Genomic DNA, 171,309 nt, shown 5'->3' with positions numbered 1-171,309 from the left:
GACATGTCATGACCGTTAATGTGAAAGTCGCGCAAGCGACTCACGAACCTCCCTTCTCCCTTGCGGGAGAAGGGGCAGGGGAAGAGNGAAACGGTCATGACTTTCATGATTCGGGGTATCTCGACATGTCATGACCGTTAGCAGCTTTTTGCGCGTGGGAGAGGCTTTGGCGACGCGTCACCTCGCCTGAGCAAGCGGGTTTTTTCAGGCCGGCACGGCGTGCCGGCCTCTTTATTTGCATCGAACTAGGAGTTCGGATGAGCAACGAGGCGACTGAACTGCTGGTCTCCGCGTGCATCCAGTCACTGCAGGCCTACCCGCCTTTTGATCGGATGGAAGCCGAGTGGCTGCGTTTTCTCGCGCAGCGGGTGAAACTCGCCCACTATCCGAAAGGCGCGCGGATTCTGGCCAGAGAAAGCGGCGTGGCGCGGACGCTGCACATCCTGCAGCGTGGTCGGGTGGACGTTCTGCGCAGCGGTGGGGACCGCAAGCTGGAGTCATCGTCGCTCACCCTGGGTCCCGGTCAGAGCTTCTCGATTGGCGCCTTGATGGCGCAGCGTGAAACGGTGGGCGCCTACGTTGCTCGCGACGATGTCTTCTGTTACGAACTGGCCGCCGAAGACTTCTTCGCCCTGACCCAGAAGAGCACAGTCTTCAATCTTTTCTGTACCCAGTACATCGCCGGCCTGCTCAGGCAATCGCAGCAGCAGCTGCAGCTGCAGCTTGCCCAGCGCGCGGCGGAACAGAAGACGATGAACTCGCCACTATCGATAATCGTCACGCGTGAACCGGTCGCCGTGGCGGCCGATACGCCGGTGCGCCGGGTCGTCGAGCTGATGGCCAGCCAGCACCTCGGCTCGATGGTGGTGGTGGATGGCGAGCAGCAGCCTATCGGCATCTTTACCCTTTCGGACATCCTGAAACGCATCGTCCTCCCCGGGGCGTCCCTCGAGCAGGCGATTGCCGCGGTCATGTCGCCAGCACCGCAGACCTTGCCGCTGGCGGCAAATGCTCATGACGCGGCGCTGCTGATGGCCATGCACCGGGTGCGCCACGTTCTCGCAGTGGACGAGGGCGGGCGCTTGCGCGGCGTGGTTTCCGAGCGTGACCTGTTCAAGCTGCAAGGGGCAGGCCTGCGGCAGATTCGGCACGCGATCGACGCAGCGACCACTATCGCCGTGCTGCAGCACGCGCGCGACGACGTTCGCCAGTTGGCACTGAGGATGCTTTCGGAGGGAGTTGGCGCGCAGGAGATCACGCAGTTCATCTCGACCCTGAACGACGCGGTGACGCGCCGGGTGATCGAACTCAACCTCGAGCGCCACGACTTCTACGGCATCGACTGGGCGTGGCTGGCGTTCGGTTCGGAGGGGCGCGACGAGCAGACCTTCACCACCGATCAGGATAACGGAATCGTCTTCATTTGCACCGACATCATGGACCGCGAGCAGACGCAGCTGCGTTTTCTCGATTTTGCCCGGGAGGTCAATGATGACCTCGACAAGTGCGGTTTTCCCCTCTGCAAGGGCAACATCATGGCCAGCAACCCCGAGCTTTGCCTGACGCTCGAGGAGTGGGAAGAGAAGTTTTCGCAGTGGGTGCGCACACCCGAGCCGCTGGCCTTGCTGAACGCGACGATCTTTTTCGATTTCCGACCGCTGCACGGCCGCTTTAATCTGGCGCACCGGATGCGTCTGTCACTTCTTCGCCAGACGCAGGGCAATCCGCTGTTCCTGCGCATGCTGGCCCAGAATGCGCTCAGCGTGGCGCCGCCGCTAGGTCGCATCCGCGACTTCGTCACCGACGGCGACCCCGAGCATCCCGGAACCATCGATCTCAAGAAGTACGGCGTGCGCCTGTTTACCGACGCGGCACGCCTTTTTGCGCTGGCCAATCAGGTCGAGGCGACGAACACCGTCGCTCGTCTCAAGCGGGCCAGCAGCTTGATGAAGATTTCCGCAGACGAGACGGCGGCCGTCGTCGACGGCTTCAATTTCATTCAGATGCTGCGTTTGCGGCACCAGCATTTCGAGCAGGAACACGGGCGCAGCGGTGACAATCTGATCCGGCCGGACGAGCTGAACGAGGTTGAAAGACGTATGCTCAAAGAGTCTTTCCGGCAGGCGCGCAGGCTGCAGGTACGCCTGAAGCTCGACTATCAGATCTGACCATGGTCTGGTTCTCGAAACTGTTTGCTGGCCAGAACGCTCAAGCCTTGCACTTGACGAGCAGGCAGTTGCAGCGACTTTCCGCCTGGCAGATGCTGCCGGCGCCTGATCTGAGCCGCTCGCACTATCGCAGTCGCTACGTGCTGATCGACATTGCCATCGCCGGCGGGGACTGGAAGGACGGTCCTCTGGGTTCGATCGGCGCGCTGGCGCTGGCCGATGGCCTGATTGATTTAAGCGCTGCCTTGCAGCTGCCGATGGTGGAGGCAGCCGCGGCGACGGACGCCGCCGGGCGTCCGCTTGCCGAGGCCGAGCAATTGCCGCTGACGCCGATCAGCGGCGAGGAGCGCGGCGAAGCCTTGCTCGCTTTGCTTGATTTTGCCGGCAAGGCGCCGCTGGTCGCTTACCACGCGTCGTTCGTCGCTCGGCGAATCGAAGGTGTGCTAGCCGAGGCGCTGGGCGTCGAGCTGGATTTGCCATGGATCGATCTGGCCTGGGTCATGGCTGGCCTGTTTCGCGAGTTGGGCGACAAACAGGCGCGCCTGGACACCTGGCTTGAGCACTTCGGCGTCCCCAGCATCGAGCGCCACAACCCGGTTTCGGACGCCTACGCGACGGCGCAGCTGCTGCAGCTCACACTGGCGCGTGCCGCGCAAAAAGGTTTCGAGACGCCGGCCAGCCTTATCAAGCTCGAGAAAGCACGGCGTCACCTGTACCCGAGTGCTTAGGCGAGCGCAGCGATGGTCGACTACACCACCGTCCCGCTGCGTCGCTACTATGCTTTCTACACCGCGGGCTTCTTCATTTTTATCCTCATTCTGGCGTTCCTTGAGCGGCTGGAGACTGCCACCGCGCTGGATCGGCTATTCCTTTCTGTTTCTGACCATTTTCCTCTACGCGACGATTGGCGTGCTGGCGCGCACGGCTAGCGTTTCCGAGTACTACGTCGCCGGCAGGCGGGTGCCTGCGATTTTCAACGGCATGGCGACCGGCGCCGACTGGATGAGCGCGGCCTCGTTCATGGGCTTGGCCGGGACGCTCTACCTGTCGGGCTATCAGGGGCTGGCGTACGTGATGGGCTGGACCGGCGGCTACGTCCTGGTCGCTCTGTTGCTAGCACCCTATTTGCGGCGCTTCGGGCAATTTACCATCCCGGACTTTCTCGCGGCGCGCTATGGCGGCAACCCGGCGCGGCTGGTCGGCGTCTTGGCGACGGTACTGGCGTCTTTCGTTTATGTCGTCGCCCAGATCTACGGGGTTGGGCTGATTACCAGCCGCTTTGTCGGGTTGCAGTTCGAGATCGGGGTCTATGTCGGTTTGGCCGGTATCCTGGTTTGCTCCTTTCTCGGCGGCATGCGCGCGGTGACCTGGACGCAGGTGGCTCAATACGCCATTCTGATCGTCGCCTATCTGGTTCCGGTGAGCATTCTCTCGTACCAGGTTACCGGCATTCCTCCGGTCCCCCAACTGACCTATGGCCTCGTCCTGCAGAAGGTGCAGCTCCTCGAAGAGCAAATCTTCGCCGATCCCGCCGAGATTGAAGCTCGCCGCATTTTTTCGTGAACGCGCCGATGGCTACTACGAACGCATCCTGACCTTGCCCGAAGCGCTCGACGAAGAGCGGCTCCGTCTAGCCGAACAGATCGAGGAACTGAAAAGCAGCAACGCGCAGATGCGTGAGGTCGTGGCCATCGAGCGCGAGCGCCGCGAGTTGCCGACAAGCAGTGAGGCGGCCAAGGTCTACTGGGAGAAGTTGATGCGTGACGCGGCGCTGCGTGGCGCCGATCCCGAGCATCACCTGACTCCCTATCCCTCGGGTGGTGAGGAGGTGAGCAATACGGCCCGTCTCAACTTTCTCAGTCTGGTCTTCTGCCTGATGGTCGGTACCGCGGCCTTGCCGCATGTACTGATGCGTTACTACACCACTCCCAGCGTCCGCGAGGCGCGCACTTCGGTTTTCTGGTCCTTGCTGTTCATTCTGGCTCTCTACCTGACGGCGCCAGCGTACGCGGCCTTTGCCAAGTACGAGATCTACTCGACGCTGATCGGTTCGTCGATCGCCCAACTGCCTGTCTGGGTCAGTGCCTGGGGCAAGATCGGTCTGGTCTCGATCGAAGATGTGAACGGTGACGGAATTCTGCAACTCGTCGAACTGGCGCTCAATCCGGATGTGATTTTGCTCGCCACGCCAGAAATTGCCGGCTTGCCGTATGTCATTTCTGGCCTGGTCGCTGCCGGTGCGCTGGCGGCGGCCCTGTCTACCGCCGACGGCTTACTACTGACCATTGCCAGCGCTTTGTCGCATGACGTCTATTACAAGGTCTATCGTCCCGAGGCGACCACCCAATGGCGGCTGGTGGTTTCGAAAACGCTACTGCTGGTGGTCGCCGTGCTCGCGGCCACGGTCGCTTCGCAGAAGCCGGCGGCGATTCTGTCGATGGTGGCGTGGGCCTTCTCGCTGGCCGGCGCGGCTTTTTTTTCCGGCATTGATTCTTGGCGTTTTTCTGGAAAAGGGCCAATGCGGCGGGCGCGGTGAGTGGCATGGTGATCGGTTTGCTGGTAACCCTCTATTACATGGTTCGTGTGCAGGTGGATGCCATCCCCTGGCTGGGTATCCAGGGAATCGGCATGGAGCCGTGGTGGGGTATACAGTCGACCTCGGCGGGGGTGTGGGGCGTTGCCGCCGGGTTCTCGACGATTGTCGTCGTCAGTCTGTGTTCCCGGCCGCCAAGTAAGGCGACGCAGGATTTCGTCGAAAGCGTTCGCTACCCAGAACTGGAAGGTTCGTGAGCCGACGTCGGCTGGCGAGCTCCGCCTGCCCCGCGCACGCTTTCGTTCTAGGCGCAGCAGCGGGGGTGCGCTGAATGCGGCGCGAACACCAGCATCGCAACTACTGGCGGCGCAACCTGAAGATGACGGCATTGCTGCTGGCGATATGGTTCGCGGTCAGTTTCGTGGTCAGTTTCTTCGCCCGTGAGCTCGCCGAGATCACGGTCATGGGCTTCCCGCTGGGGTTTTACATGGGCGCCCAGGGGGGCGCCGCTGGTCTATCTGGCGATTATCTGGTGGTATGCGCGCTACATGAACCGGCTCGACCGCCAGTACGGCGTCCGTGAAGGTGAGGCAGATGACGGCTGAGCACGCCTGAGCGCGTGCCTCGGTAGCGCTGGGCTGCTCTTCGTGATCGGCCGGGCTTGATCGGCTTACGAAGCGACCGCTTCGCGCACGGCGGTGGCCAGGGTTTCGGCGGCATTGTTGACCACTGCCGAGTCCTCGCCTTCGACCATTACGCGCAGCAGCGGTTCGGTTCCCGATGCACGCAGCAGCACTCGGCCACGGCCGTTCAGCGCACTCTCCACCTGGCTGTGCACCGAGCCGATCAAGGGGTGATCCTGCCATGGGAAGCCCTTGCTCAAGGCGACGTTGATCAGCCTCTGCGGGTAGAGTTGCAGGTCGCCCAGCAGCTCTTGCAGTGTGCCTCCGGCTGTCCGCAGTGCCGAAAGCACCTGTAGAGCGGAAACAATACCGTCCCCCGTCGAGTGCCTGTCGAGGCAGAGGATGTGTCCGGAGTTCTCGCCGCCATACAACCAGCCTTTCTGGCGCAACATGTCCATCACGTAGCGGTCGCCGACTGCGGCACGAACAAACGGTATATCGAGTTCGGCCACGGCGTGTTCGAAGGCAAGATTGGTCATCAGGGTGCCTACGACGCCTGCCACAGGACCCTGGCGGAGGCGGCTGCGGACGACGGCGAAAAGTAGTTGATCGCCGTCGTAGAGAGTGCCTTGGGCGTCGACCATCAACACCCGGTCGGCGTCACCATCGAGGGCAATACCGAGGTCTGCGCCTTGTGTGAGCACGGCTTGGCGCAGGGCTTCGGGCGCGGTTGCGCCGACTTCGTGGTTGATGTTGAGGCCGTTGGGGTCGGCGCCGATGCTGCTCACTTCGGCGCCCAGTTCGTGGAACACCTTGGGTGCGATGTAGTAGGCGGCACCGTTGGCGCAGTCGACGACGATCTTGAGTCCGCGCAAGTCCTGTTCGAAGGGGAAGGTGCTCTTGCAAAACTCGATATAGCGACCATCCGCGTCTTCAATTCGACGCGCGCGACCGAGAGCGGCCGAGTCGACGCAGGTCAGTGGCTCGTCGAGCGCCGCTTCGATCTCCAACTCGAGTTCATCGGGAAGCTTGGTCCCCTGCGCCGAGAAGAACTTGATGCCGTTATCGTAGTAGGGGTTGTGCGATGCGGAGATGACAATTCCGGCTTGCAGGCGCAAGGCGCGAGTCAGGTAGGCGATGGCCGGCGTCGGCATGGGTCCGACCAGGGAGACGTCGACCCCGGCAGCCGAAAAACCGGCTTCCAGGGCGGCTTCCAGCATGTAGCCTGAAACGCGGGTATCTTTGCCGATCAGTACCGCCGGACGCTCTCCGGCTATTGTGCCGCTGCGTTCCGCCCGATGCGTAACGAGAACCCTGCCCATGGCGTGACCCAGACGCATGACGAAATCGGGCGTGATTGGACTCTCGCCGACTCGCCCTCGTACGCCGTCGGTTCCAAAGTATTTCCTCGCCACGATGCCTCTCCCTTCAGTCGCCAATGTGGATATTGATACGTTCGATCCGGCCCATTCTACGCAAATCCGGGCCCAAGCGCTGCCAACAAATACACCAAGCAGAACGACGAACGCCGATGCGTCAGCCTGCGGAGGCGAGGTCTTCGTGCCTCCCGGTCAAGTGACTTCTGCGGCGTTTACAGCCTGCCAGACGGCCAAGGCATCGCGTGTTTCGCTGACATCATGAACGCGCAAAATGCTCGCGCCGCGTTGTGCCGCCAGCAGCGCAGCCGCGAGGCTGCCGGCAAGTCGCTGCGCGACCGGACGCCCGGTGATCGTTGCCAGCATTGATTTTCGTGAGATGCCGGCCAGCAGAGGCAGGTCGTCAATGGACAACTCGTCGAAACGGCGCAGCAGGTCCAGATTGTGCTGCAGCGTCTTGCCGAAGCCAAAACCGGGGTCGAGCAGCAGGCGATCACTGCTGATGCCTGCCGCCAGTGCGGCGCTGACTCGTGTGCGCAGGAAAGCCTGCACCTCGGCCACGACATCGGCGTAGGCGGGTTGCTCCTGCATGGTCAATGGCGCGCCCTGCATGTGCATCAGACAGACGGCACAGTCGCTGTCGGCGACCGCCGCCAGCGCCCCCGGCATGCGTAGCGCAAAGATGTCATTGATCATCGACGCACCGTTGGCCAGCGCCATGCGCATCACTGCCGGCTTGTAGGTATCGACCGATATCGGCAGCGTACAGTCGGCAAGCGCTTCGAGCACGGGCAGCAAGCGCCGCAGTTCTTCGTCCTCTGAGGTTGCTGCAGCACCTGGGCGTGACGACTCGGCGCCGATATCCAGCAGGTCGGCACCGGCGTCAATCTGCTGGCGAGCACGCGCTACGGCCTCGCTGGTGTTGCTCGCCAGCCCGTCACCGGAAAACGAGTCCGGAGTCAGATTGACAATGCCCATCACCAGCGGGCGGCCCAGCGGGATGTGAAACGAGCCGCAGCGAAGCATCGGTTCAGAAGCGCCTAGCGCCTTGGGGCGTCGGGCGGGCTCCGGAAGCTCCACGGCAGAGCCGATATCTAGCCATAGCCAGGGCCCCGTGGTGCGCGCTCAGGCGGGTGCTGGTGGTGCGCTCGGAGCGGCATCCGGCGTCTTGCTGTCCGGTGGCGTGCTCGGCAGCTTGGTTTGCGGCTGCTTCGGCGGGCGCGGCGGTTTGCCAGCCATGATGTCGTCGATCTGGTCGCTGTCGATCGTTTCGAGTTCGAGCAAGGCGGCGGCCATTGCCTCGACCGTCGCACGATGTTCTTCGAGGACACTGCGCGCAAGGGTGTACTGCTGGTCGATGATGCTGCGAATTTCGCGATCGACTTTCTCCATGGTCGCTTCGGACATGTTCTTGTGCGTGGTGACCGAACGCCCCAGGAAGACCTCGCCCTCATTCTCGCCATAGACCATGGGGCCGAGTGCGTCGGACATGCCGTAGCGGGTGACCATGTCACGCGCCATCTGCGTTGCTCGCTCGAAGTCATTCGAGGCGCCGGTGGTCATCTGATTCATGAACAGTTCTTCGGCGATGCGGCCACCGAAGAGGACTGCAATCCGACTCATCAGATAGACGCGATCGTAAGCGTAACGATCTTCTTCCGGCAGTTGCATGGTCAGTCCGAGTGCCCGTCCGCGCGGGATGATGGTGACCTTGTGTACCGGGTCGGACTTCGGCATCAGCTTGGCGACCACGGCATGGCCGGACTCATGATAGGCCGTATTGCGCTTCTCGTCCTCGTTCATGACCATGCTGCGGCGCTCGGCGCCCATCATGATCTTGTCCTTGGCCTTCTCGAAGTCCTCCATGTCCACCAGGCGCTTGTTGCTGCGTGCCGCGAACAAGGCGGCCTCGTTGACCAGGTTGGCCAGATCGGCTCCGGAAAAACCGGGCGTGCCGCGGGCGATGATGTCGGCCTTGACGTCTGGTGATAGCGGCACTTTGCGCATGTGGACCATCAGAATTTGCTCGCGACCACGGATGTCGGGTAGTGGTACGACGACCTGGCGATCGAAACGGCCCGGACGCATCAGCGCTGGATCAAGCACGTCTGGACGGTTGGTGGCAGCGATCACGATGACTCCGACGCTGCCTTCAAAACCATCCATTTCAACCAGCATCTGGTTCAGCGTTTGCTCGCGCTCGTCGTTGCCACCGCCGAGACCAGCGCCACGTTGCCGTCCGACGGCATCCAGTTCATCGATGAAGATAATGCACGGGGCGTGCTTCTTGGCATTTTCGAACATGTCACGGACGCGCGCTGCGCCGACACCGACGAACATCTCGACGAAGTCGGAACCGGAGATCGAGAAGAACGGAACCTTGGCTTCGCCGGCAATCGCTTTGGCCAGCAGGGTCTTGCCGGTACCCGGGTTGCCGACCAGCAGCACGCCTTTCGGGATGCGGCCACCGAGTTTCTGGAATTTCGACGGGTCACGCAGGAAGTCCACCAGTTCGGAGACCTCTTCCTTGGCTTCGTCGCAACCAGCGACATCGGCAAAGGTGATGGTGTTGGTCGACTCGTCAAGCAGGCGTGCCTTGCTCTTGCCGAACGAGAAAGCACCGCCGCGGCCACCGCCCTGCATCTGACGCATGAAAAAGATCCACACACCAATGAGCAGCAGCATCGGGAACCAGCTGACGAAGATGCTCATCAGGAAGGACTGTTCTTCGTCGGGTTTGGCTTCGATCGTGACGCCATTCTTGAGCAGGTCAGAAACCATCCACAGGTCTGGGGGCGCGTAGCTGGTCAGCTTGCGCCCGTCGGTGGTCGTCGCCTTGAGCACTCTACCCTCGATCACCACCTTGGCAATTGTCCCCTTGCCCACTTCGTCGATGAATTGTGAATACTCCATCGTCGACTGAGCGACCTGGCGGGTATTGAACTGGTTGAAGACGGTCATCAGGACCAGACCAATTACCAGCCACACCGCCAGATTTTTGAACATGTTATTCAATACTTCACCTCTTCCACGTTGTCCGGCGCAAAAGCTCCGGAAACCCTGCTGTTCCACGAACCCAGTATTCTAAACCGATTAGTTGCCGTTGAAGCAAAGACGACCTTGCAGATGCTCTCACGTTTTCAAGGCCTTGCCCAGCAGATAGACCTCCGGGCTACGATCCCTGGAAGCATCCGGCTTGCGTGAAGATACGGTCTTGAAGGTCTTGCGCATTTCGTGCAGGAACTCGCTGAAGCCGTGCCCCTGAAAAATTTTGACCAGGAATGCGCCGTCCGGTTGCAGCCAGCTGCGCGCAAAGTCCAGGCCCAGCTCGGCCAGGTGCATCACCCTGGCCTGGTCGCAGACCGAGATACCCGAGATATTGGGGGACATATCCGAAAGAACAAGCCCTGGTCGGTCGCCAGCGAGTAATTCTTCCAGCGCAAGCAGGGTGTTCTGCTCGCGAAAGTCGCCTTGCAGAAAAGTGACGCCGCGCATCGGCGCCATCTCCAGCAAATCGAGCGCGATGACGCGACCGCGGCCCTGCAGCCGTCTGGCGGCCACTTGTGACCAGCCGCCCGGCGCCGCGCCGAGGTCGACGATCGCGTCGCCGCAGCGGATCAGAGCATCCTTGTCGTCAATTTCCATCAGCTTGTACGACGCGCGCGAACGATAGCCTTCTGTCTTTGCCCGTTGGACATAGGCGTCGTTAACATGCTCGTTCAACCACGCCGTGCTTGATCTGCTTCGTTTCATTGGCCGAAACCCGCTAAAATGCGGTCCTCAAGAAAAGGTGTCCTGTATGCTCAATCTCAGCTCCGACGAGCGCCGTGTCCTGCGCGCCCGTGCACACTCTCTGCAGCCGGTCGTTTCGATAAGCCAGAATGGCCTGTCGGAAGCGGTTGTTCGCGAGGTCGATGTCAATCTAAGCAGCCACGAACTGATCAAGATCCGGGTCTATAACGACGACCGTTTGGCGCGCGAGCAGTTTCTCACCACGCTCTGCGAGCGTCTCGATGCGGCGCCGGTGCAGCACCTCGGTAAATTGTTGGTGATCTGGCGGCCGCGAGCAGATGGTCCGGCTCAGTCCGCCAGGCCTCGCCCGAAACGCAGCGAGCCCCGCCGTAGCAAGCGCAGCTTCCAGGGCGATTCGGGCGCTTGAGATGCGCTCCCGTGAGTAGCTTGGGAAAGCGATTGTCAGCCCATCGCCTGTCAGCACTCCTGGCTTGCCAGTTGCTCGCGCCGTGATCTACCTGCCAACGCGCCGGAATCCGCTGATCAGTAATACCCCGAGCAGGCTCTGAAGGGCGTAGACAACCCCGGACACGCCATGCCAGATGGCGAAGCGCTGGCTGAGCACGCTCTCAATCGCCTGTCTCGGCAAGGCGTCGGCCTTGATCTGCGCGAGCAGCGGTTGAATGCCGAAGAGATTGATGGCCGTGAGCAGCAGCATTCCGATCAGTAGCCAGAAGGTCCACCGGCGCAAGGCGATCGTACCCATTCGTAGCACGGTGTGCAGCAAGAGGTAGCTGGCACAGCCCAGGCCGACCCAGCCGATCAAGGCAAACAGCTTGCCGGCGAGTAGTCCGGCCAGCTGGCGGTCACTGGCGAGCGCGGCAAAAAGCGTCGGTGCGACGAGAAAACCGATGGCCCACAAGCCGCCGACCCAGAGAGTCAGGGTGATGTCGTAGAGCGCATCCGCCAGGCGTTGCATCTGCAGAATCTATTCGTAGCGCACGGCGATGACTTCGTACTCGCGCACGCCACCTGGCGCCTGCACTTCGGCGATGTCGCCAGCAAACTTGCCGATCAGCGCGCGTGCGATCGGCGAGTTGATGGAGATCTTGCCGGCCTTGATATCCGCTTCATCCTCTCCGACGATCTGATAGCTGACGCGGGTGCCCGTTTCCTGATCGTCGAGGTCGAGCGTTGCGCCAAACACGCAACGTCCGTCGGCGTCGAGCAGTTTCGGGTCAATGATCTGGGCGTTCGCCAGTTTGCTCTCCACTTCCTGGATGCGTCCTTCCACAAAGCCTTGCTTCTCCTTGGCCGCATCGTATTCGGCGTTTTCGGAGAGGTCGCCGTGCGAGCGTGCTTCGGCGATCGCGGCAATGGTTTGCGGTCGCTCAACGGTCTTCAGATGATGCAGTTCGGCGGCGAGTTTCTCAGCGCCATTCACGGTCAAAGGTGTCTTGGTCATTTCTTTCGTTGCCAACAGAGAAACGTCGCCACCCGCCTGGCGGGTGTTCCCGACGTTTCGATGGATTAATCAACGCAATTGTGCGTGCAGTTCCTGGATCGGATAAACAACCAGTGCGCCGCGGTTTCTGATGCCAGCGGTTGCGGCTTCGGCGCCCCAGATGGTGGTGTAGATGGTGACCCTTGCGGCCAGGCCCGAAGTCCGGATCGAACGTGAGTCGTTGATTGCCGTGCGCTTCTCGTCCACGGTGTTGATGATCAGGACGATCTCGTTGTTCTTGATCATGTCGACCACGTGCGGCCGGCCTTCGGTGACCTTATTGACCGCCCTCACCTCGATGCCTGCCGCAGCGATGGCGGCCGCGGTACCGCGCGTCGCGAGCAGGGTGAACCCGGCCGTGCGCAGATCGCGGGCGATGGTCACGGCTTGGGGCTTGTCCGAGTCCTTGACGCTGATGAACACCTGACCTGAACGGGGCAGGCGCACGCTGGCCGCCGTTTGGCTCTTGACGAAAGCTTCGGCAAAAGTGACTCCGACGCCCATTACCTCGCCTGTCGATTTCATTTCCGGGCCGAGAATGGTGTCGACGCCGCGAAACTTGGCGAAGGGAAAAACCGCCTCTTTGACCGAAAAGTAATTCGGGATCACTTCCTTGTTGAAACCCTGGCTGGCCAGCGACTGCCCGACCATGCAGCGCGCTGCGATCTTTGCCAGTTGCAGGCCGGTGGCCTTGGAGACAAAGGGAACCGTGCGCGAGGCGCGCGGGTTGACCTCCAGAACGAAAACGACGCCGTCCTGGATGGCGAACTGCACATTCATCAGCCCACAGACGTTGAGGCCCTTGGCCATCAACTTTGTCTGCCGGCGCATTTCGTCCTGTAACTCGGCGGACAAGGAATGCGGGGGCAGCGAACACGCCGAGTCACCAGAGTGAACTCCGGCCTGTTCAATGTGCTCCATGACGCCGCCGATCAACACTTCGTCACCATCACCGAGGGCGTCGACGTCGACTTCGCAGGCGTCGTTGAGGAAACGGTCGAGGAGTACCGGTGAGTCGTTGGAAACCTTTACCGCTTCACGCATGTAGCGTTCGAGGTCGCGCGGGTCGTGGACGATTTCCATGGCTCGCCCGCCGAGGACATAGGACGGACGCACGACCAGTGGATAGCCGATCTCGGCCGCCAGGCGCAAGGCCTCGGGTTCGGTGCGCGCGGTGCGGTTGGCGGGCTGCTTGAGACCCAACTCGTGCAGCAGCTTCTGGAAGCGTTCACGGTCCTCGGCGGCGTCGATCATGTCCGGGCTGGTGCCGATGATCGGCACGCCGTTGGCTTCGAGGTCGCGCGCCAGTTTCAGTGGCGTCTGCCCCCCATACTGGACGATGACGCCATAGGGTTTCTCGACGGCGACGATTTCCAGGACGTCTTCGAGCGTCAGCGGTTCGAAGTAGAGGCGATCCGAGGTGTCGTAGTCGGTAGACACGGTCTCCGGATTGCAGTTGACCATGATTGTTTCATAACCATCTTCGCGCAAGGCCAGCGCTGCATGCACACAGCAGTAGTCGAACTCGATGCCCTGACCGATCCGGTTGGGGCCGCCGCCGAGGACCATGATCTTCTTGCGGTCGCTGGGGTTCGATTCGCACTCGTCCTCATAGGTCGAGTACATGTAGGCGGTATCGGTGGCAAATTCGGCGGCGCAGGTGTCCACGCGCTTGTACACCGGGCGAACGTGCAGCGCGTGACGGCGCTCGCGAACGGCTGTCTGGGTGGTCCGCATCAGCGTTGCCAGCCGCTTGTCCGAGAAGCCGGCACGCTTCAGGTGCCGTAATTCCTCGCCTGACAGCGATTCCAGCGGCTGCCCGCGAATCACTTCTGCCTGCTTGTAGAGATCCTCTATTTGCGCCAGAAACCACGGGTCGATGCCCGTCAGGCGGTGGATTTCATCCAGACTCATGCCGATGCGCATGGCGTCAGCGACGTACCAGATACGTTCCGGGCGCGCCTCGCCGAGCGCCATTTCGATTTCCTCGCGGTCGGTACTCCGCTCGTCGAAGCCATCGACGCCGATCTCCAGACCGCGCAGGGCTTTTTGCAGCGACTCCTGAAAGGTACGCCCGATGGCCATCACTTCGCCCACCGATTTCATTTGCGTGGTCAGGCGCGAGTCGGCCTCGGGGAATTTCTCGAAGGCGAAGCGCGGCACCTTGGTGACCACGTAGTCGATCGACGGTTCGAACGAAGCCGGCGTCTTGCCGCCGGTGATTTCGTTCGCCAGTTCGTCGAGCGTATAGCCGACCGCCAGCTTGGCAGCCACCTTGGCGATCGGAAAACCGGTAGCCTTCGACGCCAGCGCCGACGAGCGCGAGACGCGCGGATTCATTTCGATGACGATCATCCGCCCGTCGCGCGGGTTGATCGCGAACTGCACGTTGGAGCCGCCGGTGTCGACGCCGATTTCGCGCAAGACCGCCACCGAGGCGTTGCGCATGATCTGGTATTCCTTGTCGGTCAACGTTTGCGTTGGCGCGACGGTGATCGAATCGCCGGTGTGTACGCCCATCGGGTCGAGGTTCTCGATGGCGCAGACGATGATGCAGTTGTCGTTGCGGTCGCGCACGACCTCCATCTCGAACTCCTTCCAGCCGATCAGTGACTCCTCGATGAGCAACTCGCGGGTCGGGCTGGCTTCCAGGCCGCGCTCGCAGATGTCGACGAATTCCTCCTGGTTGTAGGCAATGCCACCGCCCGTGCCGCCCATGGTGAACGACGGTCGGATGATGGTCGGATAGCCGATCATCGCCTGCACCTGCAGCGCTTCTTCCATCGAGTGTGCCATCGCCGAGCGCGCCGAGCCGAGACCGATCCTGGTCATCGCCTGCTTGAACTTCTCGCGGTCTTCGGCCTTGTCGATCGCCTCCTTGGTGGCACCGATCATTTCGACGCCGAACTTCTCGAGAACGCCGTGCCTGGCCAGGTCGAGGGCGCAGTTCAGCGCCGTCTGTCCGCCCATCGTCGGCAGTAGCACGTCGGGCCGCTCGCGGCTGATGATCTTTTCGAGCGTTTGCCAGTTGATCGGCTCGATGTAGGTGACGTCGGCCATGTCCGGATCGGTCATGATCGTCGCCGGGTTCGAGTTCACCAGGATAACCCGGTAGCCCTCTTCACGCAGCGCCTTGCAGGCTTGCGCGCCCGAGTAATCGAACTCGCAGGCCTGGCCGATGACGATCGGACCTGCACCGATGATGAGAATGCTCTTGATGTCAGTGCGCTTGGGCATGTTGCCCCTTCTTGTCTTGCATCATCTGGACGAAGCGATCGAACAGATGGGCGATATCGTGCGGGCCCGGGCTGGCTTCCGGGTGGCCCTGAAAGGAAAAAGCGGGGACGTCGCTACGTGCGAGGCCCTGCAGTGAGCCGTCGAACAGCGACAGGTGCGTTGGCACCAAGTTCGCGGGCAGCGTCTCGCGGTCGACCGCGAAACCGTGGTTCTGACTGGTGATCAATACCTGCCCGCTACGCAGATCCTTGACCGGATGGTTGGCGCCGTGATGGCCGAACTTCATTTTCGTCGTCTGCGCACCGGACGCCAGGGCCAGCAACTGATGGCCGAGGCAGATACCGAAAGTCGGCACTCCGGCGGCAAGGATTTCGCGGATGGCCTCGATGGCGTAGTCGCAGGGTTCCGGGTCGCCGGGACCGTTGGACAGAAATACGCCATTGGGTTGCCGCTTGAGGACCTCTGCGGCCGGCGTTTGCGCCGGAACGACCGTGACTTTGCAGCCACGACTGGCAAGCATGCGCAGGATGTTGTGCTTGACGCCGAAATCGTAGGCCAGGACATGAAGCGGTCCCTCGGCTAGCGAGCGATAGCCGTCCAGGGCCCATTCGCCGGCCGTCCATTCGTAGGGGGCTTTAGTGCTCACCACCTTGGCCAGGTCCATTCCGGCGAGACCGGGGAAGTTCCTTGCTTCGGCAATCGCCTGCTCGTCATCCAGGTCGATGGCCATGATGCACCCGGCCTGGGCGCCGCCTTCGCGAAGGATGCGGGTGAGCTTGCGCGTATCGATGCCGGCGATGGCCACGACGCCGTGCTTCTGCAGGTAGTCGGGCAGGGTTTCCTGCAGGCGCCAGCTCTCGGCACGAATCGGCAGATCGCGAATGACCAGGCCGGCGGCATAGTTGCCGCGCGATTCGAAATCCTCGGCGTTGCAGCCGACGTTACCGATGTGCGGGTAAGTGAGGGTAACGATCTGGCGGCAGTAGGAGGGATCGGTAAGGATCTCCTGATAGCCGGACATCGCCGTATTGAACACCACCTCGCCGTTGGTGCTGCCGCCGGCGCCGATGGCATGGCCGCGGAAGATTGTCCCATCGGCCAGTGCGAGAATCGCCGGCGGAAGAGTGGGTAACAAGGGCACGAAAGACTCCTGTTGATGCTGCTGGTGAATGCGTCGCCGGTCCGGATTACAGACATACAAAAGCGGGACGGGCGCACGGCCCTCCCGCTCGGATCCTTGCAAGCCGAAGGATTATACGGGAGTGCGCCTTTTTTGGCCAATTCCGCGCCGCGGGCTAAGGCTGCGCCGATGGGCGTGTGGGCCGGGTGGCCGCTTCAGCGCAGGCCGAGAACGTCCTGCATGTCGAACAGGCCGTGCTTCATGTTGGCCAGAAAATGGGCGGCGCGCAGGCTGCCCAGCGCGTACGGCATGCGGCTACTTGCTTTGTGGCCGATCTCGACGCGCTCGCCGAGGCCGCAGAAGAGCACGTTGTGATCGCCGACAATATCGCCGCCGCGAACGGTGGCAAAGCCGATCGTTGCCGGCAGTCGCTCGCCGGTGACTCCCTCGCGGCCATAAACGGCGCACTCCCCGAGTTCGCGACCAAGGGCTTGCGCGACGACTTCGCCCATGCGCAAAGCCGTTCCCGACGGGGCATCGATTTTGTGGCGATGGTGCGCTTCGACGATCTCGACGTCGTAGCCCTCGTTCATGATGCGGGCAGCCACGTCGAGCAGCTTGAAGACCACGTTAACGCCGACGCTCATGTTCGGCGCAAAGACCACCGGGATATCCTGCGCCGCGGCGGCAATTGCTTGCTTTCCGCGAGCATCAAATCCGGTGGTGCCAATGACGATTGCCGTGCCATGCCGACGGCAGATTTCGAGGTGCTGAAGGGTACCCTCCGGGCGAGTGAAATCGATCAGGCAGCTGGCCTGGGCAATTCCCGCTTCACTGTCGCTGCTGATCATCACGCCGCAAGGTGAGCCGACGATTTCGCCCGCGTCCTTGCCGAGCAGCGGCGCACCGGGTTGGTCGATTGCTGCTGCCAGCGTCGCTTGCGAATCCTTGAGGGTGACTTCAAGCAGCATGCGTCCCATGCGCCCGCCAGCACCTGCGATAGCGATTTTCAATGCCTTCATTTCACAGTCCCACGCTCTCGAGTATTTTGTCAAAAAAACCCTCTTCGTTCGGCGGCGGAACGGTTGCGCTCCCGTCGGTCGGCAGCGAGCCGAGATCGATTTCCCGAATCCGTGTTTCCGGTAGCACGGCACCGTCGGTCGGTGCGGCGGGGGCGACGTCGCCGGTGACTCGCACCAGCTTGCCGTCGTCGTCAAAATAAACGACGAAATTCCGCGTCTCGGCCTTCGAGCTGTTGCCTTTCTTCATCGAGTAGAAGTAATCCCAGCGCTGGGCATGGAACATGTCAACCAGCACCGGCGTACCGAGAATGAAGCGCACCTGATCCTTGCTTAGGCCGGGGCGCAACTGCGAAACCATGTCCTGGGTCAGAACGTTTCCCTGTTGTACATCGATCCGATACTCGGTAATGATATGCGGGACCTCGGAGCAAGCCGATATCACGCAGAGAACAAGGACGGCAGTGGCAAATCGCGGGAAGGTCATGTTCGGGTCGGATCGTGGTAAAGGATCAAAGAGAGGTGAGGTGAGCGTTGCTACAGTCGCCACAACCAACTACCAACTGCCAGTCGTCGGATCGACCGATAAGCCTGCGGAATGCTTGCCTCAGCTGATCACGGCGGCAGTCGACGGTATATGATAACCGAAATAGTAGCCCACTTTCCCAGCAGCCGACCAAGGTAAGCAGATGAGCAACTCAGACAATCTCAAGAGTATGGGGCTGAAAGCCACGCTTCCGCGCCTCAAGATTCTCGCCCTGTTCGAGAGGACCGAAGTTCGCCATCTTACGGCAGAGGATGTCTACCGGCTGCTACTCGCCGAGAATCTTGACGTTGGCCTGGCGACCGTGTATCGCGTTCTTACGCAGTTCGAACAGGCGGGCCTCCTCGAACGTCACTATTTCGAATCGGGCAAAGCTGTTTTCGAACTCAGTGCCGGGCAGCACCACGATCATCTGGTGTGCATCGACTGCGGACGCGTCGAGGAATTTTACGATGCCGAGATCGAACGTCGACAAACAAGCATTGCCCGCGAGCGCGGTTTCATCATTCGCGAGCACGCGCTCTACCTTTACGCCGAATGCAGCAAGCCGGAATGCTCGCATCGTGCCGCTGCGGCGAGCAGTTCTGGCGAGCGTAACAAACTGCCAGCCATCGACTGAAGCGTGGCGCCCGCCACCCGCATCGCCATCGCCGACGGCTTGCGCGCAAGCGTTTGCCGACGTTTCGGCTGCGTCAGCTCTTCTTGCCTGACTCGACCACAAACAGTTCGGGGTTCACCATCGCGCCGTTGAGGATCACGCTCCAGTGCAGGTGCGGGCCGGTGGCGCGACCGGTCATGCCAGCGGCGCCGATGCGCTGTCCCTTGCTTACCGTTTCGCCGGGCTGCACGGCGGTGCTGTCGAGGTGGCAATACATGCTGATCAGGCCGTTGCCGTGATCGACAAACACGGTTTTGCCGTTGAAGAAGTAGTCGTCGACGGCGAGTACTTGACCCTGCGCATTGGCCTTGACCGTTGCTCCGCGCGCGACGGCGATATCGAATCCGGCGTGCGCTGAGCGGGGCTCGCCGTTGAAAAATCGGCGTACACCGAAGCGCCCGCTGCGCCGCCCTTGCGCAGGCAGGACGAAAGCCAGGTCGGTTTCCGTTGCTTCGCGCCAATGGCGTTTCAGGCGCTGGATGGTGGCTAGTTCTTCCTCGACGCGGGTCAGATCGCTGGCCGACAACTGCACCTTGCTGCTGTCCTTCATCGTGATTCGTTGCGCAGGATAATCCTTGTTGACGACAGAGAAGGGGTGCCGTTGCCATTCGCCAGCGATGTCCACCCGTAGCTCGTACGTCCCCGGGGTGGTTGCCAGATCGAGACCGACCACGGCGACCCACTGCGCGTCCTCGGCGGCCACCAGTACCCGCTGCTCACCCAGCCAGGCCAGCGGCCGTGTGCTGCTGGCCGAAATCGGGCCAAGAACGATCAAGGCCACGCCGCCGGGGACACTGGCCGCCGTCGGTAGCGCTGCGTGTGCCGAGGAGCCGGTCAACAAGGCGATCAGAAGGGTCGCGCACGACGAGGTGGCGATGGTGACGATTCTGCGCATACGGTGGGTGATCACAGTGATTTCGGGGAGAAGCCGTCGCATTGCCGGAGGTCGCCGCTGTCCATGCCACGTTTGAACCAGTGTACGCGCTGGCTATACGTGCCGTGGGTGACGGCTTCTGGTACCACCTGCCCTTGCGTTTGCCGTTGCAGGCGATCATCGCCGATCGCCGAGGTGGCCGTCAACGCCTGCTCAATGTAGCCGGCTTCGAGGAACGGCTGCATGTTGTCGGGGCGATGATCTCAGACGCCGGCGAAACAGCCTGCCTGCCATTCGGGTCGCACTGACAACTCATTGGCTGCCGCCTGTTGTTCGCTCTTTTTTTTGTGCGGCGCTCGCTCTGGTTGCCCAGGCGCATGATTCGTCCTCAAGGTGGCTGTTTGGCGCTGCAGATGGCAGAAAAAAAATGTACAAATGCGAATTTTCGTGCATAATCCGCGCACTTTTTACAAGCAGAGGCCCGCAGAGGCTTTTTTTTACAAGAAGGGTGCGTATGGATACTTTGTTCTGGATGGCCGTGGCGACGGTGGTGGTGGTGTTGATCTTCGACTACACCAACGGCTTTCATGATGCCGCAAATATCGTGGCGACGGTCATCGCCTCACGGGCGATGACTCCGGTGCAGGCCGTTCTGATCGTCGGCTTTTTCGAGTTCATGGGCCCTTTGCTCGGCGGTACGGCGGTCGCCAACACCATCGGCAAGTTCGTCGATCTGAATGGTGTCGACCCGCAGCTCGCCGTGTTGATCATGTTCTGCGGCCTGCTCGGCGCCATCGTCTGGAACCTGGCGACCTGGTGGCTCGGCATTCCCTCGTCGTCGTCGCACGCGCTGGTCGGCGGTCTCGCTGGAGCGGTGGTTGCGGCAGTGGGCTCAGAGCATGTGGTCTGGGGCTTTCGCGAGCTGATGACCACCGGCCAGATGACCGGCGTCACGAAGGTTTTGCTGGCCCTGTTTGTCTCGCCACTGCTCGGATTCTGGGTCGGATTCTGGATTCATCGCCTCGGGCGTCGCTTGCTGGCCGGTGCCAAGCCGACCGCCAACGCCACTCTGCGCAAGTTGCAGTTCGTGACCGCTGCCGGCCTGGCGTTTTCACACGGCGCCAACGATGCGCAGAAGAGCATGGGCATGCTCACCCTGGTGTTGATGCTGGGCGGCTTCATCCCGAGTTTCGAAGTGCCGTTCTGGGTGGTTCTGTCCTGTGCTGCGGCGATCACCCTGGGCATCATGTCTGGTGGCTGGCGCATTGTGCGTACACTGGGCTTTGCCATCTACCGGGTGCGGCCGCTACACGCTTTCGACTCGCAGCTCACTTCAGCGCTGCTGATTTTTACCGCTTCAATGGTCGGGGCGCCAGTATCCACAACGCACGTGGTGGCCACCTCGATCATGGGCATCGGCTACTCCGAGCGTCCGCGTGCCGTACGCTGGAAGAAGGCCAAGGACATCGCCAAGACCTGGGTGATCACCATCCCGGCGGCGGCTCTCACATCCATCGTTATTTACGCCATTACCAGAATCATGCTTGGTCAGACCACCTGAGGAGATAAATCATGGAAGACAATCAAACCAACAACGCCAACAAACCGATTTTCCGCCGCCTGTACGAGCGCGTCTTCCCGACCGTCGCCGACTTCTTCGGGATGCTCGCCGAGCAGAGCACCAACGCCGCGGAGACCACGCGTCTGCTGGTCGAATTCATGGAGACCGGCGACGTCGCTGTCAGCCAGAAAGTCCGCGCCGACGAGCACCAGGCCGACCGCATGAAGGCTACCAACCTCGGTGTCCTGGCCGAAGCCTTTTCGACGCCGATCGACCGTGAAGACATCCATCGCGCGATCATGACGCTCGACGACATCGTCAACTACTGCAAATCAACAGTGGTTGAAATGGACGTCCTGGGTCTGACCCCCGACAAGTTCAGTCTGGAAATGGCGCTGCACCTCAGGGAAGGCACCGATGCGCTGGCCAGGGGTTTCGGTCGCCTGGCTTCCGATCCGGCCGCTGCTGGCGTCGACGCAGCGGCCGCCCGGAAGGCGGAACGTACGGTCGAGAAAGCCTATCGGCGAGCGATTGTCGAGCTTTTCCAGGGCGACGATTACCTCAACATGTTCAAGCGGCGCGAGACCTATCGTCACATGTCCAATGCTGGCGACCGGGTAGCTGACGCGGCCAATGCACTCGACGACATCGTTGTCAAATTGTGCTGAAAACCGCTGCTTCGATCGGGGTTGTATTCACCAGTCCTTAGGTTTAAATTGGAGCTGCCAATGTCGGCACAGTCACAAGGAGATGCGTATGAGGAAGCTTACCGCCGGCCTGATGGCTTTGGCGCTGATGCTGTCAAGTGCAACCGCGGTCGCCTGTTCGGCTGATAAAGCCAAGGATGGCAAAGCTGAAATGAGCACTCCGTCAAAACCAACGAGCTGACTGGTCGGACCCCCTTCAACCACAGCGGCGCGTACCTCAGGTACGCGCCGCGTTCGTTTTGTGCCCGGCGCTGAGTGTGTGCTTAGTGTGCTGAGTGTGTTCAATCACAGCTCGCCTGGCAGGCGGCTGGCTCACCGGCGCAGTCGCCTTTTCCGGTGACTGTGCATTGCTGACGCGAGCGGTAGCTGAAGCTGACGCCTTCGCCGTAGCTGCAAGTCAACAGGTTTACCTTGCCCTGCTTGCTGGTCGCCATCCGCGCAACCGGCATCGCCTTGATCGTTTCCGCCGCCAGGTCGCACGAGACGTAGGCGGAAAAGGCGCCGTCTGCGGACTCCCACTGGGCGACGTTCTTCAGTTTTCGGTAGGCCTGATAGTCGGTGCACACGCTGGTACTTTGCTCGTACATGCGTTGGTTGTCGCTGCAGTAGCCGGTGAAGGTGTACTTGAGCTCCGCTTCGCTGGGGCAGCTGCCGACCTGGACGGCAGTCGCCAGGCTCGGGCACGACAATGTTTCAGCGCTGCTGTCGGCGGTTGCCGATGCGAGGACAAGAAGACAGGCGATCGTGGATGCTTTCATGGGGAGGTTCTCCGATGGCAAGTGACTACTGCGAAGCGGGTGCCATACGTCTGGCCGCCGATGGAGGTCCGTTGCCGGCCATTATTTGGCGAATCTGATCGGCGATTTGCTCCGCCGGCGTGGCGTAGGCAAACTTTCGGATAAAGCGACCGTCGGGGCCGAGTAGAAACATCCCGGCGCTGTGGTCGACCGCGTACTGTTCGAGCGGAGCGCCGGGTTCGCGGACTTTCTCGTAGCGCACCCTGAAGCTCTCGGCGGCTTTGCGGACCAGCTCCGGTGAACCGGTCAGGCCGATGATGCGCGGGTCGAAGAAGGCAACGTAGTTGCGCAGGGTGTCCGCGCTGTCGCGCTCCGGGTCAACGGTGATGAACAGCGCTTGCAGCGCGTCGGCTTCCTTGCCAAGTCGGCTGATGACCATCGCCATTTCGGCCAGCGTTGTCGGACAGATGTCGGGGCAGTAGGTGTAGCCGAAGGTGAGCAACTGGAAGCGCCCGCGGAAGTCCTGGTTGCTGACCGCACGCCCGTTGGCGTCCATCAGCAAGTAGCGGCTGCTGATGCCCGTTTCGCCGTAGGCCGGTATCTGGTCCGCGGCAAGGTCGGCAGCCAGGGACAGCGGCGCCAGCCCGGCGGCCAAGGACAGCGCGAGCAACAGTCTTTTCATTGCGCGCTACCGGGCTGTTGCTGGCGCTGTCGGCAGCAAAGCCTGCAAGCGTTTCGAGAGTTCGTCGAGCCGGCCGGAAAAAGTTGCGGCCGCGGGGCAGGGCTCGTGCCTCGTCTGGCCTTGAGCGAGGAAGGCTGTGTTGGTCTGTTCCTCGAAAGTCTCGCCGTAACGACGGGTCTTTGGCGCATGCCGGATGACCAGTTGCTTGGCCTCGCCAGCGATCGCCATCTCGCCGCAGGCCAGCGCCTGGCCGTTCAGTTGTCCGAGGTCGCTAATGGCAGCGAGGGTGGACGCTGCGGAGGCCGCGCTGGCTGCAGACTCCGGGGTCGCGACGGCAGGTCCGGCGAGCAAGCTCATGGCGGCGAACAAGGTCAGGCGTTTCATCAAGGCTCCAGTGCGGGCAGGGCGGTGTACGGCGCTTGATTATAGGGGCTGCGGGCCGGGGCTTTCGTTGATGACGCTCAAAAAGAGCCCCGCCAAGCAGCACTAGTTGGCCAGCTGGCAAGGGCAGCGACCGTGGCCACGCTACGCGCGGCGGATGGGCGTTTCTGCTGCAGCTGGTGTAGCTGGTATACACTGCGCCGCTCTTACCTCATTGTCGCTCGGGCATCGCACCGGGTGCCGGATACTCAGCATGGCCCAACTCGTTCTTCTTTCCGGCAAGGATCGTTCGCTTGCCCGCCGCCATCCGTGGATCTTTGCCGCTTCGGTCGACCGCTTGCGGGGTCGCGCCCGCCCGGGCGATACCGTGGATGTCGTTGCCGCCAACGGGCGGCCGCTGGCGAAGGCTGCCTGGAGTCCGGAATCGAAGATTCGCGCCAGGGTGTGGAGTTTCGATCCCGACGAAATCATTGACGATGCTTTCTTCAAGCGCCGCATTCTGGCCGCCGTCGAGCGTCGCCGGCTGATGCCGGAACTGTCCGGCGAGGGGGGCATGCGCCTGATTCATGGCGAATCCGACGGTCTGCCGGGCCTGATCGCCGATTGCTATGGCGACACGGTCGTCGTGCAGCTGACGGCTGCCGGCCCGGACAAGTGGCGATCGGCGATCGCTGGCGCCTTGCAGCGCGCGACGGGCTGCGCGCGCATCTACGAACGATCCGACTCCAATGTGCGTCGGCTCGAAGGGCTGGAACCAGTGAGCGGCTGGCTGCTCGGCGAAGCGACGGAAGAGGCGTTGCTGATTGTCGAAAACGGGGTGCGTATCAAGGTTGACGTCGTCACCGGTCACAAGACGGGTTTCTATCTCGATCAGCGCGACAATCGCCTCTTGACCCGCCAACTTTCTGCCGGGCGCTCGGTACTCAACTGCTTCTGTTATACCGGCGCATTTTCCCTGCAGGCGCTGGCCGGTGGCGCAGCAAGCGTGCTTTCCATCGATTCCTCGGCACCGGCGCTGGCGATGGCCGCCGACAACCTGGCGCTCAACCCGCAACTCGATGCGGGCCGTGCCGCGTGGCGCGAGGACGATGTCTTCGAGGCCCTGCGGGCGCTGAAAAGCGATGGCCAGGGCTTCGACCTGATCATTCTCGATCCGCCCAAGTTCGCGCCATCGGCCGCGCACGCCGAAGCGGCTGCGCGTGCCTATCGGGATATCAACGTCTTCGGTTTTCGCCTGCTCAATCCGGGGGGATTGCTGATGACCTATTCCTGCTCGGGCGGTATTCGTAGCGAGCACTTCCAGCAGATCGTCGCCGATGCCGCGGTCTCTGCCGGCTGCGATGCCCGTATTCTGCGCCGCCTGTCGGCACCGCCGGATCACCCGGTGGCCCTGCATTTCAGCGAGGGTGAATACCTCAAAGGCCTGCTCTGCCAGGTGGATTGAGGATGCTGGGGCAGCGACCCTGCCTCGGCTACTGTGGCTAGCGACTACCCCACAGGTTCTCCACCCGTTGATCGCGGCCGCAACCGCTACGGTAGTAGGAGTAGCGGATGGGGTTCTTCTTGTAGTAGTCCTGGTGGTAGGCCTCGGCCAGGTAGAAGGCCGACGCTGGCTGCAGCTCGGTTTCGATGCGCGTGAATTTGCCGCTCTTGAGCAGCGCATCGCGGCTGCTTTCGACGGCCTTGCGTTCGCTATCGTCCTGCCAGTAGATGCCGCTGCGGTACTGGCTGCCGACGTCGCAGAACTGGCGGTCTTTGACCGTCGGATCGATATGCCGCCAGAAGTATTCCACTAGCTGTGGATAGCTGACTTTTTGCGCGTCGTAGTGCACGCGGACGGCTTCGGTATGCCCGGTGCCTCCGGCACTCACCTGCGCGTAGGTCGGGTTGACTGTCTGGCCGGCGGTGTAGCCGGATTCGACGGAAATTACGCCGGGCAACTTTTCGAAATCGGCTTCGATACACCAGAAGCAACCGCCGGCAAAGATTGCCGTCTGTGGCGTGGCCGTGCTCGGCGCGGCCGTCTTGTCGGCAGCCTGGTCCGCGGCCGACGCAGCGCCCGCTGCAGCACCAATGACCAGCAAGGACAGCGCCGTCGCCAGTGCTCGCCGGCTCATGTCCGTAACTCCGGCAGCTTCTCGGAACGCGCAACGAATTGCAGTGCGACACCATTGTTGCAGAAGCGCTTGCCCGTCGGTTTGGGGCCGTCGTTGAAAATGTGCCCCTGGTGCCCGCCGCAGCGCGCGCAGTGGTACTCGGTACGCGGATAGAAGATCTTGAAGTCGGTCTTGGTGGCCACTGCCCCTGGCAGGTGCTGCCAGAAACTCGGCCAGCCGGTACCGCTCTCGTACTTCGTCGAGCTGTCGAACAAGGGCAGGTAGCAGGCGGCGCAGATAAAGGTTCCGTCACGCTTTTCCTGGTTCAGTGGGCTGCTGCCGGCACGTTCCGTGTCCTCCTCGAAAAGAACGCGATAGGACGCTGCTGGCAGCAGGTCGGCCCATTCGGCTTTCGGCTTCGACAGTGGGCTGCCGGGCGTGGCTTGGGCGCCTGCCCAGCTCGGGCCGGAAGCAGCAACGGGCAGAAGAAAGGCGCCCAAGCCGCCCAGCCATTTCAGTGATTGACGACGATCCATTGTGTTCTCCATAGAAAGATCAGCTTGCTGTAGCGGTCGCCGGCTGCAGGCAGCCAGGTAGCGCTACTGCTTGTAATACCTCGCCAGCCTGCGCATCCTGTACGAAGGCAGCAACGCCGAGCTGCTTGAGCTGCCAGTCGGCCGGGATTTTCAGTGTTTGCTGCCAGAGCGCAGTGCCATCGGCCTTGCTCAGCGGCAAGGCTGTCGACCAGAAGCGCACCACTCGTTCGTGTTGCAAATTGACGCCGCGATTCTCGCCGGCACGAATCTCGCTGCGCAGCTGGTTCTCGTAGATGATCACGAAGGCCTCGGCGGCTTGCACCGCGCGCTCGCCTTCCCTGAGCGTGAAGCGCGCTTCGAGATCGACGGCGTTATCGCCCGCCGAGCGCATCTGCAGAGCGATGTCGGCAGCGGCTGGTCGTCGGTTGATCTTCTCGATGCGCTCGGCGAAGTTGGTCGCCGTGTGCCATTTGCGCAGTTCTTTCATGCCCGTAAACACCTCGGGCGTGTAGACGGTGCTTGACCTCGCCAGGCGCGTCAGCCAGCGTTGGCGTTCGGCGAAGGCAGGCTGGGCGAAGGGATCCTGCCAGCAATGTAGTCCCAGTAGTCAACGTGTAGGGCCAGGGCGACCACCTGGTCGGCGGAAAAGCCCTGCGACAGTTGGCCTAGCCACTGGTCTGCGGGTGGGCAACTACTGCAACCCTCGGAGGTATACAGCTCGATTAGCGCGACGCGGTGTGCGGGACTCTGTTTCGCGCAGCTCGCCGCTTGTGCCAGCGGCGAAAGCGCCAGGCAGAGCACGCTCAAGGCAGCGGCTACTGGTGAGCATCGGTGGGCGGAAGGCATCGTCTTCTCCTGGCTGGGGTTTGCGAAATGGTCGTATGTGGGGGGGCAAACCTTACGCTTTTCTGTGTCGTGCGCCGCTTTCTCCGCTTGACATGATGCTTGACAGAGAAGCGCCTCTGCGCTCTTAATTCACAATTCGCAGCCATGATGACCCGCACAACTTTCTCGAAGCGCGGGCGGGAAGCGTCTGTGGACGCTGAACGCGTCGCCTTGTTCATCCGCCGGACGAGGTTTGCGCGCCGCGCTAACGGTCATGACCATCGAGACAGCCCAGATCATGAAAGTCATGACCGTTATCCCCTCTTTCCCGACCCTTCTCCCGCGAGGGAGAAGGGAGGTTTGTGAGTCGCTTGCGCGACTTTCGCATTAACGCGCAGGGACGATCGCGATGCCACGACTAGACCCGCAGCGGGCGATTCCGGTGACCCTGCTGACCGGTTTCCTCGGCGCCGGCAAGACGACGCTGCTCAACCATTTGCTGCAGCAGCCGGCGCTTGCCGATGCGGCGGTAATGATCAACGAGTTCGGCGAAGTCGCGGTTGATCATTTTCTGGTCGAAAAGGTCGACGACAATCTCGTTGTTCTCGCCTCCGGCTGTCTTTGCTGCAGCGTTCGTGGGGAACTTGCGCGTAGCCTGCGTGACCTGTTCATGCGCCGCTTGCGCCGCGAGATCCCTGTTTTCTCGCGAGTGCTGATTGAAACCACGGGGCTCGCCGATCCGGCGCCGGTGCTGTACACCTTGCTTGAGGACTTCTTCATCGCCGAGCGCTTTCGCATCGACGGGGTGCTCACGGTGGTTGACGTGACGCACGCTGATCGCCAGCTCGGGCGCCATTTCGAGGCCGTCCGCCAGGTGGCCATGGCCGACCGCCTGCTGCTCACCAAATGCGATCTGGCGACGCCCGAGGAGATTGCCCGCGTCGCTCGCCGGCTGACGCGCGCCAATCCTGGCGCGACGCAAATCGAGGTCCGTAGGGGGAGCATTGACGCCGCTCAGCTGATCGGTTGCGGCCTCTACGACCCGGTGACGCGGAGCGTCGATGTTCGCCGTTGGCTGGCTGAGGAGAAAGTGGCGGCCGCAAATGCCGAGCGGCCGGGGCAGCACGGCCATGATGCCAATCGTCACGATGCCCTGGTGCATGCTTTCGTGCTACGTTTCGAGCAGCCTTTCGCGTGGCCGGAATTTGCCGAAGCGATCGACGTGCTGCTCGCCACCTGTGGCGATCGCATTCTGCGCGTCAAGGGTTTGATCAAGGTCGAGGGTGAAGCGGCGCCGCGTGTCGTCCATTGCGTACAGCATATCCGCTATCCGGAATCGGCATTGCCGGAGTGGCCAGACGAAGACCATGGCAGTCGTCTGGTATTCATCGTTCGCGCCTTGGCCCGCGACATCGTCGAAAAAGCTTTTGCCATGTTTTGCGGGGCCGTCGCCGGGAGTGCTGGCGACTGACATGCGCCAGTACATCACTCGTCGCCAGAGCGCTCGTCATGCGCCACGGCAGGCGAGTTTTCTGCCGCATGGACGGGCCTGCTGACGGGGCGCGGTATTGGCACCGGCCAGCAAATGCCGAGGATTTGCATCCGCAGTCGGGGTACAAATTGCAGTGTGCTGAACGATGTGTTAAAAGGTGATTCGTTAGCAAAATCACCCGCACGCCCTCTCGCCATGGTCTTTTCGTTTTTCAAGAAGTCGCCGCCGGAAAAGAAAATGCCTGTCCGGTCAGCCGCCGTGCCTCCGTCAGCAGACGATCGGGGCACTGCTTCTGCTGCGTCGTCCAAAGAAAAGCCGAAACCGGCCGCTGCACCGGTGGGCCTCGCCCGCTCGGACGTCCCCTTTGCCACTCCGGCGACTACCCGCGAAGGGCCAGCGCTGGATCTCAGCGAGTTTGTGTTCAGCGAAATTGCCGCCGAGTTTCAGGTCGAAGCAGAACTTGATCCGCTCGACGCCGAAGCCGAAGAGGCGGCGATGCTGTATTCCAATGGACAGGACGCTGCGGCTCGCTCCTTGTTGGAGAAGGCGATCCGCGAGTGGCGCTCTGGCCCAGGTGAGCGCTTGTGGCTGATGCTCTTTGATCTGCTGCGCTTGACCGGCCAGAAAGCTGCGTTCGACGCGCTGGGGATCGAGTACGCACAAGCCTTCGAGAAATCGCCTTCGCTCTGGCGCGAGGTCGTCGTCAGCGCACAGGTGCTCGGGAAAGTGGTCGGAACGGCACTCTTCAAGGGTGAATTGCTCGCTGATAATGATGCCGGGTTTGACGCGGTTCGCCTGGCACTCAAGAAGAATGCGCATCTTCGCCTCGACTTGTCGAAGCTGCGCAAACTCGATGCTGGCGGTTGTGAACGGCTTCTGGCGCTGTTGCAGCAAGCCCGTCGGGGCAGGGCCGAGATCGATCTCCTGGGCCGCGATGGCCTCGGTGCTCTGCTCGACGGCCAGATCGCTGCCGGTCGCCCCGAAGACCGGCCATGCTGGTTGCTGAAACTCGAACTCTGCCAGTTGCGCGGGCAACTGGAGGTCTTCGAGGAAATGGCGATCAACTATGCGGTAACCTTTGAAATCTCGCCGCCGTCCTGGGAGTTTGATCGCGTGGCGGATAGCGAGCCTGCGCCGCTGGAGCTGGCGGCGGCCGACCAGCTGCTAACCGAGGCCTACGTTATCAAAGGCGAAATCAAGGGGGCCCGTTTCGGCGACCTGCAAGCATACGCCGGCGCCAACGATCCCGTATTGATTGACTGTTCGACGGTGACGCGCATGGACTTCCTCAGTGCGGGGGCCTTGCTCAATATTCTGACCTCGGTGAAACGCTCGGGTCGACAGATCATTGTCCGTCACCCCAACTACCTGCTTGCCGAATTGTTCCGGGTCGTCGGCTTGCGCGGCGTGGCAGAAATCGAATTAGCCAGGAATTAAGGTGAACGTCGCCTACGCGACTCACGAAGTACAAACCACGGGAGTTCTGGATGGATCAATACCACGGGACGACGATTCTGTCGGTTCGCCGCGGCAAGGCTGTGGCCATGGGCGGCGACGGGCAGGTGACGCTCGGCAACCTGGTGATCAAAGCCAGTGCGCGGAAAGTTCGCCGTATTCATCAGGGCCAGATCCTTGCCGGCTTTGCGGGCGGCACTGCCGATGCTTTTACCCTTTTCGAACGCTTTGAAGCGAAGCTCGACAAGCATCAGGGAAATCTCATGCGCTCGGCGGTTGAACTGGCCAAGGACTGGCGCAGCGATCGGGCACTGCGGCGGCTCGAGGCGATGCTCGCCGTGGCCGACCGGGAGAATTCGCTGATCATTACCGGCAATGGCGATGTCGTCGAGCCAGAATACGGTATCGTGGCCATCGGCTCAGGCGGGGCTTTTGCGCATTCGGCGGCACGGGCGCTGCTCGAGAACAGCGACCTTGATCCAGCCGAAGTGGTCCGCAAGTCGCTACAGATCGCCAGCGAGCTGTGTATCTACACCAATCAGAACTTCACCATCGAGGTGCTGGAATAAACATGTCGTCCATGACTCCGCAGGAAATCGTTCACGAACTCGATAAGCACATCGTCGGTCAGGGCAAGGCCAAGAAGGCTGTGGCCATTGCCCTGCGCAACCGCTGGCGGCGGGCGCAGGTTGCCGAGCCGCTGCGCCAGGAGATCACCCCCAAGAACATTCTGATGATTGGTCCCACCGGCGTCGGCAAGACCGAAATCGCACGTCGCCTGGCACGTTTGGCGAACGCCCCGTTCATCAAGGTCGAGGCGAGCAAGTTCACTGAGGTCGGCTACGTCGGCCGCGACGTCGAGACGATCATTCGCGACCTGGTCGAGGTTGCCATCAAGAACGTTCGTGAGCAGGCGATCACGAGCGTCCGCGAGCGCGCCCAGGACGCCGCCGAAGAGCGCGTCCTCGACGCTTTGCTACCGTCCGCGCGGGCGACCTACTTCAACGACACGCAGGCGTCCGAGGAGAGCACGACCCGGCAGAAATTTCGCAAGAAGCTGCGCGAAGGGGAACTCGACGACAAGGAAATTGAAATCGAGGTCGCCGCCCCGTCGATGCAGGCCGAGATTTTCGCGCCACCAGGGATGGAGGAACTGACCTCGCAAATCCAGGGTATGTTCCAAAACATGGGTAGTGGTCGCAAGAAGTCACGCAAACTGAAGATATCCGAGGCGCGCCGGCTGTTGATCGAAGAGGAAGCGGCGAAACTGGTCAACGACGAGGATGTCAAGCTGACGGCGGTCGGCAACGTCGAGCAGAACGGCATCGTCTTTCTTGATGAAATCGACAAGATCGCCTCGCGTAGTGACACCCACGGCATCGACGTCTCGCGCCAGGGAGTGCAGCGCGACTTGCTGCCTCTGGTCGAAGGCACGACGGTATCGACCAAGTACGGGATGATTCGCACCGATCATGTGCTGTTCATCGCCAGCGGCGCTTTTCACCTCGCCAAGCCTTCGGACCTGATTCCCGAGTTGCAGGGTCGCTTTCCGATTCGTGTCGAACTCGATTCGCTGTCGGTGGCTGACTTCGAGTGCATTCTGACCCAGACCGATGCCTGTCTGACCAAGCAATACGAGGCGCTGTTGACCACCGAAGGCGTAACCCTGGATTTTTCGGAAGAGGGCGTCAGGCGGCTGGCGGAGATCGCCTGGTCGGTCAATGAGCGAACCGAAAACATTGGCGCCCGCCGGCTACATACGGTCATGGAGCGCTTGCTCGAAGAGGTGTCGTTTTCTGCCAGCGAGGGTCGTTTCGAAAAAGTGGCCATCGACGCCACCTACGTTGACGCTCGTCTCGCTGAACTGGCGAAAAACGAGGATCTGTCGCGCTACGTCTTGTAAGTGGTGGCCATCGCGGCGCGCAGACCGCGGACCGACCTCACCGGTAAATTACCCGTCCGCAGCGGGCTGGTCTGCCGATAAAATCCCCGTCGGGCGGGGCTGCCTGCGGATTACTTGATGACCAGCACCGGCAGTTCGGTCAGATGAATGACGCGCGTAGTGACCGAGCCCAGCAGGATGCCGGCCACCGAGCCGAGGCCACGTGAGCCCATGACGATCAGCGTGCCGCCGTGCTCCGTGGCGTAATCGGCGATTGCGTGCGCAGCCTCGCCGATCAGAATGTGCTTCGAGTAGGCGAGGCCTGCCGCCGCGAGTCTGGTGCTGGCCTCGGCCAGCGCCGTCTCACCGGATTCCCGGTGGTAGTCTTCGATGTTGTTCTTGCTGACAAAACGAGTAACGTCCGATGGCAGCGCTGCCTGCACGTTCACCAGACTGATGGTCGGCGGCACGGTGCAGGATGGCGCTTGCTGCACGACATGCTCGACGGCACGCAGACTAGGCGCTGAGCCGTCGACGGGAAGCAGCCAATGTGCTTTCACTTCCGTTTTCCTTCCATGAGTTCTTCGCTGTTCGGCGCGGCAAGCTCGTTGCTCGGATGTCGTTCATGCTGTCGGCTGGCCAACAGCTTTCCAACCGCGACCACCATCAAGGCGCCGACCGCTGAAGCCAGGTAAGTGCTGTAGGGAAGGATCTCACGCCAGCTTGCCGGGACCGTCGGGTCGGTGAGCAGCATGCCGCCGCCGATCCAGCCCAGCAGTCCGCCGCCGGCGGTGATCACCACCGGGTAGCGATCCATCAGCAGCAAAACCAGTTTGCTGCCCCAGACAACGATCGGGATCGATACCGCAATACCGAAAACCACGAGAACGATCGATCCATGCGCGGCCGCGGCGACGGCGATGACGTTGTCGACGCTCATGACGGCGTCGGCGATGATGATCGTCTTGATCGCGCCGGCCAATGTCGCGCTGGTGGCGATGTTGCTATGCTCATCTTCGTCTTCCGGGATCACCAGTTTGATGCCGATCCAGAACAGCAGCAATCCACCGACGATCTTGAGGTAAGGAACGGCGAGGAGTTGCAGGGCGAAATAGATCAGGACAACGCGCAGCCCTATCGCTCCGACGACACCCCAGAAGATTCCCTTGTTGCGCTGTGCTTCGGGTAGCTTGCGGCATGCCAGAGCAATGACCACGGCGTTGTCGCCACCGAGCAGGATGTCGATGGCGATAATCTGGAGGACGGCGATCCAGAAGGTGGGTGAGGCGAGGTCGAGCATTGGTGTGTCTATCCTTGTTGCAGCTTGCGCCTGCCGCCCATCCGCGTGCGGCGAGCTTCGGATAGTGGTGGCGCGAGGCGAGGGTGATGCGCTTGAGTGCGTAGAACTTGCTGATTGTCTCACACCTGCCCAGCCGTATTGACTCCCGCCCACGCGGATTCAGGGGAGATGGTCGGGAGTTTTCTCACGTCGCCGCTTTGCGCTGGCAGACCGCCGGTACAGGATGGCAAGTGAAAGACGGAAAACGGCGCCGTGAAGCACGGCGCCGTTTCCTGGACCTGCTCTTTTCGGTCTCAGTCCATCGCTTCGTACAGTGGAAGCGTCAGAAACTCGGGGTACTCGGCGCTCAGCGACATCTTGTCGAAGATCACCGCTGCCTGCTCGTAGGTGGAGGTGTCTTCGCCCTGTTGGCTGACTGCTGCCTTCACTTTCGCCAGCTCCTCGGCGATCATGCCGCGCACCATCGCCGCGGTGACCTTGCGGCCATCATCGAGAACGCCTTTCGGGGAAACTACCCACTGCCAGACCTGCGAGCGCGAGATTTCGGCGGTTGCTGCGTCTTCCATCAGGTTATGGATCGGCACGCAGCCGTTGCCCGCGAGCCAGCTGCCGAGGTAGTGAATGCCGACGTTGATGTTGTTGCGCACGCCCGCTTCGGTAATTGGTTGCGAGGGTTGGAAGTCAAGGAAGTCAGCGGCGGTGAACACCTCGTGACGCTGCTTTTCCCACTGGTTCGGGCGATCACCGAGGACTTTCTGAAACTCCTCGGCAGCGATCGAGACCAGACCCGGGTGGGCGACCCAGCCGCCGTCGAAGCCGTCCTTGGCGTCGCGGGCCTTGTCGTGGCGGATGCCGGCCAGTGCTTTTTCATTGGCCTCGGGATCGTTCTTGATCGGGATCAGAGCACTCATGCCGCCCATCGCCGGCGCCCCGCGCGAGTGACAGATTTTCACCAGTTGCAGCGCATAGCTGCGCATGAACGGAACTTCCATGGTGATCGCGGCACGGTTGGCGAGGCAGAAGTCCGGGTCTTTCTTGAACTTCTTGATGCAGGAAAAAATGTAGTCCCAGCGGCCGGCGTTGAGTCCGGCGGAGTGCTCACGGAGTTCGTAGAGGATTTCTTCCATCTCGAAGGTGGCCAGAATGGTTTCCACCAGCACGGTTGCCTTGATCGTGCCGCGTGGCAGGCCGATGTGCTCCTGGGCCATGACGAAGATGTCATTCCACAGTCGTGCTTCGAGGTGCGATTCCATTTTTGGCAGATAGTAGAAGGGGCCGGCGCCGCGTGCGATCTGTTCCCTGGCATTGTGGAAAAAGACCAGCGCGAAATCGAAGATGCCGCCGGAAACGCGGCGGCCATCGACAGTCACGTGCTTCTCGTCCAGGTGCCAGCCGCGCGGGCGAATCTGCAGCGTGGCGACCTTGTCGTTGAGCCGGTACTCTTTGCCTGCTTCGTTGACGAACGACAACTCGTGCCGAATGGCCTTGTAGAGATTGACCTGGCCTTGAATCTGGTTGTCCCACTTCGGGCTGTTCGAATCCTCGAAGTCGGCCATGTACGAGTCGGCGCCCGAGTTGAAGGCGTTGATCACCATCTTCGCTTCGACCGGCCCGGTGATTTCGCTGTGGCGGCGTTCGAGGGCCTTGGGCAGCGGGGAAACGCTCCAGTCACCTTCGCGAATATTTCGAGTTTCAGGCAGGAAGTCGGGTACCTCGCCAGCGTCGATAGCCGCCTGGCGGTCGATGCGCGCCTGCAACAATTCCTGGCGGACGCCTTCGAAAGCACGGTGCAGTTTGGCGACCAGAGCCAGCGCATCGGTTGTCAGAATGGTTTCGTAAGCGGGCTTGATGGGGGCGTTGATTTCCATTCCGGCGGGCAGATTGAGGCTCATGTGGTGGCTCCTGTGAAAGGTTTATGATGCAGCCCGCAAATTCTATTCGACGCGACATTGAAAGAGAAGGTCGATTAGAATCAAATGATTTTTTACCTCTGGTATGTAATCGGGCTCATGGATCATCTCAAGCAACTTCGTGCCTTCGTCGAATCGGCGACACGCGGCAGTCTCTCGGCGGCCGCCAGGGTGGAAACCGTTACCCCCGCCGTGATCGGGCGCCGTCTCGACGCGCTCGAGGCGCGCCTCGGTGTCAAGTTGCTGCTGCGCACGACGCGCAAGCTTTCCTTGAGCTTCGAGGGACAGGCTTTCCTTGAAGACTGCCAGCGAATCCTCAATGAGTTGGGCAACGCCGAGGCGGCGGTTTCGCTCGGTGGCGTAAGAGCCAGCGGTCATCTCAAGGTGTCAGCGCCGGCGGGTTTCGGGCGGCGGCACGTGGCGCCGCAGGTGGCTGCGTTCATGGCCGAGAACCCCGAGGTCAGCGTCCGGCTCGACCTCAGCGATCGTGTTGTCGACCTGCTGAACGAGGGCGTGGACTGTGCCGTGCGCATCGGAGAAATGGCCGATTCGAGTCTCGCCAGCAGCAAGCTCGGTGAAATGCGTCGTGTGGTGGTGGCCAGTCCAGCCTATCTGGCCAGGCATGGGCAGCCTCTGGTTCCGCCCGATCTGGCGGCGCATAACTGCTTGTCGCTTGACCAGCAGCGTGGCTGGGCCTTACGCGAAACACCGAACGGCGAAGTCGTGCAGCGTAAGGTGTCGGGGGCATTCGAGTGTAACGATGGTGCGGTCCTGCACGAGTGGGCGCTGGCCGGCAAGGGCCTGGCCTGGCGATCAGTCTGGGAAGTGGGCGAGGACCTGCGGTGCGGACGGCTGCTTTCCTTGCTTGACGACTATGCGGCGCCCCCGGTGGGCATTTACGCGGTATTTCCGCAACGCCGGCATTTGCCGCTGCGTGTGCGCTTGTTCATCGATCTCCTGAAGACGACTTTCGGCGATTCGCAGTACTGGGGGTTGGTCAATTAAAGCGCTGCGTTACGCGTTACGCGTTTCGGGGGCGGGGGCTCACGACAATAGCCGTCCTGTTGTGGTGACGCGCAGGCGAAGCGCCATGTTGTCAGGGCAAGAGTCGGCGGGCACAGACGTGCCTAGCCGCAAGGCAGGTCTGTGCCACTGCTCGCTCATTGCGGCTTGCCGGCTGCTTTCTTGGCCGCTCGCAGCAAAGCCTTGCGTGCTTTTTCGGCCCTGATGTGCGCCAGCGCCTGCGCGCGGTTGCACTCCTTGCAATAGGAATGCAGGCCATCGGCACTGCGCGAGTTCTTGTGAAACTCGAGCAGCGGCTTTTCCTGCTTGCACTTGACACAGACTTTCGTGGCCATGGGGATTACCGGATCAGGGGACGTGTTTACGGGACAGGGGGTGGACAGCGGGGGGGGCTGGCTGCGAAGGAGGGTGGTAGAACGCTGCGGCCGTCGCCTGGTCGGCTGACAGGCCGTGCTCGCGATCGTCCTCCAGGTAGCTCGGAAAAGGCAGCAGCGATTGGTCGAGGCGCTGCGCCGAATCGCTCGCAGGGGAGGAAGTGAGAGTTTTCATGGGCTCTATCCAAGTGCGCAGCGCGAAAGCTGCTGGTGAGGGTTGTTTTTCCGAAGATGCCATGGCCGCCTCCCGGCTATGGGTAACGGCTTGGCCCGACCGTTCTAGAAAGCCTGTTAATGCGCGTCAACCGCAAGAGGATTGTCGAAGGTCACTCACCGGATTGGCGCATGCCAGCAAATGATACTTTCCGCCTGCACAAATCTTTCTCAGGGAAGTGGCAGATTGTTGGTGCAATGAAATAAAAACTTAGTCCTGTCAATGGCCTGGCGCGACATTCGCTGCGGCCGAGCAGGGGAGATCCGGTTGCCGACAAGTCGTTGCAGTTCACCGTCCTCACGCGCAGGCTTGCTAGCCTTTCCCGTTAAGTATAAGCAAAGACTATGCCTGAGAATAAGCCGCGTTTATTTAATCAGTGACTTACGGTATTGTTTATCCGGCCGCCACTAAGCTGGCGGCGGCCGCTGTAAAGAAAGCTGACAGTTGCCTGTCGTCGGGCGCGGGCTGCGCGGTAGTTGCCGCACCAGGCACCAGGGCGCGATGTCGTGGCTCAGGCGCTGTGCTCGAAGGGCTGTTGCGGGTTTCGCGGGTTGCCAAGGAGACTATCAATGTCGACCAGGTCAAGCTGTTGCGCCTGCATGAAGCGTCGGGCGTATTCCAGATCGACGCCCGAGCGCAAGAACCGGGCAAACAAGTCGGGGTCGATGTGTTGCTCGCCTTGCATGCGCGACATGATCGCCAGTGCTTCCGAGAGCGTTTTCCGCTTCTTGTACGGACGGTCGATCGGCGTCAATGCCTCGACGATGTCGGCGATAGCCATCATGGGTGCCAGCGGACTCGTCTGCGTGCGTGTGAGCTGGCGCGTTTACTGCCGTGCAAAGTCATCGTCGAACTGCCACAGTTCGACAGCGCGTCGCTAACGCGCCAGGGTGTCGTCCTCGCCTCTGGCTTCCGCTTGCAGGCAGCCGATTTCGGCATCACGCTTGAGCACCTCAAAGCGCATGCGTGCAGCCAGGCCTGCCGCGCAGCCGCCCAGTGCCGCAATATCTTCGGACTGGAGAGCAGCCGGCACGCGCGACGCCATCGGCGAGCGCCGCGCCAAGCAGCGGGCCGGCCGACGCGTGCACGTGTTGCGGGTAGGGATGGGGCATTTGCCTGTCCTCATGGCGGCTACTTGATGGCCAAGGATAGCGCTCGACAGGGCAGTTGATCACCTACTTCATCACGGAAGGCGGTTTGTAACGACGCGCTTTCCGGACGAGGCGCGCCCGCGTTCTACGGGTGCAACAAGCGTTGTGCGCGCGCATTCCCGCTCCGACGGCTGTGCGCAACAGGCACGGCATGCGCCTGCGCAGGCGTGGAAACCGGGTTCAGTCAGGCCGGCTGAGCACAAAAAAAAGCCGCGCGATGCGCGGCTTCTTGGCGACTCACTGCTCGCTCAGTGGAACTGCTCTTCTTCGGTCGAACCGGTCAACGCGGTGACCGACGAGGTGCCGCCCTGGATGACGGTGGTGACGTCGTCGAAGTAGCCGGTGCCGACTTCCTGCTGGTGCGAAACGAAGCTGTAGCCGCGATCGCGGGCCGCAAATTCCGGCTCCTGAACTTTTTTCGACGTAGGCCGTCATGCCGCGTTTGACGTAGTCCTGCGCCAGATCGAACATGTGGTACCACATGTTGTGGATGCCGGCGAGAGTGATGAACTGGTACTTGTAGCCCATCGCCCCGAGTTCCTTCTGGAACTTGGCAATCGTCGCGTCGTCGAGGTTCTTCTTCCAGTTGAACGACGGCGAGCAGTTGTAGGCGAGCATCTTGCCTGGGTGCTTGGCATGCACGGCTTCGGCAAACTGGCGTGCGAACTCGAGATCCGGCGTACCCGTTTCGCACCACACCAGGTCGGCGTAGTCGGCGTAGGCCACGGCGCGGGAAATCGCCTGCTGGAGACCTTTGTTGGTCTTGTAGAAGCCTTCCGCAGTACGCTCACCGGTGACGAAGGGCTTGTCGTTGTCGTCGCAGTCGGAGGTCAGCAGGTCGGCTGCTTCGGCATCGGTACGAGCGATGACCAGGGTCGGCACCCCGCAGACGTCGGCAGCAAAGCGCGCGGCGATCAGCTTCTGTACGGCTTCCTGCGTCGGAACGAGGACTTTGCCACCCATGTGGCCGCACTTCTTGACCGAAGCCAACTGGTCTTCCCAGTGCACCCCGGCTGCGCCGGCGCGAATCATCGCCTTCATCAGTTCAAAGGCGTTCAGCACGCCACCAAAGCCGGCTTCGGCGTCGGCAACGATCGGCGCGAAGTAGTCGATGTAGCCCTTGTCACCGGCGTTCAGGTCCTTCGAGCACTGGATCTCGTCGGCACGACGGAAAGAGTTGTTGATGCGCTCGACGACCTTCGGCACTGAATCCACGGGATACAGGGACTGGTCGGGGTACATCGCCGCGTAGGAGTTGTTGTCGGCGGCAACCTGCCAGCCCGACAGATAGATCGCCTTGACACCCGCCTTGACCTGCTGCATCGCCTGCCCACCGGTCAGCGCACCGAGGCAGTTGACGAAGGGCTCGTTGTTGACCAGGTCCCACAGTTTTTCGGCGCCGCGACGGGCAACGGTGTATTCGATCGGGAAGGAACCACGCAGGCGTACGACATCGGCCGCCGAATAGCCGCGCTTGATGCTTTTCCAGCGGGGGTTCTCGGCCCAGTCTTTTTCCAGTTCGGCGATCTGCTGTTCTTTTGTACTCATGATTGGCTCTCCAAAATTAGGAAGTGCGGTTGCGGCAAGAGTGGCGCCCGGGGGTCGAAGCAACAACAAACCAGAGACTCGACAGCGGGTAACCAATGGTAACCAGTATAACGGCCTTTGCTAATGCAGGCAACTGTCTTATATAAGACATAAGATATATTTTTTGTTTAGACAAAACAGCCGCTTGCCGTTTACGTTCCGCATTGCGGGACGAAATTCTCCAGCGCGAAATGCCTCCCGCCTATGCCTCAGGGGTTTCCGGCGTGAAGACGAGTTCGGGAAGAATCACGTCCCAGCGCTTGCAAGGAAGCTGCTCAAGGTTTTCGGGCCGGCTATCGCGGCGCGACCGGACAAGGGGCGCGGCGAGCCGCGCAGCGACCAAGCAGATGGCCCTGAAGATCGCGCCACGCGCGGCGTCGTCGCGCAGCTCGGCCGAGATAAGCTCGCAGATATGGGTAAGTTTCTCGGCCGGCGTCGTCGGCCGCACAGCGAAGGGGAGTGCTTGACCAGGTCGCGCTCGGCGGGCCAGGGCTGGCTGACGCCGGCCTACCTGTGCGGCGTCGGAAGCAAGCGATACGGCGCCAGATGGCGATTGGTCAGGCGGGTGCCTTCGATATAGACACGCTGGACGGGGCTCGCCGAAATGGCCGGCTCACCATAGTCCCGAAGAACCTTGCTGACATAGGCCATGGTTTCCGGAAAAGGCGGAACGCTGTTTCCATAACGGATGACGGCTCCTTCACCAGCGTTATAGGCTGCCAGGGCTAGCGGCACACTCTTGAAACGGTCGAGCAACTGACGAAGGTAGGTGGTCCCTGCACCAACATTGCTCTCGGGATGGGCCGGATCCGAAACGCCAAACCGCCTGGCCGTATCCGGCATCAATTGCATCAGGCCGACCGCCCCTTTCGGAGACACCGCGTCGGAACGATAGCCCGACTCGGCGCGAATGACTGCGTGCACGAGGGCCGGATCCACGCCATTGCCACGCGCATGGCGCTCTATCAGGCCGGAGAACGGGCCGCCAGTCTGGCTGTCCCTGCCGGTGCTCGCTGCCGCATTCCGCCGGGCACGATAGTCTGAACGCTGAATCGTCAAGAGAAACGGATTCGGTCCCTTGCCCGCTTTTCCGGATCGCGCGTAGGCCGCGTTAACGCCATCTCGCGCCTGGCTGAACGCTGGCGTTGGCAGCAGCGCTGTCGCCGCCAGGAGCACGCCAGCAAACACGAGGCTTCCTGGCCGGCGAGTAGGTGCCTCAATAGGCACTGCTGTCCTTGAAGACCAGAATGATCGTGCGGCAGACGATGTACAAATCCATTTTCAGTGACCAGGTGCGCAGATACTCCAGATCAAAGTCGATCCGCTTTTGCATCTTGTCGAGCGTCTCCGTTTCACCGCGGTAACCGTTAACCTGAGCCCAGCCGGTAATGCCAGGTTTGACCTTGTGGCGAACCATGTAGCGTTTGATCAGTTTGCGGTAGGTTTCATTGTGCGCGACGGCGTGCGGACGTGGCCCGACAATGCTCATTTCGCCGAGTAACACATTGAAGAATTGCGGCAACTCATCCAGCGACGTCTTGCGCAATACAGCGCCAATCCGCGTGATTCGCGCGTCTCCCCGGCACGCCTGGGCGACCAGGGGGCCGTCTTCGCAGACGGTCATCGAACGGAACTTGTAGACCACGATCTCCTTGCCATCGAGTCCGTAACGCCGCTGCTTGAAAATGACCGTTCCCGGCGAATCCATGCGGATCAATGCGGCGATCAGCAGCAGGACAGGAGAAATGAGCAGCAGGATGGTCAGCGAGAGAACGATGTCGCTGCAGCGCTTGACGATCCCGTTCAGCCCGGCAAACGGCGTGTCACACACCGCCATGACGGGCACGCGGCCCACCGCATCCATCCGCGCCTGAATCAGATCCGTAACAAAGACATCGGGAACGAAATACACTGATGCGGTGGTGTCGGTCAGCGTATCGAGCAAGGAAAGGATGCGTGGCTGGCTGGCCATTGGCAGTGCCAGGTAGATGATGTCGATGGCGTCAGTCCTGGCATGTCCGGCGACATCGGAAAAGCGGCCGCACAGTCGCTTCGAGTCAATACCCACACGGCCAATGTCGCGGTCGTCGAAATAGCCGACGAGTTCGATCCCCAGTGTTGGATGAGCGGCAATTTCTGCGGCCAGGTGCGTCCCCAGTTCATTGCATCCGACAATCACCGCACGCTTCTTGTGGCCACTCATCGAGAGCAGCCGTGGCATCAGCAGGCGCAGGGCCAAATGACAGGCAAGCTGCAAGCCTGGCGTCAGCCACAGCAAAGCGAGCAGCAGCTCCTCGGGAAAAAGTTTGTAGAGGCCGGTGGCCCAGCCAAAGAAGCCCAGCAGCGAGGCGACGCCCAGCCAGCTCAGAAGCACGTCGCGAACGGTGACGCGAAAGCGCTGTTCGATCATGCTCCTGCCAGGAAAACTCAGAGAAAACAGAAGGACACCGAGCACCACGTAGTGATGGTACTGATCGTCGCCCGACGCGTGCATGAGCCCCGTCAGCACGACCAGTTGGCGACCGGGTCCACCAGCGACTCGGTCAGCCGGAACAGGGCGCCACCCGCCCGATTGACGCCAAGAAATGGTCGATTCGCGGCCATCTCAGAAACTGCCTTTCGGCCAACAATATGTCCTCATCACGGTCCTCTCCGGCATTGGCGACCGCAGCCAGCTTGGCCACGATCAATCGCCTAGCGATCACAGGGTCATTTTATCGAGTGAAAACAAGATCACCGTGACGCAGTTCTCGTCCAGCTGTTCGCGGACATGGCAAGGTTCGTCCATCGACGATTTCGCCATGTGCTCACTCGATTCGAGCGCTGCGGTGCTGCCGGGAAAGCCAGCAATGGCGCCGGATGCCTGGGTAAGCGAGTTGGCGGCCAGGCGGTGAGCTTGCAGGTGAACCAGACCTCGATCTTCCGCCCCTGCCTGCGTCGACCTGTCGCATGGCGGTGCAATCGCCGTCAGCACGCCGGTGAACTTAAAGAAGAGAAATAACAATGATTCTGACTTCATCACCAACAAGACTGAGCAGCGCTCAGGTCATCGAGACCATGCGCGGCTCGCTGTCCATTGCCAACCACTTCAAGCTTCTCGTGTGGCTGCAGGGCGATGTGCAGCGGATAATTCCTCATGACGCGCTGATTTCGTACAGCGGCGCAATCGGCAGCGAGAATGGTCACTATGACGTCGTCTCTTCAATGCCCGGGATGCGAACGTCCAAACTGCCGCGCGACAAAATCTCGAAGCTTGGCCTAAATGCGTACCAACAATGGATAACTGCTGGCACGACGGTCGCCTCGGCGGCCGTCCCCGACGACCTGGGGAACGACTCCAGGGAAGGCGGCTGCCCCGCGGCGACGGCGAGCATGAAATACAGTCTCTTCCATGGCATCCACGATGCGCGCTTCAAGCTCGACCACTTCTATATCCTGCTGCGTCAGACAGGCGAGTTTACAGAGAACGAACAGCGACTGTTCGAACTGTTGCTGCCGCATGTCGATGCGGCGGTAAGCAGGATCGAAAGTCTGCAGACGCGACGGCCGGCCCTCGCGCCCCTCGCGTACATGCTGCCCGAGTCCCTGAACGCGGCAGGCCTGAGCAGCCGCGAACTGGAAATTCTGCAGTGGGTTCGTCAAGGCAAGACCAACCTTGAAATCGGGATGATTCTCGGTATCAGCGGCTTCACCGTGAAGAACCACCTGAAGCGCATCTTCGACAAATTCAACGTCAGCAACAGAGCGCAGGCAGTGGGCAAGCTGGAACAAGTCATCCGCCAGGGCGCATCCCCGGTATTGACTGCCGAATAGTTTTCGGGAGGAATTGGGCAGCAGAGTCGTCGCTCGTTGGCGACAGCGAAGCGGACCAGCCAGGACGACGGCGGGTCGTCCGGCGACCGGGTCGGCTGCCATCCGGTCACTCTACCGCGACGGGAACCACGCAAGCTTCCAGGCTAAGAACAGTGACGCTGGTAGCGACATGCGACCGCCGCAGGTGGGGTCGCCAGGCAATGCCGCGAATTGCAGCTTCCCGGATGTTTTGGCTCACCGCCGTAGCCATCGCCCCCTTTAAAACGTGCAATGCCGCTCGGCCACGATCTTTCCACCTCCCTGTGCGGCCGAGCGGCTAGCCCGTGATCACGCTTCTGCGGACCTGCGACGGCGAGCGACAGCACCGACAATTCCCAGACCTGCCAACAGCATGGCATAGGACTCGGGTTCAGGAACCGCAGCGACGAGAAAGTCCTGGTTCGTTTCCGAATGCAATTGGTCGACATAGTGCGTGACCGTTTGCGTGCCCAAGTTCGCCCAAATGGCGTCAAGAGCGGTCAGAGCTGCTTGCGTCGATCCCGTGCTGCTGGTGGCATTGAAGGTTCCGGTGGTGAAGCCGTAGCTACTGGTCGTCTCGTTGATAACTTCCCACACCGCAGACTGGAGCGCCGCGGAATTGTCCTGGCTGTTCGGCAACGAATTACTGGCCGCATAAGACATGAGCTGGTTCAAAGCCGTCGCCTTGCCTGCGCCCCAAGCGGTGGCCCCAGCCACCACCGAATAGTTATTGTAAGTAGTGCCGAAACTGAATACTTGACCAATCTCGGCGCAAAATGTAACGAAGGCATTGCCGTTCAGAAACCCAGAGAACTGACCGGCCCCACCACTATAACCAGGAGTGCCCACGCTAACGGTAGACGGGCCGCCGTATGTGTAGCTGTTGAGCACGACTGTGTCGGCCAGCGCCGGCGCGGCCAGAGCTGCGGAGACCGCGACTGCTGCGAGACTCCTGACCATGAATCTGATTTCCATGATGTGATTCCTTTCGGTATTTATCGAGAGTTAATGACTTTTCTGCTGGTTTGGGAAACTGGATGTTTCATACCCTTTTCCACGCTAGTCAATTTACGCGCCGGGATTTGCTTCGGCAATAGCCATTTTGGGCCACTCGCCCGGGCTTTCCTGCCGGCAAGCGGACTTCCGGCCCACGACTCTAATATAAAAAGAATAATACGGACGCCATCCTTTCGAGGTCCGGCCGACAAGAAAAATCGGGGTGGCTGTTTTCGACAATAGTCCGTTTGGGCTATGCCGTGGTTTTCTGGATGCGCGCTTGTTCCCCAATCGCCTGGGTGCCAGAACCATTGAATCTGTTTTTTGCGAGCGGAAGGTTTGACGGCGAGGGTGCCGCTTGAGCACCCCCGCGCGCCTGAATCAGGCGGGTGTTCCCGGAGCCTCTGACGAACGACGGCGGCGGGCGATTGCACCCACCATGCCAAGACCGGCCAGCATCATGGCGTAGGTCTCCGGTTCCGGGACCGGCGGGATATTTTGGGATAGCAAGTCGCCTGTCGCCTTGTCCTGGAGCGCATCCTTAAGGAACTGGACTTTCAGGTGCGGCAATGCGAAATTGAGGGCGCCACCAGACGTGAAGTCGATCGTCCAGCTCATGTTGTCCGTCAACGCGATTGGCGCGCCGGTGAAGCAGGCGCCACCCCCGCCCCCGGTCGTGCAGCCGACGTTGGCCGAAAGGCCATGCACGAGATCGGCGCCAAATGAACCCGGTCCGCTGAAGATGCTGGCACTCGTGAGCGCCCCGATATTCTTGATCTCGAATGCCTTGATATAATTGATACCGGACCAGTTAGGGGTGGCGCCGGTGGCGGCATTAAGAATGTCCAGTTGCAGGGTGTTTGAATCAACCACCGTAGTGTTGAAAGTGACGCCCTGCCATGTAAGGCTGTTGTCAGCCGCTGCCGCTGGCAGTGCGGCGATTGCCAGAGCCGCCACGGCCACACTCTTGAGAAGTTTGGTTTTCATGGTGAGTTATCTCCTGTCCATTTGATTGATTGTTGTCACGGCCCATGCCGGTTGGTGAAACGCCGTGGGAGTGATTTTGTTTCCATTCATACGCGAGGCTAATCTACTTAACGCCTATTTTCGCAGCAATGGCGCATTCGGACTATTGCTGCTGCCGCCAAGATTTAATGGGGGTTTCTGATTGCGGCAGTCGCTCGGCGGAGATTATGCTTAGTCCAAACGGACTATTGCCAGAAGCGAAGCGGTCGACCGCCCTGCCGTAATTCGTCGTGTCCCTGAGGTTGTTGCAGGGATTGAATCCATATCCTGGCGACGAAAGGGATGCCCTGCCGGTAAGGCTCAGTCGGCGCTGCTCTTGGGTTCAACGAATGGAGTAGCGACGTGGCGGGGCAGTCGCAGGCTCGGCTGCTCTCGTTCCGCCTTTTTTGCCTGGCGGTGTCCTGGTCGAGATGGCGCGCTGGTCGCGTCTAGCATTGCCGAAGGAAGGCGAACCGTGTCGGCTATGGCAGACGGGGTGGCTTGGCGCGCTGCGCGACCAGGACGAGTGCCCGCTCGATCAACGTGTTGATTCCTTGCGTCGGCACAACAACTGGCGAAGCGCCAGCAAGACGAACATGGTATTTGTGAGCAGGTAGCGCTTCCATAGACGGCCCGGCTCGGAAAACAGCCGATGCAGCCACTCGAGCCCATAACGCTGCATCCAGAGCGGCGCGCGCTTGATGGTGCCGGCGTGGTAGTCAAAAGCCGCACCGACGCCGATCATCACCGCGTTGATTCGCCCGCGATGCGCCGCCATCCACTTTTCCTGCTTCGGGCAACCCAGGCTCACCCAAACCGTGCCCGCACCAGAAGCATTGATGCGCGCAACGTCCGTCGCATCCTCCTCCGCCGAGAGCGGACGGAAGGGTGGCGAAATCGCACCGGCCACTTTCAAACTTGGGAAGGCTTCCCGCAAGCGCTGCTGCAAAGTCGCCAGCGTCTCGTCGCTGCTGCCGTAGAGAAAGATCGACTCGTCGCGTCCCGCAGCTTGCGCGCAATACTTCCACATCAGGTCCGGGCCGTTGATTCGCTTCTGCTCGGCGAAACCCAGTCTGCGCAGCATCCAGGCCACGGGTGCGCCGTCGGGCGTCGCCATGTCGGCTTCCGCGACAACGCGACCAAACTCTGCGTCTTGCCCGGCAGTCACCACCGAATGGACATTGCAGATGCACACGTAGCGGCTTTCATACCCTAGCCCCCACTGGCGAATGCGCTCAAGCGCCTGCGCCCAGCGGATAGCGTCAATCGGTACGCCGAGAACCCGGCCGGTAAGGCGCTCGTCAGCCACGCTGGCCTCTCACTTCGTCGATCGCTTCCTGATAGATGGTCATCAGGCGCCGGTAATTCACCTCGGCAGAAAACTCGGCTTCGTACTGCGCCCGGGCCTTACGCCCCATCTCCCCCATCTCCTCGGGATGCGCCAGCGCCCACGCCATCTTGTCGGCCAGATCGCGCGGATTGCCCGGCTCGAACAGCAGTCCGGTTTCGCCATCTGTCACAATTTCAGCCATTGAACCCATACGGCTGGCAATCACTGGCAAGCCACACGCGAAAGCCTCCACAATGGTGCGGGGAAAGTTTTCATAGCAGATGCTTGACACTATCAGTGCTAACGCACCATTCATTTCTCGTCGGACTAATTCGCTCGACAAAGAGCCTAAGCTAGTCAAACCGCATACCTTCTCGATCAAGGCCGCTTCTGGGCCGTCTCCCGCCACACGCAACCGCGCAGTTGGGAGGCGAGCCATGGCTCCAACTAGGGTTGTAGTTCCCTTCTCGGCCGACAATCGGCCAACAAAAAGAAAATCCGCACGCGGGATATCCTCTGGCTCAGAAAAATCTGCAAAATTCGGCTTCACCACCACTCGCTCCGCAGGCAAACCACCCTCAATGAACTTCGCACGAGAAAAATCACTCAACGCAATATAGCGAGCCACCTTTCCCCGATACGTCCCGAGCACACGGTGCAGAGTCAGCATCCCCGCCATTGCCACCGATGCCGAGCGCGATCCCCGGTAACACGTCCGTGCTACCCCGCGCCAAGGCACATGCCCAATGCAGTCCTCGCACACCTCCTTATCGCGTAAGAACAACGCGTTCAGGCACATCAGGCGAAAGTTATGCAAAGTCTGCACTACAGGTATCCCGGCGCGATCTGCCGCCCAGTAAACCGAGGGTGAAATAAGAGGGAGAGTGTTGTGTACGTGAATTACGTGTGGCCGGAAACGGCGGATTTCCTCCGCCATATCACGTGTCGTGCGCGAAGACCAGAGCGTTTGCCTCGCCGCTGCAACTAATGAAAGGTCCGGGATAGCATTGTTATGGCGGAAATAGGTGCCCACTTGGTGGCCCCGTGATTCGAGAAGTGCAATCTCTTCCGCTACGACCGAGTCCTCGCCACCCCACTGCTGGTAAGCGCAATGAACGACGAGAACTCGAAATATTCCAATCACTCTGTGATCATTCCAGTAAAAAAACGGCTCGTCAGCCCTAAAAAAATAGATGACGTTCTCCTTTTGTCGTCTGATATTCACGGAAATTGAAATCAAATTTCTGAAATCGTAAAATAGTTTTAGCAAATGCTACCGAGAACTCGACCCGCTGAAAAACAATGGGTATCCGGCCAGCGTTGCGCACACCTTCCACTACCCCGGTCGCTTTTCTAAAGTTTGCACCATCCGGATCAAAATCGTAGTCATGATTGGCTGACATGCCTGACGCGAATACGCGCTTATCCTGACTTGTCTGCCAGCTTCTACCATCGGCAGTTTGCAGCGAAACAAACCCAAACTGGCGCCTAGGGAAGGTCACCAAAACCCCGCCATCGAACTGCACGTTTCCCTCGAGAACACCCGCGACGACCTTGTTGTGAGGGGTGTCGATGGTTAGTCGCGGCGTAGCACGATCCAGTAACAGTGCACCACTTGGCCTATTGTCTAGCTGCGACTTAGAACTAGCGGTTGTGTGGTCACTGGTCGTCGACCACTTCAATCGGATTGGCGTACTCAATGAAGCGACGTTCATCTCCGCTATAATGTGTCTAGCGCCAGTCCCGCATCCTTGAGGTCGGGAACAATAGCCGGGTGCGGGCCCAAAAATCTGCAACGGCGAAAAATTGATAAGTTCGCGGTTGATCCTCCGGAGACAGTTCTCCTCCTAGAAAAACCAAACCCGCCGCCGACCACGCGGCAATAGTGACTTCATCCCCACCGTGATGCAGTCCGAGATACACGCCACGGGGCGCCGAATCCAGAGGGTTAGACGGGGTCGGCAATGGCTTCCCGCCATATTTTGGTGACCCTTCTGCACCAACGTCGTAGATTGCCCAAGGTTGGCCATAAGTGTACAAAAAAACCCCATCCCAATCCTGGGTTTCGGCCAGAAATAAAAGCGCCCAGGGCCACTCCGCACGATAAGGGTACGGTCGGAAGAAGCTGTTCTCATACACCACGGTCGGTTTTCCCTGAACGCCGCCGTAATTGAAATTGTAGTAGACAGGGTTCGAGAGATTCAAGCGAAATGGGAAGAATGGGCTTTTCCTGCCATCGTTCAATGGCGTTTGGTACGCTCCTATCGCAGAATAGTCTCCAGCGGAATAGGCTGCTCGCGCGACCAACAGTGGATCACCAGCCTGTGTCGAATAGGTGAACGGTTGCACCGCGATTCCTCTTCCGGGAGTAGCCATTCCGCGAGCAACACGTTCAAGGCGTTGACTCACGCTCACGAAGCGCTCAAATATAAACTGGCGATAGGCGGCATGTTCTGGCTTGTCGGCGATATCCCAGTCGCCATCGTAGATTGGCAGATCCACCATGGACTTGCCGCCGTTCTGCCGCCAAAAATCCTGCCAAAGCCGATTCACTTGACGACGCAGTGAAGAAGGCAGGCCAGATACGCAGGATCGCCGCAAAGCGCAATAAACGAACTGGCTTTCGTTAGCTAGTTCCCAGCCAGAGAAGACAGGGTCATCCGCGTAGGTGCGCCCGGCGTACGGATTAAAATGGGTCAGGTAGTTACGGATATGGGCAGTCAGCATCGCTTCCCATCCCTCAGAAAGATACGCTGCGATTCCGTGCAGGCTACGGATATCGCCATCAGTGGCGTGCTGGCCGAGAATGGCTCGTACTTCCGGGTCTGGCCAACTGCGTATCGCGTCAAAATCTGGATAGTGAAGAGCAGGGTTCTGGACAAAAATTCCCTTGCGTTTAAGTTCCGCGATAAAGAAATCGTAGCGATCGAGTAGTGAGCCATCGTGCATGGTGGACCGGGGGAAGCGCCACTCAATCAACGAGCGGCGGTCGTAAAAAGTCCCTTGCGTAGGCCAGAGACGAACCGCGTTCACCCCCAACAGGGCAAGACGTTCAACTGCGTGAGTGATTTCATCATACGAAGGAAAAACCCCTGACTGGACATTGAATCCCCAGAAGCGAATGCGCTGCTTACCAAGAAAAAAAATGCCCATCACGCACCACAACATAGGTAGTGGTGCTCGGTCGGGGTAACAAGGGCACAGCAATTTCGCCACTCGTCGCGTTGGCGAAGCCTGTCTCAACCAGAGCGACAACTACCAGCATAAATAAAAAAAAATAATCCGCGTGCGCGCATCATCGCTTTGCTTTGACTCCAATTGCTAGGTGGGCCGTGCTTCTCACGTTCAGACATGTGGCGGCACGCATTTCCCCATGAATCATTTCCAGGACGACGTAAACGTAGAGTAGCAGCGCACCAATTATCAATAGCTGGCCACTAATATTTGGCGTTAGCATGCCAAAAGTCCAGAGCATTATAGCCCACGCGCTCGTGCACCGGAAAAAAACGCGGGGTCACATGGCCACCCAGAGTCCCAAAAAGATACACTGTTCGTAGTAAAAAGATAACGAGCAACAACGTTGCGACGACTCCGCCGTTGATCTGAGTTTGAACGAATTCATTATGTGCATGGACTGCTCGGAAATACGCGGCAGATACGCCACTGGCCATGATTTCATTCAATTTTTTGGGGCCAGCGATATATCCATGGCCCAGTAATGGCGCCTCAGCGATCAGATGGCGGGATGCCTGCCACACTTCCGTCCGTTCTGAAGCGGTTGCTAAGCTGCTGACCGAGCCACCTCGGGCGAGAAACTTTCCTACCGTATCGGTTAGGAGGTCTTGGGCAATCCATGCCATGCAAGCCAGTAAAATAATTGCCGCGGCGGCAAAGAAACGGCCGTACATTGCGCGAGGCTTGAGAAAAACAAAGAAGCATGTAGCCAGAAAAAATCCAGCCCAGGCACCCCGTGAATAGGTGGCCGCCATGACACAGAATGAAAGCAACAGGCCAAGGCGAAAGAGACGTGGTTTAAGCTCCAGGAAGTAGAAAAAGGCCATACCGGCCAGCACCCCGAGAGTGTTCGGGTGTGCGAAGGGGTTTCCCAAGCGGCCTGCTCCATTCTGGCCTATAGAATATACTAATCTGGGCGCGATCGGAAGTAGAATAAGCGTTAGCAGTAGCATAAGCAGCAAAATGGGGAAGACCACCCGCAATACCCAGTTCTCCCGATCGGGAAGACTGGTTGGCGCTCGCGTTACCACGGTTGCGATGAGAAACAACAATAGTATCCACTCTGCAAGTCGGTACATGGCAAGCAGCAGATCTTGCCCTCGTAGCACCAGAAAAGCGTCGATCAGATACCAGCCAAAAATAAGCATGGGTAAAGTGAGGGGCGGCCGAATTCTTGGCGTGGGCGCGACTTGCAGGCGGTTGGTATTGAAGAGGTTGAAGATAAAACATGACCCCACCAGAAAGAACATTGTAATGCGGCTTATGGACTGAGGGTTCAACATATCAGGCTTCGTAATTCCGCTAGTGTCGAAAGCCATAATAGATGGCATGTTGACCGACCAGACCCAAAGCAATAATATGTAAAGCGCCAGCTGTCCATTGCCCGCGGCGATGTGGTATGCCCACTTATAACCGACTAAAAGTGTGGCAAGCGCTGCAACAAAAATGGAAAAAAACAATTGCAAGGGTAGGTTCAACCGCTGACAGTATTCCGAGAAACACAGCAGAAAACGAGACCAGCAGCACTGCTGGAAGCTTGGCCAATGCCCTTTGCAGAGTGTTGTTGTTGATTTGTGCTATTTTCATTTTGATGGCAAGTGCCTTGGATGGCTCTAGCGGCGATGGTGAGTCGCGTTATGCCAGCCGACGATGCCCGCGGAAAACCCGGTTTCGTGGAAGATATATGTCATTAATAGGTATTCAGAAGTTGTTGAAGCATCTTGCAGCGGATAGCTTGGTGCTGTTCTGTCGTTGAATAGCCTTCACTGGCCCCGACAGCCAAAATACGAAGCAGATAGACGGTAATCCAGTTTTTGGCGTGGTTGGCTGTGATAGGAAAATTCTTGGCGTAATCATGTGCGGCCGGTAGGGAAAAAAACGGCGAAGAGCTCCGTTAGAACTTCTTTCGGCGATCGCCGGCGAACCAATACTGCAGTCTGATAAGAAAAAATGTAGAGCGTCAAGCCATGGCCAACCGTCCTTCCGTGCATGTTCCCAGTCCAGTATGAACAGTTCGTCGCCCTTGTCGTCCGTGCGTATATTCCAGGGAACAAAATCCCCGTGCTCAATACAGGTCAGAACCTCGTGGTTTGGGTTGCGTCGCAAGACGACAAAAGCCCTCGCTAACAGATCGGATAGATTAGGCTCGCGAGATAGATCAATAATGTCGTTCTCCACGCGGTCGACAAGCGAAGTCCAGGCAACCGTATCTTTCCCGAGCATTCGAATCAAAAAGGCAAAGTGTCGCTTCGTGAGCACGGGTTCGAGTGTCTGTTCGGGACCAGCGGATTCGACGAGGAAATAGGTATGCGGACGGTTGAATTCGCCCTGTTTTATCACGCGCGGCAAAGAGGATTCCAGTTTGGCTGCTTCTGTCAGCATCTGCGCCTCGTGCCGTAATGCTCTTGCCGCGGCCGGGGAATCAGCAATGCGTGCGTAGGCCAGACTATTGCCATCAGCATCCATTATTTTGAGCGTCAGTTTCGCACGTGGCCCGGGCATGCCCTTGAGTCCGCCGACGTACGCAGGGGTTGCTCCCGGTACGGCGTTCATTATAGGCGCAAGTTTTTGGCAAAGATGTGTGAGGGTTCCCACGGATTCCACCCAACCGAACCATATTCGCAGCGGCAAGGTGGCCGCCAGAGTTTGGCGATAGAGGTGTCCTGTCCAGCGGGAGGGGTAGTACATACGCAAAGTGGACTTCAAAACCCGGTTATTCGCAAGAGGCAGCACCAGATGGACACTCCCATCGCGCCGCCGATGTACAACATAAGCGGGTTTGCCGGCCCTGTCGGCTCGAGCGGCCGACGCGGTGAATCTGTCGCGCCAGGACCATGCAAGATAGACCAGCGCCGTCACCTCTCCGGAAACCAGTGCAAGCATGATGCCGCGTTCGCCGAACACGCGCACAGTCAGCAATGCCAGTGCGACAGAAAGCACTGCCCAGCAGGCGCTGGCATGTGCCAGGAGCCGGGTTTCACCCATGGCGCGGTGATAATAAGCCGCCATACGATAGCCGTAGCCAAAGAAATAGTAAAGCGCTTGAAAGACCACCAGAATTGCGAACGGACGATATTCCTCACCGTACAGTAATGTCATCAGCCACTCGTCTATGGGCAGCAAGAGCAGGGCGAATACGCCGAGGGCGACGCCGCCTGTGAGCCCCAGTCGTCCCAGATAGGTGATCAGCGAATGTCGTCCCCGATCCCGGAGATGCAGTGCTGCGCGCACCGGTACGATGTTGTCCATCCACTGGAAGGCAACGTTGACCGGGCCCAGCAGATTCTGGGCAGCTCGGATCGCGCCTGCGGCTTGCTGACCAATCATGCCTGCTCCGAGAAGTATGACGCCTTGCGAAGCCAACCATTGCAACTGCCATGTTAGGAGGAAATCCCTGCTCGCTGACCAGTGCTGCTTAATCACGATGACCGCCTCGGCATAACTCGGACGTAAGCCATGGCTTGCGGCGGTCACCAGGGCTGAACCCGAAAAAGCAAGGGCAAGCGCCAGCAGAGCGGCGTTGGGCGTCAGGTTATTCGAGTAGATCAACCAGGCCAAGATGGCTAACTGGCCACCATAGGCGAGCAAATCACTGAAAAAGACGGCGCGATTCGCTACCTTCACGTACAGTGCGCGCCGCAGCCAGTCCTGTAACTGGTATCCGGCCATGGCAAAGGCCAACGGCCAGATCATCGGCCCTAGGCTAAGGTGCTCGGACCACCACCCCATCAACCATGCGATGAACTGCACCCCGCCGAGCGTCACACACAACACCAGCAAGGTATATCCAAAAAAGCCGCGTAGTTGCTTGCGCTGAATCTCCTTGTCGGATTCCGCAGGGACTGCCGTCATCATGGGTGCGACGACCAGCGACGCCTGGAACGTGTTGGCGTAGAGGAGATAGGCTTGCGCCACAACGTACGCACCAAACGCTTCAAGTCCCATCACGCGGGCGAGCAACACTCCGGTGATGAAATTGCTGCCACTCACCAGAGCTTGGTCGCCCAGAGACCATAGGTGGGAGTGCGAGGGGGGAAAGAGTTTTGTCATGCTGCCACTACAGGTTCTCTGTCTTTGAGCGGATTTCTTGCAACTATCACAGCTTGTTCGGTTTCGATCGGGGCGTAGATGGCGGCCGCCAATGCATCGGGGCCATATTCAAGTGCGCGCTTTCGCGCACCTGTCGACTTTTGTGCCAGCGCCTTGCGATCGAGGCATAAGCCGGTCAGGCGATGGGCCACGGCATCGATCAGGCTGCATTTCGAATGGCCGTCTGGATCCAGGGCTACGCCGCCGGTTTCGTCGACCAAGACCCCTGGCCCGCCCAGTTTCAGGCAAACAACGGGTAGGCCGTTCTGCATCGCTTCCAGTACAACCATGCCGCCGGAGTCATGCAGACTGGGAAACAGCAGGACGTCATGATTGCGGTACAGGGCAGGGAGCTCGGATTGACCGACCCACGGTATCCAGTCGATGCTGTCTGTCATGCCGAGTTGATTCGCCAATTGGCGCCAGCGTGCTTCGTCGGGACCGCAGCCGATCATCGAAAGTCTTGCGTCGGGAAGGCTCTTGAGAAGGCGGGAGAAACTGGCCAGCCCGAGATGCATGCCCTTCCAATAGAGGAAACGCCCCAGATAAAGAATACGTGGCGACGGTACTCCGTGTGATTCATGCGGGCGGACTGCTTCCGGGCCATCAAGAGCGATCGCCAGCTTGATCTGGGTCTTGGGCCAATACCGACGCGGCACGAGATTTTTCGTTTGTCCCGACGTGACATAGATCCGCTCTGCCTGTGCGAACGTCCGCCACATCAAGGGATCGACTTTCACCAGCGCATTGGCTGCGTCTCGTGCGGCGTCCAGCAACCAGCCTCGCCAGCCGTAACCAGAGCGCAGGCGCCACGGTGCGCGCTCACCGCCCGCGACAGGGCCAAAGATGAAGGGGATACCCAGCCCGCCCATGAAGCTCGGCTGCCGAACGCTGACAAAAGTGGCGTGCTGAACGCGGTCAAACTTGTTCTCGGCATGCTGTTTCTTCGCGACCTGATACGCACCCCACTGCCAAAGCAGATAGTAAAGGTGAACGCCCCGCCCGCCCTTCTTCCACCAACTCGCCCATTTGGGCAAGTCGTAATAGGTAAAATGCAGCCGCGCTTTGAGGGCGGGCTCAAGGCGCCGATATTCGGGCTCGATGGTCTCCTGGTTGTTGCGACGGGTCAGCACCCAGATTTCATGCCCGCGCCGCGCCAATGCCAGCGCCCAGTTCCAGCCAACGCCGGGTTCGGAGCCTTTGCCGGGCTCGCAGGCGTAGGCGGAAAGCAGGATACGCAAGGATTTGCGGGGAGAGTCGCTCATCGTGCGGCTCCGATGCGGGCCGAGGTACGCGTAGCGAGGTACTCGAGCGGTGCGGCAACTGCCGCGGCGAGAGTCTCTTTTAATCCACGGCCGGTATCGATCGAGATGGCGTGCAGTTGAAAGGCAAGATGGGCGTAATCTTTGGAAAGAACTTGAGCGGCCTCCAGGGTGATTTCGCCTTTTCTTGCCACCAGCAGCTCGGGAGGGGCGTGCAGAATCAGCCAGATATCCGGCTTTGGCACCAGGTCGACGAGCAGACGCTGGAGAAAACTGCCGCGTGGCAAGCGGTATCTGGCCGGGTCAACCAGCATGTCGTGGTAGTAGCGATCGAACACGATCAGGTTCGAGCGCACCTTGGCCGGATACACCCAGCGCAGCCATCCCATCCAGTAGTCGATCATGAACAGGCCGACTTTCGCGGCACTGGCGAGGTGGCCACGCGGTTTTTCGCCATGTGGATCCGTGACGACAGTACTGCCGAGGGCTGCGCCGAAATGCGGGCGCAGATGGAAGCGGCGTACCCGCCGAAAGACCGGCGCTAGCTCACGTTCGAGATGCTCGATGACGGTGGTTTTACCGCTGCCATCCGGGCCCAGAACGGCGATGACGAGGCCGGTTGGGCGCAGGATGCGGCGCGCGCGGCGCAGTATCTCGCTGGCTCGGCTGAGCAGCCGCCCGACGAAGGCTTCGCGGGGCATGCTGTCGCTCAAGGCGAGCTGCAATTGCTGGCGGTGTTGCTCAAACCACGCCACGTTGCCCTTGCTAATTGCGGACTCCAGCTCGTCTGACAGGGGTAACGGCGCAAGCCGCGCCAGCACGGCGCGACAGCCTACCGGGTCTTCCGCCAACAGGGTGGCAAAGGTGTCGATGTGATGCGCTTCGACCACACCCTTGTCGCACCGCTTGACGAAGTAATACTCGAATTCGACCGCCGCCGCAGGAATCCAGAAGCCGGCCGCCGCCTTCCGGCGGCTGGCGAGGACCGCTTGGCCGCGCAACCAGAGCCGCCCCTTGCTCCGATAGCTGGCGGTGGAGTCGGGATGCAGGTAGGCAATACGATGGCCAGTATGGCTCGCGAGCGCGTAGCAGCACGCCGAGGGGCCGTGCTGGACTGCCTGTACCAGCCGCGCGCCAGGCACGCTGCTGGCGTCATTGAAAAGCGCCGGCAGGCGCAGGAAATCGGCTTCGGAGACCATGAAATCAATGTCCGAATCGATTCTGTCCGGATAGCCGCTGTAGCCAGATAAAATCACATAAGGCATGGCATGCGCATCGAGCGCGGCGCAGAAGTCGAGAAACATCTGTTTGCGCACCGCTTCCACAGCAACCGTAGACGCATCGTCTGGGGAGGGCTGTGCCGACGCCGCGACGTTCATTTGGTCTGCTTGATTCACGGCAAACCCGCTTGAAAATCGTGACAGGCCTTGGCCAGACCCGCTTGCAGGCTCGTTTTCGCTTGCCATCCCAGAGAACGCAACCTGGAAACATCCATCAGCTTGCGCGGCGTGCCATCCGGCTTGCTATCATCAAACTCGGTATTCCCTTCGTAGCCGACCACGCTCTTGACCGTTTCGGCCAGTTCCTTGATGGTCAGGTCGTCACCGACGCCGATATTTACGACCGGTGGCATGAAGATTCCCGTCGCTGCTTCCTCACTGCCGAGCAGCGTGTTGAAGGTGTCATCGGGGAGGGTCATGAGGTAAATGCAGGCATCGGCCATGTCTTCGCTGTACATGAATTCGCGGCGTGGTGTGCCGGTGCCCCAGACGCTTACCGTGGGTGCCTTGGCTTGCTTGGCTTCATGAAACTTGCGAATTAGTGCTGGGATGACATGGGAGTCATCTGGGTGGTAGTTGTCGCCGGGGCCGTAGAGATTGGTGGGCATCGCGGCGACAAAGCGGGTGCCATATTGCCGGTTGTAGCTCCAGCACATTTCGATGCCGGCGATCTTGGCCAGCGCATAGGGCCGGTTGGTGGCTTCGAGCGGGCCGGTGAGCAGTGATTCTTCCTTGAGCGGCTGCGGGGCGAGCTTGGGGTAGATGCAGCTGGAACCGAGAAACAGCAGGCGCTTGACCCTGTTGCGGTAGGCAGCGTTGATGACGTTGCTCTGGATGGCCAGGTTGGACGCAATGAAGTCGGCCGGGTAGGCATTGTTGGCGTGGATGCCGCCCACTTTTGCAGCGGCGAGGAAAACGTAATCGGGCTTTTCCTTGGCGAACAGGGCTTCAGTCGCTTCCTGCCGGGTGAGGTCGAGCTCGGCATGGGTGCGGGTGATGAGCTGGTTGTAGCCATGCGCCTGGAGGTTGCGCACGATGGCGGAACCAACCAGGCCGCGGTGGCCGGCGATGTAGATTTTTGCGTTCTTGTCCATACCCGGCCTGCTTTACTCGTGGTGATCGAAGGCGGCGTAGCCGTGTTTCTTGACCAGTTCGTCACGTTCGGCACTCTTCAGGTCTTCACGAACCATTTCGGCAACCAGTTCGGCGAAGGTGGTTTTCGGTGTCCAGCCAAGCTTTTCCCGGGCCTTGGTCGGGTCGCCAAGCAGGGTTTCGACTTCGGTGGGGCGGAAGTAACGCGGATCGACCCTGACGATGATGTTGCCGTTCTGGTCGGTCCCTGTTTCTTCAACGCCTCGCCCTTGCCAGGTGATCTCGATGCCGAGTTCGCGCGCGGCGGTATCGACGAACTGGCGCACGCTGTATTGGACGCCGGTGGCAATGACGAAGTCGTCGGGCTGGTCCTGCTGCAGCATCAGCCATTGCATTTCGACGTAGTCCTTGGCATGGCCCCAGTCGCGGAGGGAGTCCATGTTGCCAAGGTAGAGGCAGTCCTGCAGCTTGAGCTTGATTCGTGCCAGCGCACGGGTGATTTTGCGGGTGACAAAGGTTTCGCCGCGCAGCGGTGATTCGTGATTGAACAGAATGCCGTTACAGGCATAGAGGCCGTAGGCTTCCCGGTAATTGACCGTGATCCAGTAGGCGTACATTTTGGCGACGGCGTAAGGGCTGCGCGGGTAGAAGGGGGTGGTTTCCTTCTGCGGGGTTTCCTGGACGAGGCCATAGAGTTCGGAAGTGCTGGCCTGGTAGAAGCGGGCCTTCTTTTCGAGACCGAGAATGCGGATGGCTTCGAGGATGCGCAGGGTGCCGATACCGTCGGCGTTGGCCGTGTATTCGGGGGTTTCGAAGCTGACGGCCACGTGGCTCATCGCGGCGAGGTTGTAGATTTCGTCGGGCTGGACGTGCTGGATGATGCGAATCAGGTTGGTCGAGTCGGTAAGGTCACCGTGATGCAGGATGAAGTTGCGGTTGTTGACATGTGGGTCCTGGTACAGGTGGTCGATGCGGTCGGTGTTGAAGAGCGAGGCGCGGCGCTTGATGCCGTGCACGATGTAGCCCTTGTTGAGCAGGAATTCGGCGAGGTAGGCGCCGTCCTGGCCGGTGACGCCGGTAATCAGTGCTGTTTTTGTCATGACTTTGCCTGTTCAGGGAGTTACGGAATCAAACGACCGGCGACGCGAATGCGATCTTGCGCATTGATGGCGGCAAGCATGTCGCGAACGAAGTGGTCTTGCAGTTGGTAGGCCTTGCTAACGTCCTGATCGATCGACGACACGCGCACCAGCATGCCGTCGGGTACTTTTCCGGTGAGTCCGTAGCGCAGCTGGATCAACTTGCGGCCCAGACCGGGCAGCGTCACCTCGTCACCGATGGTGATCCAGTAGGTGATCGGTTCATTCCGGCTGCCTTGAACCGCTTCAAGGCGTCGCACCGGCAGGACGCCGCTCTCGGTCGTGATCTGGCTTTCGCGGTTATTGCTCAACTGAAAGCCCTGCGCCGCATAACAGAACTCCGGCCGATGTACCTGTGTCTTGTCGCCACTCTGGTCGCCGCCGTAGGCGATGGAGAGCATGATGCGTTGCCCGTCGTCGTTGACGTAGGTGCGGGAAAGCGTTTGGTCATAGAGGGCGTCGAGCTTTTCCTTGACGTCGGGGCTGACCAGGGCCGGCACGATGCCGGGAGCGACTCGCCAGTCGGCAAACTGCTCAGGAAATATTCGCGCGATATCCATACGCGCACCCTGGTCGGCAATCTTTTCAGTTGGCCGCAAGGCCATCGCCAGGCCAGATGCTGCGAGCATGAGTGCAAGCAGGAGGACGTTTCTCAGCCAGAGCTTCACTGTCTTGCCCCCCGCGCAGCGCGACGATGCCGCCACCTGACGGCATATTGCAGCAGCGAATCGACGGCAATGATCAGCAGCAGCGCACTCAGGAACAGGACCATGCCGGCAAAGGCATGCAGGAAGCCTTGCCCCGCTTCGTCCCCGAAGTGTAGGTAATCAGCGTCAGCACCATCACGCGGATGACGTTGGCGGTGAAGGAGATCGGCACGATCAGGATGGCCAGCGTGACGTTGCGCAGCAGTGAGTCGCTGCGGATGATGTTGAGGTAAAGCAGACCCAGCGCTTCCAGGGTGAACAGGGTGTGCAGACCGGCGCAGGCATCGGCCACCAGCAGCTTGTACTGGCCGATCTGCAGGACTACGCCGCTGCGGGCGATGGGGTAGCCCGCCGAGAAGAGAATGTGTTCGGCGACGAAGGAGACGGCCGTCTTCATCGGCATGGTCAGCGCATCGACAAGCGCACCGGGTAACGGGATCATGAACAGCATGAAGAACAGTGCAAACCACTGCGCCTTCAGTGCCGCCGTTCCGCGTGTGAGCAACAGAATGGCGACCAGCAGCCAGATGATGGAACCGACTTCGAAGAGGAGGATGTCCTGCGAGCGCCCGATGATGTAGAGCAGCAGCCCGACGATGAAGATCGGCCAGCCCCAGGTACTGGTCTGCTGGCCGTGACTGGCCAGCCACATGTTTGGCCAATTTCGCCAGGCCAGCCAGCAGGCGACGGACAGAACGATCGGGCCGTGCTTTTGCTCGTCGGTTGCCCAAATGGTTCGAAACAGGTCAAGAAAGCTTGGCAGGTAAAGGACCATCAGTCCTGCGATAATCGGCAGCCATGCCAACCACTGCGCAAGCGCCTGCCGCGACGCGCGCGGAATTGCTGGAGCGACCATTCCCATGCCGTGTCTACTCCCCGCCCGATTGCAGCAGCTGCGTATTGCTTCGCTGGTGCTGTTGCTGGTTCTGGTGCCGGGTGTGTTTGTGCTTGGCGCGCAGCCAATTGCTGTCGGCCTTGTTCCAGTGCCGTGGGACAAGCTGGCACACCTTGCGTTGTGCATGCTGCTGGCGATTCTGATCGCGCTGTCTGCCGGACTGCTGCGTCTGCATGGCGTTGCCCTGCTGCTGCTGGCCTTTGTCCTCACGACCTTGGTGGGCATGCTGGACGAAGCGCATCAAGCCTTCCTGCCCGGTCGTTCCGCCGGATGGGACGATTTTCTTGCTGACGCGTTCGGTGCGCTGCTTGGCGTTTTCGCCCTCGCCCGGCTGGGTCTTGCCGGGCGTGCCGGCAGTTGAGCGGCGGGAAGTCAGCTGGCTGTCGTCGATTGCCTGCTCGCTGCCGGAATGCGCGTTGTGTGTTGCCGACACGAAGGCGGCTGGGTCGACAGGGAATGCGCAGACCGGCATCAGTTCTACCCCTGGTTGAGCACGGAACCAACGACAGTGGCGCCGCAATCGTGCACGGAATGGACAAGCGCTTGCAGGCGTGGCGCGAAGCTGACGTTTCGGCGTGCGACAACGAGGCTCCCACGGGCGCGAACGGCGATTGTCTGATGGTCGGCAGTCTCGGCCGCGGCCGGCGTATCGACGATGATCACGTCGTATCGACCCGGCAGGGTCTCCATCAGATTTGCAAAAGCTTCTCGGCTGAGCAGTTCCTGTGGATTGGGGGGCACGGCACCGGCGGGTAGAACGCACAGGCCATTGAGGCGAGGGATGCAGCCGATGGCTTCGGTAAGCACTGCCCGGCCGGCGAGAATGCTGGACAGGCCCAGCTTGTTGGGCAGCCTGAAGAGCTGGTGCTGGCGGGGTTTGCGCAGATCGGCATCGATCAGCAGGGTGCGCTGACCCAACTGGGAAAAGACCACGGCCAGGTTCGCGGCGATGAAGCTGCGGCCTTCGCCGGAATCCGGGCTGAGCACGGCCAGAGCCTTGCCGCTACCCGTATCGGCATCGAACCAGCGCAGCAGCAGCTGGCTGCGCAGGGCGCGCAGTTGTTCGACAAAGGGACTGAAGGGCTTGAATGCGGCGACGACTTCCTCGCTGACGCACTCGTCGCCCGCCATGAGGTACGGGTAGTCGTACTGCTGCGACAGGGCCTGTTGAACGTCCTCGTCGCTGAGCAGCCCGAGCTGGACGGCGGCGTCGCCGAAACGCATTCCCTGAGCACTCTGCAGCCTGAGGATGCTTTCGGCGTCCGCGGGTGCCAGGCGACCGCTGTCGATCAGCATGGCGCCAATGGACGGACCTGGGCCGAGATGGAGTTTTTCAGTCATTACGTTCATTACGGGTCAGGCCTCCGAAATCTTTAGCTGTGTTCCTGGATTGTTGCGATCGACGCGGGAGGTGGGCGAGAAACGCCTGCCTTTGCCCCGACCCGGTGTGAGCGCCGAGCCAAGCGCGGCGAGTACCGGCAAGTCCAGCATCTGCGCGAGATCATCGGCCGAGCGCACGCGTCGTTGCGCGAGTTCGAGCAACAGCGCCGCACCGATCCCGAGCAGTGTGCCGAGGAAGACCGAGACGAGCAGGTTGAGAAGGAGCTTCGGCTTCGAGGGCTCAAGTGGCTGCGAGGCTGGCGTGAGAATCGCGATGTTGGTCTGCAGCGATTGCGACTCGAACTTGCTCTGTGTCATGCGCTGCCCGATTGCGTCGAAGCCCCGTTGTGCAGTTTCCACTTCACGCGCCAGCACATCGATCTCGTCACGCTGGATCTTGAGATCAAGCACTTTTTTTCCGTTGCGCTTCGATCGCAGCCTGGATCTCGATTTCCTTGGCCTCGCTGACCAGTCCGGCCGTGCCAATGGCTCTGGTCACCTTGGCCGTCTCGCTGCGCATGCGTGTCCTGAGTTCGTTAATTTCCGCCAGCATGCGCTGGTACTGCGGGTGGTTTTCGCCGAGGTTGCCCGAGAGTTCCTTGAGTCTGGATTCCAGGCGTGCGAGATCGGCTTTGAGCTGGTTGATCAGCGGGTTCTGCATGACTTCCTGCAAGGTGTCCGAGCGGTCGATCTTCTGCTTGCTGGTGGAATCAGCACCCTGCGACTCGGCCTGGGTGAGCAGCGCTGACAGCTCGTTGTATTTCTGCATCTCGTAGTCAAGGCTCTTGTCAGCGGCGATGATGCCGGTCTTCTGCTGGAAATCCGACAGTGCCTTTTGCGCCACCTCGAGGCGTTCGCGCTGGGCCTTGACCTGCTGATCAAACCAGTCGGCGTACTGGCGAGCCGGCTCGACGCGCAACTCGATGTTGGTAGCGATGTAGGCCTGGGCGAAGGCATTGGCGATCGCTGCTGCGAAGACCGGGTCGTGTCCTGTGAAGCCGATATGGATGACGTTGCTTTCGCGCGCGGGCTGGACGTCAAGCTTCTTTTGCAGCAACTGCGCCAGCCAGGCAGTGAGCTGGCCCTTGCCGTCGGTCGCTTCCTGCCATTGTTCCTTGATCTGCGGGTTTTCGTCCATGCGCAACAACTTGACGACGAGCTGCGCCGTGCGGTCGCTGTTGATGATGTCGATCTGGGTGGCCATGTAGCCGGGTGCCATCATGCCAGGCAACACCATGCCGACGATCGGGTCGGGCGATTTGACGTCGACGACTACCGAGGTTGCTGCCGTATATTGCTTCGGCAGCAGCAGACTGACCGTCAGCGTGGTCAGAACGGTCAACCCGAGCACGGCCAGCGCCACCGTTCGGCGTGCCCAGAGGATCAGGAGAAACTGGTTGAGAGTCATGGGGATCTTTCGGTTGGCGCGGCGATCAGAAGAAGCTTTCCTCGACGTGAAGTACGTCGTCGGGCTGGATAACATCGAACTTCTCGGGGGCAATCACGGCCAGGTTGCCATCTGCTGTGCGGCGATGAATGCGCAGGCTCCGCTCGGTGCCGCGCATCGTGAGGCCGCCGCCCCGGACCAGCGCCTGCAGCACGGTCATCCCCCTTTCGATCCGGTAGGGGCCGGGGCGCTGGACTTCACCATAGACATAGAAGACGGGCGCCCGGTGCACGTAGATGACGTCACCACCCGCGACGACGATGTCCTCATCGCTGTTTCCCGACACGAACAAGGCAGGCACGTCGACCTCTTTGCGGAAAGGCTTCCCGTCCCGGATGCCGGTGACGATGACGACGTCCGAACCATCGGGAATCGCTCCACCAGCCGTCGCCAGCATGTCGGTCAGCCGGGTGTTGCCGGTTTCGATCGGGTAGCGGCCAGGGCGATTGACCAGCCCGAGCACGGATACCTGGTTTCCCCTGACCTGCGTCAGCAGAATATTGACCTGCGGTTTCTGGACGAAACCTCCTTCGCGAAGCTTGTCGGCGATGGCTTTTTCGGCATCGCGGAGGGTGAGATCTCCCAACTGTACGGCGCCGATCAAGGGATAGGTGATGATCCCGCTGTCAGCGACACGTGATTCCACGGTCAGGTCGGGGTTCTGGAAGACGCTTATCCTGATCGCATCGCCAGCCCCGAGGCGGTAATCTGCCGATTTGTCCTCAGCCTGCGCAAGGGACGCGAAGCTCAGTGGGAGCAGGATGAAGAGAAGGAGTGTCTTGAAATAGCTCATGGTTAGCGCTCGCTTTGCTTACTTGAGTCCGGCAACGCCTTTGTTGATCGCTGCGTCGCCGGGGGGTCGTCGCGATTTTTTTCGGCGGGTGCTGCGGGCGCACTGCCCGAGAAGTCACCGAGATACTCGATCTTGGCCTTGCCACGCAGTTGCTTGACCGCGTCGCTCACGCGCTCGGCCTTTTGCTTGTTGGTCAGGTAGCTTTCAATGAGCGGTAATGCTTTCGCCTCGTCGAGTGGCTCGGGCTTGGTGCCCAGAACGGTGACGATGGCGGCGCGGCCGGCGTCTTCATAGACCTGCGGCTGCCCTTCCTTGGCCCGGGCAATCCTGGGTAGCAGATCGAGCGAAATCTGTTCGGCGGATTTGATCGCGGGACCGCCACTCACGGCAACGCCGCTGGCCTTGAGGCTGTCGGCGATCGCTGCCACCGGCTGGCCTTTGGCGAGCTGGTCCTTGACCTTGGCGAGAGTTTCCGGGGTGCTCATAAAGGCAAGCTCCTCCAGACGATAAACCTTGCGATTGGCGAAATTGTCGGGATGGTCGGCGTAGTACGTTCTCAGCTCCGTGGCTGTCGGTTTGGCAACACCGCTGCCCGCCTGCTCCAGGTAGGCTCGCGCCAGCACTTCGCGACGCGTGGCTTCGAGCAACTGCATGACATTCGGCGTTCGATCCAGCTTCGCCTCCAGCGCCTGCTGTACAGCCAGTTCCTGGTCAATCAGCCCTTCCAGAACCTGTCGTCTGGCGGCGTCGGCTTGCTCCGCCTGGATGGACGGCCCTCGCTGAAGAACGAAATTGATCTGATGTACGGAGATCTCGCCATCATTGACCTTCGCCGCCGCTTGTGTCGCGACTTTCTTTTCCGAGGCAGATTCGCCGCAGGCACTGACTGCGAGTGCTGAAACGAGTGCGGCGATAATTGTCGTCGAGGTTTTCATGTGTTTCCTTCCTGAGCTGAGCATGGCAGTTTGCAGAGGCTTTCAATATTTTGCGGTGGCGGAGATGAACACGATGCGGTCGCGGTAATCGAACGCATCGTAGTTGGAGTTGCGATCAGTCAGTGTGACGCCGGCATTTAGTTGCAGCCAGCGCGCTGGCGTGTAGGCCACATCGAGGCCTAGGCTGGAAGTGTCGTCCTGGCGCTGTTCAAGACCTGCCGGGAGCGGAATGATGGCCCCTCGATACGCTTGGAGCCCATAAGCGACCCGCCCATTTACGGTGATCTGGCTGGTCGCTGCCCACTGCGCGGCCAGCGTGATTTGGTCGAGGACGTAGTAGCTGGAGGTGAGTTGCTGGTATGCTTCCAGCTTTCGGTTGTAGCCAAAGCTGAAAACACTCTTGCCGCTGTAGGCATAAAGGTACTGCAGGTTGCCGACCCATCCGGCATAGTCGCGCTGCGAAAAGTGCTGATGCTGACGGTCCAGGTAGTCGAGCCGGCCTCGTAACTGACTGTGCCCGGTGAGGCGCCAATCAAGCTCGACGCCGTAGTTGTCCTGTGTGAATCCGTTGTCGTACTGGAATACGCTGTTCAGCAGGCGATTCGAGTAGTTTCCATCGAGGTGAACAGCGCGGGCCGTCGCGGTATTTCCGGACGCGGGGCGAAAACGCAAACCGAGCTCGTATCCGTTTGCGTCATAGTCGCCATCCGTGCGCGTGGGAACTTGATTGGTGAGGCTGGTGGACACGAGGCCGGCTACGGCAGCCCAGCTGGAATGAAACCAGTAGTTGGCCTCGAAACGCTCGACTTCCGTCGTCTGCACGTTTCGTCGACCGGCGCTGCGGTTGTCGGCGTAGTCGTTAGGCAATTCGCTACGCAGAAAGGACAGCGTTCCGGTCAGGCGCTTGCCCGCAGACCACAACCATTTGGCATCGTAGTTGACAGCGACAAAGTCGAGGTAGTCGTTGGTTTGATAGCGGTAGTCGACCATATTCACGTTGGCAATCAGACGCTGAACGCCAATGGTCTTGTCAAGATTGGCGCCGATGGTGGTGGTCGTGATGGTGTCCGCTTGCGGATCGGCGTCAGGCGGCCGGCGGAAAAGGTTGTCATCCCACTGCGCAGACACCGTCGCGGTCAAGTTGAACACATCGGCCTCATCCGCCGACAGCGGTGACGAGGATAGAAGGGCGCAACAGGAAATCATGGTCAGAGGCTTCGCACAGAAATTCATGAGTGGAAAACACCACCTGGTCTTGGCGCGCTTTTCGCGCACACCTTCGCGATCCAAAGCAAGAGGGTAGCTACGCCTATGCAAGGCGTCGGAAGTCTGTCTTGCCAAGGCATTGTCAAAACGATGCTGCCGGTGAAACAACTGAGGTTCATTTTGCATTACTGCTCTCCGTTAGGCGCGTGTGGTTTCTCACACATTGATGCAGATGGCTCCAGCACACCCGGCCAGCATCTCCGTCCTGAGTTCCGTTACATCATTGACTGCTGCTGCAAAGCGATGGCTTGTCGTACCAGGCAGCCATCTCCCTTGCACTACACCACCAGAACAGTTTCGCGTGACCCAATGACGGGCAGCTGACTCTGGCGGCGTATGACCGGGAGTGCCTTGCAAAAGTATCCCGGGCAAGCTGACGACGATTGGCGCTTGCGCTCTGTTGCTGTCGACGCTGCATTGCTCGCTATTGTGGCGCGCCGTGCTGGTCGTTGGCGGATCACTTGTCAGGGGGGGAGGCCGATCAAGTGATACAGCTCGCTGTGCTGGTTGACGCAAACGAACCCCCCGGTACGAAGATCAGGGGGGCGCGTTGGCCGCTTGCAGCGAGTGACTCTGGTATTTCGTCCAGGGATCGGCCGGAGGGAGCGTCACGTGATCCGCGGCGAGCAGTCCTTGCAGGCCGCAGAGCGATGCGCGCGAAATATTCCGCCCGGTCTTGCGATAGGAAAAGGGAAAAAGCAAGGGAAAGGGAAAGGGCTACCGGTTGACCGAAGGGAGAGCCAATGCACGCGCCACCACACGGCGACAGGCAGCAGACAGGACAGTGTTCACGACCGACCTCGCTGGGCACCGCTTGATCAGTCAGCGGTGAGCGGCTATTTCTTGTCCATGTCGCGCGCAGCACGGATCAGGTCGGCATCGAGGACGGAGGTGTCCGTTCCGTAGCAGCGGACCATCTCGATCTCCTCGAACACCGGGTGCTCGTCGTCAGTCTGTTCAGGTTTTCCCGTGCTGGCTTCGTAGTGCCGCCCTCGCCAGCGTGCGATCAGCATTTCTTGGTTGGTCAGCCCCGTCGCCATGCCCTTCGGGACTTCGGCGCCCATTTCGATCAGCGCCTTGATGACCTCGGTCCGGCGGCCGCGAACGGCCATCGACAAAGGCGAGGTGATCTGTGCGTTGTCGGCAGTATTGACTTTGGCGCCACGGCCGACCAGTTCGCGGACGATATCGACATGGCCCATGAAACAGGCAACACCAAGCGGCAAGCCCGGATCTCCCCGGCCATCTTCTATTTCTACTGGGGTCCCGGCGTCCAGGAGGGTCTTGACCTCTTGAAGGCGGCCTGTCCGGATGGCTTTGAGCAGGTCAATGGCAGCGGTCACAACTCATCTCCGATTTCTTGGCAACTCCACGGTAGCTAACCGGCGCAGTATCTTCTCTGTCAGTACTCTGGTCAACGCTTGCCGGGTTGGTTTTGAGGTGGTTTGAGAGCATCTTGTGAAGCCATCGTGCGCGATCTCACGATGCAACGCAGTCACCGCCGCGCCGGAAAAAAACGCCAGCGGCGATATCCACCGCAAGTGACCACCAGAGCTCCTCTTGAGTCGCCGGCGTCGGCGTCTGTCAAGCCAGCGGCTCGTCGCTGACGACCAGCCCGTCGCCATCGACATAGATCCATTCACCGGGTCGAAAAGTGACTCCGCCGAAGCTTACAGGCAGATCGCGTTCGCCGATACCTTTCTTGATACTCTTCAGCGGGTGCGTGTCGAGCGCGCGAACGCCAAGTTCAATTTCCTCAATGTCATCCGCGTCGCGGATACAGCCGTAAACGACGATTCCCTGCCAGCGGTTCCGCTGCCCCAGGATGGCCAGCTGATCGCCCACCAGTGCGCAGCGCATCGAGCCGCCACCATCGATGACCAGCACCCTGCCTTCGCCGCCTTCACCGAGTGCTTCACGAACCAGGGAGTTGTCCTCGAATACCTTCAGCGTGGCAATCTGGCCACTGAACGCGGGTCGTCCTCCGTAGCGCTTGAACATGGGCGCGACGACGCGGACGCTACCGTCGTGCGCCTTGCTTTCATTGTCGTCGAGGAGGTCGGCGGTTTTGAAACTCATGTGGTGTACCTCGTATGCTCGGTTCGTGTGCGGCCAAGCAGCGGCCGTATTTGCCCGTGACCAGTGCGGCTTGCCATCGTCAGGCGATGACCGCTGACGCTTCTTCGAAGACCAGTTTGACTTTCTTCTCTTCATCCAGGTCGACCGTGACGTGGCCGCCGTGTGCCAGGCGGCCGAACAGCAACTCGTCAGCCAGCGAGGCGCGGATGGTGTCCTGAATCAGCCGCGCCATCGGCCGTGCGCCCATCATCGGGTCAAAGCCGTGCGTCGCCAGGTGGTCTTTGATGGCCGTGGTGAACACGGCTTCGACTTTCTTCTCGTGCAGTTGCGCTTCGAGCTGCATCAGGAACTTGTCCACCACCCTCAGGATGACTTCGTGATCAAGAGACTTGAACGAGATCGTGGCGTCCAGCCGGTTACGAAACTCGGGTGTAAAGATGCGCTTGATCTCGACCATTTCATCGCCAGCCTGGCGTGTGGGGGTGAAGCCCATTGTTGCTTTCTGGATCGCTTCTTGCCCGGCGTTGGTGGTCATGATAATGATCACGTTGCGAAAGTCCGCCTTGCGGCCGTTGTTGTCAGTCAATGTCCCGTGATCCATCACCTGTAGCAGGATGTTGTAGATATCGGGATGCGCCTTTTCGATCTCGTCGAGCAGCAGAACGCTATACGGCTTCTTGGTAACGGCTTCGGTCAGCAGGCCGCCCTGATCGAAGCCGACGTAGCCGGGTGGTGCGCCGATCAGCCGCGACACCGCGTGCCGCTCCATGTACTCGGACATGTCGAAGCGTAACAGCTCGTTACCGAGGCAGTACGCCAGTTGCTTGGCGACTTCCGTCTTGCCGACGCCGGTGGGGCCCGAAAAGAGGAAGCTGCCGATGGGCTTGGCAGGGTTGCCAAGACCCGAACGAGCCATCTTGATTGCCCGGGCGAGGGCGTCGATGGCCGAATTCTGGCCAAAAACGATTGCTTTCAGATCGCGGTCGAGGTTGCGCAGGTTGTTGCGGTCGTCTGAGGAGACGTGCGTCGAAGGAATGCGCGCGATTTTGGCCACGATTTCCTCGATGTCGATCTTGCCAATCACTTTTTTTCTGCCGGGACTTGGGCAGGATCCGCTGTGCCGCTCCCGCTTCGTCGATGACGTCGATCGCCTTGTCCGGCAGGTGGCGGTCGGTAATGAAGCGCACCGACAGCTCGACCGCCGAACTCAGTGCGGCGGCGGAGTATTTGATGCCGTGGTGGGCTTCGAAGCGCGATTTCAAGCCCTTGAGAATGTCTACTGCTTCGGCACTCGAAGGCTCGTTGACGTCGATCTTCTGGAAGCGCCGCGACAGCGCATGGTCTTTCTCGAAAATGCCACGGTATTCGTTGTAGGTGGTTGCGCCGATGCACTTCAGCTGCCCTGACGAGAGCGCGGGCTTGAGAAGGTTGGACGCGTCGAGCGTGCCGCCCGAGGCCGAGCCGGCACCAATCAAGGTGTGGATCTCGTCAATGAACAGGATCGCCTCCGGGTTCTCGCTGAGCTGCTTGAGAACCGCCTTCAGGCGTTGTTCGAAGTCGCCACGATACTTGGTGCCGGCGAGCAGGGACCCCATGTCGAGGCAGTAGACGTTCGCCTTGCCGAGAATTTCGGGGATGTCGCACTCGACGATTCGCCGCGCCAGCCCTTCGGCAATCGCCGTCTTGCCGACCCCGGCTTCGCCGACCAGCAAGGGGTTGTTCTTGCGCCTTCGGCACAGGGTCTGGATGACTCGTTCGAGTTCCCGGTCGCGACCGATCAGCGGGTCGATCTTACCCTGGAGAGCAAGGGCATTGAGGTTGATGGTGTAGCTTTCGAGCGGTCCGGCGGCACTCTGTTGTTCGCCTTCGGGTTCGACTTCCGGCTCGCCGCGTGGTGTGCTCTGCGGAATTCTGCTGATGCCGTGCGAGATAAAGTTGACCACATCGAGACGCGTCACGCCCTGCTTCTGCAGGTAATAGACCGCGTGTGAGTCTTTTTCGCCAAAGATCGCCACAAGAACATTGGCACCGTTGACCTCCTTGCGGCCTGATGACTGGACGTGCAGGATCGCGCGCTGAATGACCCGCTGGAAGCCGAGCGTCGGCTGCGTATCGATGTCGTCTTCGCCCGCGACGGTTGGCGTGTGTTCGCTGATGAAGCGCGTCAGGTCCTTGCGCAGTTGCTCGATGCTGGCGCCGCAGGCGCGCATTGCTTCGGCTGCCGACGGGTTGTCGAGCAGTGCGAGCAAGAGGTGCTCGACAGTGATGAATTCATGACGTTTCTGTCGTGCCTCGACGAAGGCCATGTGCAAACTTACTTCAAGTTCCTGCGCAATCATTCAGTTTTCCTCCATGACGCACGCCAGGGGGTGCTGGTTGCTTCGTGCGAAGGCTGTGACCTGTTCAACTTTGGTGGCCGCGACATCGCGCGGATAGATTCCACACACGCCTCGTCCATCGGTGTGAACTTTGAGCATGATTCGCGTCGCGTGTTCTCGATCCATCTGAAAAAAACCGTTGCAGAACGACAATCACGAAATCCATCGGTGTGAAATCGTCGTTCAGCAACAGGACCTTGTAAAGACGTGGTGGCTTGAGCTGTGTGCGCTGCGCTTGGAGTAGGGAGTTGTCCTGATGCTGTGTCGCCATGGGTGAATTCTAACCAGTCTTTCCGGATGCGCAATACCGCCCTTCGCCAATTCTCGGTCGCGCTGGACGGCTTGGCAGGCGCCTGACGATAAAAACGCTTGACGCACCCGCCTGACTTCGCGTAAAAAGGTGCCATGTTTTTGTTCAAGACCCTGTTTGAGCGGTCTCGGTTTCTGAATATCCGTCAGAACAGTGCTTGAGTCAGAAGCATGCAAGTCGGGCTCCGCCCGGATTTAGTCTTTTTTCAAGGAAGTGGCAATATGGCAACTGGTACAGTTAAGTGGTTCAATGACGCCAAGGGTTTCGGCTTCATTACTCCGGATGATGGTAGTGAAGATCTCTTCGCCCATTTCTCCGCGATCACCATGGGTGGTTTCAAGACCCTCAAAGAGGGCGAGAAAGTTTCCTTCGACGTGACGCAGGGCCCGAAGGGCAAGCAAGCATCGAATATCGCGCGCGCCTGATTTTTTTGGGTGTGCAATAAGGGACCCGCCTCCGGCGGGTTTTTTTTTCGCGGTCTTTTCGGGTTCGTGGTCTGATGGCCGGCGTCAGCTCGCAGTCCAGTGCCCTGATTTGCCGCCGACTTTTTCAAGAAGCCTGATGTTTTCGATACGCATGCCGCGATCGACCGCCTTGCACATGTCGTAGATGGTCAGCAAGCCGATGCTGGCGGCGCAAAGGGCTTCCATCTCGACGCCGGTGCGACCTACACACTCCGCCCGCGTCAGGCAATGCACCGCGTTGGCCTTGCCGTCGATCTCGAAGTCGACGGAAACCTTGCTCAGCGCGAGTGGATGACACAGGGGAATCAACTCGGAGGTGCGCTTGGCGCCTTGAATGGCGGCAATTCGTGCGACACCGAGAACATCGCCCTTCTGCGCCGATCCGGCAACGATCAGCGCCAGCGTTTCGGGGCGCATCAGGATACTGCCGGCGGCTCTTGCCTGCCGGGCCGTCTCGGCCTTGTCGCCGACGTCGACCATTTGCGCCTGGCCTTCGGAATTGAAATGGGTGAGTGGACTGACTGACATAGGGGTATGGGAGACCTGGGAGTCGCTGCTGCTGGTGATACCTGCCAAGGGAATCAATTGGCAAGCAGCAGAGGGCGGGTGGTAACGCTTGGTAACAATCTACCAGAGCACTATTGGGTATGATAGCAAATCTTGCTCGGCGGACGCCGAGGCCGGCCGGGAGCTCTCGTGATCAGAATGATTTGTGCCGCAGTGTCCTTGACCGTTGCGGTTTTTTTGGGCAGTTCTTCGCCGCTCCGGGCGGAGGGACTTCCAGAGCTTGGCGACGCGTCGCGAGTCGACTTTTCGCCGCAACTTGAACGCAAGATCGGTGAGCAGATCTTCAATCAGATACGTGCGCATGAACCGAGTTATGTTGATGACCCCGAAGTCAGTGACTACCTGAATTCCCTTGGCGGCCGGCTGGTTGCGGCGAGTTCTAACGCGGCAGGCAATTACTATTTCTTTGCGATTCGCGACAACACGGTGAACGCTTTCGCGATGTTTGGCGGGTTCATCGGGGTCAACACCGGCACGCTCCTTACCGCACAATCGGAGTCCGAGCTGGCCGGCGTGATCGCTCACGAGATCTCGCACGTCAGCCAGGGTCACCTTGCCCGGCAGATCGCCAGGGAGAAGCAGAGCTCTATCGCCACCATGGTCGCCATGGCCGTTGGTGTTCTCGCTGCGCGCTCTAACTCGCAGGTGGCGACGGCGGCGATCGCTTCGGCGCAGGCGGCGTCGATACAGTCGCAATTGGCCTACAGTCGCGACTTCGAGCGTGAGGCCGATCGGCTGGGCTATCAGACGCTGGCCAAGGCCGGCTACGACGTGCGCGGCATGGGCGACTTCTTTGGCCGCATGCAGTTGGCCGGGCGGGTGTACGAGAACAACGCGCCGGTTTATCTGCGCTCGCATCCGCTGACTGTAGAACGTATCTCCGACATGCAGAACCGGTCGCAGAATGCCTCCTATCGACAGGTTGCCGACGGCGCTGATTTCTACCTGGTGCGCGCCAAGCTGCGGGCGCAAGCGGTGCCGCCTGGCGAGGCTGTCAGCGAATTCAGCAAGCAGTTGCGCGAAAAGAAATATGCTTCGGAGATGGCCACCCGCTACGGTCTCACGTATTCGCTGCTGCAGGCCAAGAACGTCGCCGCTGCGCAGAAAGAGCTTGGCGCGCTGCTGGCGCTCAAAGTGTCGTCGCCGCTGATCGCCGGGCTGGCGGCACGAACGGAAATTGCCGCTGGAAATCAGGCCGGCGCCGCGAAGATCTATCGCGACGCCCTGCAACGTTATCCACAGTCCAAGGCTTTGGTTTACGGGTACGCTGAAGCTCTGCTGGCGGGGCGGCAATACGAAAAGAGCTTGCAGTTCCTGGAATCGCAGCTGCAGCTCTACAGCTCGGACTACAAACTCTACGGCTTGCAGGCGAAAACTTACGCGGCGCTAGGCAAGCGCCTGCAGCAACACCGTGCACAGGCAGAGTTCTACCTGCTGCAGGGGCAGTTGGGTGCGGCGGTTGAACAGTTGCAGTTCGCGCAACAGGCGGGCGACGGCGACTTCTACGAGAAGTCCGCGGTCGACGCGCGTCTGCGCGACCTGCGCGTGCTGCTGGCCGAAGAGGCGAAAGAGAAGAAGCTTAATGGCGGATAGAGTGCTTCGAACGCTTAGAATACGCCCTCAATTCTGTTCTGGACCTGACCATGCATTGCGATCGAGAGCTCGACGTCAAGGGGTTGAAGTGCCCACTGCCGATTCTGCGGACGAAGAAGGCGCTATCCGAGATGGCGCCGGGTGAAGTGCTGCACGTACTGGCGACTGATCCGGGTTCGGTCAAGGACTTCCAGGCTTTCGCCAAGCAGACCGGCAATGAGCTGCTGTCGAACGGCGAAAGCAATCAGATCTTCGAGTTCTACCTCAAACGCAAATAGAGCCAGGTGTCTGCGGAGTAGCGCTTCAGTCGGCTCAGCGGCGCGCGCATTGCACGCACGGTCGATGCGCTGACTGATGCTTGCCGGCCCTCCGTTCGCGCTGTTTGACGGCGACGCCGGCAGCGCCGTTCTGCTGACGGGTTTGCAGCGCTCCTTCGCTGTTGATGCTGGCGCCGATCCTCGGGCCGCGTTCGGCGCGATTGAAGCGGCGCTCGCGCTTGGTCAGTGGGTCGCTCTGGCGGCCGACTACGCGCTGGGCGCATGCTTCGAGGCGACGGTTCCGCCAGCGCCCTGCGGCCGGCCGGTGTTGCGGGTCTGGCTGTTCGCCGACGCTCGCCTGCTCGATGCGCAGGGGGTCGACGTTTTTCTTGCCGAGCAGTTGGCGGCCTTGCCCGAGTACCAACAGACGGCCGGGGTGGCCGACGTGTCTGCGGCGGTCGATGCCGAAAAGTACGCTGCGCAGGTCAGCCAGATTCGGCGCTGGATTGGCGACGGCGATTGCTACCAGATCAACCTCACTTTTCCGCTGACTTTCGCGCTTTACGGACACCCGCTGGCGCTCTATGCGCGCTTGCGCGAACGTCAGCCGGTTCGCTACGGTGGCTTTCTCGGCTGCGGCGAGGAAACCCTCCTTTCCTTTTCGCCGGAGTTGTTTTTCGAGCGTGTCGGCGAGCGGGTCGTGACCCGGCCGATGAAAGGAACGGCACCGCGCGGCCGGACAGCGCTCGACGATCAGGCGAATCGGGCGGCTCTGCTGGCGTCGGCCAAGGAGCGGGCAGAAAACGTCATGATCGTCGATCTGCTGCGTAACGACCTGGGACGCCTGGCGCAGCCCGGCAAGGTGCAAGTCGAAGCCTTGTGTGAAGCGGAGGCCTACCCGACCCTGTGGCAGATGGTGTCTACGGTCGCCGCGGACCTGCCAGGCGTCGGCATCGCCGACCTTTTTGCGGCCCTGTTTCCCTGCGGTTCGATCACCGGCGCACCGAAAATCAGGGCCATGCAGCGCATCGCAGAGCTCGAAGCGTCAGCGCGCGGGCTGTACACCGGCAGCCTGGGTTGGCTGGCGCCAAATGGCGACGCTCGCTTCAATGTCGCCATTCGTACCGTCGCAGTCGCTGCCGACAGCCAGGCCCGACTCGGTGTCGGCAGTGGTATCGTGATCGATGCCGATGCGGCGCGCGAGTACGCGGAATGCCTGTTGAAAGCGAGCTTTCTGACGGCTTTCGATCCGGGTTTCGAGCTCGTCGAAACGCTGCGCCTGGAAGGCGGCGTGTATCCACTGCTGGACCTGCATCTCGAGCGCCTGCAGGCGTCCGCCCGTAGCCTCGGTTTTGTCTGCCGGTTGGTGGAGGTTTCCGCGGCGCTGGCCGCCGCCGCGGCGGCGCGACCGCAAGCCTTGTTTCGCGTTCGTCTGACCCTGGCACACGATGGCGGCTGCCGTGTCCTGGTCGCCGCATTGCACGAAGATACCGCGAAGCGGTGGCGCGTCTGTCTGGCTGCCGAAGCCCTGCCTGTCGACGACTACCTGCTGCGTCACAAGACCACGGCGCGCGCCCGCTACGACCGTACGCTGGCGGCACTGGCGGCACGGCCAGTGTTCTTCGACGCCATTTTTCTGAATACTCGCGGCGAGGTGTGTGAAGGTGCGCGCAGCAATGTTTTTGTCGAGCGCGACGGCGTGCTGCTGACGCCGCCGCTGGCCTGCGGACTACTGCCCGGCGTCATGCGGCGCACGCTGCTCGAGTCCGGACGCGCGGTCGAGCAGGTGTTGCGCCGCGAGGATCTGCTGACAGCGCCGGCCTTGTACGTCGGCAACGCCTTGCGTGGGCTGTTGCCGGTGGTGCTTGACGATGAACCGGGTTAGCGGCGCAAGCGTTCGCGTTGTGGCGTGAGTTTCTCCAGCGTTGCCAGGTAGTCGTCGAGGCGCTTCTTTTCCTGTTCAACCACGGCCGCCGGTGCGCGCGCGACGAAGCTTTCGTTGGCGAGTTTGGCTCTGGCCTTGCTGATCTCGCCGCCGAGGCGGGCGATTTCCTTGTCGAGTCGCTCGCCTTCGACGGCGGCGTCGATTTCGACCTGCAGCATGAGCCTGGTCTGGCCGAGAATGGCGGTCGGTGCGCTGGCGTCGGTGGGCAGGTCGTCGACGATCTGCATATCGGAAAGTTTGCAGAGCGGCTTCAGGTAAGGCGCAAAAGCGGCCAGTGCAGCGCTGTCGCCACTGGCGAGCAGCGGCACTTTTTGCGCTGGCGAGAGATTCATCTCGCCGCGCAGGTTGCGGCAGGCGTAGGCCAGATCCTTCAACTGCTGGACGCTCGCTTCGCTGGCCAGATCGATCTTCTCCGGTTGTGCCTGCGGATAGGCGGCGAGCATCACCGAGTCGTGCGTCTTGCGGCCGGCAATCGGCGCCAGGGCCTGCCAGAGTTCTTCGGTAATGAAGGGCAGCAGCGGATGCGCCAGGCGCAGGACGGTTTCCAGCACCCGTGCCAGGGTCCGCCGTGTGGCGCGGATTTCCTGTTCGCTGCCCTGCTGCAACTGGACCTTGGAGAGCTCGACGTACCAGTCGCAGAACTCGTCCCAGACGAACTCGTACACCGAGCGCGCCAGGAGGTCGAAGCGATAGTCGGCAAAGTGCTGCGCGACCTCGGCTTCGGTGCGCTGCAGCTTGCTGACGATCCAGCGGTCGGCGAAGGAGAAGCTCAGCGCCGGCGAGCAGCTCTCCGCGGTGCAGGCAGCCAGGCCCAGGTCATGCTCGGCGGTGTGCATCAGCACGTAGCGTGTCGCGTTCCACAGCTTGTTGCAGAAATTGCGGTAGCCTTCGCAGCGGCTGAGGTCGAACTTGATGTCGCGACCGGGGCTGGCCAGCGACAGGAAGGTGAAACGCAGGGCGTCGGTGCCGAAAGCCTGAATGCCGTCGGGGAACTCCTTGCGCGTGCGCTTCTCTATCTGCGCCGCCTGCTTGGGGTTCATCAAGCCGCTGGTGCGCTTGCCAATCAGGGTGTCGAGATCGATACCGTCAATGAGGTCGATGGGGTCGAGGACATTGCCTTTCGACTTGCTCATCTTCTGGCCTTCGGCATCGCGGATCAGGCCGTGCACGTAGACGTGCTTGAAGGGGATTTTTCCGGTGATATGGCGGGTCATCATCACCATCCGTGCGACCCAGAAGAAGATGATGTCGAAACCGGTGACCAGCACCGTAGACGGCAAATACAGATCGAGCGCGGTATTCGTCTCGGCTGGCCATTGCGGCGTCCAGTCAAGCGTCGAGAAGGGCCACAGCGCCGACGAGTACCAGGTGTCGAGGACGTCGGGGTCGCGCGTCAGAGGGCCGCTGTAGCCCTGTTCGTCGGCCTGCGCCCTGGCTTCCCCTTCGTCATGGGCAACGAAGATGCGCCCATCCTCTCCGTACCAGGCGGGGATTTGGTGGCCCCACCACAACTGCCGCGAGATGCACCAGTCCTGGATGTTGTTCAGCCACTGGTTGTAGGTGTTGACCCAGTTTTCCGGGAAGAACCTGATTTCACCCGCGGCCACGCATTCAAGGGCCTTGCCGGCGATGCTGCTGCCGTCGGCTCCGGCCTTGCTCATGGCTACGAACCATTGGTCGGTGAGCATCGGTTCGATGACCACGCCGGTGCGGTCGCCGCGCGGTACTTTCAGGGTATGCGGCTCGATCTTGTCGAGGAAGCCCTGCTTTTCGAGGTCGGCAACGATCTGCTGGCGCGCGGCAAAGCGATCCATACCCTGGTAGCAGGCCGGCGCATTCTCGTTGATGCGCGCGTCGAGCGTCAGGATCGGGATGATCGGCAGCTGGTGACGCTGGCCGACCGCGTAGTCGTTGAAGTCGTGGGCCGGCGTGACCTTGACACAGCCAGTGCCAAACGCGAGATCCACGTAGGCGTCGGCAATGATCGGAATCTCGCGCTCGCAAAGTGGCAGTTTGACCATCTTGCCGAGCAGGTGCCGGTAACGCTCGTCTTCCGGATGGACCATCAGGGCGGTATCGCCGAGCATCGTTTCCGGTCGCGTCGTGGCCACGGTCAAGGTCGCGCTGCCGTCGCTCAGCGGATAACGGATGTGCCAGAGATAGCCCTGTTCTTCCTCCTGCGCGACTTCGAGGTCGGAGACCGCGGTCTGCAGCACGGGATCCCAGTTGACCAGGCGTTTGCCGCGGTAGATCAGGCCTTCCTGGTAGAGGCGGACGAAAGTTTCGGTGACCGTCGTGGACAGGCCGGCATCCATCGTGAAGCGTTCGCGGCTCCAGTCAGGAGACGTACCAAGGCGACGCATCTGCCGGGTAATGGTGTTGCCTGAAAACTCTTTCCACTGCCAGACTTTTTCGAGGAACTTCTCGCGGCCGAGGTCGTGTCGGGAGATTCCCTGTGCGTCGAGCTGACGTTCGACGACGATCTGGGTGGCGATGCCCGCATGATCCGTCCCCGGCTGCCACAGCGTGTTGTCACCGCGCATGCGATGGTAACGGGTGAGCGCGTCCATGATCGCCTGGTTGAAGCCGTGCCCCATGTGCAGGGTGCCGGTGACGTTTGGCGGCGGCAGCAGAATACAGAAGGCGTCTGCGGGTTTTTTGTCGGTATCAAGGCCGGCGCCGAAGTAGCCTCTGGCTTCCCATTCGGGGTACCAGCGACGCTCGATATCAGCCGGTTCAAAGCTCTTGGCGAGTTCCATGGAGGAGGGTGCGGGTGGATTTCAGGAGCGCGCATTATAGCGGATCGCGCTGAGGCTCCGGGCCGTGATGCGGACCCTGTCCGAGCTACTCCGGATCGGCTGCGCCCGCTTTGGCGCCGGCTGGCTCGTCCAGCGGCAGTTGCAGTTGCCCGCGCTGGCCGACGAAGTCACGTGCGGCCATGGCGATGCTTGCTTCGATACCCTGGCGCAAGTGCTCGGCAGCCTCGGCTGCTGCAGCCTCGACCAGTGCCGGCAAGGCCGCAGTCAGATGGCGGTCGATGAGTTGCGCAAGCTCGGTGGCAAGGGTCGGGCGCAGGTCCGCAGCGAGATCATCGACGCTTGGCTCGAGCTCGGGTTCCGTGGTCACGACGACGTCGGTCAATAGCGGCAGGTCGTCGTCTGCGCTGCTCCCGAAGGGTAAGCGCTGACCGCCGTCTGCGTGATCGCTATCCGGCGAGGCCAGGAAGCTGCGCCTACGGCGCATCGGGCGCGGGCTGCTCGGGCGTCCGCCGCGCCCCGCCCCGTTGTCCGCGTTGATCAGCGAGTTGGCCCGGCTGAGCAGGTCTTCGTCATTGGCCATCAGTTTTTTCCTGAGCAATCGAGATATCTGACAGCATAGCCACGATTCTTGTAGAAGCGGGCACGCTGGCGGCCGTCGGCACGTTCTTCCTCGCCTTGGCCAACTATTTCGATCAGGCTCGCAAAGCGCGAAAAGCCTGGCGGTACGTCGTTGGAGAGGTTGAAAAGCCGTTCGTCGTGTGGCACGGACTCCAGGCTGCTGGCGATCAGCACCGGCGTTTCCTCGGCCAGCGGCGAGTCGGCAGCCACGTGCGGGATGAAGCTCGTCGGCGCTTGCGCCCACAACTGCCGGTCGAGCGCGGCAGCGATGTCAGCGTCTGGCGCATAGACCAGCAAGGCCTTTTTCTGGGCGCAGGCTTTGCCGATCAGGGCGGCGGTCGCGCCGATGCGGTTCGCGGCGTTGTGGTAGAAGAACACTTGCGTCACTGGAGTTTTCCGGCACGCTTCAGCAAATAGTGCATCAGTAGCGGCACCGGTCGTCCGGTGGCTCCTTTGTCGGCGCCTGAGGTCCACGCGGTGCCGGCGATGTCGAGGTGCGCCCAGGCGTATTTTTTTGTGAAACGGGCCAGAAAACAGGCGGCGGTGATGCTGCCGCCCCAACGGCCGCCGATGTTGGCCATGTCGGCGAAGGGACTCTTGAGCAGTTCCTGGTAGTCGTTCCAGAGCGGCATTTGCCAGGCGCGGTCATGGGCTTCATCACCGGCATGTTCCAGTTCCCGGGCCAGTGTATCGTTGTTGGCGAACAGGCCGGTGGCGACGTGACCGAGCGCGACGACGCAGGCGCCGGTGAGGGTGGCAACATCGATCACTGTATCCGGTTCGAAGCGCGCGGCGTAGGTCAGCGCATCACAGAGAAGCAGCCGCCCTTCAGCGTCGGTGTTGAGAATTTCGATGGTTTGTCCGGACATCGAGGTGACGATGTCGCCCGGTCGGCTGGCGCCGCCGCCAGGCATGTTTTCCGTGCTCGGCACGATCACCGTCAGGTTGAGCGGTAGTTTCATCAGAGCCGCGGCTTTGATCGTGCCGAGTACGCTGGCAGCGCCGCACATATCGTATTTCATCTCGTCCATGTCGGCCGCGGGCTTGAGCGAGATGCCGCCGCTATCGAAGGTGACGCCCTTGCCGACCAGTACCACCGGCTTCTCGTCGCTCTTGCCACCCTTGTACTGCAGGATGATGAGCTTCGGCGCCTGGTGTGAGCTCTTCGCTACCGAGAGTAGTGCGTGCATGCCCAGCGCAGCCATCTCTTCGCGTTCGAGAATCTGGCACTCGATTTTGTGCTTGTCAGCCAGCTGTTGCGCGATTTCCGCGAGATAGCTAGGGGTGCATACATTACCGGGCAGGTTGGCCAGATCCTTGGCCAGCGACATGCCTTCGGCGATGGCTTGTCCCTCGCACAGCGCTTCTTCTGCGGTGGCCAGTTCGTTGCGGCGATCGACTATGAAGGTCAGTTTGCGCAGCGGGCGACGCACTTTGTCCTTCTTGCTCTTGAACTGGTCAAAGCGATAGACGGTCTGCTCGGCGACAAGCGCTGCCTGGCGTACGCGCCAGGCAGCGCTGCGTTTGCGGACGCTGGTTTCGGTCAGGAAGAGCGTGCCGTCGAAGGAGCCGGTTTCGTTGAGGGTTCTCACTGCGCTGCGAATCGCGTCGCAGTATTCCCGATCGCCAAACTCCTTTTCCTTGCCGAGGCCGACCAGCAGCACGCGGTCGCAGAGCGTCCCGGGAACGTTGTGCAGCAGCAAGGTTGTGCCCGCCTTGCCCTCCATGTCGCCGCGGCGAATGATGTCCGAAAGGTGACTGCGCGCTGCGTTGTCGATGAGCTCGGCGGCCAGCGTCAGCTTGCGAGGTTCGAAAACGCCGACTACCACGCAGGCGCTGCGCTGCTTCTCCGGGTTACCGCTTTTTATGCTAAATTCCACTCGCCCTCCCGAGGACCCGCGTGTTTCGTTGAAAACGCCGATTATCACTGCAGTTTTTCACCAAAGTCAAAAAAATGATCTTTCAGCGCGCTGTCCGACGTGAGTTCGCCCACTCGACGGCCGGTGTCTTCATTGCGCTTTTTGCGATCATGGTGACCACGCAGCTGATTCGCTTGCTGAACGAGGCGGCACAGGGCGACGTCGACCCGGGTGCCGTGGTCGCCCTGCTTGGTTTCGCTTCGCTCAATTATCTCCCGCCACTCTTGTCGCTGTCCTTGTTCGTGGCCATTCTGCTGTCCATTTCCCGTAGCTATCGTGACTCAGAGATGGTGGTCTGGTTCTCTGCCGGGCTGTCGCTGAGAGCCTGGGTACGCCCGGTACTTACCTTCGCCCTGCCCCTGGTGTTCACCATCGGTGCGCTGTCGCTGCTTCTCTCACCCTGGGCCTTGTCGCAAAGCGCCGAATACCGGGGCAAGTTGAGCAACCGTAAGGATGCCGGGCAGATCTCGCCGGGCACCTTCCAGGAGTCGTCGGCGGGGGACCGGGTGGTCTTTGTCGAGGCCGTGGCCGAGGATACGAGCCACGTTCGCAACGTGTTTGTCAGCGAAACTGAGCCCGAGCGCCTGCGGGTAACGATGGCCAGAACCGGTCACCAGGAGACAGCAGCCAACGGCGATCGCTTCATCGTCCTGGAGAATGGGCGTCGTTACGAGCTTGAGCCCGGCGTGGTGGGTTTTCGAATTCTGGAATATGCGCGCTATGCCGTTCGTTTGGAGACCAGAGAGGCGGATGGCATAAAGCAGACGCCAAAGAGCATGCCTACGCTGGAGCTGTTGGCGCTCAACTTGCCTCGCTATCGGGCGGAGTTGCTATGGCGTGTCGGTATGCCGCTCTCGGCGGCAGTGCTGGCTCTGCTGGCAATTCCATTGTCCTTCGTCAATCCGCGTGCGGGGCGTTCGGCCAACATGCTCCTGGCCATTCTGGTTTATGTGATCTACAACAATCTGCTGAGCATCAGCCAGGGCTGGGTGGCCAATGACCAGGTGTCTTTTGCCGTCGGCGTGCTGGTGGTCCATCTGATGATGCTGTTTCTCTTGCCGTTCCTCTTCTATCACCGTATCGCGGTCTCATCTTTCATGCGTCTCGGGCGATGAAGATCTATCGTCGCTACCTGATGCGCGAGGTGTCTGGCGCCATTTTCCTGGTGTTACTGGCGTTCTTGGCATTGTTTGCCTTCTTTGACCTGCTTGGCGAGGTCCAGGATATTGGGCGGGGAGGCTACCAACTCCGCCATGCATTTGCTTTCGTTCTGCTGCGGCTGCCAGGGCGTGTCTACGAGTTGATGCCGATTGCCGTCCTGATCGGGACGCTCTACGCATTGTCGTCGCTGGCTCGTCATTCCGAGATCACCGTGCTGCGGGTTTCCGGCCTGTCTTCGGGAGCCTTGTTGCGGGCGCTGTTTCTGGTCGCGGGCCTGTTTGCCGTCGCCACTTTCCTGATCGGCGAGTACGTGGTGCCGACCGCCGAAAGAGAGGCCAATCAATTGCGCTTGAAAGCCAGGGGGCGAATGATCGGGCAGGACTTGCGTTCAGGATTGTGGGTCAAGGACGAGCCCAGTTTCATCAACGTGCGCGTGGTGTTGCCGGATACGCGCTTGCGGGGGATCCGTATTTACGAGTTTGACGAGGACGCAAAGTTACACTCGCTTATCGAGGCCAGTGAGGGCGAGTACGTCGCGCCTGATCGTTGGCGCTTGAGCGATGTGCTGCAGACGGTCCTGAACGCCGAGCGGGCCGATGTTCAGAAGCTACCCGAGTTGGTCTGGCCGTCGGCGCTGAACCCGGACATCCTGGCGGTGCTGATGGTTTCTCCGGATCGCATGTCGCTGCAACATTTGGCCACGTATACCAAGCATTTGGCGGACAATCGCCAGACGACCAACCGTTATGACATTGCCTTCTGGAAAAAAGTGGTCTACCCACTGGCGGCATTTGTGATGGTCGCTCTGGCGCTGCCGTTCGGAGGTGCGCACTACCGCTCCGACGCCGTAGGCCTGAAGGTCTTCTCCGGGGTAATGATCGGCATCTTGTTCCACATGCTCAACGGCCTGTTTGCCAACCTTGGGGCGATCAACAGTTGGTCGCCGGTACTCAGCGCGGTCACGCCGTCGGCGCTTTTCCTGCTGGCAGCGATCACCATGATCTGGTGGGTCGAGCGACGCTGATTGGCGGCGTCATGCCTTGATCAGCATTGTGCGCAAGTCCGCTTGACCAGGCTGGGAAAACCATCGAGGCGGTGGTCAGCGCCCAGGTCTACGCCAGTTCTTGGAGCGTTTTCCTAGCCGCTCGGTAGCCGCTTCGCCAATTCTCCACTCAGTACGAGTTGCGTGCCGGCGAGGCGGTCATGCAGAAACAAGCGTTCGCGGTCCACCAGCGCCCAGAGGATGCCAACACCACCCAGGATGATGCTCGGCCAGCACAGGAGATAGCGCAGTAGCGCCTGCGCCGGCCGGACCGGTTGTCCGTCACGGGTGAGCAGGCGGATGCGCCAGGTCTTCATGGCCAGCGTTTGCCGCCCGTTGCTCCAGAACCAGAGGCAATAGACCAGCAGCACGATAAAGGCATGCGCCTGCACGATGATCGGCGTCACCAGGCGATGCGCCAGCGCACCGAGCAGGAAATGTGGCAAGACCAGCAGTGCAGCAAGAATGCCGAACAACAACAAGCACTCGTACAGCATGCTGGCCAGGCGGCGCGTGATGCTCGGTCGCCTGACGGGAGCCGCGGTCGGCGTCAATCCCTGTTATCCGCTGCAGTTGCCGGCGCAGCAGCTTTGCTGCTGGGGGCAGGCGCAGGATGATGGCTGCCGAGCGGCAAAATTCCGGATGCGGGCGGGGAGATCAGGCTGGCCGCTGCGCCGCTACTGCCTGGCTGTCCGGGTGTGCTCAGTGCCGCCCGGTTGGCCGCTTGCTGTTTGAGCCTTTCTTTTTCTTCGTCCGGCAGACTGGAGTACTCCTGCCACTTCAGTCTGAGTTCCTGTTTCTTTTCGATCGGGAGCTTGTTGGCGGTGATGAAATTCTCGCGTGCGAGTCGTCGTTGCTGGGGCGTCAGCTTTCCCCAGTCCTGCATCTGAACCTGGACTCTGCGCTGCTCGTCAGCGGTCATCCTGTAGAAACGTCGCGTGATGCCCAGCCATTTCTTCTGGCGCGCATAGTCCATTCCGTCCCAGTCGTAACTGAGCGGTGCGAGGATGGTTTTCTGCTCCACCGTGAGCTCGCTCCACTGCGGCTGCGCCGGCGTGGCAATGGCCGACGGGCTGAGCACATCGGCCCAGCTCGTGACGGCTACGAAGCTGCTGAGAATCAGTGCGACGCGGAGCTTTGCAGCCATGCATCAAAGCCCCGGTCGGTGAAGGCCGCGATCGGCAAGTCGTCGGCGAGCAGGGCACTATCAATGACCTCGAGTTCGGCGATGCTTCGGTCGGCCTGCCAGTAAGCGTAGGAAGTGACGCCGACAACCAGGGCCAGTGCCACGAGAATCTGCCGCAAGCGCAGGCCTTCAGTGTGCTCTTGAACGAAGCTCCCCGCCGTCGCCAGTATCGACTGGTGGGCGGCTACTTTTTGACGAGCCAGCGCGCGCGCGCGCGCCGCTTGCAGACGCGAGTGCGTTGACGGTGGTAGTTCATGCAGTTCCCTGTTCAGGTACTGCCTGACCTTGAAGACAAAATGCATTTCGTTCATAGGGTAATTCCTTTTGCTTTCAGTGCAGCCGCAAGAGCGTGATTGGCACGTGAGCAGTGTGTCTTGACGCTCCCTTCCGAGCAGCCCATGATCGATGCCGTTTCGGCAACGTCCATATCCTCCCAGTAACGCAGAAGAAACGCTTCCCGTTGACGCCCAGGCAGAGATTCTATCTCTTTCTCGATCATCCCCATCACCTGTGCCTGTTCGAACTGGCCGTGTGGCGTCTTCGGGCCATTGGCGTCAGATTCGCTGCTGATGGTTTCGAGGGGGTCGTGATCCTCGTCGTCGTTCGGCGAAAACGCGGAGAGCAGGGTCGTCCATAGCGAGCGTACCTTGCTGCGCCGATAGTAGTCGCGAATCGTGTTTTGCAGAATGCGCTGGAAGAGCATCGGCAGCTCTGTGGGTGGACGGTCTCCGTATTTCTCGGCGAGCTTCATCATCGCATCCTGGACGATGTCGAGCGCGGACTCTTCGTTGCGCACTGCGAACATCGCTTGCTTGAAAGCGCGGCGTTCGACTGCCGTAAGAAAGTCTGACAGTTCGCGTTGGCTGGCCAGGGCGGAAATCCTTGCGGTTGTAGGGCGGGAAGCCTTCTTTCCCAGGCGCCAGTTTACCGTGAAAGTCGCGTCCGCGACTCACGAATCTCCCTTCTTTCCTCGGCGCGAGAAGTGTCGGGGAGTTAGACGAGGAATTCAGGGGGCATGCTCCCTGCCCGTCGAACAATTCCGGCGTGCCAGCCGGAATGCCCTCCTAAGGGAGGGCGCGGTCATGGCATTCATCACCAGGGGGCCTCGACAGGCCATGATCGTTTGGTGAATGCCTTGACCAAACTCCGTCTAAGCTTTAACGTTGCAGACTTTTTTCGAGCAATTTGCTTGCTGGGGCGACGGTAATGACAATGATGACCGGTGCGGAAATTGTAATCAGGTGCCTGCAGGAAGAAAAGGTCGACTACGTGTTTGGCTACCCTGGCGGGGCTGTCCTTCATTTGTACGACGCGCTGTTCAAGCAGGATCAGGTCAAGCACATTCTTGTTCGCCACGAGCAGGCGGCCGTGCATGCTGCCGATGGGTTGGCGCGTTCGACCCACAAGGTCGGCGTGGCATTGGTGACTTCGGGCCCTGGTGCGACCAATGCCGTGACCGGCATCGCGACGGCCTACATGGACTCGATTCCCCTGGTGGTCATCTCCGGGCAGGTGCCGACCGAGTACATCGGTCAGGATGCCTTTCAGGAATGCGATACCGTCGGCATTACGCGGCCCTGTGTGAAGCACAACTTCCTGGTCAAGGACGTGCACGATCTGGCAGTGACGATAAAGAAGGCCTTCTTCATCGCCAACAGCGGTCGTCCCGGTCCGGTGGTCATCGACATCCCCAAGGACATCACCGCCGCCAAGTGCAAGTTCGAGTATCCGGAAACGATTCAGCTGCGCTCTTACAACCCCGTCGTCAAGGGGCATCTGGGACAGATCAAGAAGGCGTTACACCTCTTGCTCGAGGCCAAGCGGCCGATGGTTTATACCGGTGGCGGGGTCATTCTGTCCAACGGTGCCGAACAGTTGACCAAGCTGGTGCGCCGGCTGGGCTTTCCGATTACCAATACCTTGATGGGTCTCGGTGCGTATCCGGCAAGCGACCAGCAGTTTCTCGGCATGCCGGGTATGCACGGTACCGTTGAAGCCAACCTGGCGATGCAGAACTGTGACGTCCTGCTGGCTATCGGCGCGCGTTTCGACGACCGGGTAATTGGCAATCCAGAGAACTTTTCGTCCATTCCGCGCAAGATCATCCACATCGACATTGATCCGTCGTCGATTTCCAAGCGCGTCAAGGTTGATGTGCCGATCGTTGGCAACGTCCCGGACGTCCTCGACGAATTGCTCAAGCTGCTTGATGCCGGCAATGCCGCCCCGGACGCCGAGGTGCTGGCCGGCTGGTGGAAGCAGATCGAGGAGTGGCGTGCCAAGCAGTGCATGAAATACCGCAAGAAGAAGAGCATCATCATGCCGCAGTACGTCATCGAAAAGCTCTATGAAGTGACTGAAGGCAAGGCCATCATCACCTCCGACGTTGGTCAGCATCAGATGTGGGCTGCACAGTACTACAAGTTCGATCAACCGCGCCGCTGGCTCAACTCCGGTGGCCTCGGGACGATGGGTGTCGGTCTGCCGTACGCCATGGGCGCGGCGCTGGCCAACCCGGGAACGCCGATTGCCTGCGTCACCGGCGAAGGCTCGATCCAGATGTGCATCCAGGAGTTGTCGACCGCCAAGCAGTTCCGTTTGCCGATCAAGATCATCAACCTCAACAATCGCTATCTGGGCATGGTTCGCCAGTGGCAGGAAATGTTCTATGGCAGTCGTTATTCAGAGTCCTACATGGACTCGCTGCCCGACTTCGTCAAACTCGCCGAGGCTTATGGCCACGTCGGCATTCGCGTCGAACGGCCCGAAGACGTCGAAGGCGCGCTGAAGAAGGCATTCATCGAGCACAAGGACGACCTGGTATTCATCGATTTCATCACCGATCAGAAGGCGAACGTTTTCCCGATGGTGGCGGCTGGCAAAGGCCTGGCGGACATGCTTCTGACCGAAGATCTGTAAGGGAAAGACAAGATGCGACACATTATTTCAATCCTGCTGGAGAACGAGGCGGGAGCTCTGTCGCGGGTGGCCGGTCTGTTCTCGGCGCGCGGCTACAACATCGAGACCCTCACCGTGGCTCCGACCGAGGACGTCTCGCTTTCCCGCCTGACCATCGTCACGTCGGGGACCGACGCCGTGGTCGAGCAGATCACCAAGCAGTTGAACAAACTTATCGACGTGATCAAGGTCGTCGATCTCTCCGAGGCGGCACACATCGAGCGCGAACTGATGCTGCTCAAGGTTCGCGCCACCGGTAAGGACCGCGAGGAGCTGAAGCGTCTGGCCGACATCTTTCGTGGCCACATCATCGACGTCACCGAATCGACCTACGTCATCGAACTGACCGCCAGCGGCGCAAAACTCGACTCCTTCATCCAGGCCATCGACGCCGGACTGATTCTCGAAACCGTTCGTACCGGCGTGTGCGGCATCGGCCGCGGCGAGCGCATCCTAAAAATCTAATCAGACCGACCAGTAAAAAAGGAAATTCAATGAAAGTTTTCTACGACAAGGACGCCGATCTTTCCTTGATCAAGGGCAAGAAAGTGACCATCGTTGGTTACGGCTCGCAGGGCCACGCGCACGCGCAAAACCTCAGTGATTCCGGTGTCAAGGTGACGGTTGGTTTGCGCAAGGATGGCGTTTCTTGGAGCAAGGCCGAGCAGGCCGGCCTGTACGTCGCCGAGGTTGCCGAGGCCGTCAAGGATGCCGACGTGGTGATGATGCTGCTGCCCGACGAGACCATTCCGCAGGTCTACAACACCGACGTCGCGCCGAACATGAAAAAGGGCGCGGCGCTAGCTTTTGCGCACGGCTTCAACGTCCATTACAACCAGGTTGTCGCGCGTGACGATGTCGACGTGATCATGGTTGCGCCGAAGGGTCCCGGGCATACGGTACGTTCCGAGTATCTCAAGGGTGGCGGCGTACCGTCGCTGATCGCTGTCCATCAGGATCATTCTGGAAAAGCCCGAGACATTGCCCTTTCCTATGCCGCTGCCAACGGCGGCACCAAGGGCGGGGTGATTGAAACCAACTTCCGTGAAGAGACCGAGACCGATCTTTTCGGCGAGCAGGCGGTTCTCTGCGGTGGCGCTGTCGAACTGGTGAAGATGGGTTTCGAGACCCTGGTCGAGGGCGGATACGCGCCCGAGATGGCCTACTTCGAGTGTCTCCACGAACTCAAGCTGATCGTCGACCTGATGTACGAAGGCGGTATCGCCAACATGAATTACTCGATCTCGAACAACGCCGAGTATGGCGAATACGTGACCGGGCCAGAGGTCATCAACGAGCAGTCCCGGGTCGCCATGCGTGCGGCGCTGAAGCGAATCCAGAACGGCGACTACGCGAAGATGTTCATTCTCGAGGGGCGTACCAACTACCCCGAGATGACCGCACGTCGTCGCCTGATGGCTGAACACGAGGTCGAGATTGTCGGCGCCAAACTGCGCGACATGATGCCGTGGATCAAGAAAAACAGGCTGGTTGATCAGAGCAAAAACTGATCGGCGCAGCCACCAGCCACCAGTCACTTGCCTGGCGGTGGGGTGACCACGGTCGCTCGACCGACGGGCAAGAAGACCGAGACTTTGATTCACTCATGACTTGTCCCTCTCTGTATCGGATTTCAGTCGGGGTAGCTGCTTTCCCGGCTTTCCTTCGCTCTGAACCGGCCTGAGTCCGCGGCCAAACGACAACAGCGCAATGCCAGAAATAAAACCTCGCAAGACCCTCTTCAACCCGGAGTTGCGGCGCCGAGGGATCTACCTGTTGCCGAACCTGTTTACCACCGCGGCGCTGTTTTGCGGCTTCTTTGCCATTGTCCAGGCGATGAAGGGCGGCTTCGAGGCGGCGGCCGTGGCGATCTTCGTGGCCATGGTCCTCGACGGCCTCGATGGGCGAGTGGCGCGAATGACGCGTACCCAGAGCGCTTTCGGTGCCGAGTACGATTCGCTGTCGGATATGGTTTCCTTTGGCGTCGCGCCGGCTCTGGTCAGCTACGCCTGGGCACTTAAAGACCTTGGGCGACTCGGCTGGATTGCAGCCTTCATCTATTGTGCCGGTGCGGCCCTGCGCCTGGCGCGCTTCAATACCACGCTGGAAGTCATTGACAAGCGTTACTTCCAGGGCCTGCCGAGTCCGGCGGCTGCGGCACTGGTGACGGCTTTCCTGTGGGTGATGATCGACAAGGATGTTGCCGCAGCTGACGTGCGCTGGGGCGCCTGCTCGCTGGTTATTTTTGCCGGTATCTCGATGGTCACCAACGTCCAGTTTTACAGCTTCAAAGACGTCAATCTGAGGCGCAGCGTGCCCTTCATTTTCATCGTCGCCATTGCCCTTGGCTTCGCCTTTGTGTCCTACGACACGCCGGTCGCCCTGTTTGGCCTTTTTCGTGGCCTATGCCCTCTCCGGTTATGTCCTCGCGCTAAGCCGCCGATTTCGGCACAAGGCATCATCACCGCCGCCGCCACCAATCGCTTAACGTAAAAAGTCGCGTACGCTACTTTTACGTTAACGGTCATGACACGTGGAGACACCCCAAATCATGAAAGTCATGACCGTTTCCCTCTTCCCCTGCCCCTTCTCCCGCAAGGGAGAAGGGAGTTTCGTGAGTCGCTTGCGCGACTTTCACATTAACGTAGGGCACCCACAGCGTGCATTGACATCCTCACCTTCGGAGTCGGGACATGAAAGATCACCTGGTAATTTTCGATACCACCTTGCGCGACGGCGAACAGAGCCCGGGCGCGTCGATGACCAAGGAAGAAAAGCTGCGCGTGGCACGGCAGCTCGAGCGCATGCAGGTCGATGTGATCGAGGCGGGGTTTGCCGCCGCCTCGCCCGGCGACTTCGACGCCATCAAGTCGATTGCTACGATCATCAGGGAGTCCACGGTGTGCTCCCTGGCACGTTCCAACGAGAACGACATTCGTCGCGCGGGCGAAGCCATCAAGCCGGCGGTGAGCGGCCGTATTCATACGTTCATCGCGACCAGCCCGATCCATATGGAGAAGAAGCTGCGCATGACGCCCGACCAGGTGGTCGAGTCGGCTGTGCGCGCGGTGCATTGGGCGCGTGAATATACCGATGACGTCGAGTTTTCGGCGGAAGACGCGGTGCGCTCCGATGTTGACTTCCTGTGCCGGGTTTTCGAGGAAGTGATCAAAGCCGGCGCGCGGACGATCAACGTTCCCGATACGGTTGGCTACAGCGTTCCGTCGGTGTGGGGCGAACTGATGCGTACGCTGATCAAACGGGTGCCAGGTGCCGAGCAGGTGGTGTGGTCTACGCACTGCCACAACGACCTGGGAATGGCGGTGGCCAATTCGCTGTCGGCGGTACTCGCTGGCGCCCGCCAGGTCGAATGCACGATCAACGGCCTTGGCGAACGTGCCGGTAATGCCTCGCTCGAAGAGGTGGTGATGGCGGTCAGAACGCGCAGCGACCTTTTCCCCGTGCAGACGCGTATCGACACCACCCAGATTGTCCCGGCGTCCAAGCTGGTGTCGCAGATCACCGGCTATCCGGTGCAGCCCAACAAGGCTGTCGTTGGGGCCAACGCCTTTGCGCACGAGTCCGGGATTCATCAGGACGGCGTCCTCAAACACCGTGAAACCTACGAGATCATGCGCGCCGAGGACGTTGGTTGGGCACAGAACAAGTTGGTCCTGGGCAAGCACTCGGGACGCAACGCCTTCAAGTCGCGTTTGGCGGCTCTGGCTATCGTGTTCGATAGCGAAGAGGCGCTGAATGCCGCGTTCGCCCGTTTCAAGGAACTGGCGGACAAGAAGCACGAGATTTTTGACGAAGACCTGCAGGCACTGGTGTCCGACGAGGAACTCACGCAGGAGGGCGAGTACTACAAGCTGGTTTATTCGCGCGTCTGCTCGGAAACTGGTGAAACGCCGGCTGCGAATGTGACGCTGAGCGTCGATGGCGCGGAGAAAAAAAGCGGCGGGGATCGGTAGCGGGCCGGTCGACGCGACTTTCAAGGCGATCGAGTCGGTTGCCAGCAGCGGCGCACAGTTGTTGCTTTACTCTGTCAATGCGATCACCACCGGCACTGACGCGCAGGGCGAAGTGACCGTGCGCCTCGGGAAAGGCAGTCGTATCGTGAACGGCAATGGTGCGGATACCGATATCGTCATTGCGTCAGCGAAAGCGTATCTCAACGCTTTGAACAAGCTGCAGATTCCCGATCGCGTCGACCCGCAGGCGGACGTTTGATCTCCGCCGCGACTTGACGGAGAGAGCAAAGGCTACGGACGCGCCGACGCGTCTGATTGATGCGCTGATGGGCGAGTGAGCCTGGCGTAGGCGACGCTGGCGCAGAAGAAGGTCAACGCGAGGATGGTTTCGGCAATGGCCAGCGCCTGTCCTGTCCCCGTCTCGGTGGTGGCGCGCACGATGCCCTCGGTAAAGTAGAGCAGAATCAGCATGCTCGCCCACTGGTACGAGTAGCGGCGGCCGTTGAGGATGCCGAACAAGGGCGCCAGCAGCGGCAGGCACTTCAGCGCCAGCCACGAGCCGCCAGGCAGGACCGGTGCCAGACGTAACTCCCAGGCGAGGCACAGGAAAATCAGCGCAATCAGGCTGCTGCATGCCGTCAGGTAGAGGGCGCGGATCATCAGCAGCTGAGCTTCATGGCAATGGCGGCGAGCCTTCGCCCTTGCGCGAAAGCGAGTTGGCGCTCTTCTTCGCTAAGCGTCGGTGTGCCGGCGGTACCTGCGAGATGGCTGGCACCGTACGGTGTGCCACCGCTGCGAGTGCTGGACAAGGCGGCTTCGCTATAGGGCAAGCCGATCAGCAGCATGCCGTGGTGCAGCAGCGGCAGCATCATCGACAACAGGGTGCTCTCCTGTCCGCCATGAGCGCTGGCCGTCGATGTGAAGACGCAGGCAGGCTTACCGACCAGGGTTGCGGACGACCATTGCGCGGCGGTGCTATCCCAGAAGTATTTCATCGGCGCCGCCATATTGCCGAAACGTGTCGGGCTGCCGAGTGCCAGGCCGATGCATTCGTCAAGGTCGGTCGCTTCGACGTAAGGGGCGCCGCCGGCTGGAATTTCCGGGGCGCTTGCCACGCAAACGGGCGACACCTTGGGAACCGTCCGCAGACGTGCTGTTACGCCGTCCCTTGACTCGATACCGCGCGCGATTTGCTGGGCGAGGGCCCGTACCGACCCTCGGTGGCTATAGTAGAGAACGAGTATTTCTGACATCGCGCCATTATCAGGGAAACTGCGCCCGATGGCTCTTTTCCGCCGGCAAAGACGAGCGCCAGCTGAGTGGCCGTGCGTTTTCGGCAGCACCGGTCGTGGGCTGCTAGAAGTGCTTCGGGTCAGCTTGTATCGTCAGGATGTCAACGCTGCCGGTTTGCTCGTCAATGCCGATGCTCTGTACTTCACGAACCGCCAGGTTCTCGCCTTCGATAACCAGCAGCAGTTTCTCGTTGTTCTGGGTGAGTGCGCCCGACGCCACGACCAGCAGTTGGCTGCTGCGCTGCGAGGGAATTTCTGGCAGTACCAGAACTCGCAGATACTCCGTTCCTTCGCCGTCCGCAGGCCGGGCGAGAGTCGCCGGGACAGCCTTTGGCGAAAGGATTTGCAGGCCAAGCTCAAGATGTTCAGGGTTCTCCGAGACCGCCCAACGCACTATGCAGATCTGCCAGTCTTTCTCGTCACCCGTGCGCACTGCGGCGACATTGCCGACCGAAAGGGTGCCAATCTTCCCGGAGACATGCATGATGGCATAGCCGTCCGGACTTTCGTTGGTGATCATCCAGCGGGAAAGCTCGACCGTGGCCGTGTCGTCCTGCTTGCAAAGTTGCCAGAGTCCATCGAGTCCGCTACCCAGGACCGTTCGATAGTTCTGTCTGCGGCGATGAAAGCGGCGCTTGCCGAAGTCATTCCAGCGTCCCGCCAGGCGGCGCAGGACGCCGACGCCGGCGGGCGTGCTGGCCAGCTCGGGCAAGCCGATCTCTTCGGCTGGCGTGCCGGCGTTGAGCTGGGCGATCTGCGTCTTCAGCAGAAGGCCCAGGCCGGCGCAGGAAAAGTACTCGAGTGGCGCAGTCGACGGCGCCAGCTTGCGCGAAAAGGGCAGGGCAGGTGCGTCGCGTGTTGGATCGACCCAGAAGGTTGCCGGGGCCGCGGTTGCAGCGGTTTCTGCTGAAATGGTCTCGATCTGGCCGGCAAAGCGCTCGAAGTAAGCGGCCAGGAAGACCACCTCACGTGCAGTCAATGACGCCGGCTGGGCGCAGCCGAGCAGAATCGCTGCGTGGTAGATGTGCTGAAGTTTCCGTGACTGCCCGCGTGGGGCAGTCGCTTCAAGATGCCGGGATCTCGCCATGGCATAGGTCTGATGCAGTTGCTGCCAGGCGCCAGTCGGGGCCGGAGAGGCGATCAGATGAGCGATCATGAGTTGCTGTGCGAGGGCATGCAGGCTACGCCACAGCGCGAGATCGGGTGCTTGATAACGGTCGCTGGTGTCTTGGGACGCGACCCCTTCAACCATCTCCAGCGTGTCATCAGCAAGCATTTGCAGCAGATCGAGGACGCTGCGCACCAGGCGCCGTGATTTGCGTGGGATCGGCAACATCAGCTCGGTCAGTTCCGGAAGCAGTGCCGCTACAACGCTGGAGCTGCGCTCGTACAAGCCGTTCAGAGCCAGGGCGCGCTCTTTTGACGAACCGCCAACCTCGTGCCAGGCTTTGACCTGCGCACGCAGTGCGGGGAGCTCCTCCGCCGGGTGGGGTGCCATCGGCGACGTAAGCCATTGCAGAATGGTGCGTATGCCGGAGTGTGCAGTCACGGCTCCCGCCGCATCCTGCTCATCGAAAGCGGTGTTGGTCATCTGGCCACCTGCCAAACAAGTTTGCGTCGTCACGCCGTCGGTTGGACTGGTAGCTGGTCTCTTTCGGCGCATGGGCAACTACGGCTCGGTCGACCAGAAATTACAGAATCAACATCTTGGCTGTCGACCTTCGCCCTTTTGATTATAACCTGCAAGTTTCAACTGCTGGCCAGCGGCAAGCGTGTGCGTTCCTGTCCTCCCGCGCTCGCCAGCGGACGTCGAGTCAGGGTGCAGCAAGATCATGTTGAAAGGGCGCTTTTTTGCTATAATCCGCCTCTTTTTCTGATTTCGGAAGAGCTGATCATGGTTGTCATTCGTCTCGCTCGTGGGGGCTCCAAGAAGCGCCCCTTCTACAATATGGTGGTTGCTGATTCACGCCAACGCCGCGATGGTCGCTTTATCGAGCGCGTCGGCTTCTACAATCCGCTGGCCTCGGAGAAGGAAGAGAGCCTGCGCATCGCCACCGACCGCATCAGCTACTGGCAGGGGCAGGGAGCACAACTGTCGATGACCTGTGCCCGCCTGGTCAAGCAGTCGGCCGCCAAGCTAGCAGCCTGAGCTTTGCCTGCCGGTTCGCTGTCTGCAGGGACTGGCGCTGGCGCGGGACTCGACGTTCCGCCGGCTGATGGTGAAGGCTGCGAAGGTGGCCAGGTCAGCGGCGAAATCGTTGTCCTCGGCAAGATCGCTGGTCCGCACGGCTTGCAGGGCGTGGTGCGCGTGTATCCGTTTGCCGATGATCCGCTGGCTTGGGCGCGACTGCCGCAATGGTGGCTGGGCCGCGAGGGTGAAGCGGCCGAATTGTGGCGTCCGACGCGGCTGATCAAGTGCGATCTGCGTAACGACATGCTGCTGGCGCAGCTCGAGTGTGTTGCCGATCGGTCTGCTGCCGAGGCGGCCGCCGGGTTGCTGGTTGGTGTTCCGCACCAGGCCTTGCCGCCGACCGCAGCTGACGAATACTACTGGGCCGATCTGATCGGCCTTGAGGTCGTCAATACGCATGGCCAGTCGCTGGGCAGGATTCTCGGTCTGATCGAAACGCCGGCCAGCGCGGTTTTGCGCGTCGGCGATGGCCAGGACGCCGAGCGACTGCTGCCCTTTGTCGCCGCTGTGGTGCTGGAAGTTGAGCTGGCGCAGGCGCGTGTTCGCGTGGCTTGGGAACTCGACTGGTGACTTGGTGACTTCGCCAGAAGGCGTGCCCGTGCGCGAGAACGCGTTTGTCGTTGATGTGCTGAGCTTGTTTCCCGAAATGTTTGCCGCAGTGAGCCATTCGGGGGTGACCCGTCGGGCGCTGGAAGCCGGGCGCTGGACTCTGCAGCTGTGGAATCCGCGTGATTTCACCGTCGACCGGCATCGCACCGTCGATGACCGGCCCTACGGCGGTGGCCCGGGAATGGTGATGATGGCGCCGCCGCTGGCGGCGGCGATCACTGCGGCCAAGGCACGACAGCTGGCCGCTGGCTTGGCGGCCAGCCGCGTCATCTGTCTCTCGCCGCAGGGCTCGTTGCTGACGCACCAGCGGGTGATCGAGCTGGCACAGGGCAAGGAAGCGCTGGTTCTAGTGTGCGGGCGTTACGAAGGGATCGACGAGCGGCTGATCGATGCCGGCGTCGACGAAGAGATTTCTATTGGCGATTTCGTCCTTTCGGGTGGCGAAATTCCGGCGATGGCGCTGATCGATGCCGTCGTCAGGCAGTTGCCGGGCGTGCTGAATGACGCCGAATCGGCACAACAGGATTCGTTTGTCGCGGGCTTGCTGGATTGCCCGCACTATACGCGGCCCGAGGAGTACAACGGGCGGCGGGTGCCGGATGTTCTTTTTGTCCGGTCATCACGAGGAAATACGACGCTGGCGTTTGCAGCAGGCGCTGGGTCGAACGTGGCAGCGGCGTCCCGAGTTGTTGGCGGGGCGTTCATTGTCGAAAACGGAAACGCAACTCCTGGTGCAGTTTCAGGAGCAATGCGGTCAGGACAAGAATGCGTAGTTCGCATACATGGAGTCAAGAATATGAATCTGATCGAGCAGCTTGAACAAGAAGAAATTGCCCGTCTGGGCAAGGTCATTCCCGCCTTCGCCCCGGGCGACACCGTCGTTGTCCAGGTCAAGGTGCGGGAAGGAACGCGCGAGCGTTTGCAGGCCTATGAAGGCGTCGTGATTGCCAAGCGCAATCGCGGTCTCAACTCCAGCTTCATCGTGCGCAAGGTTTCGTCGGGCGAGGGCGTCGAGCGTACCTTCCAGACCTATTCGCCGCTGGTCGCGGCGATCGAGGTCAAGCGTCGTGGCGACGTCCGTCGTGCCAAGCTGTACTACCTGCGCCAGCGTTCGGGCAAGTCGGCGCGGATCAAGGAAAAGCTGGTCCGCAAGCAACGCTGAACCGCGGCGCTGGCGCGGTAAACGAAAAAGTGGCGAAGTCGGGAGACTTCGCCACTTTTCTTTCCGGGTCGCCCGGGTCGCGGGTCAGTGGTTCAGGACGCCGCAGCCTGCTTGTCCTTCTCGATCAGCGCGTACGCCGAATGATTGTGGATCGACTCGAAGTTCTCGGATTCGACCACATAGGCATCGATGCGCTGCTCGGTGTTGAGGCGCGCAGCCACATCGCGCACCATGTCTTCGACGAACTTCGGATTGTCGTAGGCACGTTCGGTGACGTATTTCTCGTCAGGGCGCTTGAGCAGGCCGTAGAGTTCGCAGGACGCCTGCCCTTCGACGAATTGCACCAGTTCTTCGATCCACAGGTGATCGTTGATTCTGACGGTGACGGTCACGTGCGAGCGCTGATTGTGCGCGCCGCGCTCGGAAATCTCCTTGGAACACGGGCACAGGCTGGTGACCGGAACGGCGACCTTGATCGTCGACGCGATACCGCCACGGCCGATCTCGCCAATCAGGGTGACGTCGTAATCCATCAGGCTCTGCACCCCCGACACCGGTGCGGTCTTGTTGATGAAATACGGAAAGCTCATTTCGATGTGCCCGGTCTCGGCTTCAAGCCGGTCCACCATGTCCCGCAGCATGGCGGGAAAGTTCTCGACGGAAATCTCGCGTTCGTGGCTGTTGAGGATTTCCACGAAGCGCGACATGTGCGTGCCTTTGAAGTTGTGCGGCAGGCTGACGTACATGTTGAACACGGCGATCGTGTGCTGTACGCCGCCGGATTTGTCGAGCACCTTGACCGGGTGTCGTATCGCCTTGATGCCGACCTTGTTGATGGCGATGCGGCGGGTATCGGCTGAGCCCTGGACGTCCACCATCGTGGTCGGTTGCGGGTTTTCTGGTGCGTTCATTACTGCTCCTGATGGGTGTTCTATATGCTGCCCGCAACGATTTCCTCGGGCTCGCCCGCGCTGCAGCCTTGCCGGGCGCGCACTGCGGCGACGATTCCGTCGCGGTCGAGGCCGATCTCGGCCAGCAGTAGCGCCTGGTCGCCATGATCGATGAAGCGGTCGGGAATTCCCAGGCGCAAGAATCGCGTGGTGCCGGCAACTTCCTCGAGGACGCGCGCGACCTCGGAACCGGCACCACCGATCAAGGCATTCTCTTCGACACTGACCAGCAGGGAATGTTCTGCTGCCAGGGCGAGGACCAACTCGCGGTCGATCGGTTTGACGAAGCGCATATTGGCTACCGTGGCGTTGAGTTCTTCAGCCGCTTCGAGCGCCGGCGTCAGCATGCTGCCGAAAGCGAGCAGCGCGACCTCGGCCCCCCGGCGGCGAATTTCACCTTTGCCGAGCGGCAAACCGAGCAGCGTCTTGTCGATCGGCGCGCCGGTGCCGCTGCCCCGCGGGTAGCGCACGGCGCTCGGTCCGTCCAGCTGATAGGCGGTGGTCAGCATCTTGCGGCACTCGTCTTCGTCGGTCGGCGTCATCAGCACCATGTTCGGGATGCAGGTCAGGAAGGAAATATCGAAGGCACCGTGGTGTGTCGGGCCGTCGGCACCAACCAGGCCGCCACGGTCGAGCGCGAAGACTACCGGCAGGTTTTGCAAAGCCACGTCGTGTATCAGCTGATCGTAGCCACGCTGCAGGAAGGTAGAGTAGATCGCCAGCACCGGCCGCATGCCTTCGCAGGCCAGGCCGGCGGCAAAGGTGACGGCGTGCTGCTCGGCGATGCCGACATCGTAATAGCGATCCGGGTAACATTCGCTGAAGCGCAGCAGGCCGGAGCCTTCGCGCATCGCCGGCGTGATTCCGACCAGTCTCGGATCCGCGGCCGCCATGTCGCACAGCCAGTCGCCAAAAACCTGCGTGTAGCTCGGTTTTGCGCCCGGTTTGCCGCCGGCGATACCGACTTCCGGCTTGAATTTCGAGACCCCGTGGTAGAGGATCGGATCGACCTCGGCCAGTTTGTAACCCTGGCCCTTCTTGGTGATCACGTGCAGGAACTGCGGACCCTTGAGGTTCTTCAGGTTGAGCAGCGTCGGTACCAGCGATTCGAGATCGTGGCCGTCGATCGGGCCAATGTAGTTGAGGCCGAGTTCCTCGAACAGTGTCCCCGGGGTCAGCATGCCCTTGACGTGCTCCTCGGCGCGCTTGGCGAATTCGAGCAAGGACGGCGAAAAGTCGAGAATCTTCTCGCCTGCCTTGCGCGCGGCGTTGAAGGTGTTACCGGAAAAGAGTCGTGCCAGGTAGCGGTTGAGCGCTCCCACCGGCGGTGAGATCGACATGTCGTTATCGTTGAGAACGACGAGCATGTCGGCGTCGGCGACGCCGGCATTGTTGAGGGCTTCAAAGGCCTGCCCAGCCGACATCGCGCCATCGCCGATGATGGCCACCACTTTGCGGGTTTCGTGCTTGATCTTGGCGGCCAGCGCCATACCCAGGGCCGCCGAGATCGATGTCGACGAGTGACCGACGCCGAAAGTGTCGTACGGGCTTTCGCCGCGTTTCGGAAAGCCCGAGATGCCGCCGTGCATGCGCAGCTTGGCCATGCCCTCGCGGCGGCCGCTGAGCGTCTTGTGCGCATAGGTCTGGTGGCCGACGTCCCACACCAGGCGGTCGTGCGGCGTATCGAAGACATAATGCAGGGCGACCGTTAGCTCAACCGTGCCGAGGTTCGACGAGAGGTGACCACCGGTCCGGGAAACCGAGTCGACCAGAAAGGCACGCAACTCGTCAGCCAGTTGTGGTAACTGGCGGCGGTCGAGCTTGCGCACTTGCGCCGGATCGCTGATGGTGTCGAGCAGAGGGTAAAGGGTCATAGTCTCGTTTGGGTCCTGCAGAAGCGCTCGCTGGTGGCGGTGAGCGGAAGCGGCGCCTAGAATTTGCGCTGGGTAATGAAGTCGGTGAGTTCGAGCAGGCGCTGGCGGCGTGCGCCGAAAGGTGTGAGCGCTTCGAGCGCCTGTTTTCTCAGATCGTCGGCAAACTCGCGGGCGCGTTCGAGGCCCATCAGGCTGACGTAGGTCGGCTTTTCGGCGGCCGCATCCTTGCCGGCTGTCTTGCCGAGGGTCGCGGTACTGGCCGTGCAATCGAGGATGTCGTCGACGACCTGAAAAAGCAGGCCGGCACGTTTGGCGAAGCGGTCGAGCGACGTGCTTTCGTCGACGCTCAAGGCGGCACCGCAAAGGGCGCCGAGCAGCACTGCCGCGCGGATCAAGGCACCGGTCTTGAGCGCGTGCATCAGTTCAAGCTCAGGCTGGTTGAGGCTCTTGCCGACCGCTTCGAGGTCAATCGACTGGCCGCCCGCCATGCCACACGAGCCGCTGGCGCGGGCTAGCAGGCGCAGCATTTCCAGTTGCCGGCCCGGCTCGCCGAAATCCTTGCGCGCCAGCAGTTCGAAGGCCAGCGCCTGCAGGCTGTCACCAACCAGCAAGGCCGTCGCTTCATCGAACTCCACGTGGCAGGTCGGCCGGCCCCGTCGCAGCACGTCGTTATCCATTGACGGCAGGTCGTCGTGGACCAGCGAATAGCTGTGGATCAGCTCGACTGCGCTGGCCACCACTTGCAGCCGTTCCGCCGGGGCCGCTGTCAGTTCGCCGGCCGCGTAAACGAGCAGCGGTCTTATCCGTTTGCCACCATTCAGGCTGGCATAGCGCATCGCCCGGTGCAGGCGAGCCGGAATCGCTTCAGCAGGCGGCAAGTTGCCGGCGATGGCCGCTTCGACCTGTACCTGGACGCGACGCATCCAGTCCGGGAAGGCTAGGGTCCCTGGCGCTGGTGCAGGGGCAAGTGCTGTCGGCACGCTCACTTGGCTTCGCCGCCAGTGGGCTCGAAAGCGCGCAGCGCGCCGTTTTCAAGCACCTGGATTTGCGCTTCGGCGTTGCTGAGCTGCTGTTGGCAGTGCGTCAATAGTTCGCTGCCACGGCGATATGCCGCCAGTGACTCCTCGAGTGGCAGGCGGCCTCCCTCCATGTCCTGGACTAGCTGTTCAAGTTCGGCAAGAGCCGCCTCGAATTTCAGTTTGCCAATGGTCACCGCGTCCGAAGCGCGTGCGGCGCGTCGACGGCTTTCTCGGAGTTTGGTCGTGGCATCGGAGAGGCTCGAATCAAACCGCCGAAAATAGCGTATTAGTGGCTCCGCGGTCAACAAATGGAAAGCATTCTCGCGCCCCCGCTTCTGGCCAGAGCGTGACACAATCGCTGGCGATGGGACTGGTGCTACACTTGCGCAACCAAAAAAGGGAGGATGCCATGATAGTCATCGAAAACCGGCCCAGGCGGGTCGAGGTCACGGTTTATGCGGAATTCACGCTCGCCGATTATCAGGAGTTCGAAAACGCCGTCAATTACGTCATCCAGTTCGAGGGGCAGGTTGACCTGTTTTTCGACTTGCGCGAGATGGCCGATTTCACTCTCGACGTGGCCTGGGAAGATATCGTCTTTTCGCGTGCCCATGCCAAGGATTTCAGCCGCATTGCGGTGCTCACCGAAAGTCAGTGGGTGGCGTGGAGCGCCTGGTTGTCTCAGATTTTCGTCGAAGCCGAGATGCGCGTTTTCGACGAAGAAGTCGAAGCCCGCGCGTGGCTGGCCGAAGGGGACGGGGAGGGGCTGGCGTGAGCTACTCGACGGTCGTCAGTGCCGCTCGTCTGGCCCATCATCTCGACGATCCCGACTGGCGAATTTTTGATTGTCGCCATCAACTGAGCGATCCCGAAGCCGGTGCCCACGCCTACGCCGCCGGGCATCTGCCGGGGGCGAGTTTTCTGCATCTGGATCGCGACCTGTCGGGGCCGATGAATGGCAGCAACGGTCGTCATCCCTTGCCCGACCCACAGCTTCTCGCCGCCACGCTGGGCGCGGCCGGCGTTTCAGGCGAAACGCAGGTGGTCGCCTACGACGACGCAGGCGGGATGATGGCCAGTCGACTATGGTGGTTGCTGCGTTGGCTGGGCCACGATCGCGTCGCTGTTCTCGACGGCGGCATCGAGCGCTGGGTCGCAGAGGGCAGGCCGCTGTCGACGGCGTCACCAGAAGTTGCCGTAGCGCGTTTCGAGGGGTCGCCACGTGACTGGGTAGCCACGACCCAGGAGGTTCTGGCCGATGTTAGCAACGGCCAGTTCTGCCTGATTGACGCCCGCAGCCCGGATCGCTTCCGTGGCGAGAACGAAACGCTCGACCCGGTCGGTGGTCACATTCCGGGCGCGCGCAACCGCTTCTTCCGCGACAATCTCGATAGCGAAGGTTGTTTTCGCCCCGCCGCCGAACTGCGCCGGGAGCTGCTGGCGCTGCTCGCCGGGATCGATCCGAAGCAGGCAGTAATGAGCTGTGGCTCGGGCGTCACCGCCTGTCACAACCTCCTGGCCATGGAAATCGCCGGTCTGCATGACGCACGTCTGTATGCCGGTTCGTGGAGCGAATGGTGTAGTGACCCGGCGCGGCCGGTCGCCGGTCAGGCTTGCTGATGCCTCAAACGGCGAACAGGTCGACGGCGGATACTCTTGTCTTTCCTGTTCAATTGATGCGATTCTCTAAGACGTTGTTTTTTTTAGGGTTTTACTGGTCGGCGAGCCGGCCTGTGCTGGCGTTTCCTGTTTCTCAACATCAAGAGGGAAGAAAACCATGAAAAAACTTGCAGCTATGGTGGTGGGTGGTTTGTTGCTGGGCGCTGGTGTCGGTGTGGCGACGGCGGGTTCTCGTTGTGAACCGTTTCAAGGAACGCTGAAGTTGGCCTTCAATCCGTCGCCGACGCTGGGGGATTGCCAGGGCTTCGACGCGATAAAGGGCAAAGAGCGCTTTTTTTGAGGGCGCTGTTTTCCACTACCAACAATTGCCACCAGGATACCCGTTGGCTGCTCCGCTGCCGCTACAGATGTGCTTCTCGGGAGAAATCAGTGGCGCCACGCTGGGAGGGCGTGCGGTTGAGGCGACGTCTGTGTCGGCGCTGACAGTCAATAGCTTCCCTCTTGCGGGGGGCACAAGTTGCGGCTCTGTTCCCTGTCCGCAGATGCTTACTGCGGCAACGGTGGTGACGGTTACTGCCACCGGTGAGCCCAGAAAAGATAAGGAATTGGGCCAGATATTCCTGCGTGATACCGGCGTCTTACTTCCCGCCACTGATCAGCGGGGGCCATTGGCTATTGAGCAACTGATTGGTGTTGGCGGTACCAAGAAATTCTCCAACGCCAGTGTTTCAATGGAGATCGTTGGCTACGAGTTTGCTGGTGCCCCGGTCAAAGGCACCATCTGCCGTTAAGCTGTGGGTCCGAGCGGTGCAGCAGGCCATCTGGCGAACGGTGGTCTGCTCCAGCTGGGAGAGGGGTGTTCTGATGGGAGAATCGTGGCGAAAGTGACTTCTCCTCGTTATCGGATGATCTGCATGCGGCTTGCCGTGGCAACTGCGTTGTGCGCTGGTAGCCTGCTGCCGCCTGTGGCAACCGCAGCGACCGTCGGCCGCGTCTTCGTTTCTTACGCGGTCGATGGCAGCCCCCGTTACGCCACCCAGCGTCTCGACGCCAGTTACCGCGTGTTCATTCGCGGTGAGACGGTGCGCACGAAGAGCGGCAAGGCGCCAAGCACACGTAGCCACGTCAGCCAGGAACAGGGTCGGCGGCAGTTGACGCCGTTGATCGCGCATTTCGCTCACCTCCATCAGGTGGAGCCGGAATTGGTCGCGGCAGTAGTTGCCGTCGAATCCGGCTTCAACACCGCCGCTGTTTCGCCGGCAGGGGCAGTGGGTGCGATGCAGCTGATGCCAGCGACCGCGGCACGCTACGGCGTGACCAACGCCGCCAATCCGGCGCAGAACATCGACGCCGGCGTGCGCCATCTCAAGGACCTGCTCCACCTGCATGGTGGCAACGTCGCCCTGGCCCTGGCGGCCTACAACGCCGGCCAGGGGGCGGTGGCCAGGAACGGCGGCCGCATTCCGCCCTATCGCGAAACGATGCTTTATGTACCGGCGGTGCTGGCGGCAGCGGCAAGGGGGGGAGGGCTGTGAGCGGGACCCTGCACCGTACTTTCCAGGCGCGCACCGCCGCCGGCTTCACCCTGCTCGAACTGCTCGTGGTAGTGACCATCATCGGCCTGTTGGCGGCCTATGTTGGCCCGAAGTACTTCTCGCAGTTGGGCAGGTCCGAGCAGGGGGTGGCCAAGGCGCAGGTGGAGGCCTTCGCACGCGCACTCGACACCTATCGGCTGGAAGTCGGCCGCTATCCGAGCAGCGAAGAAGGGCTCGAGGCCTTGCTCAGCAAGCCGGCCAACGCCGCCCGCTGGAACGGCCCTTATCTGCAGAAGGCGGTGCCCGACGATCCCTGGGGTCACGCCTACCTCTACCGGTCGCCAGGGAGCACTGGCGACTTCGAGATCACCTCGTATGGCAAGGACGGCCAGCCCGGAGGGACCGGCGATGCCGCCGACGTCACCTATCAATGAGAATCTGGCGGAGCGAGGATGCGCTTTGAGGTTCGTGCCCTATCTTCCGACAACCTGATCGAGACGCACAGCATTGATGCCGCGGATGCCGGGGAGGTAGGCAGGTTGCTGCAACAACGGCGGCTGCAGCCGCTGTCGATCAAGGCGGCAGGTGGTGTCGGTGACGCGGCGGCGCGCTTGCCGGGGCGCGGCAGCCGAGCGTTTTCACTGCTCTTGTTCAGCGCCGAATTGTTGGCCTTGCTGGAAGCCGGCTTGAGCCTGGTCGAGACCTTCGACGCATTGCTCGAGAAAGAAAGCTCTCCGACCTCGCGGGCAGTGCTCGAACGACTGACCACTCACCTGCGCGAAGGCCTGCGTTTTTCGGCCGCCCTGGCCTTGCAACCCGGGGTCTTCCCACCCCTTTACGTCGGCATCGTCAAGGCTGCCGAAGGGACCGGCGACCTGCCGCACGCCCTGGCGCGCTATATCGACTATCAGACGCGGCTCGACGCCGTGCGCAGCAAGTTGCTCAGTGCGGCCATTTACCCGGCCATCCTGCTCGCCGTCGGCGCTGCGGTGACTGTTTTCCTGATGGCTTACGTCGTGCCGCGTTTTTCTGCCGTGTACCAGGGGAGCGGTCGTTCGCTGCCCTGGTTGTCACAGCGCCTGCTCGACTGGGGACAATTGCTCAGCGAGCATGCCGACGCCGTTTTTTGGGGGCTGCTGGTGCTGACCACGGCGGCTATCTTCTCGCTGCGGCACTTCATGCGCAGCGGTCGCTGGATCGTTTTCCTGACCCGCCTGCCGGGTGTCGGCGAGCGCATCCGGGTGATCGAGTTGTCGCGCCTGTACCTGACCACCGGCATGCTGCTCGAAGGGGGGATACCGATCCTGACGGCGCTTGATATCGTCGGCGACGCCGTTTCTCCGAAAACGCGCGACGCACTGCGTACTGCGCGCAGCTTCATCTCCGACGGCGGCGCCTTGTCGGAGGCTTTCGAGCGCAGCGGGCTGGCGACGCCGGTTGCCCTGCGCCTGCTGCGCGTCGGCGAAAAGTCCGGGCAGATGGGCGCCATGCTGACGCGCTCGGCCTTGTTCTACGAAGGTGAGAGTGCGCGCTGGATAGAGCGCTTCGCAAAAGTCTTCGAGCCGCTGCTGATGACTGCCATCGGCCTCCTGGTGGGGCTGATCGTGGTTCTGTTGTACATGCCAATTTTCGACCTCGCGGGTGCGCTGCAATGAACGCTGCCGGCGAGCCGAGCAGCGAAAGCATTGACGATGCCCTGCTGCAGAAAGCCAGGAATCTGGCGCGCGGCTCCGGGCGCTCGCTGGTCAGCGAACTCGAAGCGCTGACCGCCAATGAACCGCGCCAGCTGGTCGACGCTCTGGCGCGGCGCTTTCAGCTGCTGGTCATGGATACCACCGAGATGCTGGCTTGTGGTGCGGCCTTCGACCTGCTGCCGCTGCTCAAGGCGCAGCAGCGTGGCTGTGTGCTGCTGCGCTCGCTGCCCAGTGGCGGAGGCGGCGAGGGGGATGAAACGCGGCTCATTGCCGTCATCGGCGATCCCTTTGACAGCGATTGCATGGTCTGGCTGAGCAGCCTGTCCGCTGCACCGCTGCACTATTGCCTGGCTCTGACGGCTGACATCCAGGCCTATCTGTCGAAACATGAAGAATCGGTGCATGCCGTGCAGTCCCTGGTGCACGATAGCAGCAGCGCCGTCGATCCCTCGCGGAGCGCAGAAGTCCTCAGTTTTGCGTCGCTCAGTGAAGCCTCGAGCCCGGCTGTCAAACTGGTTAATTCCACCGTCTATGACGCCGTACGGGCGGCGGCGAGTGATGTGCATCTCGAGAGCACGCCGACTGGCATTACCATCAAGTATCGCCTCGACGGGGTACTCGACACGGTCGCGCAGATCAGTGGCGTGGCCCTCGCCGAGCAGGTGGTGTCGCGGCTGAAAGTGCTCGCCGAACTCGATATTGGCGAGCGGCGAACGCCGCAGGACGGCAGCTTTCGGGTCCAGGTGGCCGGTCGCGACATTGACCTGCGGGTATCGATCATGCCCAGCATTCATGGCGAGGATGCGGTCGTGCGCATTCTCGACAAGCGTGGCGTCATCGAGGCGCACGGCTCGCTGACGCTGGACCTGCTGGGCTTCGACGCTCTCTCGCTGAAAGCCCTGCGGCGCCTGGTCGAAGAACCCTACGGGATGTTGCTGGTGACCGGCCCGACCGGCTCGGGCAAGACCACCACCCTGTACGGCGCCATTTCCGAGATCAATAGCGGTCGCGACAAGATCATCACCATCGAAGACCCGGTCGAGTACCAGCTGCCCGGCGTCCTGCAGATTCCGGTCAATGACAAGAAAGGCCTGACCTTTGCGCGCGGCCTGCGCTCGATTCTGCGCCACGATCCCGACAAGATCATGATCGGCGAAATCCGTGACCGCGAAACGGCCGAGATCGCCGTGCAGTCGGCGTTGACCGGGCATCTGGTGTTGACCACCGTGCATGCCAACAACGTCTTCGATGTTTTCGGTCGTTTTACGCACATGGGCATCGATCCCTACGCTTTTGCCTCCGCGCTGAACGGTATCTGGGCGCAACGTCTGCTGCGCGTTAACTGTGCACGCTGCAGCGAAGCCTATACGCCCGGCGAAGCGGAGCTCGAACGCTTCGTCATCACCGCCGATGCGCTGGCGGATTTCGACTTCCGCCGCGGCAGCGGCTGTGGCGATTGTCGAGGTAGCGGTTATCGTGGGCGCAAGGCGATCGCCGAGATTCTGAATCTGAACGATGAGTTGCGCGAGTTGATCATCGAAAAACGTCCGCTCAGGCAGCTCAAGGAAGTTGCCTACCGCAACGGTACGCGCAGCCTGACCGAAGCCGCGCTGCGTCTGGTCGCCAGCGGCGAGACCACCCTCGAGGAACTGCGCCGTGTCACGCTTTCGTGCTAGACGACTGCTGCTCGGCTGCAGCGCAAGCGACCTCGTCCTCCTGGCCGAGCCGGAAGCAACTACGGACACCCCGCAGCTTCTGGCGGCACTGGCTGTCGCCGCCCCCGCCGCGGCAACAGCCAGTGCCGCCACGGCAGCCCTGGGTGCGGCCCTGGCAGCGCTGCAGCCTGCGCCGCTGGCAGCCGCTGACCAGGCGCAGGCTGGCACGCACTCCGACGCGCAGTCCCCATCTTTGAGCGTTACGCTCGATGACGGCCTGGTCAGGAGTTTCGTCGTCACGCCGCCACGTGGCGCGCAAGGGCTGCGCGAATTGCGCGCCACGGCGGCAGCCCGCTTTGCGGCGCTCTATGGCGAGTCGGCCGAGCATTGGCTGTTGGTTGGCGACTGGCATGCGAGCTTCCCGTTCGTCGTCTGCGCGTTGCCGCGGGTACTTTATCGGGCGCTCGATCAGTGGGCGCAGGCGCATTCCTGGCGCCTCGATTCGATGACTCCGGCCCTGGTCCGCGTCTGCAATCGCCTGTGCGCATCGATTCCGAGCGACGGCTGCTTGCTGGTCGGCTTCGGGCAGAGGCTGAGTTTGCTCTATATCTGCAACGACCAGGTGGCAAGTACGCGCAGCGTGCTCTTGCCCAGCGTCCCGGATTTCGCCGCCCTGGAAACCCTGTTGGCCCAGGAACGCCTGCGCAGCCCGGATCAGGGTGCGAGCGGCAAACAGCAGTCGCTGTTGTGGGCGGGCGCGGCCGACTGGCTGCCACTAGCAAGCCGCATGGCCGGCCTCGAGTCGCGGACGATTCGCCTGCCTGGCGGCGGAGGCTCGGCAGCCACACAGCTGGCGCTTGCCGGGAGGCGGTCATGAAGCCCCTGAACATCGATTTCGTCGTTCGTCCGCCCTGGCAGCAGCCCCTGGCCACGCGCAGTCGGGCGATTCTGATTGCCCTTGGCGGGGTGGCGGTGCTGGCTGCCGCAGCGCTGGCCTGGCAAGTGCTACAGCTCGAACGGCAGCGCGCTGAAAGTGCGCAGGCGATCGTTCGGGCCGGCCGGGAAATTGCCGCCCATACGCCGCCGCCGCGACCGCCGCTGTTCTTGTCCGCCGCGCAGGTACTGGCCGTCAACGGCGCCATCGGGCAACTGAATACGCCGTGGCCGGCGCTGCTCGACGCTTTCGAGAGCGTGGCCCGCGCCGACATCGCGTTGCTGCAGATCGAGCCGGATAACCAGCGGCGCCTGGTCAAGGGGGTCGCCGAAGCGATGGATCACCAGACGATGCTCGACTACCTGGCCGCGTTGGGGGCGGCCGCACCTTTTTCCCGGGCGCTGGTGAGCAAACAGGAAATCAACGACAAGGACCCCAACCGGCCGCTGCGCTTCAGCTTCGAGGCGCTGTTCGACGATACGCCAGGCAAGGGCCCGGCCAGCGACCGCGCGACGCCGCAGGCGCGTCCCCGGGAGCTCCGGTGAAGCGCATCTCGCTGCTGGTCGACCGCTTGCGCCTGAGCGCCGAGATTGGCTTGCACCGGCATGGACCGTGGTGGCTGCTTCTGGCGCTGAGCTTCTGCTTGCTGCTTGTACTGGCCGCAACACTCCTGCCGGCGCTGCACGCCGAGCTGGCGGCGGCGCAGGGCAGTCTGCGCGCCTTGCAGGCGCGCGCGGCGAACGGCGAGCCGCCGCCGGGAGCGCCGGAATCGGCCTCCGAACGCCACTACCAGGCGTTTCAGGAGGTTCTCGCCGAAGAAAGTCAGGTTCTCGCCAGTATCCAGGCGGTGCTCGACCTGGTGGCCAGTCATCAGTTGCTGAGCACGCGCGCCGAGTATCAGCGTGGCCGTGACCTGCAGGCGCAAGCTGACACCCTGCAGATGATCGTGCCGGTGCGTGGGCGCTACGCCGATATTCGCCGCTGGATTGAAGAGATCCTGGCCACGCAGGCCTTCATTGCGGTCGATGAACTGGGATTCAAGCGCGATGAAATTGCTCGCAACGAGGTCGAGGCCAGGGTCAGCCTGACCATCTGGCATCATCGGGCGCGGCCGACAGAGGGCGTTGGCGTGCTCGGTGCGGACGCGGCGGAGCGCGCCGATGAGGTGCCTCGATGAACCGGCGTCGCTTGCTGCTCCTTGCCCTGTTGCTGCTTGCTGCCTGGCTGGCGCTGTTTGGCGACAAGACGCCGTCGGACAGCTCGCGCGGCGAAGTCGTTGCGCCGACTTCGCCGCGCGCAGCGTCCGCGCCGAATGCCGACAGCAGGCTTGCCGCCCGCAGGCCGGTCGACAGTCGCTCGGCGCTGTCACCGACGCGCGCCGGCAATGCCGCCGCGACGTTGGAAATCGCGGCCCTGATTCCGCGCGCGCAACTGATTCCCGGTGCCACTGATGAGCGTGCAAGTCGCGATCTGTTTCCGTCGCTAAGCTGGGCGCCGCTGCCCCCGGCGATGCCCGTGACCTCGGCAACATCCGCAAGAACACTCGCACCAATGGCACCGCCGCCCCCCTTCCTGTACCTTGGCAACAAATTCGAAGCGGGGCGCTGGGAGGCTTACCTCGCACGCGGCGAACAGGTGTTCATTGTTCACGAGGGGACGAGGCTTGAACGAGACTACCAGGTCAAGGCGATTGCCCCGTCCACACTGACCTTGATCTACCTGCCGCTGAAGCAGGCACAGAGCATATCGATCGGAGGATCGCCATAGTGAGCAAGGAGAGGCCGGGTATGCGCGCTGTACCGGCAGGCTGGCGGCATTGCTGCCTGAGCGTCGCCGCGGCCCTGATGCTGGCCGGTTGCGCTGCGCAGACGGCGTATACCGAGGGGCAGGAGCTGTTGGCCGCTGAACAGGTCGACGCCGGGCTGGCCAGAATTCAGGAGGCGATCAAGCTTGAACCGGGTTCTGCGGAGTATCGCATCGCCTACGCACGGGCGCAGGAACGCTACGTCAAGGCCAGCCTGGAGGTCGGCGAACGCGCCCTGGCGGAGGCCCGTTACGAGGCCGCCGATGGCGCTTTTCGGCGTGCACTGGTGCTGCAAGCGGGTAATGAGCGGGCGCTCACCGGGCTGCAGTTGGTGGCTGCTGCGCGTCGGCATGACATTCTCTACAGCGAAGCGCTGGCCGCCTGGAGCCGGGCCGACGGCGAAGCGGCGCTGGCCAGTCTGCGCACGATTCTCGCGGCCAACCCGCAGCACCCGCGTGCGCTGGATTTGCAGCGCATTATGGAAGCCAGCGCTGCGCGCGTCGTCAAGGAATCGGTGCTGGCGGTGGCCTACCGCAAGCCGATCAGCATCGAGTTCAAGGACACGCCGCTAAAAACTGTTTTCGAAGTGATTTCGCGTACCTCGGGGCTGAACTTCGTTTTCGACAAGGATTTGCGCGCCGATCAGAAGGTCACCATCTTCCTGCGCAACAGTACCATCGAGGCAGCGATCAACCTGGTGCTGCTGACCAACCAGCTCGAGCAGCGCGTCCTCGATGGCAACTCCATCCTGATCTATCCGAACACCCCGCTCAAACAGCGCGACTACCAGGCCTTGACGGTGAGGACCTTCTATCTGGCGAATTCGGACGCCAAGACCGTCGCCACTACCTTGAAGACGATCCTCAAGAGCCGGGATATCGTGGTCGACGAGAAACTGAATCTGCTGATGATTCGTGACAGCCCGGAAGCGGTTCGCGTCGCCGAGAAACTGGTTGCCTTGCAGGACGTGCCGGAGCCCGAGGTGATGCTCGAAGTGGAGATCCTTGAGGTCAAACGCTCCCGTCTTCGCGACCTGGGGGTCAACTGGCCGAACAACCTGGCGCTGACCCCGCTGCCGTCGGCCGATGGTGGCCAGCTGACCCTGAACGATCTGCGCAATCTCAACTCGTCGACCATTGGGGCTACCGTCGGCCCGGTCATTATTAGCGCCAACCAGGCCGATTCCGACGTCAACCTGCTGGCCAACCCGCGGATTCGCGCGCGCAACCGCGAGAAAGCCAAGATTCTGATTGGCGAACGCGTGCCCAACATCACCTCGACGGCTACTTCGACAGGCTTTGTCTCCGAGTCGATTACTTACATCGATGTCGGGCTCAAGCTGGACATCGAACCAACGATTTACCTGGACAACGAAGTGGCCATCAAAGTGACCCTCGAGGTCAGCAACATCATTGATCAGGTGGAGACCAAATCGGGGACTGTTGCCTATCGCATCGGCACGCGCACGGCGACCAGCGTCCTGCGTCTCAAAGACGGCGAGAACCAGTTGCTCGCCGGTTTGATCAGCGACGAAGACCGCCGGACTGCCGACAAGGTGCCCTTCCTGGGGGATATTCCGGTGCTCGGTCGATTGTTCGGAGGGCATCGCGAGGAGGGAATCAAGACCGAGATCGTGCTCTCCATCACTCCCCGGGTGCTGCGCAACATCCAGCGCCCGGAGGCCTATCTTGCCGAGTTCGATGGCGGCACCGAGAGCAACTTCCGCAGCCGGCCGGCTGCTCGGGGAGCGGCATTGGCCAGTGCCTCGGGCGTGGCCGCCCCTAGCGGTTCGCCGTTGAGCCTGGTGGGCCTGTCGGCGGGTGCCAGCGGTGCCAGGAGCCGAGCGCCAGGCAATTACCCGGCCGAGACGGCGGCTTCCAGCGGCGCTCAGCCGGTGTCGGCGGCCAATTCCGCAGGCGTCCTGACGGCTCAGGATGCCCAGACCGCGGAGACCGCCCAGGCGGCGGTCGCCTCGGGTGCTGGAGCGCAGCTGCTCTGGCAGGGCCCGACGCAGCTCGGCACCGGTGACAGCTTTTCCTTGCAGCTGGTCATGCAGGCAGATCAGCCGGTGGTCAGCCTGCCGCTGGCGATCGCTTTCGATCCGCGCGTGGTGCAGGTCGCCGACGTCAGCGAGGGGGGCTTCCTCCGCCAGAATGGCGGCGAGACCAGCTTCACCTATCGCGTCGATCCCGGTGGACAGGTGCTGATTACCGGGACCCGTTCGGGTGCCGGCGGCGCGACCTTGCAGGACGTGGTGGCGACGCTCAATTTCCGTGCCGTGGCGCCCGGTGACGCGAAGATCGAGCTGATTACCATCGCCCCGGTTGGCTCAGGCGGCTCGGCGATCAAGGCCAAGCTGCCGCCGGCGCACCCGTTGACCGTTGTCCAGTGAGCAATGATGAGCGGATTGGCCCGACCTCGGGCGACGATTTCCTGGCGTAGGATCGGTGCCACCGGCGGTGGCGTGGGTGCAGTGGGTCGTGGCGATGGTTTCTCGCTGCTAGAACTGCTGATCACCCTGGCCATTGTTGCCGTGCTGGCAGGGGTCGTCGTGCCGGTGGCGCAGACTGCCGTTCAGCGCGCCAAGGAGCAGGAGCTCAGACTCGCACTGCGTGAACTGCGCTCTGCCATCGATCAGTACAAGAAGGCCGGTGACGAAGGTCGTATCAGGACGGCGGTGAGCGACAGCGGTTATCCGGCGAATCTGCAGGTTTTGCTCGCGGGAGAAGTGGATTTGCGCGACCCCAAGCAGCGGAAAATTTACTTCCTGCGGCGGATTCCGCGCGATCCGCTGCATCCGGATAGCCGGGCGCAGCCAGCCGATACCTGGGCCAAACGCGCTTACACCAGCGAACCCGATAACCCGAGCGAGGGCGACGACGTGTACGACGTGTACTCCAGATCAAAAGGCGTCGGTTTGAACGGCGTGCCCTACCGGCAATGGTGAATCGCGCCAGGCCTCGCCTGCGCGGGCAGGGTTTTACGCTTATCGAGCTGCTGGTCGTGCTGTCGATCATCGCCCTGCTGCTCACCCTGGCCGTGCCGAGATACTTCAACAGCATCGATGTCGCGAAAGAAGCGGTGCTGCGCGAGAATCTGCACCTGGTGCGCGAGACGATCGACAAGTTCTACGCTGACAAGGGGCGCTATCCCGAAAGCCTCGACGAGCTGGTCAGCGAAAAATATCTACGCGCGCTGCCCTACGATCCGATTACCGGTAGTTCGACTACCTGGCTGCTGATTGCGCCCGATTCGGCTGGCGTCGGAGGCCGTGTCTATGACCTCAAGAGCGGCGCCGACGGCGCCACCCGGGACGGCCAGCCGTTTACCGAACTGTAGCCATGCGCGGCGATCGTTTTTGCCGCGCTTGCGCCGGCCGCTGCGAGGCCGGCTTCACTTACCTCGGGCTGCTGATTCTGGTCGCCATCCTGGCGCTGGCGACGAGCGCCACCTTGACCCTCGGCAGCATCGTGCAGCGGCGTGAGGCCGAGCAGCGGCTGCTCGAAGTGGGGGCTGCGTATCGGCAGGCGCTTGCCAGTTATCTGAACAGCAGCCCGGCTGGCGACCGCCGCTACCCGGGCGCCCTCGCCGAACTGCTCAAGGACCCGCGCTATCCAGGCGTGCGCCGGCACTTGCGGCAACTCTATCCGGACCCGATTACCGGCAAGAACGAGTGGGGCCTGGTCGGCGCGCCGGGCGGCGGAATCATGGGTGTGCACAGTCTCTCGAACGCGAAACCCATCAAGATCGCCGAGTTCGAACTGGAGAACGAGTCTTTCGAGGAGGCTGCGCACTATTCAGAATGGGTGTTTATCACCCGGTCGCTGGCCCCGGCAAGCGGCGCGATCCCGGCCCAGGGCGGCCTGCCACCGGCCGCTATCCCGGCGCTGCCGTCCTTGCCAGCAGCGCCGATATTCTTCCCGCAGAACGACGCTCCCGCAGCCGCTCCGCCGCCAGCGCCGATCCCCTTGGAGAACTTGCCAGCGCGCTGAGCCGACCCTGGCTCAAAGATTGGCCACCGCCCGCAGCACAGTCTGTGTTTCGTCGCGGCGGACGCGATTGCTGAACCACCACACGCCGCTGCGCTTGATCGTCCAGTCGGCTTCCTGTCCCGACAGCAGCAGTGCTGCCAGACGGCCCAGCGCCGGCTGATGACTGACCAGGATGACGGTGCCATGGTAGTCTGGCCAGCCGGCGATGGCCAGCAGGTCGGCGGCGTCGGCGCCGACCGCAAGCTGCGATTTGACGTCGTAGGGCAGGCCCAGGGCCTGCGCGGTTTGTCGGGCCCGTCGCGCCGGGCTGGAAAGGACCTGAACCTTGCGCAGCGGCTGCTTCTTCAGCCACTCGGCCATGCGCTCCGCATGCTTCTCGCCACGTCCAGAAAGCTTGCGTCGATTGTCCGCGATCTTGTCCGTTGCCGCTTCGGCTTCCGCATTGCGCCACAAAATCAGATCCATGTCCGTTCGCTTTCCCGACTGAAAGACAAGCAGCATGGCCGCCGTTTGTTTCGGGATGATGAACCACTCAGCCGCGACGAGACGCTGGCGCGGCCGCAAGCTGCTCTGCCGCGCGGACGCCAGGCGCCGGCGATCGTGGCGGTCGCGCAGGTATTTGTTGCGCTCGGGGCGGCGGCGCGGCAGTTCCGGCTGCGGCCTCGGCATGGGCCGTCTCGCAGGCAGCGATCAGTTCGAGTCGTCCGTCGAGATGCTCGACGATCGCCGTGCAGCTGTCGACCCAGTCGCCACAGTTGGCGTAGGTCATACCGGCCTTGGTCTTGATCGTCGCACTGTGGATATGCCCACAGATGACGCCATCGAGATGGCGTCCGCGCACCGCGTGGATCACCGACTCCTCGAAGTCGAAAATGAAGGACACGGCACGTTTCACGCGGCCCTTGGCATAGCCGGCGAGCGACCAGTAGCCTTGCCGCCGCAACAGCCGACGCAGCCAGGTCAGCAGTCCATTGATGCGCACCAGAGCGTCGTAGCCGACGTCGCCGACGACTGCCAGCCAGCGGTGATAGCGCGTCACCTGGTCGAACTGGTCACCATGCAGCAGCAGGAAACGGCGACCCTCGGCAGTGACGTGGATATGTTCGCGGCGCACCAGGATGTCGCCGAAGGATACGCCGTCGTAGTCGCGCAAGCCTTCGTCGTGGTTGCCGGGAATCAGCATCACTCGTTCGCCACGTCGCGCGCGGCGCAGGATTTTCTGCACCAGGGTGTTCTGGGCCGGCGTCCAGTGGACGCCGCGTTTCATCGCCCAGAAGTCGATGATGTCGCCGAGCAGGTAAAGGTATTCGGCCTCATGCTCGCGCAGGAAGTCGAGCAGGCGTTCGGCCTGACAGCCGCGCGTTCCGAGATGGACGTCCGAAACGAAGATGGCGCGGACTTTCATCGGCGCCGGTCGTGGCGTCGGGTAAAGCGGGACAGCGGCAGCATCAGCATCAGGTCGGCGGTATTGAAGTCGGGATTCCACGCGGGTTCGCCGCACACCCAGGCGCCAACCCGCAGATAGTCCTCGAGCAAGGGCGGCATCACGAGCGCGCGTGGGTTGGCCAACTCTTCGACAGGCAGACGATGTAGCGGGAAGACGCGGTCGTCGATCGGTGCCACCTGTTGCGGGCGGAATTGCCGGAAGAGGCTGGCCGCATGCTCACCGCCGTCGGTGATGCCGATCGACACGCAACCGATCAGGATCTGCTGGTCGTGGATCAGCGGGTGGTCGATCAGGCTTTCCCAGAGCAGAGAACTGACCTTGCCGCTGCGGTAATCGGGATGGATACAGCAGCGGCCGACTTCGGCCATGCGCGGAAGCAGTTTTCGCAGGCGGTGGATGTCGAAAACGTTCTCGCCATGGTAGCTGTCGACGCGCTTTGCGGCTCCGGCCGAAAGAAAGCGCAGGGAGCCGTCGAGAGTGTTCGATGCCTCCTCCCGGGCCATCAGGTGTCGGCAGTAGGGATCATAGAAATCGCTGTCATGGCCAGGAATCCGGCCTCGCACACGGGCGTCGAGTTCCCTGGCCAAGACCTGGTAGCGCAGGCGCTGAGTTTCGCGAACTTCGTCCGTGCCCTGGGCGAGGCTGACGCAGTAGTCCGGGTAGTCGTTCGCCGGGGTGGTGCGGGGGCGTTCCCGCAGCTCCTGATCCATGAGGCGCTCCATTCGTGACTTGAGGAGCGCCCATTCTCGATAGCCGTTGTGACAGGCAGGTGACGATCGCGCAACCTTGGCGTTTCGGGGCGACAGCGCGCTGACAAGCGGTTGGCGGTGGCTATTTCAGGTCTGCGCGTTGCCGTTCATAGGTCGCGTGGTTTTCCTTGTTGAGCCGGTCCCGACAGGCCTGCAACTCGCTTGGCGGCTGTTGTCGGCATCGGCTCTCGGCGCTGTATTTCATGCCTTCATACCAGGCCTCGGTGGTACAGGCGGCGCTCGTCAGTGCCAGGGCGGGAAGTGCCAAAGTGATCAGAACTGAGCTGGTTTGCACGCGATTTGACTCCGGGATTGTGATGTGCAACGACCCGGACCCGAGGGTCCGGGCGCTGGCGGAACTGCGCGAAGGCCAATGGTAAGGCCAACGGCTGCGCCCAGATGATGGGGCTTCACCTTGGCGCAGATCGTGGCCCCCCTGGCGGTAGCTGCAGCGCTCTGGTGGGCGTGCCGGAAAGCTTGCTCCGCGCACCGCTTGCGCGCCTATAATCGAATCACCGGGCCATTCGCAGGTGAACGTCATGGGTGACAGAGAGAATTCGCTGATCAAGCTGCAGGATCTCGCCAGCTTCCTGGACGAAGGCAGCTTCGACGACAACATGCAGCAACTCGCAGCAATTTCGGCACGAGTACTCAACGCCGAAAACTGTTCGCTGATGTTGCTGACCGAGAGCGAAGACGAGGCGGCTGGAGGCGACGACATGTGCCTGCGCGTCTGTGGCAGCTGCGGTTCGCTGCCCGCCGCGGCATACAAGGAAAACACTCGCACCGGCGAAGGCATTGCCGGGCGAGTGGTTGCCACCGGTAAAGCCTTGTTCATCGAGGACATCGAAAGGTCCGAGTTTGCGCAGTGGGCGCGGCGTGCCAATGATCCCCGCAAGAGCCTGCTTTCCTCGCCGATTGCCATCAATGGCAAAACCATCGGCGTGATCAACATCAGCGGACATCGGCAGGCGCGCAGCTTCACCAAGGACGACCTGAGTCTGCTCGAGGTCGTCGCGCTATTCGTTGGCAAAGCCATTCAGGTGGTGCAACTGCAGAACATCCTGAGGTCGCGCTTTACGCAAATGGCGCTGATGCAGTTCGCTGAAAAAGACATTGGCGGCGCGCTGGAATGCGCCGTGGCCAATCCTGATCAAGTGGCCAGGATCCTCGCCAAGTCGTTCTACAAGGAAATGACTCGTGCCGGTTTCGGCTCAAGCCAGATCATCAACGCGGCTTCGGAGATCGTTGGCCAACTGAGTGTCAGCCTGAGCCGGCACAGCAAGCGGATCGAGCAACAGACAGCCGGTTAGGCCGAGCCAGAAGCAGCTGCCCGGCGCCCAGCGCCTTTCGCTCCTGGTTGTGGGGGTGGCGAATGGGATGGCAAAAGCCTCGCCAGGATCCTGCGCCTAGCGCCTCCGCTGGTATCAAGCACAGCAGCGAAAGCGACGCTGTCCGGGCTCTTTCCCTAGCCGGCCGGCTGAGCGATGAGCGGCGGTGACGCTCCGAATCATCCACTCGGAATCGTCATTAGTCGCCGAATTTCTGGCCAATCAGTGACCAGGCATCGTTAAAACCGCTGCCCACTCCCCAGCCCAGGTTGCGGCCGGTGGCGCGGATGTCGCCCAACTCGCTGATGAAGTGCTCACGCTTCGCTTCCGGCAAAGTCATGACGGTTGTCAGCGCTTGCTCGAACATGTGCAGCAGCGCGTCGAAATAGTCCTTGTCAGCGACGCCGATTTCGCTGCTGAAGCCGACGGCGTGTCGGCAGTAGAAGACCATCAGCTCGGCCAGGCCCTCGGCGTCGCCGACGTCTTTCTGGTAGTCGGCAATCGGTTTCCGGGCGTTGGCCACCGAATAGCTCTGGTTGCTGAAGACGTCCGGCCACAGCCAGCGATCGATGATTGCCTTGTACGGTTTGAGGGCATCACCACCGAGCCCGAAGCGGGCGTGCAGGAAGGTCTTATTGTCCTTGCGCGCGGCGTACAGATCTTCAAGCAGGCCAAGCAGGTCTGCCCGGTCGAAGTCCTCCAGGGCGGCTTTGACGTCGCTCCATGTGGGGGCTGATTTCCTGGTCACCATTTTCTTGCTCTCCTCTTGTTGGCAGAGGCAGGGGCTTTGTGGCGGGCTCCTGAATCCTGGCCTTGGACCGACAAATTTTTCCTGCCGGGCGCACGTCCTTGTGATCCGCAACTTGCGCGGCGAGGTAATGCGCGTGACCTCATACTAGACCTTTTTTTCTGGACGAATTGCTCGCGCGGACTGCTTTGACGTTCCTCACATGTTCGCTCGCGGCGGCCACGCCCAAGGCGTTCATCGCGAGGTCGACGGATAAGGCTTTGCTGCGGATGTCGGCGACTCAGTGGCGGGCGTAGACGCTGGTCGAGCCCTTGGGGTCGACCAGCAGGGTGTCGTAGGGGACCGGGCTGGAGCTTTCCATTCCTGGTGATCCAGCCGGCATCGCCGGCACCGCGAGTCCCAGCGCCTTCGGTTTTTCCTTGAGCAGGCGCTTGATATCGGCCGCGGGGACATGGCCTTCGATCAGGTAGCCGTTGACCGTCGCGGTGTGGCACGAGCCTAGATCCTCGGGCATGCCCAGCTTCTTGCGATTGGCGGGCACATCGTCGACATCATGCGTACTTACCGCGAAGCCATTGTCGCGCAGATGCTCGACCCAGCCACCGCAACAGCTACAGGAAGCATTCTTGTAAACCTCCACACGCGGGGCGCTTTGCGCGAACGCGCCACCGGCGGTGGAGAGGAGAACAAGGGCGAAGAAGAGGCGGATCAGCATCATGGCAGGATCTCGTTAAGTGGCAGGGAGGGAGGGAAAGAAAGAGAAGGCGGGCAGCGTTGGCCTGCCTTTGAATGCTCGACAATTCCCGACGAACGATCATTCTGCAAAAGGGAAGGGTACTGCAAGCTGACAGCAGGATTACAGTTTCGTCATGCGTGGGCCGAGATAATTCGTCGCGCCGGCGAGGACTTGTTGCCCTGCGCCGCGTGCGGATGCCGTCTGTGCCGCCGCCTGAGCGGCTTGACCTGGGAGGCTGATGCCAAGCTGGGGAAGCGGCGTCTCGTCCCGTCTTTCCGAGCCGCTGATCGGTGTCCACACAGTTCGCTCGGACGGCGGCCAATACGCTACCATCGCTCTGGCCGTGGCTACTTTGCGGCGAGATGTAGACTCTGTAAAGCCTGTAAACCTCGTCCGTCATCCCTCGTCTCGCATCCCTCTTGCGTGTGTGCTCCGATGAATCTCTCTGTCGTCTACGCCTTGCTGGCGGCCCTTCTTTTTGGAGCCAGCACACCGCTGGCCAAGCTACTGCTTGGCGACGTGCCACCGATCCTGCTTGCCGGTCTGCTCTACCTCGGCAGTGGTGTCGGGCTGAGTACGGCGCGGCTGATTCGCGATCGGTGCTGGCAGCCGTCAGGCCTGGCGCCGGCGGAATGGCCCTGGCTGCTCGGCGCCATGCTCTTCGGTGGCGTGCTCGGACCGGTCGCCCTGCTCTACGGCCTGGTGCATAGCAGCGCTGCGACGGCTTCGCTGCTGTTGAACCTTGAAGCCGTGCTCACGGCGCTGCTGGCCTGGGTGGTGTTCAAGGAGAACGCCGACCGGCGCATCGTTCTCGGCATGCTGGCCATCGTTGCCGGCGGCGTGCTGCTCGCCTGGCCGACTGGCGAAGCGCAGCAGGACAGTTGGCTCGGCCCGCTGGCGATCAGCGTTGCCTGCCTGTGCTGGGCAATCGACAACAATCTCACACGCCATGTTTCGGCGTCGGACGCCCTGTTCATTGCCGGCAGCAAGGGGCTGGTCGCCGGTGGCGTCAATACCCTGCTAGCGCTGGCTTTGGGAATGACGCTGCCCGGTGTGGCGATACTGCTCCCGGCCATGACGCTTGGCCTGCTTGGCTACGGGGTGAGCCTGGTGATGTTCGTGCTCGCCCTGCGCGGACTCGGTGCTGCGCGAACCGGCGCTTATTTTTCAACCGCACCCTTCATTGGCGCTGCCGTCGCGTTGCTCCTTCTCGGCGAGTCGGAGTCGACATCGTCGCTATTCTGGGCTGCTGCCGCCATGATGGGCATCGGCGTCTGGCTGCATCTCACCGAGCAGCACGGCCATCAGCACACTCACAACGACCTGGAACACGCCCACAGCCACCGCCACGACGCGCATCACCAGCACCCGCACGATGCCGGCTGGGCCGGCGACGAGCCGCACAGTCATCAGCACCGGCATCTGCCGATGGCGCACAGCCATCACCACTTCCCCGACATCCATCATCGGCACGAGCATTGATCAGGCGGGATTGACGGCGAGCCGCTGCGGGCTGCACACACTGGTGTGGTGCTGGATTCTTGATGAGACTTTCGGAAACATCTCCTGCTGCAGCAATAACTCAGGCATACACCCCGGCATTTCTCTCCGGGTAGCTCTCATATACATGTTCGAAGACCGCCGCGCATTTCTGCCGGTACCGATCTGGGCCATAGGCGCGCGGCAGACCGGAGTCGAGGGTGTCTTCGATGGTCAGCTTCAGCTTTGAGCGTGCCGCTCCTTCTGCCGCCAGTTTAATGTGAAACAAGGGAGATTCGTGAGTCGCGTACGCGACTTTCACATTAGGTGGAGGCGGCGTCTTTTTTCGGAGGGGGCGATCGAGAGCATGGCGAGGGCAATCCGGGGGAAAGCGGCATTGCCCGGCAATTCGCAGCCGCGACCAAATGACTCGCATGCCTTTTCGATGGCGATCGACGACGAACGACGACGATCGCGCAGACGACAAAAAGCCCGACCTTGTGAGCCGGGCTATCTGCCTGATTTCTTTGGTGGGTCGGGTGAGGCTCGAACTCACGACCAATGGATTAAAAGTCCAGTGCTCTACCGACTGAGCTACCGACCCCCGAGGAGGGCCGAATTATAGGCAAGGGTCAGATGCCTGTCAATGCCATGGTCGCTTGAAAAGTGTAGGGAATGCTGCTGCTTCGAGGCAGGCAAGAAAAGACCATGCGCTGTCGATCGGGCGGGGGACTCGGATGCGTTGGCTGCTTCGCGCGATAATGGCGGCTTGCCAGCGCGTCGCCCGCAATCCGAAGCACTGAATTTTGAATGGTCAGGGGTGGGTTGGCGTGCGCCAAGCACGCCGCTGGCTGAAACCGATTCTCTCCTGCCGGGTCTGTCCCGGCTTCTGCGCCAAAACCTGACCACCCCCTGGAAGCCCGATGGATCCCTTGACTCATGCCCTGCTCGGCGCTACGGCCGCGCAACTTGCCCTTGGCCCGCGCCTCGGTCGCCAAGCGTGGCTGCTCGGCGCCGTCGGTGGCGTGTTGCCCGACGCCGACATCCTGATCCGCAGTTCCGACGACCCCTTGCTGGCGATTCAGTACCATCGTCATTTCACGCACGCGCTGGCCTTCATTCCGGTGGGTGGCGTCGCCGCCGCCTTGCCCTGGCTGGCACGAGCGCGGCATCGTCCGAACTGGCGGCCGATTGTGGCGGCCACGACCATCGGTTACGCAACCCATGCCGTGCTCGATGCCTGTACCAACTACGGAACGCACCTGCTGTGGCCATTTTCGCCGCTGCGCGTCGCCTGGCATTGGGTCACGACCATCGGCCCGCTGCTGACCTTGATGCTGCTGATCGGCCTGGTCGTCGCCGTTCGCCGTGGCTCGCGATTTCCGGCGGCTGTGGCGCTGGCACTCAGCGTCGCCTACGTCGGGACGGCGGCCTGGCAGCGCGAGCGCGCGCTCGACATGCAAGTCCGCATCGCTGCCGCCCGCGGCCATCCGCTCGATCGTGCCGAGATGTTTCCGACGGTCGGCAATCCGCTGCTCTGGCGATCGGTCTATCAATCGGGCGACACTCTCTACACCGACCGCTTGCGCGTCGTGAGTAACGCGGCGACGAGCTGGAAGCAAGGCAGCACGGTCGCGTTGCTGCTGGAGGAAGACCTGCCGCCGCAGGCGCTGGCCGATGAACGCGTTCGCCGCGACTATGCGCGCTTCAACTATTTTTCGGCCGGCTGGGTGGCGCGTGCCACGGCCGACCCGAGCGTTATCGGCGACGCGCGCTACTCGCTGCGTACAGACAGTTTCGAGCCGATCTGGGGCGTCCGTTTCCACCCCGGTACGGCAAGTCCCACCGAATGGGTCGACCGGACGATCAAGAACCGCGTGCCAATCAGCGAGCTATGGCGTGAGCTAAAAGGTACGGCAGTCGGTTACGGCCCACTTCCGGGGTGACGCCTGGAGGGGGGGAGGCTTGGCCGCGGATGCTTCGTGCCGCAGCGAAGATTGTCGCTGCGTCGGGCGCGAAGGCCTTTTCCGCGACCTGGGCGGCGATTTCGCATGACGACCTTGAGACTGGGGCGATGCATGAACCAGGCTTCGTTGCTGTGCTTGTGCTTGTGCTTGTGCTGCGCGCCGACGCCCCAACCGCCACCGGCGGCCTCCTGGCCGGCAAGGTGCAGGTTCCCGGCACCTTGCCGGCGACCATCGCTTCCTCGTAGGCGCGCACCAGCAACATCTATTCGAGCAGTGCGGTTTCGTCGACAGGCTGGGTTTCTGGGTTCATCGCGACTCCCGTTTTGATAGTGGTGACGGGAGTCTAGGCCGCCCCGGAGAAGCAGCAAGATGCTCGGCGAGGAGATTTGGCGACTAGGCCCAGGCTGGCGATGCGGCGATCTTCTCCGACAAAAAGTCAATAAAAATTCTGACTTTTGCGGTCAGCAGTTTTGATTTCGGATAGACGAGCCACAGGGCCGACTGGTCCTTGATTTCATATTCCGGAAGGACACGAAGCAGTGTGCCATCGGCAAGCTCGCGGTGAATGCTCCATAGCGAGTTCATCGAAATTCCTGCTCCCGCGAGCGTGGCGACCTTCTGACTCAAGCCGTCATCCAACACCAGTCGCCCCCCTGCCTGCCGCGGATCAAACAGCCCTCTTTGCCCATCACGACCGGTGAGCTCTTTCGGCGAAGAGTCCCTGAACCCGATCAACTGATGCCCAGCCAATTCCTCCACATGGCGGGGCATGCCATGCTCTTCGAGGTAGCTGGGTGAGGCACACAGGACTCGCCGATCATCGGCCAGTTTTCGGCACTTGAGGCTACTGTTGTCGAGCGCAGCGCTGCGCAGGGCAAGGTCGAAGCTGCCCTCGATCAGATCGAAGGGCGTATCGGACAGCCGCAGGTCGAGCTTGATGCCGGGGTTTCGTCGCAGGAATTCCGGCACGAGCGGCGCGATGTGGAGTTGGGCAAAGGTGCTGGACGCGGCGAAGCGCAAGGTGCCGACCGCTATCGGGCGCCCCAGTCCCAAGGCTGCGCGTGCGGCACTTTCCTGCGCGAGGATTTCCCTGGCGTAGGGCAGGAATTCAGCTCCTTCCAGCGACAGGGCGACTTTCCGTGTCGAGCGACGTAACAAATCCGCCCCCAAGGGTTTTTCCAGTTTCGCCAGTTTGACGCTGGCTACCGCCGGTGCCATGCCCATTTCGCGACCGGCTGCGCTGATATTGAGCCTTTCGGCCGCGAGGACAAATAGGCGAACGCTTTCGGTATCCATTGACTTATATCCACATCACGAATTCTGAACTTCATTTTATGCTGTTTATTTAACTGTTCGGAATTATTGTCTTGCTTGCCTCAGCTGATCACCCCTCCATGTTCGGGACGCCGTCGGCGTCGCAAATGGCGATCAGCCCCGGGATGACGCCGTCGAAGCATTCGCGGATGTTGGCGAGCAGCGCCTGCGACTGGCTGCTGCGGACGAAGATCGCCAGCCGCTGCTCAGCATCGACCAGCTAGCAGCCGGGCGCCCTGGCGTTGTTCGGCAGGCGGTCGACAGCGCAGGTGGCCAGGCTGATGGCCACGGTCTGAAGGATGGCAGCGTTGTCGCGGTCGCTCATCGGGGTCCCCGATTGGGTAGCTGGCGGCGATTGTAACGGGGCCACATTCTTGCCTGTGAGCGGCTTTTCTGGCCCCGGAGGTGTTCATCCGATGCTCGCGCGAGTGAGGCTGCCCGGCAATTCAGCGGCTCGCTCTCTTCGCCGGGCAGGGCAAGCTTCATCGGCTTCGGGGTTGGGTGGTCGTTACACTTCAGCGTGCCTTTTTCCTGTTTGGATAAGCGCCTCAAACGGCGCTTGCAGGCGCCAGTTTGTCTTGGGTTTTCAGATCGAAATCCGAGGCCTCGTGGCGTTCGTGCAGCTGTTCTGACGGCTCGCCCCAAGTGCGGTTAACCTTGCGTCCACGCTGGACGGCGGGGCGCTCAAGGATCTCCGCGCTCCAGCGGCACAGGTTCTTGTAGCTTTCAACCTGCAGAAACTCGCCCGCGTCATAGGCCTCACCCAGCACCAGATTGCCGTACCAGGGCCAGGTGGCGATGTCGGCGATGGAGTACTCGTCACCGCCCAGATAAGGGTGCTCGGCCAATTCGCGGTCCAGCACGTCCATCTGGCGTTTCACCTCCATGGTGAAACGGTTGATCGAGTATTCGAATTTCTCGGGCGCGTAGGCATAGAAATGCCCGAAGCCACCACCCAGGTAGGGTGCCGAGCCTTGCAGCCAGAAGAGCCAGTTCATGACCTCCGTGCGTGCCGCGGCTTTCCTGGGCAGGAAGTGACCGAACTTCTCGGCCAAGTAGAGAAGGATCGCGCCGCTTTCAAAAACACGACTGCCGCTCCCGGTATCAAAGAGTGCCGGGATTTTGGAGTTTGGATTGACCTCGACGAAGCCTGTCGAGAACTGCTCGCCCTCGCCAATCCGGATCAGGTGGGCGTCATATTCCGCGCCCGGCTCGCCGAGCGCGAGCAACTCTTCGAGCAGGATGGTGACCTTCTGGCCATTGGGCGTGCCCATCGAATAGAGCTGCAAAGGATGCTTTCCGCGCGGCAGCGTGGCCGCGTGGGTGGGCCCGGCGATGGGTCGGTTGATCTTGGCCCATTTCCCGCCATTTTCGGCGTCCCAGGTCCACACTTTGGGTGCTTGGTAATTATTGCTGTCAGACATGATGTTGATTTCTTCCTTTCATGTTCGGGACAAGCCCGGGGTTCGGGTTCTGCTGGATTTTGGACAATGGTTCCAGGATGCGCGTGTCGTTCTCCACCCCTTGTGCTCCGCTCACCAGGTGGCGACGCTTGCAGACTATCGCCGGCACAGCGCGAATGCCCTGGCTATGTCGGCTTGAGCAGCACCTTCTGCCCGGTCTTGTTGAGGAACCGCCGGGGCAGGGCGGCGTGGTTTAGGTCGAAAAGCGGGAGCGGCGACAGTTTGGCCATGTTGGGGGCGCCACCAGCGTGAAAAATCCTTTCCAAAGGCCGCCCGGATTTCTTATTGTTGACGGGTGCCCTGAGCGGGTCAATTGAACTCAACTTTTTTCGCGCATGGAGGCGAGATGGATCGTAACTCTTCAGGATGGCTACGTGGCGTGCTGGTTTTAAGTGTACTGCTTGTTGCCGGGTGCGCCGGTTACAGCGGCAGTAATCTCAAGCCGGGGGTGTCGACATTGCCGGAGGTCATGGCCTCGATGGGGTCGCCGGCGATGGTCTGGAAGAATCCGGATGGCAGCGAGCAACTGGCCTACCCGCGTGGACCGGCCGGCACGCAGACCTTCATGGTGGATGTTGGGCCGGACGGCAAACTTCAGCGCATCGAAAAGGTGCTGAACGTCGAGAATTTTGCACGTGTCCAGGCGGGAATGAGCCAGGATCAGGTGTTGCGCATTCTTGGTCCTTCAGGATCGCAATGGACACAGTTCTACTCGCGGAGCAATCAACTCGCCTGGTCATGGTTGTTCTGCAACGATTGGAATGCCCAGGAGTTTTTTGACGTCATGTTCGACGCTAGCACCGGCATTGTGCACTCAACGGGGCAGCACCCGAATCTGGCGGGGCTAAGTGGTGTGCAGCCCCCTTGCAGTCGATGACGAAAACCTTGCATGACTCCTTGCACGGGCTTGGCGCACAGGGTGCTGTCTTTCGCGAAATCCTGGATCAAGCCGGCTCGCCGAGCCCCCGCCGCCAACTTCGGTGCAGCGAAGTCCATGAATTCAAGAAAGGAGATGACCATGGCTCGTGCCTACAGCGAGATCGCGTTCACCCCCGGCGTGCGCGCCTTCCAAACCCGCATGGGCAGTCGGCGAAACTTCGCGGCGGGCCGGCCGGCTTCCTGCGGGTGCTAGATCATCGCACCCTCGGTTACTCTGATTTTCGCGGCGAACGCCTGGACGTGCCAGGCCTGATTGCCGCCGCGCCCGCCGACGCGCTGTTCTACGTCTGCGGCCCGGCGCGACTGCTCGATGCCGCGCGCGACGCCGCAGCGACACACGGCGTTGCCGCCGATTGGCTGCGCTGCGAGCGCTTCCACGCGCCCGCGCACGCGCCGGACTGATGTGCATTTGCGTCTCGCGGGCAAAGTCGGCGGCCTTGACGCTTGACCTTGAATGTGAAAGTCGCGCAAGCGACTCACGAATCTTCCTTCTTCCTCGCGGGAGAAGGGTCGGGGAAGAGGGGAAAACGGTCATGATTTTCATGATCTGGGGTGTCTCGATTGTCATGACCTTTAGGCGCATGGCCGGCAGTTCAGCGGCGATAGGTAATGCGATAGATCGCTCCGGCGTGGTCGTCGGCCACCAGCAGGGAGCCGTCGGGTAACACCAGCACGTCGCTGGGGCGTCCCCAGACGCTCTCGCCATCGTCAGCATCGAGCCAGCCGCTGGCGAAAGCTTCGTAGGCAATCGCCTTCTCGCCACGCAGACGTACCAGCGTTACCCGGTAGCCGATCTTCCGCGAACGGTTCCACGAGCCGTGTTCGGCGATGAAAATCTGCTGGTGGTATTCCGCGGGGAACATCGTCCCGGTGTAGAAGCGCATGCCCAGCGCAGCGGCGTGCGGCGCCAGCTTCTGCGCTGGCGCGACGAACTCGTCGCAGCGCCGCCGGGCGCCGAATTCCGGATCGGGCAGGTCGCCACCATGGCAGTACGGATAGCCGAAATGCATGCCCGCCCGTGCGACGTGGTTGAGTTCGTCGGGCGGCAGGTCGTCGCCAAGCAGATCGCGGCCGTTGTCGGTGAACCACAAATCGCCGGTCTGCGGCTGCCAGTCGAAGCCGACGCTATTACGCACTCCCCTGGCCACTATTTCCCAGCCGCTGCCATCGTCATTCATGCGCAGGATGTTGGCGTAGCGTCGCGGATCTGGTTCGCAGATATTGCAAGGTGCGCCGACCGGCACATAGAGTTTGCCATCCGGGCCGAAGGCGATGAATTTCCAGCCATGATGGGTCTCGGTCGGCAGCCGGTCAGTCACCAGCACGGCCGTTGGCGGGCGCGCCGGGTCTTGCCGGCCTTGCTCAACATGGTCGTAACGCAGGATGCGGTTCACCGCCGAGACATAAAGACTCCCGTCCTTGTAGGCGACGCCGACCGGGCGCTGCAGACCACTGGCAATGAGCTTCACACTCTGCACCTGGTAGTCGGCGCCGAAGCTCAGCGCGTGTACTTTCCCGGCCTGCATCGAACCGACGAAAAGCGTGCCGCCACGCTCATCGTGACGCCCGAGCGCCATCTGCCGGGCGTTGTCGACACGCGCCCAGGTCTCGATGCTGAAACCCGGTGGCAACTGGATGCGCTGCAGCGGTAACGCATCCGCGGCCAGGGTCAGCGGGAGCACGGCCAAAGCAAGCGCAAAGCAAATATCAATTCTGTGCATCGCAATTCCTCGCATTCTCCCGGCTGCGTCGTCGGACCGGCGTTTTCTTGAAGCGGTACGGGATCAGCGCGGGTGCAGCGAGCCGGGCAGGGAGCTGTAGGGGTCGTCGCTGACCGTCGTGTCATAGGGGATGCCGTGAGCGTGCAGCCGCTCGGCCTCACCGACATGGGTGTTGTCAGTATGGCAGCGTCAGCGCTGAAACAAGCGGCGAATAGGCCGCTGATCAGAGGCGTTTCTCGGTCGGCTGTGGCGGTGCCGCGCGGCAAACGGCGAACATTTCTGCCGCCGCAGCTCCAAAACCATCGCTTGACGGCTGAGTGACACGTGCTAGCCTATGCTTTTATTGTCCCGGAGACTTCGATGGAAACGCGACAACTTGGCCGTGGCGGCCCGCGGGTATCGGCGCTTGGGTTGGGGTGCATGGGGATGAGCGATTTCTACACCGGGCGTGATGACAGCGAATCGATGGCCACCATCCACCGCGCGCTGGACCTCGGCATCAACTTTCTCGACACCGCCGATATGTACGGCCCGCATACCAACGAGGAACTCGTCGGGCGGGCGATCAGGGGGCGGCGAAGCGAAGTTTTCCTGGCCACCAAGTTCGGCATCTTGCGCGATCCGAATGATGTATCGGTGCGCGGTTTCGACAGCCGCCCCGAGTACCTGCGCAGCGCGCTCGAAGGCAGTTTGCGGCGCCTTGGGGTGACGACCATCGATCTCTACTATCAGCATCGAGTTGACCCCAAAGTGCCGATCGAGGACACGGTCGGCGCGCTTGCCGAGCTTGTTCAGGCCGGCAAGCTGCGCTACATCGGCTTGTCCGAGGCCTCTGCCAGCACGCTCGAACGCGCGCACAAGGTGCACCCCATAACTGCGTTGCAGAGTGAGTATTCCTTGTGGTCGCGTGACCCGGAAGGCGAGGTATTGGCTACGTGCCGGCGGCTTGGCGTCGGCCTGGTTCCGTACAGCCCGCTCGGCAGGGGTTTCCTTACCGGGGCGATTACGCGCCCCGAGGATTTCGCTGCCGACGATTACCGGCGTTCGAGCCCACGTTTCCAGGGCGAGAACTTCACGCGGAATCTGGCGCTGGTAGAGCAGGTCAGGACGATGGCCGCCGAGATCGGCTGTACGCCGGGCCAGCTTGCGCTGGCCTGGGTGCTCGCGCAGGGCGACGACATCGTACCGATCCCCGGTACCAAGCGGCGCAAGTATCTTGAAGAGAACGCCGGCGCCCTCGCCCTTCGGCTGACGCCCGTGCAGATGGCTGCGCTGGACGAGGCGTTCCCGTTCAACGCCGCTGCCGGCGAGCGCTACCCGGCGAACATGATGGGCGCTGTTAATCGCTGAGGGTCGCTCCGACGAGTTGCGGCCTGTTGCGGGAAGCTCGCTGGCCTTGCAGCCGATGCCGATGATGTTTTGTGGCCTTGGCAGGCTGGCGCTGCGAGTATTTCGTGGTGAACCTGAATGAGGTACGATTGATCTGTTTTCAGGTCCGAGTCGCCCATGTCAAACGCCGCCAGCAAGGGGATTGCCAATGCTTTGTTCAGCAGAACGCTGAGCGGCGTGCTGGCGCTGCTCTTCGGGCAGCCGGGAAGCTCTTTCTACACTCGCGAAATCGTCAGGCGCGTGGGGACGGGCGGTAGCCAGGTCCACAAGGACTTGGAGCGCCTTACCGCTGCCGGACTGATTCTCCGGGAGCCGCGAGGAAATCTCGTTTTCTATCGCGCCAACCCCGACGCGGCGGTATATCCGGAACTCGTCGGCCTGGTCGGGAAGTCCTTCGGAATTGCCGACCAGCTTCGGCATTGTCTCGAGCCGGTCGTCAGCCGCATTCGGTGTGCGATCATTTTTGGTTCGGTAGCCAGAGGAGAGCAGCGCGCCGACAGTGACGTTGACTTGCTGCTTATCGGCGAAATTCGTCTCTCCGAACTGGCCGTTCCCTTGCACGAGGCGGAGGAAGCGCTTGGCATGCATATATCTCCGACGCTGATGAGTGCCGAGGAGTACAAGCTCAGGCGTCAGAATGACGACTACTTCTTGAAGAATGTTCTGACTGGCGAACTAATTACGCTTTGGGGCTCCCTTGAACCGACGGTGGCGTCGTGAGCGCTCTTGAAAACCTGGTGCGTATTGGCCAGCTCAAAGCGGAACCGCCTGCCGATGACGAAATCGCCACAGCCCTGCGCAAGGCTGCCATTTTTCTGGCCGACGCCGCCATTCCCTCGCTAAGTCCGCCTGGCCGTTTCATGCTTGCCTACGATGCCGCACACGCCCTGGCTTTTGCTGCCTTGCGCGCCAACGGTTACCGCCCGGATAGCGGCCGTGGTCACCGGGCCGTGGTTTTCCAGGCCCTGGCAATCACCGTTGATGCTCCGCCGCAAGTCTGGATCACCCTCGATCGCTACCATACCCGGCGCAACGCATCCGCCTACGGTGGCATGGTCGAAGCCAGTGCTGGCGAGGCCGATGACCTGCTGGCTACCGCTCGCGCGCTTCATGATCTCCTGCGCAAGTGGCTGGCGAGCCATCGCCCGTCCGCTCTCTCCTGATTGAGTAGCTCGGCCTATCGACCGAGCCGCCAAACACCAGCTCTTGTTGGCGCGGTGGCGCCTCATCTTCTGCCGCGCCGCGTGCCGACAGCGCGCTGACGCGTACCCCGAGCAGGCGCAGCTTGCGATCGAGTGGCACGCGCCGCAGGCATTCGCCGGCGGCGCGGCGGATGGCCTGCGCATCGTCGATGGCGGCCGGCAGGGTCAGGTCGCGGGTGACGGTCTGGAAGTCGGCGAAGCGCAGCTTGATGCCTATCGTCCGGCCCTGGTAGTCCTTGCGGCGCAGGTCTTCGGCGACGCGCGTGCACAGTGCCGTGAAAATTGCGCTCAGTTCCGGGCGATCGTCGCGTGGATGCAGGTCGCGCTCGAAAGTCGTTTCGCGGCTGATCGATTTCGGCTCGGACGAGGTGCTCAGCGCTCGTTCGTCGATACCGTGCGCGGCGGCGAGCAGCCAGCGGCCATAGCTGCGGCCGAAGTGATGTTGTAGGAAACCGGCTTCGGCTTGCGCCAGTTCGCCGATGCTGTGGATGCCGAGCGCGGCCAGCCGCTCGCTGGCCTTGGGGCCGATGCCGTTGATTTTGCGCGCCGCCAGTGGCCAGATGCGCTGGGTGAGGTCCTCCGCGTTCAGCAGTGTCAGGCCATCCGGTTTGTCGAGGTCGGAACCGATTTTTGCCAGCAGCTTGTTGGCTGCGATGCAGATCGAGCACGACAGCCCGGTCGCCGCGCGTACCGCGTCCTTGATGCGCTGCGCGAGTAGCCGGCTGTCTTCGGCGAGCGTGCTGAGGTCGATGTAGATCTCGTCGATGCCGCGGTCTTCGATCTGTGGCGCGAGCTGCGCCACGGCGGCTTTGAAGAGGCGCGAGTAGTGCCGGTAGGCGGGAAAATCGACCGGCAGGAGAATCGCCTCCGGTGCCAGCTTGGCGGCTTTCATGATGCCCATCGCCGAAAAGACGCCGAGGGCGCGCGCTTCGTAGGTGGCGGTGGTGATCACGCCGCGGCCGGCGTAGTCGCGCAGGCGCGCGAAACGGCGCCCGCCGTCGGCGAGCTGCAGCGGCTGCTGCGTACGACTGCCGCCGATCACCACCGGCAGGCCGCGCAACTCCGGGTAGCGCAGCAACTCCACCGAGGCATAGAAAGCGTCCATGTCGAGATGGGCGATTCGGCGCGCTGGCGGCGTATCGGGCTGTGCGTCAGTGACCGGCATCAGTAGAGCAGGTATGCCTGGCGTTCTTCTTCCCAGAGCTCTTCGTCGGCGCGGCTCAGGGCGTCGAGGTCGGCCGGTGTTGCCGCTGGATCGTCGACCCATTCGCGCAGCAGGGGCGAACCGTTGATCAGGTCGATGGCCAGTCGCTCGTGCTCGTATTCGTAGGGGAAATCGCGCCATAGCGGGTAGTCTGCCTGCACTTGCCGCAGCGCCTTGAAAGCCAGGCTCTGCAGCCGCCACGGACGAAACCGGGAGTGTTGGTAGTGGGCGTCGTCGACGTGGATCTGTATTCCCTGGCAGAGCTTGCCGGCATGCTTGTGGAAAGTCGGCTCGAAGCAGCAGGCGCGCAGCCGGCAGCCGAGTAGCCAGTCCGGTGCCAGGGCGTGCATGGTTTTTAGCAGTTGCTCGGCGTCGATGTCGGGTGCGCCGAAAAGCTCCAGGGGACGCGTCGTGCCACGTCCTTCGGAGAGCGTCGTGCCTTCGAGCATGACCGTGCCGGCGTAGCAGCGCGCCATCGACAGGTTCGGCGCGTTCGGGCTGGGGTTGATCCAGCTGCGCTGCTCGCTCGGCCAGCCGTAGCCGGGTGCGGTTGTCGGCGCCCAGTCGTGCATGGTGATGACTGTGCACTCGATGTCGAGGTCCAGCGTGGTGACGAACCAGCCGGCGAGTTCGCCCATCGTCAGGCCGTGACGCATCGGCAGCGGCCCGGCGCCGACGAAGCTTTCCCAGCCCGGGCGCAGCAGCAATCCTTCGAGCGGGCGGCCAGCCGGGTTTGGGCGGTCGAGAATCCACACCTCCTTGCCGTGCTCGGCCGCGGCTTCGAGCAGGTAGCGCAGGGTGGTGATGAAGGTGTAGATGCGGCAGCCGAGGTCTTGCAGGTCGATCAGCAGGACGTCGAAACTGTCCATCATCGCCGACGTCGGACGACGTACTTCGCCGTACAGGCTGAATATCGGGATGCCATGCGCCGGGTCGACGAAGTCGGGCGACTCGACCATGTTGTCCTGCTTGTCGCCGCGCAGCCCGTGCTGCGGCCCGAAGGCAGCGCTCAGGCGTAGCTCGGGCAGCGCGCCAAGGGCGTCGAGCGCGTGTCTCAGGTCGGCGCTGACCGACGCCGGGTGGGCGACCAGTGCCAGTCGGCGGCCGAGTAGCGGCTTGCGCAGTTGCGGGTCCTTGAGCAGGCGGTCGAGTCCGAACTCGATAGCGGGCATGTGGTTTTCCGTCAGTCAGGAGAGGGCGGCGATGGCGACAGTTCGAGCGTGAAGCCATCGCGGTGATGAAAATCCGGCAGCGCCGCCGGATGCTGCAAGGCCCAGTAGCTGTGGCAGCCGTCGATCGTATCGGCGGCTTCGACAACCGCTGCCAGAGCGATCTGCAGCCTTGCCGTGGCGGCCATCGGCGGCAGGTCGAGCGGCGCAATGATGGCCTCGATTTCCAGGCGGCCGGCAAACAGCCTGGCGACGATTTGCGGCGGCGTGAAGGCGATGATCGCTGTCTCTCGCTGGCGGTAGCCGGAGAACGCATAGCTGGCCCATTGCCCGGACGGCGAGAAGTTGAACTCGCGGTAAGCCGCATCGCCGGCGACGCCGACGAAGGCCTCGAAGCAGGTGTGTTGCCATAGGCCGTCGGTGCAGTCCGGTGTGCGTGGCTCGGGTATCCGCAAGCGCGCCATGTCGCCGCGCAGGCACCAGGCCAGTTCGAGATGGCCGTCCGTGCGCCATGTTGCGCACCCTTCGATGCTGCGCACGACAGGTGCCGGAGTGGCGGGGTGCGGACGCAAGCTGTGTGTGAATTTAGTCGGAAACATGGCGGAGGAAAAGCATTTTGGCAAAGCGATCGGCGCGGTGCCGCGGGTCGTGTTGCAGAAGCAGTAGGTGGCTATGTTGTCGCAAGCCCTGGCGCAACGCAACGGGCTGGGCCGGCCGTGAGCCTGGAAGCTTCCGGCTTGGTGAGCGGAAGGCTCAATACGACACTGCAAGTATTGTGATCGGTCCCGGCGTTGTTCCGGCGCATGGCTTTCCGAGACATGTCACGAACATTAAAGTTCAAGATTTTTTTTTTGTAGATTTGTAATTGATTGTAATTGACTGGCCACGCAAAACGGGTAGATACTGCGCCTCGCAGCGCTGGGGCGTCTAACTAAATAAACAATGGAGGTGCCTGTGTTCGGTATCCTGGGGATTGTACTATCGCTGGTGCTGCTGATCGTTCTCGCCTATCGCGGCTGGAACGTGATCATCATTGCGCCGATCTGTGCCATGGTCGGGCTGCTCTTCGGCGGGCTTGATGCGCCGATCATCGCCACCTACACGCAGGTCTTCATGCCCGCACTGGGCAATTACCTGATCAAGTTCTTCCCGCTGTTCCTGCTCGGCGCGGTCTTCGGCAAGCTGATGGATGACTCCGGTTGCGCACGGACCATCGCCCACAAGATCGTCGAGTGGACCGGCAAGGAACGGGCGATCATCGCCATCATCCTCGCCTGCGGCGTCCTCACCTATGGCGGCGTCTCGCTTTTCGTCGTTGCTTTCGCGGTGTTCCCGGTCGCCATTCAGATGTTCCGTGAAGGCAACCTGCCCAAGCGACTGATCCCGGCGGCCATCGCCCTTGGCTCATTCACCTTTACGATGTCGGCATTGCCCGGTTCGCCGGCGATCCAGAACGCCATCCCGATGCCGTATTTTCATACCGACGCCTTCGCCGCGCCGGGATTGGGTGTCATCGCCGGGCTGCTAATGTTCGGCTGCGGCAGCGCCTGGCTGATGATGCGTGCGCGGCGCGCGCGCAATGCCGGCGAAGGCTACGGTGAAGACGAGCCGGCGGCCGTCGCGGGTGAGCCAACGTCGACACCCGCCGGTGACATGCCGTCGTTCGGCGTGGCGATCATCCCGGTTATTCTGGTCTTGGTACTCAACTTCATTTTCAGCAAGTACGTTATCCCGGCCATGGACACCGACTACCTGGCGCTGCCGAAGTACGGCAAGACGACGGTTTCCGCTGTCGGCGGCACCTGGGCGATCATTCTCGCAATGCTGATCGCGTGCATGGTGCTGATTGCCTTGACCTGGAAGCGTTTCAGCAACGTTCGCCAATCGCTGACCGATGGCGCGCTCGGTTCGATGCTGCCGATTCTCAACGTCGGTTCCGAGGTCGCCTACGGCGGGGTGATCGCCAGCCTGGCGTCGTTCCTGATCATCAGGGACTGGCTGATGTCGCTCACCGACAATCCGATAATCGGGCTGGCGATCGTGGTCAACGTGCTCGCCGGCATTACCGGATCGGCTTCCGGTGGCATGAGCATCGCGCTGCAGGCGGTCGGGCAGACCTACCTTGAGCTGGCGCAGGCGGCCGGCATCTCCCCGCAAATCCTGCACCGCGTTGCCGCGCTCGCTTCCGGAGGCCTCGACGCGTTGCCGCGCACAACGGCGCGGTGATCACCCTGCTGGCCATTTGCAGGCTGAACCACAAGCAGTCGTATTTCGACATCTTCATGGTCGCCGTTGCTTTCCCGCTGATCGCGATGATTCTGGTGATCATTCTCGACGGCATGTTCGGCACTTTTTGAGGAGAACGCACGTGCGCATTCTTTTCGTTTTCCTTGCCGCCCTGTTTGCCCTGGCGCCGCACTCCGGCGTGCAAGCGCAGGCGGTGGCGAGGGCGGACGAGCTGCGTTTGCTGGCTGCAGAGCTTCCGCCCTACACTTTTCAGATCCCGCCAGTCAGCGTTACCGAGACGCCTGGCGTCAAGCAAGGCTTCGTTTATGAGCTGGTGAGCGAGATGGCCAAGCGCGCCGGCCACAGCGGCGTCATCGAGTTCATGCCCTGGGACGCAGCGCAGCGCATCGCTCAGACGCAGCCGAACATCGGCATCCTGGCCCTGACCCGCAGTCCCGAGCGGGAAGACAAGTACAGCTGGCTGGCAAAGCTCTACACCGACGATCTGGTTGTCGTCGGCGGCGCCGGCATCGACGTGGCTAGCCTCGACAAGGTCAAGGATCGCCCAATCGGCGTGCTCAGCAACTCTGGCGCCGAAGCGCTGCTCGAAGAGCGCGGCTTCAAGCGTATCCGGCCCCATCATGAGGAGTGGATGAACGCGCGCCAGATGCAGCAACGGCGAATCGACGCCTGGCTCGCACCGCGGCTGATGATCATCTACGGCATGCGCGAGGTCGGCGGCAACCTCGACGCGCTCAACTTCGGCGAGATCGTGCGCGAGAGCGGGATCTACCTCGCCGGCTCGAAAGACCTGCCCGACGCGGAAGTGCAGAAATGGCAAAAGGCCCTTGAGGAAGTGAAGGCGGACGGCACCTATCAGCGCATTGCCGACCAATACAACCGTCTGAAGATCGAGCCGATACCCGATGACCTGCGGCGGCGTTTGAGCCAGCCGGTGTGGACCAACTGAGGCGGTTTTGACTCCTGGCACGCGACTCTTCAGGCGATTGCCGGAAAAGAACGTACCAGATTGCGCCGGATTTTCGGTCGGTTTCAAGGCGTGACAACAGGCGCATAGTCGCACTATGTAACTGTTGTCGTAACACAGAAGACGGGCGCAAAGACAAGCAAGATGGTATGTTATTTGACAGAAATCGCCTTGGTCTTTGGCACTTCAGCAAGCACTCAGGCCGTGCAGCTCGCAGAGCATGCGCTTGACGTAGGCGAGCACGATCCACAGCCAGAAGCTCAGGAAAAAGGCAACGAAGGGGAGGTGCCGGTCGATGACCACTTTCGGTGTTAGCCGGCGGCAGACGCCAAGAACCGGTCGGGTGACGACCTCGAACAGCCGATAGATCGGGTTGCTGGCACGTCTGGCGCCAGCGAGAAGTGCGACTGCACCTTGCCCGAGCAGCGAGAGCAGGGCGACCTCGACCAGGGCACGCAAGATGGAGACGACAAACAGATCGGGGTGGCTCATGGTAATTTCGCGCTATCCACTCGGTCTTGCTGCGGTGGTGTCTGCAGATTAATGTGAAAGTCGCGCAAGCGACTCACGAATTCCCCCTCTCCACCCTGCGGGAGAAGGGACGGCGTACGGCAAGTGAAGAGGGGGACGATCATGACTTTCATGGTCCAGGGATCTCGACTGTCATGAGCGTTAATTTTGAGTATCGGCGACATTATGCCCGGGCCTGGCTGTGGCGCCTCTGCGGGCGCGACGAAAAAGCCTTTGCCCAGTATCTGGTCGCCCATCGTTTGCAGCCCGACGACCTGCCGTCGGCACGTCATCTGGCGTTTATCGCGGCCGAGAGCAAGCGTTACGCGGCGGCCGACAAATGGTTTGTCGAATGTCTGCGCCTGGCGCCTGACGATGCTGAGCTGCATTACAACCATGGTTTCGTCCTTGAGCAGGCGGGCTCTTCGCGCGCGGCAATTGCTGCGTTCTCCGCGGCGCTGCGCCGCAAGCCGGCGCTCGATCGTGCGTGGTACGGAAGCGGGCTGGCGCATGCTCGTCTCGGCGAACACGCCGCAGCGGCCGAAGCGTTTGCGCACGCGGTCGAACTGCAACCGATGCATGCCGAGGCTTACTACCTGTGGGGAATGGCCTGTCATCACGCGGCGTGTCCGCAACAGGTCGCGGAGGTCGTCGAACGTCTGGTCAATTTTGACGCCAAACTCGCCGCCAGGCTGGTACGTGACGTCGGGCGAGAAGATGATCTTGGCCCGCTTGTTCCCGAAATGCCTTTCTGAGCGACCCGATGTGGGCCGCAACGTGTCGTACTATCACCATTTTCCTCGCCGGCTTTGCTGCAATCGCCGGCCAACCTCATCCAGCATAGGAGAAGCGCATGTCGCTTGATCGTCACCCCATGGCCGCCTCGCTGCGCGTTTCCGATACCGGCAAGGTTGTTTCGGCCCGCGCCGCGGTGGGTCTCATCAATGACGGCGATACCGTCGCCACCGGCGGCTTCGTCGGCATCGGTTTTGCCGAGAACATTGCCGTGGCTCTCGAGCAGCGCTTTCTCGAGGCGGCCGAAAGCGACGCTTCCGGCCTCGGCAGCCCACGTGATCTGACGCTGTTCTATGCCGCCGGGCAGGGCGACGGTAAGGAGCGCGGCCTCAATCACTTCGGCCATCATGGCTTGCTGAAGCGTGTTGTCGGTGGTCACTGGGGCCTGGTTCCCAAAATGCAGCGACTTGCGGTCTCCAATAGTATTGAGGCCTATAACCTGCCACAGGGTGTGATTACGCACATGTTCCGCGACATCGCGGCAGGCAAGCCGGGAACGATCACCCGTGTCGGACTCGGCACTTTTGTCGACCCGCGTTTTGGCGGCGGCAAGCTGAACGAGAAGACGGTTGTTGACATCGTCCGCCTGATGGAGATCGATGGCGAGGAATACCTGTTTTACAAGTGCTTTCCGATCCACGTCGGAATCATTCGCGGCACCACTGCCGACCCTGACGGCAACGTCACCATGGAACGTGAGGCGCTGACGCTGGAAGCGCAGGCCATTGCCATGGCCGCCAGGAACTCGGGCGGCATTGTCATCGTGCAGGTCGAGCGTATTGCCGAGCGCGGCACCTTGAACCCGCGTCAGGTGAAGATCCCCGGTATTCTGGTTGACTGCGTGGTGGTCGCCGAAAAGCCCGAGTACCACATGCAGACCTTTGTCGAGCAGTACAGTGCGGCTTTCGCTGGCGAGATCAAAGTGCCGATGTCGGCCATAGAGACCATGCCGATGAGCGAGCGCAAGATCATTGCCCGGCGCGCAGCGCTCGAACTGCGCACCAACGCGGTGGTGAACCTGGGTATTGGCATGCCCGAGGGGGTGGCCAATGTTGCCGCCGAGGAGCAGGTCATCGACCTGCTGACGTTGACCGCCGAGCCCGGTGTTATCGGCGGCATCCCGGCCGGTGGGCTCAGCTTCGGTGCGGCCGTCAATGCCCAGGCGATTATCGATCAGCCCAGCCAGTTCGATTTCTATAATGGCGGTGGCATTGATATCGCTTTCCTGGGCCTGGCCCAGGCTGACCGCGAAGGCAACCTTAATGTTTCCAAGTTTGGTCCACGTCTGGCCGGCGCCGGTGGCTTCATCGACATCTCGCAGAACGCCAAGAAAGTGGTTTTCGTCGGCACCTTTACGGCGGGTACACTGGACGTGATGGTCGAAGACGGCAAACTGCGCATTCTCGAAGACGGCAAGGCGAAGAAATTCGTCGCTGCCGTCGAACACCGCACTTTCAGCGGCGAGCAGGCTGTCAAGTGGAACAAGCCAGTGCTCTACATCACCGAGCGTTGCGTTTTTTCGCCTCTGTGCCGAAGGACTCGAACTGGTCGAGATCGCGCCGGGGGTGGACTTGCAGAAGGACATTCTCGACCGGATGGACTTCACGCCGGTGATGCGCGGGGCTCCGGCGCTGATGGAGGCGCGCATTTTCAGCGACGACCCGATGCAGCTGCGCCAGGAATTGCTGGCCATGCCGATGAGCGAGCGCCTCTCGTATGACGCCAACAAGAACCTGTTTTTCATCGATTTTTCCGGCTTGAGCGTACGCAGCGCAGCGGAGATCGAGGAGATTCGGCAAGCTGTCGAAAAGCAGTTGGCACCGCTCGCTCACAAGGTCAAGACGATCGTCAATTACGACCGCTTCTCGATTTTGCCGGAACTGGTCGACCCCTACATCGCTATGGTCAAGGATCTGATGGATCGTCACTACCACGATGTCACCCGCTACACCTCGAGCACTTTCCTGCGCATGAAACTGGCCGAGGAGTTCGAGAAGCGGCAAGTGGCAGCGCAGGTCTTCGCCAGTGAGGCCGAGGCACAAGGGCATTTCCGCGGGCCATGAGTTGGTCGGCCTGACGAGGTGAGGCGGCGGGCTGCCGAGCTTCTTCTCTGCTGGCCGGCTCGCCTTTGGGGTCGGCCTGCGCTCCGCTTGCGCAGGCGATTTGCCGCCGCACGGGCTTCGCTGTACTGCGCTTCGCCGCGCTGCGCGGCTGCATGTCCTTTGCATTGAGCTTGGTGGCACAGCCGTTTTGCGTTCGCACCCATGAACTCGGCCTCCGCGTTCGTCTTTTCATGCCGACAGCCTTGCCGTGTGGAGCGATCTGCGGCATCATCTGCCTCTATGACGACGATAGCCCGCACAGCTTTTTTTTTCTTTTATTTTGAGCCGATGAGCCAAGCACGTCGTCCCCTCTCGCCACTGCCGAGCCGCCCGCTGCCGGCGGTTGCGGCGACCTAGCGCGCATGGGGTCGCTGCTACGCCTGATCCGGGAACTCCTGCAAGAAGCTGCGCGAGACCTGGCGCCGACGCTGATCGTTGTCGCCATCTTCCAGTGGTTTTTCATCCAGCGCATGCCCGACAGCCTGGGTGCTCTGGTCGGTGGATTTGCCGCGGTCCTCATCGGACTGGCACTGTTTGTCAAAGGGCTGGACGCCGCGATTTTTCCGGCCGGTGAGACGATGGCATTCGATTTTGCCCGCCGCGGCTCCTTTCTGTGGCTAATGGCTTTTGCCTTTTGCATCAGCTTTGCTTCGGTCGCCGCCGAGCCGGCACTGATGGCCGTGGCCTACAAAGCTGAGGCAGTTTCCGGCGGGAGCATGGGGGCAACGACCCTGCGCATGGTGGCTGCCCTCGCCGTCGGCCTGGCGATCATGGTTGGCGTCTGGCGCATCGTGCTCGGCCATCCGATCGCTCTCTACCTGATTCCGGGCTATCTGATCGTCGTTGGCCTGACTGCGCTTTCGCCTCCGGAGCTGGTCGGCCTGGCCTTCGATTCGGGCGGCGTCGTCGCTTCCACGGTCACTGCGCCGCTGCTGACTGCCATGGGTGTGGGCCTGGCGGCGACCATTCGTGGCCGCAATCCAATGCTCGATGGCTTCGGTCTGATCGCTTTCGGTGCGCTGGCGCCGATGATCATCATTCAGCTCTACGGCATCCTCTTTTTTGTCCCTGCTACAGCCGGCACCGCAGTGTTGATCATGCCCACCATGGACGGGCATCACTTCGGCCCCGTGGAGATGCTCCTCAGCTTTCTGAACATGGTCAAGAACCTCTTGCCGATCATCGCCGTGGTCCTGTTTGCGAGCTTTGTCGTTCTGCGGCGGCCGCTTGCCGACCCCAAGGGTCTGGCAGTCGGCATGCTCTTCGTCGCCGTCGGCCTGTACCTGTTCGACGAAGGCCTGCAAATCGGTCTCTTCCCGCTTGGTGACGAAATGACCCGTGGCCTGATGCAGGACGGCGCGGCGATGTGGGTGCTCTATCTCTACGGCTTTCTGATCGGTTTCGCGACGACCATGGCCGAGCCGGCGTTGATTGCGCTGTCGATCAAGGCCGACGAAGTCAGCCTGGGCCAGTTGAAGGGCTTTTGGCTGCGCTCTCTGGTTTCCATCGGTGTCGGCTTCGGCCTGGTCGTCGGCTGTGCGCGCATCGTAGACGGGACCCCGATTGCCTATTGGCTGATCCCCGGTTACCTGCTGGTGATCGCCATGACCAAGCTCGCGCCGCGTTTTATCATTCCGATCGCCTTCGATTGCGGGGGCGTGACGACGTCGACGGTGACCGTGCCCCTGGTCACCGCACTCGGTGTCGGGCTGGCCGAGCGCACCCCGGGGCGGGACCCGATGATCGACGGCTTCGGTCTGATTGCCTTCGCCTCATTAACACCGATGATTATTGTCATGTCCTACGGCATCATCGCCACCTTGCTGCAGAAGTCAAGAAAACCCGTCAAGGAGCAAACTTCATGAAATTCTCTGCTGTCGTGTTGATCGTTCCCGACGAGGACGAAAACAGAGCGGTTGAACTGCTCCAGCAGGCCGGAGCGACCGGCTTTACGATCATCAAGGGCAAGGGCTTGCGGCACAATGAACGCAAGACCTTTCTCGGCCTCGGTCTGGAGCGCAAGGAGTCCCTGCTGCTGTGCGTCACTGAACAGCAACTGGCGATGCGTATCCTGCGGGCGGTCAAGTTGCAGATGAAGCTCGATCTTCCCGGCGGCGGCCTGGCTTTTTCGATAGCGCTGGGTAGCGTCGTCGGAATCGGGCTGGAGCAGATGAAGCTGTTTCGCCGTGAGGTCGAAGAGGGCTTGTGAGTCGCTGTGCCTCGTGGCCCCGGTGTTTTTCGATTTCTGACCCTGGTCATCAAGTGAAGGAGTTCTAGCAATGCTGGTTGCCGGAATCATGAAAAGAAGCGTCATCACCATCAACCCGCTGGCTACCGTCCGCGAGGCGCTGATGATGATGAAGGAGCGCGGAGTCAAATCGCTGGTTGTCGAGAAGCGTCACTCGGGTGATGCTTATGGTTTGATCGCCTATCGCGACGTCGCCAGAGCGGTCATTGCCGACGATGGCGACATCGACCTGCTCAACGTCTATGACATCGCGCAGAAGCCGGCGCTACAGGTTTCGCAACACCTGGAAGTGCGCTACCTGGCGCGGCTGATGATCCAGTACGCGGTGAAGAGCGTGCTGGTCATCGACAACAATGATCTGCAGGGCTTCGTCTCGGATACCGATGTCGTCGGCAGTCTCATCGAACGGGCCGCAAAAGAAACCTAGAGTTTGCCAGTCATGGAAAAAAGCATTCGCCGCTATTCGGCCTTTATTCCCCGCTGGTGCCAGGCTTTTGGTGACCATGCGCCTGATCCCGGCGGCGAAGGCCGGGCGGTCGAATGGCTGCTTGGCGCCGACAGTGTCGGCGTTGTCGTCCTGCCCGACATTCGGCGCCTTCTGACCCACGAACTGCTCAGCGCGCAGCAGCCCCAGCTCGAGCTTGGCGAACGCTGCGTACGGCTCAACCAGCGGACATACGCCGAGATGAATGTTCTCGGGCATCCCGGTTACGCCGCCTTGCGCGAGTTGCTGCTCGGTCCTGGTGATGCCTACATGTTCCTCACTTATCATCTGATTTACCCGCCGGGGACGCGGATCATCACCATTTCACGCAAGCCGCCGCTGGCGCTGCTGTACAAGGAAATGGCAGCGCTGCCGATCACTGTTCACGAGTGAGTGGCGGCGCCAGCTGGCGGCGCGGGTGCGGACGTTTTACGCCGACCGTGGTGGTGCTCTCATGCCCGGAGGGCGAGCTCGCCGGTGCTATAATCGCGGCTCTTTTCTTCGCGTTTTTTTAGATGCTTATCACCCGCCGCCTGGAGTTCGACGCAGGCCACCGCATTCCCGACCACAAGAGCCAGTGTCGTCACCTGCACGGTCACCGCTACGCGCTCGAGATCACGCTTGGCGGTGCGATCATTCAGCAGACGGGTGATCCGGCCAACGGCATGGTGATGGATTTTTCCGAAGTGAAGGCGCTGGCCATGCGGCATCTGGTTGACCTCTGGGATCATGCCTTTCTCGCCTGGGCAGACGACCAAGTGGTGGTCGACTTCCTGCACTCCTTACCCGACCACAAGACCGTACTGCTCGATTGCGTGCCGACGGCCGAGAACCTTGCCCAGCAAGCGTTTACGATTCTCGACGCGGTCTATCGCGACAGCTACGGCAATCAGTTGCGCCTCGAGCGCGTGCGCCTCTACGAGACGCCCAACTGCTGGGCGGAGGCGGTGCGCGGTTAATGTGAAAGTCGCGCAAGCGACTCACGAACCTCCCTTCTCCCTTGCGGGAGAAGGGCCGGGGGTGAGGCGGGGGAATTCAGGGAGCATGCTCCCTGCTCGTCGAACGATTCCGGCGTGCAAGCCGGAATGCGCACTGCAAGTGGAGGGGGGGCGGTCATGACTTTCATGATCCGAGGTATCTCGCCGTGTCATGACCGCTAGTGAACCAGCGCTTCCCGAAGCGCTTCGGCTGGTGCTCGATTCTGACGTATCGCCGTTGATGCTTTAGAATATCGGCATCGCCGCAGTGGGCGGCGTGCGGCGCAGAAGAGTTGAGCAGCCCGAGCTGACCACTGCCTCGCCGCCCAACGAGTCAGGTGCCAGGGCTGGCCTGCTGGCCTGTGCGTACCGGAAAGGCGCTGATGCCTCACAGAATTCTCAAGGTTCCCGAACGTGGCATGCTCGACGCTTACGAGCGCGTGCTGTCGTCGCGCAAGTTCATCGCCGATGTCGCCCAACGCACGGCTGCCGAGCGCTTGCAGCGCCTGTACTACGAGCTGCTGTCGTTCAAGGTCGGGCGCAGCAACAAGCTGCGACGTTTCCTTGCGCCACCGCCAGTGCCGAGGGGCGTGTATTTCTGGGGCGGTGTCGGTCGCGGCAAGAGCTTCATGATGGACTGCTTTTACGATGCAGTCCCTTATCGCCGCAAGCGGCGGGTACATTTCCACGCTTTCATGCACGACGTCCATCGCCAGCTCAAGCAATTGAAGGGTGAAAAAGATCCGCTGGCCAGGCTGGCCGAAGGCATTGCCACCGAGCTGCGGCTGCTCTGTTTTGACGAGTTCCACGTTTCCGATATCGCCGATGCGATGATCCTCAGGCGTTTGCTCGAAGCTCTTTTCGAACGCGGTGTGGTTTTCGTGATGACCTCCAACTACCCGCCCGACCGGCTCTATCCGAATGGCCTGCAGCGCGAGAATTTTCTGCCGACCATTGCCCTGATCAACTCGCGCATGGACGTGCTGGAGATTGATTCCGGTGTCGACTACCGGCTGCGGACGCTTGAGCAAGTGGAAATTTTCCACTGCCCGGCCGATGCCGCCGCCGAGTCGAAGATGGCCGAGTATTTCACCAGCATCGCGGCCGGGGCGGGGGCGGCTGGCGGCAGCGTCGAGATTCTTGGTCGCGACATCCCGACCGTGCGGCGTGGCAACGGCGTCATCTGGTTTGACTTCAAGTCACTGTGCGGCGGGCCGCGTTCGCAGAACGATTACCTCGAACTGGCGCTCAGCTACCACACGGTGCTGATGTCGGCGATTCCCCGGATGTCGTCGAGCATGGCCTCCGAGGCGCGGCGCTTTACCTGGCTGGTGGATATTTTTTACGATCACAAGGTCAAGCTGATCGCCACTGCCGACTGCGGGCCGGATGAACTCTATACCGAGGGTACGCAGGCCAGCGAGTTCTTCCGCACCGCCAGCCGACTGACCGAAATGCGCTCCCGCGAATATCTCGGCCTGCCGCATCTGTCCTGACCACCCCTCCTCTTGCAGTGCACATTCCGGCTTGCGCGCCGGAATCGTTCGCCGGGCAGGGAGCATGCTGCTCCCTGAACTCCCCGGCTCTCTAAAAGAAATCGAGGTTGACGCAGAGCCGGTTGCCACCGGCGTCACGGGCTGCGGCGAGCAGCGAGCGGACGCGTTCGATCAGCGCCGCGGAGTCCTCGCCGGTAAATTCGCTGACGCCTCCGCTGATCGTCAAGGGCTCGGCGTCAGCACTCGCATGCCGCGTTTCGAACAGTTCACGCAGGCGTTCGAGGCCGATGGTGGCGTCGTTGACGCGCACATTAGGCAGGATCAGCAAGAACTTGTCGGCGCGGAAGCGCCCGACCATATCGGCATCACGCAGACTTTCACCACATAGCTGGCCGATGTCGGCCAGCGCGCGCTCGCCGGCTTGCGCGCCGCGCGCCCTGCACAACTCCGGGAAGTGGTCGATGCCGATCAGGGCGAGTGAGAACGGCGTCCCATAACGCGTCGCGCGGCGGCCCTCGTCGGCGAGCAAGTGCAGGATATCAGCCTGCGGGTAAACTCCCGTGAGTGGGTTGTGTGCTGCGCGTTGCGGGGCTTCGTTGGTTTGCTTCGGATGCTCGGTGAGCTCGCTCAGCGTCAGCAGAACGCAGCGCAGGCTGCCATCTTCTGCCAACACCGGGAAGGCACTGGCGTTGCAGCAAATGGCGGCTGCCGAGGCCTCCAGTTTGATTCCGAGGGTCTGTTGCCAGATGGCTTTCCGGGTGCGCAAGACCCGCATTTCGAGACGCTGGTCGGTGCTCAGCGCAGTGCCGTTCTCGTCTTCCCACCGTGTTTCCGCATCGCCGAGCAAGCTGCTGGCCTGCGGATTACGTAGTTGCAAGCCGCCGTCGGCGTTGAAAACCAGCAGCCCGATCCCCAGGTTGTCGAGCAGTGCCGCATAGCGTCCGATCTCCGCGTCATCGGCGCAGAGATCGACAAGTGGCAGGCGGAACGGGCTATCGGGCATCAGCGGGCGGTGTGCGTGCAACAAGATGCTCCTATCCTACTCCAGAATTCTGGCCGATGCGCGCGAGAAAACGCCCTAATATCAGGCGCGCATGGCCGGATGGCGTGGCCTGGTCAGGCCGCAGCCAGCGCCTGCTCCAGATCGGCAAGCAGATCGTCGATATGCTCGATGCCGACCGACAGGCGAACCATCTCCTCGGAAACGCCGGCTTTGGCCAGTTCCGCCGGAGCCAACTGGCGGTGCGTGGTAGACGCCGGGTGGCAGGCCAGCGACTTGCTGTCGCCGATATTGACCAGGCGCGTGAACAGTTGCAGCGCATCCTGGAAGCGCGCACCCGCTTCCGCGCCGCTGCAGTCGGTGCCCTTGACGCCAAAGGTGAGGATCCCGGAGGCCCTGCCTTGCATGTATTTGTCGACCAGTGCGTGGTCGCGGTGAGCGGGCAAGCCAGCGTAGTTGACCCACGCCACCTTGGCGTGTCCCTGCAGGTAGGCGGCGACTTTTTCGGTATTGGCACAGATCCGGTCCATGCGCAGCGGCAAGGTTTCCAGCCCCTGCAGGATCAGGAAGACGTTGAACGGCGAAATCGCCGCGCCCATGTTGCGCAGCGGTACGACGCGGGCGCGACCGATGAAGGCCGCCGGGCCGAGCGCTTCGGTATAGACCACGCCGTGGTAGGAAACGTCCGGTTCGTTGAGCCGCCGGAACTTCGCCTTGTGCTCGGCCCAGGGGAAGCGGCCGCTGTCGACGATGATGCCGCCGATCGAGTTGCCATGGCCGCCAATGTACTTGGTCAGTGAGTGCACGATGATGTCGGCGCCGTGTTCGAACGGCCGGCAGAGGTAGGGTGAGGGGACCGTATTGTCGACGATCAAGGGGATGCCGTGCCGGTGCGCAATCTCCGCCAGTTGCTCGAAATCGGTGACATTACCGAGCGGGTTACCGATCGATTCGCAGTACAAGGCCTTGGTCTTCTCGTCGATCAGCTTCTCGAAGCTGGCCGGATCGGCGTAATCGGCGAAGCGCACTTCGAGCCCGTACTGAGGCAGGGTATGGGCGAAGAGGTTGTAGGTGCCGCCGTACAGGGTCGAGGCCGAGACGATGTTGTCGCCGGCCTCGCTGATGGTCAGGATGGCGTAGGTGATTGCCGCCTGCCCGGAAGCGACGGCCAGCGCGCCGATGCCTCCTTCAAGGGCGGCAACGCGCTTCTCGAGGACGTCCTGCGTCGGATTCATGATCCGCGTGTAGATGTTGCCGGCCACCTTGAGGTCGAAAAGGTCGGCGCCATGCTGCGTGCTGTCGAACGAATACGAGGTCGTCTGATAGATCGGCACTGCGACGGCCTTGGTCGTTGCTTCAGGGCTGTAGCCGGCGTGCACGGCGAGGGTTTCGAGTTTCATGCGCTTCCTCTCTGGGTGGGTTTTTTCGGAGTTTGGACTGGGCAGCATCTTAGCACTACGGATTGCCCCTTTTGCTGGCCGAGCGCTGCGCTCGCGGTGGCCGTGAGTCTGGCGGCACCGGCTTTGACGGCAAGAAGCGGCGAGCGGGGAAAGCACTGTCGAGAAATTTTACAGCCGTGTCCCTGGCGCGCACGGGAATAAGCAATAAAGCAGTCGCTTGTCGTTGTGGTATGAAGTTTGCTTAAAGAAGCTCGGCCGCTCATTCCGTGCACCTGAAAACAATAAGGCGATTGCCGGAAAAGAACGTACCAGATTGCGCCGGATTTTCGGTCGTCTTCAAGGCGCGACAACAGGCGCATAGTCGAACTATGTAACTGTTGTCGTAACACAGAAGACGGGCGAAAAGACAAGCAAGATGGTATGTTCTTTGACAGAAATCGCCTAAGCAATCGGGATGGGCGCTGGCTGCCTGGCAGGATGCGTCTGACCTGGCCGTTGTCGATAGCAAAGGAGGAGGGTGTGGGCCGCGCAAGAGGCTGTGTTTTCGTCTTGTTGCTGGCGCCATTGGGTGCCGGTGCTGCGAAAGCCGCATCGGCATGTTTTTTTGCCGCGATTTTGCGCGACTTGCGGCCTGGAGTCGGCAGTGCAGCGGCGCCAGAGTTCACGCCGCCATCAGTTCGCCGAGGCGGCGAACGGCGTTCTCGATCTCGGGCGTATGCGGGTTGCCGCAGTTGAGTCGCAGGCAGTTGCGGTACATGCCGCTGGCCGAGAACAGTTCTCCGGGCACGTAGGCGACGCCGGCCGCGATGGCGCGGTCGTAGAGTGCGGTGGTGTCCACTTTGTCGGGCAGTTCGACCCACAGCACGAAGCCGCCCAGCGGTTGCGTCATGCGCGTCGCTGGCGGGAAGTGTCGGCCCACCGCCGCGCGCATGGCGTCGACCTGGCGCTCGTAGGTACGTCGCAGGCCACGCAGGTGACGATCGTAGGAGCCCGATTCGAGGTACTCGGCGACGACCATCTGGGTGATCGGATTGGTGCCGCCGCTACTCACCGTCTTGTGCAGCGCGACCTGCCGCCGGTAGCGGCCGGCGGCGACGAAACCGAGGCGCAGCGAAGGTGACAGCGACTTCGAAAAGGACGAGCAGAGCAGCACATTTCCCGCCTTGTCGAAAGCTTTGATCGGTCGCGGCGGTTTATTACCGAAGTACAGATCGCCGTAGATGTCATCTTCTATCACCGCTACGCCGCGTTCGGCGGTCAGCTTTGCCAGTCGGCGCTTGTTCTCGTCAGGCATCATGCTGCCGAGCGGGTTGCTGGCGTTGGGCACCAGCAGGCAGGCCTTTACCTGGCCGTCTCGGGTGGCCAGATCGAGCGCCTCGATCGACAGGCCGGTGCGCGGATCGGTTGGGATCTCCAGGGCTTTCAGCCCCAGCGTTTCGAGCAACTGCAGCATCAGGTGATAACTCGGGGATTCGACGACCACCGTGTCGCCACGATCGGTTACCGCGCGCAGGCAGAGTCCCAGGGCTTCGGTGCAGGAGTTGGTGATCACGAACTCTTCGGCCGCCAGCGGCCCGGCCCAGCCGACCGAGCGCAGCACCAGCTGACGGATCAGCGCCGCCTCGTCCATGTTGATGTGGCTGGCGCCTTCGAGTAGGCGCGGGTGACGCCGCGCGACGCTGCCGTAGAGCCGCTGCAACGCTGCCAGTGGCAGCAGGGTGGACGCGGGCAGGGCGGCGCCCAGCGGCGCGACGCCCGGCTTGTTGCCGGTCTGCAGAGCCCGCATCAGGCGCTGGCTGACATCTACCGGTACTGCTTCCTCGGGGGTCGAGCGCGCGTTCGGCTGTTCGTGGGGCGCAGGTGCATGGCGGACAAAATAGCCGGACTGTGGGCGGGCCTCGACGAGTCCGCGATCTTCAAGCTGATGCAGTGCCTGCAGCACCGTCGACACCGACAGCTGCCGCTCGCGCGACAGACGCCGCACCGAGGGCAGGCGTTCGCCCGGGCGCAGATTGCCGCCGGCGATGATGCTGCTCAGATCCTCGGCCAGTCGTTCGTAGCGCATGAGTTCATGTTGCATGGGTTTCACCAATACAGTTGTTGCGAATCTTGATCGGTACAATTCGTAATCAGGCGAACTGTGCTGGTCACAATTCTGCCAAGTTGTCACTGTTTTATCAAGGCCCGCTGCCCTACACTGTGTCTCATCAGAACAGAAACACGGGAGTTGGCCATGGACTTTGATTTGTACAACAGCGAGCTGTATCTCGCCCACAACGCACCGGTCAGACTGATGTCTGCCAAGGGCGTGCGTATCCGCTGCACCGCTGGCCGGGTCTGGCTGACGGTCGAAGGCGAAGCCGGGGATTTCCTGCTCGCCGCGGGTGAGAGCCATCTGGTAGAGGGTCATGGTCTCGCCTTGCTGGAGGCGATCGGCGACGGGCGCGTCCGCTTCGAGCCGGCGGTGAAGCCCTGGCAGCGGCTGCTGCTCGCTCCGCTGCAGGAGATCTGGCAGCGGCGTCAGCCTTCGCCACAGCTCGACCGCCGCCTGCTTCACCCCGAGTCGCCTCTTGCCGGCTAGGAAGGCCGGGGGCTTAGGCGATTTCTGTCAAATAGCATACCATCTTGCTTGTCTTTTCGCCCGTCTTCTGTGTTACAACAACAGTTACATAGTTCGACTATGCGCCTGTTGTCGCGCCTTGAAGACGACCGAAAATCCGGCGCAATCTGGTACGTTCTTTTCCGGCAATCGCCTTAATGGCCGGAAAGCAGACCTACGTTAGCGTCTGGCGCAGGGGCAGGGCGCCGGTGAAATAGCCGGCTTCTCCGATCTGCCGCTGGCCGAGATCGAGGCGGTGATTGGCGAGCTGCAGTCGCCGTCCTGAGTGCGTGGCGCCATCACTTGTCGGCGCCGGCGTGCATCCACGCCGTCGGCTCGACAGCGACGTTTTTCCTTGCGTCGCTCAGCCACATCTGGCCATCACTGATCATGCAGGCGATGTTCATGCCGCGTTCGGCCAGCGCCGCGAGTTCGCTCGTCGCTTCGCGCGGTAGCTGGAAAATGCTCAGGTTCTCGCAGCGGGCGAGTGCATTGCTGATTTTCGCCCACCAGATGCCGGCTTTGTGGCCACCATAGGCATAGACGACCACCTGCCGCGCTCGCCCGCAGGCCTTGCGCAGGTGTTTTTCATCGGGCAGGCCGACGTCAATCCATAAATCAATTTCATCGGTCGGCGATTTTTGCCAGAGATCGGGTTCACCTTCGGTGGACAGCCCGGTGGTGAACTGCAGGCTGTCGCTGGCATGCACGGCAAAGGCCAGGAGGCGCACCATCATGCGTTCGTCGGTTTCGGAGGGATGGCGGGCGAGGGTCAGTGCGTGCGTGGCGTAGTAGCCGCGATCGGTATCGGAAATGGTCAGTTCAGCTTTGAAAATGGTGGCTTTCAGTGCCATGCGCGGGCTCCCTTGAAGGTCGCCAGTGTGCGCGAAAGGCGCGGCTCGAACAAGTTGCCGATCGATTAGTGGGTGGCCGACCGGCAGTGCCGGGAGTGCAACGGGCTGCCGCTGGCGACATCGCCACGCCGTCAGAAAAACCTTGATTGACCGCTGTTTACTGCCGCCCCTATACTCGTCATACGGCTATTGAATGGTCGTGCCCGGGAGGGTGCTATGTGCCGCGCAGGTGGCTGCTTCGTGCGGCGCGTGGACGGGGGCTGGCGGCGGAGGTCGTAAATGGCATGGTTCAGCATGCAACGTAGCGCAGTGCTTTCTCTCTTCGCTGGTCTGGCCTTGACCGCCTGGGCGGCGCAGTGGGCCACCGGCATCGCGGAAAGCGAAGCCCGGCAGGAGTTCGAACAGGCTTCGGCGATACGTGTGCTGCAGCTAGACAAACGACTCGATGCTTACGAAGGGGTGTTGCGCGGGCTGCAGGGCTTTTTCGCCGGCTCTGCCGAAGTCGACCGTAGCGAGTTCCATCGCTATGTCGCCCGTCTCGAACTCACCGAGCGTCTCCCCGGCTTTCAGGTGGTCGGTTTTGCGCGCCGCGTTGCGCTCGCCGAGCGTGCTGCGTTCCTCGCGGCTGTTCGTGCTGATCGCCACCTCGTTGCCGAGGGATATCCGGCATTTGCGCTCCGCCCACCAGGTGCGCGGCCGGAGTACCTGGCCATCGAGTACACCGAACCGGCGCAGGGTAACGAAGCCGCTATGGGCCTTGACATGCTCAGCGAAAGCGCGCGTCGAGGCGCCGCCGAGCGCGCGCGCGCGACTGGCGCAGCGGCGGCCACGGCGCCGCTGATCCTGGCCCAGGAAACCGGCCGGCAGGCCAGCTTTCTGTTGATCTTGCCGATCTACCGTAATGCGGCGCCGATAGCGACGATGGACGAACGACAGGAAGCTTTCCTTGGTGTCGTTTACGCGGCCTTTCGCATGGAGGACCTGGCCCGCGGCATTTTCGGCGACGATGCGCAGCGCCTCGACCTGGCGGTCGACGATGTCGGCCTCGTTGGCACAGCCGCGGGCGGCGTTGCTGACGCGCAGCCCCTGCTGCGCTTGTCGCCCTCGGCGAGCAAGGTCGAGGGCGCGCCTTACAGCAGCGAAATGCTGCTCAATTTCGCCGGTCGACAGTGGCGACTGCGCATTGCTGCCAACGCCGCGCCGGCCGCAGTCCAGCGTACTGCGACGGTGGTTCTCGCTGGCGGTGCGCTGGTCAGCATCCTGCTGTTCGCCCTCCTGCAGACCTTCGCCGGATCGCGCGCGCGCGCGCTCGAACTGGCCGACGCCATGACCCACGAACTGCGCGAATCGGAGGCCCATACCCGGGCCGTGCTCGACAACACTCTCGATGCGATCATCACCATCGACGAGCGGGGGCTGATCGAAAGCTTCAACCTCGCCGCCGAGAAGCTCTTCGGCTACGCCACCAAGGATGTGCTCGGGCACAATGTCAAGATGCTGATGCCCGCGCCTTACGCCAATGCTCATGACGGTTATCTCCGTGCTTATCGGCAAAGCGGGGTGCGCAAGATCATTGGTCTGGGCCGCGAAGTCCTTGGCCAGAGTGCCGACGGCAGTTGTTTTCCGATGGAGTTGGCGGTGACCGAAGTGGTCGTGAACGACCGCCGCCGTTTTATCGGGCTGGCGCGTGACATTACCGAGCGCAAGAAAATGGAGCAACTCAAGAATGAGTTCGTGTCCACGGTCAGCCATGAGCTGCGCACGCCGCTGACGTCGATTCGTGGTTCGCTGGGCCTGCTCGAAGGCGGCGTCGGCGGCCAACTGCCGGCGCCGGCGAAAGCGCTGATCGGTATCGCCGCCAACAACTGCGATCGCCTGGTCGACCTGATCAACGATATTCTCGATATTGAAAGAATTGCCTCGGGCAGGATGAGCTTCCAGTTCGCGACGCAGCCGCTGTTGCCCTTGATCGAGCAGGCGCTGGTGGCGAACCAGGGCTTTGCCGTACAGCATGAGGTGCGCCTCGAACTCGTCGCTCGCCTTGCCGGGGCCAGGGCGCGCATCGACGCCGATCGTTTTCTGCAGGTGCTTGCCAATCTGCTCTCGAACGCGGCCAAGTTTTCGCCGCCTGGCAAGGCGGTCGAGGTCTCCTTGCTGCGCCGCGGCGATTGCCTGCGCATAGAAGTTGCCGATCATGGCCCAGGCATCCCGGAGGCCTTTCGGGCGCGGATTTTTGAGAAGTTTTCGCAGGCCGACGGGTCGACGACGCGCGCCAAGGGCGGTTCGGGTCTTGGCCTGTCGATCTCGAAGGCGCTGGTCGAGCGCATGGGCGGTGCCATCGGCTTCAGCAGCGAGCCGGGTCAGGGCGCTCGTTTCTGGTTCGAGTTGCCGGAGGTCATGGCCGAGAGCCCGTCAATGATCGTGCCGCTGGCGAGCGCCGACGCACCACGGGTACTCGTTTGCGAAGACGATGCTGCCGTCGCGCAGCTCCTGGCGACGGTGTTGAAGCGTGCCGGATACGAGGTCGATCTGGCAGCAAGTGCGGCGCAGGCTAGAGAGTATCTCGGCAGCCGTCAGTACGCGGCGATGACGCTCGACATGGCTCTGCCCGACGAGACCGGTAGCGACCTGCTGAGCAGCCTGCGTGCCGCCAAGGGCGGTTTCGTGGTGCCGGTAGTGGTCGTCTCAGGATCGCACGATCTGGCGACGCCAGCGCTCGGTGGCGCCCTGGCGGTGGTCGACTGGCTCGACAAGCCGGTCGATGTGCAGCGACTTACTGCCGCGCTGAAGCGGGCGATTCACGCGCCGGCGTCGCGGTGCGCGCGCATCCTGCATGTCGAGGACGACGCCGATCTGGTGCACATCGTTGCCGCCCAGTTCGGCAGCCTGGCAGAAATCAATGAGGCGCGTACGCTGTCCACTGCCAAGGACGAACTGGCGACGCGGACTTTCGATGTGGTCATTCTCGATCTTGGCTTGCCGGACGGCTCGGGGCTGGAACTTCTGCCAGTGATCCAGGGACTGGAGCATCCGCCACCGGTGGTCGTCTTTTCTGCCAGCGACACCGCGACTCGAGTCGATGTGCAGCAGGCGGTCGCCGCCAGCCTCGTCAAGTCGCGTACCTCCAACGAGCGGCTGCTACAGATCGTCCGTGAGTTGACGCAGCCGGCGCACGCGGCTCGAGCAGAGGAATCGGCTGCAGCAGCCGGAGTCCGGCGGCGGCCGGTGACGGTCGACGGGGAAGAGCAGGAGAAGCATGACAATAAGGAGAACGACGATGAGCGCTAGCTTGCAACGGATACTTTATGTCGAGGACGAAGTCGATATTCGCACGGTCGCCAAGTTGGCGCTGGAGGCCGTCGGCGGTTTCGAGGTCGAGGTCGCCGCTTCCGGAGACGAGGCGCTGCTGCGTGTGCGCGACTTCGCGCCCGATCTGCTGCTGCTCGACGTCATGATGCCGGGCATGGACGGGCCGGCGACCTTGCGCGCTTTGCGTGCGCAGTCGCAAACGGAGTTCGTGCCGGCGATCTTCATGACCGCGCGCGCGCTGCCCGGCGAGGTCGCGGCGCTCAAGGCAGAGGGCGCCTTGGGCGTGATTACCAAGCCTTTCGATCCGATGGCGCTGGCCGATCAGGTGCGCATGTTCTGGGAGGCTCGCGATGCCTGAATTGCCCGCCGCTGCTGCCGCCCAACTGGCGGCGCAACTGGCCGAGCTGGGCGAGGAATTCCAGCGCTCGCTGCCGGCGCGAGTGGGCCAGATCGAGGCTGCGGTGAAGGCTCTCGGCGCGAGCTGGACGGATTGCGCGGATGTGGCGGGCAGGGAGGGTTGGGAAGCGGCGCTGCGCGAACTGTCTGCCGCCGCGCATCGTCTCGCTGGCGCCGCCGGAACTTTCGATCACCCCGCGCTCGGCGCAACGGCCCTCCAGATGGAGGCGCTGGCGCGCCAGCTGCAGGCCGAGCCGGCAGCACGAGTGGTGGGCAGTGCCAGTGCCAGGGAGACCTTCGCTCGCCTTCTGGCGACGCTGAAGGCGGCGGTGGACGCGGCGCCCTTGCTGATCAGCACGACAGTGGGCGCCGAAAGCGTGGGCGGTTTGGCGGCTGCTCCGGCGCTACGGCCGGCGCCTGTGCTGGTCGTCGGCGACGACGAATGAGCGCCAGCGCCTTGCTCGCCAAGCGCCTGGGCTGCAATCGCCTCGAGCTTGGCGGCGCACTCCCCGGAGACAGAGCATGAACGACAGCATGCCGGCGGGCAAACGCATCCTGGTCGTCGAGGACGATGCACTCATTGCCCGGGCCCTGGCGCTGCGCTTGGCCGCGCTCGGTTTCACTGTCGCCGGGCCGGTGGCCTCTGGCGAGGAGGCGGTGGCTGCGGCGGCGCGTGAGCGGCCCGACCTGGTGTTGATGGACATCGTTCTACCTGGTGCCGTAGACGGCATCGACGCGGCGCGGGTGATTATCGACGAGCAACGTGTGCCACTGCTCTATCTGACCGCCTACGCCGACGAGGAGCGCTTCGCGCGTGCGCGCATCACCGCGCCGCATGCTTATCTCATCAAACCCTATAGCGACCGCGAGCTGCAATTGGCGATTGAGCTGGCACTGCAGCGGCACCAGCACGAGGCCTTGTTGCTTCTCGAAGCCGAGCACCAGGAGCGCCGTATCGACGAATTGGCGACAACGCTGGCGGCGCTCGTCGAGGGTTCGACCGACTGCATCTCCGCCAAGGGTTCCGACGGCCGCTACATCCTCTGCAACGGTGCCGTGGAACGTTTGCTCGGGCGGCAGCGCCAGGACATTCTCGGCCATCGTGACGAGGAGCTCTTCCCGGCCCGGATGGCTGCCCGCCTGCGCGCCGACGACCGGCGCCTGATGTCGGCGGCGGCGACCGAGACCTGCGAGGAGGAAATCAGCGGCGCTGGCGGCGGCGAGCGCACCTATCTGACGACCAAGGGCTGTCTGCGCATTGCCGGCGAGACGGTGGGCGTCTTCGCCATTGCCCGCGACATCAGTGGGCGCAAGGAGGCCGAGCGGCGCCTGCGCCGGCTGAGTGGTTTTTTCAACGCCGTTGCGCAGATCAATCAGGCGATCATGCACGCCGAATCGGCCGCGGCCTTGCTGGTCAGCGCCTGCGAAATCGTCGTCCGCCACGGCGAAGTCGACGGTGCCTGGGTCGGCCTGCTCGACGCCGACGGCTGGATCGAGGTCGTCGCCGATTCCGGCATGGCCGGCGAATACCTGCGCGGGCTGCGCATTGCGATCGACGCGCAGCCGGCGGAGGGGCACGGCCCTGACGGCGCTGCCATGCGCGATGGTCGCCCGGCGATCTGCAACGACTTCCTGAACGACCCGCGTACGGGCCCCTGGCAGGAACGTGCCAGGGCGGCGGGCATCGCCGCTGCGGCGGTGTTTCCGATCCGCCGCGCTGGTGCAGTGGTCGGCGTCTTCAGCCTCTACGCCGGCGAAGTCGCTTATTTCGACGAGGAATTGATCGAACTGCTCGGCGAGTTGGCCAGCGACATCTCCTTTGCGCTCGATAAATTCAGCGCCGATGAGCGTCGACAGCGTGCCGAGGCCGAGTTGCGTAGCGCTCTCGATCGCCTGCACGAGGTCTCGGCACGGCTGATCGGCGTGCAGGAAGAGGAACGGCGGCGCCTGGCCCGCGATCTGCACGACGACATCGGGCAGAACCTGACGATGATAAAAATCGTGCTGCTAGGCATGCGACCCTGGCCTGCGGGCGGCGACCGGGACGAAGTTCAAGAAGCCGCCGACATCGCCGATCGCACCCTGCAGCGTGTACGCGCCCTGTCGGTCGAGCTACGCCCGCCGCAGCTCGACGACCTGGGTCTGCTGCCGGCGCTGCGCGCGCATCTCGACAGCACCTGCCGCCAGGCCGGACTGAAGGCACGCTTTATTGCCGATGAAGGCATGCCGCAGCCGCCGGAGGAGATTGCCATCGCCTGCTTCCGCATCGCCCAGGAGGCGCTGAACAATGCCGTCCGCCACGCTGGGGCGAGTGCGCTGGCGCTCGAACTGCGGCTTGCAAAAGGCTTGCTGGTGCTGTCCGTGCGCGACGACGGCCGTGGCTTTGATGCCGCAGCGGCTCTTGCCGGTGCGGCGCGCGGCAAGAGCCTCGGTCTGCTCTCGATGCAGGAACGCGCGGCGCTTGTCGGCGGGCAGCTGGAGCTGCTTTCGGAGCCTGCGCGACGCGCCGGCAGCGAGCTGCGCGTGACGCTGCCGCTGCCACTGTCCGGAGCGCGTCAATGAGTGCGTGCATCCGCGTCGTTCTCGCCGACGACCACGGCCTGGTGCGCGCCGGCATTCGTTCGCTGCTGGGCGGCGTCAACGGCGTCGAAGTCGTCGGCGAAGCGGACGACGGCGGTGGCGCCATCGCGCGCGTCGGTGAGTGTCTGCCGGACGTGCTGCTGATCGACATCGCCATGAAGGACATGAACGGGCTGCTGGCGACCGCCGAAATCCATCGCCACTATCCGGCGGTACGGGTGATCGTATTGTCGATGCACAGCGATGCCGAGTACGTGCTGCAGGCGCTACAGGCCGGTGCCACCGGCTACCTGATCAAGGACGCGGCGCCGATCGAACTGGAACTCGCGCTGCGCGCGGTAATGCGTGGCGAAAGCTGGCTATCGCCACGCATTTCGCGGCAGGTGGTCGACGGCTATCTTGCCCGTCTCAACGGTGACCCGCCGGCCGCCGATGCCCTGACGCCGCGCCAACGCGAGATCCTTTGCCGTATCGCTGCCGGCAGCGGGGTCAAGGAGATCGCTTTTGATCTCGGTATCAGCACCAAGACCGTCGAGTCGCACCGCGCCCAGATCATGGAGCGACTGGGAATACACGAGGTCGCTGGCCTGACCCGCTACGCCATTCGCAACGGACTGGTTTCCGCCTCCGCTTAGGCTTGTCCGCGCCTGGGGCGATTGCCGACCGGGATTTTTCTGGTCGAGTCTGGGGGATTGCCCGATGGCGCCGGGCCGTCGCAGCCGCCAGACTGACAGCCATCTTCAATGCTGTGGATGGCTGTCATGCGCGTGATCAAGGTGTTGTTGGTTGATGACTCTCCCGAATTTCGCAAGTTGCTGGGCCGCCTGCTGCGCGGGCTGGGTTTCGAGATAGCCGCGAGCGTCGGCTCCGGGGAAGAAGCGCTGCAGTTTCTCGCCAGCGAGCACCCCGATGTCGTCATTCTCGACATCGCGATGCCTGGCCTCAATGGTCTTGAGACCGCGCAGCGGATTCGCGCGCGATGCGCGGACGTCAAGTTGCTGATTCTTTCTCTGCACGCGACGCCTGAGTATCGGCAAGCGGCGGCGGCGATCGGCGTCGACGCCTACGTTTGCAAGTCCAATCTGGTGCCTGAATTGCCGCGCGTGCTGGCTGAGCTGAGCGCATGAAAGCTGACGTCTCGCCTGGCTCACCGGCGCCTCTTGCCGAGCCGCCGGAGGCTGCTGAGGGAACGCGCAGCCTGGTTGCTCTGGCGGCCGCCGAGGCGCGCTACCGTGGCGTACTCGAAGCGGCCGCGGACGCCATTTTTCTGGTCGATGCGGCCGGCAGCATCCTGCTCGCCAACAGCAGCGCCGAACGGATGTTCGGCTATCGTCCGGGTTCCCTGAGCGGACTATGCATCGACCTGCTGGTTCCGGAGTCAAAGCGTGCGGCGCATGGTGAGCACCGCGCCCACTTTGACGCGCAGCCGCGCCACGGCAGCAGGCGCCTCACGCATCTCGCCGGACAGCGTCGCGATGGCAGCGTCTTTCCCGCCGAGATCAGCCTGAGCTACATCATCGAAGCCTCCGGAACGATCGTCACCTGCGCCGTTCGTGACGTCAGCGAACGCGACCGCCAGGCGCTGGCACTGCGGCGGCTGAATGCCTCGCTGCGTCTGATCCACGATTGCAACGCGGCGCTGGTGCGCGCCGGCAGCGAGAGCGAGATGATCGCCGGGATCGTTGACCGCCTGCATCGACAAGGCGGCTATTCGGCGGTGTGGGTCGAGCTTGTCGATCGTAGCAGCAGCGATGCTCGACTTGCGGCTGAACCGGCAGCGCTGGTCGTTGCGTCTTCCCTGGACGGCGATCTGTGGCGGCGCGGCTTTCGCGAGCAGCTCACGCTCCCTGCCCTTGAGCAGGCTCAGGCACTGACCTGTCTGTTTGGGTCGGCTGGCGGCCTCGCCGATTGGAGTGGTGACCTCGCCGACCGCGGGCAGCGCGCGGCGATTGCCCTGCCACTGTTCGGCCGCGGCGTGGCGATCGGAGTGCTCAACTTGTTGACGCCGGAGCCACAAGGCTTCGATGAAGCCGCCTGCGAGGTACTCGAAGATCTCGCCGACGACCTGGCCTACGGGATTTTCGCGCAGCGCGCCGAAGCTGGCATGCGGCTCCTCAAGCGTGCTGTCGAAGCGTCAGCGAACGGCGTCATGATCACCGATGCGCTCAAGCACGATCACCCGATTACCTACGTCAATCCTGGCTTTGAAGCGATCACTGGTTATGGCGCCGGCGCAGTGCTCGGCAACAGCGGCCGCTTTCTGCTCGCTGGCGACCACGATCAGTTGGCGCTCAACGAGTTGAGTCAGGCGCTGCGCGAGCGCCGCGCTACGCAGGTGACGCTGCGTTGTTTGCGCAAGGACGGGTCGCCGTTGTGGGTCGAACTGAACGTCTCGCCGGTGGGCTCGGCCGATGGCACGCTCGGCCACTTCGTCAGTGTCTTCCACGATATCAGTGAGCGTCGGCGTTACGAAGAAGAGCTCGAACACCAGGCCAACCATGACTCGCTGACCGGTTTGCCCAACCGCAACCTGCTGCGCGACCGTCAGCAGCAGGCGATTGCCTATGCCGAACGGCACGATTCGAGCCTGGCTCTGCTGGCTGTCGATATCGACCAGTTCAAACGGGTCAATAACAGCCACGGGCACGGCTATGGCGACCAGTTGCTGCGTATCGTCGCCGAGCGGCTCGCCGACAGTGTGCGCGACGGGGACACTGTCGCCCGCCTTGGCGGCGATGAGTTCGTGATGATCCTGGCCGATCCGCTCGGTGAGGAAGAAGTGGCGCGCGTCATCGCGCGCATCCTGGAAAAAGTGGCACAGCCGATAGACCTCGACGGGCATGCGTTGGCGATCAGTTGCAGTATCGGCGCCAGTCTTTTCCCGCGTGACGGTCGCGATCCGGAAACCCTGTTGAAGAACGCCGACGCGGCGATGCATCGCGCCAAGGCCAGAGGCCGCGGCTCCTTCCATTTCTACCAGGCCGAGATGAACGAGCGGGTCGCCGGGCAATTGGCCATGGAAGCGGATCTCGGGCGCGCGCTCGAGCGTGGCGAGCTCGAGCTCCACTACCAGCCGCAGGTCGATCTGCTCAGCGGCAAAATCGTCGGCGCGGAAGCGCTGTTGCGCTGGCGGCATCCCGCGCGCGGGATGATTGCCCCCAAGGATTTCATCACCCTTGCCGAGGACAGCGGCCTGATCGTGCCGATTGGTCAATGGGTCATCGAAACCGCCTGCCAGCAAGTGCGCGCCTGGCGGGACGCTGGCCTGGCGACGCCCCGGCTGGCGATCAATCTGTCGGCGCGACAGTTCCAGAGTGACGATCTGGCCGAACAGCTGGCCGCCGCGCTCGCCCGCGCCGGGCTGGACGGCGGGGCCCTCGAAGTTGAACTGACGGAAAGCCTCGCTCTGCAGGATATCGGCCGGGTGACCGCGATCTTGCAGAAGATTCGCCAGGCCGGGGTGACGATGGCCATGGACGACTTCGGTACCGGCTTCTCGTCGCTGGCCCATCTGCTGCGCATCACCGTCGACCGGATCAAGATCGACCGCTGCTTCGTGCGCGACATTCTCAGCGACCGGACCGCGGCGGCCGTCGCGCTGGCGGTGATCGCCATGGCCAAGAGCCTGGGGGTGAAGGTCATCGCCGAAGGCGTCGAGACCGAGGCGCAGCTGGCATTTCTGCGCGAGCGCGGTTGCGACGAACTGCAGGGTTTTTACTTCAGCGGGCCGCTGCCGAGCGAGGAGTTCGAGGTGCTGTTGCGCGAGGCGCGTGGGCTGAGTTTTGCCGGGAGCAGCGAGGCCGAAGACGAGGATGACGGCGCGCGGACGCTCCTGCAGCGGGGAGTCTGAGCGAAGCCAGCGCCAGACCCTGTTATCATGCCGCCCTTTCCACGCATTCTTGAAGAAAAGACATGAAAAAACAGACCTCGCTAATGATCGTCGCCCTTCTGGCCGTAACACTGCTCGCCGCCTGTGGCAAGAAAGAAGCCACGCCGCAAAACGCCGCAGCGGCACCGGCACCGGCGGCAATGATCGTCGTCGGACTGGACGACAATTTTCCGCCGATGGGCTTTCGTGACGAAAGCAATACCCTGGTCGGTTTCGATATCGATCTGGCCAGCGAAGCCGGCAAGCGCCTGGGCGCCGAGGTGAGCTTCAAACCGATCGACTGGAATGCCAAGGAAGCCGAGTTGAGCAGCAAGCGGGTGGACGTCCTGTGGAACGGCTTGACGATCACCGAGCGCGCAAGGAAAAGATCCTGTTCACCACGCCGTATCTCGAAAACCGCCAGATCATCATTGTCACCGAAGGGTCGCCGGTGAACAGCAAAGCCGACCTGGCCGGCAAGGTGGTCGGCGTTCAGGACGGCAGCAGCGCCATCGAAGCGGTCGAGAAGGATGCTGCGACGGCCAAGTCGCTGCAGGAACTGAAGAAGTTTGGTGACAACGTGACGGCGCTGATGGATCTCAGCGTTGGCCGACTCGATGCGCTGGTGGTCGACGAGGTGGTCGGGCGCTACTACACCACCAAGAAGCCCGGTGAGTACCGCGTGCTCGAGGAGAACTTCGGGACCGAAGACTACGGCGTCGGTACTCGCAAGGAGGACACCGAGCTGATGGCCAGGCTGCAGAAGGCGATGGATGAAATGAAGAATGATGGTTCCGCCGCCGCCATTTCGACGAAATGGTTCGGCAAGGACATCATCAAGAAATAGCCCGGACTGGCCCGCGCGCTGCGAACAGACACGGGCCTGCCGCCGGACTGTCGCGGCGTGGCGCAGCGCGCACGTCATTGCGAGGAAGCAAAGCCGACGCGGCAATCCAGAGGTTTGCGGTGTGGCTGTTCGCGTTGCCAATGCGGCGCCAGAGAGTGAGAGCATGGAACTGGATTGCCGCGTCGGCTGTGCCTCCGCGCAATGACGGTTGGCGGGGGATGGTCGCCCGCTAGCCGCCCCACATCGGCTGTTGAGAAATAGCGCATGGATTATGTGATGCAAATAATGGGTCCCCTGCTCGAAGGCACAGGGGTCACCTTGCAGGTTTTTGTCATTACCTTCGTTCTGGCGGTACCGTTCGGCTTGTGCCTGGCGCTGCTGCGCGTTTCGCGGCTTGCTGCCGTCAGCGGCCTGGTCAACGGCTACATCTGGCTGATGCGCGGCACGCCCTTGATGCTGCAGATGCTGTTCATCTATTTCGCCCTGCCCTTCGTGCCGGTGATCGGCATTCGCCTGCCGGACTTCACGGCGGCGATCGTCGCCTTCGTTCTCAACTATGCGGCCTACTATGCCGAGATTTTTCGCGCCGGCATCCAGTCGATCGACCGCGGTCAGTACGAGGGCGCGCGCGTGCTTGGCTTGAGCTACACGCAAACGATGCGCCGCATCGTGCTGCCGCAGGTCTTCAAGCGCATCCTGCCGCCGCTGAGCAACGAGACCATCACCCTGGTCAAGGACACTTCGCTGATTTACGTGCTGGCCATGAACGACCTGCTGCGCGCCGCGCGCGGCATCGTCCAGCGCGATTTCACAACCACGCCTTTCATCGTCGCCGCGGCTTTCTATCTGGTGATGACGCTGGTGCTGACGCTCGCTTTCCAGCATCTGGAAAAGAAGTACGCGGTGTACGATGAATAGCCCGATGATTCACGCGCTCGACGTGCACAAGCGCTTTGCTGCGGTGGAAGTACTCAAGGGCGTCTCGCTGGACGTCGGTAAGGGCGAAGTCGTGGCGATCATTGGTCCCTCCGGATCGGGCAAGAGCACTTTCCTGCGTTGCCTCAATCATCTCGAAACCATCGACCGTGGGCGCATCGACATCGAAGGCGAAACCCTCGTCGGCACGGACGAGACGGCGCTCTGCCGCTACGTCGCCGACATCGAACTGCGGCGCATCTGCCGCAAGATGGGCATGGTCTTTCAGCACTTCAACCTCTTTCCGCACTTGACCGTGCTGCAGAACCTCATCGAAGCACCGCTGACGGTCAAGGGATTGCGTCGCCAGGACGTTCTTCCCAAGGCTGACGAGCTGTTGCGTAAAGTTGGCTTGCTCGACAAGCGCGATAGCTACCCGGCGCGGCTGTCGGGTGGCCAGAAGCAGCGCGTGGCGATTGCCCGGGCGCTGGCCATGGAGCCGGACATCATGCTTTTCGACGAGCCGACCTCGGCGCTCGATCCGGAACTCACCGGCGAAGTCTTGCGCACCATCCGCGAGTTGGCCGAAGAACGGATGACGATGCTGGTGGTGACGCACGAGATGGCTTTTGCACGCGAGGTGGCCAGCCGCGTGGTGTTCATGGACGGCGGCGAAATTGTCGAAGCGCGTCCGGCGAAGGAGCTGTTTGCCGCCCCCGAACATCCGCGTACGCGGGCGTTTCTGGAGAACATGCTCTAAGACCGAGGACTGCCTGCGCCGAGCGCGCAGGGCGCAAGCACGAAAGCGCTTTGCCCGGCAGTCTTCCCCCTTCCTTGCACCTCGACCGTCAGAGAGCGCCAGCGGCCGCTCCGCGGAACGGTTGCGTGCTTTTGCCCATTCAGTAATTCAGTATTCGGAGACACGATGAATCAATCTTCCCGCGACGGTTTCACCAGCTCATTCGGCGTCCTGGTGGCGACGCTCGGCTCGGCCGTCGGACTCGGCAACATCTGGAAATTCCCTTCACTGACCGGCGCCAATGGCGGCGCCGGTTTCCTGCTCGTCTATCTGCTGGCCACCCTGCTGGTCGGTCTGCCGGTGATGATCGCCGAGACCATGCTCGGGCGTGCGGCGCGGGCCAACGCGGTGAGCGCTTTCGACCGGGTCGCGCCGCGCGGCCAGTGGTGGTGGAAGAGTATCGGCTGGATGGGCTTCGCGGCGGCAGTGCTGATTCTCGCCTTCTACTCGGAAGTGGCCGGCTGGGTCTATGCCTACGTCTTCAAAGCCATGGCCGGGCAGATCGCCACCACCGATCCGCAGCTGGCCGGCGCCATATTTGCCGAGTTGGTGGCGAATCCGCTGAGCTCGCTGTTCTGGCAGTGGGTGGTGTTGGCGGTGACCGGCAGCATCATCATGTTCGGCGTCGCCAAGGGCATTGAAGCGGTGACCCGCAAACTGATGCCGCTGCTCTTCATCCTGCTGCTGGTGCTCTGCGCGCGCAGCCTGACCCTGCCCGGAGCGAGCGCCGGCCTGAGCTTCCTGTTCAGCCCGGATCTGGCGAAAATCACCCCGGCCGTCCTGCTTACGGCGCTCGGCCTGGCCTTCTTCAAGCTCTCCATCGGCATGGGCTGCATGCTCACCTACGGCAGTTATTTCCGCGACAACCAGAACATCCCGGTGACCGCCACGCGGGTCATGTTTGCCGATTTGTCGGTATCGTTGCTGGCCGGTATGGCCATCTTTCCGGCCGTGTTTGCCTTCGGCTTTGAACCCGCGGCCGGCCCATCGCTGGTCTTCATGACCATTCCCGCCGTGTTTACGGCCATGCCCGGCGGCACGCTGTTCATGACTTTGTTCTTCATCCTGACGGCGATCGCCAGCGTTGGCGCGATGCTCTCGTTGCTCGAGGTGCCGGTGGCGATTCTCTCCGAACGCTATGGCCTGGGCCGCAAGCGCGCCTCCTTGTGCACCATCGGTGTGGTTGCCGCCCTGGGAGTGCCGGCAGCGCTGTCGGCAAGTCTGACCAGTGAGCTCAAGGTCTTCGGCATGAATCCCTTCGACCTCTTCGACTTCCTCAGTTCCAATGTGCTCCTGCCGCTCGGCGGGATTCTGATCTGTCTCTTCGTCGGCTGGGTCTATGGATTGCCGGAAATGGCCCGGCAGTTGAGCAACGCTGGAGCGCTGCGCAACAAGCGGCTGGTGAGCCTGGTTTTCTTCCTGGTTCGCTTCGTGGCGCCGCTGTCGATCGCCGCGGTGCTGCTGCATGGGCTGAAGGTGTTTTGAGGCTGGCAAGGCGCGAAGGATTGGTTTCTATGCAACGCCAGCCTGTGGGTCGTTCGATCGCCCGATGAGTTCTATGAATTCGGTGATTTGTGGCTCAAGCGTCGGTCAGCGCGGCGATGTTTTCTATCTGGCCGGCGACGCCGGTTTCGCTTCGGGAATCGGAGCGAACTGCGTCGCCGCCAGTCCCGACAGGACGATCAGCGCCATCGCCAGCCACGACCAGCCGTCGTACGTCTCGTTCCAGAGGAAGATTCCGAACAGGCTGGCAAAAACGACCGTGCTGTAAGCCAGGGCTGCCGCGGTCAGCGTCCTGGCCGCAGCATAGGCGCGCGTCATCGCCAGTTGGGCGGCGGTGGCAAAAGTGGCGACGCCGAGCAGCAGCGTGCCGCTACGCCAGTCGACCCCGTGCAGTTCGGAGAACAGCAGCCATAGCCCGGCACCGAGCGACGACAGCAGCGAGAAATAGAAGACGGTGCGCGTTTCCGGCTCGCCGCGCGCGCCCAGTTCGCGGACGCTGAAATAAGCCATCGCGGCCAGTGCGCCGGAGAGTAGCCCGAGCAGTGCGCCGAGCATCTGCTCGGCGTGCAGCGCCGGCTTGAGGAGCAGGGCGACCCCGCTCAGCCCAAGAATCAGGGCGGCGATGATTCCAGCCGTCAGGCGCAGTCCGGTCAGCGCCAGATAGCCGGCCAGAAAGATCGCCGAGGTGTAATTGAGAGTCACCGCCGTGGCTAGTGGCAGCAGGGTGATTGCCGAAAAGTAGGCAATCACCGCCGCGAAGCCGAAGGCAGCACGGCTGAGCTGCCAGCGCCAGTGCGGCGTTTGCAGCGCGACGCCGCGCAACCGGGCCAGGGCGAGCATCGGCAAGAGCGCGAGAGCGCTGCGGTAGAAGACGATTTCGACGGCTGAATGGCTTTCCGCCGCCAGCTTGACGCAGACCCCCATGCACGCGAAGAGGAGGCTGGCGACGATCATCCACAGCGATTGCATGGCGGTTTCGGAGGCGAGGGAAGCATCGGATTCTACGCGCAGGCGTGGGAAGAACAAGGCCAAACGACGCTGGCGTCCGGGGCGGTCGCACGGGTTGGGCCTGCCTCCGTAAGGAGGCTCATAAAGTGTCGAAAAATTTTACAGTGACCTGCCAGCAGAGCCGCTTTGATCCCGCAGCGAGGATTTAATAGGCTATAGAATCTATTGGTTTATTGGGTATTGTCTGTTTTTCATGTAAGCAAGGCGCAATTCTTGCTTAGGCCAAAACATCGTAGCCGCGGGTCTCTCCGGAGGCGCAAGTCCGCGTTCTACCGTTTGCTGTCGATAGATGGTTGAAGCGGGTTCCGTCGCCGCAGCGCGACGGGTCAGTTGGAACAGGGTTTCGGTTGGCGGAGCGTAGACAAATGAAAAAGAACAACGCGCGGTGCGTTTCGGTGCGGCCGTTCGGGCGGCTGCTGGTCCTGCCCATGGCTCTGGCGATGATCGGGCTGGCGCCCGAGACCCAGGCCGCCAATTACTCCTGCAACTGGAATGCCAACGCCAACGGCTCGTGGCTGACCAGCGCCCTGTGGAGCAGTTGCAATGGCGCCTTCCCCAACAACGGCGGCGGCAACACCTTCGACGCCACGATCGACATCAACACCGGACCGTTCACGGTCGACCTGAACTCGCCGGTCAGTATCGGCACGCTGACCATCAGCCAGAATACGCTGAACAATTCGTCGATGCTGACCACCAGCGATGGGGTGACGCTCAGTTACGCTGGCACGCTGCGCGGCGGCACCTACGTCGGCAGCGGCGGAACGGCTGTTTCCGTCGTGTCTGGCGCCTATGGCACGCTGGATAACGTTATCCTGCACGGCAACCTGGACCTCACCGGTTCGGGTAGCGTCGCGTACTTCGCCAACGGCCTGGCGGTGAGGGACGTTAGCGGCAGCAACCCGGGCGTGATCAACGTCACCGGTGCGGGCGCATGGCTGCAATCTCAGGGCACGCAGACACTGGACAACGCGACGCTGCACCTGGGTGGCAGCTCGAGTGTGGCTTACTTGTATTCCGGCAGCGGAGCGCTGACCCTTGGCGCCAACCTGCAGGTCCTCGCCGACGGTGCCGGCTCGTACGGCCAGATCTACGGTGGCCCGATCGTAAACGAAGGCAGCATCGCCTTCAGCAACGGCTCGGCCAGTAACACCATCAACCCGAGCGAGTTCACCAACAAGGGCACGATCACCGTCGCCCCGGCAACGGCGCTGTACATTACGCCGACGACGCTGAGCAACACCGCGGCCGGCAGCATCACTGGCGACGACGGTTCATTCATCCAGTTCGGCGGGGCGGCAGCGAGCAACGCCGGCACGATCACCATGAACGGCGCCGGCGGCGCGACCGTGCTGCAGATGGGCTACGCCGGCAACCTCGGCAACAACCCCACCTACCAGTGGCAAAACACCGGCACGATCAACGTCACCGATACCGAGTTGCGCTTGGGCGGCTATTTCACGCAGGCCGACGTCGGCACGATCAACCGCATCGGTGGCACGGTGAAGCTCAACGGCTTCCTCGAGAACACTGGCCAGACGCTGGACATTGCGGCGAGTTCGCCGCTCGACGGTCTGCAGATGGCCGGCGGCACGATCCGCGGCGGCACGGTACTCGGCAACGCCGCCGCCAACCTGTTTGCCACCGACTCCAGTTATGGCACGCTGGACAACGTCACCCTGCACGGCAACCTGGATGTCACCGGTACCTATGCCTCCGCGGCCTTCACCAACGGCCTGAGCGTCAAGGACAGCAGCGGAACCAATCCGGGCGTGATCAACGTCACGGGTTTCGCCGCCTACCTGCATTCGCAGGGCACGCAGACGCTGGACAACGCAACGGTGCACCTCGGTGGCAGCTCGGGTCCCGGTTACCTCTATTCGGAAAGCGGCACGCTGACTCTGGGCGCCGACCTGCACGTTCTCGCCGATGGCGTCGGCTCCTATGGCCGGCTCTACGGTGCCTCGATCATCAACGAAGGCAGCATTGCCTTCACCAACGGCCACTACAACAACTACATCAATCTGAGCGAGTTCACCAACAAGGGCACGATCACCGTCGCCCCGGCAACGGCGCTGTACATTACGCCGACGAAGCTGAGCAACACCGCGGCCGGCAGCATCACCGGCGACGACGGTTCATTCATCCAGTTCGGCGGGGCGGCAGCGAGCAACGCCGGCACGATCACCATGAACGGCGCCGGCGGCGCGACCGTGCTGCAGATGGGCTACGCCGGCAACCCGGGCAACAACCCCACCTACCAGTGGCAAAACACCGGCACGATCAACGTCACCGACACCGATCTGTTGCTGGGCGGCTATTTCACGCAGGCCGACGTCGGCACGATCAACCGCAGCGGTGGCACGGTGAAGCTCAACGGCTTCCTCGAGAACAGCGGCCAGACGCTGGACATTACCGCGAGTTCGCCGCTCGACGGATTGCGCATGGCCGGCGGCACGATCCGCGGCGGCACGGTACTCGGCAACGCTGCCGCCAACCTGTTTGCCAGCGACGGCAGCAGCGGCTGGCTCGACGGCGTCACCCTGCACGGTGACCTGGATGTCACCGGGACCTATGCCACGGCGTACTTCGTCAATGGTCTGAGCGTCAAGGACAGCAGCGGTACCAATCCGGGCGTGGTCAACGTCACGGGTCTCGGCGCCTACCTGTATTCGCAGGGCACGCAGACGCTCGACAAGGCGACGGTGCACCTCGGTGGCAGCTCGGGTCCCGCTTACCTCTATTCGGAAAGCGGCACGCTGACCCTGGGCGCCGACCTGCAGATTCTCGCCGACGGGGCCGCCAGCTCGTATGGCCAGATTTACGGTGGTCCGATTGTCAACAACGGCAGCATTGCCTTCAGCAACGGCAGCAGCAACAACAACATCATCCCCAGCGAGTTCACCAACAACGGCTCAATTTCGTCGTCGAACGGTTCAGTCGTTTTGGTTGCGCCAACGACCTTGACCAACCTCGCCGCCGGCACGCTGACCGGCGGCAGCTACCAGGCGTATGCCGGTTCCGAGATCCTCTTGCAGTCGTCGACCAGCACCCCGGTGACGACTCTGGCCGCCGACGTCGTGCTCAGCGGTGCTGATTCGCAGTTGCGCACCTATGACACGGTTCCGGCTTCCGGCACCTACAACACCTACGTTGCACTCGACGACAGCCTGACCACGATCACCGCGGCGGGTGCACTGCATGTGCTCGCCAACCGCGATTACACGACCAGCAAGGCGATCAACAACCAGGGGACGCTCGAACTCGGTGGCGGCACCTTTGCTTCTACCAGCCTGGCCAACGCCGGCACCTTGCGCGGCTTCGGCAGGGTCACGCCGGCGATCGTCAACACCGGCCTGGTCCGCGCCAGCGGTGGCACGCTGATCGCGCAAGCCGGTGTGAACGGCACTGGCAACATCCAGGTCGACAGTGGCGCGACGCTCGACCTGAGCAGCGCTGCCGGTGCCAGCAGCGCGCAGCGCCTGAGCATGGACGGCGCGCTCAATCTCGGCGGCCAGAACCTCGTCGTTTCCAAGGACTACAGCAACGCCAACTTCGGTACCGGCAACAGCTTCGACCGCCGCAGCAACGTCAGCGGCGCCGGCCGGATCATCGGCCAGAACGCCGCCCAGACCGTCGTCGGCCAGGTCGTCAGCGCCGGCGCCAACACCTTCACCGTCGACTTCGGCAACGTGCGCGGCGGCACCACCGCCAACAAGACTTTCCAGGTCCAGAACAGCGGCACCGGCGCCGATATCCGCGGCGCCGTGCAGAGCACCGGCACCGGCAACGTCACTGACGGCCGGCTGTCGGTGAGCACCGGCAACTTCGGCCCGCTCGCCGTCGGCGCCAACAGCGGCGACTACACCATCAGCTTCAGCGCCAGCAGTGGCGGCGCGCTGGTCGGCCAGAAAGCCGGCGTCGCCAGCAACTTCGATAACGTCGCCACGCAGACCATCAATATCGACGGCTTCGCCTCGGTGCTCGCGCAAGGCAGCGCGACGCCGAACAGCGACCCCGTCAACCTCGGCAATTTCCGCGTCGGCTTCACCCCGCCGCCGGCGCCAACGCAGAATTTCGAGGTCGTCAACCTCACCAGCGGCGTCGGTGCCGAACGCCTCGGGATCGGCTCGGCAGCTACCACCGGCAACTTCGCGGCAACGAACAACCTCGGCAGCAACTTCATCGACCCCGGTGGCCAGCAGTCCGCCGCCGTCACCGCCACGGTGAACAACGGCGTCGCCGGCGTCAACAGCGGCGCCGTCACCCTCCAGTACACCACCAACGGCCAACTGATCGATCCACTGTTCGTCACCCAGAACGTCAATGCGCAGACCATCAACCTGCAGGCCACCGGCTACAACGTCGCCGTCGGCAGTGCCGCGCCCGATCCGGTGGTGTTTGCCAACCAGCGCGTCGGCGGCATGCAGAGCCAGATCCTGAGTGTCACCAACACTGCCGCCACCGGCAGCTTCACCGAGAAGCTCAATGCCAGCTTCGGTAGCGACACCGGCAGCGCCATCAACAACGGTGGTTCGGTCATCATGCAGGTAGCCGGTTCCCCCGCCAGCACTGCCATGGCGGTTCGTGTAAACACCGACACCGCCGGCGCGCGCAGTGGCAGCGTGACGCTCAACTACCAGACCGACGGCACCGGCAGCAGCGGTCTGGGTACCGCCAGCGTCGGTTCGCAGGTGGTCAACGTTTCCGGCAACGTCTACCAGATCGCCCAGGCCAACCTCCCGGCCAATGTCGACCTCGGCAACTTCCGTCTCGGTAGTGCCGGCAGCCAGGCGATCAACATCGCCAACACCGATGTCGCCCCGGCCGGCTTCCAGGAAGGCCTCGATGCCAGCATCGGCGGCACCGCCGGCAAGGCCAGCGCCAGCGGCGGACCGATCAGCAATCTCGCGCAGGGCGGCAACTCCAGCGTGATCAGCGTCGGCATCGACAACGCCACCGCCAGCGCCGGCGTCAATACCGGCACCGTGACCATCAATCTCGCCAGCAACGGCAGCACCACCTCCGGGCTGGCGAGCATGGCCCTGACCGACGCGACCATCAATGTCAGCGGCACCGGCTACAACGCCGCCGTCGGCAGCGCCACACCGGACCCGGTGGTGCTCGCCAACCAGCGCGTCGGCGGCATGCTAAACCAGGTCCTGACCGTCACCAATACCGCCGCTGCCGGCAGCTTCACCGAGAAGCTCAATGCCAGCTTCGGCGCCAATACCGGCAACGCCACCAACACTGGCGGCGCGGTCGTCCTGCTCGCCGCCGGTGATCCTGGCAGTACGGCGATGTCGGCTGGTGTCGACACGACGACTGCCGGCGCCAAGGCCGGCAGCGTCACCCTGAACTACCAGACCGACGGCAACGGTAGCAGCGGCCTGGCGGCGGCCAGCGCCGGCTCGCAAGTGATCAACGTCTCGGGCAACGTCTACCAGCTCGCCAGCGGCCAGATCAACACCCTGCCGCTGAACTTCGGCACCGTACAGGTCGGCCAGGCCGTCAGCCAGGTGTTGAGCATCAGTAACACCGCCAGCGGTGCCGCCGGCTTCGTCGAAGACCTCAACGCCGTCTTTGGCGCCAGTTCCGGCACCGGCAGCAGCCTGATCACCGGCAGCGGCAGCATCAGCGGCCTGCTCGCCGGCGCCACCAACGCCAGTGGCATGACGGTCAACGTCGACACCAGCGCCGCGGCCACCATCAACGGCACCATCGCCGTCAATTTTGCCAGCGCCGGCGCTGTCGCTGGCAGCAGCAACGGACTCGGAACGTTCAACCTCGGCTCGGTCGACTACGGCGTGCAGGGGCTGATCCAGGCCAACGTGATCAACACCGCCAGCCCGGTGATCAACAACAGCCCGATCAATCTCGGCAACGTCCGCGTGGGTGACAGCTCGCCGACCGCGCTGGTCAGCGTGACCAACCAGGCGACGAGCGCGCCGCAAGCGGCACTCAACGCAACAATCAGCGGCAACGGCCCGATCAGTGCTGGCGGCAGCTTCAACTTGCTGAACC

At 61.8% G+C, this 171,309-nt stretch carries 156 protein-coding genes, 1 tRNA gene and 13 pseudogenes; 79 read left to right on the top strand and 91 right to left on the bottom strand.

Going from position 1 to position 171,309, the window contains the following annotated elements:
• The first annotated feature begins 257 nt into the window (after positions 1-257).
• The 4 genes and pseudogenes from E4Q23_RS06530 (at position 258) to E4Q23_RS23635 (ending at position 5,306) form a co-directional block, all read left to right on the top strand.
• The gene (locus E4Q23_RS06530; protein WP_169065871.1) at positions 258-2,168 is read left to right on the top strand and encodes a DUF294 nucleotidyltransferase-like domain-containing protein; all 1,911 of its coding nucleotides are present in this window, start codon (positions 258-260) and stop codon (positions 2,166-2,168) included.
• Between the two features lie 2 nt (positions 2,169-2,170).
• Complete coding sequence (locus E4Q23_RS06525; RefSeq protein WP_169065870.1) at positions 2,171-2,896, top strand: 3'-5' exonuclease; 726 nt, start codon at positions 2,171-2,173, stop codon at positions 2,894-2,896.
• A 12-nt stretch (positions 2,897-2,908) separates the two neighbouring features.
• A pseudogene (locus E4Q23_RS06520) lies at positions 2,909-4,958 on the top strand (sodium:solute symporter family protein).
• Between the two features lie 74 nt (positions 4,959-5,032).
• Positions 5,033-5,306, top strand: a pseudogene (locus E4Q23_RS23635) (DUF4212 domain-containing protein).
• Positions 5,307-5,371: 65 nt separating this feature from the next.
• Here E4Q23_RS23635 and glmM read toward each other — a convergent pair.
• From glmM to E4Q23_RS06495, 4 genes are all read right to left on the bottom strand, one after another.
• Positions 5,372-6,739: a phosphoglucosamine mutase gene (gene glmM, locus E4Q23_RS06510; RefSeq protein WP_169065869.1), complete on the bottom strand. Its 1,368-nt coding sequence runs from the start codon at positions 6,737-6,739 to the stop codon at positions 5,372-5,374.
• A gap of 156 nt (positions 6,740-6,895) precedes the next feature.
• Positions 6,896-7,726 (bottom strand): dihydropteroate synthase, encoded by an 831-nt coding sequence (gene folP / locus E4Q23_RS06505; protein WP_169065868.1) that lies wholly within the window; start codon positions 7,724-7,726, stop codon positions 6,896-6,898.
• 99 nt (positions 7,727-7,825) lie between these two features.
• Positions 7,826-9,715, bottom strand: coding sequence for an ATP-dependent zinc metalloprotease FtsH (gene ftsH, locus E4Q23_RS06500; RefSeq protein ID WP_169065867.1), 1,890 nt, complete (start codon positions 9,713-9,715; stop codon positions 7,826-7,828).
• 117 nt (positions 9,716-9,832) lie between these two features.
• Positions 9,833-10,453 (bottom strand): RlmE family RNA methyltransferase, encoded by a 621-nt coding sequence (locus tag E4Q23_RS06495; protein ID WP_169065866.1) that lies wholly within the window; start codon positions 10,451-10,453, stop codon positions 9,833-9,835.
• Positions 10,454-10,499: 46 nt separating this feature from the next.
• Between E4Q23_RS06495 and E4Q23_RS06490 the strand changes: the two genes are divergently transcribed.
• Positions 10,500-10,859: a YhbY family RNA-binding protein gene (locus tag E4Q23_RS06490; RefSeq protein ID WP_169065865.1), complete on the top strand. Its 360-nt coding sequence runs from the start codon at positions 10,500-10,502 to the stop codon at positions 10,857-10,859.
• Between the two features lie 87 nt (positions 10,860-10,946).
• Here the strand turns inward: E4Q23_RS06490 and E4Q23_RS06485 are convergent, their stop codons facing one another.
• The 6 genes from E4Q23_RS06485 to E4Q23_RS06460 form a co-directional block, all read right to left on the bottom strand.
• Complete coding sequence (locus tag E4Q23_RS06485; protein WP_169065864.1) at positions 10,947-11,411, bottom strand: DUF4149 domain-containing protein; 465 nt, start codon at positions 11,409-11,411, stop codon at positions 10,947-10,949.
• A 9-nt stretch (positions 11,412-11,420) separates the two neighbouring features.
• A complete protein-coding gene (greA, locus tag E4Q23_RS06480; protein WP_169065863.1) occupies positions 11,421-11,897 on the bottom strand; it encodes a transcription elongation factor GreA in 477 nt (158 codons plus the stop codon).
• A gap of 69 nt (positions 11,898-11,966) precedes the next feature.
• Positions 11,967-15,173, bottom strand: a complete 3,207-nt coding sequence (carB, locus tag E4Q23_RS06475) for a carbamoyl-phosphate synthase large subunit (RefSeq protein ID WP_169065862.1) — start codon at positions 15,171-15,173, stop codon at positions 11,967-11,969.
• Complete coding sequence (gene carA / locus E4Q23_RS06470; RefSeq protein ID WP_169065861.1) at positions 15,157-16,314, bottom strand: glutamine-hydrolyzing carbamoyl-phosphate synthase small subunit; 1,158 nt, start codon at positions 16,312-16,314, stop codon at positions 15,157-15,159. The genes carB and carA overlap by 17 nt, the downstream gene beginning before the upstream one ends.
• 194 nt (positions 16,315-16,508) lie before the next feature.
• Positions 16,509-17,315 (bottom strand): 4-hydroxy-tetrahydrodipicolinate reductase, encoded by an 807-nt coding sequence (gene dapB, locus E4Q23_RS06465; protein WP_169065860.1) that lies wholly within the window; start codon positions 17,313-17,315, stop codon positions 16,509-16,511.
• Position 17,316: 1 nt separating this feature from the next.
• Entirely contained in the window at positions 17,317-17,799 is a 483-nt protein-coding gene (locus E4Q23_RS06460; RefSeq protein WP_169065859.1) for an outer membrane protein assembly factor BamE, read from the bottom strand.
• 202 nt (positions 17,800-18,001) lie between these two features.
• Between E4Q23_RS06460 and fur the strand changes: the two genes are divergently transcribed.
• Complete coding sequence (gene fur / locus E4Q23_RS06455; protein ID WP_169065858.1) at positions 18,002-18,475, top strand: ferric iron uptake transcriptional regulator; 474 nt, start codon at positions 18,002-18,004, stop codon at positions 18,473-18,475.
• Between the two features lie 73 nt (positions 18,476-18,548).
• Here fur and E4Q23_RS06450 read toward each other — a convergent pair whose 3' ends face one another.
• Together E4Q23_RS06450 and E4Q23_RS06445 are read right to left on the bottom strand one after the other, a co-directional pair.
• The gene (locus tag E4Q23_RS06450; protein WP_336511617.1) at positions 18,549-19,424 is read right to left on the bottom strand and encodes a peptidoglycan DD-metalloendopeptidase family protein; all 876 of its coding nucleotides are present in this window, start codon (positions 19,422-19,424) and stop codon (positions 18,549-18,551) included.
• Complete coding sequence (locus E4Q23_RS06445) at positions 19,421-19,633, bottom strand: neutral zinc metallopeptidase (RefSeq protein ID WP_169065857.1); 213 nt, start codon at positions 19,631-19,633, stop codon at positions 19,421-19,423. Before E4Q23_RS06445 ends, E4Q23_RS06450 begins: the two co-directional genes overlap by 4 nt.
• A gap of 269 nt (positions 19,634-19,902) precedes the next feature.
• Between E4Q23_RS06445 and E4Q23_RS06440 the strand changes: the two genes are divergently transcribed.
• Positions 19,903-20,949, top strand: coding sequence for an inorganic phosphate transporter (locus E4Q23_RS06440; protein WP_169065856.1), 1,047 nt, complete (start codon positions 19,903-19,905; stop codon positions 20,947-20,949).
• Positions 20,950-20,960: 11 nt separating this feature from the next.
• Positions 20,961-21,617, top strand: a complete 657-nt coding sequence (locus E4Q23_RS06435; protein ID WP_169065855.1) for a DUF47 domain-containing protein — start codon at positions 20,961-20,963, stop codon at positions 21,615-21,617.
• 320 nt (positions 21,618-21,937) lie between these two features.
• Here the strand turns inward: E4Q23_RS06435 and E4Q23_RS06430 are convergent, their stop codons facing one another.
• From E4Q23_RS06430 to E4Q23_RS06420, 3 genes are read right to left on the bottom strand one after another with little or no spacing between them, the layout of a single operon-like run.
• Positions 21,938-22,414: a hypothetical protein gene (locus E4Q23_RS06430; protein WP_169065854.1), complete on the bottom strand. Its 477-nt coding sequence runs from the start codon at positions 22,412-22,414 to the stop codon at positions 21,938-21,940.
• 25 nt (positions 22,415-22,439) lie between these two features.
• The gene (locus tag E4Q23_RS06425) at positions 22,440-23,075 is read right to left on the bottom strand and encodes an SCO family protein (protein ID WP_169065853.1); all 636 of its coding nucleotides are present in this window, start codon (positions 23,073-23,075) and stop codon (positions 22,440-22,442) included.
• Between the two features lie 6 nt (positions 23,076-23,081).
• A complete protein-coding gene (locus E4Q23_RS06420; protein WP_169065852.1) occupies positions 23,082-23,459 on the bottom strand; it encodes a hypothetical protein in 378 nt (125 codons plus the stop codon).
• A gap of 250 nt (positions 23,460-23,709) precedes the next feature.
• Here E4Q23_RS06420 and E4Q23_RS06415 point away from each other — a divergent pair, with 250 nt between their 5' ends.
• Positions 23,710-24,900 (top strand): class I SAM-dependent rRNA methyltransferase, encoded by a 1,191-nt coding sequence (locus tag E4Q23_RS06415; protein ID WP_169065851.1) that lies wholly within the window; start codon positions 23,710-23,712, stop codon positions 24,898-24,900.
• A gap of 37 nt (positions 24,901-24,937) precedes the next feature.
• Here the strand turns inward: E4Q23_RS06415 and msrA are convergent, their stop codons facing one another.
• From msrA to E4Q23_RS24500, 4 genes are read right to left on the bottom strand one after another with little or no spacing between them, the layout of a single operon-like run.
• Positions 24,938-25,573, bottom strand: coding sequence for a peptide-methionine (S)-S-oxide reductase MsrA (gene msrA, locus E4Q23_RS06410; RefSeq protein WP_169065850.1), 636 nt, complete (start codon positions 25,571-25,573; stop codon positions 24,938-24,940).
• Positions 25,570-26,088, bottom strand: coding sequence for a peptide-methionine (R)-S-oxide reductase MsrB (gene msrB / locus E4Q23_RS06405; RefSeq protein ID WP_169065849.1), 519 nt, complete (start codon positions 26,086-26,088; stop codon positions 25,570-25,572). The genes msrA and msrB overlap by 4 nt, the downstream gene beginning before the upstream one ends.
• Positions 26,089-26,107: 19 nt before the next feature.
• A complete protein-coding gene (locus E4Q23_RS24505; protein WP_272873642.1) occupies positions 26,108-26,620 on the bottom strand; it encodes a DUF1223 domain-containing protein in 513 nt (170 codons plus the stop codon).
• A 5-nt stretch (positions 26,621-26,625) separates the two neighbouring features.
• The gene (locus E4Q23_RS24500; protein WP_169065848.1) at positions 26,626-26,934 is read right to left on the bottom strand and encodes a DUF1223 domain-containing protein; all 309 of its coding nucleotides are present in this window, start codon (positions 26,932-26,934) and stop codon (positions 26,626-26,628) included.
• Between the two features lie 388 nt (positions 26,935-27,322).
• Here E4Q23_RS24500 and E4Q23_RS06385 point away from each other — a divergent pair, with 388 nt between their 5' ends.
• The 4 genes from E4Q23_RS06385 (at position 27,323) to hslU (ending at position 31,763) form a co-directional block, all read left to right on the top strand.
• Positions 27,323-28,384, top strand: coding sequence for a CobW family GTP-binding protein (locus tag E4Q23_RS06385; RefSeq protein WP_169065846.1), 1,062 nt, complete (start codon positions 27,323-27,325; stop codon positions 28,382-28,384).
• Positions 28,385-28,642: 258 nt separating this feature from the next.
• Positions 28,643-29,842, top strand: a complete 1,200-nt coding sequence (locus E4Q23_RS06380; RefSeq protein WP_169065845.1) for an STAS domain-containing protein — start codon at positions 28,643-28,645, stop codon at positions 29,840-29,842.
• A gap of 50 nt (positions 29,843-29,892) precedes the next feature.
• The gene (gene hslV, locus E4Q23_RS06375) at positions 29,893-30,429 is read left to right on the top strand and encodes an ATP-dependent protease subunit HslV (protein ID WP_169065844.1); all 537 of its coding nucleotides are present in this window, start codon (positions 29,893-29,895) and stop codon (positions 30,427-30,429) included.
• Between the two features lie 2 nt (positions 30,430-30,431).
• Positions 30,432-31,763 carry an ATP-dependent protease ATPase subunit HslU gene (hslU, locus tag E4Q23_RS06370; RefSeq protein ID WP_169065843.1) on the top strand — a complete coding sequence of 444 codons (1,332 nt, stop codon included), beginning with the start codon at positions 30,432-30,434 and terminating at the stop codon, positions 31,761-31,763.
• 110 nt (positions 31,764-31,873) lie between these two features.
• On the opposite strand, the gene E4Q23_RS06365 is transcribed toward hslU, so the two are convergent.
• The 3 genes from E4Q23_RS06365 to aceB form a co-directional block, all read right to left on the bottom strand.
• A complete protein-coding gene (locus tag E4Q23_RS06365) occupies positions 31,874-32,302 on the bottom strand; it encodes a universal stress protein (protein WP_169065842.1) in 429 nt (142 codons plus the stop codon).
• Positions 32,299-33,042, bottom strand: coding sequence for a TerC family protein (locus E4Q23_RS06360; protein WP_169065841.1), 744 nt, complete (start codon positions 33,040-33,042; stop codon positions 32,299-32,301). The genes E4Q23_RS06365 and E4Q23_RS06360 overlap by 4 nt, the downstream gene beginning before the upstream one ends.
• A gap of 293 nt (positions 33,043-33,335) precedes the next feature.
• On the bottom strand, positions 33,336-34,934 hold the full coding sequence (aceB, locus tag E4Q23_RS06355; RefSeq protein ID WP_169065840.1) for a malate synthase A: 1,599 nt from the start codon (positions 34,932-34,934) through the stop codon (positions 33,336-33,338).
• 117 nt (positions 34,935-35,051) lie between these two features.
• On the opposite strand from aceB, the gene E4Q23_RS06350 reads away from it, so the two are divergent.
• A complete protein-coding gene (locus E4Q23_RS06350) occupies positions 35,052-35,957 on the top strand; it encodes a LysR family transcriptional regulator (RefSeq protein ID WP_169065886.1) in 906 nt (301 codons plus the stop codon).
• Positions 35,958-36,112: 155 nt separating this feature from the next.
• Here the strand turns inward: E4Q23_RS06350 and E4Q23_RS06345 are convergent, their stop codons facing one another.
• The 9 genes and pseudogenes from E4Q23_RS06345 to E4Q23_RS06305 all read right to left on the bottom strand — a co-directional run bounded on the left by E4Q23_RS06345 (position 36,113) and on the right by E4Q23_RS06305 (position 42,329).
• Positions 36,113-36,310: a hypothetical protein gene (locus tag E4Q23_RS06345; RefSeq protein ID WP_169065738.1), complete on the bottom strand. Its 198-nt coding sequence runs from the start codon at positions 36,308-36,310 to the stop codon at positions 36,113-36,115.
• 13 nt (positions 36,311-36,323) lie between these two features.
• On the bottom strand, positions 36,324-36,524 hold the full coding sequence (locus E4Q23_RS06340) for a hypothetical protein (protein WP_169065839.1): 201 nt from the start codon (positions 36,522-36,524) through the stop codon (positions 36,324-36,326).
• A 550-nt stretch (positions 36,525-37,074) separates the two neighbouring features.
• Positions 37,075-37,380 (bottom strand): annotated as a pseudogene (locus tag E4Q23_RS06335) (HD domain-containing phosphohydrolase); the annotation flags it as partial.
• A gap of 60 nt (positions 37,381-37,440) precedes the next feature.
• Positions 37,441-37,596 carry a hypothetical protein gene (locus tag E4Q23_RS06330; protein ID WP_169065838.1) on the bottom strand — a complete coding sequence of 52 codons (156 nt, stop codon included), beginning with the start codon at positions 37,594-37,596 and terminating at the stop codon, positions 37,441-37,443.
• 366 nt (positions 37,597-37,962) lie between these two features.
• Positions 37,963-39,262, bottom strand: a pseudogene (gene aceA / locus E4Q23_RS06325) (isocitrate lyase).
• Between the two features lie 241 nt (positions 39,263-39,503).
• On the bottom strand, positions 39,504-39,749 hold the full coding sequence (locus E4Q23_RS06320) for a hypothetical protein (RefSeq protein WP_169065837.1): 246 nt from the start codon (positions 39,747-39,749) through the stop codon (positions 39,504-39,506).
• 59 nt (positions 39,750-39,808) lie between these two features.
• On the bottom strand, positions 39,809-40,489 hold the full coding sequence (locus E4Q23_RS06315) for a lytic transglycosylase domain-containing protein (protein WP_336511616.1): 681 nt from the start codon (positions 40,487-40,489) through the stop codon (positions 39,809-39,811).
• Between the two features lie 28 nt (positions 40,490-40,517).
• A complete protein-coding gene (locus tag E4Q23_RS06310) occupies positions 40,518-41,795 on the bottom strand; it encodes an undecaprenyl-phosphate glucose phosphotransferase (protein ID WP_169065835.1) in 1,278 nt (425 codons plus the stop codon).
• Positions 41,796-42,002: 207 nt separating this feature from the next.
• On the bottom strand, positions 42,003-42,329 hold the full coding sequence (locus tag E4Q23_RS06305; protein ID WP_169065834.1) for a hypothetical protein: 327 nt from the start codon (positions 42,327-42,329) through the stop codon (positions 42,003-42,005).
• Here E4Q23_RS06305 and epsA point away from each other — a divergent pair.
• Positions 42,305-43,114, top strand: a complete 810-nt coding sequence (gene epsA / locus E4Q23_RS06300; protein ID WP_336511615.1) for an XrtB/PEP-CTERM-associated transcriptional regulator EpsA — start codon at positions 42,305-42,307, stop codon at positions 43,112-43,114. The genes E4Q23_RS06305 and epsA overlap by 25 nt on opposite strands.
• 327 nt (positions 43,115-43,441) lie before the next feature.
• On the opposite strand, the gene E4Q23_RS23625 is transcribed toward epsA, so the two are convergent.
• The 14 genes and pseudogenes from E4Q23_RS23625 to xrtB all read right to left on the bottom strand — a co-directional run bounded on the left by E4Q23_RS23625 (position 43,442) and on the right by xrtB (position 60,122).
• Complete coding sequence (locus E4Q23_RS23625) at positions 43,442-44,107, bottom strand: PEP-CTERM sorting domain-containing protein (RefSeq protein WP_248595271.1); 666 nt, start codon at positions 44,105-44,107, stop codon at positions 43,442-43,444.
• A 402-nt stretch (positions 44,108-44,509) separates the two neighbouring features.
• The gene (locus E4Q23_RS23620) at positions 44,510-45,115 is read right to left on the bottom strand and encodes a PEPxxWA-CTERM sorting domain-containing protein (protein WP_248595270.1); all 606 of its coding nucleotides are present in this window, start codon (positions 45,113-45,115) and stop codon (positions 44,510-44,512) included.
• Positions 45,116-45,671: 556 nt separating this feature from the next.
• Positions 45,672-46,442, bottom strand: coding sequence for a WecB/TagA/CpsF family glycosyltransferase (locus tag E4Q23_RS06285; protein ID WP_169065832.1), 771 nt, complete (start codon positions 46,440-46,442; stop codon positions 45,672-45,674).
• Positions 46,435-47,688 carry a glycosyltransferase family 4 protein gene (locus E4Q23_RS06280; RefSeq protein WP_336511614.1) on the bottom strand — a complete coding sequence of 418 codons (1,254 nt, stop codon included), beginning with the start codon at positions 47,686-47,688 and terminating at the stop codon, positions 46,435-46,437. Before E4Q23_RS06280 ends, E4Q23_RS06285 begins: the two co-directional genes overlap by 8 nt.
• Entirely contained in the window at positions 47,645-47,989 is a 345-nt protein-coding gene (locus E4Q23_RS06275; protein WP_169065831.1) for a hypothetical protein, read from the bottom strand. The genes E4Q23_RS06280 and E4Q23_RS06275 overlap by 44 nt, the downstream gene beginning before the upstream one ends.
• A gap of 205 nt (positions 47,990-48,194) precedes the next feature.
• The gene (locus tag E4Q23_RS06270; RefSeq protein ID WP_169065830.1) at positions 48,195-49,616 is read right to left on the bottom strand and encodes a hypothetical protein; all 1,422 of its coding nucleotides are present in this window, start codon (positions 49,614-49,616) and stop codon (positions 48,195-48,197) included.
• A 284-nt stretch (positions 49,617-49,900) separates the two neighbouring features.
• On the bottom strand, positions 49,901-51,175 hold the full coding sequence (locus tag E4Q23_RS06265; RefSeq protein WP_169065829.1) for an O-antigen ligase family protein: 1,275 nt from the start codon (positions 51,173-51,175) through the stop codon (positions 49,901-49,903).
• Positions 51,176-51,398: 223 nt separating this feature from the next.
• The gene (locus E4Q23_RS06260; RefSeq protein ID WP_169065828.1) at positions 51,399-53,687 is read right to left on the bottom strand and encodes a hypothetical protein; all 2,289 of its coding nucleotides are present in this window, start codon (positions 53,685-53,687) and stop codon (positions 51,399-51,401) included.
• Between the two features lie 56 nt (positions 53,688-53,743).
• Complete coding sequence (locus E4Q23_RS06255) at positions 53,744-55,051, bottom strand: glycosyltransferase family 4 protein (protein WP_169065827.1); 1,308 nt, start codon at positions 55,049-55,051, stop codon at positions 53,744-53,746.
• On the bottom strand, positions 55,048-56,427 hold the full coding sequence (locus E4Q23_RS06250) for a hypothetical protein (RefSeq protein WP_169065826.1): 1,380 nt from the start codon (positions 56,425-56,427) through the stop codon (positions 55,048-55,050). Before E4Q23_RS06250 ends, E4Q23_RS06255 begins: the two co-directional genes overlap by 4 nt.
• Before the next feature lie 14 nt (positions 56,428-56,441).
• Complete coding sequence (locus tag E4Q23_RS06245) at positions 56,442-57,422, bottom strand: GDP-L-fucose synthase family protein (RefSeq protein WP_169065825.1); 981 nt, start codon at positions 57,420-57,422, stop codon at positions 56,442-56,444.
• Positions 57,423-57,434: 12 nt separating this feature from the next.
• Positions 57,435-58,520 carry a GDP-mannose 4,6-dehydratase gene (gene gmd / locus E4Q23_RS06240; RefSeq protein ID WP_169065824.1) on the bottom strand — a complete coding sequence of 362 codons (1,086 nt, stop codon included), beginning with the start codon at positions 58,518-58,520 and terminating at the stop codon, positions 57,435-57,437.
• A 20-nt stretch (positions 58,521-58,540) separates the two neighbouring features.
• On the bottom strand, positions 58,541-59,227 hold the full coding sequence (epsI, locus tag E4Q23_RS06235; RefSeq protein WP_291996887.1) for an exosortase-associated protein EpsI, B-type: 687 nt from the start codon (positions 59,225-59,227) through the stop codon (positions 58,541-58,543).
• Positions 59,224-60,122: pseudogene (xrtB, locus tag E4Q23_RS06230) on the bottom strand (exosortase B). The gene epsI and the pseudogene xrtB overlap by 4 nt, the downstream one beginning before the upstream one ends.
• Before the next feature lie 4 nt (positions 60,123-60,126).
• Here xrtB and E4Q23_RS06225 point away from each other — a divergent pair.
• Positions 60,127-60,522 carry a VanZ family protein gene (locus tag E4Q23_RS06225; protein ID WP_169065823.1) on the top strand — a complete coding sequence of 132 codons (396 nt, stop codon included), beginning with the start codon at positions 60,127-60,129 and terminating at the stop codon, positions 60,520-60,522.
• A gap of 116 nt (positions 60,523-60,638) precedes the next feature.
• On the opposite strand, the gene epsG is transcribed toward E4Q23_RS06225, so the two are convergent.
• From epsG to clpS, 10 genes and pseudogenes are all read right to left on the bottom strand, one after another.
• Positions 60,639-61,502: a chain length determinant protein tyrosine kinase EpsG gene (epsG, locus tag E4Q23_RS06220; RefSeq protein ID WP_423753314.1), complete on the bottom strand. Its 864-nt coding sequence runs from the start codon at positions 61,500-61,502 to the stop codon at positions 60,639-60,641.
• 15 nt (positions 61,503-61,517) lie between these two features.
• On the bottom strand, positions 61,518-61,952 hold the full coding sequence (locus E4Q23_RS23615; protein ID WP_336511613.1) for a GNVR domain-containing protein: 435 nt from the start codon (positions 61,950-61,952) through the stop codon (positions 61,518-61,520).
• Complete coding sequence (gene epsF / locus E4Q23_RS06215; RefSeq protein WP_248595268.1) at positions 61,945-62,949, bottom strand: chain length determinant protein EpsF; 1,005 nt, start codon at positions 62,947-62,949, stop codon at positions 61,945-61,947. Before epsF ends, E4Q23_RS23615 begins: the two co-directional genes overlap by 8 nt.
• Before the next feature lie 25 nt (positions 62,950-62,974).
• Positions 62,975-63,781 (bottom strand): polysaccharide export protein EpsE, encoded by an 807-nt coding sequence (gene epsE / locus E4Q23_RS06210; protein WP_169065821.1) that lies wholly within the window; start codon positions 63,779-63,781, stop codon positions 62,975-62,977.
• A 2-nt stretch (positions 63,782-63,783) separates the two neighbouring features.
• On the bottom strand, positions 63,784-64,740 hold the full coding sequence (locus E4Q23_RS06205; RefSeq protein ID WP_272873638.1) for an EpsD family peptidyl-prolyl cis-trans isomerase: 957 nt from the start codon (positions 64,738-64,740) through the stop codon (positions 63,784-63,786).
• 18 nt (positions 64,741-64,758) lie between these two features.
• Positions 64,759-65,991 carry an XrtB/PEP-CTERM-associated polysaccharide biosynthesis outer membrane protein EpsL gene (epsL, locus tag E4Q23_RS06200; protein ID WP_169065819.1) on the bottom strand — a complete coding sequence of 411 codons (1,233 nt, stop codon included), beginning with the start codon at positions 65,989-65,991 and terminating at the stop codon, positions 64,759-64,761.
• Between the two features lie 827 nt (positions 65,992-66,818).
• Positions 66,819-67,325 (bottom strand): ankyrin repeat domain-containing protein, encoded by a 507-nt coding sequence (locus tag E4Q23_RS06195; RefSeq protein ID WP_169065818.1) that lies wholly within the window; start codon positions 67,323-67,325, stop codon positions 66,819-66,821.
• A 241-nt stretch (positions 67,326-67,566) separates the two neighbouring features.
• Positions 67,567-68,061, bottom strand: coding sequence for a ribonuclease E activity regulator RraA (gene rraA / locus E4Q23_RS06190; protein ID WP_169065817.1), 495 nt, complete (start codon positions 68,059-68,061; stop codon positions 67,567-67,569).
• Between the two features lie 79 nt (positions 68,062-68,140).
• Positions 68,141-70,400 (bottom strand): annotated as a pseudogene (gene clpA / locus E4Q23_RS06185) (ATP-dependent Clp protease ATP-binding subunit ClpA).
• A pseudogene (gene clpS / locus E4Q23_RS06180) lies at positions 70,401-70,710 on the bottom strand (ATP-dependent Clp protease adapter ClpS).
• A gap of 260 nt (positions 70,711-70,970) precedes the next feature.
• Here clpS and E4Q23_RS06175 point away from each other — a divergent pair.
• Positions 70,971-71,174, top strand: coding sequence for a cold-shock protein (locus E4Q23_RS06175; RefSeq protein WP_042335273.1), 204 nt, complete (start codon positions 70,971-70,973; stop codon positions 71,172-71,174).
• Between the two features lie 84 nt (positions 71,175-71,258).
• On the opposite strand, the gene moaC is transcribed toward E4Q23_RS06175, so the two are convergent.
• Positions 71,259-71,741 carry a cyclic pyranopterin monophosphate synthase MoaC gene (gene moaC / locus E4Q23_RS06170; RefSeq protein ID WP_169065816.1) on the bottom strand — a complete coding sequence of 161 codons (483 nt, stop codon included), beginning with the start codon at positions 71,739-71,741 and terminating at the stop codon, positions 71,259-71,261.
• Positions 71,742-71,918: 177 nt separating this feature from the next.
• Here moaC and E4Q23_RS06165 point away from each other — a divergent pair, with 177 nt between their 5' ends.
• From E4Q23_RS06165 to pabB, 3 genes are all read left to right on the top strand, one after another.
• Positions 71,919-73,373, top strand: a complete 1,455-nt coding sequence (locus E4Q23_RS06165; RefSeq protein ID WP_169065882.1) for a M48 family metalloprotease — start codon at positions 71,919-71,921, stop codon at positions 73,371-73,373.
• A gap of 50 nt (positions 73,374-73,423) precedes the next feature.
• Complete coding sequence (locus E4Q23_RS06160; RefSeq protein ID WP_169065815.1) at positions 73,424-73,651, top strand: sulfurtransferase TusA family protein; 228 nt, start codon at positions 73,424-73,426, stop codon at positions 73,649-73,651.
• Between the two features lie 76 nt (positions 73,652-73,727).
• Complete coding sequence (gene pabB / locus E4Q23_RS06155) at positions 73,728-75,515, top strand: aminodeoxychorismate synthase component I (RefSeq protein WP_169065814.1); 1,788 nt, start codon at positions 73,728-73,730, stop codon at positions 75,513-75,515.
• Here the strand turns inward: pabB and E4Q23_RS06150 are convergent.
• From E4Q23_RS06150 to E4Q23_RS06135, 4 genes are all read right to left on the bottom strand, one after another.
• Positions 75,512-78,334 carry a valine--tRNA ligase gene (locus E4Q23_RS06150; protein WP_169065813.1) on the bottom strand — a complete coding sequence of 941 codons (2,823 nt, stop codon included), beginning with the start codon at positions 78,332-78,334 and terminating at the stop codon, positions 75,512-75,514. The two genes, pabB and E4Q23_RS06150, sit on opposite strands and share 4 nt — an antisense overlap.
• An 85-nt stretch (positions 78,335-78,419) precedes the next feature.
• Positions 78,420-78,914 (bottom strand): hypothetical protein, encoded by a 495-nt coding sequence (locus E4Q23_RS06145; RefSeq protein ID WP_169065812.1) that lies wholly within the window; start codon positions 78,912-78,914, stop codon positions 78,420-78,422.
• Positions 78,914-79,339: a DNA polymerase III subunit chi gene (locus E4Q23_RS06140; RefSeq protein ID WP_169065811.1), complete on the bottom strand. Its 426-nt coding sequence runs from the start codon at positions 79,337-79,339 to the stop codon at positions 78,914-78,916. The genes E4Q23_RS06145 and E4Q23_RS06140 overlap by 1 nt, the downstream gene beginning before the upstream one ends.
• Positions 79,336-80,832, bottom strand: coding sequence for a leucyl aminopeptidase (locus tag E4Q23_RS06135; protein ID WP_169065810.1), 1,497 nt, complete (start codon positions 80,830-80,832; stop codon positions 79,336-79,338). The genes E4Q23_RS06140 and E4Q23_RS06135 overlap by 4 nt, the downstream gene beginning before the upstream one ends.
• A 74-nt stretch (positions 80,833-80,906) precedes the next feature.
• Between E4Q23_RS06135 and lptF the strand changes: the two genes are divergently transcribed.
• On the top strand, positions 80,907-81,986 hold the full coding sequence (gene lptF, locus E4Q23_RS06130) for an LPS export ABC transporter permease LptF (protein ID WP_169065809.1): 1,080 nt from the start codon (positions 80,907-80,909) through the stop codon (positions 81,984-81,986).
• Positions 81,983-83,056, top strand: coding sequence for an LPS export ABC transporter permease LptG (gene lptG / locus E4Q23_RS06125; protein ID WP_169065808.1), 1,074 nt, complete (start codon positions 81,983-81,985; stop codon positions 83,054-83,056). Before lptF ends, lptG begins: the two co-directional genes overlap by 4 nt.
• Before the next feature lie 113 nt (positions 83,057-83,169).
• Here the strand turns inward: lptG and E4Q23_RS06120 are convergent, their stop codons facing one another.
• Genes E4Q23_RS06120 through E4Q23_RS06105 form a run of 4 tightly spaced genes read right to left on the bottom strand, consistent with a single transcriptional unit; the run spans position 83,170 to position 85,131 of the window.
• Complete coding sequence (locus tag E4Q23_RS06120; RefSeq protein WP_248595267.1) at positions 83,170-83,628, bottom strand: RDD family protein; 459 nt, start codon at positions 83,626-83,628, stop codon at positions 83,170-83,172.
• A complete protein-coding gene (locus tag E4Q23_RS06115) occupies positions 83,625-84,221 on the bottom strand; it encodes a DUF3106 domain-containing protein (protein ID WP_169065807.1) in 597 nt (198 codons plus the stop codon). Before E4Q23_RS06115 ends, E4Q23_RS06120 begins: the two co-directional genes overlap by 4 nt.
• Positions 84,194-84,571: a DUF3619 family protein gene (locus E4Q23_RS06110; protein WP_169065806.1), complete on the bottom strand. Its 378-nt coding sequence runs from the start codon at positions 84,569-84,571 to the stop codon at positions 84,194-84,196. Before E4Q23_RS06110 ends, E4Q23_RS06115 begins: the two co-directional genes overlap by 28 nt.
• A complete protein-coding gene (locus E4Q23_RS06105) occupies positions 84,568-85,131 on the bottom strand; it encodes an RNA polymerase sigma factor (RefSeq protein ID WP_169065880.1) in 564 nt (187 codons plus the stop codon). Before E4Q23_RS06105 ends, E4Q23_RS06110 begins: the two co-directional genes overlap by 4 nt.
• Positions 85,132-85,466: 335 nt before the next feature.
• On the opposite strand from E4Q23_RS06105, the gene E4Q23_RS06100 reads away from it, so the two are divergent.
• The 5 genes and pseudogenes from E4Q23_RS06100 to E4Q23_RS06080 all read left to right on the top strand — a co-directional run bounded on the left by E4Q23_RS06100 (position 85,467) and on the right by E4Q23_RS06080 (position 91,451).
• The gene (locus E4Q23_RS06100) at positions 85,467-87,179 is read left to right on the top strand and encodes an acetolactate synthase 3 catalytic subunit (RefSeq protein WP_211203658.1); all 1,713 of its coding nucleotides are present in this window, start codon (positions 85,467-85,469) and stop codon (positions 87,177-87,179) included.
• Positions 87,180-87,191: 12 nt separating this feature from the next.
• Positions 87,192-87,683, top strand: a complete 492-nt coding sequence (gene ilvN, locus E4Q23_RS06095; protein ID WP_169065805.1) for an acetolactate synthase small subunit — start codon at positions 87,192-87,194, stop codon at positions 87,681-87,683.
• A gap of 29 nt (positions 87,684-87,712) precedes the next feature.
• A complete protein-coding gene (gene ilvC / locus E4Q23_RS06090; protein WP_169065804.1) occupies positions 87,713-88,729 on the top strand; it encodes a ketol-acid reductoisomerase in 1,017 nt (338 codons plus the stop codon).
• 199 nt (positions 88,730-88,928) lie between these two features.
• Positions 88,929-89,706, top strand: a pseudogene (pssA, locus tag E4Q23_RS06085) (CDP-diacylglycerol--serine O-phosphatidyltransferase).
• A 205-nt stretch (positions 89,707-89,911) separates the two neighbouring features.
• Positions 89,912-91,451: pseudogene (locus E4Q23_RS06080) on the top strand (2-isopropylmalate synthase).
• 32 nt (positions 91,452-91,483) lie between these two features.
• Here E4Q23_RS06080 and E4Q23_RS06075 read toward each other — a convergent pair.
• The 3 genes from E4Q23_RS06075 to E4Q23_RS06065 all read right to left on the bottom strand — a co-directional run bounded on the left by E4Q23_RS06075 (position 91,484) and on the right by E4Q23_RS06065 (position 94,075).
• The gene (locus E4Q23_RS06075; protein ID WP_169065803.1) at positions 91,484-91,852 is read right to left on the bottom strand and encodes a DUF2069 domain-containing protein; all 369 of its coding nucleotides are present in this window, start codon (positions 91,850-91,852) and stop codon (positions 91,484-91,486) included.
• The gene (wrbA, locus tag E4Q23_RS06070; RefSeq protein ID WP_169065802.1) at positions 91,852-92,445 is read right to left on the bottom strand and encodes an NAD(P)H:quinone oxidoreductase; all 594 of its coding nucleotides are present in this window, start codon (positions 92,443-92,445) and stop codon (positions 91,852-91,854) included. Before wrbA ends, E4Q23_RS06075 begins: the two co-directional genes overlap by 1 nt.
• Positions 92,446-92,548: 103 nt before the next feature.
• On the bottom strand, positions 92,549-94,075 hold the full coding sequence (locus E4Q23_RS06065) for a hypothetical protein (protein ID WP_169065801.1): 1,527 nt from the start codon (positions 94,073-94,075) through the stop codon (positions 92,549-92,551).
• 303 nt (positions 94,076-94,378) lie between these two features.
• Between E4Q23_RS06065 and rpsP the strand changes: the two genes are divergently transcribed.
• From rpsP to rplS, 4 genes and pseudogenes are all read left to right on the top strand, one after another.
• Complete coding sequence (gene rpsP / locus E4Q23_RS06060; protein ID WP_169065800.1) at positions 94,379-94,633, top strand: 30S ribosomal protein S16; 255 nt, start codon at positions 94,379-94,381, stop codon at positions 94,631-94,633.
• A gap of 3 nt (positions 94,634-94,636) precedes the next feature.
• Positions 94,637-95,245: a ribosome maturation factor RimM gene (gene rimM / locus E4Q23_RS06055; RefSeq protein WP_248595266.1), complete on the top strand. Its 609-nt coding sequence runs from the start codon at positions 94,637-94,639 to the stop codon at positions 95,243-95,245.
• A 76-nt stretch (positions 95,246-95,321) separates the two neighbouring features.
• Positions 95,322-96,057 (top strand): annotated as a pseudogene (trmD, locus tag E4Q23_RS06050) (tRNA (guanosine(37)-N1)-methyltransferase TrmD).
• The gene (gene rplS / locus E4Q23_RS06045) at positions 96,033-96,446 is read left to right on the top strand and encodes a 50S ribosomal protein L19 (protein ID WP_336511612.1); all 414 of its coding nucleotides are present in this window, start codon (positions 96,033-96,035) and stop codon (positions 96,444-96,446) included. Before trmD ends, rplS begins: the two are co-directional and overlap by 25 nt.
• 92 nt (positions 96,447-96,538) lie before the next feature.
• Here the strand turns inward: rplS and folE2 are convergent, their stop codons facing one another.
• Genes folE2 through E4Q23_RS06025 form a run of 4 tightly spaced genes read right to left on the bottom strand, consistent with a single transcriptional unit; the run spans position 96,539 to position 100,483 of the window.
• Positions 96,539-97,357 carry a GTP cyclohydrolase FolE2 gene (gene folE2 / locus E4Q23_RS06040; protein WP_211203657.1) on the bottom strand — a complete coding sequence of 273 codons (819 nt, stop codon included), beginning with the start codon at positions 97,355-97,357 and terminating at the stop codon, positions 96,539-96,541.
• Between the two features lie 20 nt (positions 97,358-97,377).
• Positions 97,378-99,270 carry a 1-deoxy-D-xylulose-5-phosphate synthase gene (dxs, locus tag E4Q23_RS06035; RefSeq protein ID WP_169065798.1) on the bottom strand — a complete coding sequence of 631 codons (1,893 nt, stop codon included), beginning with the start codon at positions 99,268-99,270 and terminating at the stop codon, positions 97,378-97,380.
• Between the two features lie 56 nt (positions 99,271-99,326).
• A complete protein-coding gene (locus E4Q23_RS06030) occupies positions 99,327-100,193 on the bottom strand; it encodes a polyprenyl synthetase family protein (RefSeq protein WP_169065876.1) in 867 nt (288 codons plus the stop codon).
• 59 nt (positions 100,194-100,252) lie between these two features.
• Positions 100,253-100,483, bottom strand: coding sequence for an exodeoxyribonuclease VII small subunit (locus E4Q23_RS06025; RefSeq protein WP_336511611.1), 231 nt, complete (start codon positions 100,481-100,483; stop codon positions 100,253-100,255).
• 215 nt (positions 100,484-100,698) lie between these two features.
• Here E4Q23_RS06025 and E4Q23_RS06020 point away from each other — a divergent pair, with 215 nt between their 5' ends.
• The 16 genes from E4Q23_RS06020 (at position 100,699) to E4Q23_RS05945 (ending at position 113,523) form a co-directional block, all read left to right on the top strand.
• A complete protein-coding gene (locus tag E4Q23_RS06020) occupies positions 100,699-101,064 on the top strand; it encodes an STAS/SEC14 domain-containing protein (protein ID WP_169065797.1) in 366 nt (121 codons plus the stop codon).
• The gene (locus E4Q23_RS06015) at positions 101,061-101,909 is read left to right on the top strand and encodes a rhodanese-like domain-containing protein (protein ID WP_169065796.1); all 849 of its coding nucleotides are present in this window, start codon (positions 101,061-101,063) and stop codon (positions 101,907-101,909) included. Before E4Q23_RS06020 ends, E4Q23_RS06015 begins: the two co-directional genes overlap by 4 nt.
• 157 nt (positions 101,910-102,066) lie before the next feature.
• Positions 102,067-102,249, top strand: coding sequence for a hypothetical protein (locus tag E4Q23_RS06010; RefSeq protein WP_169065795.1), 183 nt, complete (start codon positions 102,067-102,069; stop codon positions 102,247-102,249).
• 43 nt (positions 102,250-102,292) lie between these two features.
• A complete protein-coding gene (locus E4Q23_RS06005; protein ID WP_169065794.1) occupies positions 102,293-102,700 on the top strand; it encodes a hypothetical protein in 408 nt (135 codons plus the stop codon).
• Between the two features lie 135 nt (positions 102,701-102,835).
• Positions 102,836-103,444 (top strand): lytic transglycosylase domain-containing protein, encoded by a 609-nt coding sequence (locus E4Q23_RS06000; protein ID WP_211203656.1) that lies wholly within the window; start codon positions 102,836-102,838, stop codon positions 103,442-103,444.
• On the top strand, positions 103,441-103,878 hold the full coding sequence (gene gspG, locus E4Q23_RS05995) for a type II secretion system major pseudopilin GspG (protein WP_291996594.1): 438 nt from the start codon (positions 103,441-103,443) through the stop codon (positions 103,876-103,878). Before E4Q23_RS06000 ends, gspG begins: the two co-directional genes overlap by 4 nt.
• 18 nt (positions 103,879-103,896) lie before the next feature.
• Positions 103,897-105,099 (top strand): type II secretion system F family protein, encoded by a 1,203-nt coding sequence (locus E4Q23_RS05990; RefSeq protein WP_169065792.1) that lies wholly within the window; start codon positions 103,897-103,899, stop codon positions 105,097-105,099.
• Positions 105,096-106,814, top strand: coding sequence for a GspE/PulE family protein (locus E4Q23_RS05985; RefSeq protein ID WP_169065791.1), 1,719 nt, complete (start codon positions 105,096-105,098; stop codon positions 106,812-106,814). Before E4Q23_RS05990 ends, E4Q23_RS05985 begins: the two co-directional genes overlap by 4 nt.
• Entirely contained in the window at positions 106,795-107,670 is an 876-nt protein-coding gene (locus E4Q23_RS05980; RefSeq protein ID WP_169065790.1) for a hypothetical protein, read from the top strand. Before E4Q23_RS05985 ends, E4Q23_RS05980 begins: the two co-directional genes overlap by 20 nt.
• Positions 107,667-108,272, top strand: a complete 606-nt coding sequence (locus E4Q23_RS05975) for a hypothetical protein (RefSeq protein WP_169065789.1) — start codon at positions 107,667-107,669, stop codon at positions 108,270-108,272. Before E4Q23_RS05980 ends, E4Q23_RS05975 begins: the two co-directional genes overlap by 4 nt.
• Positions 108,269-108,904 (top strand): hypothetical protein, encoded by a 636-nt coding sequence (locus E4Q23_RS05970; protein WP_169065788.1) that lies wholly within the window; start codon positions 108,269-108,271, stop codon positions 108,902-108,904. The genes E4Q23_RS05975 and E4Q23_RS05970 overlap by 4 nt, the downstream gene beginning before the upstream one ends.
• Positions 108,901-109,494, top strand: coding sequence for a hypothetical protein (locus tag E4Q23_RS05965; RefSeq protein ID WP_169065787.1), 594 nt, complete (start codon positions 108,901-108,903; stop codon positions 109,492-109,494). The genes E4Q23_RS05970 and E4Q23_RS05965 overlap by 4 nt, the downstream gene beginning before the upstream one ends.
• A 20-nt stretch (positions 109,495-109,514) precedes the next feature.
• Positions 109,515-111,923, top strand: coding sequence for a secretin N-terminal domain-containing protein (locus tag E4Q23_RS05960; protein ID WP_169065786.1), 2,409 nt, complete (start codon positions 109,515-109,517; stop codon positions 111,921-111,923).
• Positions 111,924-111,929: 6 nt separating this feature from the next.
• On the top strand, positions 111,930-112,478 hold the full coding sequence (locus E4Q23_RS05955) for a type II secretion system protein (protein WP_169065785.1): 549 nt from the start codon (positions 111,930-111,932) through the stop codon (positions 112,476-112,478).
• Positions 112,472-112,870 (top strand): type II secretion system protein, encoded by a 399-nt coding sequence (locus E4Q23_RS05950; RefSeq protein WP_169065784.1) that lies wholly within the window; start codon positions 112,472-112,474, stop codon positions 112,868-112,870. Before E4Q23_RS05955 ends, E4Q23_RS05950 begins: the two co-directional genes overlap by 7 nt.
• A gap of 2 nt (positions 112,871-112,872) precedes the next feature.
• Positions 112,873-113,523 (top strand): type II secretion system protein, encoded by a 651-nt coding sequence (locus tag E4Q23_RS05945; protein WP_211203655.1) that lies wholly within the window; start codon positions 112,873-112,875, stop codon positions 113,521-113,523.
• A gap of 12 nt (positions 113,524-113,535) precedes the next feature.
• Here the strand turns inward: E4Q23_RS05945 and E4Q23_RS05940 are convergent, their stop codons facing one another.
• The 4 genes from E4Q23_RS05940 to E4Q23_RS05925 form a co-directional block, all read right to left on the bottom strand.
• On the bottom strand, positions 113,536-113,988 hold the full coding sequence (locus tag E4Q23_RS05940; RefSeq protein ID WP_169065783.1) for a SixA phosphatase family protein: 453 nt from the start codon (positions 113,986-113,988) through the stop codon (positions 113,536-113,538).
• A 67-nt stretch (positions 113,989-114,055) separates the two neighbouring features.
• Positions 114,056-114,928 carry a UDP-2,3-diacylglucosamine diphosphatase gene (locus tag E4Q23_RS05935; RefSeq protein ID WP_169065782.1) on the bottom strand — a complete coding sequence of 291 codons (873 nt, stop codon included), beginning with the start codon at positions 114,926-114,928 and terminating at the stop codon, positions 114,056-114,058.
• The gene (locus E4Q23_RS05930; RefSeq protein WP_169065781.1) at positions 114,925-115,680 is read right to left on the bottom strand and encodes a GNAT family N-acetyltransferase; all 756 of its coding nucleotides are present in this window, start codon (positions 115,678-115,680) and stop codon (positions 114,925-114,927) included. Before E4Q23_RS05930 ends, E4Q23_RS05935 begins: the two co-directional genes overlap by 4 nt.
• 121 nt (positions 115,681-115,801) lie before the next feature.
• The gene (locus tag E4Q23_RS05925; protein ID WP_169065780.1) at positions 115,802-116,014 is read right to left on the bottom strand and encodes a hypothetical protein; all 213 of its coding nucleotides are present in this window, start codon (positions 116,012-116,014) and stop codon (positions 115,802-115,804) included.
• Between the two features lie 244 nt (positions 116,015-116,258).
• On the opposite strand from E4Q23_RS05925, the gene E4Q23_RS05920 reads away from it, so the two are divergent.
• Entirely contained in the window at positions 116,259-117,032 is a 774-nt protein-coding gene (locus tag E4Q23_RS05920) for a GAF domain-containing protein (RefSeq protein ID WP_169065779.1), read from the top strand.
• Positions 117,033-117,249: 217 nt separating this feature from the next.
• Here E4Q23_RS05920 and E4Q23_RS05915 read toward each other — a convergent pair whose 3' ends face one another.
• The gene (locus E4Q23_RS05915; protein ID WP_169065778.1) at positions 117,250-117,801 is read right to left on the bottom strand and encodes a hypothetical protein; all 552 of its coding nucleotides are present in this window, start codon (positions 117,799-117,801) and stop codon (positions 117,250-117,252) included.
• Positions 117,802-118,078: 277 nt separating this feature from the next.
• Entirely contained in the window at positions 118,079-118,516 is a 438-nt protein-coding gene (locus E4Q23_RS05910) for a DUF411 domain-containing protein (protein WP_423753313.1), read from the bottom strand.
• 453 nt (positions 118,517-118,969) lie between these two features.
• Here E4Q23_RS05910 and E4Q23_RS05905 point away from each other — a divergent pair, with 453 nt between their 5' ends.
• Positions 118,970-120,016, top strand: coding sequence for a DMT family transporter (locus tag E4Q23_RS05905; protein ID WP_169065777.1), 1,047 nt, complete (start codon positions 118,970-118,972; stop codon positions 120,014-120,016).
• 100 nt (positions 120,017-120,116) lie between these two features.
• Here E4Q23_RS05905 and E4Q23_RS05900 read toward each other — a convergent pair whose 3' ends face one another.
• Positions 120,117-120,302, bottom strand: a complete 186-nt coding sequence (locus E4Q23_RS05900; protein WP_169065776.1) for a hypothetical protein — start codon at positions 120,300-120,302, stop codon at positions 120,117-120,119.
• Between the two features lie 239 nt (positions 120,303-120,541).
• Positions 120,542-120,617, bottom strand: a tRNA-Lys gene (locus E4Q23_RS05895).
• Positions 120,618-120,936: 319 nt separating this feature from the next.
• On the opposite strand from E4Q23_RS05895, the gene E4Q23_RS05890 reads away from it, so the two are divergent.
• Both E4Q23_RS05890 and E4Q23_RS05885 read left to right on the top strand, forming a co-directional pair.
• Positions 120,937-121,959 (top strand): metal-dependent hydrolase, encoded by a 1,023-nt coding sequence (locus E4Q23_RS05890; protein WP_169065775.1) that lies wholly within the window; start codon positions 120,937-120,939, stop codon positions 121,957-121,959.
• A 29-nt stretch (positions 121,960-121,988) separates the two neighbouring features.
• Positions 121,989-122,225 carry a hypothetical protein gene (locus E4Q23_RS05885; RefSeq protein WP_169065774.1) on the top strand — a complete coding sequence of 79 codons (237 nt, stop codon included), beginning with the start codon at positions 121,989-121,991 and terminating at the stop codon, positions 122,223-122,225.
• Positions 122,226-122,373: 148 nt separating this feature from the next.
• On the opposite strand, the gene E4Q23_RS05880 is transcribed toward E4Q23_RS05885, so the two are convergent.
• Together E4Q23_RS05880 and yghU are read right to left on the bottom strand one after the other, a co-directional pair.
• On the bottom strand, positions 122,374-123,276 hold the full coding sequence (locus E4Q23_RS05880) for a LysR family transcriptional regulator (RefSeq protein WP_169065773.1): 903 nt from the start codon (positions 123,274-123,276) through the stop codon (positions 122,374-122,376).
• Between the two features lie 566 nt (positions 123,277-123,842).
• Positions 123,843-124,718, bottom strand: coding sequence for a glutathione-dependent disulfide-bond oxidoreductase (gene yghU, locus E4Q23_RS05875; RefSeq protein WP_169065772.1), 876 nt, complete (start codon positions 124,716-124,718; stop codon positions 123,843-123,845).
• 385 nt (positions 124,719-125,103) lie between these two features.
• Here yghU and E4Q23_RS05870 point away from each other — a divergent pair, with 385 nt between their 5' ends.
• Both E4Q23_RS05870 and E4Q23_RS23250 read left to right on the top strand, forming a co-directional pair.
• Positions 125,104-125,634: a hypothetical protein gene (locus E4Q23_RS05870; RefSeq protein WP_169065771.1), complete on the top strand. Its 531-nt coding sequence runs from the start codon at positions 125,104-125,106 to the stop codon at positions 125,632-125,634.
• A gap of 248 nt (positions 125,635-125,882) precedes the next feature.
• Entirely contained in the window at positions 125,883-126,098 is a 216-nt protein-coding gene (locus E4Q23_RS23250) for a hypothetical protein (protein WP_211203654.1), read from the top strand.
• Between the two features lie 191 nt (positions 126,099-126,289).
• Here E4Q23_RS23250 and E4Q23_RS05860 read toward each other — a convergent pair whose 3' ends face one another.
• On the bottom strand, positions 126,290-127,417 hold the full coding sequence (locus tag E4Q23_RS05860) for a PQQ-dependent sugar dehydrogenase (RefSeq protein WP_169065770.1): 1,128 nt from the start codon (positions 127,415-127,417) through the stop codon (positions 126,290-126,292).
• A gap of 360 nt (positions 127,418-127,777) precedes the next feature.
• Between E4Q23_RS05860 and E4Q23_RS05855 the strand changes: the two genes are divergently transcribed.
• The 3 genes from E4Q23_RS05855 to E4Q23_RS05845 all read left to right on the top strand — a co-directional run bounded on the left by E4Q23_RS05855 (position 127,778) and on the right by E4Q23_RS05845 (position 129,969).
• Positions 127,778-128,767, top strand: a complete 990-nt coding sequence (locus E4Q23_RS05855; protein ID WP_169065769.1) for an aldo/keto reductase — start codon at positions 127,778-127,780, stop codon at positions 128,765-128,767.
• Between the two features lie 156 nt (positions 128,768-128,923).
• Positions 128,924-129,526, top strand: coding sequence for a nucleotidyltransferase domain-containing protein (locus E4Q23_RS05850; protein WP_169065768.1), 603 nt, complete (start codon positions 128,924-128,926; stop codon positions 129,524-129,526).
• Entirely contained in the window at positions 129,523-129,969 is a 447-nt protein-coding gene (locus E4Q23_RS05845) for a hypothetical protein (protein WP_169065767.1), read from the top strand. Before E4Q23_RS05850 ends, E4Q23_RS05845 begins: the two co-directional genes overlap by 4 nt.
• Here E4Q23_RS05845 and dinB read toward each other — a convergent pair.
• From dinB to E4Q23_RS05830, 3 genes are read right to left on the bottom strand one after another with little or no spacing between them, the layout of a single operon-like run.
• Positions 129,899-131,173, bottom strand: a complete 1,275-nt coding sequence (gene dinB / locus E4Q23_RS05840) for a DNA polymerase IV (RefSeq protein ID WP_169065766.1) — start codon at positions 131,171-131,173, stop codon at positions 129,899-129,901. The genes E4Q23_RS05845 and dinB overlap by 71 nt on opposite strands.
• Positions 131,173-132,384: an exo-beta-N-acetylmuramidase NamZ family protein gene (locus E4Q23_RS05835; protein ID WP_169065765.1), complete on the bottom strand. Its 1,212-nt coding sequence runs from the start codon at positions 132,382-132,384 to the stop codon at positions 131,173-131,175. Before E4Q23_RS05835 ends, dinB begins: the two co-directional genes overlap by 1 nt.
• 11 nt (positions 132,385-132,395) lie before the next feature.
• Positions 132,396-132,920, bottom strand: a complete 525-nt coding sequence (locus tag E4Q23_RS05830; RefSeq protein ID WP_169065764.1) for a DOMON-like domain-containing protein — start codon at positions 132,918-132,920, stop codon at positions 132,396-132,398.
• Positions 132,921-133,335: 415 nt separating this feature from the next.
• On the opposite strand from E4Q23_RS05830, the pseudogene E4Q23_RS05825 reads away from it, so the two are divergent.
• Both E4Q23_RS05825 and E4Q23_RS05820 read left to right on the top strand, forming a co-directional pair.
• A pseudogene (locus tag E4Q23_RS05825) lies at positions 133,336-134,738 on the top strand (GntP family permease).
• 11 nt (positions 134,739-134,749) lie between these two features.
• Positions 134,750-135,577 carry a transporter substrate-binding domain-containing protein gene (locus E4Q23_RS05820; protein WP_169065763.1) on the top strand — a complete coding sequence of 276 codons (828 nt, stop codon included), beginning with the start codon at positions 134,750-134,752 and terminating at the stop codon, positions 135,575-135,577.
• A gap of 204 nt (positions 135,578-135,781) precedes the next feature.
• On the opposite strand, the gene E4Q23_RS05815 is transcribed toward E4Q23_RS05820, so the two are convergent.
• On the bottom strand, positions 135,782-136,087 hold the full coding sequence (locus E4Q23_RS05815) for a hypothetical protein (protein WP_169065762.1): 306 nt from the start codon (positions 136,085-136,087) through the stop codon (positions 135,782-135,784).
• Between the two features lie 173 nt (positions 136,088-136,260).
• On the opposite strand from E4Q23_RS05815, the gene E4Q23_RS05810 reads away from it, so the two are divergent.
• The 8 genes and pseudogenes from E4Q23_RS05810 to zapE all read left to right on the top strand — a co-directional run bounded on the left by E4Q23_RS05810 (position 136,261) and on the right by zapE (position 144,207).
• Positions 136,261-136,860 carry a tetratricopeptide repeat protein gene (locus E4Q23_RS05810; protein ID WP_169065761.1) on the top strand — a complete coding sequence of 200 codons (600 nt, stop codon included), beginning with the start codon at positions 136,261-136,263 and terminating at the stop codon, positions 136,858-136,860.
• A 98-nt stretch (positions 136,861-136,958) separates the two neighbouring features.
• Positions 136,959-138,963, top strand: a pseudogene (locus E4Q23_RS05805) (acyl CoA:acetate/3-ketoacid CoA transferase).
• A 401-nt stretch (positions 138,964-139,364) separates the two neighbouring features.
• Positions 139,365-140,867, top strand: a complete 1,503-nt coding sequence (locus tag E4Q23_RS05800) for a DUF1538 domain-containing protein (RefSeq protein WP_169065760.1) — start codon at positions 139,365-139,367, stop codon at positions 140,865-140,867.
• The gene (locus E4Q23_RS05795; protein ID WP_169065759.1) at positions 140,864-141,211 is read left to right on the top strand and encodes a P-II family nitrogen regulator; all 348 of its coding nucleotides are present in this window, start codon (positions 140,864-140,866) and stop codon (positions 141,209-141,211) included. Before E4Q23_RS05800 ends, E4Q23_RS05795 begins: the two co-directional genes overlap by 4 nt.
• A 70-nt stretch (positions 141,212-141,281) precedes the next feature.
• Positions 141,282-141,677, top strand: a complete 396-nt coding sequence (locus E4Q23_RS05790; RefSeq protein WP_169065758.1) for a CBS domain-containing protein — start codon at positions 141,282-141,284, stop codon at positions 141,675-141,677.
• A gap of 12 nt (positions 141,678-141,689) precedes the next feature.
• On the top strand, positions 141,690-142,127 hold the full coding sequence (locus tag E4Q23_RS05785) for a hypothetical protein (protein ID WP_169065757.1): 438 nt from the start codon (positions 141,690-141,692) through the stop codon (positions 142,125-142,127).
• Positions 142,128-142,249: 122 nt separating this feature from the next.
• Positions 142,250-142,693: a 6-pyruvoyl trahydropterin synthase family protein gene (locus E4Q23_RS05780; RefSeq protein ID WP_169065756.1), complete on the top strand. Its 444-nt coding sequence runs from the start codon at positions 142,250-142,252 to the stop codon at positions 142,691-142,693.
• A gap of 401 nt (positions 142,694-143,094) precedes the next feature.
• Positions 143,095-144,207, top strand: coding sequence for a cell division protein ZapE (gene zapE, locus E4Q23_RS05775; protein ID WP_169065755.1), 1,113 nt, complete (start codon positions 143,095-143,097; stop codon positions 144,205-144,207).
• 91 nt (positions 144,208-144,298) lie between these two features.
• Here zapE and E4Q23_RS05770 read toward each other — a convergent pair whose 3' ends face one another.
• From E4Q23_RS05770 to E4Q23_RS05760, 3 genes are all read right to left on the bottom strand, one after another.
• Positions 144,299-145,231 (bottom strand): sensor domain-containing diguanylate cyclase, encoded by a 933-nt coding sequence (locus tag E4Q23_RS05770; protein WP_169065754.1) that lies wholly within the window; start codon positions 145,229-145,231, stop codon positions 144,299-144,301.
• Between the two features lie 92 nt (positions 145,232-145,323).
• Entirely contained in the window at positions 145,324-146,607 is a 1,284-nt protein-coding gene (locus tag E4Q23_RS05765) for an O-acetylhomoserine aminocarboxypropyltransferase/cysteine synthase family protein (protein WP_169065753.1), read from the bottom strand.
• Between the two features lie 661 nt (positions 146,608-147,268).
• On the bottom strand, positions 147,269-148,687 hold the full coding sequence (locus tag E4Q23_RS05760; protein WP_169065752.1) for a PLP-dependent aminotransferase family protein: 1,419 nt from the start codon (positions 148,685-148,687) through the stop codon (positions 147,269-147,271).
• A gap of 153 nt (positions 148,688-148,840) precedes the next feature.
• Here E4Q23_RS05760 and E4Q23_RS05755 point away from each other — a divergent pair, with 153 nt between their 5' ends.
• Positions 148,841-149,188: a DUF2917 domain-containing protein gene (locus tag E4Q23_RS05755; protein ID WP_169065751.1), complete on the top strand. Its 348-nt coding sequence runs from the start codon at positions 148,841-148,843 to the stop codon at positions 149,186-149,188.
• Positions 149,189-149,505: 317 nt separating this feature from the next.
• Here the strand turns inward: E4Q23_RS05755 and E4Q23_RS05750 are convergent, their stop codons facing one another.
• Positions 149,506-150,060 (bottom strand): YaeQ family protein, encoded by a 555-nt coding sequence (locus E4Q23_RS05750; RefSeq protein WP_169065750.1) that lies wholly within the window; start codon positions 150,058-150,060, stop codon positions 149,506-149,508.
• Between the two features lie 279 nt (positions 150,061-150,339).
• Here E4Q23_RS05750 and E4Q23_RS05745 point away from each other — a divergent pair, with 279 nt between their 5' ends.
• The 11 genes and pseudogenes from E4Q23_RS05745 (at position 150,340) to E4Q23_RS05695 (ending at position 164,259) form a co-directional block, all read left to right on the top strand.
• The gene (locus tag E4Q23_RS05745; protein WP_169065749.1) at positions 150,340-153,348 is read left to right on the top strand and encodes a CHASE domain-containing protein; all 3,009 of its coding nucleotides are present in this window, start codon (positions 150,340-150,342) and stop codon (positions 153,346-153,348) included.
• Positions 153,338-153,727: a response regulator gene (locus tag E4Q23_RS05740; RefSeq protein WP_169065748.1), complete on the top strand. Its 390-nt coding sequence runs from the start codon at positions 153,338-153,340 to the stop codon at positions 153,725-153,727. Before E4Q23_RS05745 ends, E4Q23_RS05740 begins: the two co-directional genes overlap by 11 nt.
• Positions 153,720-154,211, top strand: coding sequence for an Hpt domain-containing protein (locus E4Q23_RS05735; RefSeq protein WP_169065747.1), 492 nt, complete (start codon positions 153,720-153,722; stop codon positions 154,209-154,211). Before E4Q23_RS05740 ends, E4Q23_RS05735 begins: the two co-directional genes overlap by 8 nt.
• Positions 154,212-154,287: 76 nt before the next feature.
• A complete protein-coding gene (locus tag E4Q23_RS05730) occupies positions 154,288-156,327 on the top strand; it encodes a GAF domain-containing protein (RefSeq protein WP_169065746.1) in 2,040 nt (679 codons plus the stop codon).
• Positions 156,324-156,980, top strand: coding sequence for a response regulator (locus E4Q23_RS05725; protein ID WP_169065745.1), 657 nt, complete (start codon positions 156,324-156,326; stop codon positions 156,978-156,980). Before E4Q23_RS05730 ends, E4Q23_RS05725 begins: the two co-directional genes overlap by 4 nt.
• 126 nt (positions 156,981-157,106) lie before the next feature.
• On the top strand, positions 157,107-157,472 hold the full coding sequence (locus E4Q23_RS05720) for a response regulator transcription factor (protein WP_169065744.1): 366 nt from the start codon (positions 157,107-157,109) through the stop codon (positions 157,470-157,472).
• Positions 157,469-160,195 carry a sensor domain-containing protein gene (locus tag E4Q23_RS05715; protein ID WP_169065743.1) on the top strand — a complete coding sequence of 909 codons (2,727 nt, stop codon included), beginning with the start codon at positions 157,469-157,471 and terminating at the stop codon, positions 160,193-160,195. Before E4Q23_RS05720 ends, E4Q23_RS05715 begins: the two co-directional genes overlap by 4 nt.
• A gap of 62 nt (positions 160,196-160,257) precedes the next feature.
• Positions 160,258-161,060 (top strand): annotated as a pseudogene (locus E4Q23_RS05710) (amino acid ABC transporter substrate-binding protein).
• 264 nt (positions 161,061-161,324) lie between these two features.
• Positions 161,325-161,978, top strand: a complete 654-nt coding sequence (locus E4Q23_RS05705; protein ID WP_169065742.1) for an amino acid ABC transporter permease — start codon at positions 161,325-161,327, stop codon at positions 161,976-161,978.
• Positions 161,971-162,735 carry an amino acid ABC transporter ATP-binding protein gene (locus E4Q23_RS05700; RefSeq protein ID WP_423753312.1) on the top strand — a complete coding sequence of 255 codons (765 nt, stop codon included), beginning with the start codon at positions 161,971-161,973 and terminating at the stop codon, positions 162,733-162,735. Before E4Q23_RS05705 ends, E4Q23_RS05700 begins: the two co-directional genes overlap by 8 nt.
• A 165-nt stretch (positions 162,736-162,900) precedes the next feature.
• Positions 162,901-164,259: a sodium-dependent transporter gene (locus tag E4Q23_RS05695; protein ID WP_169065741.1), complete on the top strand. Its 1,359-nt coding sequence runs from the start codon at positions 162,901-162,903 to the stop codon at positions 164,257-164,259.
• A gap of 123 nt (positions 164,260-164,382) precedes the next feature.
• Here E4Q23_RS05695 and E4Q23_RS05690 read toward each other — a convergent pair whose 3' ends face one another.
• Positions 164,383-165,246, bottom strand: a complete 864-nt coding sequence (locus E4Q23_RS05690) for a DMT family transporter (protein ID WP_169065740.1) — start codon at positions 165,244-165,246, stop codon at positions 164,383-164,385.
• A 404-nt stretch (positions 165,247-165,650) separates the two neighbouring features.
• Between E4Q23_RS05690 and E4Q23_RS05685 the strand changes: the two genes are divergently transcribed.
• A partial coding sequence (locus E4Q23_RS05685) for a choice-of-anchor D domain-containing protein (protein ID WP_169065739.1) occupies positions 165,651-171,309 on the top strand: 5,659 nt, incomplete at its 3' end.

This window comes from Candidatus Accumulibacter phosphatis, assembly GCF_012939955.1.
In the GTDB taxonomy this organism is placed as follows: domain Bacteria; phylum Pseudomonadota; class Gammaproteobacteria; order Burkholderiales; family Rhodocyclaceae; genus Accumulibacter; species Accumulibacter delftensis.
The sequence above is the reverse complement of the archived record's forward strand: the minus strand, read 5'-3'. Positions and strand labels throughout refer to the sequence as shown.

Bases quoted from the DNA above. Each gene is read 5' to 3' on its own strand.
- E4Q23_RS06530 (WP_169065871.1), top strand. From the start codon at position 258: ATGAGCAACGAGGCGACTGAACTGCTGGTCTCCGCGTGCATCCAGTCA.
- E4Q23_RS06525 (WP_169065870.1), top strand. From the start codon at position 2,171: ATGGTCTGGTTCTCGAAACTGTTTGCTGGCCAGAACGCTCAAGCCTTG.
- folP (WP_169065868.1), bottom strand. From the start codon at position 7,726: ATGCTTCGCTGCGGCTCGTTTCACATCCCGCTGGGCCGCCCGCTGGTG.
- E4Q23_RS06495 (WP_169065866.1), bottom strand. From the start codon at position 10,453: ATGAAACGAAGCAGATCAAGCACGGCGTGGTTGAACGAGCATGTTAAC.
- E4Q23_RS06490 (WP_169065865.1), top strand. From the start codon at position 10,500: ATGCTCAATCTCAGCTCCGACGAGCGCCGTGTCCTGCGCGCCCGTGCA.
- E4Q23_RS06485 (WP_169065864.1), bottom strand. From the start codon at position 11,411: ATGCAACGCCTGGCGGATGCGCTCTACGACATCACCCTGACTCTCTGG.
- greA (WP_169065863.1), bottom strand. From the start codon at position 11,897: ATGACCAAGACACCTTTGACCGTGAATGGCGCTGAGAAACTCGCCGCC.
- carB (WP_169065862.1), bottom strand. From the start codon at position 15,173: ATGCCCAAGCGCACTGACATCAAGAGCATTCTCATCATCGGTGCAGGT.
- dapB (WP_169065860.1), bottom strand. From the start codon at position 17,315: ATGAAGGCATTGAAAATCGCTATCGCAGGTGCTGGCGGGCGCATGGGA.
- E4Q23_RS06460 (WP_169065859.1), bottom strand. From the start codon at position 17,799: ATGACCTTCCCGCGATTTGCCACTGCCGTCCTTGTTCTCTGCGTGATA.
- fur (WP_169065858.1), top strand. From the start codon at position 18,002: ATGAGCAACTCAGACAATCTCAAGAGTATGGGGCTGAAAGCCACGCTT.
- E4Q23_RS06445 (WP_169065857.1), bottom strand. From the start codon at position 19,633: ATGCAGCCGTTCCTCGAAGCCGGCTACATTGAGCAGGCGTTGACGGCC.
- E4Q23_RS06440 (WP_169065856.1), top strand. From the start codon at position 19,903: ATGGATACTTTGTTCTGGATGGCCGTGGCGACGGTGGTGGTGGTGTTG.
- E4Q23_RS06435 (WP_169065855.1), top strand. From the start codon at position 20,961: ATGGAAGACAATCAAACCAACAACGCCAACAAACCGATTTTCCGCCGC.
- E4Q23_RS06430 (WP_169065854.1), bottom strand. From the start codon at position 22,414: ATGAAAGCATCCACGATCGCCTGTCTTCTTGTCCTCGCATCGGCAACC.
- E4Q23_RS06425 (WP_169065853.1), bottom strand. From the start codon at position 23,075: ATGAAAAGACTGTTGCTCGCGCTGTCCTTGGCCGCCGGGCTGGCGCCG.
- E4Q23_RS06420 (WP_169065852.1), bottom strand. From the start codon at position 23,459: ATGAAACGCCTGACCTTGTTCGCCGCCATGAGCTTGCTCGCCGGACCT.
- E4Q23_RS06415 (WP_169065851.1), top strand. From the start codon at position 23,710: ATGGCCCAACTCGTTCTTCTTTCCGGCAAGGATCGTTCGCTTGCCCGC.
- msrA (WP_169065850.1), bottom strand. From the start codon at position 25,573: ATGAGCCGGCGAGCACTGGCGACGGCGCTGTCCTTGCTGGTCATTGGT.
- msrB (WP_169065849.1), bottom strand. From the start codon at position 26,088: ATGGATCGTCGTCAATCACTGAAATGGCTGGGCGGCTTGGGCGCCTTT.
- E4Q23_RS24500 (WP_169065848.1), bottom strand. From the start codon at position 26,934: ATGCCTTCCGCCCACCGATGCTCACCAGTAGCCGCTGCCTTGAGCGTG.
- E4Q23_RS06385 (WP_169065846.1), top strand. From the start codon at position 27,323: ATGCCACGACTAGACCCGCAGCGGGCGATTCCGGTGACCCTGCTGACC.
- E4Q23_RS06380 (WP_169065845.1), top strand. From the start codon at position 28,643: ATGCCTGTCCGGTCAGCCGCCGTGCCTCCGTCAGCAGACGATCGGGGC.
- hslV (WP_169065844.1), top strand. From the start codon at position 29,893: ATGGATCAATACCACGGGACGACGATTCTGTCGGTTCGCCGCGGCAAG.
- hslU (WP_169065843.1), top strand. From the start codon at position 30,432: ATGTCGTCCATGACTCCGCAGGAAATCGTTCACGAACTCGATAAGCAC.
- E4Q23_RS06360 (WP_169065841.1), bottom strand. From the start codon at position 33,042: ATGCTCGACCTCGCCTCACCCACCTTCTGGATCGCCGTCCTCCAGATT.
- aceB (WP_169065840.1), bottom strand. From the start codon at position 34,934: ATGAGCCTCAATCTGCCCGCCGGAATGGAAATCAACGCCCCCATCAAG.
- E4Q23_RS06350 (WP_169065886.1), top strand. From the start codon at position 35,052: ATGGATCATCTCAAGCAACTTCGTGCCTTCGTCGAATCGGCGACACGC.
- E4Q23_RS06345 (WP_169065738.1), bottom strand. From the start codon at position 36,310: ATGGCCACGAAAGTCTGTGTCAAGTGCAAGCAGGAAAAGCCGCTGCTC.
- E4Q23_RS06340 (WP_169065839.1), bottom strand. From the start codon at position 36,524: ATGAAAACTCTCACTTCCTCCCCTGCGAGCGATTCGGCGCAGCGCCTC.
- E4Q23_RS06310 (WP_169065835.1), bottom strand. From the start codon at position 41,795: ATGCACGCGTCGGGCGACGATCAGTACCATCACTACGTGGTGCTCGGT.
- epsA (WP_336511615.1), top strand. From the start codon at position 42,305: ATGATTCTGACTTCATCACCAACAAGACTGAGCAGCGCTCAGGTCATC.
- E4Q23_RS23625 (WP_248595271.1), bottom strand. From the start codon at position 44,107: ATGGAAATCAGATTCATGGTCAGGAGTCTCGCAGCAGTCGCGGTCTCC.
- E4Q23_RS23620 (WP_248595270.1), bottom strand. From the start codon at position 45,115: ATGAAAACCAAACTTCTCAAGAGTGTGGCCGTGGCGGCTCTGGCAATC.
- E4Q23_RS06270 (WP_169065830.1), bottom strand. From the start codon at position 49,616: ATGGGCATTTTTTTTCTTGGTAAGCAGCGCATTCGCTTCTGGGGATTC.
- E4Q23_RS06255 (WP_169065827.1), bottom strand. From the start codon at position 55,051: ATGAGCGACTCTCCCCGCAAATCCTTGCGTATCCTGCTTTCCGCCTAC.
- E4Q23_RS06250 (WP_169065826.1), bottom strand. From the start codon at position 56,427: ATGAACGTCGCGGCGTCGGCACAGCCCTCCCCAGACGATGCGTCTACG.
- E4Q23_RS06245 (WP_169065825.1), bottom strand. From the start codon at position 57,422: ATGGACAAGAACGCAAAAATCTACATCGCCGGCCACCGCGGCCTGGTT.
- gmd (WP_169065824.1), bottom strand. From the start codon at position 58,520: ATGACAAAAACAGCACTGATTACCGGCGTCACCGGCCAGGACGGCGCC.
- E4Q23_RS06225 (WP_169065823.1), top strand. From the start codon at position 60,127: ATGCCGTGTCTACTCCCCGCCCGATTGCAGCAGCTGCGTATTGCTTCG.
- epsG (WP_423753314.1), bottom strand. From the start codon at position 61,502: ATGACTGAAAAACTCCATCTCGGCCCAGGTCCGTCCATTGGCGCCATG.
- epsF (WP_248595268.1), bottom strand. From the start codon at position 62,949: ATGACTCTCAACCAGTTTCTCCTGATCCTCTGGGCACGCCGAACGGTG.
- epsE (WP_169065821.1), bottom strand. From the start codon at position 63,781: ATGAGCTATTTCAAGACACTCCTTCTCTTCATCCTGCTCCCACTGAGC.
- E4Q23_RS06205 (WP_272873638.1), bottom strand. From the start codon at position 64,740: ATGCTCAGCTCAGGAAGGAAACACATGAAAACCTCGACGACAATTATC.
- rraA (WP_169065817.1), bottom strand. From the start codon at position 68,061: ATGAGTTTCAAAACCGCCGACCTCCTCGACGACAATGAAAGCAAGGCG.
- E4Q23_RS06175 (WP_042335273.1), top strand. From the start codon at position 70,971: ATGGCAACTGGTACAGTTAAGTGGTTCAATGACGCCAAGGGTTTCGGC.
- moaC (WP_169065816.1), bottom strand. From the start codon at position 71,741: ATGTCAGTCAGTCCACTCACCCATTTCAATTCCGAAGGCCAGGCGCAA.
- E4Q23_RS06165 (WP_169065882.1), top strand. From the start codon at position 71,919: ATGATTTGTGCCGCAGTGTCCTTGACCGTTGCGGTTTTTTTGGGCAGT.
- E4Q23_RS06160 (WP_169065815.1), top strand. From the start codon at position 73,424: ATGCATTGCGATCGAGAGCTCGACGTCAAGGGGTTGAAGTGCCCACTG.
- pabB (WP_169065814.1), top strand. From the start codon at position 73,728: ATGCTTGCCGGCCCTCCGTTCGCGCTGTTTGACGGCGACGCCGGCAGC.
- E4Q23_RS06150 (WP_169065813.1), bottom strand. From the start codon at position 78,334: ATGGAACTCGCCAAGAGCTTTGAACCGGCTGATATCGAGCGTCGCTGG.
- E4Q23_RS06145 (WP_169065812.1), bottom strand. From the start codon at position 78,914: ATGGCCAATGACGAAGACCTGCTCAGCCGGGCCAACTCGCTGATCAAC.
- lptF (WP_169065809.1), top strand. From the start codon at position 80,907: ATGATCTTTCAGCGCGCTGTCCGACGTGAGTTCGCCCACTCGACGGCC.
- lptG (WP_169065808.1), top strand. From the start codon at position 81,983: ATGAAGATCTATCGTCGCTACCTGATGCGCGAGGTGTCTGGCGCCATT.
- E4Q23_RS06115 (WP_169065807.1), bottom strand. From the start codon at position 84,221: ATGGCTGCAAAGCTCCGCGTCGCACTGATTCTCAGCAGCTTCGTAGCC.
- E4Q23_RS06110 (WP_169065806.1), bottom strand. From the start codon at position 84,571: ATGAACGAAATGCATTTTGTCTTCAAGGTCAGGCAGTACCTGAACAGG.
- E4Q23_RS06100 (WP_211203658.1), top strand. From the start codon at position 85,467: ATGACAATGATGACCGGTGCGGAAATTGTAATCAGGTGCCTGCAGGAA.
- ilvN (WP_169065805.1), top strand. From the start codon at position 87,192: ATGCGACACATTATTTCAATCCTGCTGGAGAACGAGGCGGGAGCTCTG.
- ilvC (WP_169065804.1), top strand. From the start codon at position 87,713: ATGAAAGTTTTCTACGACAAGGACGCCGATCTTTCCTTGATCAAGGGC.
- E4Q23_RS06075 (WP_169065803.1), bottom strand. From the start codon at position 91,852: ATGATCCGCGCCCTCTACCTGACGGCATGCAGCAGCCTGATTGCGCTG.
- wrbA (WP_169065802.1), bottom strand. From the start codon at position 92,445: ATGTCAGAAATACTCGTTCTCTACTATAGCCACCGAGGGTCGGTACGG.
- E4Q23_RS06065 (WP_169065801.1), bottom strand. From the start codon at position 94,075: ATGACCAACACCGCTTTCGATGAGCAGGATGCGGCGGGAGCCGTGACT.
- rpsP (WP_169065800.1), top strand. From the start codon at position 94,379: ATGGTTGTCATTCGTCTCGCTCGTGGGGGCTCCAAGAAGCGCCCCTTC.
- rplS (WP_336511612.1), top strand. From the start codon at position 96,033: ATGCGGTCAGGACAAGAATGCGTAGTTCGCATACATGGAGTCAAGAAT.
- folE2 (WP_211203657.1), bottom strand. From the start codon at position 97,357: ATGAACGCACCAGAAAACCCGCAACCGACCACGATGGTGGACGTCCAG.
- dxs (WP_169065798.1), bottom strand. From the start codon at position 99,270: ATGACCCTTTACCCTCTGCTCGACACCATCAGCGATCCGGCGCAAGTG.
- E4Q23_RS06030 (WP_169065876.1), bottom strand. From the start codon at position 100,193: ATGCGTCGCGTCCAGGTACAGGTCGAAGCGGCCATCGCCGGCAACTTG.
- E4Q23_RS06020 (WP_169065797.1), top strand. From the start codon at position 100,699: ATGATAGTCATCGAAAACCGGCCCAGGCGGGTCGAGGTCACGGTTTAT.
- E4Q23_RS06010 (WP_169065795.1), top strand. From the start codon at position 102,067: ATGAAAAAACTTGCAGCTATGGTGGTGGGTGGTTTGTTGCTGGGCGCT.
- E4Q23_RS05990 (WP_169065792.1), top strand. From the start codon at position 103,897: ATGCGCTTTGAGGTTCGTGCCCTATCTTCCGACAACCTGATCGAGACG.
- E4Q23_RS05985 (WP_169065791.1), top strand. From the start codon at position 105,096: ATGAACGCTGCCGGCGAGCCGAGCAGCGAAAGCATTGACGATGCCCTG.
- E4Q23_RS05975 (WP_169065789.1), top strand. From the start codon at position 107,667: ATGAAGCCCCTGAACATCGATTTCGTCGTTCGTCCGCCCTGGCAGCAG.
- E4Q23_RS05965 (WP_169065787.1), top strand. From the start codon at position 108,901: ATGAACCGGCGTCGCTTGCTGCTCCTTGCCCTGTTGCTGCTTGCTGCC.
- E4Q23_RS05960 (WP_169065786.1), top strand. From the start codon at position 109,515: ATGCGCGCTGTACCGGCAGGCTGGCGGCATTGCTGCCTGAGCGTCGCC.
- E4Q23_RS05955 (WP_169065785.1), top strand. From the start codon at position 111,930: ATGAGCGGATTGGCCCGACCTCGGGCGACGATTTCCTGGCGTAGGATC.
- E4Q23_RS05950 (WP_169065784.1), top strand. From the start codon at position 112,472: ATGGTGAATCGCGCCAGGCCTCGCCTGCGCGGGCAGGGTTTTACGCTT.
- E4Q23_RS05945 (WP_211203655.1), top strand. From the start codon at position 112,873: ATGCGCGGCGATCGTTTTTGCCGCGCTTGCGCCGGCCGCTGCGAGGCC.
- E4Q23_RS05940 (WP_169065783.1), bottom strand. From the start codon at position 113,988: ATGGATCTGATTTTGTGGCGCAATGCGGAAGCCGAAGCGGCAACGGAC.
- E4Q23_RS05935 (WP_169065782.1), bottom strand. From the start codon at position 114,928: ATGAAAGTCCGCGCCATCTTCGTTTCGGACGTCCATCTCGGAACGCGC.
- E4Q23_RS05930 (WP_169065781.1), bottom strand. From the start codon at position 115,680: ATGGATCAGGAGCTGCGGGAACGCCCCCGCACCACCCCGGCGAACGAC.
- E4Q23_RS05920 (WP_169065779.1), top strand. From the start codon at position 116,259: ATGGGTGACAGAGAGAATTCGCTGATCAAGCTGCAGGATCTCGCCAGC.
- E4Q23_RS05915 (WP_169065778.1), bottom strand. From the start codon at position 117,801: ATGGTGACCAGGAAATCAGCCCCCACATGGAGCGACGTCAAAGCCGCC.
- E4Q23_RS05910 (WP_423753313.1), bottom strand. From the start codon at position 118,516: ATGATGCTGATCCGCCTCTTCTTCGCCCTTGTTCTCCTCTCCACCGCC.
- E4Q23_RS05905 (WP_169065777.1), top strand. From the start codon at position 118,970: ATGAATCTCTCTGTCGTCTACGCCTTGCTGGCGGCCCTTCTTTTTGGA.
- E4Q23_RS05890 (WP_169065775.1), top strand. From the start codon at position 120,937: ATGGATCCCTTGACTCATGCCCTGCTCGGCGCTACGGCCGCGCAACTT.
- E4Q23_RS05885 (WP_169065774.1), top strand. From the start codon at position 121,989: ATGCTTCGTGCCGCAGCGAAGATTGTCGCTGCGTCGGGCGCGAAGGCC.
- E4Q23_RS05880 (WP_169065773.1), bottom strand. From the start codon at position 123,276: ATGGATACCGAAAGCGTTCGCCTATTTGTCCTCGCGGCCGAAAGGCTC.
- yghU (WP_169065772.1), bottom strand. From the start codon at position 124,718: ATGTCTGACAGCAATAATTACCAAGCACCCAAAGTGTGGACCTGGGAC.
- E4Q23_RS05870 (WP_169065771.1), top strand. From the start codon at position 125,104: ATGGATCGTAACTCTTCAGGATGGCTACGTGGCGTGCTGGTTTTAAGT.
- E4Q23_RS05860 (WP_169065770.1), bottom strand. From the start codon at position 127,417: ATGCACAGAATTGATATTTGCTTTGCGCTTGCTTTGGCCGTGCTCCCG.
- E4Q23_RS05855 (WP_169065769.1), top strand. From the start codon at position 127,778: ATGGAAACGCGACAACTTGGCCGTGGCGGCCCGCGGGTATCGGCGCTT.
- E4Q23_RS05850 (WP_169065768.1), top strand. From the start codon at position 128,924: ATGTCAAACGCCGCCAGCAAGGGGATTGCCAATGCTTTGTTCAGCAGA.
- dinB (WP_169065766.1), bottom strand. From the start codon at position 131,173: ATGCCGGTCACTGACGCACAGCCCGATACGCCGCCAGCGCGCCGAATC.
- E4Q23_RS05835 (WP_169065765.1), bottom strand. From the start codon at position 132,384: ATGCCCGCTATCGAGTTCGGACTCGACCGCCTGCTCAAGGACCCGCAA.
- E4Q23_RS05815 (WP_169065762.1), bottom strand. From the start codon at position 136,087: ATGAGCCACCCCGATCTGTTTGTCGTCTCCATCTTGCGTGCCCTGGTC.
- E4Q23_RS05810 (WP_169065761.1), top strand. From the start codon at position 136,261: ATGAGCGTTAATTTTGAGTATCGGCGACATTATGCCCGGGCCTGGCTG.
- E4Q23_RS05800 (WP_169065760.1), top strand. From the start codon at position 139,365: ATGGGGTCGCTGCTACGCCTGATCCGGGAACTCCTGCAAGAAGCTGCG.
- E4Q23_RS05795 (WP_169065759.1), top strand. From the start codon at position 140,864: ATGAAATTCTCTGCTGTCGTGTTGATCGTTCCCGACGAGGACGAAAAC.
- E4Q23_RS05790 (WP_169065758.1), top strand. From the start codon at position 141,282: ATGCTGGTTGCCGGAATCATGAAAAGAAGCGTCATCACCATCAACCCG.
- E4Q23_RS05785 (WP_169065757.1), top strand. From the start codon at position 141,690: ATGGAAAAAAGCATTCGCCGCTATTCGGCCTTTATTCCCCGCTGGTGC.
- E4Q23_RS05780 (WP_169065756.1), top strand. From the start codon at position 142,250: ATGCTTATCACCCGCCGCCTGGAGTTCGACGCAGGCCACCGCATTCCC.
- zapE (WP_169065755.1), top strand. From the start codon at position 143,095: ATGCCTCACAGAATTCTCAAGGTTCCCGAACGTGGCATGCTCGACGCT.
- E4Q23_RS05765 (WP_169065753.1), bottom strand. From the start codon at position 146,607: ATGAAACTCGAAACCCTCGCCGTGCACGCCGGCTACAGCCCTGAAGCA.
- E4Q23_RS05760 (WP_169065752.1), bottom strand. From the start codon at position 148,687: ATGCAACATGAACTCATGCGCTACGAACGACTGGCCGAGGATCTGAGC.
- E4Q23_RS05755 (WP_169065751.1), top strand. From the start codon at position 148,841: ATGGACTTTGATTTGTACAACAGCGAGCTGTATCTCGCCCACAACGCA.
- E4Q23_RS05750 (WP_169065750.1), bottom strand. From the start codon at position 150,060: ATGGCACTGAAAGCCACCATTTTCAAAGCTGAACTGACCATTTCCGAT.
- E4Q23_RS05745 (WP_169065749.1), top strand. From the start codon at position 150,340: ATGGCATGGTTCAGCATGCAACGTAGCGCAGTGCTTTCTCTCTTCGCT.
- E4Q23_RS05740 (WP_169065748.1), top strand. From the start codon at position 153,338: ATGAGCGCTAGCTTGCAACGGATACTTTATGTCGAGGACGAAGTCGAT.
- E4Q23_RS05735 (WP_169065747.1), top strand. From the start codon at position 153,720: ATGCCTGAATTGCCCGCCGCTGCTGCCGCCCAACTGGCGGCGCAACTG.
- E4Q23_RS05730 (WP_169065746.1), top strand. From the start codon at position 154,288: ATGAACGACAGCATGCCGGCGGGCAAACGCATCCTGGTCGTCGAGGAC.
- E4Q23_RS05725 (WP_169065745.1), top strand. From the start codon at position 156,324: ATGAGTGCGTGCATCCGCGTCGTTCTCGCCGACGACCACGGCCTGGTG.
- E4Q23_RS05720 (WP_169065744.1), top strand. From the start codon at position 157,107: ATGCGCGTGATCAAGGTGTTGTTGGTTGATGACTCTCCCGAATTTCGC.
- E4Q23_RS05715 (WP_169065743.1), top strand. From the start codon at position 157,469: ATGAAAGCTGACGTCTCGCCTGGCTCACCGGCGCCTCTTGCCGAGCCG.
- E4Q23_RS05705 (WP_169065742.1), top strand. From the start codon at position 161,325: ATGGATTATGTGATGCAAATAATGGGTCCCCTGCTCGAAGGCACAGGG.
- E4Q23_RS05700 (WP_423753312.1), top strand. From the start codon at position 161,971: ATGAATAGCCCGATGATTCACGCGCTCGACGTGCACAAGCGCTTTGCT.
- E4Q23_RS05695 (WP_169065741.1), top strand. From the start codon at position 162,901: ATGAATCAATCTTCCCGCGACGGTTTCACCAGCTCATTCGGCGTCCTG.
- E4Q23_RS05690 (WP_169065740.1), bottom strand. From the start codon at position 165,246: ATGCAATCGCTGTGGATGATCGTCGCCAGCCTCCTCTTCGCGTGCATG.